Below are 225032 nucleotides of genomic sequence, written 5' to 3'. Positions count from 1 at the left end.
ATCTGGTAAAGGAAGACAAATTTTGAAAGCCGATCTCCTGACTGATGTCTGTCAGCCGGCATTTTGTCTCAATAAGCAATTGTTCCGCTTTCTTCAGACGGAGCTCGGAAATATAAGCTTGCGGGCTTTTCCCCGTCTGCCTTTTAAACCAGTCTGAATAATAAGCCGGGTGGTAATGTTCGATTGCGGCAAGCTCTTTAATAGTAAAAGTCTTTGAGAGATTTCGGCGGATATATGTGATTGAATCATTTGTACGGCTTTCTTGTATCTTTTCAGCAATATATTCTGCGAGCAGACTCAATGAATGAGACGACTGCCGCTTTGCCTCTTCTGTCAGCAGAAACCGAATCGAAGTCCAAAAGGAATCAATCTTATTGATCACAACGGGGTCAAATGGGCCTTTTAAAAAGTATGCCGGCATGTCAAGAACGAGACATTCATTTCGCTCCAAAGAACGGAACCGGTGTTCATGTCCTGGCGGAATATACAGCATTTGATCCGGTTTTAATCTCACCTCACGTCTTTCTGTCTCCAAGTCCAGCTGTCCTTCGAGAGGAAAGAGCATTTGACAGTATGTGTGAACATGGGAATCAAAAATATGTGAATAAGTGCGCCGCTCACAAACGATGTTCTGTAATGAATCCATTTGCCCCTCCTTTTGGATGATCTGTTTCGTTTTTTAGTTTACATAATAATATTATTGTTTATCTAGTTGTAAACCTCTTAAAAAAGCAACAACGGCAAACTTCCGGCTTTCCTTAATTGATTCAGTCAATTCAAATGCACTCTGTTTCCGAAGCGCAGCAAAACCGTGAAGCAGGCTTCTCAGTCCTCTTGCGGCATGGATTGCGTTTTCGGGACGTGCATAACCGTTTGCTGTCAGCAGCCTGACAACAAGATTCACAAGCTGGCTGGACAGATTCTCCATTCGGCCGTCTTTTATTTTTTGAAATGTTGCTTCATATAATCCGGGATTGGCTTCAGCGAAATTGATATAGGCATCAGCAAGTGAAAGCATGGCCCTTTCATCTGTCAGTCCTTCTGAGGATGCCGCCATGTTTTCATATAACATGGTTAAACCGGAGACGGCCAGCTCTGTCTTAATTCCTTGAAGACCATTGACAAAATTATATAGGGAAGGCGGTTTTACGTTTAAGGACTTTGCAACGGCCGCAAGCGTCACTTCATTCAGCCCTTTTTCGTCAGCGATGCCTGCTGCGGCTCTCAATATCATGTCCAGGCTCATTCCGACTCTCGGTGACATTATAATCGGCCTCCCGGCAGGCTTCGTTCGGCTTCATCAGCAGCCTCAGCCATCATTTCAGCAGGATGATAGAGAACATTTCCATGACCGGCGGCCAGACAGCTTGGTTGATGAGCGATAAGCGTTCTTGCTGTTTTTACAGCAACTTCTTTATTCCAAGTGGCAAAGGCGGGAAACGGAAATCTCCATTTCAACTTTCCTGAAACCGCAAGGCCGCCCCGTACTTGAAAGGCATCTCCGACGATCAGCATATCATCTCTCATATCTTTAAAAGCAAGACTCCCCGGCGTATGACCGGGAGCGGGAATGACAAGCAAAGATCCGATCCGCTCGCCGCCTTTCAACAGGCGATCAGGTTCGGTCTGAATATTTTTCGGCACTCCTCCCTTTATCGGCGTTTGTGCTTCATGCTCAAATAATGAAGTGTCACCTTTCAGCAAGAAAGAATCACGTTCAGAAATACAGACATCAGCATCCGGAAATTCCGAAGATAATGAGTCAAGCGAACCGATATGATCTCCATGCGCGTGAGTGAGCAATATGGTATTCAGCGGTTTCCCAAGCTGCTGCAAAGCTTGTTTGATTCCTTTATGGCTGTTGGGAAGGCCGGCGTCAATCAGGGTTACTCCTTCTTCCTCCTCAACCAAATAACAATTCACCGGGAAAAGCGCAGGAAAAAAGGTCAGCTGCCAAACGTTTCCGTATTGTAAAATTCTCATCAATATCCCCCTAAAACTAATGTTATTAGTTTCATTATAACTAATACCGTTAGTTTATCAAGCATTTTCCGTTTAAATCTTGAAAAAGGCGCGGGCGCTTCTCTCATGCCAAAAAAAGAAACACGCATACTGTGATAAAAGATGCTTTCAGCCTGCGAATAATTCAGACTACTAAAACCAGCCGGATAAGCATACACTACTCAACGGAGGGGGAGTTCCGCATCATGCATATCACACTTCAAAGCATCTGCCCTGTCTTAATGATTGCCTTTTTTCTGTATAAAAAGGTGAAACGGTCCGTCGGCTTTCAGCCTTTGAAACCCCGCTGGCTTTATACAAGAATGATTTTATTTTCATTGCTGGCCGCCGCTCTGGCGTTTTTCAGCATCACACACCCGGCTTTATACGGGTATCTTATATCCGGCACTTTTTACGGCTGGCTTCTGGTTCTGTTTGCCAAACGAAACATTTCTTTTGAAGAGCGCCGCGGAAAAATGTATTTTCGTACTCATCTGTGGATTGAACTTATTCTATTAACGTTATTCCTATCGAGATTTGTTTATCGGGTTATTGAAATTTACCGGGTCACAGCGGATTTTACCCATCCGGAGGCATACAGCCAAACGGTCGGCGCCGATCCGCTGACCATCAGTGTCTTTTATTTCATCGCTGTTTATTACAGCGGCTTCTCTTTTTATGTTTTAAAAACGAGCAGAGACCAGACAAATAACAGTCAATATGGCTGACATCCCTGCCTAAAAAGCAGGGATGTTTTTTAATCGTGCTGCGTATGATGAATCATTTGCTGAAGCACATCTAACACATGTTCATCCTCAGGAGAATAATAGATGGATGTTCCTTCTCTGCGTGATTTGACGAGGCGCAGATTTTTAAGAAAACGCAGCTGATGAGAAACGGTAGACTGCAGTAAATTCAGCTTTTCTGCGATATCATTTACCGCGTGCTCACCCAGTGACAGCAAATGGAGAATTCTGATTCTGGTCGGATCAGACAGCGCCTTAAAAGTCTGAGCAACCAAAAATAATGTTTCCTCATCTAAATCGACAGCGGGGTCATTCGTGTTTCCGGATTCGTGAAATTCAGTCATATACCTCACCCTTCTTTTCTCAAGTAGCCCAATTATACCAAATGTCAATTGATGCAGATACATCCTGCGCCTGACAAAAGAACCGTTATTTTAAATTTATGTTTCAAATACGGGTTTCTGCTTGGTTTCGCGCATTCATCTGTGTCATAATGAAAAAGTCATAATGCTCCTGAAATTGAGGGTGAAACACAGTGGAGAAAAAGAAAAAAGGCTGTTTCGCTGCTGCGGGTCTTATGATGATATGTGTTTTTGTCATGGTGTCCTTCTTTCTCATCCTGTTATTTTCAAATAATGAATGGCTCAAAAGTCTTCCGTTTGATGTCAAACCGATCGTGCTTGAACGGCTGACGGATTACAAACCGCTTGTGGAGGACGAGCTGGATGAAAAAGGGCTCACTAGATATACATCGCTGGTACTCGGCATGATATATCAGGAGTCAAAAGGAAGAGGAAATGATCCCATGCAGTCTTCAGAATCTCTGGGTTTAAAGCGAAATCAAATCAAAAACCCTCAAACCAGTATCAAACAGGGAATCAAACAATTCACTCTCATGTACCAAACAGGCAAGAAAAAAGGCGTAGACTTGGATACGATTATACAAAGCTACAACATGGGAGCCGGCTATATTGATTTTGTGGCTGAACATGGAGGATCGCATACTGAGGAACTGGCAAAACAATACTCCGAGCAGCAGGTCAAAAAGAATCCGAAACTTTACACTTGCGGAGGGAACAAAGGCAATTTCCGTTATCCCTACTGCTATGGTGATTACACGTACGCAGAAAAAGTAAAAGCAAAAACAAAAACCGTTGAACAATCCTTAAATGTAACAACACTTGAAACGCTTGAAGAATAAAAGGCGCCCTGTATGAGGCGCCTTTTTTCAATAGAAAAAAACCGTGCGGAGCACGGCTTTTTTTAATAATACGGCGATATCATTAAGTATACAATGACACCCGTCAGACTGACATACAGCCAGAGCGGCATCGTCCATCTGGCGATTTTTTTGTGGCGCTCCACCTGCATGCTGAAACCTCTGATCAGCGTAAACAGCGCAAGCGGCACGATGATGGCGGAAAGGCAAATATGCGTAATCAAAATAAAGAAATAAATCCCCCGAATGATGCCGTGGCCGCCGAATAAAGTATTCTCAGCTATCGAGTGATACACGACATAGCAGATCAAAAACAGCAGAGTCGTCGTAAACGCCGCTAAAATAAAGCGTTTATGCGCTTGAATATTTTTTTGCTTAATCATAAAGAGCGCTGCCAGCAAAAAGATAAAAGTAAAGCTGTTAAAAATGGCATTTAACATCGGCAGAATATGAATATTGGCAATGCTGACCTGACCTGATTTCGGCATAAAAAACAGCACCGCAATTAATCCGTTGATCAGAACGGTCAATGTCAGCACGATACCGGTATAACTTTTAGGTTTGTTTTCTGTCTGATTCATCTTATGACCTCTCTCAATTTTACTGACTATCCAAATGGTATGAGAATTCAGCTTTGATGTCAACGGTTTCGCCCGCTTCGTCAGAAATTAGACAAACTTAAGCCCTAAAAAGACCGGGCGTTTGAGACCCGGCCTTTCGTCATATTAAGCTTCCTTCAACAGTTCTTCTATCACCTTATGTTCGTTTTCATTCAACAGATTTTTTGGAATGATCCGATCAATCGGTTTGTTCATATGCTGATCGAGAATATCGGCTGTTTCCTTATCCCCCGCGATTACGAGGCGCTCCCATTTATGTGATGCGGCCTTTTGATCAAGGTTTGAAGCCAATCGTTTATACAGCCTGTTTTGGTTTTCTTCGACGTGGGCTTTAGCAGCATCTTCGGCCATTGATGCGGAGCTCTCGCTTACATCCTGCGGTTTCCAGGATTCATTGATGACGTCGTATTGATAATGCTCTACACCTTCAATTTTTCCGAGTACGGTTTCGATAATCTTCACTTCATTTTGCTGGGTGAGAATAAAAGCCGTGCTCGGATATTGTTCACGGAGAAGTTCCAATTGGTCAAGGACGGCCGTTTCTTCCCAATAAAACCGTGTTTCGACAGGCACCTGCAGCTCAATCGTCTCCCAAATACCGCTTTCTCCCGATGCAAAAAATACGAGACTTCGCGGCATTTCTTTACCGAGCCCATCGATATATTGATAGACACGTTCCATGATACGGACGAGGGATTTTTCTTCTTTTGGATCACTGACAGATAGATACTCCCTTAATCTCCGAAAACCGGTTTTTAAAGCGATTTTCCACTCTCCCCCCTGCTGATCCGGATTTCTCATATCCGTATTTACATATAAGGAAAGCATTTTATCAGGAGATTCCGTCATTACGTACTTCAATTTGCCGATGAGTGAGTCAATTGCCATCATAGATTCCTCCTTTTTCCGCTGTTCCCTGTTCCTTTCCCTATCCCGGCCTCTTTAAAAACGTCAATCTGCATATATACGGCAGACTTTTCTAAAAAAGTTTTTGCAAAACCCATTTACAAACCAAGACATCATTTACTACAATGGATACTTGTGTTTTACTAAGACGTTTTTCGCTGTGAAAGGAGTATGATTTTGTTTACTGCAGAAGAAAGAGATCAGAAAGAGCTGGAAAAAGAGCTTCATAAACTTGAATTTCAGATTTTCAGAATGCGGGAGAATCTGATAGATGTATCAAAAGACGCGCGAGTGCTTGGTATTGATCAATCGAACAATGACGATTGGATCATTGTTTCCTCGATTGATGATGGCCAAACATGTAAGATTATGCTGACTGACTGTGAATCAGCCTACCGGGGAAGAGGATGTTTTTCACTGATTGCTTCCTATTATGAAAATGCCATTCATATCGGGGACATTAAAGGCCCGCCGAACCACGGCTACGGTTCGATCTGCATGAAATTTTTAAAACATATCGCCAGGGAGCAGAATATCCCGAAAGTAACGGGCGACATCGCTAAGCGTGATTGGGATCATGTCGACAGACTCGTTCATTTTTATGAAAAGCATCAATTTGATGTCTGGATTGACAAGGATACACAATCAGGCGGCATTAAATGGGTCGACCTGTAAAAAAGTGATAGAAAAACCCTCTTTTCTATGGTGTAATAGATAAAACCATATAAGGAGGGTTTTTTTTGTATCCGGAAAAACTGAAAAAAGGTGACGGCATTCGCATTGTTTCTCCGGCAACGAGCATGTCCGTTATGACAGATGAAAATATAAATGCCGCAAAGACAAAATTGGAGGAGCTGGGTTTTTGTGTCTCTTTTTCAGAGCATGCGAAAGAAATAAATGAATTTGATTCATCATCCATTGAATCGCGTGTCCGGGATCTGCACGAAGCTTTCGCTGATCCTGACATCAAAGCGATTTTGACGACACTCGGCGGGTTCCAATCAAATCAGCTGCTCCGTTATCTTGATTATGAAAACATCAAGCGGCACCCGAAAATCCTTTGCGGCTATTCAGATATTACTGCTCTTGGCCATGCCATTTATCAAAAAACCGGGCTTGTCACATATTCCGGCCCCCATTTTTCTTCATTCGCCATGAAAAAAGGATTGGACTATACGATTGACTCTTTCTTAGCCTGCTGCGCTTCTGATAAGCCGTATGAAGTAAAGCCTTCGGCCGAGTGGAGTGATGATAAATGGTACATGAACCAGGAGGATAGACGTTTTTATCGGAATCCGGGTCCGCTCGTCATTCAACCCGGTTATGCGGAAGGAACACTGATCGGAGGAAACCTATGCAGCCTGAATCTTCTGCAAGGCACGGAATACTTTCCGGAGATGGAACAAGTGATTCTGTTTATAGAAGATGATCATATGTCTGACATTCATATGTTTGATCGGGATTTGCAGTCACTCATTCATCTTCCCGCTTTTTCAGCCGTGAAAGGAATTGTCATCGGACGGTTCCAGCATGCTTCAAATGTGTCTGAAGAGGCTCTCTGTGCCGTCATCCGTACAAAAGAAGAACTGTCGTCTATGCCCGTTATCGCAAACGCTGACTTCGGCCATACTTCTCCTCTGATGACTTTTCCGATCGGAGGAACATGCAGAATAGAAGCCGGCTCAGAAGGCGGACGGATATGGATCGGCCGGCATTAACAAAAAAAGACGGGAAAACAGCCCCGTCTTTTATTATTTCGGTATCTTATGCCCCGGCGTGCGCAGAGCGATCATGAACCGGCCGCCAGCCGCTGCCGTCACCCATACGGAAGCTCCTTCATAAAAACGGCTGATTTCTTCATTATATACGGCATGTGTCAGTTCACGTTTATCATGCGTTCCGTCTTGGTTTTTTACGTTTAAAATAAGTACAAGCTCGTGTCTGCCATTCTTCATCACGCCAGTACGTCTCACCTTTTCAATAACGGCGGGCCTTCCCTTCCCTCTTTCAAGCGCCTGAAACAGCCTGACAGCCGGCATAGACAATCCGATGACCAGCACAATGGCACAAGCGGTGTACATCCCTGCTTGAAATACCGGTGATTCTGTGAAGGTATTCCATAAAAATATAAGTTCGGGCTCCATTCAATTCATCCCTTCAGATGCCGCTTTCAAACTCATTCTCTCTATATCATATTCGGGGAACGCTTTTTCTTTTTCAGCATATAACGATTATGCACAGACAAAAAAGGGAAGAAAAAAAGAACACAAAGCATTTAGCCTTGTGTCCTTTACTCTCTATATGAAACTAGTCTAACACTTTAACATTTACTGTTCTGACGCCCCAGTTGTTAGCGTCACTTTTCTTTGCAACAAATACGTCAATTTTATTTCCTTTAATTGCGCCGCCTGTATCTGCTGCTGTTGCCACTCCGTAACCTTCAACATAAACCTTAGAGCCAAGCGGAATGACACTAGGGTCTACCGCGATGACTTTTGCATCAGGGTTTTTGTTTAAGTCAACACCGGTTGCCGTTACACCGGAAATGCCGCCGTCGTTAGCGGAGTAAGCAGTTGCAGTCATTGTCAGCTGCTTTTTAGGCTCTTGTTGGTTTGTATTTGATTGAACAGGCTGCTGTTTTGCTTCGACAGCCTTCACTTCTTGTTTAGGTTGTTGTTCTTGAACAGGTTCTTGTTTAGGCTGCTCTTTTTGGACAGCTTCTTGTTTTGGCTGTTCTGTCTCGGCAGCTGGTTTTTGTTCAGTTTGCGGCTTGCTGGCTTGAGCCGGCTGTGCAGCCTGCGCCTGACCTTTCACCTTTAATGTTGTCCCTGCGTAAATGATATCTGATTGCAAGTTATTCAAGCTTTTCAGATTACCGACTGATGTTTCGAATTTCTGAGCAATTTTCCAGAGGCTGTCGCCCTGCTTCACTGTGTACTGCCCAGATGTGGTTGTTTCTACTGAAGAAATAGTCAGTTTCTCTCCTTCAATGATTAAATCAGAAGATAACTGATTCCATTCTTTTAAGTCCTTTAGGTTCACTCCGTTTTTTTGCGAGATCCCCCAGAGCGTGTCACCCTTTTGCACCGTGATTTCTTTAGCAGAAGCGTGAGCTCCGAATGCAGTTGTTGAAATTGCTGCAACTGCGACAAAGGACATAATCGTCTTCTTCATAAGTAAATCCTCCCTTGTTAGCTTTTTATTGGCGGCTAACAGGTGATATCGTAACATATGAAAATGTCAGTTCAATAACAAAACGATTTGAATTAGATTACAGTTCCTTTACATGAAACATTTCTCTCACTTGGTAAGTCTTGCTGAAACCTTGATACAGCAAGGGTTTTCAAGCTTTTGATTTTTCCGGCGCGGCTGTAAAACACAATGTGCAAATTTCTAAAAAAACTTTTTTTCACTCTGTTTCTCTTACATAATTTCGGATTTCTTCTAAAAAAAGCGCTCCGTATTTCAATCGTTTTTGTTCCCCTACCCCTTTTACAGAAAGAAGATCATGATCCGTTTTCGGAAGTTTCGCCGACATATCTTTTAACGTCTGATCTGAGAACACGACAAATGGAGGCACGCCCTGTTCCGCTGCGATCTCTTTGCGGAGACGCCGGAGAATCTCAAATAATTCATCATTTTCGGTGACGGCGGCGGCCTGTAAGGCTTCTTTTCTCGCGACTGCGCTCTTTCCAAGCAGAACGTCCCTTCCTTTTTGGGTGACCATAAGCGTCGGAAAAGTCCCATCTGCCATTCTGATGTATTCATCTGAAATAAGGAATTCGATAAAATCACTGATTTCCGCTGCGGTTTGATGCTTCATAATGCCGTAAGTGGACAGGCTGCTGAAGCCGTTTTCCAGCACTTTTTTATTTTTTGAACCGCTAAGCACCTGCGCTACCATCGTTTTTCCGAAACGCTCATTCATTCTGATGATGCATGACAATACCATCTGCGCTTCTTTAGTGACGTCATGCGCGCTTCTTGTATCAGTGCAATTGCCGCATGCTCCGCAAGCTTCCGCCTCATTCTCGCCGAAATATTTCAGAATAAACCGCTGCAGGCAATCTTCGGTATGACAGTAATCCACCATCTGCCTCAGTTTTTTGAGATCCTGCTTTTGTTTTTCTTCTCCGGCAGCCGATTGATCTATCAAAAAACGCTGCACCATAATATCCTGCGCCGAAAACAAGAGCACGCACTCGCTATTGAGGCCGTCGCGCCCGGCTCGTCCGGCTTCCTGGTAATAGCTCTCCATATCTTTCGGAATCTGCGCGTGCAGAACGAATCTGATGTTGCTCTTATCGATTCCCATTCCGAAAGCGGACGTAGCAACCATCACTTGTATCTGATCGTTAAGAAACCGCTCCTGCTGATCTTTTCTGTCACCATCCGCCAATCCGCCGTGATAACGGCCGGCATTGATGCCGCTGCGTTTTAATTTCTCATATAAACGGTCCGTTTCTTTTCTGGTTGCTGTATAAATAATGCCGGCTTCGTGTTTATTTCTTTCGAGGTACTGCTCGATAAACCGGTCTTTGTTTTCGCCCTTTACGACTTTGAATGTTAAATTCTCTCTGGCAAAACCGGTATACACAGTTTGTTCTTTATTGATGTGAAGCTGCTTGCAGATGTCATCATGAACCTCAGGCGTAGCCGTCGCCGTTAGCGCGATGATGACGGGCGGTTCTTTTAATTCATTAAAAAGAATTTCGATATTCCGGTAACTCGGCCTGAAATCATGCCCCCATTGCGATATACAGTGAGCTTCGTCAATGGCGACAAGAGGAACCGTAATATTCTGCAGGATGTGAATGAATTCAGGAGAAGTCAAACGCTCCGGCGTGATGTAAAAGAGCCGGTAAGCCCCTTCCTTCAAACCGGTCAGGCGCTCATGAATGTCACGGCTTGTCTGAGAGCTGTTAATATAAGCTGCCGTGATACCCGCTTCTTCAAGCGCGTCGACTTGGTCTTTCATTAAGGAAATAAGAGGGGAAATAACGATTGTGGTTCCTTCAAACAGCAGTGCGGGAATCTGATAGCAGATTGATTTTCCGCCCCCTGTCGGCATAATGCAGACCGTGTTTTTTCTCTCCTCTGCAACTGATTGTATCGCCTGTTTTTGCCCCGCGCGAAGACTGTCGTAGCCAAAATAATGCGCCAGAAGGGATTCGGCTTGATCCAGCATATGTCGTAAAACCTCACTTTGTCTTTGATTCTTTTATTTTATCATACTGATAAAAAATTCTGCTCATAGGCAGACCAAAATAAAAAGCCATCTCCGCAAGGGAAATGGCTTTCGCTACGTATGCCGTACGCAAGTAAGAAAGTTTTAAACCACCACTCCTCAAAGTGGGTGTTTGCAGAAGCGTTCCTGTCGTCCTCTGCAATGGAGGCATGACATTCCGGCTTCGATATAAAACTCCCTATTACAGCTTAAAGGTTAAAACTTAATTAACAATACGAACAATGTAGCTTCTCTTATATCCTACACCATCAGTCGTATTTTGGCAAGGGGGTTAATTCTTTTACAGAAAACCTTTTTTCTGTGCAAAAAATGCTTTTTTCTCCATAAAAGTTGTTTTTTCGACAAAATATCAATATATCAATATAAGATTGCTACGAAAGCTGTCACCAGTTTCTTCTATATATAATAGAAAAAACTCTCACACCCTATAGGGGTGCAAGAGTTTTCGGCAATTAGATTAGAATTTTGCAGCCAGATCTTTCGCTTCTTGCAGTCCTTTTTCAATGATCGCTTGAGCGTTATCAGGCGCAGCATTGTGGCCTTCAACGACAACAGTGTGAAGATCTTGAACTCCCCAGAAGCCGAGAACAGTTTTCATGAAGTTTAATGACATTTCAAGAGAAGCCATCGGTCCTTCAGAATATACGCCGCCGCGTGCGTTTAAGAGCGCTACTTTTTTATCTCCCATCAGACCTTTAGGGCCTTCAGGCGTGTATGTGAAAGTAACCCCTGCGCGAGACAGGTAATCAACATAAGTATGAAGCACAGCAGGCACTGTGAAGTTCCAAAGCGGGAATGCAAACACGACTTTGTCAGCTTTGACAAATTGGTTTAAGTAAATGTCAGCCGTTGACGCTTGTTTTTTCTCTTCGTCTGTCATTTCAATTCCTTTTGAAGCTTTGAATGTTCCGTTAATCATATCTCTTCCGAGGTAAGGAAGGTTTTCTTTATGAAGATCAAGTTCGATCACTTCATCATTCGGATTGTTTTCTTTATAAGCAGCGAGAAACGCTTCGTATAATTTTACGGATACGCCTTCTTCAGCCGTACGGTCACTTGATTTTACAAATAATACTTGAGACATTCTAAATTCCTCCCGGTAAACTTTTAATATTTACTTACAAATAGTATGTTACTTTCTTTTTTATATAAAGTCAATGATTTTATTTCGATTCTGAGATTTTTTATGGAATAAAAAAACAGGTACATATGAATGTACCTGCTGATATTATTGTGAATCCTGCTCGCGATCCAGGATTTCGTAAGTTTGTGAGCTTTTTTGATCAACGGTTTCTTTATTTGAGAGGTCTTTCACCTGCTCGTGAAATTCCCTTTCATATGAAGGGGCGTCTGTTTCCACATCCCCCTCTGCTTCCCGCTGCGCTTCAACGGTCATTCTGGCGTACGGAACGGCTTCAAGCCTTTCATAAGGGATTTCTTTTCCCGTTTTTTCGCATATCCCGTATGTTCCTTTATCCATCCGCTCAAGTGCGGCATTCACCTCATCTAAAAGATTCTGATCGACTTCATCCAAAGTCTGATTCGTAACCCTGTCCAAATAAATGCTTCCGTGATCAGCTAAGTGATTATCTACTCCGTTTGACAGTTCTCCCGTGTCTTCGCTCATTGAATGTTTTTCTTTTGATTCTCCTTGAAGACCGTCCTTTAAATCGATTAATTTATGGTAAAGGCTGTCCCGCTGTTCTTTTGATAATGACATATTCAGCATCTCCTTTTTCGTCTGTATTCCTGTTGCTTTCAGTTATTACATACCCTCGAAAAAGACCGCTGAAACAATGGGTCTCAATGTGTTCTCCCCCTGATGTTGACACTCGGTGTCTGCTGTTTTGTCTGTCTTTTTTCTCTCATAGGATCATTATCCTGGTTGTCCCTAAATTCTTCAGCGCCGGCTTTTTTAAGCTGGTGCTCCGGCGTATGGTATGTGGCGCCGATATTCAGCACACCGCTCATGTCTGTTATACTCAGCTTTTCAAAGTCAATGTTGTATTCCACTTTGTCCACTTTGACGCTCTCGATATGGACATACGTTTTTTCCCCTTCAACCGTTTGGGGTTCAGAATGACATTTATTCTGAAGCTCATCAAGCTGCTGTTCCACTTTCTGAAGCCTGTCTAATTCTTCTTCACATACTTTTTTGAAAAGCTCTTTCATTATTTTTTTCAAAGAAAATCACTTCTTTCCCCGTCACTCTTGGAAAGTTCTAGGCGTCCCGTATTGCGAATATATAAACATGGTATACAAAAAGGAGGTGAATGATGATGTTTTTTCCATCCGTTATTAACTTTGAGCATATAAAAATGAACGGAATCAGCAGCGGAGCGACTTTTAACACCGGTTCTTCCGTTATACTGAGGCGTACTGCCGCTAATAAAAGAAATGAAGGATATGGTGAACAAAGCGGAGATTGCACTGTGGTCGCTATCCCCATCATGAGTATTGATGATTCAGATCTGATAGACGGCACCGCAAATAAGGTCAGCCTTCGATAATAATATGGTTTGCATCCCCCAAATGTTTAGCAATTGATATATATAAAATTCCGTCTTTGAATACCGCCTGCATCCCCTTCGTTCCCTGAGCGGAATGAGGAAGATCGAGTTTTTTTTCGAAATCGCCGTATTTTCCGGCCTTCTGTTTAAAATCCTGTTCATTGAAGTAGGATTTTCTCGTGCCTTTTACGACAATGTATTCTCCGTAGGACAAAAGCTGAACATCTTGTTTCCGATAGCCGGGCAGATACAGCAAAAATTGGAGTTCATCATGGGTTTCCACTATATCTATAAGAGGAAAAGCATCCTCATTTCTTCTCATTTGCCCATCTCCCTGTTGAAAGGGAAAATGAGAATGACCGTTTTGAAATGTTTTCAATTGCTCATCATCAAAAATGTTTTTCCAAAAATCACCGCCGGACATGTTTTGCGCCATTTCCATCCATTGCTTCATCTTGTCGAAATCCATTTTTTTATCGCCCTCCTGTCTAAGCATACGGTCATAACAGCCGGCATACACCTGTATTAAAGGAGGTTTGCCTGTGGTTCAACCAACTCCATATATCAATATTAATATTTTCATGTTGAAAATTAATTCCTTTGAAAATGCTTCAGCGGTGAATGTCGGACAGAATTTACTGGCGGAATGGCAGAATTCCGATAAAAAGAATCAAGGATACGGACAGAACTTCGGGGATGCAAGCGGCTTCATCGGCACGAACGGCAAAGTGGATGACAGAGATCAAATTGATTCTCCGTCTGCCTTCGAGTCAGCATGCGGCAAAATTCCCGCCGGGAAAGGAGACCCATTATGATGTTTTCGCCGGTTTTGGTCAATGTAGGGGGCTTTAAAGTGAATGCGGTCGACCGGGGCTCTTCCATTACGATCGGCCCGTATCAGCAAATCGATTATTTTTTATCAAATAAGATTAACTATGGCTTCGGTGAAGAAAACGGTGATTTGGCGCCGATTTATATCCCCATCAGTTCTATTGCTGATCCGGATCTCATTGATTCGAACTCCGGAAAAACAAGCATTATCTAATAAAAAAGCCATCCGCCTGCATTCGGATGGCTTTTATGTCATATTTAGCTGCATAAGTATTTTGTTAAAATGGCTTGAACCTCGGTCAAGTCCGTTTCTTTTGCAAATTCCAATTCGAATGTTTTTCCCCTTGTCATTAATACGAGGCCCGTATCAGGATCAAACATCCCTGCTTCTTGAATGGCGAAGCTTTCAATTGTTTTATATGGAAGGAAGACGCGCACTTTCTTTTTGGAGAACATTTTATTATCAAAGAAAATCACTCGTTTATTTGTAAAGCATATTTGGTCAACCCGCAGTTTATAAATCGTTTCAATCCGTTCTCCCTCAACGAGCAAAGCCTCCAGCTTTTTTGTGTCGGTTGATCTGCTGACAGAAAAAATTCCCAATGAAGAACCCCACTTTCTGCTTCTATACTATATTTTATCAAATACATAAAAAAATAAGTTCTTTATCCCTATATAAGAATACGACATAGACAGCATTTAAACCATTACGAACAGATTACATTTTCAGAACGTTCATCGGATTAGCCTTTTCGCGAAAGGTGCTCTGTTATGAAGTAATACGGTTTTGCAGAAGAAAAGGTTTCAAGAAAACCATATTTTTTTCGAAAAGTCAGTTTTTTCTTACCGCTGTAAAAAACCGCGGCCTCTGAATGCCGCGGTTTCAACAAAACATCAACGATCCGTATCTTCAATTGTTCCTTATTTGTCCGTGCCTTTTTCCGAACATGCTGAAGCAAAATAAATTCATTCAGCTTTAGACTTCTTCAAAATACTCTTTGTAGAAGCCGCCGACTTTATTTGTATTGTCCACGACAAAAATAAATTCTTCTGTTTCATTTTTGACTTCATACTCTTTGCCGGGCGTCAGTACGTTTTTGACAATGTATTTTTTCGCATCTGTATGTACGCATTTTACCTTTTTAACGCTTTCTTTTGTCTGCCAATTATTATGAATCATCTGTAAAACTCCTTTTCTTCATCGATAAGCTTATTGTAGCCGTTTTTTCTTGTGAATTGCAATAACGGTTATCAATTGATTTTACCTGGGTCTGTATTATAGAATGACTGTATGCGCTTACTTTGCGCGGACATCAAGATGCTCAAAACAGACCATAAAAAAATTCGGGAGGTTTGTTACGAATGAGTTCTTTAACGATGCAGATCACAAAAAGGCTGGAAACATTTTTGCAAGGCACGAAGAAGCTTTATATTGACGGAAAATTTGTTCCGAGCGCTTCAGGATCAACCTTTGTCACACCGAACCCGGCAACCGGAGAAACTTTGATGACGCTTTACGAGGCACAGGCAGAAGACATTGACAGTGCAGTGAAAGCGGCACGCAAAGCCTTTGATCACGGCGAATGGCGCACTATGCCGGCCGCTTCCAGAAGCAGGCTGATGTATAAGCTTGCCGATTTAATGGAAGAGCACAAGACTGAACTCGCGCAGCTTGAAACACTTGATAACGGAAAACCGATTAATGAAACGACGAATGGAGATATTCCGCTGGCAATTGAGCATATGCGTTATTATGCCGGGTGGTCCACAAAGATAACCGGACAAACGATTCCGGTCGCCGGCTCATATTTTAATTACACCCGCCATGAGCCTGTCGGCGTCGTGGGGCAAATCATCCCTTGGAACTTCCCGCTCCTTATGGCGATGTGGAAAATGGGCGCCGCCCTTGCCACAGGATGTACAATCGTTTTGAAACCGGCGGAGCAGACACCGCTGACCGCCCTCTATTTAGCTGAATTAATTGATCAGGCGGGCTTCCCTGACGGCGTCATCAATATTGTTCCCGGGTTCGGCGAGACGGCCGGGGAAGCGCTGACCAACCATGACGATGTCGATAAACTCGCTTTTACCGGTTCTACAGAAATCGGCAAAAAAATTATGGAGAAAGCCGCGAAAAGTATCAAGCGCGTAACGCTGGAGCTTGGCGGTAAGTCACCTAACATCATTTTGCCTGACGCCAACTTGAAAAAAGCCATTCCCGGCGCTTTAAACGGGGTCATGTTTAATCAGGGGCAGGTATGCTGTGCCGGCTCCCGTGTCTTCATTCACAAAGATAAATATGATGAGGTCGTAAGCGAAATGGTTTCATATGCGAAATCGCTTCGGCAGGGAGCCGGTCTTCACCAAGATACGCAAATCGGTCCGCTCGTCAGTAAGGAACAGCATGAACGCGTGCTTTCTTATATTGAAAAAGGAAAAGCAGAAGGCGCCAAAGCTGTTACAGGCGGAAGCTGTCCGTTTGAAGAAGGGTATTTTGTCTCCCCGACAGTATTTGCGGACGTAGATGACAGCATGGCCATCGCAAAAGAAGAAATTTTCGGCCCGGTTTTAGCCGCTATTCCGTATGATACGGTAGATGAAGTCATTGAGCGTGCGAACCGCTCGGAATACGGCCTTGCAGCCGGACTTTGGACTGAGAATGTGAAAAACGCCCATTACATTGCTGACCGTCTCCAGGCCGGCACCATCTGGGTCAACTGCTACAATGTATTCGACGCGGCCTCTCCTTTCGGCGGCTATAAGCAATCCGGCCTCGGACGGGAAATGGGCTCTTACGCGCTGGATAATTATACAGAAGTGAAAAGCGTCTGGATCAGTCTGGAAGATTAATAAAACGAGAAACTGCTGCCTGCCAGCAGTTTCTTTCTTTTGTGTCATGCCGCCTTTTGCATATGAATATATATGCTCATGAAGGAGTTGAGCGAGTGTGAGCACAATTCGTGAAAAAGTCAGAAGCCGTCAAAAGAAAACCATCTCCCTATTAAGAGAAAAGCAAAATGCTGACGGCTCATGGTCATTTTGTTTTGAAGGCCCGATTTTGACAAACGCCTTTCTGATCCTCCTTCTCACTTCTCTCGGAGACAATGATAAAGAACTGATCGCTGAGCTTGCAAAAGGCATCCGCGCAAAGCAGCGTCCGGACGGAACATTTGCCAATTATCCCGATGAACGGAAGGGAAATGTGACCGCCACTGTACAGGGCTATGTCGGCTTGCTGGCTTCCGGCTTATATAACCGTTCTGAGGCGCATATGATTCAGGCCGAACGTTTTATCATCTCTAACGGCGGCTTGCGGAACGTACATTTCATGACAAAGTGGATGCTTGCGGCAAACGGCCTTTATCCGTGGCCCGCACTGCACCTGCCATTATCTTTCTTAGTGATTCCCCCCTCTTTTCCGCTGCATTTTTATCAGTTCAGTACATACGCGCGGATCCATTTTGTGCCGATGGCTGTGACGCTTAATAAAAGATTTTCACTGAAAAATCCAAACGTCCCGTCTCTCGCGCACTTAGATCGGCATATGACCAAAAATCCGTTTACATGGCTTCGTTCCGATCAGGAAGAGGACAGAGATCTCTCTTCTCTATTTGCGCATTGGAAACGGCTTTTGCAGATTCCCGCCGCTTTTCATCAGCTTGGTCTCCGTACGGCCAAAACGTATATGCTTGACCGGATTGAAGCAGACGGCACATTGTACAGCTATGCGAGCGCCACTATTTTTATGGTGTACAGCCTGCTTGCTCTTGGTGTATCACGCCACTCCCCCGTTATCAGAAAAGCGCTTGCCGGCACGAAAGCTTTACTCACGTCTTGCGGCAATATACCGTATCTGGAAAATTCAACGTCGACCGTTTGGGATACGGCGCTTCTCAACTATGCGCTCATGAAAAGCGGCATTTCAGATAACGATCAGATGATAACCAGCGCCGCCCGCTTTCTGCGTGAACGGCAGCAGACGAAAGTGGCGGATTGGGCCGTCCACAACCCGCATGCAGAACCGGGAGGATGGGGTTTTTCAAACATCAATACGAATAATCCTGATTGTGATGACACAGCGGCAGTGCTCAAAGCCATCCCGCGAAAACTTTATCCCGGCTCGTGGGAACGCGGACTGAGCTGGCTTTTGTCCATGCAAAACAGTGACGGGGGCTTCTCTGCTTTTGAGAAAAATGTCAATCATCCGCTGATCCGCCTGCTCCCGCTTGAATCGGCTGAGGAAGCTGCCATTGACCCTTCAACAAGCGACTTAACCGGACGGGTGCTTCACTGTTTAGGGGAAGCGGGGCTTTCTTCTGATCACCCCCAGATTGAAAAAGCCGTCCAATGGCTGTTCCGCCATCAAGAAGAGGACGGTTCATGGTACGGCAGATGGGGTGTGTGTTATATTTACGGAACATGGGCTGCGCTGACGGGCATGAAAGCTTGCGGTGTCAGCCAAAACCACCCGGCCGTAAAAAAAGCGATCCGCTGGCTGAAGTCTATTCAAAATGAGGACGGAAGCTGGGGAGAATCCTGTAAAAGCGCAGAAATCAAAACGTATGTCCCCCTTTCTTACGGAACGGTTATACAGACGGCATGGGCTGCGGAAGCTTTGCTGCAATACGAAAAACCGCATCACCAGGCCATCACAAAAGGCATATCTTTTCTTATTGAAAACCGGCATTACGAGGGATCTCCTTTCAGCTATCCGACTGGAATCGGCCTTCCGAAACAATTTTACATCAAGTATCACAGCTACCCGTATGTCTTTTCTTTGCTTGCGCTCAACACTTTTATGAAAGTGAGTGAAAAGGAGGAAGAAAAATGAAACGGCACGCTTATCAAACCGAGATGCTGAATTGGTGTGAAACCTTGAAGGAACAAGTCATTCAGCAAGGCCGGTTCGATCGCTTCGCGGCACAAATCGACCGGATTTTTCACACTCTTCAGGATGATGGATTAACGGAGGCGGAATGGTACGAACAGGCATCAGGACTTTACCGGGACATTACCCAATCGGAAGAGCCAGATGAGCGCAGAGCTTTTGTGCCGATCGGCAAGCATGTACTGCCTAAACTGCCTTACAGTTATTCCGCACTGGAACCGTATATTTCAAGGGAAATCATGAAACTTCACCATACAAAACACCATCAGACCTATGTTGACGGCCTGAATCATGCTGAACTGGAGCTGAAAAAAGCGCGGCAGATGAAACAGTACGACTTAGTGGCGCATTGGGAGCGGCAATTGGCGTTTCACGGCGCCGGCCATTATTTGCACAGTATTTTCTGGTTTTCCATGAACCCAAACGGAAAAAGACGGCCGACGGGGGCGCTCTTTCAAATGATTGATGTGTCATTCGGAAGCTACTCCGCTTTTAAAGAGCAATTTTCTCAAGCGGCGAAAAAAGTCGAAGGAGTCGGCTGGGCTATCCTAGTCTGGGCGCCGCGCGCCGGGCGGCTGGAGATTTTGGCCGCTGAGAAGCATCAGCTCTACAGCCAGTGGGACGTCATTCCTTTGCTTCCGCTGGATGTGTGGGAACACGCTTATTACTTACAATATAAAAACGACCGCGCGGCTTACGTGGATCAATGGTGGAATGTCGTTGACTGGCGGGAGGCGGAGAAACGGTTCGAGCAAGCGCACCGCGTAATGTGGCCGCTTTATTAAAAAAGCCCCCGTTTTGAACGGGGGCTTGCTTCTTTTCATTTAAAAAATACCGAGCACGTGCAGAAAAACGATAATAATGGCTACAGGAGACACATAACGAATTAACAGGAGCCAGACTGCAAACCATTTCCGTTTAATCCCTGAACCGCTTTTCAGTTCATCAAACAGCGCCTGTTTCGGAATTTTCAGCGGGACGAAAACGGCAATTAAAAGCGCGCCCAGCGGCATTAAGACATTGCTGACGAGAAAGTCCGCGGCGTCAAAAATACTGCGGTGAAAAATTGAAACATCACTCAATATTCCGTACGACAGCGCAGAAGGCACGCCGACAATAAAGATGGCAAGTCCCCCAATCCATGCATACCGCTTTCGTTTTGCCGAATCGCCTTTTGACAAAACGGCAACCAAAATCTCAAGCATTGAAAAAGCCGATGTCAGCGTCGCAAATAAAAACAGCAGCAAAAAGGCGAGTAAAAATACGATGCCGAACGGCATTTGGTTAAAGACGGTCGGAAGCACGTTAAACAAAAGCTGCGGGCCCTGATCCGGCTTTAGGCCGAAAGAAAACACCGCCGGAAAAATCGCCACGCCCGCCATCACGGCAACAAGGACATTTAATACCGTCACTGATACAGCGGATTGAACAATATTTTCTTCTTTTTCTAAATACGCACTGTATGTAACCATTACGGATACTCCGACGCTTAACGAGAAAAATGACTGTCCCATCGCATATAAAATGGTATTGGCGTCCATCGCGCCGAAATCGGGCATGAAGAAGAATTTTAATCCCTTCGCTGCATCATGAAGCGTAACTGAGCGAATCATTAGAAGAATAAAGAGAATAAACAGAGCCGGCATCAGCAACTGGCTTACTTTTTCGATGCCGCTGCTTACCCCCTTTGCAACAACTAAAATCGTCAGCACGATAAACAGCAGCTGGCCAAAAACCGCTGCATAAGGGTTTGAAATGGTATCGATAAATAACGTATCAAATCCGGATGTGAGCGATAAACCGCCTGTAAAGCCCTTTATAATGTAGATTAATATCCATCCCCCCACTACGCTGTAGAAGGATAATAGAATAAAACACGTAATGATTCCGAGATATCCGATCCAATGCCACTTTTTCCCCGGCGCAAGCGCCTTATAAGATTCAACGGCGTTTTTTTGCGTTTTTCTGCCGATAATAAATTCAGCAAGCAGAAGCGGCAGTCCGATTAAAACCGTAAATAAAATAAAAACGAGCAGAAAAGCGCCGCCTCCGCTGGTTCCCGCTACGTAAGGGAACTTCCATATTGCGCCGAGCCCGATTGCAGAGCCGGCCGTAGCTAAAATAAATCCCAGCTTAGATGACCATTGATTAGCTTCTTTCACTTCAGCACTCCCAATTCATTTCAGTATAAAAATCAATTGTAAGAATATATGTCTGAATAGTCAAGAAGATATTAGTTGACATAATATAATTATAAAAAACTTATATTTAATATTGAATTATTCAGAATATTATTTATAATGGAATACAGAAAAGTCAGTCAGATTTTCTGACTTGATTGATTGGATGAAAAAGGAGCTGTGTTTATGGAATGGATGAAAAAAATAAGCGGGTTTGCGGGACAAACTTTCGGCTTATGGGTGATCGTCTTTGCTGGTTTAGGATTTGCCTATCCTGATTTGTTTTCTTGGATCAGTTCTTATATGACGGTTTTTCTAGGTATTATTATGTTTGGAATGGGGCTTACTCTTCAAACAGACGATTTTAAGGAATTAATCAGAAAACCTTGGCATGTCATCATCGGAGTCGTTGCTCAGTTTACGATTATGCCGCTTACGGCTTTCTGTTTATCAGCCGGGCTCCGCCTCCCCGCAGAAATTGCAGCGGGCGTCATTCTGGTCGGATGCTGTCCGGGCGGCACCGCCTCAAATGTCATGACCTTTTTGGCAAAAGGCAATACGGCGCTTTCAGTTGCGGTCACTACAATCTCAACATTGCTTGCTCCTATTGTAACGCCGGCACTTATTATGCTGTTTGCAAAAGAATGGCTCCCTGTTTCTTTCGGCTCGCTTTTTGTTTCCATTATTCAAGCCGTGCTTTTACCGATCATCCTCGGTGTGATTGTGAAGCTGTTCTTCAAAAAACAAGTCGGCCAAGCCGTTCACGCGCTTCCTCTCGTGTCGGTAATCGGCATCGTAGCGATTGTTTCCTCTGTTGTAAGCGTAAATCGTGAACATCTGCTTCAATCAGGACTGCTGATTGTGACAGTCGTCATCTTACATAACGGAATCGGATATTTGTTAGGATTCCTGACTGCAAAGCTGTTCAAAATGGATTATGCTTCGCAAAAAGCGATTGCGATCGAAGTCGGGATGCAAAACTCCGGACTGGGCGCGGCGCTTGCGACAGCACACTTCTCCCCTCTGTCAGCCGTACCTAGTGCGATTTTCAGCATATGGCACAATTTGTCAGGATCTGCTCTTGCCACCTATTGGTCTAAGAAAAAAGGAAAAAACAGCGCAGAAGAGGATGAAACGGCAAAGATTCCGCTTTCATAACTGAACAAGGATAGGGCGGCTGCCGCTCTATCCTTGTTTTTTCTGCAGATCACGAAACAGGCGCAAAAGCGCTTTTTTTACATTCCCCTGAAATAAACCTCCATGATAACAAATCAATTGGCGGATATCGTAATCGAGCAGCCGCTCTACGGAACGGACCGCATCTCCCATATGTAACGTATAGCCGGGATGAGCAAGATTCAGCTTTCCGTCTTCAATAACCACCGCATCGCCTGTGATCATTATTTTTTCGGCAGGCAGATAAAGGCTGATATGGCAGGTTGTATGACCCGGCGTGGCCATAATGCGAATGCCTCCGCACCAAGGCAGCAGCTCGCCGTCAGTAACTGTCCGGTGAACCGGAGCCGATTCGGCTGATTGAAGCGAGCGGATGAACTGTTTTGCATGAGGTTTTGCTTCCTCTGGCAATGAACAAAACGTTGATTCAGCCTGCTCAAGCCGTAAAGATTTTTTTGAGCCGTCAATATACGGCGCTTCATGTTCGTGTGCTGTCACGCTGATATCCGGATACAAACGGTGCAATGCAGCGAGTGAGCCGATATGGTCTATGTCTTGATGCGTTACAATGATTTTCGTCAATGAATGAAGCGGCATACCGCGCCGGGCAGCAGCATGTTGAAGGTGTTTTGTAAAGCCGGGATATCCGCAGTCTATTAAAATCGTGTCATGTTCGTCTTGCAGAAGAACCGGCGTGATAGAATGCCATTCTCCATTATGTTCAAATTTAATCTCAAGCGGATAACAGTTTTTCATCTGCATTTCTCCCTTTCCTCAATAAAAAAAGTACACCGCTTGTAAAAGCAGTGTACTTTTCATCTGACACAAATTACCCTTCCAGCAACAGCTGTTCCGGATCTTCAAGCAGGTTTTTAATGGTGACAAGGAATCCGACCGCTTCTTTGCCATCTACAATTCTGTGATCATATGATAAAGCGATGTACATCATCGGACGGTTTTCAGAGCGCTCGGCATCAATCGCTACAGGGCGCAGCTGAATTTTATGCATACCTAAGATCCCAACCTGAGGGCTGTTTAGGATTGGTGTTGACATAAGCGAGCCGAATGTACCTCCGTTTGTGATCGTGAAGGAGCCTCCTTGCAGCTCACCTAATGTTAATTTATTGTTTCGCGCTTTCTTCGCGAGTTCGCCGATTTCTCTTTCTATGCCGGCGAATGTCAGACGATCAGCGTCACGCACGACTGGGACGACAAGCCCTTCTTCAGCCGCGACAGCGATACCGATATCATAAAACTTTTTCACGATCAGCTCATCGCCTTGAATTTCAGCGTTAAGGAGCGGATATTTTTTCAATGCTGCCACGACGGCTTTTGTGAAGAACGACATGAAACCGAGTTTTACTTCATTTTGCTCAAGAAATTGGTCTTTACGGCGTTTTCTTAAATTCATAACCGCCGTCATATCCACTTCATTAAACGTCGTCAGCATCGCAGAAGTCTGCTGCACTTCAACCAATCGTTTCGCGATCGTTTGTCGGCGGCGGGACATTTTTTGCACTTCGACAGGTTTGTCAAAGCTTTGCTGTGTTTTTTGAGCCTGCTGTTTCGGCTGTGCCGCAGGTTTTGGAGCCGGCTTTTCATAAGCTTCCACATCATGTTTGCGTACGCGGCCGAGCGGGTCCCCCGTCGGAATTTGTGAAAGGTCAATTCCTTTTTCCCTTGCCAGCTTGCGTGCAGCCGGAGACGCAACCGTTTTTGATTTTGTTTCTGATTGTGCTTCCTGGCTGACTTCTTGAGCAGCCGGTTCAGCTTTTGCTTCCTCTTTCGTTTGTTCATTGGCTGGAGCACTTTCTGAAGGGGCAGGTGCAGAACTTTCGCCAGCGCCTTCTGTAATGGTGCCGATAATTTCTCCTACTTGGACGGTATCACCCGAATCTTTCAATACCTCTTTTAGAACACCCGATTCTTCTGCTGTCAATTCAACATTTACTTTGTCCGTCTCCAGTTCAAGCAAATACTCACCCTGTTCTACATAATCACCGGGCTGCTTTAACCATTGGGCTATCGTTCCTTCTGAGATTGATTCTGCTAATTCAGGTACCTTAATTTCCGCCATTTTTACATTTCCCCCTTAGTTTTTGCGAGTCAAGCTATCAGATACAATGCGTTCCTGTTCTTTTTTGTGGACTGTCGGATCTCCTTCTGCGGGACTGGATCGTCTTCTTCGGCCGATGTATTGAACATTTACTCCTTTCGGCGCGATTTCCGTCAGATACGGGCTGATATAACTCCAAGCCCCCATGTTCTGCGGTTCTTCCTGAACCCAAACGATCTCTTGCAGGTTCGGCAGTTTGGCGAAAAGTTCTTTCGCGTCTTTTGCCGGGAACGGATACAGCTGTTCGATTCTGGCAATATGAAGCCAATCTTTATCGCCTTCCATTTTGTTAAAGTGATCGCTGATGTCAATTGACACTTTTCCGCTTGATAACACGACGCGGGTCACTTTTTCGTAAGCGTGGGAAAGACCGGATTGCTCATAGACCGGCTTGAATCTGCTTTCGCTCAGTTCCTGCACTTCAGATACCGTATTCGGATTGCGCAGCAGGCTCTTCGGCGTCATGATCACAAGCGGGCGGATTTCCTCACGAAGCAACATTTTCGCTTGTCTTCTTAAAATATGGAAATATTGAGCCGCACTTGTCAGGTTGGCCACCGTCCAGTTATTTTCTGCCGCCAGCTGCAGGAACCGCTCGACGCGGGCGCTGGAGTGTTCAGGCCCCTGTCCTTCGTAACCGTGAGGGAGCAGCATGACTAATCCTGATTTTTGTCCCCATTTTGCCCGTCCTGCAGAGATGAATTGGTCAAAATAGACTTGAGCCGCATTGGCAAAGTCCCCGTACTGCGCCTCCCACATCACAAGCGTTTCAGGCGAATACACGTTGTACCCATATTCAAAGCCGAGAACCGACCCTTCAGAAAGCGGGCTGTTATGCACCGTAAATGAAGAAGCACAGTCGTCTAAATGATGGAGCGCAACAAATTCTTCTCCTGTTTCGCTGTCATGCAGCACAAGGTTTCGCTGAGCGAACGTTCCGCGCTCTGAATCCTGTCCGGTCAGCCGGATCGGCGTGCCGTCTTTCAAAATGGAAGCAAACGCAAGCGATTCAGCCAATGACCATTCCACTTTACGATCATCATCAAACGCTTTTGCGCGTCTTTCCAAAATTCTTTTCAGCTTGCCGAACACGTTAAAGGATTCCGGCCAGTTGATGAGTTCGCCGTTCAGCTTGCGGAGAACGTCAAAATCAATGGCTGTGTCAACGTCAGGAAAACCGTTGGACACCGGTTCCGGCAATTCGATTTCCCGTACGGCGTCTTCTTTTTTGGCGGGCACCTTTTTATAGGCGTCTTCGATTCGTTTTGTCACTGCCGTTTCAATGTTTTGCGCTTTTTCCTCGCTGATCAGGCCTTCACTTACGAGTTTTTCCGCAAAGATCCGCTTGACAGTCGGGTGTTTTCTGACGGCGTCATACAGCATCGGCTGTGTCGTGGACGGCTCATCCATTTCATTGTGACCGTACCGTCTGTAACCGATTAAATCGATTAAGAAATCTTTATTGAAACGCTTCCGGTATTCGACCGCAAACTTAACGGCTGACAGGCATGCTTCAGGATCATCCGCGTTGACGTGAACGATCGGTATTTCATAGCCCTTCGCCAAATCACTGGCATATTTAGTAGAACGGGATTCATCGCTTTCAGTTGTAAAGCCGATCATATTATTGGCGATGATATGAATGGCCCCCCCGACCTGATAGCCTTTCAGAGAGCTTAAGTTCAGCGTCTCAGCGACAATTCCTTCTCCCGGGAACGCTGCGTCACCGTGAATTAAAATGGCGAGCGATTTTGTTTCGTCTTGAACCGGGTACCCCTTTTGCGTTCTTGTTTCCTGTGCCGCCCGCGTGCTTCCTTCAATAATCGGATTGATGAATTCCAGGTGGCTCGGGTTATTCGCGAGCGTAATCCGCGCGCTTTTGGTTTCAGCATCCTGAAGCTGTCTGTCTGCACCGAGGTGGTATTTTACATCTCCCGTCCAGCCGTAGCTGATTCCGGTCGAGCCTTCAGACGGTACAAGATCTTTATTCGGCGCGTGCTGGAATTCTGAGAAAATAATTTCATATGGTTTTCCGAGCACATGCGCGAGGACATTTAAACGGCCTCTGTGCGCCATTCCGATATTGACATTGGTTGTGCCTGCTTTCACAGACTGGGCGATAATGTCGTCAAGAACCGGCACAAGCGCGTCTAATCCCTCAATTGAGAAACGTTTCTGACCGACGAATGTCCGGTGTAAAAATTGTTCAAATCCTTCTACTTCCGTCAGTCTTTCTAAAACGGCTGACAGTTTTTCCGGTGAATTTTTCCGGAACAGTTCTCCGGATTCGACCATTTTTGTAATCCATGCGCGCTCTTCGAAATCATGCACATGGTCAAATTCAAAGGAGATGGTTCTTTTATACGTATTGCGTAAATGCTGGATGGCTTCTAAGCCGTTCGTTATATTGGCAGGTGCGTCTTTACAGATGACAGACGCGGGTATTGCTTTCAGTTCTTCTTCTGTAAGCCCGTACTCGGATAACGGAAAGAGCTCGCTCTTTATTTGATCCTTTCTGAGCGGATTGACGGAAGCGTTCAGATGGCCATAGGTTCGAATATCTTCTGCAAGTTTAACTGCTGCTGCGATCTTTTGAATCAGATCTGCGGTGACGCGTCCCTGTTCCTTTGTTCCCGATGCCTCTTTTATCTGGCTTGGCGGAGCGCCGAGTTCGTCAAACATGTCTTTCAGATCCGGATCAATGCTGTCTGGATCTTCAGCATATTGGTCGTACAGCTCCAGTGCGTAGCCGAGGTTCGGTCCGTAAAAATCTTCCCAATTCATTCTTTGTTTCATATTATTTTGAAACATTTGAATATTACCCCCAACCTAGATAATCAAGTGATCATTTCACTATCTTGAAATAACTTTTGAACGCTGTGCCCAAAATTATGTAATAAAAACGCTTCCAAGGATATTTTACCACTGATTGTGTTTGGATTCTACCTTGATTGTTCACAAAATAGTAAAAAAAAACAGATCCATAACGAAAAAATTAAATCATTTTAAAATAAAAAGCGAAAAAGCATAGGAAAAAGCTTATCCTATGCTTTTATGAAGCAGTTTTTTCAAGAGCGGATACAGCACATCGGGGAGCTGATCGACGTCCGGAACAAAAATACTGTACTTTCCGTACATATCCTGAATGGTTTTCATCTGGGATTCTTCTATCGCGGTATTGGACAGAAAAACATTTATGACTTCTATCCCTCTTTTTCTCGCTTCGATGACAGCCTCGCTCGTATCGACGATGCCGTTTTGTTCGTAGCCGAACGCTGCGGGCTCCCCATCTGAAAACACGATTAAAAACTTTTGTGCCTCACTCCGCCTCATCAGCTGTTTTGTCATTTGTCTGATGGCATATCCGTCTCTGTTATCTTCCTCCGGCGCAAGCTGCATGATCAAAGGACCCGCCGCCTGCAGCAGCGATTCTTCAAACGGAATCACCGTATTGAAGAAGTTCGGCTGGCTCGTTTCGGTCGCTTCGTTTGTATCCTCCCAAAAACCGACGATCTGGTGCGGAACGGACACTGATTTCAATGCTTCATGAAAAAGGACGATTCCTCTCTTTGTTTCATCCATTTTGTCGAACATGCTGGCCGAACAATCGACAAGCAATGTAAACACAGCGTCAATTTCTGAAGACGGGTCCTGCTTTTTATAGAAAAGGCGCGGATTCCGTTCCGTAAAGTAGCGGAGCAGCTTGCGATTCAGCCTGCCTGCATGAAGATCGGTCCGCGGGAGCGTTTTTTTGTGTTCAAGTGTTTTTTGTATCATCTGCTTCAGGCGCTTTTGATATGATTCTATCGTTTTCGCCTGCTCTTTATAGGACTGTTCATCTTCCAGAGACGCTTTGTGCGGTGTTTGGTAAACCGGGAAGGCAAATTTGTTTTCTTTTCCGTCAGCCAGTCCCGCTCCCCTGTGTTCATCCTGTCTGGATTCAAGCGCTTCCAGCTGGGAATAATCCTCTCTTTTTGTCTGGCGTGCTGAGCCTTGAACGGAGGCGAGCGCCTGATCACCGTCATCGCCTTCTCTGGCGGCGTCATTCCCAAGGTCTGATTTCGCGCCGTGTTCAATATCAAATTGAAGGAAACTTTTTGACGGCGCTTCAGTTTCCCGGTGCCACGTATTCATTTTCTCTTCATGGATATCTTCATCTCCGTCGGAAGACTCAGGGAGCGTGATATCGTCGCTTAATGACGGCGCTCTTTTGATGCTCTCGAATAAAGGCTCTTCAGCCGCTTTCTCGTAATCAAGTTCCGGCAGAAAGAAGTAGGTGTTCAGCATATCTTTCTCCAGCACTTCATCAAGGCCTTCCATGAGGTCTTCTGTTATTTTTGCGATCTGTTGCGTAGATTCGGCCTCATACACCCGGATGAGCTGGCGTTCAATATACGGTATCATCATATCAATATCTTCCTGCATGGAGGGAATGCCTTCAAGCGGAGACTCAGCCGTCAGTTTGACAAACATCGCGCAATACAAAGCGTCGGTGAAAATACTCCGTTCCAAATTCAATGTCAGCTGTGTTGTGAAGTATTTCCTGTACATTTCTCTCCGCTTCTGAAATACACGTTTCGTTCCCGGCCGCTCTTTTTTGATCAGCTCTTCAATTCTGATATCTTCAAGCAGCATGAACAGCTGCTTTGCAAAGCTTTGGCGGGTGAAGTGCCGGCGGACATCATTTAAAAACCCGGAAAATTCACGGAATGAGCTGCTGCGTGTTCCGACAGCGCGCAAATACACATCGCTTTTCAAGCCGGCTTCCATATCACCGGCTGATCTGTCCTTCCAAAAGTGGCTCATGTAAATTTTCTTTTCAAAGGGATTGTAGTAAGATTGCACGCCGTATTCTACTTCCACTTCACTGCTTCTGGTCAGTGTTTTGGCCAGGTCAGTCAGCATCATGAACAAAAATGAATCGATCGTGCTGTCGTTAAATTTGATAAACTTCATTGTATATCCCTCATTCGAACAGCGTTTCTGCAATATTTCTGACAGCGGCTTTCTCTCTGTCATCATCAAGCTTTTCCACGATGCCTCTTTCAATCGCCCGTTTCGGCGGAATATACGCAGCCAAGTCGCACGTATCAATGAGAGCCCTGATTGACGCCGCTTCCTCTGACACTTGTCCGTTATGCGCTTGTGCGATTAAATCAGAAGACAATGTCATGAAACGCTCAATTAATTTCTCATCTTTTAAGACAGACTGAGAGGTCAGAACCTGCTTCAGAAGGCTTCCTTTAATATACGGAACATCAATAATGACAAAGCGGTTTTTAAGGGCTTCGTTCAGCGGCACGGTGCCGACGTAGCCTTCATTAATGGCTGCGATGACACCGAATCCTTCGCTCGCCTTAATCACTTCTCCTGTAAACGGGTTTGTCATCATTTTTCTGTAATCAAGCACGCCGTTTAAAATCGGAAGGGTTTCAGGCTTTGCCATATTGATTTCGTCAATGTATAGAAAATGCCCCTCGTTCATTGCCTTTGTTACCGGTCCGGGAACGAATTCAATTGTCGCCTGCCCGTGTTCATTTTCAATCGTTTTATAACCGACAAGCGCTTCTGCATCAAGGTCTACGGAGCAGTTGACGCTGTGCATCGGTTTATGAAAATAGTTCGAAAGCGTTTCCGCCAATTTTGTTTTCCCTGAACCCGTAGGTCCTTTTAATAAGATATTTTTTCCCATTGTCAAAGCGATGATCGCATCAAATATAATTGCTTTATCTTCGGCCTCATAGCCCGATGATCCGATTAACTCCTGAAATTCTTGGGAAACGGGATGATTCTGATAAGCTTGCAGTTTGTTTTGTATATCTTGGGGCAGTGATAAGTGCTGTAATTCTGAAGTCATAGGTGATGTTTCCTTTCCATTCATATTCCATAACCGAGTATACTAAAAAAGCCCTTGTATACTCAATACAAAAGGGCTTATTCCCTGCGGGCGCTTTTTGTCAGAGGAGCGCAGGCGATTCTGGCTCCGGAATTTCCGCTCGGGTTTGTTAAATAATCATCCGTATGTTCATGAATGACGAACGCGCTCCCGTCCCGGTCAAGCAGGCTGAGTCTGCTTCCTTCTTTTAAAGAAGTCTGCGGCGCGTTCATAATGACATCCACTTTACCGTCAGCCCCCACTTCAAGATTGGGGAGATCCCCAGCGTGATGCCCCATCGGATTGTTGAAGCCGTGCTCTTTGTTCAAAGGGTTGAACGGGCCGCCGGCTGATTCGAAATCAGGTGTCTGGCATACCCCTTTTTCATAAATATGAAACCCGAGAGAAGCGCCCGGCGGCAGATGTCCTGCTGATATATGGATGTCTGACCCTTCCTCATCAGAATCTCTCACTTCAATATATCCGATGTTTTTACCTTTTTGATTGATGAGTCCGGCATGCTCGCGGTATGCTGACGCTTCCAATGCGCGGCTTTCTTCATGTTTTTTGGGAGGAACTGGAGCGGTCCTGCCTCCGCAGCCGCCAAGCGTGATTGATGCGAGCATGAGAAAAAGCAAGAGACGGTTCATGCTTTCTCCCCCTTATTTTTACCCATCAGTCTTGTCAAAACATAAATATGGTAAACAAAAAAAGCCCCGAAAGGCTTTTTAAAAATAACTGCGCGCTCCTAAATAAGCTTTTTTCCAATATGGATTGCTTAAGTTTGAAATTTCAACCCCGGAGGAACTTGCGTGAATGAAATCTCCTCCGCCCAAATATATTCCCATATGAGAAGGACCTGATTTATATGTCGTAAAGAAGACGAAGTCGCCTGCTGACGGCTGGCTGATTTGTTTCATTGTATTCCAGTATCCGGCGGTGCTCAGACGTGAAACAGAGCTTACCTTATTTAAAAGGTAATAGATATAGCCGCTGCAATCGAATCCCGCAGGCGTATTGCCTCCCCATCGGTAAGGCACGCCGACGTATTTTTTTGCTTCGCCTATCATTCTGTCAATCTTTGACCCTGTCACCGGAGGTTCGGGAATATGAGGTTTGTTTGGCTTTGCCGGCTTGTTTTCCGGCTGGCGCACAGGGTCTTCTGTTTTTTCCGTCCCGTTTATCACGAGAACTTGTCCGATTTGCAGCACATCAGTTGTCAGTTTATTTTTTTCTCTGATGAGCTGGGCGGTGATGCCGAACCGATTGGCAATTTTCCAGAGGGAATCGCCTGCTTTTACTTTGTATGTGGACGGCTTCTCAGAAGGGTTTGGATGAGATGGCGGTGTTGTGCCGCTGTTTCCGTTATGTGGAGAGCCTTTGGTTTTTAACACTTGGTTCGGATACAGCAAGTCTGACGTTAATTGATTCAGCTTTTTCAGTTCAGCGATGGTGATGCCGATTTGATTGGCGATTTTCCAAAGCGAATCACCCGGTTTTACAGTGTAAGTCCCTGATGCGGCTTTATCAGGTTTTGTCTGTTTGCCGCCTCTGTCCGTGCCGGGGGCAGACCCTTTAATTTTCAGTTTTTGGCCCGGATAGATGACATCTGAGCTCAAACGGTTCAGGCTTCTCAGCTCCGAAACACTCATGCGGTATTTTTTTGCGATCACCCATAAGGAATCTCCGTATGTAACCGTGTAAGCGCCCGTGCTTCGTTTTTCCTTTTGATTTGTTTTATGTGTGCTGCTGCCGTCAGGAATGTTCAGCCGCTGTCCGGGGTAAAGGATCGTTGATTTCAATTTGTTTTCCGCCTGGAGGGCTGAAATGCTTGTATGATATTGTCGGGAAAGCTTCCAAAGAGAATCGCCGTTTTTTACTTGAATGGTTTTTGCTTCAGCGGGATGCACGGCGAAGGTTGAAGTCATTACTGCAGATACAGCCAGACCGGCTGCGATTTTTTTCTTCATATAACGAAAAACCTCCTATTTATCATTACTGAAAGGGGCATTCCTTTTCTTCAAACGCCGCCTGTTATACAAGATTCATGCAGAAGTCGACATCATTTCCGTTTCATTTACACCTTAAATCATCACTAATGCCACACATTTTACATAAATAGAGATCATTTCACAAAAGACTTTGGAATCATTTTCATAACATGGCTTTTTTCCGCGACATTCCACCTTTCTTGTCTGTTTTTCATACAATTCTCTTTGCGGCAGGAAAAATCCTCCCCGAAAAACAAGCAAAAAAAAGCCCGCTTCCTTTAAAGGAAGCAGGTAATGAGCGATTACAGCACCCGGGTCACGGCAGTTTTCACGTCTTCTAATATCAATTCCGCTGCACGCTGTGCTCCGCCGGCCGCTTTCAAGGATTCTCCGATCTCATCAGCTTTTTTCTGATATTCAGGATTTTCACTCAATTCTTTTATTGCTTTAGTAAGCAATTCCACTGTTACATTTTCTTTTTTAAACATCTTGCCTGCTCCCGTGTTTTCCACTTGGCTTCCGACGGCGAACTGATCTGCGCCCATCGGAATGACGATCATCGGGGTTTTGTAATAAAGCCCTTCGCTCGTACTGTTCATTCCGCCGTGCGTGATAAATAAGTCCGCTCTCTTTAAAATCTCAAGCTGCGGAACATAAGGCTTTACAATGACATTCTCCGGAATTTCATCCAGTTCAGCCGGATCAAGATGTTTGCCGATTGACATGACGGCTTTCCCGTTAAAGCTTCTGGCTGCTTTTAAGCATTTATTAAACAATTCCTTCTGGTTGTTAAAAATCGTTCCCATTGAAATAAACAGGACGTTTTCCCCTTCGAGCTGTTCAAACGGGAAATCATGGGACGCCGCCCTGTCGGTTATGGACGGACCGACAAAGAGATAGGAATCTCCGAACTCTTCTTCTTTCGGCTGAAACGCTCTTGAAGTAAACACGATGGTTTTTCTGCCGTCATTTGAGAAAATATCATACGGCGTTTTAATGTCTGCACTGAATTCTTCATTGAGCTGGCTGACCGCTTCAGTATAAGCCGGATAATGGGATGATTCCTCTGATACAAGGTTTGTATTTGAGAAGACTTCTTTAATAAATGCTTCATTCATCGCAAATGTCGTACAAAGTGAATATGCCGGCAGTTTCAGCATGTTTCTCACAAGCCTGCCTGCCAGAAAATGATGATCGTACATGATGTAGTCGTAGGATTCATCTTTTACATCCTCAAGAATGCGGAGTGCGGCTTTTTTAGAGGTCTCAATCATTAACAGTAAAAACTCTGTAGCGTCCCGATGTTCATCACCCGTTGCGTTTTTTCCGAATTCATCTTTTCGGAAATCTTCGTATTCACGGAATTCCGCTCCGCTTGACGCGATTTTATTCTCATATTCCTTCACGCCGTAATATACGACATGTTCGCCCTTCGCCTTTAATTCCTTTACAACGCCTAAAGACGGATTGATATGGCCTTCTCCCGGAAAGCCGATCATCAATACATTTGCCATCTTCCCACTCCCTGTTCTTTTAAATTTTATGTATATTTAAACAATAACATCGATACAGAAAAAGGTAAAGATGTTCACCTTATTAATATTAAATGGGTACAATATTCCCATTTTCTTATTATTTCGTATGAAGCGCCCGCGGCGAAACAAGCGGATACAGCCCGCCGTCTTTAGCAAAGGACATTTTCCCCGTTTCTTCTGAAACAACGAGCACGAGCGCATCAGTCACGGCCGAAAGACCCATCGCGGCTCTGTGGCGCGTCCCGTATTTGACGCCGACATTTTTTGTTGTGAGCGGAAGCACATTGGCCGCCGATACAACCCGGTTTTCTCTGACCAATACGGCTCCGTCGTGAAGCGGATTGCCGGGGTAAAAAATACTCTCAATTAAAGCTGAACTGATTTCAGCATGAAGACTTGTCCCTTTTTGTATCATTCCGTCCAGCGGATCTGCCCGTTCAATCACAATCAGCGCTCCGTGCTTCTCTTCTGCCAGATGCTGCACGGCTCTCGCCAGCTCTGTATAAGAAGGCGTAAAATGTTCGATATATGTCTGCAGGTAAAATGACGAAGCGACAGCCTGCATTTCCTGAAACGTATGTCCAAGTTCATCTAGTTCGCAAAGCAGGCATTGATCTTTTTCATCCAATGTCCGCAGTATCATTGCGGCATCCTCCGTAATTTGTTTCAGATACTTTTGGACGGCAGCGGTAAACGCACTTTCCGTCATTTGAGTGTGGCGCATGTCACATCAGCTCCTTTTCCTTATTTTCTGCATCGCGCGCATGGATATGCGCCGCAATGCGCACGATAATCAAGAAAGGAGGCGGGGTTTGTATGGAACTCACAAGGCTGTTGCAGTATATCTGCACCTTTTTAGGTGTCATTTCACTTTCATTCATTTACGCAAAAATGTTTAAAAAGCCGAAGCCGGATAAAAAAGAGTAGGCCGGGTTTCATTGCTTTTTATACATAAAATGTTATAATTTCTCTCGTTAAAATAAAGAAACGGGGAACCTAACTTGAGAGAAACGAACACGATCGGCCAAAAGGTCAGACAGCTGTTACATATCTTCATTCCGATTTTGATTACACAGGCCGGTCTTTCTTTGATTACCTTTTTGGACACGGTGATGTCAGGGAAAGTGAGCGCCGCGGATTTAGCCGGCGTTGCAATCGGTTCAAGCCTATGGACACCGGTTTATACGGGACTGGCAGGAATTTTGATGGCCGTTACGCCCGTTGTGTCGCAGCTGTTCGGAGCAGGCAGACAAAAGGAAGCGCCGTTTTCCGTCATTCAGGCCGTTTACGTAGCGGCCATTCTCAGTGCGGCGGTCATCCTTATCGGTTTTTTCACTGTTGATGTGATTTTGGGACATTTGGGCCTGGAGCCTCGTGTCCGGACGATCGCCAAACATTTTTTAGGGTTTTTATCCCTTGGCATTTTTCCTTTGTTTGTGTACGCCGTTTTGCGCTCGTTTATCGATGCACTGGGCAAAACGAGAGTCACTATGCTTATTACGCTCTGCTCACTGCCCATCAATTTTGTCTTGAATTATGTGTTTATTTTCGGGAAATTCAACATGCCGGCATTGGGCGGAGTCGGTGCGGGGCTTGCTTCCGCCCTGACTTACTGGTGTATTTGCGCTATCAGCTTTTTTATCGTCTCAAGATATGAGCCGTTTGCCGGGTACTCTGTATTTCGGAAACTGTACCGGTTTTCTCCGTCTGAATGCAGAAAGCTTTTGAAAATCGGTTTGCCTATCGGTTTTGCCGTATTTTTTGAAACGAGCATTTTTGCGGCTGTCACACTGCTTATGAGCCATTTCCAGACGGTGACGATTGCAGCCCACCAAGCGGCAATGAATTTCGCTTCCCTCTTGTATATGCTGCCGCTCAGCGTATCCATGGCGCTGACCATATTAGTCGGCTTTGAAGCAGGGGCAAAGCGCTACAGGGATGCCCGGTCATACAGCTATATCGGCATTGTGATGGCCCTTTGTTTTTCTTTATGCACGGCTGCTTTCATTTTGCTGTTCAGACCGCAAATCGCCGGAATGTATACATCAGAACCGGACGTGCTTATGTTGACACAGCACTTTTTAATCTATGCTTTGTTTTTCCAGCTTTCTGATGCCGTGGCAGCTCCGATACAAGGCGCTCTGAGAGGATATAAGGATGTCAATTATACACTCGGTGCGGCTTTTGTTTCGTATTGGATCATCGGGCTTCCTCTCGGTTACGCAGTCGGCACTTATACGAGCCTCGGGGCCTACGGCTACTGGATCGGTTTAATTGCGGGACTCGCCGCAGGAGCTGTCGGATTATTCTTCAGACTGCTCAAGCTGCAAAAGCGTGATGTGAAAAAAATGATGATTTCATAGAGGAGGAACAGAAATGCCAACACATAAACTGCTGTACGATTATTTAACCGAACGGGCGGAAGAAATCAGTCAGACATGGTTTGATACCCTTCATGATACGGATCCTGATTCTGTTTATGCTTCTTCTGACCCGGCGGTAATCATGAATCTGAAAAAACAAAATCTGACGTTTAATTATCAAATCAATCGGATTTTTTCTGAGAAGAAGGAAGTTTATACAGCGGCATTGGAGAAGTGGGCGTTCGAAGCCGCACAGGATAAAGAACATTTAAAAACTCCTATCCATTACATCATTCGCGAGTTTATCAGAGTTCGTGATTTGTATGTCGGCCATGTAAAGCAGTTTACCAAACTGCATTCAGACACCGTCACAGAAGAAGATGCTGAAGATATATTCCATACGCTGATTAAATCATTTGATGTGGTCATTCATATTTTCATAGAAGAGATGTATAAAAACACACACATTCAGCTTGAAGCGCAAAAGGAGTTGATCACCGAGCTGAGTTCGCCTGTCATAGTGCTTTTTGACAATGTCGGACTGCTGCCGCTGATCGGGGATATTGACACGGCAAGAGCCAAAATGATCTTAGAAAATACGCTGCACCGATGTTCAGAGAAACGGATCACGCAGCTGTACATCGATTTATCAGGTGTGGCCATGATTGATACGATGGTTGCCCAACAGCTTTTCACTTTAATTGAATCACTCGGAATGCTCGGCGTGAAAGCGACATTATCCGGAATCCGGCCTGAAATTGCCCAAACCGCGGTGCAGCTCGGCCTGAGTTTTTCAAATTTATCAATACGGTCTTCGCTTGCGGAAGCGATCGCTTCCGATCTGACATAAAAAAAGGATAAGGCAGAAACGCCTTATCCCTTTTTTTATCAGTCTTTCCACGGATATGTCCAATACACTTCTTCTTCAAACCAGGTTTGGAGAACCGGCTCGTTATTTTTTATTTTTTCTTCCAGCTCTCTCAGCATACCTTCTGTTTGAGTGCGATGCGCTTTTAAGGCATTCATTTTAATATCGGCGACCTCTTTAATATCAAGAATGACATCAGGCTTGCCGACGGCTTCCTCCCTGTTGCGGGTGATTGCCATGCAAAGCGTGCGCGGGCGGTCCTCTTTTTTCTTTCTGTAAAGCGCTCTGATGACCGCTTCGCCGCATGCATCATGATCCGGATGGACGCCGTGTCCCGGATAGAATGTGACAATCAGACTCGGTTTTACATCGTCGATAATCTCTTCCATCATATCCGCAAGCCACTCGTCATCTTCAAATTCAAGTGTTTTATCACGAAGCCCGAGCATTCTCAGGTCAGTGATATCCATTGCTTTACATGCGTCAATCAGCTCTTGCTTTCTTAACAGCGGCAGTGTTTCACGGTTTGCGAAAAAGGGATCCCCCATGTTTCTGCCCATTTCTCCAAGCGTTGCGCATGCATACGTAACGGGAATATCTTTTTGTCTGTGTAAAGCAATCAGCCCTGCCACTCCGTATGATTCATCATCAGGGTGAGGCAGGATGACGAGTACGTGTTCTTTCATGATTTTCACCCTTTTCTTTAAACTGTAAACGGCTTTTCGCTGATTTGAAGCGAAATCGCCAATTTTCCGCCCGGCAGATGCCCTGCCATTAACAGACGGTCTTCGTCATCTACTGTATATTCAGTCAGGCCTTCTGCATAAATCCAGCCCTCTTCAGTTTTCAAACCGACGCGGTACGGGCCGTTCCCTTTGATTTTCGCCTGATGGTACGTCACTTTTGCATTGCGTATATAGGCTACAACCGTCATATTTTTCTCATTCAGATGCGCTGAATAAGAACCGGTCGTTGTTTCCAAATGGATATATACAGGACGATCGGCAAATCGTTCTAAAGAAGTTTGCACATCTTCTTTTATGATCGCTTTCATAGCTGCTCCCCTCTTTCTTCTTTTAAAAATTGCAATCGCTTCGTATGTAGTTCAACCAATTCATATTTCTCAATCGGCTGCAGCCTGGAATCTACAATTCGCTGCACCGCCAGAGCAAACTTTTCCTCAGGCGTCTTTCGGAGCCTCGGATGTGTTCTTTGATCAAGCAGTTCCAGATCAATTGCCTTCTCCGCTTCTTCAAGGGTTGAAGCCGGGAGTGTGCGATTGTTCCACAGCGCCTGATAGGCTTTTGCGATGTCTTTATCAGTGCCCATTGTACAGCTCCTTTACATACTCGTAATGATTATACATAATTTAAGCTATCACTGGAAAGCGAAAGGCTTAGCGGCTTTTTAACGGCCGTTTCCATTTTATCTGTGAAAAGGTAAACAAGAGCAATGCTGCCCATATACAAATGAAGGTAAACGCTTTTTGCCCGGAAAACGGCTCATGATATACAAACACGCCGAGCATAAGGGTAATGGTGGGCGATATATATTGCAAAATGCCGACTTGATACAGCGGCAGTCGCTTTGCCCCCTCTGCAAACAGTAACAGCGGCAGGGCTGTAAATATGCCTGCGAAAAAAAGGAGCGCCCATGTTTCTGCACCCAAGGACCCGTAAGCGCTCCCGTCAGCCGCATAACCTAAGTAAATAAGAGCAGCCGGAGTAATCAGAAGCGTTTCCAATGTCAGACCGATTGTACTGGACATGCGGGTTCTTTTTTTGCATAGGCCGTACAGGCCGAAACTGAACGCAAGCAGCAACGCGATATAAGGAACTGCGCCATACTGAAACGCCGATATGATCACGGCCGCTCCGGCAATCGAAACGGCTGCTGTTTGCAGTCTGTTCAGCTTTTCTTTAAAAAATAGGATGCCCAAAAGAACGGAAACGAGCGGATTAATATAGTAACCGAGACTTGCTTCAAGCAAAAAGCCGTGGTTAACTGCCCATATGTACACAAACCAATTAATGGATATTAAAACAGAAGCGAAAAAAAGCGCCAGCAGGCCCCCTTCAGATTTTAAAAGACACAGTTCACGCCATCCGGTTTTCCACTTTTTAAGCACAGTTAAAAGCACACACATGAAAACAAACGACCATAAAATCCTGTGAGCTAAAATGTCCAATGCGGGTATATGTTCAAGCAGCTTCCAATAGACCGGAAACAGCCCCCACATGGCAAATGAACAAGCGGTATAAATGATTCCTTTTCTTGCGGTATTCCCTTGCACGGCCTTCCCCTTCCTTTCTGTAAACAGATTATATTATATCACGGGAAGGTTATGGCGGGCATATACTATGTTGTCCGTTAAGAAAGGGTGAGATGCCGTGTTTGATTGGAACAGATATTTTCCCTTCCAAAATCAGTTCTCTAAAGAAACGTTTAAAAATGCAGATCCGAAAGATGTCGAGACATATGTCAACCGAGTAATGGAAAGCGTATTCGGCGCCGGTTATGCCGGGCAGTTCCCTTTTCGCGACCCGATGTCCCAAAAGGCCGAGCCGGTCGAAGCAGAACCGCCCAAGCCGGAAATTGACCTGTTTGAAACATCCGATCATGTTTTTGCAAAAATTCCCGCTGAGCAGGATGAACTCGACCGGATCAGGATTAAGCATACGTCACACAGCCTCGTGGTAGAGAACAGCAGTCTGGCGGAAGGAAAAAAAGAAATTGTTCTTCCGAGCCTCGTCAAACGGAAAGGAACAAAAGCAGTCTATAAAGACGGGATGATTGAAGTCATGTTTTCAAAACTGGAAGACTACAATTTATCGGAAGTGGAGATTTTAAGATAAAAAAACGGCCCGCGTGATGCAGGCCGTTTTTTCTTTAATAAAATGGCGGGTAACCGCCGACTCCCGGCCCGAAACCGCCATATGGGCCTCCGTATCCGTAACCGGCGAAACCGTACGGATACCGGGGTCTCGTAAAACCTGTGGCAATCACGCCTCCGAGAAGACCGCCTAAAAAACCGCCGAATAAAGGAGCGCCGAACAGAAAAGGACTTCTCACCGGAAATCCGGCAGGTCCGAAATTCCCGCGATACAACGCATGACGAGGGTACATGTTTTTCCTCCTTTATGTCTGCCTATTCTTAAAGGTATTCATAAAGCGCGGAAATTGATTGGGCGGTAGTAAAAGTGATGGGTGTTGGTTAGTGAGTTGTAATGCGGATTTAAAGGATTAGATAAAAATCCTGTTTGCAATAGCGAATATCATAAAACATTTGATATTTGCTCCTGCTGCGGGTTTGAGTTCGGCTGCAGTGAGGACCATGATGTAAGATTAGGGTTTATGGTTTTGACAAAGATTGACCATTTCATTAAGAAAAGGCTGCCTTGGGCAGCCTTTGTTATTCATGACATGATTCGTCTTTGACAGGCCCCCCGGGCTCGCAAAAACTGTCTGCCCATTTTTGCATTTCCTGAAAAACGGCTTGTAGGGCCATGCCTTTATCAGTCAGCTTATAAATGACTTTGACAGGCGTTTCAGGCAGCACCTGGCGCTCGACGATTTCATTTTGTTCCAGCTCTTTGAGCCGCTCCGCGAGCATTTTTTGGCTGATCGTCGGTATGGTTTCGGTCATATCTTTAAAACGTTTCGGCCCGTCCATCAGTACATGGATAATGAGGCCGTTCCAGCGCTTTCCCAAAAGAGAAAAAGCGGATTCCATTTTAGGACACATTGTATATCCCACGTGAGTTCATCCCTTCATCTATGAATTGACAAGTTTGCTGTAATCCATTAAAATTAGTTCCCGAGTTACATTTAGTAAGCTTCTAACTTTTCTATTATAATAACACGTTTATCCGAAGGAGGAAACAAGATGACATCCGTATTAGACGTTTTGAAAGAACGCGCATCCGTTAAAGAATACGATAAAGATGCGGTTATTACTAAAGAGGAATTAACAGAACTTCTGGACATTACGACGCAAGCCCCTTCCGCCTGGAACCTTCAGCATTGGCATTTCCAAGTATTCCACAGTGATGAAGCAAAAGCTGCCCTTCTTCCGGTTGCCTTTAATCAAAAACAGATTATTGAATCTTCAGCTGTCATTGCCGTATTAGGCGACTTAAAAGCAAACGAAAATGGTGAAGACGTTTATGCTGAACTGACTGAGCAAGGCAATATTACAGAAGAGATCAAACAGACGCTGTTAAGCCAGATTAACGGTGCATACCAAAATGAACAGTTTGCCCGTGATTCAGCATTTTTAAACGCTTCTTTAGCGGCGATGCAGCTGATGATTGCTGCAAAAGCTAAAGGCTATGACACTTGCGCGATCGGCGGATTTAATAAAGAGCAATTCGTGAAGGAATTCGACGTGAGCGAACGTTTCGTTCCCGTCATGCTGATTTCAATCGGTAAAGCCGTTAAGCCTGCGCACAAAAGCAACCGGATCCCTGTATCACAAGTGTCAACTTGGCTGTAAGATGAAAGAAACCCTTAGTCCGCTTAAGCAGACTAAGGGTTTTTTTATAGGAATCGCTCACTGTACCAGGTTCGTGCCTGCTCGGCTTCCTGCTGTGTGAGCTGATGGCCGCCCTCCTGCCAAACAAGAGAAACAGATGCATCAGCAGCAGTCAGACACTGATAAAGCTCCTCCGATTCTTCTTTTGTACAAAGCGGGTCCCGCTTCCCTGCACCGATAAAAACAGGCAGCCCTGCCATATCAGGGAGCTTCACTCCGCGAATCGGCACCATCGGATGATGAAGAACCGCCCCTTTCAGTACGTCTTTATAATGAAACAAAAGACTTGCCGCAATGTTGGCGCCGTTTGAATAGCCGGCAGCAATCACGTTTTCTCTGCTGAATCCGTACATTTGCGCCGCTTCATCAATAAAATTCTTTAATTCTTCCGTCCGTTCAATTAAATCTTTCTCGTCAAATACGCCTTCTTTTAGCCGCTTAAAAAAACGGGGCATGCCGTTTTCAAGCACTGATCCTCTGACCCCGAGCAAACTTGCTTTCGGATCGATAAAACGTCCGAGCGACAGAAGATCGTGTTCATTCCCCCCCGTTCCGTGCAAAAGCAGCAGAACATTTTCTGACGTTCCCTGTTCAAATACATGTTTCATCATCATTCTCCTTTCTCCATTTTGGGAAGAATAGCGGTAATTTGACCGCGGTGCTCTTCCAGCCATTCCGGAAGTTTCAGCTCTGTACCGAGATTTTCAAAGGATTCATCCGTCATAAATCCCGGTTCATCGGTTGCCATTTCAAATAAAATGCCGCCGCTTTCTCTGAAATAGATTGATGTAAAGTAAGATCTGTCAAGAATGTCAGATGAAGCAAGATGAGAATCAGCAAGAATATTCTTCCATTCCGCCTGCTCATTCTTAGTAGTGCGGAATGCGACATGATGAACTGTCCCGTAACCGCCGACACCTGCTTCTTTCGGTGCAAGGTCAACATCAATGATATGTCCGATCCGTGCCTCCGATTGCAGTCTGACAATCTGATTTTCTTCCCCTGTCTTTGAATAGCCGAAGCGTTCCATTAGAAATTGAATGGTTGCTTCAGGACGGTACGAGTACAAAAGAACACCTCTCATGCCTGTAATCGCTTCTTTTTCAGTAATGCCCGAAGGAGTCCATTCACTCTGTCCGCTTCTTTCATCTTCCATTATGGCAAGCGGCAGGTCTTCTGTATCATCAAAGAGAAGCACTTGTTCAGAAAGCATAGTCTGCTCTTTTACAGGTATACCGTTTTCTTCAAGCCGTCGCTGCCAAAACGCGAGTGCCCCTTTCGGCACAGAGAAATAAATTCTTCCGGCCTGCCCTTTTCCCACGGTTCCCGGTCGGCTGCCCTGAAAAGGGAAAAATGTTATAATCGTGCCGGGTTCTCCGTTTTGGTTGCCGAAATAAAAATGATATGTGGCCGGGTCATCAAAATTAACGGTTTTTTTAACGAGCCGCAAGCCCAATACTTCAGTATAAAACCGCAGATTTTCAGCAGGATCTTTCGCAAATGCGGTAACATGGTGCAATCCTTGAGTAATCATTGTATTCACTCCTAAATATCTTGATTTCGAGATATTAACTATTCTAATTTACTATGAATGAAGTTGCAACTAAAGTGTTTCGGTTAAAAAAGTAATAGAATTCTTTTTTTTCTGAAAAATATCTTGTGATCTTATCTGACAACTGCTATGATAAGGAGCATTATCAGGTTTCAGGAGGAAAGTAAATGGTCAGAAAAGCACTAATTTTCGTTCTTATTTTAATCCCTTTCAGCCAGCTGGCCCTTTTGTCAGTCGCTAATCGGGTTCATCCAATCATCATCGGGCTGCCGTTTTTTCATTTCTGGCTGCTTTTATGGATCGCAGTCACTCCATTATGTTCGTTTCTTATTTATAGACTGCAGAAGAAACAAGGAGGACTGGACTGATGCCCGCAAATATAACAGCATTGATCATTACAGCCGTCATCGTTTTAACCGTTGTCTGCATCGGCTTTATAGCCGGGAGAGACAAATCATCACGCACTTCTGTTGAAGAATGGTCTGTCGGGGGCAGACGGTTCGGCGGGCTGCTCGTCTGGTTTTTAGTCGGCGCGGACCTCTATACGGCTTATACGTTTTTAGGCTTGACAAGCACCGCCTACACAGGGGGAAGCGTAGCTTTTTTTGCAATTCCGTATTCTGTTTTGGCGTATTTTATTGCTTATTTCTTTCTGCCGAAGCTGTGGAAAGTGGCAAAAATCCATAAATTAACGACGCTTGCCGATTATGCTCGTGAGCGTTTTGACAGTAAGCTTTTGGCCAGTCTTGTCGCCATTGTCGGCGTTCTTATGCTCATTCCTTATATCTGTCTCCAGCTGAGCGGCATTCAGGATACGCTTCAGGTGGCCGGAACGGGTGTCATTAATGTTAATATGGTCGTTATCATCTCCTTTATTCTTGTAGCGCTGTATACCTTTTTCAGCGGAATTAAAGGGCCGACGTTTACGGCAATTATTAAAGACATTCTGGTATGGGTGATTATGCTGTTTATGGTCGTGTCGCTCCCGCTGATCCATTTTCACGGGTGGACACCGATGATTCACACCTTGGCGGAAAAAGCGCCGCAAATGCTGACGATCCCAGACTCGGGGCCGAAAGGAATTCCTTGGTTTATCACCGCTTCCATCGTATCTGCCTTGGCGCTCTTTATGTGGGCGCATGCGGCAACTGGTGTATTCACGGCAAAAAGCGCGGATGCCGTCCGCAAAAACAGCATGTTTCTTCCGCTTTATAATATTGTTTTGATTCTTGTTATTTTTCTCGGCTTTATCGCATTTCTTGTCCTGCCGGAAGATACTAACCCGCGGCTCGCTTTATTGAAGCTGATTCAAACGTCATACGGCGGGGTCGCCCAAGGCTTTGCTTATTCCACGATCGCTCTTGCGTCTTTGATTCCCTGCTCTATTATGGCGATCGGAGCATCAAACTTATTTGCGAATAACTTATATCGGGATTTGATTCACCCGAATGTGTCACCAAACAAGCTGACGATGATCACCCGTTCAATGGTATTTGTCGTCATCGGGCTCGCGCTTTTATTCGGTATGCTGTTCCCGACTGCGCTCGTTACGCTTCAGCTTCTCGGCGTTTCCGGCATGGTACAGATCTTTCCGGCGATCGCCGTCAGTCTGTTTTGGAAGAATCAAACGAAAGAAGCGACAATTATCGGCCTTCTCGTCGGTCTTATCGTGACATTCACGGTAAATATCACCCAATCCGCCCACGGTATATATGAAGGCTTTTGGGGTTTGACCGCTAACATGGCAGCCGTTATTATCCTTAACCCGTTTTTTGTAAAAAAAGCAGCCTCAAACGCCGTCAAAGACGGTTTATTCAAAAAAACGCCCTCTGATAAACTGAATCAAAAAGGCGCTTAACCAAAAGCCGGCACATCGATGTGCCGGCTTTTTTACTTTTTGTGCTGCCATTTGTAGGTGGCGACGGTTTTTGCCGGGATGACGGCTTCGAACTGCCGGTTCCCTGAAACAATGCGGAATTTTTGGTCGGCGGATGTCTGGTTGATGACGATTGTTACAATAGATTGATCAGGATTAAGGAACGAGACATTCGTGACAGTGTTTTTGGAGCCGTAATTACTTTCTATCCGTTTGGCTCCGCGCTCGACAAATTTTGAAAAATTGCCCGTCATATGATAGATCGGGATATTCCAATAGCGGTCGGGGTTTTTAGCATCCTGAATAAACAGCGTCGGGTCCGGGGTGCCTATCCAATGGTGCGTCTTGATTTGACTGTCGAGCATCGTCACCCACGCATTGTAGCTGGACGCGCCATTGCGGAAATACTGCGCGATCCGGTCCGCCCCTGCCGTCCCCCAGACGGACCGCTCTGTTAAGTGAATTGATTTATCGGGGTATCTTCTTCCGATTTCCGACATAACGGAAAGGTCTCCGTCATAATCATGGAAAGCAATGCCGTCTGCCGCCTGATTTCCTTTTTTATCATCTAAAATCGGCGGAATATAGTTCCACGCCCCGCTTGCATTATGATCGTAAATCCAAATTTTCGTGTCAATTACGTGTTTTTTCAATTCCTTTTTTACGGCTATCGCCAGTTTGCGCTGCTGAGACGGCGGCATGTACATGCTCGGATAGTCGATTTCCAGCAAAGGTTCATTTTGAAGGGTCATCGCATAAATCGGGATTCCCTGCTTTTCGTATGCTTCAATAAATTTGCGGAAATAAACGGCCAGCTCACCGATATATTGATCTTTCAGCTTTCCCCTTTTGAGGTTTTCATTCGTTTTCATCCATGCCGGCGGGCTCCACGGTGAGGCAATGATTTTCAGCTTCGGATTGATCGCCAGCGCTTCCTTGATGGTTGATGTAATGTGTAAATCAATATCCTTTTGAATCGAGAAATTTTTGAGTTGTGGATCTTTTTGGCCCTCAGGCATATCGTCATATGTGTAAAATTCCTGTGCCGTAAAATCTGATGTCCCTATCGTTATGCGCATGACGTCCATGCCGATGCCTTCATTGGGATCAACCAGTTTTTTCAACACTTCTTTTCTTTTTCCGGGAGACATTTTCGATAAATTATGGATGGTCGATTCTTCCAAAGATGATCCTATGCCTAACACACTTTGATAACGGTGCGATGGATCAATATACACGGCAGCGGAGTCAGAAGGCTTCTTTTTTGTCAATGTCAGGGGTGTTTGTTCGTCTAAGGCGTATTCCACTTCTAGCGGCCCGTCATACCACGTACGGGAAGCCGGATCTTTTTCCGAGCTGTACCAAACCCTGACTTTATTTTTGTCCGGAGCCTTCCGATCAGCCGCATGTGCTTCGGTTTCCAAGCTGCTTGAAAATAGAAAGGAAAGCAAAAGAAAAGCAACCGTAATGGACAGACCTTTTTTAAAAAACATGATCATCATTCCCTTCTTGGTTTATGAATACGCTTTCAAAAATACTGATAAAAAGACGGCTTCACACAGTTGTGAAGCCTTCTCTTTTAACATACACCTTTAGGATACATATGAGCCGTTTGTTTCAATCACTTTTTTATACCATTCAAATGAGTCTTTCTTGAATCGCTTCATTGACCCATTGCCTTCATTATCCCGATCAACATAAATCATACCGTAGCGTTTTTTCATTTCACCGGTTGTAAATGATACGATATCGATAATTCCCCATGGTGTATACCCCATTACATCCACACCATCATATGTGACCGCTTTTTCCAAAGCTTTTATATGTGACGCTAAATATTCAATTCTCGCTGTGTCATGGATTGAACCGTCCTCTTCTAACGTGTCAATAGCGCCGAATCCGTTTTCCACGATAAATAACGGAATCTGATAGCGGTCGTATAAGCGGTTTAATGTGTACCGTAAACCGGTCGGATCAATCGCCCATCCCCAATCACTCGCTTTAATATAGGGATTTTCCACACCGTTTGGCAATCCTCCGTTTACGACATCCCCGGTATTATCGTTTATCACGTCACTTTTTACGGTAGTGGACATGTAATAACTGAATCCGAGATAATCCACCCTGCCGTTTTTCAAAATCTCTTCATCACCGTCTTCAAAGCGGATCCGGTAGCCCTCTCTTTCAAACTCTTTTAACGCATAGCTCGGATAATATCCGCGAATCTGCACATCCGGGAAGAAAAAGCGCTGCCTCATCGTTTCCTCAGCCAGCATCACATCTTCCGGATTGGATGAGTAAGGATAAATCGGGACATGTGATACCATCGCTCCGATCTTGAAATCGGGGTTGATTTCCTTTCCCTTTGAAACAGCCAATGCGCTTGCCAGCAGTTCGTGGTGGCCGGCCTGGTACATGACTTCTTTTGCGTTTTCGTTTTCTTTGACGGCGACACCTGAGTTCGTCCATAAAAAGATCGGATTATTCACATCCATCTTGTTGTTGATTTCGTTAAACGTCATCCAATACTTCACTTTATGTTTATAGCGTTCAAAACACACTTCAGCGAACTTTACAAAAAAGCCGATTGTTTTTCTGCTTCTGAAACCCCCGTATTCCCTCGCCAAATGCAGCGGCATCTCAAAATGAGACAACGTAATCACCGGTTCAATCCCATACTTCAGCAATTCATCAAACACCCGGTCGTAAAAAGCCAATCCTTCCTCGTTAGGCTCCGTTTCATCACCTTTAGGAAAAATTCTGCTCCAGCCGATAGAGGTTCTTAAACATTTCAGTCCCAGCTCGCTGAATAATGCGATGTCCTCTTTATAACGATGATAAAAATCGATGGCTTCATGATTCGGGTAAAATTCCCGCTCATCAATTGTATCTGTTATTTTCCGGGGCACACCATGCGCGCCCGCCGTCATAACGTCCACTACACTCGGCCCTTTGCCGCCTTTGTTCCAGCCCCCTTCAAATTGATGGGCGGCTAGAGCGCCTCCCCATAAAAAGTCTTTTGGCAATGTTCCCATCGTTCATGTCCTCCTTTTTTGACCGCCGCTTGTCAAACCGAATGAATCCGCTTTGCAAGATTGGAAGAATGCTTTGCATTTACATGAAAAGTCAGTTTTCTTATTATACATAAACATTATAATTGTACCGGTACAATTTATCAATGCATAAACAATCATATTCATTTCACAAAATGGCTTTTCAAAACGTTTATGCTATAATTCTGAAAGAAGCGGGACAATAAATGAATGAGGAATGTATATGTTAAAATACCAGCAAATCGCGATGGATATTGAAAAATACATAGAAGAGCATCAGCTTCAGCAAGGGGATAAACTGCCTGTGCTGCAAACCTTAATGACCCAGTTTAACGTGAGCAAAAGCACGATCACAAAGTCCTTGGATCTATTAGAAAAAAAGGGAATTGTGTTTCAAGTCAGAGGAAGCGGCATTTTTGTCAGGCGGAATAAAAGAAAAGGGTATATCAGCCTGCTTTCTAATCAGGGATTTAAAGAATCGCTTGAAGATTTTAATGTCACCTCCAAATTATTGGCGCTGGAAGTGAGAAAGCCCACACCTGAGGCTGCGCAAAATCTGAATATGCCGTCTGACGGCGAGGTGTATTATGTCAAACGTATCCGGTATATTGACGGGAAGACATTATGTATCGAGGAGTCATTTTACAACAAATCGATTATTCCGTATTTGAATAAAGAGATCGTATCAGAATCAATATTTGATTATATTAGGGAAGGTCTCGGATTGAAGCGCGGGTTTTCGGATCTATACTTGTATGCGGGGATGTTAAATGATGAAGAAGCGGAGTACTTAGGACTGTTTACAGGAGCGCCTAAACTTTGCGTTGAAACGATTTTTCATTTAACTAACGGCCAGCCGTTCGACTTTTCAAAAGTCACCTATCACTATGAACAATCACAGTTTTTCATCCAGGCGAACAGCTACCTTTTTGAACAGGAAACGACGTAAGCAGGATTGCAAACAGAAAACACCCAATGCGTGACAGACGCACTGGGTGTTTTTTTTACTTCTTCATGTTCTGATTTAATGTTTCTACGGCTTTTTTCATTTGTGTATCGTTGTCTGCAAGCTGTTTTTGCAGATCTGTCATCAATTTTGCCGTTGTGTCTCCTGTTAAAATGCCTGTTTCTTTCAGTTTCTCTTTTGCCTGAAATTGTTTGACGGCTTGTTCAAATGCTTTGTCATATGTGCCGTTTACATTCACGCTGTATCCCAGCGCTTTCAGCATTTTTTGCGCATTGGTGACGTCCGTTCCGGAATCGCCGTATTTGTACGTTTTTTTCGCATCTAAAAACGGCAGGTTCGCATAATCAGGCAGCTTAACCTGATATTGCGGTTTAATGCCTTTTTTATGAATCCACTCTCCGTCCGCTGTCAGCCATTTTGCGATTGTCAGTTTAACGGTTGAACCGTCGCTGTAATCTTTTGCCGTCTGAACGGTCCCTTTTCCGAACGTTTTCTCTCCGATCAGCGGAATCCCCGATGATTCATGCAGCGCAGCTGACATGATTTCCGCGGCGCTTGCGGTGCCGTCATTGACGAGGACGACTGTCGGTTTTGTCACTTTGCGCTCTTTCGTTGCTTTCATGACCTCTTTCGTGCCGTCTTTGTATTCGACCTGCATAATATTTTTCCCTTTATCGATAAACATGTTGCTCATTTTGATGGCTTCATCCATCAGGCCGCCCGGGTTGCCTCTTAAATCCAGAATGTATCCTTTTGCTCCTTGTTTTTCGAGTTTGTCAATGGCTGAATTCAGCTCTTTTGCCGTCGATTCGGAGAAAGATGTGATTTGGATTTCGCCGATGTCTCCTTTTTTCATTTCAGAGTACACCGTTTCAACCGGAATGGTGTCACGTTTGATCGACAGGTTCAGATCGCCGACACCCGCTCTGTGCAGCACAAGCTTGACGCTTGTCCCCTTTTTGCCGCGGATTAACGCGACGGCTTCGTTTACATTCAAGCCTTTGACGCTTTTGCCGTCAACCTTCAAGATCTGATCATTCGGTTTAATCCCCGCTTTTTCCGCAGGAGACCCTTTGATCGGTGATACGATCAGAATGCTGCCGTCCTTTTCTTCCACTTGTGCGCCGATACCTTCAAACGAAGCGGAAATTGTTTCTTCAAACGACTTTCCTTCCTGAGGGTCCATATAAGAAGAATACGGATCATCCAGGGAACTGATCATGCCTTTTATCGCTCCGTCTACTAATTTGCTGTCATCTGTTTTTTGATAGTAATCACTTTTAATCTGCTCGTATGCTTTATTAAATTTCTCAAATTTGCTGTTCGTCAAAGCAGCCGAGCCTTGTCCGAAAATGGTCGTATTGCCCGTGATAAACAGTGTAAGCGCCGAGGCTGCGACCGCAGTGATCAATATGATAAAAAACAGTTTAAATTGCCGCTTCAAGAAAACACCACCTTTTTATTCTTACATTATTATCATAGACGAACGCTCATTCGTCAACTTCAAACGTGAGGCGCCCTTCTTTCCCGTTTACCCAAACCTATGCTTTTCTCCCAACATATGCTGAGGAAGAAAGGAGGATTCGGACTTTGAGCAAATATTTAGAAATGCTGTCCTTATTCGGAGTCGGAGGGGCTCACCCCGGCGGACTCGCTTTTTCTAAAGCCGTTCTCGCAAAAGCGGCTCCTCCTCCTGGCGAACCGATCCTTGACGCCGGCTGCGGAACTGGACAGACGGCCGCTTATCTCAGCCACCTGCTGTATCCCGTCACCTGTGTTGATAAGGATCCCCTTATGCTTGAAAAGGCAGCAAAGCGATTTGCCGCTGAAGGCTTAACCATTCAAAGCTATTTGGCTGAGCTTGAGCGGCTTCCGTTTACTGAAAATCAGTTTTCTGCCGTTCTCTCTGAATCAGTTCTCACCTTTTCAAAGCTTGATTCATCGCTGTCTGAAATACTGCGGGTCCTTAAACCCGGGGGCATGCTGATCGGCATTGAGGCAGCTTTGAAAAAACCCCTGCCGGAAAACGCTGTCACGCAGTTAAAAGACTTCTACGGTTTTACTGTATTGCAGGATGAAGCGGCATGGAAGCAGAGATTGCTTCAGCAAGGCTTTCAAAAAGCGGATTTCATTCCCGCTTTCTATGAAAACAATGCGCAGGAACCGACTACAGAAATGGATTTATCGCCCGTTATCCAGCCTGCTCACTACGATACGCTGACGGCTCATTACGATCTTATGCAGAAGTACGGAGAATATATGGGACACTGCGCTTTTATCGCTTACAAGTAAAACGGCGATTGTCCTCCTGTTTTCGTCCAACCTTTTTTGCGCACTCTATCATAAGCTGACATAGAAAGATAGGTTGGATAGGAGGAGAAAAGATGCAAAACTATTATCATCTTTGCCGGCAGCACCATGGAAAAGTAGCAAGAATTACAGAACGAAACGGCAGAGTCCACGTCGGTAGAATCGTACGGGTGACAAACACTAAAGTGTATATCGCCCCTGTCGGCGGCCGTCACAGAGGGTACGGATTCGGTTATTGGGGTGGAGGCTGGGGAGGCTGGGGAGCAGCCTACGGTATCGGCCTTGGTTTAATTACCGGATTTGCGCTTGGAGGTTTGCTCTTCTGGTAATAAAGAAAGCCCGCTAAATCTTTTTTAAAAGCGGGCTTTTTCTTATTATACTTTCTTTACTTCATTAAAATATTCTTCAAGTGTTAACTGATGGTCATGGATGGCTTTTGCCGCTTTTTTGCCTACATAACGCAAATGCCATGGCTCATACTCATACTTTGTTACATTTTCTTTGCCTTTAGGATAGCGGATGATAAAGCCGTATTCATACGCATGGTCCTTCACCCATTTGCCGTCAGCCGTGTTTCCGAACGCTTCATTCAGCTCATATCCGTTGCTTTTGCTGGAAATATCCATGGCAAGCCCCGTCTGGTGTTCGCTTTGCCCGGGGTATGCGACGGCTTCTTTCGCTTTCTTTTCACCTTTCAGACTGACTTCATTATCGAAAATAACTTTTTGTCTGTCATAAGAGCGATATCCTGAAACGGCAACCAGGTCATAGCCTTCTTTTTTCCCCGCGTTGAACAATTCCGCCAAAGCATCGGCGGCAGGTTTGCGGATATATCGTTTCTCAATTTTCTCAGTGAAAGAAAATTCAACTTTCGGGATGACGAGATCCTTCGGTTTATAATCTCCCGGCAGCGTGTATGTCTTATTCACGAGCGCAAGTGTATTTGTCGGGTTTTGAATGGTTTCAAGCCCGTTCACTTCTTTAATGTCATTAAAATATTTGCTCTCCAATACAAAATCGCTGTCTTCTGTCTTCGTTGTTTTTTTGTTTGATGTGTCATCTGATTGTTTTGTTTGAGCCGTTGTTTTTGTGTCCTTATGGCTGTCGCCGCCTGAAATGCTGCAGCCTGTTCCCACGATTGCGGTTACGCTGAGTGCAGCAGCAAGCGAGAACCATTTAGTGGATTTCTTCATTTTACACTTACCTTTCTTTTTTTGAATCAGAGCGGTGCATAAAGAAGAGGGCTGCTTTTATCAGCATGACCCTCATCTCAAGTTTACGATACAGTATGCAGCGCCAGTTTTATCATATCATGAAAAGTCGTTTGACGCTCTTCTGCCGTTGTCTCTTCTCCGGTTAACACGTGATCGCTTACAGTCAGGATAGACAGCGCTTTTTTGCCGTATTTTGCGGCAAGCGTATATAAAGCAGTCGTTTCCATTTCTACGCCGAGGACGCCGTATCTCGCAAGCTTTTCGATTTGCGAGTCTTCATTGTAAAACTGATCGGCGGTGAATACGCTTCCGACGGCTACAGGAAGGTTATTTTTTTGCGCTTCCTGGTACGCTTTATGAAGAAGGTCGAAATCTGCGCAAGGCGCATAATCTACACTTCCGAAAGCGACACGGTTCATCTGTGAATCGGTTGAAGACGTCATAGCCAAAATTACGTCCCGCACCTTCACGTCATTACGGATGGCTCCGCATGAACCGACTCTGATCAGGTTTTGAACATCATAGCTTTGAATCAGTTCATTCACATATATAGAGATAGACGGAACACCCATGCCGGTGCCTTGCACTGATATTTTTTTACCGTTATATGTACCCGTAAATCCGTACATTCCTCTGACTTCATTATAGCATTCCACATTTTCAAGGTAAGTTTCCGCAATAAATTTCGCTCTCAGCGGATCTCCCGGCAAAAGCACTGTATCCGCAATCTGACCTTTTTCTGCGTTTATATGTACACTCATTTCCATTTCCTCCTGCCTATTCAAACTCCCACCCATTGTACACTGAATAACGGTAAGAGACAATCATCAGCATTGATCAGAGCGATCTTGGGCAGAATATGCGGGATGACAGCCTAAGAAAAAGGAGTGAGCATAAATGGGCAAAAAACAGCGCAACCGGGTGACCGGTCAGAAAAAGAACAATCATGTACCCGTTTCAGACGTGATTGCGGCTGATGAAGCGCATGGAAAAGAGCATTCCGCCGCTAAACGAAAGCCTTAAAACAAAACGGAAGCCGGCTGAACATTCAGCCGGCCCCGTCTTACCTCGGCTGGACGAGCAAACGGTTGATTTTGCTCCATCCCGCAGGGTTAAGCCTGTAATAGGTCTTTCCTTTTCTTCCTTCGTCTATAAGTATGACATCTCCGGTCGCTATGAATCTGGCTTGATAGTCGTTTGGAACCGTATCAGGCACATTAAATACAGAAAATGCCCTTTCCAGTGCGTCTTGATGATTGTCAGCGGCCAGCTCTGTCCGATAGACGACCCTGTATCCCTTTTTCTCGCCGTAGCGGGGTGTTTGAAAAATCGTCACATCATAGGCACAAGTCTTTTTTTTAAACACGGGCAGCGATAACAGCATCAAGATCCCTCCCTCTTATTTCTTAATAGTATTAGCGTTTTTTCTCATTTTTCCTGTCTCTATTTTTGTCGAAACGGGTGATACTTTTCGTCAAAGAGCGCAAATAGAGAGACGAGGCAAAGTCCGAGACTGAATCCGGCAAGAACATCCGTCGGAAAATGCGCGCCTAAATAAATTCTGCTGAGCCCGATCAGGATGACGAGAACTCCGGTAAAGACGGAGACGGCCCGCTTTCTTTTCGTGAAGAAAGGAACGTGCTTGATTAAAAAGTAGGCGATGACGGGATATATCACTGCCGAATTCATGGAGTGGCCGCTCGGAAAGCTGTATGAGGTTTCATGGACGAGCGGCTCAAAAGCGGGTCTGGCTCTTTCGATCAATCCTTTTACTTTTATGTTTATTATTCGTTCAATGAGGAAGAGAAGCGGCAAAAACACAACATCAGGCGTTTTTTTGTACATATACAGGGCTGCTCCCGTCAATAGAAGAAGCGGTAAAAGCACCGCGGTCGTGCCGAGCTCTGTTATCCATAACATCAATTCATTCAGCCAGGCAGCCCTGATCCTGACCGCCGCTTCTATCACCCTCTCGTCAAAAAACCGGACAGCATCGATCCGGATGGCTGCTGCGAGCAGAATAAACAATGCGAAAAGACCTGCTGGCTTGTACAACGTTTTCCCCCCATTTTTCATTCTCCCGAGCCGATTGAAAAAACCGAAGCTTTTTTCACTTCGGTTCCGCAGTTTCAGTCTTCATCAAGCTCTTCGTCTATCATACATTTTTCTAATAAATAATCAAAGGTGATGTCGGCTATTTCAAAGATCTCCTCTTCACTCGGTATGTACCCGCGCATAGCAAGCTGACTGTAAAAAAAATCGGCTATCTCTTCTGTGTCAATCACAAGATCTATTTCTTTCATGCAAACACCGCCTCCTTTTTTATGTTTTATGAAAAAACCCTTCAAATTATACCCGAAAGTTCTAATCGCTTTGTCCGCTCATATACTTTTAAAAAAACAAGCCCCCGGAGGGAGAAAAGATGATGACGAAAATGATGGCTTTTTTGGACGGAGATGGATTTGATATCGTATTGGAAAAAGTGCTGAAAGGAATGTCGTTTGTCATCTTTGCCGGCTGTCTGCCCTGGTTTTTATATGTCACCGTCCGTTTTTTTGCCGGCTAGCTGAAATGCTCCCGCAGGCTTTCCAGCACAAAATTCATCATATCTTTATATTCTTCGTCACCGAACATATCATAAAGAATCTTATAATCGTTATAAATATCAAGGAGCTCATCTACAATCGATACCGCCAGCACATGCAGGGTATCAAGATCATCAGCATCGCCTTCAAACTGAAGAAGAGCGGACGCGGCGGTATCCTCGCCGATCTCATGAGATGCTTCCCCAACATAGTGGACAAACAGCAGCTGATGCACAAACTGATCCATTTCATATTTTCTCAGAACCAGCGTGAGATCCTCTTCCTCCGTTTCAAGCCACTCTCCGTCTTTCAGCCGAGTCAGCTCATAAATAATATCCTCCCAGCCATCCTCTAAATATCTCCATATTTCAGTTCTGTGGCCGATAATACGGAATAATTCTTTTCCGTAGTCCTTTACATATACGACGTCGCCGATCAGAAACTCATATTCAATATCCAATTTTTCCATATCGACGATTACGCCCTCATAATCTTTATAAAGCTGGATGGACGATTCAAAATAAAGCACTTCATTATGGTTGACTTCGTAAAGATAATGTTTATCAATTTGATGAACCTTCGTAATGGTGCCGACGGTTCCGTACATCACGACGACCACGATATCTCCCACTTGAAATTTCGGTTTATTTGGCTTCATGCTGTCTCCCCCTTGCCGCGGACTGTCATACGCTATCGTATGCCGGCCGTCATTATTTCGCATGGGCATGAAAACTACAGGAAATATCCATTTCTGCACCTGTTCAACATGTCAAAAAAACCGCACAATGTCATGTGCGGTTTTTCGTCAGGCGTGATGCACCTCGGTCTCATATTTTTCCCAAGCCTCATCAAATGTCGACATCGTTTCTAAATAATCGGCGCTCAGTTCTAAATACGAACTGAGCTCATGATAATCGCTTGACGTTTTCGGAAAGCCATGGTCTTCGTATGCCTGATTCGCAAATCGGCTGATTGCGTCCTGCGGCTTAGGATGCCTGTATTTCATTAAATAGTGGTAAAAGGATTTCATGGGTTTCCCCTCCTGATGACTGTCTTTTGTTGTACTATTATACATTTCAAAAGTGAAATTACAACAAAAGAAGACTAGGAGAAGTCAAAATAATTCCGTTTCAATATCCGTTCTGTCTGCATCAGCTCTTGATATGTGAGTGTTTCCGGTAATTTTTTGGCGTCGACTAAAAAAAGCTGATTTTCGATTTCGCCTATGACCGCTTCCTCCTGATACGTCATGCCGCAGGAAGAACAAGCGAACGCGGGTGTGTCTGTAATTTCTATGGCCCTCGTACCGTCAGGAAGCTCCCAGTATACAGCCGACTGACAAGCTGACGCCTTCTGATTGCCGCACCACTCGCATGGCTTCACGGCGATTCACCTCCGACTTCCGAGCCTTCTTTTTGCTCTTTCTTCTGCTGTGCTATAAATTTCTTTTCTTTTAATTCATCTCTCTTTTCCCTCCGGTCTTTCAGCGTTTCATGATCAGGGTTAGAAGTAAACGCTTTCCTCCTGCTGATTCTCGATACATTTTCCGGTGTAAAAGAGACCTCTTTATCCGCGAAAATAGCGCTTAGTCCGACCGGCTCTCGTTTGGCCATCGTTCCCGGAAAAACAGATTCAAAATAGTCGTCGGCTTGATTCGGGATATAGTTTTCCGGTTCGGGATAAGATGTAATCACCCCTTCAAAGTTTCTGATCACAACTTTCTCCGGACTTTGGGAGAGCAAATAGTTCGGCTGCAGGGCAATTTTTCCGCCTCCGCCCGGGGCATCGACGACAAAAGTCGGCACGGCAAAACCCGTCGTATGCCCCCTCAGCCCTTCAATGATTTCCAGACCCTTTGACACGGGCGCTCTGAAATGACCGATTCCCTCTGACAGATCACATTGATAAATATAGTACGGGCGGACGCGGATTTTCACTAAATCATGCATGAGCTTTTTCATAATAGGCACCGAATCGTTAATGCCCGCCAAAATAACGGCCTGGTTTCCGACCGGAACACCTGCGTTGACAAGCTTTTCACACGCCTCAACCGATTCCTCCGTCAGCTCGATGCTCGTATTAAAATGAGTGTTCAGCCAGACCGGATGATATTTTTTCAGAATCTGACAAAGGTTATCCGTTATCCGCTGCGGAAAAACGACAGGCGCTCTCGTTCCGATCCGGATAATTTCGAGGTGAGGAATGTCGCGAAGGTTTTTCAAAATATATTCGAGAATCTGATCGTTAATTAAAAGCCCGTCACCGCCGGAAATGAGACAGTCACGTATTTCAGGCGTTTCCCGAATATAAGCGATCGCCGCATCAAGCTGTTTTTTCGGCACGCCCATCCCGATCTGCCCGGAAAATCGTCTTCTGGTGCAGTATCGGCAGTACATCGAGCATTGGTTTGTCACGAGAAAGAGGACGCGGTCGGGATAGCGGTGCGTAAGGCCGGGCACCGGCGAATCTTCATCTTCAAACAGCGGATCTTCGAGGTCATATTTCGTTTTGTGCATTTCTTCTGACAGCGGCACGGACTGCATGCGGATCGGACATCTCGGGTTATCGGGATCCATTAAGGAAGCATAATAAGGCGTAATGTTCAGAGGAATCGTTTTTACAGACATTCTGACGCCTTCTTCTTCCTCCTCTGTCAAATGAATGACTTTTTTCAGGTCATCGACGGTTCTTACAGTATGAGTGAGCTGCCACAGCCAATCATTCCACTTTTCTTCCGGCACATCCTTCCATAATTCAATCTCCTTCCAATGACGCTTCGGCTGAAACCATTTATTTGTCAAACGAATTCCTCCTTATGAATGGCTGAAACGTAATGTCTTGCACCATATATTCATATTTTCGAGCCCTTCTGAAATCCGGCAGTTGTTCACAAGCCTGCCTCTGTAGCCGTATCCCGCATGATACAAAACGGCATTCATCCCGTAAGAGGCTGCACGGGCCAAGGAAAAAAGATGAATGGTTCCTCGGCCCGAAAGTTCCTGCTCCAAGGCTTTAAACAGGTGTGCCGTTACGGAATTTCCTCTGTAATCTGACAGAACTGCGCAATCGGTCATTTCAGCGTGCCCCAATACGGGATTGAGATCCGCGCTTGCCGCGCCGATAAGACGTTCCTGATCGAAGGCGGCATAATAGATGGTGTTTTCTCTCATTGTTTTTTTTATATAAAGGGGGTTAAAGACAGGAGTAGGATAGGTGAGAAAAACATGTTTATATAAGTGCGATAAGCGGTCTGCATCATCTTCATCCGCTTTTCTGAATATGAGCTTGCTTTCTGTCTGCGTCAGTTCCCGCCGCGGTGTCTCATATAAACGGTCAACAGTCGAATCTTCCGATACATATGAATCTGACTGTCTCCGTTTCTCTGATAAATAACGCACCATCACAGCAGCCTCATGTCCATTGTAATATCCGTCTATAACCCCCTCATGAATAAAGAGATGCTTGACAAGTTCCGGCTCATCGCCGCGCTTGGCAAAGAAAATCACCTTTTGGGCCCCTTCTTGCTTCGCTTCTGCCAAAACAGCCGGAATAAGCGCCTCGGGCTGCCCATCATAACGAATGACCCTGAGCCGCTCGTTGAAACGGTCTGCATCAATCTCGGCCGATCCGCTTTCAGCCCTCAGTTCCTTTATCAGCTCTGCCACCTCCATCTGCCACCCCGCACCATTCCATCATAAAAAGAGAAATGATTTTGACGGCATCAATTAACGCCCGGACTTCAATATATTCATTTGCCTGGTGCGCCGCTTTGACTTCTCCCGGCCCGAAGACAATGACAGGCGTCTGCCCCGCATGATGCAAAAGCCCCCCGTCCGTTCCCCACGGAGACGCTTCACGTATCGGTTTTGCCCCTTTCATTTTCTCAAAAGAAGATTCCAAAGCGGCAATCAGCGGATGGTCATCCGGGAGATCGTTCGGAAGCCACTGAGCTCCAAACCATTCAACTTCCGCCGGATGATGTTTAAACCACTCATCCCGGTATTCCAAATCTTTGAGCCAGCTTGCGAGCTCTTCTTTTACGGCTTCAGGCGTTTCATCCGGAGCTATCCCGCACCTGCCTTCTATCACGACACGGTCAGCTACCGAAGATGGCCACGTTCCGCCTTGGACGGTGCCGATATTAATGGGAACCGGAATCGGAACATCCCGGTAAAGCGGGTCCGTGATGCGGGCGTTGCGGACGTGTTCCAGCTCTTTAAGCGCTGTGATGACATGCAGGCTTTTTTCAATCGCGCTCACCCCTTCATAGCGGGTGCCGCCGTGTGCGGACAATCCTCTTACCGTAATGCGGAACCACATAGACCCTTGCTGCTTCACAAACAGCTTTAAATTAGTCGGTTCCGGAATAAGCGCCCCGTCAGCCTTATAGCCTCTCATAACCGTCGAAAGCGTTCCTGCGCCGCCGCACTCTTCATCTACGACACTTTGAAACAGAACATCTCCTTTTAACGTAACCCCGCAGGCTTCAAGCGCTTCTAATGCAAACAAGAGAGCTGTATTGCCGCCTTTCATATCCGTTGAACCGCGGCCGTAAATTTTGCCGTCCTTTTCAACAGCGGTAAACGGTTCATACGTCCATGCGGCGGGATTTCCTTCCGGGACAACATCAATATGTCCGTTCAGTATCAGTGATCTCCCGCCGCCGGCTCCTTTCTTTATGGCGGTAATATTCGGGCTTTCATGAAAGTCTTTACGTTCCGATACAAAATAAGGATGCTCTTTCAATTGTTTGACATTCGGTTCCCACACATCAATATCCATGTCAAACTGTCTCAGTTTTTCTAAAACGACTGCCTGTGCGTTAAATTCATGTCCAAACGTGCTTTTTTCCCCGATCAGCCGTTTCAGCAGACTTACCGCTTTTGCCGCATTTTCTTCCGCCCACTCAGTTATTTTCTTTTCTAATTGATCCATGGACAGGCCCCCTTTTAAGAAAACATTCTCCCAATCTGATTTCGGCATCCGTAGTTTGGATGACATCGTCTATCGTCGAGCCATTCAGCAGTTCCTCAAGAACGAAAGTCCCATCCTCTATACTGATGACGGCTTTCTCTGTAATAATGAGGTCTGCACAGCCCGAGGCCGTAAGCGGCAATGAACAGCTTTCGACTAATTTCGGCCGGCCCTTCTGATCGGTGTGGCTCATGACGACAACCACTTTTTTCGCACCTTGGGCAAGCTCCATCGCCCCGCCCATTCCCGGCACTTTTTTCCCCGGGACGAGCCAGTTGGCGAGATCACCTGTCCGGCTGACCTGCAATGCGCCTAAAATGGTAATATCAATCAGCCCTTTTCTGATCATGGCAAAAGACAGCGCTGAATCAAAATATGAGGCGCCCTTTACCGTACTGACGGGAAATCCGGCGGCATTGCATAAGAGTTCATCCTCCGCTCCGGGCTCAGGACTTCCTCCTATCCCAAGAACGCCGTTTTCCGCCTGCAGCATCACCTCCATGCCGGCCGGCAGAAAGTTCGGCACTAAAGAAGGAATGCCGATCCCCAGGTTGACAATCATACCTGAGGTAATTTCACTGGCGGCCCGCCTTGCGATACTCTCTCTTTCCGCTATTCCCAAGCCCATTTCCATTTCACTCCTTCACTTTGCACGACACCCTCCACAAAAACGCCCGGTGTTACAATATGCTCGCTGTCAAGTTCGCCGGCCTGCACAATTTCCGCCGCCTCAGCAAAGGTTCTTTCGGCCGCAGCCGCCATCAGAGGGTTCATGTTGCGCGCCGTTTTGTCATAAGTCAAATTCCCGAATTCATCAGCAGTATGTGCCGACACAAAAGCAAAATCAGCCGTCAGCGCTTTTTCAACTAAATAGGGTTTTCCGTCAATCGTTACAGTTTCTTTGTTCTCGCAAACGGTTGCGTTATCAATCCCGATATCCGTTAAAATACCGCCAAGCCCCGCTCCGCCTGCGCGAATCCGTTCGGCAAGCGTCCCTTGAGGCGAAAATTCCACCTCCAGCGTTCCGTCAGTCATTTGTCTGCCCGCTACTGGGTTTGAGCCGATATGGGAAGCGATCAGCCGTTTCACCCGTTTATGAACGATAAGCGGGCCAATACCGATTTCCGGAAAGCCGGCATCGTTGCAGATGACGGTCAGCTCTTTAACGCCGCTTTCTAAAATCGCTTCGATTAATGACGGAGGAGACCCCACACCCCCGAAACCGCCGAACATGATGACAGATTCGTCCTTGACATCGGCAATTGCTTCATGAATATCGATTTTTTTATGAAAAATAGACATGTCAGTTCAATCCTTCTTCATCATTTTTTCTGCTTCTTCTGCAGCTAGTGAAAATAGATCTGACAGTTCATCCAGCTCAGCATGGGAAGCCGTCAACGGCGGCGCGATGATAACGGCATCTCCTTCTCCGCTATCAATGCCGGGCTTTGCAGGATAAATCAGCAGCCCCCGTTTTTTTGCTTCTGTTATCATTTTTTCTGTAAACGCCTGTTTTTTCGAAAAAACTTCCTTTGTCGTTTTATCTTTGACGAACTCCACCCCGATCAGAAGGCCTTTACCGCGGACATCCCCAATCACTCCGCTGCGTTCTTTGATATGTTCTAATTTCCGCCTCAGTATTGCGCCTTTTTCCTCTGCCTGCTGAAGCAGCCCATGTTTCTTGACATAACGAAGCACCTCAAGCGCCGCTCTTGCACAGTATGGATTGGCGCTGTACGTATGCCCGCTCATAATGACCCCGGAGCCCCGCTTGATCGTATCAATGATGTCATCAGAGGCAACGGCTGCCGCAATCGGAGCGTAACCGGCGCCTAACCCTTTTCCGAGCACCGCGATATCAGGCACGATTCCCCAATGCTCAGAAGCAAGCATCCGTCCTGTTCTTCCGAGCCCCGTCATGACTTCATCCGCGATAAACAAAATACGGTGCCTGCGGCAGACATCCTCAAGCGCTTCATAGTAGCCTGCCGGCGGAGTGATGGCAGCCCCGGCTGCTCCGACAATCGGTTCTGCGACAAAACCGGCGATAAATGAGGCGCCGATCCGTTTAACAGCCGTTTCCAGCTCCTCTGTCGCAGCTTTTACAAATTCCTCTCCCTGCAGCTCTGAACGGTACATATTCGGCGCTGAAACGGCAGGAAACCGTTCAAGCAGCTGGGTAAAACGGTATCTCCGTTCATAAAACCCTGATAATGAAAGCGCTCCCAAAGTAATTCCGTGGTAACTGCCCCATCTTGATAAAAAGACGGATTTTTGGTATTGGCCTTTTTCCTGCCAATATTGAACGGCCATTTTCATCGCTGTTTCAACTGCCTCTGAGCCGCTGTTTACAAAAAATGACCAATTCAGCCCGCCCGGCAGATGATCAGCCAGAAATAAAGCCAGCTCCTCTGCCGGCGCACTGGTGAATTGCGAGCGATACACAAACGAAACGGAGTCAAGCTGCTCTTTTAAAGCTTGTATAATATCCTCCGTCCCGTGGCCGATATTGCAAGTGACCGCTCCCGATGCCCCGTCAAGATACTTGTTCCCCTCCAGATCATACACATATGATCCTTTTCCATGGCTGACTGTCGGATAGATCCCGTCAAGCTCCGGTTTGATTAAATAACTCCCCATATCTTTCCACCTCAAAAACCCATTTGCTTCATTGTATGAACAGATGAATAACGGCATTCTTATCCTTCAGAAAGTTTTTTTTGCAGAAAATACCTTTTTGTAAAACAGGCTGCCGGAGATGTCCCGACAGCCTGAAGAGCGTTCTCAGTTCTGCTATTTATCTGCTCAGCTCATTACCACCGCAATTTTGATCGGAATCGGCATAAGCAGAAGGCGGAAAATTCCCGTCTTCTTTACTGTATGGGAACCAATATTTCACACAAATGATCATTCACCTTTTGTAAGGTGTACCTTTCGATAATGGGCTGATCTCTTACGATTAGATTATTTTTTTCGATCTCTGAAAAAACAGTTTTCCAAAATCCACTGACTGCCTCTTTCGTATGATCAAGCAAGAAAACAGCGTACCTGCCTCCGGAAAATGTACCGATCCGAGCTGGTTCAGGCACATGATCTAGATGAATAACAGCACAAACATCATAGCGGCATTTCTCTTTAGGCGTACGATTCGGATGATCTTGCGAATTCCTAAAATGACAGAATGATCAAGCAGGCCATTCAATTGCGCCCAATTTTTAAAAGACTCCATAAGTTCTTTATTTTGCTTTCCGCCATACTCCCCGACGTTTCGGAAATAAGCAATTCTTGATTCAGGCAATTCTTCAATTGTTATTTTCACATTTTCGCCCCCTTCTTCAGAAAGGTAATATGTATTAAAATGTTTTTCAAGCTGACTTTGAACATAACAAAAAGCCTGCAGGAAGTGATGTTCTCTGCAGGCTGATTTTCATTATAGGATTTTTTCAGTCTAACAAATAAAAGCCGCACCGACGATGATTAATAAAATAAACAATACCACGATCAGCACGAATGTACTGGTTCCGCCTCCGCAGCCGCCGTATCCAAAGCCATAACTGCCGCATCCCCCATATCCGTATCCGTACATACGAATCACCCTTTCTTCTTACGATATACGGCATTGTATGCGGGCCAATTCCCAATTGTTTTATGCGAATGCCCATCTATGTAAGAAAATAATGAAAAATTGTATGCACACGCCGAAATCTTTTGAAGCCGAGTTTCTCATAAAAGCGGTTTACACCGTCCATCCCGGACGCCACAAGGTATACGGTTTCCATGCCGTTCAGCTTTGCCGCAGCCATCAGCTCGTTCATCAATATCGTTCCGTAGCCTTTCCGCTGAAATTGATCCAGAATGGCAACTTCTTCAATTTTGGCGGTTTTATCCGCTTTGTTGATGAAAAGCTCTCCGCAGCCGATCGGAATCGTTCTGGAGGCATCGCTGTAACACACAACAAGCAAAACCGTCCCGTCCTTATACAAAGGATATTTCCGCTCAAGCTTTTGTTCGGCCGCCGCCTCGCCAATGTAAAGGGCATCATAAATGTTCATAATAGATGACCCGTCAGCAAGACTTTTGTCCGTTCCCCAAGCGGTGAGAGGATGTCCGGCCTGCCGGTCCCCATTTTCCAGCTTCCTTGCGAAAAACAGTTCATCCTCCACTACGTATCCCTGCTTTACCAATGTTTGTTTCAGAAGAAGCGGAAATGTGTGCTCCGGTGACGCTTTCACATGAATATAATTGGTTTGAAGCATGTTCGGAACAGACGCAAAAAACGGAAGCAGTCCGTCTAACGGAAATGTACGGTGCAGCTGAACAAAGTTATGTGAAAAAATCTGCGGCAGCAAAGGGTCTCTATACACACTGTAATGCTCGAACCTCTGCATGCCGGAAGTAAGCTCAATATATTGTTTCTCGGTTTTAGCAAATTGATCGGTCATAAAAGCTCTCCTTTTCCTTACACATCCAACTGCATCTCTCATCCTTTTGTTATATTGAGATTTCTTATAATTTCATCGTACATCGGATAGAACGGCTTTCCAATTGGTAATTGTTTAATTTGCTGAAAGGAAATGGGTAGCGCCTTCTGATTTGCAAAAAAGCGTTTCACTACATCCTGACTGATCGGATGGAGAACCCCTCTCAAATAAACATAAAATTCACGTTCAATGCGAAACAGCATTCTTCCGGGAAGATGCTGAACACAGCCCGATCTCTCCCATCTGATCGGCGGACCGTCCGGCAGCGCTTGGATTTCATCCTGTTCTAAAGCCAGGATGCCGCGGCGTTTAAATTGGTAAAAGCGTAAGGCATTAAGATCAATCAGCCTTTTCGTTCCGTCTTCTACAAAATAGATATGACACTGATCCGTGACGAGCTGAAAATTCGGAATACCGGCAGCGTTCTCTTCCTCGTATTGAAATAAAAAAGGATCCGGAATGACGACGGCTCTTCCTTCATATAGCGGTCGCCAGCGCTCATTGACAAGCTTTCTTTTATTCCGGTCAAGCTGGTATACTTTCTGATCCGTCCCCTTTACAAAAGACCCGTCAACCAGCTCTGACGGAAGCGATTGATACGTGTTCTGGAATGAGTGGGGTGTTTTATAGGTCGTATCCAACACTTCTTTTATCGGCAGAAATGATGTAAATGTGTTGAGCCTGCTCCAAAAAACAGAGTCTCCGTGATTCCAATGCATGACATCTTCGTCCCAAAAACTGCCGTACTTCTCCTTCACACGCCGAAGCAATGACTTCCTGTGCATCACTGAACAGTGATCAACGATAAAAGCAGCCTGGTCAAGCACGTCATCAGCAAAACGATAAAAGTGGAATTGCTCTGTTCCGCGCTCGTTTACATGCACCACCTTCTGACTGGAATAGACGGCATCAAATTCGGTGCATTGATTAAGCGTTTCCGCCATGCGGCTGAGTCTATCCGGATGATATACGGTGTCATCCGTCAGATAAGTGACGTATTCACCTTTAATCCGTGAAAGCGCATCATTAATCAAAACGGCATACCGGGTCGATTTCAGCCGTTCAGCCGGATTGATAAAACTGTTGTAATAGTATATGCGGTGATCTTTTATATACGTACTGATGGCCGCCGAGGTTTCTTCATTTGAATGATCATCCATTACAAACAGCTCCCAATTGCTGTAGGTCTGTTGCAACACACTTTCAATCGCCTGTTTCACGAGATCCGGTTTGTTGTAACTCGTTAAGATAATTGAGATCTTCTTTTCCATCCCATCACCCCTTCTGAACACATAAAAAACGGCTCCGAAAATGACAGAGCCTGATATCTGGTATTAAAAAGCACCCCAGCTGACGATGCTTGAAATCGCCACATTTGATCTCGTATTATTGAGAGGATTTTGAAAAACGGCCAAATCTGACAGCACTTCTTTGACAATCACGTTCTGTAATGTGCTGCCGTTAACCAGATTGACACGTGAAACAGGAACTCCAAGCTCTTTTGCCATCACAAGCTGACGCCGCAAATCTGATTGATCTCCGGACGGCTGACGCGATACCAAAAGAAGAAGCAGCAGTAAAAGATGAAATTCCTCATCAAAACTCCCGTGTTTTACAGTTTCTTCTGAATCCAAAATAATTCCTCTCCTTCTTTTTTTCATCTATACAACGTATGTCGCACGCTTGCAATCTGCATAGACAGATAAAGCCTGATTCTAAATTCAGCGATTTTATTAAATATGAAAAAAATACGGCAAAACGGCATTCGACTTATACCAATCACATCAATCAGGAATATGAATAAACGTGAGGTTGAAATCGTTAAAGGAGGTGTATGATCCCATGAGCGAGGATCGTTTAGAGCTTAAAAAGAAGCTATTGAAAACTCTTTTGAACCCTATATTTGACAACAGCGCTATATCTAGCGGCACAGATGGAGGAGATAACGTGGAAAACAATATAAAAGATTTATTAGAATCTGCAATTGATGCAAAAGTGGATGAAGCAGCTGCGCAAGACAGTCTCAGCGCTCAATCTGTTTTAGGAAGCGGCATTTCATTAGCGGCGAGATGGATTTTTGCGAGAGTTCAGCCCGGCACTGTTATCAGCATTGTGATGGATTCAGGAGACATGATCGGTCCGGTTCAATTTGTTTTCTTTGACGAAGTTCACGGAATTGTTTATGTTACGCAGGAAAATTCCGTTACACCGGCAGGCTCTGCTACAACATTGCTTGACGTTGACAAAGTCGAAAGTGTCACCTTCACTTCGTAACAGCAGATGAACGTTCTATATATCCGTTCAGGATATAAAGGCATTTACACGTATTTTGACCGCTGGATCGAGGAAGGTTTTTTACAGTCTTCCGTCCGCTTTTTTTCTGTTTCTGAGCTTCAGGAAGATACAATCAGCAGCATACGGGCATTCAAACCCGACATCAGTCTGATGATGGCGGGCGACCGTATTCCGTCAGAATGGCTTCAATGGCTGAGAACAGAGCAGATTCCCGTCTATCTATGGCTGACGGAGGACCCTTTTTATTTTGATGTGAGCGCGAAAATCGCCCCGCTCGCCGATGCTGTTTTGACCATAGAACAAAACGCTATTGATGCTTACCGGCAAATGGGCTTACAGCACGTATATTATGTCCCGATTCCCGTTAATCAGCGGATTTTTACGAAACAAGCGCCTGACGCTTCTCTTCACACCAATCTGCTTCTGATCGGATATCCGTATCCGAATCGCGTTGAGCTCGTGAAAGCAGCGGCGAAGCTTCCGTATACGCTTCGTATCATCGGGAAGGGATGGCGCAGACATCTGCCTAAAACAATCGCCAGACAGAAAAATGTGCTCATAATGGATGAATGGATTGAACCTGAACATGCCGCATTGTATTACAACAGCGCAGACGTGGTCTTAAACCCGCACCGTTCTTACCGGTTTGCGCTCAATCAGAATGGACGCGGCATCCAAAATATCAGTTTAAATACGAGAAGCTTTGACATTGCGGCCTGTCAGACATTTCAGCTGACAGATCTATCTCCCGCGCCCCCTTTTTCATCCTTTGTTTCTTACAGCGGGCTTGCGGATTTTGCGGATAAGATCCATTTTTATATGACAAACCCAACTGAACGTGAACGAATTGCGGCGCTTAATTATCAAGAGACAGTGCCGGCTTACACGTATGACCAACTTCCGGCCGTGCTTACGGCTATTCGCTCCGATACTTTCTCATGAAACGCTCTTCACATGAAAAAGCAGCTTATCCAAGCTGCTTTTTGTATGTTTATTTTCCGCTTCTGTCGGTCAGTTTTCGCGGGTCAACCTGTTTATTAACATGCGGGCGGAAGCCGATTTTATCAGCAATTCTTTCCCATGGCACTATTTTAAAATTTTGATTTGCCTTTTGACCGTGATCTATATTTTCCCCATCCTGTGCGACAAAAAGACCGAACGGATATTTTGGCCCAAGCCCGAAGCCCAGAACGTCAATTCCGTCCGTATCGCTTGTGCCGTCTGTTTCAGGCCCGTCTGTAATGCGAAAATCCGCCACATATTTGTTCTGTCCTTGTCTGTCATAAATGGCATAGCTGCTGTTTCCCTGACTTGATGCCAGCAGATAGCCTTTACCATCAGCAGCGTAGTAAATCGTCAATCCTTCAATGTCAGGCGTTAAATGCCTGCCGTCGGCTCGGTCGATAACCGTTCCGTTACTGCCGCCGTCCGGTTCGGCGCTGAACTTCCAAATGGCTTCATCTTCTTCCGCGATATAAAGACTGCCGTATTCATCGTCTGCTGCCATCCCTTCCGTCTGAGAATTCATTTTAAATGCCCTTACCTTCTTGCCGGATATGTATCCATTTTTGTCCGCCTTTAATTCATATTGCTCAAATTCGCCCTCTTTTCCTGTCACCATCGCGTAATATTTTCCCGTTTTTTGACTGTGGTACAAGCTGAAACCGTATACTTCATCAATTGCTGATGCAATTGGATTTTTTGGATCTGTAATGCTTTGCAATGTGCCGTTCTTTCCGTCAATGGCGTAGATCTCAACTGTATTTTTCCCTTCAGACCGGTTGGATGCTGCCGCAATATCAACTTTTTTTCCGTTCAACTGAAAATCATAGCGGATATCAACATTGTTCAGTTTCCCGGTATTATAGGAATGAAGCATCTTACCATCGAGACTGTAAACGACTAAGCCTGATTTTTTATTGGTCGTAATCAATTTGCTGTTCTGAGGAGTTTTGGGGTCCAGCCAAATCGCAGGATCGTCCGCCGCATCACCGGCTGTATCAACAGGTTCCGTTTCCGCCGCCGCATTGACGGTAAAATGATAAGGATCAGACAGCTTATGCTTGGCCTGAGAAGAAACGGCACCGCATGTGAGCATCAGTCCGGCGGCCGCGGTTAACAAAAGTGTTTTTGAATGATTCATTTTACTTCCTCCTTTTTTTAAACCTGCACTTCAATTGTAAAATACATACAGAACCATCAGTGTTAAGTTTCTGTGAAAAATGTAAGAAAGTGAAAATTCGTGGTGAGAGAAGAAAAAAAGACGGGAGCAGAATTACTAGTGAATATTTAGTACAATGATTTGTTAGTAATTCTTTTTCTATTAATCGGATCAAGCGAAATGAAAGCGCATCAGATTAATGATTTCCTCTAATTTTTGATTTATTGGTTGCTTTCATTAACTCGCTGAAATTGTTCAACATATGATGCATGGTAGAGAAACGAGAGTTGGAGGATAAGCCATGCCTAAACAGCAAGCAGTAGAGCTAAAACCATTTTTTCACGATAAAACTGTTCTCGTCACCGGCGGGACAGGGTCAATCGGAAGCCAAATTGTTAAACGCCTTTTGCTCTTAACGCCTAAAGAAGTCATTGTATTCAGCAAAGATGACAGCAAACAATATGTGATGAAACAAAAATACGCGGATGAACAAAGACTGTCATTTGTGCTCGGCGATGTACGTGACTACAGAAGAGTAAACCAAGTGATGAAAGGTGTTGATATTGTCTTTCACGCCGCTGCGCTGAAGCAGGTTCCGACTTGTGAGGATCATCCGTTTGAAGCCATTCAAACCAACCTTATCGGCGGACAAAATGTCGCAGAAGCCGCTTTGCTGCAAGAGGTGGCGCATGTGATTAATATCAGTACCGATAAAGCCGTTTATTAAGATACTGACTACAAACAAATCAAAAAAAGAAGCTTACTCTGCACTCCTTTCCAAAGCAGCCTCCAATAAATGCTGAGCAAATTGTTTATAAAATTCATCTAAGTCATTACTTGCTTCATCCTGATCTATATAGCGGATACCGTAATTATCTTTATGGACAACCTTTATTGTTTTCTTCTTTAATTCCTCATAACGTTGGTAAGGTTCCAAAGCTACACCCCCGCTTTCACAGGAGTATTATATGTATGTAATGGTTCGTCTCTTGACTGTTCTTTCTTTATCAAAGCCTCGCAGAGCTTGTTCAAATAATAGATATGGTTTACTTTTTTCTTTATCCAGCGTTCAATAACGATCTCTTTGCATATGAATATGTGAAAGCAGCTTTGTTCACGGTACTCAGTAATTCAAAAATGTGTTCTTGGCATCCGCTTTCCTATGGTCTTTTCCAATTACTTTCCAAGTATCATTCAGCCTTGGAAAATATATAAGATTTGAAGACATTATTTCTGTTCAATATGATATTCCTTCATGTTTATCTCTAAGCAGTTCAAAATTTATTAAGGATATGTTCAGCTTGTTCTTGAAATACCAGATTGCTTCATCTTGCTCTTTACTTAAAATGTTAATCATTTAATCAAGCTCCCTTAAAGTATAATGTTTAAGTGTTTTTATATGGGGGAATACGTGTAAGGAGGTGGTTCATTTGGAAAACAATCAGAAAATAACGCTAAACTCTTCTTTCTCGTTATCCACTCTTATTATCTTACTTATTGTATTGTTCCCGGCCTATTCCTCTTGGCTTGTCACGATATTCTTTTTAGGATTTGCACTCATATACACATTTGAAAAAAATAAGAGTAAATCCTCAAAATTAATTGCCATTATCTCATATCCATTGTTTGTTGTTGCATTAGTTTACAGCATAATAAACAGCATGTAATAATCCCCCACCTAAGAGAGGATTATTTTTTGTCCTTTACATTTCAGCAACTTTTGGGCCGCCTTTGTCTGTGATGATGAAGCTGTCACTCCCGATTTTTTTCTTTCGATCCTTATCTTCATAAATCGTTACATGGTGTTTTGTCATTAGAGCTGCCCCCCTGTTGGCAAATTTAATGCAAATCCTAATGTTTGAACGACTGCAGCAGTCGAATACTTGTCAAACTTGGTATTGCCGTATGTAGTTCCGGCATCTTGCCAATCATCTGCAGTTGTCGAAAAACTTGGATTCTTAATATTTGAGGCGGTCTTAAGTACATTGATTGGTTGGTTGGTGGTAGTTGCTTTCAGTATCAGTCCTACTATGATTGAGCTCTTTTGCATTTACTCCTGCTCCAAAATCACAAAGCAAACCACTTTTATATTTAACTTCTTTTTTGTTAAAATTACAGTTTTAATGAATCTTCTCCATGGCATAAAATGAGCATCCCCAATGAGACTTTCGGTTCTTTTTTAAAAAAGTTGTGTCTCGTATAATAACAAAAGTATGTTTTTAAAATTTTTGTTCCTTCTTTTATAACTGAAAATTCTCAAGGAATATATCGACTTTATTACAAATATTTAATATATTGTAAATATATTAAACTAATGGTTATTTAAGGAGGATGAAGAAGTGAAGAAAAAACTTATTTCATTTATCATGGTGTTCACATTAGCTGTGCTGGCTTTATCAGTTGTTTCTCCTGGCTATGCAAGTGCAGCAGAAAGTAAAAAAGCACCTGTAGTTCAAAATAGCGGACAGGCTCCTTTAGCTTCAAATTCTGAAGTACATACACAAGGCATTCCTTTCGCTAAACAAATATTAGTAAAAGCACTTAGGGTTGGTGGTCCCGCTTTAGGAAACCTTATTAAAAAGATCCCATATAAATGGGCTCAAAAAGCTGGTGATGCTTGTTCTAAGTGGGGACACAAAGCGGCGGACGTTATAGATGAACTTACAAATTTCGGAGAAACAGCTGTTACTGTGGCATTAGTGAAAGCCGGAATTCCATTAGCTGATGCTCAGTTAATTGCGAAGGTTGTTGTGTTCTTTTTGGTATAACTATACATTAAAAACAAGAGAGTGAGGCTTACAACCTTCACTCTTTTGTTTTAATTAGGTAAGGAGAGATCACCATGAATCTGCTTTTTATGACGTTATCAATTTATCTTTTATCTCTCATCGTCTTTTTTATTTTTATGTACAGAGGAGAAAAGAAAGAAGCTGCAGAAAAAAACACAAATGAAAAATTTTTATTATCTACAGTAATAGGAGCTTTGGTTTTATCACTAATTCCTACTTTAGTTATAATGGTGATAATCTTATTTGCAACAGGGTCAGCAAATGTGCTTGTAAGCTTCTTTGAATTAGAAATAGGATTTAATCATATAGTTATTATGAGTGTGTGTATGGTTGTTTATTCTTTTACTTTTGATAATATTTTTGTAGCTGTCGGAAGGCACCTCATTGGAGATAACTTTTTCAAGTTTATATTCGCCTCGTTGTTTAGATTTTTATTTATTTATATAGTGGGTATCTTATGTTCAATTGGGAATATCGACAATTTTAAACTATCATTAGGATTAACTTTATTTTTTCTTTTGTTAGAATGTATTTTCCCTAATAAGTCTGATCGTACCCAGAATTTAAAATCTTAAGGGCGGACAAACCCTGAGAACTTAATGCATATATAAAAGGAAAAATGTTCAATAAAGCAGACTTAATGTCTGCTTCATTGAATTAAAACCCCTCTTCATAAAATGCTTTCTCTAAGCAATTCAACTCCTCAAGCATACTGAACCTTCCAGCTTTATACTGGTCACAACAATAAAGTAACAAGAAAGTTCTCAGGCTTGATATGCTCAATGCTACTGTTTTAGATGGTGAAATCATTGCAGCAGCCCAAGAAAGGAGTGTTTAATTTGAGAAAGTTGTTTAAGTTTATCGTTTGTACCACGGTGACCATTCTTTCTCTGAGCATTATCACTACCACATCTGCTGAAACCGACAATTATAGGTTATCAACTAAGCTTACTAGCTCTGCTGAAGGTAAAATCTAAAGCTTTTGGTCTTAACCCTCCTAATTCAAATAGTGGTATAAATCTTACGAAAAACAAATTAACATTTGCTGGACAAGCAACTGGCAATGCATTGTATTCAAGGTAAATCTTCGATAAGCTATTCAATTACAAACAATAAATGATTCCGACATCTATTATTAGTCTGTTGCCTGAAGTGCCATCAACTTTGCTAAAGGCAGCTTCTTTATTGTCACCAGCATAAAGCACCTCTTTAATTTATTCATATTGGTAAAGTACTCAGTTTCCTAGATGCTCCAGCTGCATTATGAGTTTGTCCTGTATTTATTGCATTGTATTTAATATCAATAATTTCAATATTATTTGACTCGGCTCTTATGAAACCATTTATTAGTCTATCAATTTCAACCCACTCACCATTGCAATAATCATCTTTTCAACCCCTTTCTTAATGAATCACATTTTAAGTTAACTTTAAACTGCATTATGTTGAGAATATCATCTTTAATTGGTAAGCTGACATCTAAGGAAATACTTATACAAAGCAGGTGATATATTGAACAAAATAATCGGAATGACTGGGTTAATTATCTCCTTACTTGTGCAAGGGTTTTCAGCAAGTGATTCATTGACTCAAAAGATCGCCATGGCTTGTCTATTTTTGTTCTTATTGGTTTATAATTTTGAACATACTAAGGAGTTCTCTAAAAAGTCTCTGGCTATTATAGGCGCTTCCTTTATTGTACTAATGCTTGGAATTTATCAATTGCTCTTTTTTACTGGTGATTACTTTGAAAGTCGCGGTTTAAATTTTGGATTTATCCTTTTACTTGAAATTGTTTTAGTTATTGGATTAGTGACTGCTGCGCTGAGTTTAATTAAGCATATGGCAGACCGCTTAAGGAAAACACCTGATGGTAAAGAGCATTGACTCTTTGCCTTTTTTTAGCTAACCATTTCTTTTTATGCCGTCTTCTATGTACATAATCAAACGCAATATCGACTTTTGCAGACTCTCTTCTGTCAATGATGAATTGATTTCAGAACGATTCTTAATTCCTCATCATTTATACCGCTGTGTTTTGCACTCCATCTTAATGAACTCTTCTTCATTTTTCACCAAAATTTCTCGATCCATTACCTTTTTGCCACTTTACAAAAGATCCAGTCGCATTGCTCTCTTTGATAAGAACTCTATATTTCTAATACATGATTGTATATTGTTTGTTAATACACTTGGCCCCAACTTTTGTGTCTTAGAATTTGAAAGGCGTACTTGTACTTTAATATTTGTCATTTCAGCCGATATGGAATCACCCCTCCAGAAATCTGGAGTTTCTCTTCCTTTGGGGTTGGATATAGTTTAAATCGCCAACTGATTTCCCCTGTTTTGGCGGCAAATCCTTCATAACCGTCGTAGCTTCTATAAGAAGATGGTTGAGGAAGGTGGACAGCAAGAATACTCATATTCGTTCTTGCTGCACATGGCGAGTATAACTGCCACCCTGGGCGTTTTTTGTTTTGATTCACCGGTTCGAGTACTGTGCACTACAAGGCATTGGACTTGCTTTCATTTGAGTTGGAGAGGCAATAACAGCAGCCAGTAAGGGGATAACCAAGATAAATCGTTTCAATTAAATTCCCTCACATTTTTTGTTAAGTTCCCTTACTCCCGCCTTGAATGTTCATCACTTTTGAATCTTATGTATATTGCTTTCCCTGTACGCCTTGGCGTTATAACGTATCCCCCGGAACAAAACAATTTAATAGCTCTCTTTTCATCTAAAAGGCTTTTCAAACCATTAATAGCCTTATGGATAAAGTTAGTCAATAAAATCATCCCATTTTAAACTGATTTGAAGATTGTCGCCCATTCATCTGCCACTAATGAAATGCGTTGACATTTCAAGGTATGAACAATAAAACCCTGTTAATGACAGTCGGCGTTTAATTAAAAAATGAATACGATTAGAATGGATCTCAAAGATTACAGCTTAGGTTATTTTCGTATTCAATGTCAGACAGAATATTGTACGAATACTTCTGTTTTTACAGTAAATACACTAAAGAGGAGGTGCTGATTTTTGGAGTTAAAAAACATCGTTCATTCTTACAACATTACAAATATTTTAGGTTATCTTAGACGCTCTCGTCAGGATATGGAGCGAGAAAAAAGAACAGGCGAAGATACGCTAACTGAACAAAAAGAACTCATGAATAAAATACTGAAGTCGATTGAAATCCCCTATGAATTAAAAATGGAAATCGGGTCAGGAGAAAGCATTGAGGGTCGCCCTGTTTTTAAAGAATGTCTTAAGGACCTCGAGGAAGGCAAGTACCAGGCAATTGCTGTTAAAGAATTAACAAGACTCAGCCGCGGGAGCTACAGTGATGCGGGACAAATTGTTAACCTTCTTCAAAGCAAGCGATTGATTATCGTTACACCATATAAAGTCTATGACCCTCGAAATCCTGCAGACATGCGTCAGATTCGTTTTGAATTATTTATGGCCAGAGAAGAATTTGAAATGACCAGAGAGCGTATGACAGGCGCTAAATACACATATGCAGCGCAAGGGAAGTGGATTTCCGGACTAGCGCCTTTTGGATACAGGTTAAACAAAAAAACATCCAAACTAGTCCCAGTCGAGGAAGAAGCAAAAGTCGTTCAATTCATCTTTAACATCTTTTTAAATGGATTGAATGGAAAAGATTATAGTTATACAGCGATTGCTTCTCACTTAACAAAATTACAAATACCTACTCCATCAGGAAAAAAGCGCTGGAATCAATACACAATTAAAGCAATTCTGCAAAACGAAGCGTATATCGGAACTGTTAAATATAAGGTTAGAGAAAAAACAAAAGACGGTAAACGAACAATTAGACCTGAAAAGGAACAAATTGTAGTACCGGATGCACATGCCCCCATAATAGATCAAGAACAATTTCAACAATCACAAGAGAAAATTGCAAACAAAGTCCCCTTGCTGCCTAATAAAAATACATTGGAATTAAGTGAATTGGCAGGCGTATGCACTTGTTCCAAGTGCGGTGAACCATTATCTAAATATGAAACTAAGCGAACGCGAGAAAACAAAAACGGCACAAAAAGTGTCTATCACGTTAAATCACTCACTTGCAAAAAGAATAAATGCACTTATGTGAGATATAACGATGTTGAAAATGCCATTATGGATTACCTCGCTTCTTTAAACAACTTAGATATTAAGACTTTAACAAAACATATCATTTCAACGATTTCTAAATACGAAGACGGAAATAATAATGTGAAAACAAAGAAGCAAATATGTGAACATCTTTCACAAAAAGAACAAGAATTAAAAAACAAAGAGAATTTTATCTTCGAGAAATATGAAAGCGGCATTTACACTGATGAACTTTTTTTGAAAAGAAAAGCTGTTTTGGATAAAGAATTTGAAGAACTCCAGATTGCCAAGAATGAGGTCAATGGAACTCAGGAAGCGCAAACAGAAATAGACAGTAATACAGTCAGAAACAACATAAATAAGATAATTGATCAATATCACATTGAATCAAGCACAGAGAAAAAGAACGCGCTATTAAGAATGGTCTTTAAAGATGTTATCGTGAATATGACACAAAAAAGAAAAGGGCCAATTCCAGCTCAGTTTGAAATCACCCCTATCCTAAGGTTTAATTTTTCATTTTCGATCTCACCGTCACTGATAGTCCCTCAACATGCAGTAAATATCTTAAAAAACCGATAAAGCCGTTTCTCCGGTGAACACAATGGGAGCTACGAAGCTGTTGTCCGAGAAGCTGTTTCATCAGGCAAATCATCATGTTCAAAACCGCGGTACAGTGTTTTGTTCGGTCCGCTTCGGCAATGTCCTCGGTTCACGCGGTTCTGTTATTCCTATATTATTTGAACAGATGATGGATGGCGGCCCGCTCACCATTACAGATAAAAATATGACGAGGTTTTTTATGTCGATTGATGACGCAGCAATGCTTACCCTGCAATCTGCGGCGATTACAAAGGGCGGAGAAACATTTATTTTTAAAATGGAGTCCCTGAGGCTTAAAGAACTGCTTCACGGGTTTGAGGAATATGCGATCCGGCACGGACTGCCGCGCCCCGCCGCTGTTGAAGTAGGAAAACGCCCCGGGGAGAAACTTCACGAAGAACTGACCTCTCCTCATGAAACGGAATCTTTATATGAATGGGGCAATCTTTACGCGATATTGCCGGACCCCGCTAAACACCCTGAATTCCGGAAGGTCAATCTCCCCAGATATCAATCCGATCAAGCGCCGCTCATCACAACAGACACAGTCGTAAAGATTATTGAACGATTACATGAAGAAAAAAAAGCATAGAAAAAGGCCTGTCCAAATCGGCAGGCCTCATTGCTGAGCTCTATTTCTCAAATAAATGCTGATAGGTTTCATAGCCTTCTTCCTTCAGCTTGTCCTTCGGAATAAAACGGAGTGCCGCAGAGTTAATGCAATAACGGAGACCGGTCGGCCCCGGGCCGTCATTAAATACGTGGCCCAAGTGGGAGTCCGCTGTTTTGCTTCTCACTTCAGTCCGGATCATCCCGTGGCTTGTATCCAGTTTTTCGTCAACCTCTTCTTCCTCAATCGGTTTGGTAAAACTCGGCCAGCCGCAATGAGAATCGAATTTATCCAGAGAAGTAAACAGGGGTTTTCCTGAGATGATATCAACATAAAGCCCCTCTTCTTTGTGATCCCAGAATTCATTTTGAAATGGCGGCTCTGTTCCGTTGTTTTGCGTGACTTCGTATTGCATGCGGTTTAATGATTTGATTTTTTCTTCTTTATTTAGAGCCATCCTATCTGTCCCTCCAATGTTCATCCAGAAATCCTTGACGTCCGGAGCCTACACGGTAGCGCCCGTAGTGATCAGGATTTTTCTTATAAAAATGCTGATGATAGCCTTCCGCTTCATAAAAAGGCTCAGCCTTTAAAATGTCTGTCACGATCGGCTTTTTAAAAATGCCGCTGTCTTCAAGCTGTTTTTTTGAGGCTTCAGCAATCTCTTTTTGTTCATCATTATGGTAATAAATCGCCGCTCGATATGAACTTCCGCGGTCCGCAAACTGGCCGCCTGCGTCAGTCGGGTCGATCTGCTGCCAAAACAGCTCAACAAGCTTTTCATACGGGAAAATGTCTGGTTGAAATGTGATTTGAACGGCTTCCCTGTGACCGGTCGTTTCACTGCACACTTCTTCGTAAGTCGGATTCTCAGTATGGCCTCCTGTATAACCGGACACCACTCTTTCAATTCCGGGCTGTTCGTCAAACGGCTTCACCATGCACCAAAAACAGCCGCCTGCAAATGTGGCGATTTCTTTTTTTTCTGACATACGGGTGCCCTCCTTTGTTCATACGTGGTATTATTATATTATAGCATGTATAAACAGAATAAAAATAATTCTGCTTTCAGGGGAAGCTAAATGAATGCCGCGCTGACTACATATTGGAGGTTCATGTTTTGAAAGTAAGAACACAAATGATGTATGATATGGAAGCTTTGCTTCGAAAAGTGTTTAAACAAATCAGAAATGAAGTTAATGAAATTCTAGATAAAGAGCTGTCCAGGAACGAATTCACCATTTTGTGGATTCTCAGTGAACAAGGACCTAAAAAAGTAACGGAATTCGCTCCCATTCTTGAGGTCTCCGCAAGCCACATTACCGCAGTGACTGACGCTTTAGTAGAAAAGGAATGGATCACCCGCATCCGTTCTAAAGAGGACAGACGAATTATCAGAATCCATATTACGGAAGACGGGGAGAAAATTGTCGATCATTTCAACCAGAAAAAAACAGAATACTTTTTTAAACGGTTTGACTGCTACTCTGATGAAGAGCTTGCAACGTTAATCAAACTGTTCAGCAAGCTGGATAAAAAACGCTGAAACGTAAAAAACACAAATCCCAGAAAGGATCTGTGTTTTTTTATGAAAACTTATTGCTTCGGATGATAATAGGAAAATTCAATTTCATCCGTGTCGAGATTGATTTTATCAGCCTTAACATACATACCGTTGTCTAATGGCATTTCCGACAGACGGACCTCAATGCTTTTATCACTTGGATGAACGTGCACAAATGACGGCAGTTCGTAAAAGCTGTCCATATAATTCAGCACAAAGCTGATCGGAAGGCTTAATTCACCTAATGAAAACTTCGTCACTTTCAGAACCACATCTCCGTTCTTTTGTACGGACGGTTCAAATGTGACAACCGCATTAATAGATGTTGAGAACGCCTTGATTTTACCGGCTACGTGCACGTCGTTATTGATGTCCACTTTGTAGTCAAGCTGATTCGATGCCTTCTCTTTTAAGTACGAATTCACAAACCTGGCAAGTGATTCTTTTGAGCTGGTAATGTGAAAGCCGTACTCGCTTTTTGTCTCATCTTGTATTTTCGCCTGTTCTCCCGGCATAACCATCAATGTCACGATGACCGCGGCGGCAATCACATTGAGTGCAAGAAGAATAAAAAACAGCGATTTCCATTTCTTCATCATTTCACCCTATTCTGCTGGTAACCCTTGTTTTTCAATAGTGCCGTACAATCGATCGGCGATGAGTGTATACCCTTTTGCATTCGGATGAAAATCATCATCCTTTGAAATCCGGCTGCTGCCGCTTTTTTGACTGAACAAGTCTTCAACATTCACCGTAGCGGCGTGAGGATCTTTTTTCAGCTCTTTTGCGGCGATCTGGTTCCAATCAGTCACAACCCCGTTAATCTCTTTTAACTCAGGCAGCGTAAATGTGAACGGATTGTACATGCTGACATACACCAGCTCAGCGTTTTGATTGTATTTGCGTATTTTTGAAATGATCGCCTTGAACCGTTTTTCAAAAGGTTTCTCTTCCTTTTGGAACGGCTGAACCGTCAGCTGCATAACGTTCTGGCGGAGCACCTTCATTAAATCATTACCGCCGATGGTAAAAAAGATATAGTCGGCGCCCTTCAATGATTTCTGCACTTTTTTATCATCAAGCTTTTTAAGCAGGTCAGACGTCTTGTCGCCCTGCACCGCATAATTTTTAATATCTACCGTTTTCACATGTCCCTTTTTCTTGAGGGAATCCGCCACCTTGCCGACGTATCCTGAACCGTCAGAATCTCCTACTCCTTCAGTTAATGAATCTCCGACCGCAGCTATGACAATATGATCTTTCGTTTTCGGTTCTTCAGCATCAGAACCGGTGCGCTGGACAGAACAAGCTGATAAAAGCAAGGCCAGTCCGGCGATCAATGAGAACATTCGCAGCTTCAATCTGGTTGCTCCTTCCACGTCTACTAGTGGAAAGTGTAACATGTTTTTTCAGATTTGAAAATGTCTAATCTGCCAGTTTACTTGAGCTCCTCAGCCGCTTTGACATCTGAGAGGATGTCATCATACGGAACTTTCTGCACGCCGTCATAATCTTTAAGCACCTTGCCGTCAGGTCCGACTAAATAAAAAGAAGTTTTATGTATGACCTGATCTTCCCCCTTCGGCTTGTTGACAATTGCTTTAAAGCTGTTCAGCGCAAAATCTTCAATGTCCTTTTGGCTGTAACCGGTCAGAAAATCCCAGTTACGAAGTGAGAGCGGATATTTGGAAGCAAATGCTTTCAGCTGTTTAGGCGTATCATTTTCAGGATCTACACTGAACGACACAATCCGCACATCCGGGTTCTCAGCCTTCAGTCTTTTTTGCAGTTCAGTCATATGGGCTGTCATCGGCGGACAGACGGAATTACAATTTGTAAACATAAAATCCGCAATCCAGACATGCCCCTTCAGGCTTTTCAGTGACACTGTTTTTCCGTCTTGGTTCTGATAGGAAAACGGCTCAATCTGATAGTTCAGCGGGTCTTTTATCGTCTTCCCGCCGCAGGCGCACAAGAGCAGCAAACAGATGACGGCAGCGAAGCTTTTCATTTTTTTCATTTCCATTCCCCCCATGGATAAAACGCTTACAGCATTCATCATAAAAAAATCCCCGCACCCTCCCTTATCAAAAGGAGGGCGCTAAGGAATGCGCGCCGTCATGCGTTATGTTTTAATATCTCTTGGTTGAAAACGGCCTCGTAATCTTTCCACTTCATACGGCGCTTAACATATTGTCGGAATGAATACACTGTTCTCACACTTCGTGAAGCAAAAACTTCTCTCAAATAAAGCTCAAGGTGCCGATGAATTTGAAAAAAATAATGTTCACCTTTCGTGACAACCGGTATTTCTGTCACTTTCACCTGAATCCCGTCCTGTCGTTTGAACTCTAGGCTTTTGAGTAACAAGATATCAATCCTTCTTTTTCGATTGTTTTCTTTTTATTATATACAATCTGAGAAAGCGTGTCTGTCATTTTGCGCGGCCGTTCTAAAAAAAGTCAGATTAACAGGTGGAACAGGTCCTGATCTTTATTCACTTCTACGTAATGAAATCCTTTTCGGTCCATCCGGGCAATGAGCGCGCCGTAATCTTCCCGATGTTTCAGCTCAATGCCGACCAATGCAGGTCCGCTGCTTTTGTTATTTTTTTTCGTATATTCAAACCGGGTGATGTCATCATCAGGCCCGAGCACTTCATCAAGGTATTCGCGAAGCGCTCCCGCCCTTTGCGGGAAATTAACGATAAAATAGTGCTGCAGCCCCTCATAAATCATGGAGCGTTCCTTCATCTCCTGCATTCTGCCGATGTCGTTATTCCCTCCGCTGACCACACAGATGACGTTTTTTCCTTTAATCTCTTCCTTGTACAGATCAAGTGCCGACACGGACAATGCACCCGCCGGCTCAGCTACGATGGCGCATTGATTGTATAATTCGAGAATTGTGCTGCACACTTTTCCTTCCGGGACAAGAAGAATGTCATCAACTACGGTTTCAAGCGTCTGAAAAGTTTTCGCGCCGATTTTTTTTACAGCCGCCCCGTCGACAAATTTCTCGATTTTCTCAAGTTCAACGACTTGTCCGGCTTTTTTCGATTCAAAATAGGAAGCTGCGCCCTTCGGCTCCACCGCTATGATTTTTGTTTCCGGCGAAATGTTTTTCATGTACGTGCCGAGGCCGGAAAGGAGTCCTCCTCCCCCTACACTCGCAAAAAGGAAATGCGGCTCAACGTCAATGTCATTTAAAATTTCAATGGCAGCCGTTCCCTGCCCGGCCATGACGTCCGGATCGTCAAACGGATGAATAAACGTGCGGTTTTCCTTTTCACAGCATTCCGCAGAACTCTTATATGCATCATCGAAAGTGTCACCCGTCAATATGATTTCAACAAATTCTTTTCCGAACAGCTCCACTTGAGATACCTTTTGTCTCGGTGTGGTTGACGGCATAAAAATCTTGCCGTGAATGCCGAGATGTTTGCATGAGAACGCAACCCCCTGCGCGTGGTTTCCCGCACTGGCGCAGACAATTCCGTTTTCAGTCTGCTCTTTTGAGAGCTGTCTCATTTTATTATAAGCCCCTCTGAGCTTAAATGATCTGACCACCTGAAGGTCTTCTCTTTTCAAATAGATATTGCAATCATATCTCTCAGAAAGTCTGTCATTCCTCTGCAAAGGCGTATGTATCACAACGTCCTTTACGTTTTGGTGCGCTTTTAAAATGTCTTTTACCTGGATGAGAGAGTCTTCTTTAAGCAACGGTTTCATTTACAGAGTCCTTTCTTATTTAAATCCCTATTTAATATGCCATTATAACATGAATATTCAAATAATAAGATAATTATTTGAATTTCGTAAATAAAATTAAATAAACCGATTCACGAGAAAAAGATATTTTCAAAGGTGAAAACATGTTATACTTAAACCAATTAGAACCAAAAGGAGCCAATTCATGACTGTAATTGTACAATTTGATCCCTTTCATCAGCTAGCCGGCGAACATAAATCCTTTTTAGAAACGAAACGATTGGCCGCCAAATTCGCCTTATCGGATCAGCCGGTCTTCATCACGGGTGAAGTCGGAACCGGAAAAAAACAAATGGCCGCAGCGATCCATCATAAATCCCGCAGAAACAGCGAACTATTTATTACCGTTCACTGCAGCCAAAGCGAAGAGCGGCTCAATCATGAACTGTTCTGTGCTGAAGGTGCATTAAATAGGGCCCGCCGCGGAACATTATTCTTATATGAAATCGGAGACATGCCGCTTTCGGTACAGGCCCGCCTTCTTTCAGAGCTTGATGCCGGGCTTTCCGCCCGCATCATTGCAAGCAGCACGGCGGATCTTGCCGATGCGGAAAACACGTTCAGCAAAGATTTATTTTACAGGCTTCACGTGTTATGCCTTCCGCTCCCTGCTTTATCTGAACGAAAAGGCGATATACCGCTCCTTCTTCAGCATATTCTGGCAGCCTCTGGGCAGCATTTGCATCTCGATCCGTCCGTTTATCCGCTGTTTGAGCGGCACACCTTTAACGGCAACATCAGAGAGCTTCAAAACGCGGCGCATTATATGGCTGCGGCAGCCTCCGGCAGTACGATTTATCCCGAGGATGTCCCGCCGTATATCAAAAACAGCCAGAAAGCGAAAACCGCCAAGAAAAAAGAAAAGCGCCTGACATTGATGGAGAAAGAAGAATTTTTGTTTATTTTGGAATCAATCAAAGACTTAAATGCCAAAGGCGTACCCGCCAGCAGACGGAGCATATCTGAATTAAGCGAAAACGGCACAATGACATTGACGCCTCAGCAGGTCAGAAACAGGCTTGATTACTTAGAAAAGATGAACTATGTCACAAAAGGCCGGGGACGCGCAGGAACAAAAATCACAATAGAAGGGTTAGGCTTTTTGCAGTCACTGCAAAAACAAATCCTTTAAAAGGAGGACATTTGATTGTTCACGATTAAAGAAGAAATCGCAAATGCCATCACACACGGAATCGGTGTATTGCTGTCGATTCCGGCGCTGATTTTTCTCATTATCTTCGCGGTGAAATACGGATCGCCGACAGACATCGTCAGCTTCTCGATTTTCGGCGCCTCAATGCTGCTTCTGTATCTCAGCTCGACTCTCCTGCACAGCATTCAGCATAAAAAAACGAAAGACATTCTGGAGATTGTGGATCACTCCGCGATTTACGTCTTAATAGCGGGGACATATACGCCATTTTTATTAGGGCCGCTTAAAGGCGCACTCGGCCTGACTCTTTTAATTATCGTTTGGTCGCTTGCCCTCGGAGGCATCGTGTTTAAAATCTTTTTCGTGAAGCGGTTTATCATTTTTTCAACGCTTGTCTATTTAATGATGGGGTGGCTGATTATCGTCGCCATTAAACCGCTGTACGCTTCGCTGTCAGGCCCTGGATTCGGCCTTCTTCTTCTCGGCGGCTTATTATATTCCGCCGGCACCGTTTTTTATATTTGGAGAAAGATCCCGTTTCATCACGCCATTTGGCACAGCTTTGTTTTAGGAGGCAGCGCCTCAATGTTTTTCTGTATTTTATTTTATTGTGTCAAAGTTCCCTTTATCTGAAATAAAAAAGCACAGCCTCTCGTAAAGAGACTGTGCTTTTTTTATGCACGGAGCCGTTTTTGAACGGCCGGATAATAAGCGGGCTTGACATGCAATTCAATGTCAGCCGGTTTCAGCCGTTTCAATAATCTGCCCCGAAGCAGCCGGTCTGTTCCCGTTGTGCTGACCGGAACAATCGGAAGGTCAAAACGCAGGGCCAGTTCCTCCGGATTGATTTTGCCGTCTTCAGAAAGAATCAGGCTTTGTCCTTTTTGCAGGCGGACTTCCGCCTCCTGAAGCACGTCCCGGCTGTCTCGGTCACAAATGACACCCATCAGTCTCAGCCAATTCCTGAGAAACGGCATCCGGAAAGCTTTCTTGCCGGCAATAAAACCAGCCGGATCTTCAAGATGTCCCGCAAGCAGCACAAGATCACCCACACCTAATCTGGGATGCACATACAATACAGGTCCGTCCGGTATCAGCCGATCATGATAAATGCTGATTACCGATCCCGACACGTCAATGCAGCCCCTCATAAACGCTTTCGGCTGTTCGTACACCCGTTTCATCTGTTTTTGAAAAGAAAGCCGCGGGTCAAGCTCTTTTTGATTGATATATTCCTGAATATTTTTCATGAACATAAATACAACGTACATGACAAGGCAGCCGTAACGAATCAATTCTTGTCCCCCTGCTCGATCTCAATTCTTTTTCTCGTATACAAGGTACTCATAATCGTAAGGGTTTTTTTCATCTTTTACTCCCTGTCTGCGGGATGTCAATTCCCATTCAGCTTCATTAAACTCCGGAAAAAAACGGTCACCTTCAAAGACATGATGAATTTTAGTCATGTAGAGTCTGTCCGCATGTGGAAAGAGCGCACTGTACAGCTGGGCGCCGCCGATTACAAAGCATTCTTCATTCCCCGGGATCAGTTTGAGCACTTCCTCAGCCGAGGAAGCGACAGTACAGCCTTGAAATAAGGATTCGTCCCGTGAAGTTACAACGATGTTACGCCGATTCGGAAGCGGACGTCCGATTGATTCAAACGTTTTCCGCCCCATCACAATGGTATGTCCAGTCGTCACTTTTTTGAAATATGCGAGATCATCCGGAAGGTGCCAAGGCAGATCGTTATCTTTTCCGATCAGCCGGTTTTCATCCATCGCAAAAATAAACGAAATCATACGCTGACAGCTCCTTTTATATGCGGATGGGGGTCATAATCCTCAATGATAAAGTCTTCAAACGTAAAATCAAAAATAGAATCAACGTTGCGCGCAAACCGCAGTTTCGGCAGCGGGCGGACATCTCTTGTCAGCTGCAAATTCACCTGTTCCACATGGTTTTGATAAATGTGGACGTCTCCGAACGTATGAACAAACTCACCCGGTTCAAGACCCGTCACATGCGCGATCATCATTGTTAAAAGCGCATAAGACGCGATATTAAACGGCACGCCGAGAAAAACATCCGCCGACCGCTGGTAAAGCTGGCACGACAGTTTTCCGTCAGCGACATAAAACTGAAACAGGCAGTGGCAAGGAGGAAGCGCCATATGATCAATTTCGCCGACATTCCACGCGCTGACGATTAACCGCCGGGAATTCGGATTGGTCTTGATGTCATGAACCAGCCGGGAGATTTGATCAATCGTCTCGCCGTCCGCTCCGCGCCATGAGCGCCATTGAGAGCCGTAAACCGGTCCGAGCTCTCCGTTTTCATCGGCCCATTCGTTCCAGATGCGTACTCCGTTTTCCTGAAGGTAGCGGACATTCGTGTCTCCTTTTAAAAACCAAAGCAGCTCGTGCGCGATTGATTTAAAATGGAGCTTTTTCGTCGTAAGCATCGGGAAACCTTCCTGAAGATTAAACCGCATTTGGTAGCCGAACGTGCTGATCGTCCCCGTTCCCGTACGGTCTCCTTTTCTTTCTCCGTTTTCTAACACATGACGGCACAAATCTTTATATTGTTTCATCTTTTTTCATCCTTTTAACGTAGTCTTTTAGTAGTGTAACACAATAAAAAATCATTTCTGCAAAATTTCTCAGAAATGATTTTTTTATTTCTTCACGTTATTACACGCTCATCCAGTCAGGGGGCGTATTCCGGTCCCAATAAATGCTGCCGAGTTCATGGTGTGATTGGAATCCGTCTTCAGCGGTATGGTAATGAAAATTAAACCAGTAGCCGTCTTGCGGAGGATGATCCCGGCGGACGTGGAATCTTAAAAGATCTTCACCCGTCAGCCTGTTATACACATGAAAAATTTTTTCGGTTTTTCCGGCTGACGGCTTGCTGGAAATGACCACATCCTGATACGCTTCATCATCTTGAAACTTGGCTAAATGCCCTGTGATCACATCTTCGATTTTCGGCAGAATTTCACTTCTGTAATCATCTTCAATGACCGGAGAGATTTTGCTGCCGAATTTTAGAAGTGATTGATTTTCAGCATCACCAAGAAGCTGCTGCTGATACGATTGAAACTGTAACTCAGGCTCCCGCCCTGCCTTCTCTTCCCCCGGCAGGGAGTGTTCATCATAAAAAGCGGTGTAATCATTCTGCTCAAGACTGCTCGACTGTCCTGAAGGCTTGTCTGTCATCAAAGCAGCCGGAGGAGACACGAGCCCGAACGTTACAATGGTAAACAGAACCACAAGGGTCTTTTTCATCCACAATTTCATGATAGATAGTTCCCCTCTGTTTTATTGTCCTCTTGTCCCTATATTCTAGCATAGATCAAAGCGCGGCGTCATGTCCGGAAGCGCCTGATCATACAATATGGGAAATTGGTAACTGTGACCGAGCGGCTAAACCGCTTACAATTAGAAAGAGAAAAAGGAGGGGATGAGATGATTAACGCTTTATTTGCGACTGTATCACTTCTCACGCTGCTTTATTTTATCGTGATGGAAATCACTGATTAACGAAAGAGAAGCTCATGATATCATGAGCTTACATGAATGACACCGAAGTGGAAAAGCGCCGTTTTTCTTTTCAGCACCTTGAAGCCGTATCGTTCAAACCGCGGGCTTTTCCAATGGTCTTTAAGCACTACGCATTTTTTCGCCGCCCGAACGGCTTGCGTGATGCACTCTTCGTTAAAACCTTCTTCTGCCAGCGCACGGAGCGGCGCAATACCGTCTGACGTTTCAATAGGTTCGTGAAACATCGGATCAAAATAGATGACATCTACTGATGAATCAGGAAGCTCCCGCAAATAATCGGCGCAGTCGGCAAGCTTGACTTGAATGCGTTTCATGGCGGCTTGCAGCGGTTCAATACCGGTTTCCCACGTTTGAAGGCCTGTTTTAACAAGCAATGAGACAAGCTCATTTTTCTCCAGGCCGATTACTTGTCCGCTTTTTCCGACAGCCATGCTTGCCAAAATCGCATCGGATGCCAGGCCGAGCGTGCAATCTAAAAAGGAGTCCCCTTCGCGTAAACCGGCTGCTTTTAACATCGGCTCGGCTTCCCCTCTCAAAAACCGCTTTGCCCGGAACATCGCTGTATTCGGGTGAAAAAAGAACTTTTCCCCTTGCTTCGTGTAAAGTTCGAACCGTTCCTTTCCGATGACCAAAAGATCGTTTGCCGCTCGTTCCAGCATTTTTTCAATGGGCTGTTTATTGCGGCTGCAATAGGTGTCACCCAGCCTGTCACTGAGTGACTGTGCTATGTGTATCGTATATTCGCTAGGTCTGTAACTGGTTGTGATCATTTATTTCTCCAAAAAGAAAATGCCCGGAATTCGGGCATTTCAGCAGTGTGCATCGAAGGCATCCGTCAGATTTTTCATAATTTCCTCCATGTCATGCCCTTCGATTTCGTGGCGGGGAATAAAGTGAACGACCTCTTTCCCTTTTAACAGCGCCATTGATGGCGAGGAAGGTTCCTGCCCCGTAAAATATTCACGCATTTTTGCAGTCGCATCTTTATCTTGACCGGCAAATACGGTAACCGTAGTATCAGGCGCTTTTTCATGCTGTAAAACAGCCTGAGTCGCAGCCGGACGGGCAAGACCCGCGGCACAGCCGCACACGGAGTTGACAACGACCAATGTCGTGCCCTCAGCTTGTTCCATAAAGCTTTCCACTTCTTCCGCCGTCGTTAATTCCTGAAAACCCGCGCCCGTCAGCTCGCGGCGCATCGGCACGACCAGCTGGCGCATATATTCTTCATAAGCCATTGACATAAAAACAGCCCCCTCTAAAATCCTGATATGATGTCAAGGATACTATAGAGGGAGCCGGAATTCAATTGTTCAGGCCGCTGATTTAAATTTTCATGATTCCGCCCGTATTGGCGCTTGTCACGAGTTTGGAATACCGTGCAAGATATCCTGTTTTGACTTTCGGCTCAAAGCCTTTCCAATTCGCCTTACGTTTTTCCCATTCTTCTTCAGGCACTTGCACATCCAAAATCCGTTTTTCTATGTCAACGATGACATGGTCTCCGTTTTCGACGAATGCGAGCGGGCCGCCCTCAGCCGCTTCAGGGGATACGTGGCCGATTGAAAGGCCGCGGGACGCCCCTGAAAAGCGTCCGTCTGTAATAAGCGCCACTTTCGGGCCGAGCCCCATTCCGACAATCTGAGAAGTCGGAGCGAGCATCTCCGGCATGCCAGGGCCTCCTTTTGGACCTTCATAACGGATAATGACAACGTCTCCTTCTTTTACTTTGCGGTTTATAATGCCTTCAAGCGCGGCATCCTGTGAATCAAAGACGACAGCGGGGCCTTCGTGTCTTGTAATCCCGTCCTGTACGCCGCCTGTTTTGATAATGGCGCCGTCCGGAGCCAGATTCCCAAACAGCACGGCCAAACCGCCTTTTTCGGTAAACGGATTGTCAAGCGGATGAATCACGTCATAATCCTTTACTTCATGACCTGCTATTGTTTCTCCGAGTGTCCGGCCTGTTACAGTCAGCGCGTCAAGATGAAGCGCGCCTTCTTTTTTCGCCAATTCATTAAGGGCCGCAGAGACTCCGCCCGCTTCATGCAGATCTTCAATGAAGACATCCGAGGCCGGCGCCAATTTCGATAAGTGAGGTACTCGTTCAGCCACTTCGTTAATGCGTTCTAATGAGTACTCGACTCCCGCTTCATTGGCAAGCGCAAGCGTATGAAGCACTGTGTTGGTTGAGCCGCCGAGAGCCATATCTAACGCAAACGCGTTGTCAATCGCTTTTTCTGTGACGATATCACGCGGCTTAATGTCCTTTTTAATGGTTTCCATCAATTGGGCCGCTGATTTTCTCACAAACTCTCTTCTTTCCGGAGAAGCCGCAAGAATTGTTCCGTTGCCCGGAAGCGCCAGCCCGAGCGCTTCAGACAGACAGTTCATCGAGTTTGCCGTAAACATGCCTGAACAAGATCCGCACGTCGGACAGCCGAACTGTTCCAGCTCCTGCAGTTCGCCTTCACCGATTTTCCCGGCTTGATAGGCGCCGACGCCTTCAAATACTGAAGAAAGCGAGATCTTGCGGCCATCGCTTGTGCGGCCGGCTGCCATCGGCCCGCCGCTGACAAAAATGGTCGGGATATTAATCCGCATAGCCGCCATCAGCATTCCCGGCGTAATTTTGTCACAGTTCGGAATGCAGACCATTCCGTCAAACCAGTGCGCCGAGACGACCGTTTCAACTGAATCGGCAATGATTTCACGGCTCGGCAGCGAATATCTCATTCCGATATGCCCCATTGCGATTCCGTCATCTACTCCGATTGTGTTAAATTCAAAAGGGACTCCGCCCGCTTCCCTGATTGCTTCTTTTACGATTTTTCCAAATTCCTGCAGATGAACATGTCCGGGAACGATATCGATGTATGAATTGCAGACCGCGATAAACGGCTTGCCGAAGTCTTCTTCTTTTACGCCGGCAGCGCGAAGCAGGCTGCGGTGCGGCGCTCTGTCAATTCCCTGTGTGATCATGTTGCTGCGTAATTCTGCCATGGTGATCCCCCTACTGTTTTTAGACTGTGCGATATTTTTAAAATTTTCAGTTTATTTAAGGGCGCATTCTGTATATATCTCCAGTTACAGCGTTTCCGCCCTGTCCGCTTTCGTATTCTTTTTGTATATCGATAAAAACCCTCCAACAATTAATATTGTACTTACTATATAGAGTTTTGAATCATTTTTCAACAATATTCTAAATAATTTTTATAAAAAGTGAATTCAAATAAAAAAGGTGCATGGCGCACCTTTTTATTACTGCTGTTCTTTTTTTCTGCTTTCAGTCATTTGTTTCCAGACTGAACCTTTTGCCTCTTCTCCGTGCTCAATCCGTTCAATCGCCATTTTGACCTGCAGGCTGACTTCGAATTCCGGATCGTCTTCCGCCGCTTTTAATGCTTTCAGCGCCGTTTCATCGCCGACTTCATATAAAAACATGGCCGCGCGCCAGCGCACGAGCTTGCTTGAGTCACTGAGCGATTTTATCATTGCCGGAATTGCGCTCGCATCGCCGATATCTGACAGGCAGTCACCCGCCGTCCTTCTGACCGTCACCGTTTTGTCTTCAAGCGCTTTGTATAAAAGCGGAAGCACAGACGGCTTTTCGATCATTCCTAAATAGACGACGGCTTGTCTTCTGATCGAGGTCTTCGGATCATGAAGCGCTTTTTCCAATACAGGTAAATCGTCTTCATCCGGGTCCATTTGCTCAAGATGGGCATAGCGCTGTTTCCAGTCTTCATCATCGAGCATGTCCGGAGTCACTTTATAAGCTTTCCGCTGCACTGCCGGCTTGGCCTCACCCTTTTGCTGTACGGCCGCTTCGGTCAGGCGTTTGAGCCGCTCATCACTGTAAGCAGCCTGAAGCTCTTCTGTGACATCGTGTCCGATTTCGGTAAAATCCCCGAAGCGGACGCCTTGTTCTTTCCAGGAGCGCTCAAATACGACATTTGAGGCTTCCGAACGCAGCTTTAATATGGCTTCTTGAAAACGTTCCGGAAGGCCGAACCGTTCTTCACGTTCGCCGTCCGTCAATTTGACCTGCATCGGGATTCCGCTGAACATTTGGACGAAAACCTTCACTTCTCCGAATGATTCCTGTTCAGAACGGCTCTCAGTTTGCTCCGTTTGTTCCATTCCGAAGGCTGATCGGACTTGCGGCAGAATTTCCTTCCAGTCAAAACGGGCGTTTCTCTCCACAGCCAAAAAATCAGCAACATGATAAACGCCTTTTACTCCCTCAATCTTTAAAATATCACGTACGACGGCCGGAGCATCTTCTGCCTGATCCGGCTTGTAATTGTTGCTTTTGCCTGCCGGAAGCTCTTCAGTCAAGATCACTTTCATCGTGTTCGGACTCGGCGTCGGTTCTATTGATTTAATCTTCATTTTGGTCCTCCTATGCACAATCTGACACTTATTCTAACACAGCCTGTACACGCGTTCTATTGCCCCGCTTAGCTTTTTGTCATGCCGGCCTCTTTTGAATGCTGGCGGCAAACTGCAATAGAAATTGATGCCGCTCCCCTGCCAATCCGCCCCCTGTTTTTGTATTCATTAAGCCGATACCCGCAGCGCCAATCGCATCAAGCATGTCTGCATCCTGAAACAACTTTTCCTTCCAATGAAAGCGGCCGTTTTTTCAGCGGTTCCCTGTGCAAAAATGACATCCCTGTGATCATACCCGCAATCTCCCGAACGGAGTCATGCGCGATGTTGAAAGAGCAGCCAGCCGTTCTGTCACTCCGCCCGCCGTCAGCCTTTCTTCGGGCTTATCATCAATTAGATCATGAACCAGCGCGGCCGCCTCGGTGCGCCTTCTTCTTTTGCAATACAAACAGAAAGTGTTGCGATCCGGGAAATATGAAGCCAGTCATGGCACGTTCGTTCATTGATAAGCAGTTCTTTTTCGTTCACCGTGTCACCTCTTATAGAGCCAAAAGCCTCTGTACTGTATCTTCAAGCTCCTTCGGGTTGACGTTTGGAGAAAAACGCCCGGTGACCTCGCCGTTTCGGTCCACAATAAACTTAGTGAAATTCCATTTGACCGCCTTTGTGCCGAGCATCCCCTTCGCCTTCTCCGTCAAATATGTGAAAAGAGGATGAGCGTCTGCTCCATTGACATCCACTTTCGCAAACATTGGGAATGTGACGCCGTAATTTTTCACACAGAATTCCTGAATTTCCGCCTCATTTCCGGGCTCTTGGTTCATAAATTGATTGCAGGGAAATCCTAATATTTCAAGCCCTTCCTCCCGGTATGTATCATAGAGCTCCTGAAGCTGCTTGAGCTGGGACGTGAACCCGCATTTGCTCGCTGTGTTCACAATGATCAACACCTTGCCCCTGTAAGCCGATAGCGTCATGTCTTCGCCGGTTATGGTCCGTACGTTTATGTCGTAGATTGTCATCTGCGCCCCTCCTTCTTTCATTCTTCATTTATTTTAACTGTTTTACAATGCAAAACAAACGGAAACCGCTTTTCCCTTCCATTTACCGGTAAACATTTTTTTCGAGGAACCAAACGGCTCTTTGCCCGTCATAATAAAGAGCCGCCCCGAATTTATGCCCATTTGCCGCTTTCATCCTGTCTTTATGCGTTAATTGCGGCTTATTACGCCGGGATGGATTGAAAAATGGCTTAAAAATTTCTATAATGAAGAAAATTAACGGGGAATAACGGAGGTGGCATGTTGCCTATTAATATACCAAATCACCTGCCCGCTAAGCAGGTGCTTGAAAGTGAACACATCTTTGTAATGGATGAAAGCCGGGCTTTTTCCCAGGATATCCGGCCGCAGAAGATCGTGATTTTAAATCTGATGCCGAAAAAAATCCAAACGGAAACCCAGCTCCTCAGGCTGCTTGGGAATTCGCCTTTACAAGTTCACTTTACATTCCTAATTCCGAGCACACATACTCCAAAAAATACAGCAAGGCAGCATTTGGATGAATTTTATACGGAATTTTCCAGCATCCGCCACAAACGGTTTGACGGAATGATTATTACCGGCGCTCCGATTGAGCACCTGCCGTTTGAAGATGTTTCTTACTGGGAAGAATTAAAGGAAATTATGGAGTGGAGCAAAACGAACGTCACTTCAACGCTCCATATCTGCTGGGGAGCTCAAGCCGGTTTATACTACCATTACGGCATTGAAAAAACGGAGCTGCCGAAAAAAATCTTCGGCGTGTTTGAGCATACCGTTCTTAAAAAACACGAGAGATTGGTAAGAGGCTTTGACGAGCTATACTATGTGCCCCACTCACGGCATACAGATATTAATACGGAGCAGCTGAAATCGGCTTCAGATTTGGATGTGCTGAGCGTTTCAGAAGAAGCCGGTGTCTGTTTAATCGTTTCAAAAGACGAAAAGCAGATTTTCTTAACGGGTCACCCGGAATACGATACTGATACGCTTCTTCAGGAGTATGAGAGGGATATAGAAAGAAAGCTTTCAAACGTAGAAGCTCCTAAGCACTATTTTGCACCCGGCGGGAAAGAACCTGTAAACCGCTGGAAGGCTCATGCGACGTTATTGTTTATGAATTGGCTGAATTATTATGTATATCAGGAAACCCCGTATGAATGGGATTAATTTTTGTTTTGAGTGATACGGTGACAAAAATATGATAAAATACTCTTGATTCAGTATGGGTATAACAGAACTTTAAAATACTGGAACATATCAATTAAATTTAGTTTAAATATGTTGCCGCGCTTATTATAAAATGATGTACTTGTGTTATGTTTATCTATAGACAATAACTCCTTACGATGCATGAAGCTTGCTTGTTGTTGATTACATTGAGGTGAATTTACTTGAATACCAATAAAAAAGTATTAATTTTGACTGCAAATTACGGAAACGGACATGTTCAAGTGGCCAAAACGCTCTACGAACAATGTCTGCGTCTCGGCTTAAAAGTGACGGTTTCCAATTTGTATCAAGAGTCAAATCCGATTGTTTCAGAGGTTACTCAATACCTTTATTTAAAAAGCTTCTCAATCGGGAAACAGTTTTATCGTTTGTTTTATTACGGAGTTGACAAAATCTATAATAAACGCAAATTCAATATTTATTTTAAAATGGGAAATAAACGTCTGGGCCAGCTCGTCGAAGAGCATAAGCCAGACATTATAATCAATACATTTCCGATGATTGTCGTACCGGAATACAGACGGAGAACCGGAAAAGTGATCCCGACGTTCAACGTTATGACCGATTTCTGCCTTCACAAAATCTGGGTTCATGAAAATGTGGATAAATACTATGTCGCCACGGATTACGTGAAGGAAAAACTGATTGAAATCGGCACTCATCCGAACAACGTAAAGATCACAGGCATTCCCATCAGGCCTCAATTCGAGGAAACGATGCCGAAAGAACCGATTTATAAAAAATACAATCTTTCTCCCGACAAAAAAGTGCTTCTTATTATGGCGGGAGCGCATGGTGTGCTGAAAAACGTAAAAGAACTGTGCGAAAACCTCGTTCATGACGATCAGGTCCAGGTTGTAGTGGTATGCGGCAAAAACGGCTCGCTGAAAGAATCACTCAGCAGCTTGGAAAGCGGCAATACCGACCGGCTTAAAGTGCTCGGCTATGTAGAAAGAATCGACGAGCTGTTCCGGATTACGGACTGCATGATTACAAAACCGGGCGGCATCACGCTGACGGAAGCGACAGCGATCGGCGTACCGGTTATTTTGTACAAACCCGTGCCAGGACAGGAAAAGGAAAATGCCATTTTCTTTGAAGACCGCGGTGCGGCTGTCGTGGTCAACCGCCACGAAGAAATTTTAGAGTCTGTCACCTCCCTTCTTGCGGATGAGGAAAAGCTGAACCGGATGAAGGACAATATTAAAAGCCTTCACCTCCCCAACTCTTCTGAAGTCATTTTGCAGGACATTATAAAAGAATCTGAACTGATGGCCGGGAAGGCAGATATGGCAATGTCATAACAAAAAGCACACGAATGATTCGTGTGCTTTTTGTTCGGATAAGTGTTGCCGCTGGAAAAATAAAGATAAAAAATAGGGAGCGGCCGCTTGACGCCCGCTCCCATTTGGTGTATAGTTGAACCATCATTTAACAACGTTTACATACGTACGGTTGGATGATGACAAAATTTTTTTTAGCACGAAGGTGCTACAGTACTAGGAGGAATTAAGCAATATGCAAAACGGTAAAGTAAAATGGTTCAATAACGAAAAAGGATTCGGCTTCATCGAAGTTGAAGGCGGAGACGATGTATTTGTTCACTTCACTGCTATCGAAGGAGAAGGATACAAATCATTAGAAGAAGGACAAGAAGTTTCTTTTGAAATTGTCGAAGGTAATCGTGGACCTCAAGCTTCTAATGTTGTAAAACTCTAAACTCAATACATGTTGATCAGATGACAAATAGAGGAGAGGCGCATGCCTCTCCTATTTGATTGCCGTCTGAATCTCGATTGCTACAAGATTCTGCTTGCACCGCTGCTCGATTTCTTCAATTTGTTTCTCCATTGACGGCATTCCTTTTTTCGCCATTTCCGCTAAACTTCCCAAATCACCGTATATTTCTTTAAATGTCTGCTGAAGGATTGTTTTTAAATCTTTATCATTCACGGCTGGTTTTTCCCTTCTCTCCCAAGATACCCTGAATAATAGTAAATAAGCCCTAATTATCAGGTTCAATAGTTATATCGGCTTATTTTCTATATTTTTTTCTATTTTCCATACATATTTCTAAAAAAAATCTCCAAACTATTTGCGGAGGTGTTTTTTATGGACTCTGAATTTTTTCCAAACGGACTGACGGATAAACGCCAGCTTGAATTAGCGGTGGAAACGGCCCAGAAAACAACAGGCGCGGCTACTCGGGGTCAAAATTCAACTTTGGTTGAATCTGCTTACCAGGCGATTCAGGATGCGAGAACGATGTCACAATCCAGTGAACTGCAGGCACTCGATCAAGATTTCCTGCAAAAGCAGCGAATGCTTCTGGACGATTGCCAGCACCAGCTCGATGAATTCAAAAAATAAAACCGCAAAAGCTGCGGTTTTATTTTTTATTATTGATTTGTCAGCACCTTGCCGTAGGCTTTCAGTTTCTCCCCCACTGTGCATTGATTAATGCAGAAAGAATGGGCGTGCGTTTTTCCGAACTCCTTGCGGAAATGCTTTTTAACAAAGCAGTCTTTGCAATATTCATCCTGAAGCTCTGTCAATTCTTTATAAATGCTTTTTTTATCCAATATCAGTCATCTCCGTTACCTTCTAGTATAATGCGGCTTTCAATCTGCCGGTCATCCGAAAGAATTTTTCTGGCAAGGTCATCCGCTTCTTGATTTTCCTTTCGGTTTACGGCTTCATATGTCGGTGTCAGCTGTAAGGATTCGAGCAGCGCTTCAATTTTATCGAGCCAGTCGTTTTGCGTATCATCATAGCACGGCCAGCTGCCGTCAAGCTGATGCAAAACGACGAGGGAATCCCCTTTTATCGTGATTGAATTTCTGCTTGCGCCAAGTTCCTGCACTTCCTTAAGCGCTTCGTACAACGCGGCATATTCCGCCTCATTGTTCGTCTGAAGCGTTAAGCTTTTGTTTTTTCGTATGCGGTGGCGCTTGCCGCCGAGAGAATAATACACGACAATTCCGAGTCCGGCTAAGCCGCTTTTTTTGTCAAAGCCGCCGTCGAAATACACCGTAATGTCGTCAGGTTCGTGCGCAAGCTCTTCCGTAAGTTTTTCCAGCTCTTTTAGCGTCCAGCTTGCGCCTTTTTCATCCTCAAAATAAATGTCTTTTATATATGGAAAGCGGCTGACTTCTCTTGCAAGCATGCGCGCTTTCGGAACGGTCAGCCAATCTTCAGAAAAAAACGCGACTGGGCCTGTTCCTTTTGCTTCTATTTCGATATACGGCTTAAGATTCATTGAAATCACCTTACCATTCATTAGTTGACGGGCGTGTGCTATAATCAAACCATTCTCAAATTGAAAGGAAGTCAGCAGGTTTTGTTTAATGATGTGTTATGGATTTTATTTGCGATCATTCATTTTATCATTGTTCTTTTGTTTTATAAAGGATTTGGCAAAACGGGCCTATTTGTATGGATCGGTTTCGCCACGGTGTGCGCCAACTTGCAGGTCGTCAAAACAGTTGAGCTGTTCGGTCTTACGGCGACACTCGGAAACATCATGTACGGCACCGTTTTCTTCGCAACTGATGTGCTGAACGAAAAATACGGTCCCCGGGAAGCGCGCAAAGCCGTCTGGCTCGGCTTTTCCACTTTGCTCGCTTTGACATGCGCCATGCAGGGGGCTCTTTTATATAAACCGGCTGCGTCAGATATCGCGCAGCCTGCCCTTGAGACGATTTTCGGTTTTCTGCCGCGTGTTGCGCTCGGAAGCCTCTTGGCTTTTATTTTCAGCCAAACGATAGATGTTTATGTATATTCCGCCATTCGGCGAATCTTTCCTTCTGATCGGCTTCTCTGGCTCAGAAACAGCGGAAGCACGGCGCTCAGCCAGCTGCTGGATACATTTATCTTCACTGCCGTGGCCTTTATCGGTGTTTATTCTGCGGGAGTGTGGTTCAGCATTTTTATTTCAACTTATCTGATTAAATTTGCGGTATCACTCATTTCTGTCCCATACGCATATGCGGCAAAACGAATGACACCGAACGGAGAGTGACGGATGATGCCCGCTGAAATTTATGTAGACGGCGCAAGCGCCGGAAACCCGGGTCCGTCCGGTATCGGTATTTTTATTAAGCATGAGGGGAAATCAGAATCTTTCTCAATTCCGATCGGCGACCATTCAAATCAGGAAGCTGAATTTCTCGCTTTAATTGAAGGAATGAAGCTGTGTGCCGCCCGCGGATATGATTCCGTGTCATTCCGGACGGATTCAGATATCGTGGAGCGGGCCGCTGAACTTGAAGCGGTTAAAAACAAGGCTTTCCAGCCGTTTGTGGATGAAATTGTCCGATTAAAGGCCGGGTTTCCATTGTTTTTTATTAAGTGGATTCCCGGCAGACAGAACCAAACAGCCGATCAGCTCGCAAAAAAAGCGGTTCGGCTGAATAAATAACCGGAATGAAATTGCGTCATACTGTTCATCCTACAAATGAGGTGAACAGCTATGAGAAAAGAAAATAAAGGCCGGCTGACCGGAGGCGTGAATCCTCAGGGAAATATGGAGGGAAATGCGCACAAAGACCCGAAATCAGCCCTTGAAAACAATGCAAAAAAAAGCAATACAAAACGCTAGAGGGATCAGCTGATCTCTCTGGCGTTCAGTTTTTCGAGCATCCTTTCAATTCCTTTTATCTGATGGCGTCTGAGCATTAAGGATGCTTCTTCCATCTTCAATGAAAAAATCGCTTCTTCAAGCGTACAGACTAACGGCACTTCGCAATGTATTTCAGCAAGCTGCCTTGACAGCTCCAATTCTTTTAAGCTTTGCTGAATTTTCGTTTGCTGGCCCTTCGGCAGTAAAGCGAGACTTTCTAATAACCGTTCTATGTTTTCGTATTCACGGATCAGCTTGTACGCCGTTTTTTCTCCGATTCCTTTAACGCCGGGATAGTTGTCGCTTGTATCTCCCATCAGCGCCTTTATGTCAATCAGCGCTTTTGGAGGAACTCCCATTTCTTCTCTGAATATCTCATCTGTATATACCTTATAATTGCCGATGCCCTTTTGCAGCAGGGCCACCTGAACTTGTTCATTCAGCAATTGAAGCAGATCCTTATCGCCCGTTACGATCGTAATTTCCGCTTCCCCGGAAAATAAGGCAGAGAGCGTACCGATACAGTCATCCGCTTCATAGCCTTTTATACCGATGTTTAAAAACCCAAGCTCACGCGCCGCTTCTTTCGCTAAATCAAATTGCGGAATGAGCTCAAGAGGCGGTTCGCTCCGGTTTGCCTTATAATCCTGAAACAAGTCATTGCGGTACGTTTTGCTTCCCATATCCCAGCAGCAGACGACATGTGTGGGCTGAAAAGTATCAACCGCCGTAATGAGATGCTTTAAAAATCCGTTGACTCCGTTTGTCGGAATTCCGTTTTCATTTATCATAAAATTGCGATGCACGGCCGTGGCGAAAAACGAACGGAATAAAAGCGCCATGCCGTCAACGAGCAGTAATTTGTTATTCATATATCGAAAACTCCTTTTTTATTCAATGCTCCTATTTTACCATAGGAAAGCCGTAAAAAAACAGCATCCTCCCGTTTGGAAGATGCTGCCGTCACGTTACTCGCCGTGTCTTTTATTGCTTGCCATCAGCTTTTCAGCTTCACGGCCGGCATAGGAATCAAATGTCTGTCCGAAGCCGTTTTTCTTTTTGGCATTGTTATTCTGCTGTGCATTTCTGTTTCCCAGCTTTGTTCTGCCCATTGTCATATCCCCCCTTAGAGAAGATACGGATAGTATGCGCAGCAAGCGCTGACGCCACACACGGCAGGTTCAACCATTACGGTCTGCTGACGAATTCTTTCACCATTTCTTCACTTACGAATCGCCTTTGCGGCACTATTCCCTTTTCAGCCAGCTGGTTCATTTTTGCGGTGATGCCGTTGATGACATCTGTCGTGAACGGTTCATTCCGTCTGCATTTTACAATGGCTTCTTCAATCGCCTGTTCACGCTGATAGTCAAGCTGCACAAATGTTTTGACGTGCTGATGCTGATTTGCGGAATGTGCTGAAATTGCTTTATGGACTTCTGACATAAAAGGTTTCATCTCGCTTTTTTCATTTTAGTCTACCACGACTGTTATCTACCCGCCAACCGGATTTTTAAATTTTCAGCATTTCATCTTTCTTTTTCCATGCTTTTCCGGCTTCGTAAAGGCGTTCAATTTCTCCGGTACCAGTATTTTCCGCAAGCCCCCGTATATAAGTGTCACGCTGCTCGCGGATCTGGGACAGGCTTTGAGCCGCCATTTTTTCCTGAAGCCGGCGCACCTGCTCAGTATAGCGCGCTGAAAGGCTTTCTTTCTCCTGCTCAAGCCATCTTTCTGTCACTTTTTGCAGGCTGAGCCTGAGTCCCTCCACAAATGACGCTTTTCCGTTCTGTTCAAAAAACTGTTTCGGCGATTTCACTTCTTTAACGTGATGTGTGAATGCTGAGACGTCAATGACCGGCGCGACCTCTTTCAGCTGAACGGCAAATTCGTTTTCAGCGCTGACATAAATGGAAAAATCCCCGTCTTCCATGAGCTTCTTCCGGCAGTTCTCCATCCACTCCTCAGTCATATGGCGCTCAATAAACCCTGTCATCCGGATATCGAGCGTCTTCAGCTCTTGCATGTATTCAAAACGGAATTCCTTCAGCGCCTCCTTCAGCGCCGCTGATAGATTTCGTTTCCAATCGCCATTTTGAAGGCCCGGATGGAAAGCGGTTTTCAGCATATCATTCGCATAAAACGACAGACGATGTTTAATGTGATAGAGCTGTTCTTCCGTATCTTTCATCACTTTTCGAATGATGACCTCAGACGTACGGCGCTTTGAAACATCAGCGAGTGCTTTTTCATAAGAAGATTCCAAACGCTGTTTCTTTTTTTCTTTTTCTTCTGCCGACTGGTGAAGAGATTCATGAAGCTGTTCCACCATATCGCACAATTTGTCCGCCTCTGTTTGCAGCTGCGCGCAGCTGGCCCTCATTACATCTCCCTCAATAAAGTGCGCAAGTCCGGTTCTTACATCAGAGAATCCGTTATAGAAAGCTTTATTTTTCCCCGCAAGCTCTTCTTTACTTGAAACATGATATAATTTCGGCTGTTTAATTCCTTCTTTTGAGAGTTCAGAACGGACATAGTCTTTGACAGTTTCCAGCTCGCTTTCCGTTTTGGCAAGATCGGCAGCGTTAATGACAAAAAACATTTTATCCATGCCGAATGATTCTTTGACGAGGCCGAGTTTCTTCAGAAAAGACCTGTCTCCTTTTGAAAAAGAATGCTGATAGTACGTCATATAAAAGAACGCGTCAGCATCTTTTATATATTGAAAGGCAAGCTCTGTATGGCGCTTGTTTATACTGCTTGCTCCCGGCGTATCAACAATGGTAATGCCTTTTTGCGTGAGAGGCGAATCATAATACACTGTGACTTCCTTCACGCAGCAGGCCGTTTTTTCTTCAGCTGCGTACGGTTTTACATCTTCAATCGGAACCGTCAGTGTCAGCCTCTGACGGATCTGTTCTTCGTACGTATTAAACGCCTGAAGCATCGTTTGAATCACCGGCGTAAGATCATCAGGCACTTTTCCCTTTTTAATGGCATAATTCCATCTCTCGTTCAGTGACCGCCCTTTTATGTCAGCATCTTTCAGCTCTGTCAGCTGAAGCATTTCAGCGTCCAGCTCCTCTTCCGTTTTAAAAACGATTTCCGCAGATTTATGCGGTTTGCCGTCTTGCGGTTTCGTTATTTTGTTGATCGTAGCCGTTGTCGGCGTCGGTGATGAAGGAAGCACGTATTCCCCGACCAGCGCGTTGGCGAACGATGATTTCCCCGAGCTGAAACCTCCGAATAACGCCAATGTAAATTGACGGTTTTCAAGCCGCTCAATCCTGTTTCGAAAGGCTTCTGCCTGTTTTCCTAATAGGCTTGATGAGTCAAGAATCCCCGCCAGTTCATAGAACCGATCCACTTGCTCTTTTATAGAAAGTTCCTTCACCGCAATTTTCTCGGGCTGGCTTACTTCATGCAGTACAGTCTCTATTGGTTTCTCTTTTTGGACGGGCGCTTTCGCAAGGCGTTTTTTTCGTGTATACCAGTCGCTGCTTTCCGTATCATAGGCTGATTCTTCTTCCCACAAAGCGCGGACGCGGGAAGCTTTTTCTTCGGCATTGCGCTCTTCTTCTGCCGATTGCGCAAGTTCATCTCTTATTGCTCTTTCTTTCTCAAGCCGTTTTTTCAGGCTCTCTATAAGCGGTCCGTTTTTTGCCTGCACAAAAGCGGTCAGTTCCTCAATGAGCTCTGCTGTCTGCCTTTTCGCTTCTCTTCGGATCATGTCGGCGAGATCTTTCGAATAGGTTAATACGTATTCAGCTGAAAAGGCCGCTCCCTGCTTTAGGGCCTGTGCGGTGATATCATCAGAAAGCGTTGTGCGGTACGCCTGTATTTTCTTGATCAGTTTATCAGATTCCGCTTCATAACGCTTGGCCGCTTTCGTAAATGTGTCGATAATATGCCAATCCGCTTCCCCTTCCGTTCTTTTTTTAATATCAGCAAAAAATTCAGCCTGCCTTCTCTCTTTTTCCGCTGCCGTTTTCGCTTTTGAAAAGAAAAATCCTGTTTTGAACGAGGGCTGCTGCGATTCAATATAAGCAGATGCAAGCTCCCTCATCTCAAACGGTGTCAGATTAGCGTTTTGCAAGATGTTCTGCACGTCTTTTCTGATGTCTTTCTCTGCTGTTTCAGCCTGTTGAACGGCATTTTCAAGTTCAGCTTCGACAGAACGGACGAGTGTTTCCTGTTTCTCAAACCGCTCCCCGCTGCCGCTCTTCGCATCTTTTACGAGCATGTCTGTATGCTCCTTGACCACGTGTTCGACTTTTTTCTTCGTTAAGGACCATAGATTTGTTTTTGCCTGCCGTTTCAGCTGCTGTAGATGTTTTTTCAGCTTTTCAATGCCGTTTAACGGATGATCAGGCTCGGTGACAGATGTAAAGAAAAGCGATTCCTTCGGTATTCCAAGGCCTTCGAGCATCTCTTCCACCTGCTTGCGATACTCTTCAAACTTTGTTTCGGTTTCATCATGCCTGTCAATTTGGTTGACGATCAAAAACAGATTCGGAACACGGTCCTTGACGGAGCTGAGAAACAGCATATTTTCTTCTGAATGAACATGATTATAATGAACGACGTAAAATAAAGCATCAGCCTGGTGAAGAATTGATGCGGCTGATAAAAAATGCGCTTCGTCGGTTGAATCAATCCCCGGTGTGTCAATGTAGGCCGCATGGGGCTCTGACTCCTCAAAGCCGGCATAGACTTCCACCGTCTCAATCTGCTCACCGTCTTTACAAAATTGCTGCACTTGTTCTTTATCGTAACTTCCTTCTATTTCTGCATAAGCCCCGTCAGTCGTATGAAGCACGACTTTATCCGCACCGTGCCGGATGACAACGAGGTTGGCGCTTGTGGGAATCGGACTTGTCGGCAGTATGTCCTCACCGAGCAATGTGTTTAATAAAGAGGATTTTCCGGCCGAATAATGCCCGGTAAACGCGATATAAACCTCTTCATCAGCCGCTTTTTTCATAATGGCCGCGAGCTGATCGGCCCGTTTTTCATCATGGTGATCCAAAAATTGTGCGTATAAAGCTCCCGTTCTGCTGAACATCTCCCTGTTACGGCGTTCTTCTTCTGTCATGTGTCTTTACCCCTTTGTGTCTGTCGCATCAAATGACGTTTTCGTTTTTAGAAAGCTCTGAAAAAAACCTCTCCCCCATTTTACACAAGAATGGCTTACTTTTCTTCAGGAAACGCAAAAAAGCCGCCGATATCGGCAGCTGATAAAGAAAAAACACCCGCGGCAGGAAAAACCGCAGATGTTTAAGAGGACATTGATTTATTCGAAACTTTTTTCAAAACAAAACCAATTAAAACACTGTATGTACAAACGGCTGCTAGTAAAAATAACATGGTCATTTTCCGCACCACCTTGAATGAGAATCATTTTCATATTTACATCTTATCACGAGTGAGAATGATTTTCAATCCTATTTTGCGGTGTTTTCTTCTAAAGCCTTCTCTTCGGCGCGAATTCTCACAGTGAGCATGCATGCATTCAAGATTGAAAAGAGAAACAATGTCCAGTACGCTCCGTATAACAGCGGCAGCAAGATAAATTCTAAAATGACGACCGCATAGTTCGGGTGCTTCATCCACCTGTACGGCCCTTTTTTGACAAGCTCCGCATCCGGCACGACAAGAATTTTCGTATTCCAATATTGCCCTAATGATAAAAGCGCCCAATACCTGATCCCCTGCACAAAGAAAATGATACATATAATAGCGGCCCACCTTGGAGAAGGCGCTTTATGGAATGCCGCCACCTCGGCTGTAAGAGAGACAAAAAAGAGCACGTGCATCAAGACGAGAAAGGGATAATGCCCTTCTCCGTATTCGACGGCGCCTTGCTTTTTCACTTTCCGCTCATTGCGCCGGGCTACGATCATCTCCGCAATCCGCTGGACGGCAAGCAGCATGATAAACAGCCAAAACATTAAGATGCCCCCTTTTCCCAGCTGAACAGCAAAAGCTCAGACGAAAATCCCGGCCCGAGAGCGCCGATCAGCCCTTTTTCGTTTTCTTTCTGCATCCCGTGCAGCAGCTGCTCTTTTATGACATGAAAAATAGTTGCGGAAGACATATTCCCGTGTTTTTGCAGCACCTTCTGAGATGCAGCAAGCTGTCCGGTGTTCATTGAAAGACTCGTTAAATAGGCGTCAATGACCTTTTTCCCGCCGGGATGGGCAAGAAAGGTTTTAATGTCGTGAGACAGGATTCCCTGTTCTTGTAAAAATACATCAACATTGTCTTTCAGCCAATGCGAAACAAGGGTGGGAATATCTCTTGAAAAAATGACTTGAAACCCGCTGTCGGTGAATTCCCAGCCCATCACATCTTCTGCATCGGGCATCATCACCGATTGAGTCGCGAATATCCGCGGAACGAGCGGCTGTTTGACGTCTTTTCGGTTCGCCTTCTCCCCTCCGATCAGCACGGCGGCAATTCCGTCCGCAAACAGGGAGGTTCCGATTAAGTTGCTTTTTGACTTGTCCTCCGGCTGAAATGTTAAGCTGCAAAGCTCAGCCGCGATGACAAGCACGTAAGCTTCGGGATAGGCGCGGCAATATTCGTACGCCCTGGACAGGCCGGCCGCTCCGCCTGCGCATCCTAGTCCCCAGATCGGAATCCGTTTTGTTTTTGGAGAAAACGGAAGCTGATTCATCACTTTCGCTTCAATGCTCGGTGTCGAAAGCCCGGTGCTGGAAATAAAAAAGATCGCATCCACTTTTTCATATGGAATCGGGTTTGTTAAACATCGGGGGTTTGTCAAACAATCAACCGCCGCATCCACACTGTGCTTAACGGTTTCTTCCGTATACAGCCGGTTTTTTTCTGAAAAACCCCGTGCCGTTTTATACCATTCAATCGGCCGGACAAACTGTCTTGATTCAATTTCGCCGTTTTGAAAAGCTTTTAACAGCCGGTCAATATCCTTAAATGAATTGGCAAACATCCCTCTCGCAAAATCCGCCGCCGTTTCTTGCGAGACATGATATTCCGGAATGCTGGTTCCGACCGATAACACATATGCCATGCCCATCACCTCTTCACATAAAGGTTTCCGCTTTTTTCCTGAATGTATGCATAAGTTTGAATCGAGGATTTCACTGACATGCCATTTTAATTTAAAATTGGCCCTTTTGAATGATAAGCCGTTCGACTATACTTGACCCATTCATAAAAAAAGGTTGTGATTGGGAATGCTGACACCTGTCATTCTTAAAGGGGCGCTCGTTCAGTTAGAGCCGCTGGCGATTGATCACTCTCAGGCACTTTGCGAAGCAGCTTCAGAAAATAGGACGACTTATGCTTACACCCATGTTCCTGACGGCATCGAAGAAACAAAGCGTTATATTGAGCGTGCGCTTTCCGATTATGAAAAAGGAATTGCATTGCCTTTTGCAGTACGGAGCCTTGAAACCGACCGAATCGTCGGAAGCACGAGGTTTATGGATGTGGAGGTGTTTACGCGGCCGGCGGAGGCAGTTCCGGAAGTGTGTGAGATCGGCAGCACATGGTATGCCTCTTCCGTACAGCGGACCGGTGTCAATACGGAGTGTAAACTTTTGATGCTGACCCATGCGTTTGACGTGTGGCAGGCTGTCAGGGTGACGCTGAAAACCGACGTTCGCAATCAGCGCTCACGGACTGCGATTTTGAGGATCGGTGCCCAATTTGAAGGAATCCGCCGCGCGCATGTTCGGGCTGTCGACGGCGGCCTCAGAGATACCGCCTACTACTCCATCCTTCGGGAGGAATGGCCTTATATCCGGCAAAACCTTTCTGACCGGCTCGGAGCATATAACTGAAAAACCTGCCGATATACGGCAGGTTTTTTACATATTCGGATCATAGACGTATAAATTGAGATCGATCCGTCCGTCTGACGTGACCTCTACCCCCTCAGCCTCAAGGGACAGCTTCTGTACAGAAAACAGCTCTTCATCTTTCAATCCGATTTCACCCTTCGCATTGATGACCCTGTGCCAAGGGAGACGATGCTTTTTACTCATGGAGTGAAGAATCCTCACAACCTGCCTCGCTCCCCGCGGACTTCCCGCAAGATTGGCAATTTGCCCATACGTCATCACTTTTCCTTCAGGTATCTGTTTGATAATGGCTAACGCCCGTTCCGTAAATGTCATGCAACCCCTCATTTCGCAAGAGCAGATGATTTTTGAGAAATCAGCCACTTCCTGATCTTATTTTTATAGATGATAATTGCTTCATCATCATACTTATTTCATCTCTGCGTTTAAATAAATTATCTGTTTGTTCACAAAAAATTAACAAAGATAGGCATGTACATATTTAACATAATATGTAATAATACAATTGTATCAAAAAAAGAAAAGGAGTGTTTGCAATGAAAATGAAAAAAGCTTTAGCCGGCTCAGCCCTATCACTCGCTTTACTCTGTTCTGCCGCCCCTGCTTTTGCCGCAGGTCCTGCTGATACACCTTCTGCAGATAGTAAAACGAAGGAAGTATCTGCTTTGGCGACGTTCATACTTAATGGTTCTGGCCCTGATTATCCTACTTCAATTTACCGGAATGGAATCACCTATTATTTAGACAACATCACCTTCCATGGTGCTGATGGGACTTGGACAGCCGTCTATAAAAGTTGACGGACAGAAAGCTTGGCTTAAATAACAAATAAATATAATCAGTATATTACCTTTTCGATGAAAAAATAATTGATTGCCAGTATTCTATTTTTCAACCAGATATTATTTTTTTCAATCCTATTTTAAAGGGAGTGTCAAAAGTGAAATTAAAAAAAGTATTGACAGGTTCTGCATTATCTGTAGCTCTACTTGTATCAGCGTCTCCTGCTTTTGCAACTGCTGCTCCGGCTGCCAGCACAACCAATGAAACAAAGGCGTTAAGAACATGTGTGGCAGATCAATTTGGTCCATGGTTTTCCCGAAATGAAGTTCCAAACATCTATTTTGACGGCGTTAATAACTGGTATCTAAAAGGAGTTTCTTCCTGGAACGGGGTCTGGTATGGGAATTATGAGCGCTGTTACTAATATATATGCGGGGGCTCTGCCCCTTCTTCCAGTTTCACTTTTCATTGCCTTTTATAAAAGATCAAACATATTAATATCCCTGTGCTATTTTCATTTCACCCCATGATAATTATTGGTTTTCCTTTTATCGAGGATTAATCCGGAATCTTCAATCATTTCTTGGGCGCTTGAGTTCCCCAGCTACTGTTAAGGATCACCCTATATCTTGATATATGCTGACGTGAACAAAGGATATGGAATGTTTTCCCTTCCTCCTTAGACTGTTCAATTATCAAACCCTCTTTTGCTCGAGTTGAGCGCTGCCTTTTTTGTGTGTGCACCCTTTTTTCGTTCCCAACCATGTCGCTTTTCCCACACTCCCTTTTAAAATTCCGGAAGAACCTCGTCTGCACAAGATAAGTTCCCCGATCAGGAAAACACCTAAAATGAATAAAATTAAATGTAAGGGTAATAATTCTTCGTGAGCAAGTACCCCATAAAACCTCTTACTTGCTCTTTTATTTTTGATAAAACACAATCCAGGGTGATAACATGAAATTTGCTTGGGAAGAATTAATTATAATTGCATTCGGAATGATTTTACTGAGAATTTCAGGGAGAAAATCCATTGCACAAATGACCATCGCACAGACAATGGTGATGATTTCAATCGGTACGATTATCGTTCATCCCATTTTAGAAACTAGTTTATTGAAAACATTAATCGCTGCGTCTATCCTTTTTAGTGCTTTGATTTTGATGGAATGGTTTCAAGTAAAAGTAAACTGGATTGAATTTTTTTTAACCGGAAAATCTAAATTCGTTATAGAAGACGGCCAACTCAATATAAAAAACTTAAAGAAGCTGAGACTGACAGCCGATCAACTCGAAATGCGTTTAAGGCTTCTTGGCATTTCAAATATAAACACAATTAAATATGCCACTTTAGAAGCTAATGGACAATTAGGCTACGAATTAAAAGATGACTGTAAGCCTTTAACCATCAAAGATCTTAAAAATGTGATCGACCCAAAATTCCTTAACAATGAGCCTCCATCTCCAACAGAGGATCAAGCCAATATATTTGAGGAAATCAAAAGACACCAAACTCAGCACAAGCCAAAAAAGCTTGAATGATTCGCTGATTAGTAAAACCTTTGGTTATTCAAAACCGAAGCCGAATCAGACCGTTAACCGCCGATCATTTTTTACCGAAACCGGTTACAAGAAACAAAAAAAGCATCTGAAGCAGATGCCTTTTTTCAATCGATATTGCGACGATGAAAAGAGTCGGTAATCCCTGTATTTTCCGACGAGGTCCTTGTATGCGCCTGAATATGCTTTTCAGCCGCATATCCCTACCGCCGGCCTTAGCCATAATGTTAATCAGTTTGTTTTTATAAAATCATTGATTAATTGATCAGTCGTTAATATTGTGGCAAATTCATCATGCAATGTAGCCAGAGATATATTGTGAATAGCTGCCGCATCATAATATGTACCATTTTGGTCTCTCATACCGAAGGCTGCTGTTGCATCTGAAATGAGGTATGTATCAAATCCTAGGTTCCCGCTCATCCTTGCAGTTGTTGAAACACAGTGAGGCGTAGTCAAACCAGTTATTACGACAGTTGTTATACCATTTGATGTTAAGAACTCTTCCAGATTAGTACCAATAAAGCTGCTGTTTACTTTCTTCGTTATGATGACTTCTTCATCCATAGGCTTAACGATTTCCTTTATCGCAACTCCCTCACTTTTCGGATAAAATAAAGAACCGGGTTTATCAGAAATGTGTTGGATGTATATGACTGTCCATCCTTTTTCTCTCCATAATTTCAGTATTTTGCTGATATTTTCTTCTGCCTTTACGTTATTTCGTTCTCCCCATTTTTTATCATCAAAAGCTTTTTGTACATCCACAATGATTAAAGCTTTTTTCGTCTCTTCCAAAAGATAACCCCCCACATTGAAAATTCGTATTTATTATAACATTTTAAATAAAGATTTTACTTTTGTACAATTGGTTCAGTGTTAAATTTCATATCGCACCTTCCCCGTTGGAAAAGCATTGAAATATCTAAAGCATGCACTCACTCAAACGCTGCAGATCACCAGAGGCCAGCAATATTCAACTCTTTTTCTCTATATAGTTATCAATATCCTGAAAAAAGTCCCAATATTGAATGAAAGAATTGCTCCTATCGCCATCCACTCCCCTAACTAAATTCACACTCACAAAATATTAACAATAAATCCCTTGGTTATTTTTGTATTATGTGTAATAATACAAGTGTATTAAAAAATAAAGGAGTGTTTAAAATGAAATTGAAAAAAGTTTTAACTGGTTCTGCCTTGTCTCTCGCTTTACTCGTTTCTGCCGCCCCTGCTTTTGCATCTAGCCCTGGCAATACAAATAGCGACTCAACACAAACAAAATTTTCGACACAAGCCACCAAAGATTCTTTTACAATTGATTACCTTCACAGATGGGATATCCCAAATACAACTGTTAAGAATGGTGTTACGTATTACCTTAAGAAAGTAGAGATAATCGAAGGGTTCTATCGTGCAACTTTTGAAGGATGGATCAATTAAAAGAAGGGGCTTTCCCTTCTTCTTCTTTTGTAAGGATTCGGGCACAAGACATTCCCCTCAGTGCCCATCCTGCAGTTAAAATTTCAGGCATCAGGCATTTCATTGCATGGTCTAAACCGAGTTTCGTGTCATCACAGTCCGAAAATGGTATTCGTTTATGATATAACCCCTCCATTCTCCTTTTTTCTATTACATTTGGTCATATGTTCACTTACATACAGTTTCGGATAGTTTTCAGCGAAGTAAGGCGAATCCCGCATCGCTCAATTTGTTTCTATTTCAAACAATAAAAATAATAAAATGAAAGAGGATGCCTCACAAAAAGTTCAGCAAACTTTCGGAAGCATCCTCGATCTCGGGATTACATAAAGAAATGTTATTAATTTTTTTTTTAAGAAAAACGGGTGACTAACCCTCTTGAACCCTTGTCACATCAAGGGTTTTTTTCGTTTTAGGAATCATATTATAAATAAGTTGTTCACTTACCGTACACTTTCATAACTTGTTATTTCCCTTTAAATTCACGCTTTTGAGCACTTCTTAAGCAGAAACAAATTCACGCATTTTCATCCTTGGATGTGATTTTTGTTATTTTTGTGTTATTTTTTTCGAAATATAAATCATTAATCATCATACGGCCGGTACTTCTTCCGACCAGCTTCCAGTTCTTTTTTTTGTGCCTCAACATGGCTCAGAAGAAATAAACTCACTGTTCCTACTTTCTTAATCGGATTCAATTTCCCAGAGCTCACAAGAGCACTCAAACGCTGCCTCGTGACACCGAGCAATTCTCCGGTTTCCGCTGCAGTCAGTACTTCTTTTTGAATAAACTGTATCTTTTCATTTTCTGTCATGTCTGTTCTCTCTCCAAATTAGAATAAAACCTTTTAGTATGGTGACGATCGCAGCCATATATAAGATGACACCTGCAATCTTTCCCAATGTTCCAGCTGTTTCAAAATCAATTGCAACAATACCCACTAATATAATAAACAACGTCGTCATATCTAATGTATTGTAGTGCTTTAAATATTTTTTCATATCATCGTGGACGTGATATAATGTAGGAGCAAGGGGATTACTCCCCTTGTCTTACTATGTTTTAGCGCTTCTTGCTTGTCCGGCGGGAGCGCTTTTTTCTGTTCTTCTCTCGCTTCTCGCTTTCCTTTTGCCAAATATCATAAATATTTTTGACAATGGTTACGATTCCAGCGATGATAAGAACTATGTTTCTGATCTCGTCCACTTTAGCACCTCCTTTCGATACTTTTATTATACCAAACCTATTTACAATCGTCAATAGATATACATGAAATAATCTCCTTTAATGAAAATTTTTTATTCATATCTCCTCAAAATAAAAATATAGATAAACATCCTCAATTCCTTTAAAATGGAATCATCGTTTAAATCTAGGAGGAAGTTATGTCTTTATTTTATTCACTATTTGCAGCCCTAATGATAGTTGGAATATTCATAGGGTTGTGTCTGCTTGTTTTAAAGTCTACTAGAAAATTTGGAATTCAACTTACGATTGGATGTTTGTCAATCCTGCTTCTAATGTCTCTTGCAAACAGATTCATTTTTAAATTTGGAGATGAACATGAAGCAGCTATAACTCCACAAACATTTCATAAAATTAAAGAAGGCATGACTTATGAGGAAGTTAAGAAAATAGTTGGCGGGAAAGCTAGATCAGAAAGCAATTTATATGCAGGTTCTAAAGAATACGTTTATTCAGGGAAAGATGGGTTAGAAAGTGGATCAACAGTTACTCTGGAATTTGACGATGATGAATTAAATTTTATATCTGAAACAGGCTTAATTAGTAAGCGAGAAGATGAACAGAATGAAGATAAGGATACGACTACTGTTATAGAAAATGAAACAGCAGAAGATCAAATCAATGATTTAGTTGAAAACAATTTAAAAAACGTCTCTGTCGATAAAATTGAATTGAATCAAGATATGAGTAAAAATAAAGAAAAGCAATACATAGCATTAGTTCATTTGTCATTTAATCTGAAAAATACTCCCGAAAGAGCAAAAAAAATAACGCAGACGTATAGCGAAGATCTAGCTGCTCGAATAGGCGACAAAGTAAAAAGTGTTGACCAACTGATCATATTTTGGAAAATTCCCTACTTAAATGACAATGCCGTCCTCGCAAAAAATTCATATGTAAGATCTGGAAGTCATTTCATTATTGCCGATCAAGCATACCAACCACCTTTGCAATAAAATAAACTAAAGATATGTGTTTTCAATGATCAACCTTAAAGAGTCTCATACAACAAACAGCCCCTTCATCTGATAGAAGGAGCTGTTTTTTTATTCATCCAACAAGGCAAACCATGCTTTCTGATAAACTTTTTGGCCAAACCCTTTAAATATAGACTTCGTGCTCTTAGACAAACGTTTTCTTGTCTTTTCTTCAGACATGATTTTTATTACCCTGTCTGCCAATTCATTTTGGGTTTTAACTAGATAACCATTTTTCTCGTTCTGTATCATATCTTTAGGGCCGTATTTAATATCATATGACGTTACCGGTGTACCTGCAGCTAAGCTTTCAAGAATGGATAGTCCAAATCCTTCAGATTTTGAAGTGAGTATTGAACAAGCTGCTTTTTGATAAACCTCAATTTTTTTGTCTGTGAACCCTTTTAATTCAATATTTTTCGTTAAGTTTAATTTTTCAATTAGTTCTTGAAAGTATGTTTCATGCTCGCCCACGCCATAAATTTCATATTTCGCATCTGGAATAACATCAACTACTTTTTTGAATGCCTTTATAGCTTCCTCTAGACCCTTTTCTTTATGATAGCGGGACAAAGTTACTGCTAGATGCGGATTAACCTTAGAATTATCCTTCTCAGTGTCAGGTTTACTTATTCCATGTGGAATAACGCGATAATTCAACCGCTCTCCAAACTCGTTTGAAAAGTCATTTTTTTGTTCCTCAGTCAAAAACACAATCTGATCGAATTTATCAGGATTCTTGAATAAAGCATTATATTGTTGACTTAATTCAAATTCACCCTTCTCATTTAAATCGTAATGATTAGTGTGCAACACAACAACTTTTCTCACATCAGATAATCTTTTATCCAATAATAAACTGAAATTTTTAGGGTTGTCAGACATGATGATTGGTGATTCAATCTCTTTTGTTCGATTAGCTATCCAATATGCCGCCAGGTCTTCGAGGTTCTTAAATTCTAAAGGCTCGGGATAGAAAAGATTGCAGCGGAATATCTCTTCATCTTTAGGCTTTAACCATGTTGTGAGATAACATTTCCCATCCTTTCCGAAATAACGGTCTAACTTTGGTTTGTTGCTGAACAAATCCATTTGGCGTTCACGTACTAAATAACCATCCTCGTTATATTCTTCTCTGCGAAGCCTGTGTCTAGCTTCATTCATGTAATCAATATATGCAAGCCGTCCGTTGTTATCGAACTTTTTGTACTTTACATACAGACCATCTTTGAAGTAACGAAAAGCATTGTTTGCTTTAAAAACGATGAAGCCTTCTTCTTCTTTATTCGGATTCCCTTTTATACGATGATCTTCTTTACTGTTCTTAGAAGGATCTAGATCATTGAATAAATTATAAACCTTCACTCTTTCATCGAGTTCATTGGCATTATAAAGATTTTGAATGATACTTTTATGATTCTTTTGAAAAAGAATGGTTAGAAATTGAGTTTCTTTATACTCTGAAACGAGTGTATTCGCTCTATGTATTGTTGCTTTGGTCATACCGCCTCTTTTTGCATTTAAGGAATTAAACAAAAAAACAGGACTAATGAGAGACATATTTTATCCCCTTTTCATATTTTTTCACTAGATTATATTACTATAAATGAAATTTTAATGAAATAGTCATATAAAAAGAGAATAATACTTTTTATTTCAATTAATTCACAAGAGAAAAATAATTTTTACCATTCTATAAAATTCCATGGTATAATTATCCTCATCAAAAGGGGGATTATAATGAAAGAAATACTATACTTAGATACTGAGCTAATGAACTCAAATTTAGCACAACTTGATCAAGGGCTTACTACAGACATTTCACATCATAGTGATTCTCAAAAAACTGAAAGTGATGGTTCTAATTATTCAAATCGTAAAAATGCCGAACTCGGAGCTAGACTAGGCATCGTTTCATTAAATGTGAATGGAAAATTAGGTGCTGATGCACAAGAAGGCTTTCATGAAGGGCGGTCTTTTTTAGAAGGAGAAAAAGACATTCTTAATAAATCTTTTCACGATTATTCTTTATCATTATTAATGGATAAGTTGACTGAGGAGGGCTTACTGAAAGAAACAGATTCTGATTTAAAAGAGGGCGACTTTTTTATAATTGAATCTGAATTGAGATTAAATGATTTTTCACTAATTAAGAGGTTTTGCAATCCCGAAAAAACAGAAAATCTATTATTAGCAGAAATCGCTGATTCTCCAATGACATATAAAGATGCAAAGAAACTCACAAATAAAACTAACCCCAATGCTAAAGATCGTGAGTTAATGGGTATAGCTGAAACAATTGTAACTATACATGATTCCGTTAAACCAACACTGTTGATATTAAAACAACTACACGCATTTAGTGATTATTTATCTGATATATTCGATGATCATTCATTTATTAAAGTAGGGAATAATGCAGGGGTAATTAAAAATTCCAGTTTACGGGAATCTACAACTTCCCTTTCGTTAAGATCAGAAAACAATAGGAAAGTTAAATTACTTGGACGCTTCACTTCAAAGAAACAAAGGGTGTTTAATGGTTTTAATCTTGAAGAATTAAAACCAGATGAATTCTATAAAATGCCAAATTTATTCCTTGATGTTGCATTAGGATCAATGCAACTTATTAACGAAGGCGATAACATTGTTAGTCCAATCGCCATTTATTTTGAATAATTATTAAATAAATCTCTTCTTTTTTTTCTTATTTTATCGAACTCTTCAAATTTGTTGTCTAAATTATTACTTCGAGCTTCCATACGTATCCTATTATTTTTTTGTGTTTTATCGAACTGGTCATTTAAATGATTAATCTGATCAACTGCTTGTTTTATTATGTTACGACCAAATTTGAACATTTTTTTCACCTCAGTTTTAAAATATCATATCATAAACCATTTTATGCATACAAAATTATAATGTGAAAAAGCTCCTTTCATTCAGGAGCTTTTTTTCATTTCAATAAGGCTTTAAGTTTCGCCTTTGTATCTGGTCCGTAAATGCCGTCTTGACGAAGCCCATACATTGACTGGAAACGTTTCACTGCATTCGCCGTCTTCGGTCCATACGCACCATCAATACCAAAATTTTTTGCGTTTTTATCCGGATAATAATGAAGAGTCGCTAACGCAGTCTGGATCTGTTTTACAGATTCCCCTCGGGTTAACGGGTTTGTGACTTTAAAAATACCCGCAGGCAGGCTGAATTTTGATTTTTGAGTGGTTTTAGGCTTTGAGGCTGTTACTTTCTTCTTGCCGCCGCTTTTCAGCTCATTATCGCTTTTGATATAGGAGACATTCACATATCCGTGGAATGTCTGGCCTTTTGAATTGGTGTATTCAACATATCCCCATCCGTTGACAGTTGATCCAAGCTGATATTTTACAACCGTGCCATTCGGCAGGTTAAGCACCATGGAAGAAGAGGCGCTCCGTTGTGTACGTAAAACAAGGCCATCGCTTGAAACCACCGTATTTTTGATGAATCTTCCTGTATCTGTATGGGTAACATCTGGATTTGATACCGCAGGCACCGTTACAACCGCGCCGGCCATTCTCTTTTTAACACTGGTCTTAAAATCGGCAAACCCTTTAGAGTTGCTTACCCACGGCGCCGGGCAGATTTTATGTGTAATGTCGTAATGTCGAACAATGTCATTGATTGGATCGAGTTTATACATTTTGCACAGCTCGGCACAAACTTGTTCTGCACGAGCAATGGTATCCGGATGGAAAGTGCCGTTCTTTTCGATGCAAAGCTCCACGCCTATAGATAAGAAATTCGCATTAGGCTTCAGCGCCGCGACACCCCGGTATGGCTGCCCGTTGACGAATTGCTGAACGTCATTCGCATGATAGGCCACCTCATTCAACGGAATGATGCAAATAGCCTCTGTACGATCGACAAAGATATGGGCCGATGCAAACGTCTGTTTTTTCTCAGATAGATTTCTGTTCTGTGCGGGAAGCGTTTGACCAAAGTATCTATAATGATTGGCAGCAGGCGCACCGGGGTTTGCCGTGTAATGCACCACTAGTTTTTTCACGCCGTTGTTTTTGATTCCCGGCCGCGTCCATTTGTTAATATCAATATATTGGTTTCTGTATGCTGACATAAAAACCTCTCCTATTCTGTTTTTGAATTCAAAAAAGCAGCCGGATTAACCAGCTGCCTGATCGTCTTTTTCTTTTGTCTGATCGTTGTCGCTTTCAATTACGTGAAGCCGGTCAGTGATGACGGCCGGGATTTTAACGCCAATCTGCGCCAAATTCTCCGTAATGGACAGTCCTTCGTTTGCGATATAAAAAAGAACGGTTCCAAAGGTCAGGACGCCGTTCAAATTTGTTATCGTGTCAATAATGTTGGCGACGATGACCACCATAAAACTGAGCATCTTCCGCACATATCCAAACCATGCACTGCGGCTCCGGAGCTGCTTCATTTTCCATGCTTTTATAATGCCTGTGATAACATCCAAGATGCTTAGGATCAAAAGTAAATCAAGGTATTTCACCTCCCCGAATAGATATGTTCTTGCGATCTGTAAGCTTTCAACATTCAACATCACTTGTATTCCCTCCATTGTTAATCACCTCCTTCGAGGCAAAATAAAAACACCTCTGGGGTGTTTATTAGCTCCCTGTCCCGCCCACATCCACACTGATTGGCTGTTCTGTAGCGGGATAGGTTAAACCAGTGATTTGTTTATATTGCTCTTCAGTAATTCTGTTCAATTCAACAAAACGGGCAACATTCGCGTTTGTATAATAATTCCGGCCCCAGCCATAAATGGTCTTGATATTTGTAAACCAATCCATTATGCTTTTCCTCCCTCTGCCAACATAAGAAGCAAGTCAGCCAATATTTTTGACTGTTCCTCGGCTGCGCTTTGAGCTTCTGCCAACTGCTCCATAATGACAGCATTCTGCTGTTTTAAAATATCAACAGCCGTTGGTCCTTGAACATTTTCTGCGTGCTCTAATATAGAATTCTTTTCTTGTCGTGTAGCCGATTCTATCCATACCTGTTTGCTAGGATCGAATTTCGCCTTAAAAAATGAAGGTGGTTGAATTAGCGTGCAATTTTCAGGAATAATATAATTTCCTTGCTCATCTACTTCGCTAATAATAGAAGGTCCGATAAAAATAAAATCTTCTCCATACTTGTATGCTTGAATCATGTTGCAGTTCCTCCTGTTTGCAGCGGCACAGATACATCTATATAAAAACCATCTAATCTATTTGAATCAAGTGGCGTTGGATATTTAATCTTTAAGTCACCATCATCGTATACAATCAAATTTGCCGTTCCCCCTGTTCCACTTAGAGCAACCGAAACGACAGCCCCTCCTATCGGCGTGTACTCAACTGGTATTGACCCAAAAATAATTTCAGCATCTACCCTTACGTGACCTCTTAATAACAACAAAGAACCCGATTTTGCATATATTGGCGTGCGTGTCCCCACGGTAGCACCGTTTTTCAGCGTAATATTTTGCCACACAGGATTTTCAAAATCATTATTTGTAATGAGCCGTTTCCATCCTTTAAAAACACCGTTAGTATGAACCGTAGCATGCCATAAAGTGTTATCATAGCTACGCCAAGCTATGATGGACTTTCTCCCAGAATCGCCTTCGATAACATCATAGTTAAACCATGAGCTATCATTTACAACAGGATTGTTTTTAACTGATGTGCCATTCGCATAATAATAACCTGAACTTAACGCTAGAACGTCTGTCTCATTTACTAATTGTGTTCGTTTTCCGTCATCCTTTGTCAACTTCGTCATCTGGCCGCCATTCCACTTGTCTTTTTCAGTTTTTGTTACGTGAATGTCCGTTTTATCGGCATGAACATCGACTTTTGACTGCGCCCCTTCCACTGACTCAAACTCACGCCATGACGTCCAAGAATCCGAGTCTGAGATTTTATTACGCATAAACTTTCGGCGGCCTAACGACGTTGAGTCGCTGCTGCTATAGGACGTATATTCCTGATATGCATACGTTCCGTAGTTGTGGACGAACAGATACCCGTTATTATTCACGGGCGCATTTAATGCTGTCGTGACACTGCTCATATAGTATAAGCCTGTATCCGTTACCGTATTGAAATCAGCACCGCTTAGATACTTCGCCAGCCCATTATCTTCCGTTAATTTAAAGAGCTGTCCTGCATTCCATTTATCCTTTTCAACTTTTGATGTATGTCTTTCTCCGTTGTTATCGTGTTGTCGAAAAGCATAGTAATCAGCCTGTTTGATATTATCGACTTTATCAAGTCCAACTTGTGCCGCAGTAACCTTGTGCGGATTTGAAGTGTCAGAGGTGTGTTTGTCAAAATCCTCTTTCTTTGCTTGTACGTCATTTGTTACGGCAGATAGCCCTATCTGCGCTTTTGTTACTCCATGTGGGTTACTTTTATCCTTTGAATGCTTATCAAGATTCGCCTGAACAGCGTCAGCCTTTTCTTGCGAGCCCTTTTTCGTTTCAACAGCTTCGAGATCGGCAAATTTCTCCCGTAATTCCTCAACGGTTTGACTGATTTCTTCAACGGTTTGGTTTACCCCGTCTCTCAGCGTTTCAAAGTCGTCAATGTAGTAGTCAGCTGTCGGAACGATGTTCTGATCTTCTAACGTTTTAGCGATAGAAAAGGTAAAAAATGAAGTTACCAGGGATTGTCCGTTTGTATAATATAGTTTGATTTCAGCCTTAACGGTTCCGTAATGCTTCAGTTCCTCATCAGACAAAATGTATTCAGCTGTACCATTGACTTTGTCTATAAGCGTAAGACTCTTTTTATAAAATGATCCGTCAGCATATAGCAGAACGATTTTTGCATCCAATGCTGACAAAGGCAACGGTACGCCATCCTTCATAAAAGAAAAGGACAGCTTGGCGCTGCCCGTATCTTGTGTCATAAATTGTATGTTAGTGGTTCGGCCGTTTGACCGTCCGGCATTAATATCGAATGACACACTCCCCGTTTTATACATCTTTGATTCCTCCCTTAATGCTGCGGCGTAACTAGCATCTGTGCTACCCCGTAACCTTTTTTCACATCGAACGGAATTTTGATTTTCATAACAGTTCCGTATCCGGCGCTTCCCGCCTTTGTTGCAACACCATGGATGGCAGAAACACTATCGCCGACTGTTACCGTTTCGTCGATCCTTACGAAGACTTGACCGATCAAACCGATTACATGCCACTCGTCCCTTTCCTCTCTAGGTTTGTATTCCGCTTCAGGCTTATAATTCGGATTTTCAACAGGGATCTGAAAAATTTCATTTCCATCATTCACCTCACGATAAACCAGTCCGCCAAATTCATCGCGGAGATAACGATCATTCCAATAAAACGATGCTCCACCGAGCACAACGCCGGCTGTTTTTGAAACAACGCCAAGAATCTTGTCCCCTACATGAGCTTTACGTATCTTATCGCCTTCTAACGCAACAAGATAAGATGCCTCAATCTTTGAGCCGTCGGCAGATTCAAAATACTCCGCTAAGTCCTTTAAATTAGACACACTTTCAATAGCGCCTGTAGCTCGAACAGTCCCATTTTTAGCATTAAGTTCAATCTTTTTATTCGCTTCTGATGCGCTGCCATCACCGTGCCCCATCGCAAGGGAATAAGATTTACTATTCTTTGTAGCCTTTGAAAACATAACACCCGAAGAAGCTCCGTCTCCGGTCGTATGCGAATCGTACGAAAACATTACACCATTTCGTGATCCTTCTGTAGATGCTCCACCTGCGTTACCAGCAATCAGATTTCGTTCACCCTTTGCAATTGTTGATCCGGTATTTGCAATGATAGCACTGTAATTCGTAAGTGGATGCCCGGAAGATGTTGCTGCGCGGAAACCGCCTTTGACGTTATTTGGAACGACAGAGTGCTTTTGGTCACCTAATACTGCCGCGTTTCTATAGCCATAAGCCCTTACTGCAAGGATGTTCGTTTGAGTATTCGGCGATGTAATGCCAGCTATACCATTCGAGCCGTGCAGTAAACCATTAACTAAATTTACATTGTATACGCCGCCTCCTATTCCGATCCCGTTAGGTGCTGATTCATGGCTTACAAAATCGGAAATGAAGACATCATCTGTTCGTTGATCGCCGCCAACAATCCGAATGTCATATTCAGCAGTTTTAAATCCAGTTACTTGAAGATTGGTAACGTTTATCTTTCGACTTTTATATTGAAATGCAATAACTGAATCTTCTTTATAGTCGTATGTCGGATCCCCAATCGCTGTAAAACCAATGATTTTCACTCTCTGATATGCCGAAACAACTAGCGCCTTTGGAGCTAGTCCTTCATAAAGCGAATTGAACCTTGGTTCTCTTGACGTGCAGTCTACTAACGTCACATCACGTGCAGTCTCACTCCACGGATCCGTCGCTAAATGATGCCCAATGTGTCGCAAATCAAATGATCGGACGTCCCGAAAGGATTCATGACCTCGAATATGGACGTTACAAGGTGCCGGCCATTCTGCATGGGCCTTAACTTCTACCCCGCGGACGTTACCTTCAGTATAGTTATCAATCACCCAGATATGCTTAGAACCATCATCTACTTCAATACCGTTTGAATTGGCCCCGCCTTTACGATGTGCCTTCCCGGTAGGGTTTGTCATAACATTATGTGTAATGAAAACGTATTCGCTGTAGTGTGTTGTAATGCCATCGTCACCATAACCAGAGCCAACACAGCGGTCAATCCAAATATACTTACTGCCAGTTGCGGTATAGTTTTTAGCAGTTATATCATATGTCGGTGCAGTTATATCGAAGCAATGCAACCCCGGATTAATACCCTCAACTTCACGGATGATACCGAACTTGACTTGCGCAAATGTCAAGCAGCTTGAATGTATCCCGCCAGTCGCCCCTACACCGCCTTGACGTTCCGGATTCCAATCAAGAGACATACCTTCAACAACAATATTCCGGTTGCCTAACGTATGATCAGCATTTGTAACGACCCACTCGCTGGCCGGTGTATCTTCATGGAGCTTAAGTGTAGTGACACTCATACCTTGACCAATCATATATGTCCAAGATGGAAGTTTGACTCCTTTAACAACATATGTGCCGGCTGATAGCATGAGACGAACCTTACCAGTACCAATTGCCCTTTTAAACGCTTCTGAACTATCGGTTTCTCCGGTTGGATCAGCACCGAAGTCATCTACATTGACGGTTCGTTTAATCTTTTGGAGAAGCTTGTTATACTCTTTATCCAGCCGCTCCTTGAGCAATGGAGTTATATTTCCTTCAGCATCAACCCGCGCATCCACAACTTCTTTTACATTTGTTCCATCAGCATTTAAAATCAGGTTGCGTATCCGGTTATATAGACCATCGATATATGAGCGTAAAGAAAAGCCGCCGTGGTCAATTTGCTCCGACGAGTGGGCTTTATTGCTCTTTTTATGGCTGTTTATCTCGTTTTCAAGACTATTCAATCCGTTTTCAACGGTCTCAGCATCTGCTCTTTGTTCAGCAATATACCTTGCGTTTCTAGTGGTGTCATAATCCTTGATTAACTTGAATCCCAATGTGTCACTCTCCTTTCAAGACAAAATAAAAAACACTCTTAAAAAGAGCGCTTCTAAATCATCATTCTCAATTTTTGTACATAACGCTTTTGATCTTTTAATCGCTTTTCTTGCTCCATCCGGATATCCTGAATATCTTTACGGAAATTAGCAAAGTTCAATGTTGGCTTTGCATATGGATTTAAGGGCTTATATTGAATAGAAAGCAGCCGGACATCGTCTTCATAGGTTACGCCATAAACTGTATCAGCCAACACATGAAGTGTGTCTCCTTTCCAAAAATCATCTTGTATGTCAAGAAGCTTTAGCTCATAGATGTATTCATAATCCACCTCGATCTCCATTTTCGGGTAAGGATTCACGTATTTTTTAAGCGCCTCCATCATGCTGGACTCTTTTTTATAACGCTCGTCGCGCAGTGGCTCAGCCCACCGCGGCATGCCATCAAGCAGGAACTTATTTTCCTCAGGGTGCTTGTAAAGGACCGGCTCAAAGACGTACTCCGTTTTTTTGCTATCGGTACTGCTGTTTTCCTTTATTGCTCCGTATCCCCGTGCTCGGGTAGAGCAGCCGTCTGTCGATGTTTTAATTTTAATGCCGGGCATATTATAACGAGAGTCGAGAGTGTGATTGATACGCTTTCCCATCTTTTTATAAACGTATATCTTGTAATTATCCACATCAAGCTCTAAGCCGTAGTCTTCCACAATTTCGCTTATCAGCTCATTCGCGAACTTATCACCAAAATTCTCCTGCTCCACACTTTTAAATTCACTTTCCTTGTCTTTGAAAATGTAAGAGAATTTCGTCCCCTTCAATGTGAAATCAAGCATTTTTCGTACAGTCAGTGTGCCGCTGATCGTCTCTTCTACATAATGATTGTTCAAAACGGCAACGAAAACATGGCTTGCAGAAACTTTCTTGCTGAGTGTTTTTTCCTGATCAACCTCAACCATCGTAATAAAGTATTTTTGATGGTTGAATTTTTTTTCGTCCAAATAAAGGATATTGTCATTTATAAGCAAATCATATTCAATGCCATTATCAGCAGTCCGAGTGATCGTAAACTCTATATCTTTTTTTCCGGTGGTATCATCTAATAAATCAGGATCAGCACCGATGACTTCGACCACTTGATTTCCGTCTTGGCTGGAAACATGCAGCTGAGGGAAATAAACGTCTTTCGGCAAATTTTGATTCAGCGTAATGTCTTTACCATCATATTCTTTACTTGGTATGTCTGGCTCAGGATCTGGTGTGCCTGGATTACTCGGTTCGTCTGGTACTCCTTCTGATGTATCATATTTCGTTAATTTATAGGTGAAAATGAGGCTGTTCAATTTTGTTGCGTAATTTGGGTCGGTAGCATACCCGGCTTTGACGAGAGCCGCAGTTGCTTTCTGATAATCTGTTTCCCCGACAACAGCTTTATAATGGTTTTTGTCCCAGCTAAGGCCATTCAAGTACAGGTTCGCCAAGTCTTGTATAGATTCTTTCCACGAAGGGTACTTCCTGAATTTAGCCGGAACTTGTACGTTTTCTCCGTTGATAACTTCCCATGTTTGCATAATGACATATTGGCCGTTGTATTCGCCCTTCATACCGAAAAGATTATGCCCTTTTGTCGCCAATTCACTTGTGCCCCAAGCGCTTTCTAAGCATCCTTGTGCAATGATCAGTGATGCGAGAATACGGTGCTTTTTATATATTTGCTGGGCGTCGCCGGCAATCTCTTTAATAAAATCTGTATTCGCCATATAAACCGCCTGCCTTACAAGTAGTAGAACCGTGTGTCAAATTCTATGACAAAATCATCGGCATTTTGAATTTCAAACTCATTCCAGCCAATTTCGAGATTCGGCAGACGTCCAGATGTTTTTATTGGTTTATTATTGAGCAGCGCGTACTGCTTTAAAAATGATACCTGCTGTGACTTCTTCAACTCCTGTTCAATCGTTAATTTCTCGCCATTAGTATGATTGATTAGCGTTACATTCTTCCCCTTGGCCTTCAATAGGACGTTATACGCGTGATCTAGTGGATTGATTTGGACATCTCCGGAATTAAAGACAGAGAAACGTTTCTGATTCTTAAAATAATAGGCCAGGTTGTCATCTGATTGCAGGTTCATACCAATGTTCCAGTTCTCTCCTGACTGATTCTGCGCTGTTTTGGTTGAATGCTTAGATTCTGCCATTCCGGTAATATTGGTAAACTCGACAGAAAAAACAGCATGTGTTTTCTCCTTTTCTTTGGAAATGCTGAAATTCCCATCACACATAACAAGGAAACGGCGATTCGGCCATAAGTCAGTAGAAATATAATAGGCAAATGGCTTCACCAATAAAGCATAGAGCTGATGCCTAAGCATATAAAAATTGTTGTGGATTTTTGAATTCATATATACTTCTACAGTGACTTTTCTTGATGAATAGGTCACATCACGTGGATGCTGTGCTGAGATAACACCATGACGCCGCGGGATCGTGATTGTTTCCCGATTGATAGCCGGCGCTTCTGCCAAAAAACTCAACACTTCAAATTGAGGGAGCAAGCCGTCAAGGCTCTGCTCCCCCAATCCGTTATCAAAATCCAAAAATAGTTTTACCAAGCAGGCTTACCCCCATTTCTATATTGTTTTCTTCTATATCGGTCAGCGCTTGTTTGGTCTACTCGGGCCCCGTCAATATAAGTGTTGTTATCTTTTAAGACCAGCTGTTGCAGTAGCTGAATGTTCTGCTGGAGAGCGTCAATCTGCTGCCCCATCATGCTGATTTGCCTTTCTTGATTCTCCACGACCCGAGTCATATCGATATTGACACTTCTATCATTTTCAGGCTGTGCTGCGGATGCTTTTTGGAGTAATAGCAAAGCCTTTGAGATCATCCCTTCTTGCAGTGAAGGCAGTACGCCAAGCTCACGCCCAACCCGCGCCCACAATCCGATATTCCTTTCGCGGTATGCCGGATCTTTCGTAATGGTGGTTTCATCGTACCCTCGTTCGTTGAGGACGGCGAGCTTGGAGCCGCCGCGCCCCGGAGAAGTACCGCCCTTTGCATATCCCACATACGGGCCGCCGCGCGCCATTGATTTCAAGCCGGGATGATTTGATATATCTCCATATCGCCCTTTGATGTAATTAATGGCCGCCAGAATGTTGTCCACCGGATTAAGTATGTTGTTATGACCCGGAAATGCGTTAGAGGAAAACGTACTCGGGATGGTCTGCATTAACCCCCTTGACGGGTTTCCTGCTCTTGCATTCGAATCTGTAAGGTTAATGGCATTCGGATTTCCTCCTGACTCTTTCATGGCAATCGTGATTAAGCCGGGAACCCATGAAAACGGGACACCAGCAATGCCGACCGCTTCCGATACCCATTTTTGGACCTGGGCAGATCCGGTTGCTCCTTTATAGGCATCTGCCGTAAAAAATCCCACATCCGGCAAGACCCCTTTTAAGAATTGAAGGGCACCGCTTTTTAGCGTTTTGAGAATACCAGTCCCTAACCCGTCTATTCCGGTTCCTGTTTTAAACGGGATCATGCCTTTGAAAATGCTGCTGATTATCTTTTGCGGCCCTTTGATAATCATATCCATAACGTCAGAAGCGACGTCCTTCGTTTTGCCAATGACATTCTTGCCGACAGAGACAGCGCCTTTCACTAGCTTTTTCGACCCCTCAAACGCATTTTTGAAGAAGTTTCCGACCCCATTTGCATAACCGGGAAGCCCTATGGCAGCTGCTTCTTTCGACTGAGCGTGCGGAAGAACAGACGTACCACGCGGAAGATCCCACACTTGCGGGCCGCCCATTCCGACAATGTAAGTGCCGATGCCGGGCGTGTGAGCAAGCTCCCATCCTTCTTCGCCGACTAATGCCCGGCCGCCTGGGTGGAAGTCTGTTCCTTTGGCATAGGCTACCCCCGGTGCGATTTGCATAGAGGAAGGCTGACGGTTGTCGTATCCAGCAGGTTTCCACTCTGGAATAGTATCCATGTGCATAAATTCTAAAATATTATTGATCCAACCAGTAACAGCATTAACCCTCTCGGCCAAGTCAACTTTAAATAAATCCCATACGCCGAGTACTTCTCCTGTTTCCGTATTAACCTCGCTAATATGCCCAGCAGCTTGTTTTTTTGCCTCTTCCACGACACCTTTATGAGTTTCCTCTGCTTCATTAATTGTCTTTTTAGCCTGGCTCCTTGCGTTTTCAACGGTTTTATCGTGTTCTTTTTGAGAAATTGACCCTTTTACATAACGTTGCTCATCCGCGGCATCAATAACGGCATCACGTTGTTTCTTAGCTGCTTTAATTGTTTTCTCTTTTGCCTTGTTACTGTCTTTTATAACAGCAGCCGCTTGTTTAGCAGAAAGATTAGACGCCTCTTCTTTTAACTTTTTAGATATCTTTATCTGCTCAGCCTTGCTTCGTGAGAGCGCAGTCTCCATTTCAGCAAGCATTTCGCCTTGAATTTTTGCTATTTCTTTATTCTCTTTTTCCGTTGTTTTTCGATTTTCCCGGGCGGCAGTTCTATAAATTTCATCCACTCTATCAACATACTTTTGAATCTTCTTTTGTTTTTTCTCGTTATAGGCATCAATTTTGCCAATGATTTTATTTTCTTCTTTGTCAGACATTCCGTTATTAGAAGCATAAAATTCTTTCAACACTTTAGTTGCATTGGTCGCACTGGTTTTGTATCCCGTTTTTAGGGAATCACCCATATCTTTAAAGCGCTTTGACATATCATCTGCAATATCAGTTGTGATGGTAGCATTGGTCGCTTTCAGGGTGTTCAGCTTAGCAGTAGCCTCTATGTTCATGTCTTCATAGGCGTTTACAGCTTTTGCTGTGGATTTTGACACACCGTCTCCAAATTCAATTGTCGCCGGGAGTACTCGTTTCTTTAAATTGTCGTAATACTTAAACCCGGCATCAGCTAATAGAGTCACCCCCGTAATAAGCGCACCGACTGGTCCGCCTAACAATCCGAGTCCGCCACGTAAAAGACCGACAACGGCAGTACCTTTTTTAAGTATGTTAAAGAGGCCGAAACCGCTTTTTGCAAGCTTCATAAATCCGCCCGCCCCTTTTACGGCATTTAATCCGGTTTTGATAATTCCGGCGCCGAACTTTAACAGCTCAGGAGCAAAAGTAAGAACGAGTCCGGCAATTGTTCCGATTGGACCGCCGAAAAGAGTTAGACCAGTACCGGCCACACGGGAAGCGCCGCCAAGTCCGCGCATCGCTTTCGAGCTTCTATTTGTCGATTGCTCCAGCCGGCCCACTCGCGTCGCTGCCACGGCGTTTGTTTGGTTGAGCCTTTCCATTCGGGTGGCTGCTACCGTTGCCGCAGTGGAAGTTGTCGCAATACCAGCTGCCGCTGTTCGGGATGCAGCACCTGCCGCAACAGCTTCAGTCGTATAAACGCCGAGACTTGCAGATGCCCGATTGACGTTACCGGTTAAATATCCTCCAGCCGTGCGGAGCATATTCCAGCCTGCGGCGATCCTCGGTAAAGCTCCAAGTACCAACAGAAAAGCCCCGCCCAAAAGAGAAAATACCGTAACTGCTCCACCTGTAATAGCGATGGTGCTCGCCACAGAGTGTGGTAAAGAATCAAACCATGTCACTAATGATGTCAGTCCATCAGTAGTAGCCCTAATAATCGGTATAAACTGGTTTCCCATGGTGATGACCGCGTTGTTTGCTGCAGATTTCAGATATTCTACGGATCCGGCCAGGTTGTCCATCTGCTTGTCAGCTACTTTTTCAGCAATGCCGCCACTGTTTTCTATTTCCGCTGTAAATTCTTGCAGTTTATCTTTCCCTGCATGCATGAGTGTGATAAATCCTGATAGAGCATTCTGTCCGGCAAGCTGCTTGGCGATCCGGATCTGTTCTGTTTCAGTATAATTTTTTGTTTTCTCTGTGATCTGCCCCATGATGTCGGCCAGCGGGCGCATCTTGCCGGTAGAGTCCGTCACTTTCAAACCTAATTCCTCAATAGCGGAAGCCGCTGGCTTAGGTGGAGCTGCCAAACGGGTTAGCGTTGCTCGGAGGGCTGTTCCGGCCATGTCTGCTTTAATACCACTGTTTGCCATAATACCGGTTGCCGCGGCCAACTCTTCCATACTGACGCCTGCTGTTTTAGCAGCCGGAGCCGCGTATTTCATCGTTTGACCAATCTCCTGCAAAGTAGCATTGGAGTTTGTGAATGTATACGTCATTGCATCGGCAACGCGGTTTGTGTCCTCTGCCTTAATATGAAATTCAGTTAAGATGTCAGAAACAATATCAGCCGTAACGCCGAGGTTGGTTTGTCCGGCGGCAGCCGTTGCAAGCAAGCCGGGCATAGCACCGATAATTTGGTTCGTCTTATAGCCGGCCATCGCTAAATACTGCATGCCTTCAGCTACTTGCCCATCCGTGTACTGTGTGACAGCGCCGAGATGCCGGGCTGTTTCTGTTAATGATGCCATTTGATCATCCGTTGCGTTCGCCAATGCGGCGACACGGCTCATATCTTTCTCGAAGCTTGCTGCGGCCTTAACGGTTGCACCGATCCCAAGTGCTCCGGCGGCACCAATCCCCGCTAATGCCTTTCCTGTGGCTGTTGCGGATTTATAAACAGCGTTCAGCTCTTCTGATACATTCTTTGAATCCTTTTTAAAAACAGAAAAAACGCCTGCAGCCCGACTGCTGCTGTCTGACATGGTTTGAAACTCTTTGCCGACTTTATTCAGTTCTTTGCCGAGATTCTCATGGACCGCAATAGCATCATTCAAACGCCGCGCCTGAATCTGTGTCTCCCGGTTGTCTTTTCCTTTCTGTCTGACCAGTTCTTCATACCGTTGACGGTGTTCTTGGACTAATCTGCCTTGGATCTTATACTTATTGCTTAAGCCCTCCATCTGTGATTGCAAGAGCTTAGATTGGTTGCCAGCATTTTTATAAATGCTTCCGGCTGCCTTCATTTCTGAATTTGCCAGGCGCATCTGCCTTTTTAAGCCTTCAATACCCCGGTTAAATCCTGTATCATCAAGACCGACTTTAACGACCATATTTCCTATTGGTTGAGCCATATGTATCCACCCCGCTTTCCTGGCAAAGATTCAACAAAAAAGACAGGCTATAGGCCCGTCTAAAAGAAGACATCTTCAAATTTCACTTCTTCTGGTTTATTGGTTTCTGTCAATATCTCTAAATAGTGATATATGTCCATCTCGTCGATTGCGTTCATACTCCACCCTTGTTGCAGGAGAGTGGCGTAAATTTCATTTATTTGCTCGATTCCGCGCTCGTAGGTGTATTCTCCTCCGTCTGTTCCGGCAAAAAATCCTGATCAGCAGCCTCAATTTCTTTATAGCCGGCAACTTCCGAGAGAATGCGGCTCACTTCTTTCGCAACTTCAAAAGATTCCAACCCCTCAAATAATTGATCATAAGTAAATTGATTGCGGAATATCCCAACAATAAATTGCAGCTGTTTTTCGAGGATTTTGATGCTTTTCTCCAAATTATCCGCTGTTTTTTCCGCTTCTGCATTTAATCGTAATGCTTCAAGAAGTGTTTTTGTATTTGTCCGGGGTGCAATAAATGTTTTGAATTTCTTTTCATCTTCGAACCATAGTTTAATAGAGATATGTTTTTGAGCCATGTTGACTCCTCCTTTTTATACGAATACAAAGGGAAGGAAGCTCTTAAGCTTCCCTAATCCCTAAGTTAAGCACCTAGATCTGTACTTGTTTTTTGATCGGCAGTGGATGATGTATAGGCATTGCCATACACTTTTTCATAAAACTTATCTAAATCGAAATTAGGAGCATCTTCATCCGCGATCACTTTATATACATCATCCTGGTCTCTTTCAAGAAATTCAGCTGACAACTTAGAAGTTTGAAAGTCCACTTTTTCTTTTTTTGTATTCCAGTCGTCATCAGGCAGCGTAAACCGACCTTGGACTAAGCCGACATATCGTCTTTTTCCATTAGCTTTCACACCAAAGAAAGTCATAGCAATCCAAGGCGGAGTAACATTCTTCTTAAATAAATACAGTCCATCTGTGGTTTCCTCTATCCCAAACAAATTGACAAGGTGTTCTGGCGGAACATCTCTCATCTCTAAGTCTAATTTCGTTGAACCAGTTGAAACAGCAAGGTCAACTACCTTGTTATCAGCATATTGCTTTTCTGTAGATGAATCAGTTGCCATCTTTGCATTTATCGCATGTGGATAGTCGACAATCTTGCTGGCAACCCACAAGCCATTTTCTTTTTTTAATGGTGCGTATTGAACGCCTTCTAATCCCACCATTGAGCTGTATTCAGGCATCATAAAACCTCCGATTATAATAAAATGTTTGCCTCAAACCGATAACCTTTTCGAATGAGGCGCTCTGATTGTAAAAATTCATTGATAAGAACTGTCGTTTGAAAATCCAGCTTCCCCATAACATCCAAGATAGCCGCCATAATTGGATCACACGACTGGTTGTGATACACATCAATTTGATACAAAGTGCTATCTTTAATTGGATGCCCGTCTGCCCATTCAGTCGTTCTGTACTCTAATTCTTGAACCACAATATAAGGTGGTTGGCTTTCCAAACCTTCTGGCACAGCCAGTTCATAGATGTTTTCAGGGCCAGTCAACATTAAAAGCGCTGGATCTTTTTCCAGCGCTTCAAATACTTTATTTTTTAGTTGTGATGATCTTTCTACTAGATTCACAGTTTAAAGCCTGCCTTTATGACTTTTTCCATTGCATCAAGCATCTTGCCATTCGCCTTTACCATACTCCGGTGAATAAATGGATTGGCAACTTGATGGAGCGTGCCGAATTCCGGCAAGTGAACACGGAATTTTGTATCTTTGGTCGGTCCTACAACCGCATATATTTCTCCGTCTTCATCCCTTCTGATTCGGCTACCAACGATAATATCCTCATCAATGTGATGGTGGCTGCCGCCGATGGCAGAGCGCGGCGCTTCATCGTTGATCTCTGCCGCTAAAATTGTTCCTCCTGCTTTCACAGCTGCTTTATGGATTTTTTCATCCTTACGGGCCAGTTCTGCGAAAGTGGACTCCAATTCTCTAAAACCTTTCAATTCCAGTTCGAAATTCATTTAACTCACCACATTTGCCTTGATCGTAATAAAATGGCGACGCGAATAGTTCGGCAAGATAGCATCAATTTCGTATGTTTTTCCCTGAAAGACGATTCGCATATGTTCATTGATATCTTCACGGAGCCGGATTGTAAATTGAACTGTTTTTTCTTTTTGTATGGCCGCTGCAGCATAATATTCCCGGCCTTTTAAGCCCTCCGCCTTTGCCCAACATTCAATAACTGTTTCCCAGCTATCATTTCCCTCCACAGGCAGACGGCCGCCGAGCTTCTTTTTTTGAAATTGAATGCGGTAACGCATATCATTCAGCATCTGACGTCCTCCCCGGCAATGTATACTTCAGCTGATTGATTAACGAGGTCAGCACGCCGTCTAAATTAGATGTTGTACCGGCTATTTCCCTGTTCTCATACCAATGTGCCACAAAAGCATTTACGCACATGGCGGCCCGTGCTGATTGATTAGGAAAAGCAAGGCCCGTTGCCGAAGTGATGTATTCCTTCGCGGAGGCAATGAACGCGAGAATTAAATCGTCCTCCAGGTCATTATCAACCCGGAGGAATTTTTTCGCTTTTTCTAATTCTATTTTTTCAGCTTCTGTCATCTGGCATCACCTGCCTTTCATTCTGCAGAAGTGGTGGATTTCAGTTCATCAATTTGTTTTTGCATACCGTCAAGTACTGCCTTCACTTCACTGTTCAGATGATCCATCATGACGCTGCCTGTTCCAATGTTATTGCTGCGAACTGATTTGTCAGCAAGCATTTCATGTACAATGCTGCCCTCATCAATAACTGCCGGATCACCTTTTTCGCCTTTCGGACCAACAGGACCAGGTTCCCCCTGCGGTCCTTGTTCACCTGGATCCCCTTTAAGTCCCTTTACAAATAGTGGGTTTTCTTCGCTATTGTCAGCAACAGAAATATCCGTAATAGGCGCTCCTTCCCCGTTGTCTCTTGCTGACGTTAGCACACCGTTACTTTCGTTTAGAATGTTGTTTAGTTTTGCCATCTTTTAATCAATCCTTTCAGTATTAGTTTCCAAGATCAGCAGATTGTTCAGGTGTTTCCACTTTTGCATCCTCACCAACAACAAGATCAGTTACAATGATTGCAGCTTCTGGATCCACTACTTTTCCATCGAACCGCTCAATACCGCGGAAATATGTCTGATCCGTAAGAAAGGCATCTCCGCCAACATCTGTAGATTTGATTTCAAATTTTTGACGATCAAACATGAAGTAGCCGCGTTTAAAGTCGCCGAAAAGAATGTGTGTTTTCTGTGTTTTATCATCCGTAAGGACTTCATCATAGATTTCAACCGGACGCCCAAATAGCAAGAAATTATCCTCATTTCTTGGATCCTCCGCTAAAATGCCGCGGCCGTTTTTGTCTTCGATATTTGCTAGCGTTTCAAACGCTTCAGTATTCATCACCCAAACAGCGTTACGTCGATAACCGCGCTTAATTTGGTTTTTCACTTTTCTTAAAAACTTAATCGTAATGAGTGACGGTGCTTTAATAGACTTGAATTTGCCGCTGCTAATGATACCTTCAACGTTTTTCTCTCCGCCGTCTCCATAAAAAATTTCATCATTCTCTGTTACAACGGCTGATTCAGACAGCCAGTCCACGATCTCTTGAACAAAATTTACAAATGAATCATTTAACAACTCACTGGAAACAGGCATGATTCCGGCGAATTTCTTGACGTTATACCAAATTTGATCAAATTCCATATTCTTTAGTTCTTTAATCTGTTCTTTCTCCGCTGTGTTATAAAGTTTTCCGGCAACGCCTTTACGAACCGTATAATTTCCGGATGGCGCAGTTTTCGGAACAACACGGATCAGATTACGAACAGAGTTTAGTTCCTGGATAGATTTCAAAATTTCTTTTGAAATATCATCCGGCACTGTATAGCCGCCGTCTTTATCGCTGCCTGCAGATAATGAACGGTTTTCTTTCAAAACGCGTTCCATCATGTTTCGTTCTTCTGTTTCAAGATCATGGCTGCGGCCGGTTAGCACCTTCAACCACGCTTCCCGGTATTCTTTCGTCGCTGTTAAGATATTACGATCTTCCGTCTCTTTCTTTGATTCACTTTTGATTTCTGCAGCAAAGTTTCGTTCCTCGCCAATCTCCGGAAGTTCTAAACTGCGGCCCTCTGTCATTAATTCAATTTGACTCTGCAGCTCTTTTGCTTCTTCAAGCATGCTGCGAGCTTCTTCAGGCTTTCCATCCTCCAAAAAATTTGAAGCCTCTTGTTTCTTTTGTGTGAATTTTTGTCTTAATTCACGTTCCTTTTTTGTCATTGCTACTGGCATTCGTGTATCCTCCTTAGATTTGAACATAAAAAATAGACCTATAACGTTAGGTCTAAAAGTTCCAATTCCATTTTTAGTTTTTCTATTGGCGCATCGCGCATTTCTTTAATCTGTTCGACTTTTTCTAAACTGCGTTCACCGATCACAGCCTCTGTATCGTTATAAGCAGGCGTTGTTACAAGTGATATGTCAAAAATACGCTCGATGTTATTGATTCGACGTTCATATACATCTTCTTCATCATTATGACACCATTCATCCGGCTCATTCTTGTTATAATTCAGTGAAAAGGCGAAGGAACACTGATTAATGACTCCGCTTCTGATATTCTCCATTAAATCTTTAGCATACGTTGTATCGGTGGGGGTAAAACGGAATTTTAGACCAATAGCATCTGTCTCTAATTCAAGCCGCCCAGCATCGCCAGAAACGGTGTTTCTCGCTAACGGATAATCCTGGCGGTGATTAAAAAGCGCTACTACGTTTGAAAGGTCCGTGGAAGCTAATGCATCCCGGCTGATGATTTCTTTAAACCATCCACCTAAACGCTCAGACCATTTTTCAAATTTTAAGGCGTAACCCTCAATAAAATCTCTTTTTTCTTCCCCTTCACCAGCAGAACGCAACTCAATCTTCGTTGTTAGGTGGCGAACTTCCTTGCTCATGTATGTCCTCACCTCCCTTAACTGAACCTGATTTGTTCATTTGATACTCCTCCAATGAATCAAGGAATGTATAGTTAAGCGATACAAGGTGCCTATCACCGTGTTCAATTGCGTTTTTCTCTTCAAAAGCACGAATTTCATTTATATTTAATGCACTGATCCGTTCCATAATTTCATAATACTCCGCCCTAGATTTCGCATCACCGCGCAGCTCGCTGTTTACATTGAATTTGATATAGAACCCGTCTTTAATCTCTTCATCAGTAAAGAGTTTCGTAATAATTTCCTGTTCAAAAGAAACCAGCCACGGCTGCAGCGTGTTTTTTACGTATTCAATCGATTGGTGTTCAATATTATTGAATGTTGCCCGGTCCAGCTCATTGATTTTATGCAATGGAACTTTAAAAATAGATGCGATTTGTGCCTTATTAAATTTCATAGACTCCACAAACTGAGCTTCTTGCAACGGCATTGATATTGATTCATAAGAAAGACCGGCATCTATAATTGCAATGTTCCGCCCGGCATTTACCTTTTCCCATTCATCTCTCGCCCGCTGTTTTGCATCTTCGTCGATTAAAGTCGGAACTTTTAAGATTCCCCGTGGTGTCGCATCATTTTTATATAATTTCGCATTAAATTTTGTAGCAGCCGACTGCGCGCCAATATGCTCCCTTATAACTCCGATAGGACTCTTACCGTTGATCCCGTCTTCTGTCATACCCTTGAAATGCAGGATTTCATCTGCATACAATTCAACACTTTTTGAATTAATGACCGTTTCATACCACAGCATACCTGTGTTTGGGTTTACATAGGCTTGCGTATTGGCTGGGTTTAATGGCAATAGAGCTGTAATAAAGCCATTCCGATCTGTTTTTATATAAGAATAGGCATTCCCCCACGTACAAGCATGGGTCATCATGAGCTTTTTCCAAGTAAAAGCAGTCATGTATTGATTCGGCTTTAGATAAAGCAATTGGGCAACAGGATGATCCATACTGCTTATAATATTTCCTTGCTTCTTTTTGAATGTATGGACGGCAAGCTTTGCAATGTCGTCAGACAATACATTTACACACGAAAAAACATCAGGGTGGATGAGTGCTGTTGATTCACTGACGCGTTCACCGCTAGCTGTTTTTGAGCCGCCGAACATATCTATAATCCAATCAGGAGGATTTGCGAGGCCCCAAGGCTCTTCATCATTTGATCTCTTAGAAAACAGCCCTTCCAAAAACAATTAATCACCTCCTTTTCTTACTGAGCAGCAGTGCATAAAATATAAAAAAGACACCTGTCAAAACAAGACCGATGTCTGTGTGCAAACGATATGCAGCTGCCAATATAAAAGCAGCACCTATGATAAAAAGAAAATCATTTAAAAAAAGCATCATGGCTGTCAGTATTTTCTTCACTTTTACACCACCTTTAGAAAGAAAATGAAGCTGACTTGATATATGCGTTTAAATCAACCTCATTATTGATTTGAGAAGCCCGTACATACGCATTCACAAGCGCGGCGGCCGGGTCAATCCGTTGGGTTGATTTTGATTTATCCAGCATGATGTTCTCTTGAGCATCAACTTTTGTTACAGCGTTCCCCATTGCCCAAGTTAGAAGATCATTTTTCGGGTGTATGATTTTTTTAGACTTGACCTTTGCTCTGAAGTCTTTTGTCGGCTCTGAGAGAGTAGCCACCCCTTGGCGAATTTCAACCATTACATATCCGTCTGCCTCCATTTGCTGAGCGAACTGAGTAGCGTTATATGGATCGTATCCGATTTCCTTGATGCGCCAGCCATGTTCCTTCTCCATTTTCTTAATATACGCTCTGATATAATCGTAATCGACGACAGCACCATCTGTTGTTGTTAACCAGTTCTTTTTCTCCCATACATCGTAAGGGACCTTGTCCGTGTTCATCCGCTCATGGAATGTATCCTCTGGCATAAATCCATGACTATCGACAGCAAAGCTGCCGTCATCTAACGGGAAGATGAAAGATGCGGCAGTTAAGTCAATCGTTTTTGACAAGTCAATGCCGACATAACATTCTCGGTTCTTTAGCTCAGGAAATTCATCCGAACCGCAATCAGCCCAAGCTTGCATATCCATATAACCATTCTCGCGCATATTGACCCAAATGTTCATATTCTTTGTCATGAAATTTCTCATCTTCTCCGGCACAGCAAGCGCTACTTCCAATTCTCCACGTAAATAATTTAGCCCGTGTTCGTTAGCTGCCACAATAGGGTTTGCTTTTATCCAATTGCGCTCATCTTTAATGTCATCGTCTTTATCTAACTCATTAATCATCACAAAATACTTTTCATTTTGCTCAACTTTATTAGGATCCAATATACGTGAAACGTAATCGTATTCCACACGATAGGCGGGATTATTTAGCTCAAACCCTGCTGTCGTAATAATCATCATTAACGGTTGAGCACGAGCAGCCATACCAGAAGCGAGTACATCGTAAATCTCTGAAGTTTTATGAGCGTGGTACTCATCGATGATGCCGCATTGCGGGTTGAACCCGTCCCCCGTTTTACCTGCATCTTTCGAAAGCGCCTCTATTTTTGACTGTGTTTTGGGATGTTCAATCTTACCGTAAGCAATTTGGTATTTCTTCTCCGGCTTATTCAAAAGGTCACTTTGCATAATCTGTGCTTTAATTTCGTTCCAACAGATTTTCGCCTGTTCCGTTTTTGTTGCACCTATGTAAACCTCGGACATGTATTCGTCGTTAGCCATTGCCTCATAGGATCCAACACATGCCAGGCTTTGTGTTTTTGTGTTTTTACGGCCAACCTGCCAATACACTTTTTTAAATCGTCGATAGCCGTTATCCTTATGCACCCAGCCGTACACATTGCCGAAAATAAATATTTGAATAGGCTCCGGCACAATATTTTCACCTTGCAACGGCCCTTTCGTATGCTTGAATTGTGTCATCCAGTAAAGAAATCGACGCGCTTTCTCATCATCAAAGACGTACGGAAACTCTCTGGTACCTTCCCGGCTGATATCATTCAAAAAGCGCTGACAAGCCCATACGTGTTTTTCACATGCGACAATCTCACCCGATATAACGTCGCGTGAGTAATCAATAAGAAATTGTTTTATTGTCTTCATACATTACCAAACTCCTTTTCCGCAGCCGTCTTTTCTCGTTCCTCCTGTGTGCGGGTAATAGCGAGTTTTGCCCGTGCAGATGGCGTAAGGCCGAAATCATTCGCAGCTGATTTCATTTGATCATAGTAATTCTTTTGCCGCTTCAATAACGGATGCTCTTCACCAATCAACTGAATAGGATTTCCATCCTCATCCTGTCCCTCGGTATGCACCATGATCCCATCTTTTTCAATGATTTCTGAAATGGAAATATACTGAGAGTATGCATTACAATAGGCGGCCAACATGCTGATATCTGCTTCAGTAATAATCTCCACCTCAGATAACAAAGCAGCAACCCTTTTAAATTCTTTTTTCGCAATTTTATTTAACCAAGGTGGCGCTTTAATATTGTCGGAGCGCATTTTTATCTTTTTTTCGTGCTCAGCACGGGCAGCCAGCTCATCCGTATTCTTTTTATTAGGATTGCCTTGAATTAATTGAAGTGTTGCAGATTTAGCAGGTCTCGGCATGTTTTCACCTCATTTCGTTTCAAAAAGTACGTTTTTTTCTTGTTTTTTTCACCAATCGTGATACGATGGAATCAAACACAAAACCAGTCGTACCAAGCCCTCTCGGTTGATTTGCCGAGGGGGCTTTCTGCTGTTTCCGGAACTTTGAAAAGCGGTGTTTGTTTACAGAAGGGGGATCGCCGTTCTCCGTTCGTTTCCCTTCCAGAGATTTGTTAGGGGGGTGGTTACTTGCCTTTACTGCCATGAGCCTTGTTATGACAGGCATTACACAAGCTTTCAAGGTTCTTTATATCCAATCGTTTCGACCAATCTTGCTTTACTTCCACTATATGATGCACCATGTCAGCCGGAGTGAAGCAGTGTGCTTTCAAACAATGCTGACAGAGATAATTGTCTCGTATCAAAGCAAGTTGTCTTGTTCGTTTCCATTCAGTTGATTTATAAAAACTTGTTATTGTTTTGTTTCTTGAATGTTTGTTGTAATGTTTTGTTTCTTCTTGTTGTTGTGTCTTGTGTGCTTCACAGTACCTATCCCGGGTAAGGGCATGGCAACCACGGGCGGCACATTCCTTTAGGGGCTTGGGCGGCATGAACTTATATCCTTATTCCTTTGTTTCGGTGTGAATGCCAAAAAGAATTGAAGTTCATATACATTGATTCCCTCAATACCCCTTCATTCTGTCCCGCCATATCTATGCCCTTACATGTCTGCGTCTCTTTTTCTATGCTCTCTCCATATTGTGCTATGAATCCCATCATGCAACCTCCTTACATTCCCTCTAAACCGACACCGTACTCAAGCCGTTAGCCGCCAATTGTCTCCTTGAGATTTACCGGAATCAGTTTACAGGGAATATAAAAAGCACCCCGAAGGATGCTTAAAATTATCGATTTCTTATTCAATAAATTGTTCTGCTGCATTAAAGAGAGGCATTGCAATATTTAATAATCCAAACTCACCCACATTTTTATATACGACACAGTTACCATCACGCGTTAACAAGACCTTGGTAGGCTCATCTTCTAAATCCCCTAATGGTAGGTCTATTCGAAGAGCCGAGATTTCTCCACCACTCGTTTCATAACGATCCCAATCATCACTCTCAGTAACAGCTCCACCGCCTAGGTATGCCACCTCCACATTTCTTACCGCCATGCCTCTAAACCAGCCACCCTTTATATTGCCTTCCTCTGAATCCTCTAGGTAGCTTTTAAAGTCTAATAAGTTTAATTTTATGTTTTCAGCAATAATTTGATTATCATGTTTCCTAAATCTCCTAAGTCTCCTTAATGCTTGAGATGAAACTTCTCTTCTGGTACCTGAAGTATATAGGTACCTTTCTTCTTTAACAAAACAAGGAAATTCCTCAGATGAGGCGGTAGCAATAATATCATGAATAGAGCCATCCTCAAGAATGCCTTTCCCTTGAAAAACTCCCCCAACCTCATGAGTAATTTTTAATTTTTTTAAATCGCCATCATATTCACTTTGTCCAATGTGTTCAACCTTTGTTTTAAATGATACAGCACTAATCCCTGTGTTTACTTCTTCTGACTCCACAGGATAACTTTCAGGTGTCGTTTGTAATTTGTGCATTTTGATAGACTGTGCCAAGATTGCAACCTCCCATTTTTGGTTAAGACAATCTTAATATCGCACTTTTCACCAAATTCTTTAGTTCATCTCTCCTTTTTGTTACAAAATTTATACTTTTTTGTGTGACAAATTCATTATAGCGTGTATTATTGTTTCTAATTTCAAAAGCCGTGATTTCATCAGGATCATACTCGTTAATAAAAATCTTTTTCATGTAATCTTTCCCTGCTTTTTCTGGCTCTATCGTAAATGTGTACTTTTCATACGATGGTTCATATTTTTTACAGAGTTGATAATAAAACTCTAACAGTATACCTTCAATGGCTCTATTGCTGTCCTTATAACGCAAGGAGGCAATTGTCTTTATTTTTAGTGCTATTACTTCATCACCGTCATCATCAATACCAGCTAAGTCTGTTAGAGAAAATTCCATGTCGACGACATAGTCCTTAATGGTTAATATCATATTTCTATGCTTACTATAAGATACACGCACATCTTTTTTATTATGGTTTTCTTTGTTATTTTTAAGTGATAATAGCAGGATTTTTAAGATTTTCTCTTCTTCTGCTTCTAATGTAGAATTGATGTTATCACGTTTTATTGTAAAGTCTGCTTGTGCTTCCCACTTAAACATAGAGAAACCAATAAAGTATTTGATCTTGCGCAGAAATTTTTTAACTGCCTTTGAATTGGTTAATATAGTTGTGAAAAGAGCTATAATAAGACCAATCCCAGCAGGAGTTATAATGAAACGCCATTTATTAATTGAGAATTGGAAGATCATTGTGATTATATATAGTACGGTTAAATAGATCCATTTGTTGTTTGCGAACCATTTTTTCAAGTCCATATTACTCACCTCACAGAGAGTCAAGAAATTTTCTGAGCAATATCATTTTAATCTAAAAAAGGTGTTAATAAAACAATCGATGTTGTTATTTTACAATCGTTAAGAAGCAGGGTAAAGTTTATAATAAGTTTTCTTCATAAATTAGGTGGCAATTGTAAGACGAAAAAACATCATTTTATTTCAGATACGTTTCTTTTTATACGCCGAAATATCTTTTCTTAAGAAAAGACGATCCCTATTCGTTGTTTTGATTGGCTTCAGTGTTCCATGATCAACTAACTGTTTAAGGTTTTGACGACTGCATCCAATGATTTCAATTGCTTGTGAGGTTGTTATTACCTCTTTATCAAGGAACGCTCTAAATTCTTCGACATCACTAAATACAAACTTATCCATCTTGTGAATTCCTCCATTTCATAACTACGTTTATAATCGTCAGCGTGAGCCAGATAACTGCTAGCACTATCGATATTATGTCCAGTACATTTAGGTTGTTATAATCCATTCGAGCGAATTGTAAGCAGAACAAGACGAAAAATAACAGTGTTGTTGAGTCTAATATTTTTTTCATTATCCCCGAGCATGGAATTTTTCAATGGTTTTGTTTAATGTTATAGTATAAGAAGGGGAAGTGATTCCCCTCGTTAGTTATGAGCGACGTTTCTTCTTGCCGGGAGAACGTCGTTTTTTGTTTTTATCACCCTTTAGGTCTTTGATGTTCTTGATCAGTGTCGTAATCCCAACGAGAATTCCGACTAACCAAGCTGTATCCCTAAGGATGAATTCAACGATTTCCATGCTCGTTAACACCTCCTTTCGATACTTTAATTATAACACTTATATTTACCACCGTCAATATGAATATATGAAAAATATTGATTTTTTCCAATAAATATTATCATTACATAAAAAAAGCACCCTATTTTTCGGATGCTCATTTCCGTCTATTCTTTTGAAAATCCAAAATATCCTCTTTCAGAAAAAGCCTGTCCCGAGGCATTTCTTTCATCGGCTCCAATTCCCTGTTTTTTACTAACTGGTTCAGATACTGACGGGTGAACCCCAATATCTCAAGCGCCTCACTTGTATTGAGTATCTCTTCATTCAAGAATTTCTTGATTGCGTCACGCTCTTTAGGCTTGTACATTTTTGAATCATCCTTTTTTCTCACGATATTTCAAGTAAAGGGAAAATGCTTTCTCAATGATCGAAACAACAAATAAAATGATCAGACTAATGTCGAGAGCCGTTTTCAACGGTCCCGCTGCCACATCCTGACGGAAAAACAGCATATATGCCAGGGCGAGAAGAACAACAATATCGGTCGTGGACTGTACACTTTTCATTTTTTTGAAAGTGGCTGGCTTTCAAGTATTTTTCTTTAGTCGCTGGATTTGTTATACTTGGAGCAAGGGAGAAGCGCTACCTTCTCCCTCGGCTCAAAATCATCTGCGCTTTCTTGGTCGACGGCGTTTTTTGATTTTGGGCTTTTTTGATTTAAGCTTTTCTCTTATGATGAGGAATTTTTCAACAACTGTAAGAGCTGTAAGGATAATCCCTAGTACCAATGCGATTTCAGCCACTTTCTTTCCCTCCTTTCTATACTTTAATTATACCTCTAAACTTTACTTACGTCAAGTAATTTAATGGACTTTTCTCATTATTTATCCAATAAAAAAAGAGCCTATTCACGCTAAACAGAATAGGCTGTGATCTGCTCTATTTTTCATTTTTAGACGGGAACGTTCAATGTTCTTCTGCACTGTTCCTTTTTTAATCCCCAATAACTGCGCTATCTCTTCGAATGACATGTTTTGCACAGCATGCATCAAGAATATGTCTTTTTCTCTTTCTGTGAGGACGGATAAGGCATCAGTGATTCTTTCCTTATCCCAATCGCTTACCTCTCCCTCAGCTTCCTGAACGATTGCATATTCTTCCGGCAGTGCATCAATTAAACGCGGATCAGCAAGAATCGTCCTTTGATATGCATCTCTTCTGTCAGCACCTCGGCGGGTACCGGGCTGTCTTCCGTTCTGCATCCATTCGAGAGTAAATTCAATATCGCTGATCATACTACCAATTATCTTCTTATCGTTCTTTTGTTCAGCCGTCATTTCAACTTCCGGTGTTTCCGTTAATGACCGGTATATCTTTCTTGCTTCTTTTAACGATCTTTTATATTCAATGATTAAATCTTGCACTTTTCATCATTCCTTTGCCTCAAAATGAATATGTATCGTTCCAATTATTATTTTTTTGTTCAGCAATATATTGGCGTCTAGATACCTCTGAAACTCTTAAGTTGAAGGTTTTGACCAAGAAGGTTTTCAACTCGTTATAGAGTTCTTCTCTGCCGCAAAAGATATTTACAAGCTTTCCGTGCTTATAAGCGAATCCGTATTTCATCCTAAAACTCCCCTTCTTTTGCATTTAAGTGCGCCGCTCTTGTCTCGTCTGAGTGTTTGCGTGTAGTGTTCATCATTTGTTGCCAGAAACGATCTGAGCGCTCCTGCGTGTTTTTATTGGGCTTTTCTTTTTCTGCTTCATGTCATCCCTCCGCTCAAATAAAAAACGGACACCAATCAGAGCACAGTGATTCTGTGCAATGATCAGTGTCCGCAGGCTTTCCGTCTTGGACTTATTTAACTTCAACCCTTCAAGGCATTTACAATTTTTTGGCTGTGTTGTATATTTCCTTTATTACATTGTTGTCAGGAGTTAATGATGAATAAAATAAAATTGTTAAGAGATTTACTTATAGATAACATCAATACTATGTTTATTGAAGGAGGTTCAGGTTACTTTCCCAAACAACCAACTTTCGACTTATTCCCTAGAGATTTTCTAAGATTCGCAAAGACTGAATTAGACAATTTAAATAAAAATGATAACAACCTTATAAATATTATTAATTGTCTGTCTCATTTGAAAAGAGCATTAGATTGCCAGCTTGATACATTCTTTTATCAAATAGATCTATATAATTTAATTAAAAAGAAGAATTTAAGCTTTGATCAAAAGATGTTTTTTTTAAAAAATGCAGGGGTAATTGAATCATCTTCAATTCAAAGATTAAATTACATAAGGAACAAAATGGAGCATCATTATAAAATTCCAAAGATTGAAGAAATCGAAGTGTATTTTGATTTAGTAAATGCATTTATTTTAGTATTGGAATCTAAAGTTGCCTTTTTTGCAATTTATAGCGAGATAGAATTTGGATTTAAAAACAGTAACTCCTATAATTTTGTTAGATCTAAATACATTTTTGATAAAAACCCTAAGATTGATTTTAGCGCTACTCACCATGATAAAGCTGAAAATTTTAAAATTAGCGTTAATCCATCTGAAAAGGATGAGTTTGTTTATTATCTAAGAGCTCATATTCTTTTAGGTAAAATGGATTACATGAAAAAAGAATACATTGTGGATGAATTAAAAAAGGATGTTATTTGGGTCTAAACTTTCCCCAACTCTCTTCCGTTTCAAGTACATTGTGGCCAGAAAGGACAGATCCCTTTAACCTTGTGAAATTGGTCATATATTCACTTACACAGCGTTCAGGGAGATTCGCCCTGAACAACTACGCTGTCTCACCCCAACAATCCCGGTAGCACAGAGATAGCAAAGAAGAAGAGCGACACGCCTGCACCGACCAACAAACCATTCATTTTATCCCGTTTTGCAATAATTGTTTCATCACCAATCATCTTTAAATCATCTGAACGCGCTACAAGGACCGGTATATATTGTTTGGGAACTTTCAAATATTCTGCTGCCTGTTCGACGGTCATCGCTTCATCTTTCGTTGCTTTGACGACACGTTGTAATTTGACTTGTAATGGCATCAATTCAAAAACCCCTTTGCTGAATAATATCATTCGTTTTATTTCACCTTGAACCCTATTTCGTGATCGACTCGTGCAAAGCTGCCTTTTGATGTTTGGATGATGGTCTTTCCGTGCTCTGGGACATCCAATACATGCGCTGTTCCTTCAGTACCATCTAAAACGATGATACGAATTTTCCCAGGCTTCATACTTTGCTGAATACTTCCTTCATGATTTTTAATTTCTTGGGGGTTGTACACCTAGACTCCTCCTGTGCTATGATAGAAGTACCAATTCGAATCATAAGCACTGAGGCATAAGCTTCGGTGTTTTTTTATGCCCTTAATAGGGGTTCTCCCAGCCGCTCATTGTGAACGCTGGAGACGGCTTTAGTTCCTCTCGGTATATGATTGGATGTTTTTCGACATATGCTGCTAGTTCTTCCGGCGTCCTCTTCCATTCCTTCACCAGCCCTGGCACATAAGGATTATTGTTGTTTTCTTGCATGTAGTTGACCTCCTGATTATTTAATTTAGGATCCATAGAAAAGCTACCTGTCATGACACAATCTCAGTTATAATGACTTCCACCCGCGGCTCTTCACTGTAAAACTTACTGACCTTCAAATCGACTACCTGACTATCATCCTTGTATATCAGATGATTTAAAGCGTCTTTGACACCTTTTACATAGTTATCGACGTCCGGCTTTGTTACAGGGCGTAAAAGTCCTTTTTCAGCATTCTCCTTTTTCCTCTTGGATCCGGATACAGCTTTCGGCATCGGTCTGAATACTCTGACTTCCATTGCGACAGGACCAACAATAACCTGCTTCGGTCGATGCTGAGACGCAACCAGTGCCACGTACTGCTTAAAATTTTTTGACTTTACAGGATCGTACATTCTAACCTTTCCGTTTTGAATGGATCCCCGCGGCCGTCCTTGGGCGATCGGCTCTCCGTAAACAATAAATTGAATAGAACTCAACAGCCTTTTACCTCCCGTCAATCTGTTCCCATTGCTTGATCTGCTTTTCCTTGTAAGGTGCAGTCAGTAATATAACTGGCAGCGCAGCAACTGCTTTAAGCACTTCTCACCAGCTCCATTTGCCTTATTTTCTCCTCCAGGATCCTAATCACCGGTGTGAGATCCTGTCCGCCTGTCTGTTCAGCCGGGCCGAACATATAAATCCCTCCGGATCCTTGAACGTTCGTTTTTAAGCTCATTCCCATTCTCCTAACCTATGATTTAATTGCATTCGGTCTCCCTTGATGATTACCGTATAATTACGGCACATCTGATGGATCCGAGATCCGAGCGCTTCGTCTATATCTAATAATGCTGCTGTATCTAATTCTGATGAAATCAGCAGTGGCTTGTGGTTCAGGTAGCGATAATTAACAACCGATTGGATCTGCTCAACCCGCCAATCTGTGGCCCGCGGTTCTCCCTTTACTGGTTTAAATAAATCGTCGATGAATAGAACGTCCGCTTTTCTCATTGCATCAAGCTTGGACTCTAGTTGGTCAAAGTTATCTCTTAAATTCCCCATCCCTTCAACGTAAGGAAAATACATGCAGTAAACAGATTTTTTCTTAATAAGGTTGTTCATAATTGCCGTTAATAGGTGCGTTTTTCCGCTGCCAGGCTGCCCAAGGAGGGCGATGCTGTTCGAACGTTCTCCTTTAACTTTTTGAAAATCCTTAAAGTATTCCATAGCGCACTCATATGCTTCTTTAATCATGTCAGGCTTGCCGTCTGTAATGAAATTACCGAATAAAAGCATTTCAAATTCCTCCGTAATGCCGCTGGCCTTCATAAGCCGCGCGATCTTTTTTCGTTTTACACACTCGCATTGCTTTGAAAATGTGGTTTTCCATTCCCGGGCCTTATCCGGTAAGCACACTTTTCCTGCTAGGTAATCCTCTTCCCTCACCATTTGATCAGCGTTAAGACTCTCCATTGTTTTTTGTTCTTTTCTCAGCTGCCGTTCAGTATCTTGGTGAACCCGATAAACAATGATTCCTTTGTCCTTGCAGTCAAGGCAATCATATTCAACCTTTTTTTCTGAGACGGCCTGTTCCGCTGAAAATTGGGCTGACCTGTCCCGTAGTTTTTTGAGAATGCCCGCCATTGCCATGTCCGTACTTTGTGTTTTGTGAGCTATCATGCTGTTTTTTCTCCTTTCTCTTCTGCGTAAACGGATTTGATAGAACTGCTTCAATGTAATTTAAACCAACCTTGCTGCCCTTGTTCCTGAAAGCCTGTTTCATAGCCTCCATGACCTTCTCCTCGCCGTAATCTTCAACCATATAGCCAATTCGCTGAGCTTCAATTGGTCCGATAGTACGGGCGACTTTGTTCTCGAATAATTCAAAGACATTTTTCACTTTTTCATCAACTTCCTTTCTTTCTTCCGACACTTGGACAAGGTCCTTCTTCTTGTTGTAATTGCCAAGCTGTATGTAATCCGCGTAATTCAGAACTGTAACAATAAAGCCGCGTTTTTGCGGCAACCTGTCCAGTTTTAAATACTCCTGCTTGACCATTCTGTCTAACGAGTATTTGATCTGATCGGATGACCAATTAAAACGCTTTGCTAATTCCACAAGCTTAATGATTGTCTGACCGAGCCCTAAATCCTGATCCGTTCTATACTCTGCCCGTTTGAATAAATGATCGTATATTGTCTCATCCCGTGAATCTTTAAATGGCAGGCGGGGTAAAATGACATATCCTAATCCTTGCGTATCCATATCGCTCACCTACTTCCTTTTACACACTGCTGTTAGAGCCTTAAAATCAATATCTGTTAATTCTAAAGATGGTTCATTTGTCTTCAGATAGTCCGTTACATACCGTATATATAAGCCCTTCCTCATATCACGCCTTACTGTCTTAACCAGCCAGTGATAACAATGCGGAATCGGAACCTTAATTAAATCCTTTTCCATCAGCTGATCAGCTCCGAGAAATGAATGATACTGTTTAACTGATTTGTTGCACGGCAATATTTGCATCTCTCACACCGCTCCGGCTTTTCGCCGCCGTGTTTCACTTGCAGGATACGACCCATACGCTGCTCAATTTCTTCAAGCTCTACTTCCATTCGGCCCTTATCGATATTGATGACTGCCTTATCCGGCGGATCCTCTTTAGACACCCCCACGATAAGAGGTTCAAGCCACTCGTTACGCCCAGTCATACGCCTTTCCATTTCTGCGTAGAGCGCCATCTGTCCGATGTATCCGTATGCTTCGACAAACGAGCAATAGCCTATTTCCGGATTCCACACCTTTTCTCGAAGTGAACGGGTTGTTTTCAGATCTGCAAAACGGCTGCCGGCCGGGTTATATACGTCCAGCTTGCCTTTCCACGGAACGCCGAAAAGTTCAGCCGTTACGATAACTTCCTTTGCTCCTTGCAGAACGAACATACAGAGTTCGTCATGTTGAATCGCCTCAATCATCAGATCAGCTAACTGATATTGCTTGTACAGCTGGCCTTTTTGTGTAAAAAGTGATGGCGTGTTGCTCTTGAATTCATCAAATACCTGTTTCCCTTCAAGCCAGGCATGAACATATTGACCGAAGAGTAGAGCCTCTGAACCCGGCGGCACCCATTCACCGTTAATTTTGGCCATTGTTGCCGCCTCGCATTGCAGAAAGCTCTTATATTGAGAATTTGACATGTAATATCTATCAATCTCGTTAGAATAGTAATTCTCCTTGTTTAGCGCCGGAATCGTCCTCATCAGCAGGATCACCAGCCTTTTTCTTTTTTTCATCTGCCTTCCCAACTTGCTCTTTTTGCTTTTTAAATTCTTCTTCAGCCTTTGACTTAGTCGCGCCTGTGGCCTTGATATTGAAGTAATCCTCTTTCTTTGCCATGCCGTCACGCAGAGAGGTATAGATGCGCCCGATCTTCAAAAAGTCTTGTTCTGTGAAGGCATCAACATCACTACCGATGTATTCCTGAATCATTTCTTTAGTAACGCCAAACTCTTTTTTGAATAGAGATAAAGCGTTTCTGAGTCGATCCTCCAAAGGTTCTTTATGACCGCTGATTAATGTTTGCTGACACATATCAACCGCAGCATCTACGATATCGCCTGGAATTACTCCAAGTATGCAGGCACGCAACCGGCGCGCGCCTTGATTGGCAACCATTTCATAAATATCCCTTGGATCATCAAGCTTTGTAATAGCACCGCGCGCTTTCCGTTCATGCTTAACCGTGAAAATCTTGGTTTGACGGGTATTCGTTTCAAGGTCCCAGGCATAAGCCATGACAGACGATTCTCCTGCCTTCTGTTCCAATTCCATAATCCCGTAATCAATGTTCCCCCAGTTCTGCGCCAACGCTTCAGCAAGACGTATAGAAGGCCCGGATACTTTTGAACCGCCTCGCGGATATTCGTACACCGCGTTCTCGGCCAACAGTCTCCGTTCACATGCTTTCTTAATTCGATCGAATGCCGCGTATACATCCCGCGGGAATTTCTTAGCGATGACCATAGCAGCCTGTACCTCTTGAGCTTGGCGACTGACCATAGCTTCGGTAGTCACGTTGGTTGCCTGTTGAGGTGCAGGCATATAATCTGAGTAATCTACCTGAGACAATCCATTCATTTTGCTGCCACCTCTCTCAAAAAAGCTTCTGTGCCGCGCCTCTGCCATTCTCGATATGCGTCCATTGACGGAAAACTGAATACAGGACGGCCATACTTGTCAAATGTAATTGAACCGCCAACCTGACTTAAACGTTCCTGATCGTCCGCCCGGTCGCTGAATGACACTGTAATTGATTTTTCCATTTATAAACCTCCATTGTTTTCTATGAGGCGTTTTGATATAATTAGATTCCAATCAATATTTCAAAACGCCTTACGAAGTCCACTTTGCCGAGTGGGCTTTTTTATTGCGCTGTTTGAAATTCAAAACCAAGCTGCTCCTTTAAGTACCGTTCAAGATTATCCCTCAAAATTACCTCGCCGCTGTCGATTACATAATCATCTGTTGGCATTATGATGTCCCCAAAAAAATCCTTTTTCATTTCAGGTTCTGACGTTTTATCGTGCCAGTTGTTCAAAACCATTGAATTTTCAATGTTCATTGCGAGCACCTGCTTATTACAGTTAAATTAATACCTCGCTGCTGCATTTTCATAGCTACATCGTACAAACGGTCTTTGTTTGCTAACCGGTTAATATCCTCCGTCAAAACTTTTATGCTTCCGGCTAAGCTAATGGCCTCTTCGTAATCACCATCACGCAAGGCCTCACATAGCATAATCGCCAATTCTTCTGCTGAATCCACTTTCCGTTTAGCAGCTTCTAAATCTGATGTAAGAAATTGATTGTTGTTCATATCGTAATTGCCTGCCTCTCCTCATGTTTTGCCATTGCTACTTGATCAACTAGCGCTTTTCTTGTCCACCTATCAGCAAGTTCTTGTATCTTTAAACCGTGTCCGCGGGCTAGTGAATAAATGAGTGTCTTGTTTGCCGGGATAAGATCGAAAATCTGTTTAATATCACCCATTGGCAGTTCCCCTGCCCTCCTACCCGGCCTGTCACTTGCCAGCCAACGGGCTAGATGTTTTGTTGCTTCCAAGGCCTCTTCCAACTGATGGACCATATTGATTACCGCGGCACTTGCACTTTCATTTAATGCAGGATCAATGGGCGCAGCCGCTGTTGGGTGCAGACGGAAAAGATAATGCACGAGATCAATATGTTCATAGGCTTCACATACTTCAAACCACTTAATGCATAGTTCAGGAGTGAGTTTGCTAAAGCCATTTTCCACATCAGAAACATATCGTTGATCCTTTCCCCCAATTAAATTACCGATTTGATACTGTGCAAGGCCCGCCGATTTTCGGACACTACGCATAATCTGCGGTAAATTTCGCAAATTGTATGGGTTGTTCTCCATATGTTTGCCTCCTGATATATTCAGTTTTTTACTGGTAAAATTTAAGTAATGAAAATACTAACTTGCCAGTTGCTTTTTCAATTTGTTAATGATGTAGGCTTGTCCCTTTGGTGTAATCTTCATTGTGAGCCACGTTTTTGACTTTCCGCTTACTTCTCGAACTCCCTGTGCTACTTCAAAGTAACCGCGGTTCACATATTCTTGATAAGGTTCATTTTTGTTGGAAAAGATCATCTTCCAATCTCGTAATTTCTGAAACAACTGCCTCTCACCAATAACAATGCCTTGTTTTGATGCAAGTTTTGCAACCTCTCTGACAAGAAGGGATTTTTCAGACGCCATACACGATTCAGCAAAACTGACCAACGGCTCCTGAATCCTCAATGTTTGTTCAAGCTGTTGCCGTTCTTCCTGTTCGGTGATCCATCGCTTTGCTCGGCTGACTGGATCATCAATCATATAAGACGGCTGCTTTAGTTTCTGAAGCTCATTTTCCATTCGGTTAAACTCCGAAATATACTTTTCTTTAAACAGCGCTGCCTTTGCACCTGTGTAACCAAAAACTAAGAATGTAAGACCGTCACGCTTGATGAGATATTTTTTATAAGTGCGATTCCTATTGTCCTTATATTCAACCTCCCCAAAATTGTGGAGATTAAATTCTTTACTAGAATCAAGGTTTTTAATATCACGTAAAACATGATCATGACGCTTTCCGAATACCTCAGCAACAGTCAGGCTATCAGTTACAACTTGATCGCCTTCAATAAAAACAAGTTGATTCATGCGGTTGCCCCCTTACGGAAATACTGGGTATTTTCCTCCACCCAACGGGTATTTCTTTCAATCCATTTAAAAAGCAGCTGGGTTGGAATTTTCTTGCCGAACTCATCATTTACCGGGAAATCAGGTCGCGACATGAGTTCAGACATTTTTGTTTGGCCGCATCTGAGTACTTTCATCGCTTCTTCTCTGGTTAAGATGTGAGGAAGCTCATTCAACGCCCCTAGCCGCTCAACCAACATATCTGTTGCCCTATCAGCAATTTTTGCTGCAATTTGATCAATGAAGTTATCGTCGTATTGCATGGTAAACATATTTGGTACCTCCTATGCTGTGTTTGATTTTTGTTTCGAAACGACGACATTTTCTTCAAAAAAAAGCGTCCAATCGACATCAAAGTTGTTAGCAATTCTCTTTGCTAGTTTTACTGAAGGATTTCTCTTTCCTAATTCAATGTTCGCGTAAGCACCTCTAGAGATACCAATTTCCTCAGCTGTTTCCTGTTGGCTTTTGTCTCCACGGATGTCTATCAACCATTTCCTCAATAGATTCACCCCCTATTTGCGTCGAAACGAATCATTTGTTTTTATGATATCGTCCATTAGAAACAATGTCAATAACTTTTTCGTCGTTTTGACACAAAACTTTATTTGTTTCATTTCGACACGTTATAATGTTTAATGAATGAGGTGAAATTATGTTTAAAGACCGGTTAATTCAACTCCGTAAAGGCAAGAAGTTAACACAAGAACAAATGGCTGAAAAGGTTGGCGTTCACAGGGGCACATATGCTAATTATGAAAGAGGCCATAGACAGCCAGACTATGAAACATTAGTTAAAATAGCTGATTTCTTTGAAGTCTCTACAGATTACTTGTTAAGAGGTCAAGAGTACTACCAAGATAAAGCTAAAGAACTCCGTAAGCAGAATGATGTTCGTTTTGATAATGTCGAAGGACAGGAACTGATGACGGAGGATGAAAAAGATAAATATCTTGCAGATGCTCTAAGGCGACTTGATGGGATTGAAAAAATGATTGCAGAGAATTTCAAAAACAAAAAAGAGGAAAAGTAATTATTCTTTATTGTTTATTAAGTTATTTCTGTTTACTAATAAGATCGGAACTTGAACCGAAATACAAATGAATCCGATCCGAAAGGATAATTTCACCATGTTCCTAATCCCTTATGGTTCAAGGGTTTTCAATCTTATTCTCATCTGAAACTGATCCGGACTTGAACGGAATCTCATCAGCAAAAATCGAGTCGTTGAGAAAAGTCCTGTTTTTTAAATTTTGATTAGCCCTTGTAGGGCTTTTCTTTAAACAAAACACCAGAACATAAGTTCTTTTCCAGAATGCATCAACCTCCTCCCCTACTTATTAATTTCATTTGTATTTATAACAACTCCTATACTTAATCTAAGAGGTGAAAGAATGTATACCAAAGAATTAATCAAGGGTAAAAAGTGGTTAGCAGTTGGAGAAGGCCCTCGTGACCCAGTCACCGGCAAACGAAAGCAAATTCCGCGGCGGGGTAAAACAAAAAAAGAAGCCGAGCAAAGAGTCCGTGATGCAATAGCAGCTTTAAATGAAGATGGCATCGATGAATCAAGAGTGAAAAAGGTAACTTTTGATCAAGTCGCAGCCGAATGGCTGGAAGAGTATATGTTAACAGGGAAGAAAAAGAACACTGTCCGAATCAGACGAGAAGAGATAAAAATATTAAATGCCTACATTGCCAAATCTATCATCAATAAAATAACCTTGAGACAGTATCAAAAAATACTTAACAAACTAGCAGAACAAGGGTATTCACAAAGCACTATGAATGGAGTACATACGACAGCAGGCATGATATTTAAGTATGCTGTTAAAGTAAAGTTTCTCAAAAGCAATCCTATTGCAGATGCTATAGTGCCTAAAAAAAGAATAACCGTTGAAGAAATTGAAAATAACAACATAGCTGAAAAATACCTCGAAAAATCGGAGATCGAGGAATTTCTTTTAGCAGTTAAAAATTACGGTTTACACATGGATCTGGAACGATTTTATTTACTTGCTTTTTCAGGTATGCGATCCGGGGAGTTATGTGCTCTCAAATGGTCTGACATCAATTTCGAAACAAAAGAACTCCGAATAACTAAAACCATTTATTCAGAAAGTAATAACATGAGAGAGTATGAATTAACTCCTCCCAAAACACCTGGATCAATTCGGACAATTGCTATAGACGATCAAATTATAGCCATGCTGAAAGCATATAAAACGAAAGTGAAAAAGATGCATTTGCAATCACAAACAAAATTATCTGAGTACCATAATGAAAACTTTATTTTCGCAAGAGAAAACGGGTACCCTTACCTGCCAAAAAGCATCATATATCGGATGGAAAGAATTCTAAAAAAAACATCCATAAAAAAACATGCGACTCCTCACATATTCAGACACTCACATATCAGTATGTTAGCTGAAGCAGGTGTCGATATTGCGACCGTGATGAAAAGAGTCGGCCACGATGATGTGAAAACAACAATGAAAATCTATACCCACGTAACAAATAAAATGAAAGAGGATGCCTCGCAAAAAGTTCAGCAAACTTTCGGAAGCATCCTCGATCTCGGGATTTCATAAAGAAATGTTATTAAAATGTTATTTTTTTAAGAAAAACGGATGACTAACCCTCTTGAACCCTTGTCACATCAAGGGTTTCTTTCGTTTTAGGAATCATATTATAAACAATATTCAAAAGGACGGCGGTAAAGCTGCCGGCGACGATTCCGTTTGTGGTCAAAAGATTTAAGTAAGACGGCAGGTGTTTAAACATATCGGGAACGACGGTTACGCCGAGTCCCAATCCGACGGAACACGCGACGATCAGAAGATTTTCCTGCTTTTTGAAGTCAATTTGGCTGAGCATTTTAATGCCGTAGGAAATGACCATACCGAACATGGCCACCATCGCTCCGCCCAGTACCGAAGATGGGATGATGGTCGTGAAAGCTGCGATTTTCGGAAAAAGACCGAAAAGCATTAAAAGTGCGCCCGTAACACCGATGACCGCGTTTTTCTTAATTCCCGTCAGCTGCACGAGGCCGACGTTTTGGGAATAGGCCGTGTACGGAAATGCGTTGAAAATGCCGCTGATGAATACCGCAAGGCCTTCAGCGCGGTAGCCTTTTGCTAAATCACGTTCTGACAGGCGCCGGTTTGTCAGATCACCTAAAGCGAAATAGACGCCGGTTGATTCCACAAGGCTGACAATGGCAACGATGGACATCGTAATAATCGGTGCCGCATGAAATGTCGGCGTCCCAAAGTAAAACGGTTTAATCATTTGAATTGCGTCAGCGTTCGCCACATTGTCAAATTGCACTTTGCCCATAAAATAAGCGATGGCCGTCCCGATGACAATGCCGATTAAAATCGAAATGGATTTCATAAATCCTTTTGTAAACCGATAAAGCAGCACGATGATGACAAGCACCGTAAATCCGAGGGCAAGGTTAGCCGGATCACCGAAATCCTTGCTGCCTTCCCCGCCGGCAATATGATTCATTGCAACCGGCATCAAGGTCATCCCGATAATCGTGACGACAGATCCGGTTACAACGGGCGGAAAAAATGCGACAAGCTTGCCGAAGAAAAAAGACAGCAGAATGACAAGCAGACCCGATGCCAAAATGCTCCCGTAAATGGCAGAAATCCCGTATTCCTTGCCGATGGAAATAATCGGCGCCACAGCTGTAAACGTACAGCCGAGCACAACGGGCAGGCCGATGCCGAAACATTTATTCCTCCATACTTGAAGCAGCGTAGCCGCCCCGCACATAAAAATGTCAATTGAAACGAGATATGTCAGCTGTTCTGCATTCAGTCCCAGCGCCGCTCCTACAATTAAGGGAACGACAACGGCGCCGGCATACATGGCAAGGACATGCTGGATACCGAGGGAAAGAGTTTTGGCATAGCTGTTTTTCATGAACGGACCTCCTGTACAAATGTCACTTTTCCGTCTTTAAGCGATTGAATTCTCGCCAGTGATTCGACACGGCATCCTTTTTTCACAAGCCCGTCTCTTCCCGGCTGAAATGACTTCTCAATGACAATGCCGATCCCGCAAACCGCTGCGCCCGCTTGTTTTACGATGGATAAAAGCCCTTCTGCCGCCTGTCCGTTCGCTAAAAAGTCGTCAATGATTAACACGCGGTCATCTTTAGAAAGATGACTGCCTGAGACGGCAATCTGACTTTCTGTTTTTTTCGTAAAAGAATAAACGGACGCCGTCAGCAGATCATCCGTTAACGTGAGAGACTTCCTTTTTCTCGCAAAAATGACGGGAACGCCGAGTTCAAGGCCGGCCATCACCGCAGGCGCAATGCCCGAAGATTCAATTGTGACGATTTTTGTGATACCGTCTTTTTCAAAACGGCGCGCAAATTCCCGGCCGATCTGCTGCATAAGAACCGGATCAATTTGATGGTTTAAAAAAGAATCAACTTTCAGCACTTGGTCAGAAAGAACGATTCCGTCTTCTTCTATTTTTCGTTTTAATGCTTCCACAATGATTACCCCCGCTTATAGAAAATAAAAAAGCATTGCCCGCTCTCAATAAAAAGAGCAAGCAATGCCGAATGTCTACACGTAACGGCCGAATAAAATCCGTTCCATTGCTCACTCATAGTCGGACATTTACGGTGACCGGTAGAAACTTGCGTGCCATATCCACGCGATTATATGAGTGTTCGTATGATATTAATCAAATTATAACAAGACCCGCTTATTTTGCATAGAGAAATTTTAATAATCACGAACTTTTTCGAATAATTAATCTCTATTATTCGTCTTTTTGGTTTAGAAAAACACCCGGTGTATACCGGGTGTTTCGTTTATAGAAATAAATTCGAATATTTGCCGACAAGATACTCAATGAGGTATTGAACGTTCAGCTCTTCTCCCGTTGCATCTTTAATAATGTCAAGCGGCAGTTTGCGTCTTCCGTGCTGATGAACCTTTTCTGTCAGCCATTGTTTGATCGGCTCAAAATCGCCCCGTTCGATTAATTGATCAAATTCAGGCAAATCGTCAAGCATGGTATTCTTCAACTGAGCCGCATACATATATCCGAGCGCATAGGAAGGGAAATAACCGAAATCTCCGCCAGCCCAATGAACGTCCTGCAAAATACCTTTTGCATCAGATGGCGGCGTAATACCTAAATAATCATGATATTTTTGATTCCACAATGCAGGCAGTTCCTCCACTGACACTTCATTACTGAAAATCGCTTTTTCGATTTCATAACGGATAATAATGTGAAGCGGGTATGTCAGCTCATCAGCTTCAATTCGGATAAAGGACGGTTTCGCCTCGTTGACGGCGCGTACAAAATCCTCTCTTTTTACATCTTGAAATTGATCAGGCGAAGCCTCAATCATTTTTTCATAATATGCGGTCCAGAAATGTTGATTTCTGCCGATAAAATTTTCATAAAATAACGATTGGGATTCATGAATTCCCATGGATGCACCGTCAGATAAATTTGTCCCGCTCAGCGCTTCGTCAATATTCTGCTCGTAGATTGCATGCCCGCATTCATGAATCGTTCCGAAAATCGCGGTGCGGAAATCGTTTTCGTCATATCTGGTCGTCACCCGCACATCGCCGCGGTTGATTGTCGTCATAAACGGATGCACCGTCTCATCCAGGCGGCCGCCGTCAAACTCATACCCGAGCTCTTTTAAGAAGTACAAGGAGAGATCTCTTTGTTTTTCTTTCGGAAACGTTTTTGTTATAAAGGCAGTGTCCGGTTTATTGCCGGATGCCGTCACTTTTTTGACTAAGGGAATGATGGCTTCCTTCAATTCAGAAAACAGCTGATCCAGCACCTTTACCGTAACACCCGGTTCGAAAATATCGAGCAATGCGTTGTACGGATGATCCTCATAGCCCCAATAAGATATAAACCGCTTATTAAAATCAATCAGCTTCTCAAGATAAGGAGCAAACATGGAGAAATCGGAGGCCGCCCTTGCTTCCTCCCAAGCCGTTTCAGCTTTTGATGTCAAAATGACATATTCTTTATACTCTTCTTCAGGAATTTTTTTATTATGGTCATAATCTTTTTTTGCCAGTTCCGCCGCTTTCACTGTATCTTCAGAGAGCTCCTCTGCATGCGCGAGAAGGATGTCAATCAGCTCTTTCGTCCGGTCGGATGTCTGGATTTGAAAAACGTCAGCCGACAGCTGTCCGATGCTTTCCGCACGGTCATCGGAGCCTTTTTTCGGGGCTCCCGTCCTTGAGTCCCAATGCATAAGCGCAATGGCTTCTTCATAATGGGATACTCTTTTTAACAGATCAAAAAACTCTTTTTCATATGTATGTATGTCCATATCCGTTCCCTCCCTTTTCACTATCAATTACAGGCTAATGGAACGCTGTGATAAAGTCAACTTGTTGGTTTTCCAGAATTTAAAAAAGCCGCAGGATAAAAATCCTGCAGCATTTGTTTTTATACGATTTTCGGTGTAACAGGCAAGACCTTTTTGATCTCGGACAAGACCCGTTCACTTTCTCCGCCCGCATAAATAGATATGGTTCCGCTGTCCTGATTGGAGCGGATCAGGCGGCCGATTCCCTGCCGGACTCTCAAGAGCATGTACGGCAGATCAACTTCCTCAAACGGATCTTTTTTCGCTCCGTTCCGCTTCGCGGTAAACACGGGATCATGAGGCGGATACGGCAATGCCCAAATGGTCACATTTCGAAGCGAGTCACCCGGAATGTCAAGACCTTCCCATAAGTGGACGGAACAAAGCACGGATTTTTCATCCCGCTGGAATTTTTCGACCAGATTACTGATCTCTTCGTCACCTTCGTAATATATCGGATACGGCAGCTCCCATGCGGCAGCCTGTTCTTTAAATTCCTTCATGTCTTCAAAGGAAGGGAAAAGAACGAGGGTGCGGCCTTCATTCTCCTTAATCGTATCAATCGTTCGGACTGTTTTCTGCTCAGACGTCATATCACCGTGAAGAGAAACAGACATTTGCTCCTCGTAATCGTACGGTGACTCAACAGTAAAGGATAAAGGATCGCGGATTCCGAGACTGTCTGCAATATAATCAAATGAACCGCCCTCAGAAAGAGTGGCTGATGAGAAAATATAAGGGATCTTTTTAGAGAAGACCTTTTCTCCAAGCACTTCGGCTACAGTTCTCGGCATAACGACAAATGTTGAGTCCGTATCCTGCGTTTCAAGCCAGCTGATGGCGTCCTTTTGATACAGTGAAAGTGAATATGCCATTTGTTCGACGTATTCTTCTACGACTGACAGCTCGTACTTATCGATCGTATACATTTCCGATTCAAATACGAGCGCTTCGCCGATTTTATCGAGCAGACGGCACAGTTCATCAGCCGCACGCTTCACGCGCTGGTCGTTTTGGATGTCCAATCGGTGAGAACCGGCGATTTCCTTCGATTCCTCTGAAAGCACGTAGAAAAACTCATCGTTTGCAGCAAGGGAATCTTCAATCAGTTCGGCAAATTCTTCTCTGATGTCATTTTGAAGCAGGCGCTCTAAAAACAGCTCAAGCGTCGATTGCTTCACGCGATAGGTTAACGCTTTTTGCGCGGCGAATTCCAGAAGATGCCCTTCATCAAACACGACGGCGCTGTGATCCGGCAAAAGCGGCAGCTGCCCTTCCCTCTTGCGTGATTCTTCCGTCCATACATGTTCCATGTAAAAATCATGGGAGCAAACGATCAGGTCCGTTGATTTTCTGTAATGATCTCTTGAAAGTGTTAAACCGCATCTATGTCTCATATCACATGTTAAACAATCCTGGAAGGAATCATAGCTTACGCTTGACCACTCTTCATTCGTCAGATCAGCGTACTGCTTGCGGTCTCCGTACGGATAAAAGCGCTGCATCGCTTGTGACTCGTGCACGAATGAAGGCAGCGACTCATAAAGGTCCAGCCACTTTTCATCATCAGAACGCTGCATCGTTTTTTCAAGCTTTTTCAGACACAGGTACTGCTCGTGGGATTTTGACAGCCGAGTATCAATCTGTAAATCCAAATGTTCTGTCAGCTTGGATATGTCGCCTTCTTTTTTGACAAGCTGTTCAATTAACGTTTCATCGGCGCATGCAATAATCGCCGGTTTCCCCGTATATCTGGCATAGCTGATGGCAAACAGCAGATACACCAGCGTTTTCCCCGTACCGACTCCTGCCTCAGCGAACATGACCTTTTTTTCTTTAAATGCCCGTTCAAGCTGAAACGCCATAAATACCTGTTCATCCCGAAGGTCAAAGCCTTTTTCGGGAAGGATATCGTAAAACACGTCACCAATCCAATTGTTCAATTCTTCGTAAAAATTCTTTTCTTTTGTTAAAGCAAAAGGCAAACGTGATGTTGTCACCCAACTCCAACCCCTAACTATTCGGCATTCAGACCATCTATAATATCATTTAACCCTTCTCAATACAACAAAAAAACTTGGCCGCGCCAAGTTTTTTGATTTTCATTTCCGATTAAAGATATGCAAACATAAAAACGGATGGTCTGTTGAATGTGTATGTTTTACTGCATTTTCAAGATCTTCCTGTGCGTGAGTCATGGCGGAAGAATCGAACTCCGCTCCAACTTCCTGCAGCTGGGAAGAAGTTGCGGCTAGCGCCTTTTGTATCTTACTGAAGTGCTCGCTGTTCAGCATAAAATAGATCACCTCTCAAATAGAAATAATCATCATTCTATGCCGATGCTTCACTTTCTATACATGCCTTCCTGAATGATTGGCACATGACCTGCACAAACTACAACAGATATTCGATCGAATATCCATCTTCACAAATTTATTCTATCCGGGAGTGATGGTTACATGAGTTATAAAGATCGATTAGATCAGCATTCTGAATTGTTTCATCACAATTGGACGCGGCCGAAACGCTCTAAATCACAGGTGAACGGCCACACCGAAATGTCCCAGACCAACATTATTTTACGGAGCAATGCAAAAGCGCACCGCTGGTAATGGCAGAATAAATGTAAAGATGCCGGAGAAGACGCTGTTTCAGGCGTCTTCTCTTTGTTGCGGCTTTTTCCGCTGCGGCCGCACTTTAGCCCAGTACTGATAATAATCCGTTTTGATAAAACCGTTAAAGAGCTTGCGTTTTTTTGTCGCTTTTCTTCCGTAAACCTCTTCAAATTGTTCATTTGACGTTAACATGTAGATAGACCATGTATCAAGAGATTCAAATGCTCGTCCCATTTCTTTATACATCCGCTCGACTTCTCTTTTTTCGCCGAGCCGCTCGCCGTACGGAGGATTTCCGACGATAACGCCGAATTCGAGTTTCGTCGTGAAGTCCTGCACCCGCATTTGCTTGCATTCAATCAGGTCTCCAAGCCCCGCTTCTTCAGCATTTTCTTTTGCGATGTTGACCATCCGATGATCCACATCACTTGCAAAAATCTGCAGCGGCTGATCATAATTCGCCTTTTCTTCTACTTCAAGACGTGCCTTGTCCCACACTTCTTTTCCGATCCATTCCCAGTCTTCTGAGACGAAATCACGATTAAAACCGGGCGCAATGTTTTGCCCGATTAAAGCGGCTTCAATCGCTATCGTACCGGAACCGCAAAACGGATCGACGAACGGACGGTCAGGCGTCCAGTTCGTTAACAGAACTAAAGCGGCAGCGAGCGTTTCTTTTATCGGGGCTCCGCCCTGGTCAACCCTGTATCCCCGTTTATGAAGGCCTGTTCCCGATGAATCCAGCGTGATGACGGCTTTATCTTTTAAAAGCGAAATCTCCACTTTGTACTCGGGACCCGTTTCTTCAATCCATTCATTTTGGTTTCTTGATTGCAGTTTCAGCTTTTCCGCTATCGCCTTTTTGACGATCCGCTGGCAGTCAGGCACACTGGCAAGCACTGATTTCACGGACTTTCCGATAACGGGAAATTTTGCGTTTTCCGGAATGTATGCGCGCCAGTCAATCGCTTTTGTTTTTTCAAACAGCTCATCAAACGTTTTTGCCTGAAACTCGGCGACCTGTACTTTGATGCGGTCAGCCGTCCGCAGCCATAAGTTAGCGCGGCAGATCGCAAGCGCGTCCCCTTCAAAAATGACTTTTCCGTTGTCTACTTTGCATTCATACCCTAAATCACGCACTTCTTTGGCGACAATCGCTTCAATTCCCATCGGCGCCGTCGCGATTAGTGTGTACTTCTTCATCGTATCACCCTGTCTCTTTTCAGCTTTCGTTTCATTCAAGATAAAAGCTCCCCTTTAAAGGAGAGCTCTAATTTGTCATATCAATAAATGTTTAACGTTCTGTAAGCCATGTTTTGTTCCGTCGTACTGCAATCGGCTCATCACCTCGTACTCGGGCGGCAATCATCTATCTACAGAAAGTATTCTGTCCTTCTATCTGTTCAGTTCCTTCAAGAAGGTTCCCCTACCAAAATTTGGGTTTCTCGCTCGAGGGGTTTACCGCGTTCCACTCTCAACATTTCTGATGAGACTTCGTCACTGTGGCACTTTCAAGGATACTCAGCCATATCCGGAGACTTAGGCTTTTTTCCTGCCGTCAGCCTATCAAGGCTGCCCTAGCTTATTTCTTCGCTAGGCACGAACACTACGGGCATCTCAGCACCGTGCGAGCATGGACTTTCCTCTACAGATTCAAAGATCTGCAGCGATTACCCGAACGTTAAGAACACTTGTTCATTATAAAGCAACTTGTCTCATTTGACAAGTGCATCTGTCTTATTCGTCGTAAAGCTTGCTGCCGAATACATGTTTCTCAAGGTTGGACAGCCTTTTCAGAATGTCAAAGTTGGTCGTATTCGACTGCACCGGCTGTTTTTTGCTTGCTTCTTCAAGCTGTTTTTTCAGCTGCAGATTTTCCTGCTGAAGTTCTTCAATTTCTTGATGGAAGGTTTCATAATCCTTAATAATCATATCTAAAAATTTGTCAACGTCTTCTTGTCTGTAACCTCTAACGCCTGTTTTAAATTCTTTTTCCAAAATGTCTTTCGCAGAAAGCTTTACTTTATCAGCAAGCATCTTTTTCACCTCGTATCGTGAATCATCATGTTATATTTTATTCAGAAACACGTCCCGTTGTCAAATGTTCTCTGACATGTTATGTAAAGAAGTCTTCTTCTTCAACGGCAGCCCGGAGATCGTCCATCGTAATCGAATAAATCGGATAACCGTCTTTTTCACGGCGTTTTTCCGCCTGCTGCAGCATATATTTCGGCGATCCTTCCATTTCAGGATCATATAAAAGCAAAAGCGCATCTGACTTTTCAATAAAAAACGCGTTTTTCTGCCGGAATTGAAGCGGGCTTTCATATGGCCGATGCGTCAGGCTCTCCTCATAATCTGCCTGTGCAAGCACAGATTCATACATTTCTTTATTCGGTTCCTTCCACTTTTCTTCCTGGCCGTAGAACGGCGTGATTACAGCAACCTTTAATTCCGGATACTCTTCCCTGAGATCGTACGCCGTTTCTGCCGCCCATAGTTCCGTCCCCAGCTGTCCGGATATGAGAATCCATTCCAAGCCTTCGTCAAGAAAGCTTCTGAGTCTGGCTTCTATCGCCTTTTTTATATAAACAAGCGCCCGGTCATCATGTTTAAAGATACCGAGTTCAAACGGCTTGTACCCCGTTACGGCTAATACTTTCAATTGATCACCTGCTTTAAAAAATGGGGCTCCCATCGGGCCCCATTTTAATTTGCTGATATCCTTACCGACCATGCTTAAACGTTCAATACTAATGATCGCAGCAAGGGCTCCCGCACTGAAAATGCTGGTGAGTTGTCGGGTCAACATTTGAAAAAGTGTGCGGAAAGTAATGAACGTGCTCAAAGTTGTGGTGATTTACGTTAGTTGTATGTTGCGGATGAATATGCGGCACAACCGTGTTAGAAAAACAATGGTGTTCACAGCAATTAGTCGGATGAACAATCGGCGGCATTACGTTTGGTCTGCAGCAATGATGATGATGATGATGAAACATGCTAAATCCCCTCTCCATTAACTTTTATTACACTGTTAGGTTATGAAGATAAGCGGGTGCATGTTCTAATTCAATCACCCAATTTAGAAGTGCATCAGCAGACTGTCTTTAAAATTCGAAAATACAAACGCAATCAAAAAAACCACGACAAAGAACAAGTAAAAAACACCTTTATACATACCAACTCTCCCCTATAAATAACTAACGCTATTTTACAGGATGCGGCACCATTCTACAACAAAATCGATGCTGATTCAGAAAAAAATATTTTTGGCGAAACAGCTCGGCTTTTGCGCTTTCCCGGGCAATATTTCAAGAGGAATATTTCCTCTTCAGCCGGGCAATTCTCACATGGAGTTTCTCGGCTTCTTTTTCCGATATTTCCCCGTCTTTTGCGGCTAGCTGCGCGGCCTGCAGCGCTTTTTTGAAATCTTTTGCATGATGCTCAAAATAGATCGCCAGCTCAACCGCTGATTGATGTCTGCATATGTGAAGATCAGAGCCCGTCAGTTCCTCCCAAAGGGGCACTGCGTCTTGCCTGCGGTTTTGTTTTTTATAAAGCATCGCTAAGTCAAAAAGGGCCCGATCCGAATCTTCAAAGGCTTTGCCTCGCAGCGCTTCCAGCTGTGAAACAGCCCGATCGGTTTCTTTATGGGCGATAAACCACTTCGCCATGGCGTAGGCTTCCTGATGTTCTGACGTCTGATCAGCGGAAGCAAAAATCTTTTTTGACATATGGATGTAAAGAGCAATAAGGGAGAGCACGTCTTGTTCATTATGCAGGAGCACTCCCTTTAAAAGATCGGGATCCTCCGCCTTTAAAAATTGGAAATACAGCATCGGCGCCAAATACCCGGGCGTGTCTTCGCCCCTTTTAAAGGCAAGCTCTTCATTTTCAACCGCCGAAAGCGATACTCGCTCCAGTTTATGTTTCCAAAGCCGTCTCGCCCCGTGCAGAAGATCAAAGTGGCCGAATTCAGGAAGTTTCGGAAGCCTGTCCCGCAGCAATGTGTGTCTTGTTTTGACCTGAGGCCAATCAAAGGCTTTGCCGTTATACGTAACAAGGGACGTAATGTCAACCTCACTTAAAAAGCTTTGGTAAAGAGCCGCCTCGTTTCCCGGCTTGGGAAGCAGATGCTGTTTGACTGTGACACGGTCTTCATATACCCTCGCATGGCCGAGCAAAAAGATCATATTGCCGGCCCCGCCGCCGAGTCCGGTCGTTTCAGTATCAAAGAAAAACAGCTGGCTCTTTTCGTATCCTTCGGCTGATAAAGTATGCGTCAAACCGCCTTTATTCCATAACGCCATGACGTCATCAAGTTCACTGAAGCTGTACCGTCCGTGGCGGTGCGAAAGCGGATAAACGGTTTCGCGGATAAGACAGTATTCATCCTCAAAGAAGAAAGGCTTAACTCCGAATGCCTCCCATTCTTCTCTAAACGGGACTTGAATATCCGGGTCCGAAAGCGAAGAAGCAGTAGGCTTTATTTCAGCTTCCGGAATATTCAGGTGGTTTTTCATCCGCTTTAATTTATTTTTCAAGGACATCTTTCGTCCCCCTTTTCTTTTACACGTAATTCAAGAGCCGGAGAATCGCTTTCTTTGCATCTATTCCCTCTATTTCGGAGCCGATGCAGGAAGGACATCCGTCTTGACATGGACATTGTCTGATCAGACGCATAGCCCCTTCATTGATTTCATCAAATCGTTTATATACTTCATCAGCAAGTCCGATTCCGCCCGGATAATGATCATACAAAAAGATTGTCGGCAGTCCCGTATGAGCCGCTTTGATCTGCGGCACGACATGCACATCATTTCGGTCGCACATGACGTATACAGGCACGATATGCTGCAGGACGTGAGCAATGCCTAAAAGCAGCTGCTCAAGCGTTTTTTCGCCGATCTCAGAATCCGTCTCTTTTAATTCAAGCCAGGCTGCACTTGTATGCAGCTCTTCTTCAGGAAGATGAATCGGTCCTGATCCTATATTTTCAAATGTCGTCATTTTTATTTTTTTAAATATCGTCGGAAGGGCATTCACGGTCACGTCCCCGAAATGGATGGCCGTTTTCCTTCTGCTGTCCGTTCTGTCGATTTCCAGCACTTTCAGCTGAACCGCTAAATTGGCATCCGTATAATATTCGACATCGACTTTTCGCACGTATGCTTTTTTGTGCTCCCAATCAAGCTTTTCAACCTGATACTGCACCCCTTCATGAAGATAAATCGCTTCATCGTGAAGAAGCGTCATCGCGCTGAAGCGGTCCATTTCTCCGATAATTTTCACATCGGCCGTCTCTGATTGGTCCACGATGACCACGTTTTCCTGCGAGGCCGAACGGAGACTGATGTTTGAAGCGGGAAATGAATCGCTCGCCCAGTGATATCGTTCACGATTTTCATGAAGCACCCCTTCTTCTTCTAAATACTCGAGAATGTCTTTTGCCTCATTTTCTCCGAATGTTTCATCGGCTCTGAAAGGCAGCTCATACGCCGCGCATTTCAGATGATCGACCAGTATAATGAGGTTATCAGGATTAATCCGTGCAGATTCAGGCGAGCGTTTAAAGAAATAATCAGGGTGGCGCACAATATATTGGTCAATCGGATCAGAGTTCGCGACCATCACAATCAGCGCCTCCCCCTGCCGCCGTCCGGCCCGGCCCGCCTGCTGCCACGCACTCGCGACACTGCCCGGGTATCCCGTCATCACGCAGACCTGAAGCTGGCCGATATCAACGCCGAGCTCCAACGCATTTGTGCTGACAACACCGAGAATACTGCCGTCTCTTAATCCCCGCTCTATTTCTCTTCTTTCTTTCGGAAGATATCCGCCGCGATAGCCTCTGACAGACTTCGCGCCGATTTCTTTTTTTACGATTTCCTGAATGTGGCTTAAAATAATTTCAACCCTGACGCGGCTTCTTGCAAAAACAATCGTCTGGATCTTATTTTTCAGAAATGTTTTGGCTAGCTCGTTCACTTCCACGGTGGCGCTTTTTCGAATATGCAGCGGTTTATTCACAATCGGCGGATTATAGAAAGCAAAGTGCTTTCTTCCGCTCGGAGCGCCGTTGTCGTCAATCAGCCTGACAGGATTTCCCGTCAGCTGCTCCGCCAATTCCCTCGGATTGGCGATTGTTGCGGATGTACAGATAAATGACGGCGTGCTTCCGTAAAAGGCGCAGATTCTCATTAAGCGGCGGATGACGTTTGCCACATGGCTGCCGAATACGCCGCGGTACGTATGTAATTCATCAATGACGATATATTTCAGGTTTTCAAACAGACTCACCCATTTTGTATGATGGGGAAGAATGGCTGAATGAAGCATATCGGGATTTGTAATCACAATGTGCCCGGCCTTTCTGACCTTCTGCCTGATGGCCGGAGAGGTATCGCCGTCGTAAGTAAAACTTTTGATGTCCATGCCCATCTCATCTATGATTTCGTTCAGTTCGCTTTTTTGATCCTGCGCAAGCGCCTTTGTTGGAAATAAATAAAGCGCGCGGCTTGTGGAATCTTCCGCAATAGACTGGAGAACCGGAAGATTATAGCACAAAGTTTTTCCGGAGGCCGTCGGTGTGACGGCCACGATGCTTTCTCCGTTTTGAACCGTCCGGAAAGCGGAGTATTGATGGGTAAAGAGCCGTTCGATTCCCCTCTTTTCGAGAGCCGCCCGGATCTTCGGGTCCACTTGATCGGGCATTGGCATGGTTTTAGCCTCCCGCGGTTCCTCTTCATGCCAATGCACAATATTTTCGTGATCTTTTAATTCCTGAATCAGTTCGCTCAGTGATTTTTTCTTCATCGTTCACACCTCTTTGAGGTACAGTTTACCGAATATTTGTTTGCCTGGCTAGATGAAAATACTGTACAAGAAAAAAAGCAGGGAATCAGCCCCTGCCTACTTCATTTTTATTGTAAAAAGCTCTGTTTGTCCTTTTTTCGCTTCATTTGCGCCTGCAAATTGCAAAGGCTCCGCGGCATCGCCGTTCATAATGACCATAGGGATGACGGTGCTGCTTGCTTTTTCTTTTATTAAATCCAGATCGCAGGTTAAAAGCAGGTCGCCTGTCTTGATTTTGTCCCCTTCTTTTACGTGTGCTTCAAAGCCTTCTCCGTTCATGTTGACGGTATCCAAACCGACATGTATCAAAAGTTCCGCTCCGGAAAGGGTGCGGATGCCGACTGCGTGTTTTGTATGAAACAGCTGAATCACTTCACCCTCAGCCGGTGAAACAATATCTCCGTTTGCAGGTTCGATGGCGATCCCGTCCCCCATCATTTTTTGTGAAAATACGGGATCCGGCACTGAAGCCAAATCCATCACCGCTCCGTCAGCCGGAGAAAAAATCACTTCCTCGGCCGGCTTTTTCCGGCTGTCTCCCAATCCGAATAATTTTTTCAGCAATGTGTTGTGCTCCCCTTCCTAAATGTGAGTCCGTTACCAGTTTATTCTCCACTATTTAACCATACTTTCTTTTTTCCTTCAATTCTTAACCATACGGGATAACAGTGCATAGTCTGTTGTAAAAAGGCGGTGATCCTATGGAACAAAATGAAGACGATAAACGTTATTTGGAAAGAAATGAAGACATCCTCAGCCATGCGATGGATCAATTTTTTCACTCAGGCCCCTTCTCAGAATTGATGCAGGGTTTTCAGCATCTTGTCAATTCTGCTTTTACTGAAGCACAAGTAACGATTGACGTCAGAGAAGAGTCCTCGGGCCTTGCGGTTGACATCAGCGTCCCTCCGACGTTCCGTGACGGGGATATGCTGGTGGAAACGAAAGGGTGCTACCTCCACGTGACAATCCGGCACGATCACAAGCAAGCCCATTCATCCCATGTGTCTTCAAGCATGACAAGAACCGTTGTCCTCCCTTATGAGGTGCGTGAAGAAGATATGGAAACATCCTGGAATGAGCAGACGCTTACCCTCTTTTTACCTAAAAAATAAGCATGAATGATGGATATCATTCATGCTTTTTATTTAAAGATACTGGTAAATCCTTTCACCAGCGATCCGACCTGGTTTACGGCGCTTACCATCTGCCCCGTTGTATCTATCATTTTATTAAAGTCAAACTGTCCATTTGTCTTTTTAAACTGTGAGAGTATCCCTGAGAATTGGGAAGGCTGCTGCTGATTCGGTCTGGGAACGGGGTAAGGATTCACAAATCCCGGCGGCCCCCCGGGCATGCCTGCCTGAGGCGGGGCGGGAGTGTATGGCTGCTGCATATGACCGTATTCCTGATTCGGATAAAATTGCGGCGGAAACTGCCCTTGCTGATGATACGGCGGCTGCTGCAATGGCTGTATTTGCTGCGGATACGGCTGCGGCTGTAATGGCTGCATCTGCTGCGGATTCGGCTGCTGCAGCGGCTGTATCTGCTGCGGATAGAAATATCCCGCCGGCTGCTGGTACATATTTTGATACGGCTGCGCTCTCCATTGCATATGACATTCCCCCTGTGCCTCTCGCTTAGTTTCTTCTATATATGTATGAATCCCGCCTTGGTTATGTGCTTTTGGAAAGCCTCACCTTTGTCAAATGCTGTCGAAAGTCTTAATTTTTTAAAAACAGAAAAAAGTCGAATCGTTATGTTAACATAATCTCAACATACATGAGAGGGGATGCACCATTATGAACGTATCATACTTAAGAAAACGTTTTGCAGAAGTGAAAAAATATGAAACAGATTGTGCAGATAAACTGATGGACTTTGCCAAGTTCCTCTATATTCAAGGCCATCTCACCGCAACCGAATTTCGTAACAGTATGAAGGTTCTCGAAGCAAGTGGAGCAGAAAACCCGGCGTATGAATAACATACCCGACCCCTTTATATAAAAAGAAGGCAGCTGTTTCAGCTGCCTTCTTTTTCAATTTCATCCCTTAATATACGAAGCGTATATAAAACAGATTCAGTTAGATCCTTGTATCTTTTTTTATGAATATGATGAACATATGATTGGAGCATCAGCTCTCCGAAATTTTCTGAAACGGCCTGAATTTGGGCGTGATGAACGTATTTTGGACGGTTTTCCTGAATAAACGCAAGCGCTGCTTCAGTCCAAATCGCGCAAAGCCGGTCTTTTTTTTCAACATCGGGTTTAATCACGTCAAAAAAATCATATGAACGGCCGGTTTCTTTTCCTTCCTGATATCTTCTGTCGGCTTCAAGAGCCGCCTCTATCATTTGTACTGTCAGTTCCAATAACGACTGTGTCTGCAAACGGACTCACCTCAGTACATATCGTACCAAAGTTTTCACATAAAATCAGCTGATCCGGCAGGCTCTCGGCAAATCCTTTTTACGACGGTCAGTCAAAAACAGATCATCAATGCAAACATGAAGCTCGCGGGCCTCTTCTTCAATGCGGGCAAGCCGGTCCTGCCTGATTTCTTCAGCTTCCGCCTGATAGGACTTAACTGCCTGTGTAAGCGTCTTTTCAGCGGCAGAAATCCGGACTTCGATATCAGAAAGCAGACGGAGAATATCAGCCTTACTTGTGTAAACAGACATTCATGTTCCTCCCTTTTGTCACTTGCGTCTCTCCTGATATAATTCTCGTTTTCATACCGCTCTCCTCCGCACCTGACAAAACTAGAAGCAGTTCGGCAAACAAACAGAGATTAACCTAAAAGACGGACTTTTCGACAAAAAATTGCCGCAAACTTTGTATGAACCGGCACGTTAATGCAAACGATACAGTTGAGGAGGTGCCGTATGAAAACGAGACCGAAAAATGCAGGTAAACAGCAAAAAAACGAATCAAAAACGACTGATACGCTTGATAAAAAATTAGGCGGCCCAAACCGCCCTTCTACGTAAGACACCACCCGAAACCGCAGCGAACGGTTTCGGGCTTTTTATTTTTTAAGCCACTCTTTAACCGCAAACAGCGCGTGGAGCTCCCGCCTTTTCTGTAAATACCAGTCCGTCAGTTCAAGCTGTTTCGGCATTTTCTCCTGTAAAAAAGCCCCTTTCCTTAACCTTTTTTGAAACCAATCCGCCTTTTTGCCGTCTAATGAGTGGGCAACAATCGGATAAGTTGTCCTCAGCATCGGTGACGTTCTTTTTTTGATGCCGATCATTTTCTCCATATCAAAGCGCGAGCCGGTATGTGGAACGGTATCGAGAAAACGGTAAAAAGAAGCGTGAAGATCAGGACTGAATAAAAGACGGGCAAGCTGTTTTCCGAGCGTAATTCTTTCTTCTGTTTTTGAAAACCGTTTGACGGAAATTCCGTATAAACATCCGTCAAATGAGGGGAATATCACCGTGTTAAAGTGAAACCAATCACTTAAATAAAAAGGAATCGTACCAAAAACATTCTTTTTAAACGAAGGATTTTGTATAATAGGTGCTTGGATAGTGTTTTGTTCATTTATAATAAGAGCATACATGAGCCGTTCCGTATCTCCGTCACGCCAAAAGCGGAGCCATTCTTCCTGCATGAAAGCCGAGACGCGGAAATAAGGAAGATGACAGAAAAGAGGTTCGCCGATCTGTTTTGACCACTGGTAGATCAGAAGCTGAGGATAGGCATCAGAAAAAATCAGCCAATTCGCCCTCTCATACGAAAGGAAAAACCAGTTTTTCTGCCTGCTGTCAAGACCTTCCTGATAAAGGACGCCTCTTAAATCAGTCATCGACCAGCCCGCATTACGGGACACAAAAGATGCCAAAAGCGGCCATTTGATCTCAGGATGTCGGTCATAATATGCTTTATAGGCATTTGTCCGGGAAATGTTATCGGCATTTTTTATTTTCGTCTCTTTTTCGATCTGATGAAGAATGGCGGTTACGGTCTGTCGTTTATGCACGTTCATTCACTTCCGTCACTATGAGTTTGATAAGGAGGATGGAAAAAGTGATTCGGTATCCGAATGGAAAAACTTTTCAGCCGAACAAAACGGTTTCATCCCAAAACAGCCAGAAACGGTCCCATTCATACAGTAATCGCGGCATGACCCTCGAAGACGACCTGAATGAAACGAATAAGTATTATCTGGCTAACCAAATTGCGGTCATTCACAAAAAGCCGACACCCGTCCAGATTGTAAACGTCCATTATCCGAAAAGAAGCGCCGCAGTCATTAAGGAGGCTTATTTTAAGCAGTCTTCGACAACCGATTACAATGGGATTTATAAAGGGCGCTACATTGATTTCGAAGCAAAAGAAACAAAAAACAAAACGGCATTTCCCCTGCAGAATTTTCATGACCATCAAATTGAGCACATGAAGCAGGTGGTCAGGCAAGACGGCATTTGTTTTGTTATTATATCCGCTTTCGAAAAGGTTTATTTCCTCGAGGCCGACAAGCTGTTTGTCTTTTGGGAGAGAAAGGAGAACAACGGCAGAAAGTCGATTCGCAAAGACGAATTAGAAGATGCTTCCTTTCCGATTTCCCTTGGATACTCACCGAGAATTGATTATATTAGTATTATTGAACAGCTTTATTTTTCGCAGGGACAGTAGACTGAGCGAAAGGTTGATTAACGAAAGGTTGAGATGTTATGTCAGATCAATTTAAGAGCCGTGAAGAACGCCGCAAGGCTAGGCAGACGAAAAGCCCCAAGTCTTCTTCACCGAAAAAAGGAAAGAAACAGCGTAAAGGCGGTTTATTCAAAAAGATTGTGCTGTCTTTGGTTATTCTGTTTGTCCTCGGCATAGTCGGCGGAGCCGCGGCATTTGCCGTTTTAGTTTCCGGTGCGCCGTCTTTGGACGAAGCCAAGCTGAAAACGCCTTATTCTTCAACAATTTACGATAAAAACGGCAAAGAAATCGCGGAAGTGGGCGGCGAAAAACGAACCTACGTCCCGATTAAAGATATACCCGATGTTGTGAAAGAAGCATTTATCGCAACAGAGGATGCCCGTTTTTATAAGCACCACGGAATAGACCCGATCCGGATCGGCGGCGCCTTGGTCGCCAACTTTACGGATGGTTTCGGTTCAGAGGGAGGAAGCACGATCACCCAGCAGGTTGTGAAAAACTCGCTTTTGACCCATCAAAAAACGATTAAACGGAAAGCACAGGAAGTGTGGCTTTCACTGCAGCTGGAGCGCCATTATTCTAAAGATGAAATCTTAGAAATGTATTTAAACAGAATTTATTTCTCACCGCGCGCCTACGGCGTCGGTAAAGCGGCTGAAGAATTCTTCGGCGTAAAAGATTTGAGCAAGCTTACGGTTGAACAGGCGGCCACGCTTGCCGGAATGCCGCAAAGCCCGACCGGATATAACCCGGTTAAAAACCCGAAGGCTTCCGAAAAACGCCGGAACATCGTTCTCAGCTTAATGGAAAAACAAGGATTCATTTCAAATTCTGAATACCAAAAAGCGAAGAAAGTGTCCATGAAAGATGAAGGCGTCGTCAGCCAAAAGGAATACGATAAAAAGGACACAAATAAATACAGCGCTTTTGTCGAAGAAGTCATGAAAGAAATTGAGACAAAAGAAAAGAAAGACGTCGATATTTCAACTGACGGATTAAAAATTTACACGACCCTTGATACGAAAGCACAAGATTATCTTGACCAATTGATGAACGGCGACACAGCCGGCTTTACCGAAGGCATGCAGGGCGGCGTCACGCTCCTTGATACGACAAACGGAGAAATCCGCGCCATCGGAGCAGGACGAAACAGAACTACCGGGGGATTCAATTATGCAACACAAGGTAAAACCCAGCCAGGTTCAACGATAAAACCGATTCTTGATTACGGGCCGGTCATTGAAAATAAAAAATGGTCGACGTATGAGCAGATTGATGATTCTGCATATACGTACTCTAACGGCACACCGATCCATGATTATGACAATAGATACAGAGGCCAGATATCAATGCGAGAGGCCCTCGCAGACTCACGTAATATCCCTGCTTTAAAAGCATTCCAAGCAGTTGGAAAGGATAATGCCGTGGACTTTGCAAACGACCTGGGATTAGGTTTAAACAAAGATCAAGTATATGAGCCCTATTCTATCGGCGGTTTTGGGGATGATAACCGCGGTGTATCTACTATGACCATGGCAGGCGCCTACAGTGCGTTCGGAAATAACGGAACGTACAATGAACCGCACGCGGTCACATCGATTGAATTCAATGACGGCACTAAGCTTGATTTAACACCGAAACCGAAGAGTGCTATGAGCGATTACACGGCGTTCATGATTACCGATATGCTTAAAACAGTGGTGCAGTCAGGAACGGGTAAACTGGCTCAAGTACCGAACGTGGAAGTCGCCGGTAAAACGGGTACAACAAACTTTACTAAAGATGATATTCAAAAATATAACATTGCTCCAGGCGGAGTCCCGGACTCATGGTTTGTCGGCTACACCCCTCAATATACAGCGGCGGTTTGGACCGGGGTTGAGTCTGGCAACAAAGCAGGCAAGAAATCACTGTCTTCTGCAGACCAGCAAGTTGCAAAACGGATTTTCCAAAAGCTGATCTCATACGTTGATGACGGTAAAGGAAGCTTCAAGCAGCCTGACAGCGTCGTAAAAGAAACAGTTGAGAAAGGCTCGAATCCTGCCGCTTTAGCCGGACCAAACACGCCGGATGATAAAAAAGTGACAGAGTACTTCGTGAAAGGAACGGAACCTACTGCCGTTTCTAAAACGTACGCGAAAGAAAAAGCAGATAAACCGACTGGCTTGCAAGTGAAATACGACAAAGATAAAAAATCATTAACTTTAAGCTGGGATTATGACGGCGATGCAACATTCAATGTCAAACAATCCGTTGACGGCGGAAGTTACAGTGACATTCAAAACAGTTCGGCAAAAGAAGCCGTCGTCTCAGATGTCACCCCTGGGTCCACATACAGCTTCCAGGTGACAGCGGAAAATGATGACGGAAAAAGCGATACGGCATCAGCATCTTTCAAAGTTCCGAAAGATGAAGAAGACAATGCAGATAAAGATAAAACGACTGACGATGAACAGAAACCTGATGATAAGGATAAAGACAAGACCCAAACCGATGATTCGAAAACAGACGATAATCAGACAGATACGTCAGACGGATCGGATCAATCACCAACCGATGACCCGAATAAAAATCCGGATCAATCCGATCAGGATCAAACGGATAATAACAATCCGAATCAGCCTGGTAACGGGACGGATAACAACGGACAGCAAGATAACGGCTCTGATAATGGTTCCGATACCGGTTCAGACGGTTCAAAAAAACCTGACAGCGGCCAGAAGGACAAAAACCAAGACTCGTCTTCAAATGTCAACGGGCAGTCCAATTCGTCAACCGTCCAGTCAAATCCCGCTCATTAGCGGACGGAATCCTTCACCTCAAACAGGTGAAGGATTTTTTTCATACAAAAAAACCTCCTTTTCTTATAAGGAGGTTTTTATGATTTGTTCATAGCTTCATATTTATGATATTGTTTTGTCATCTCCGTCATCAATTCGTCCAGCTGAATAAACGAGTGAAATTGAGTCGGTTTTGTTAGAATAAACGCCACTCTCTCCGCCCAATTAATCGGCTCCGCGGGAAAATGCTTTGTTTCAAGCACAGACCAATCAAGTGAGGTGACCCTCTCCCCTGCCGTCCAATGAAACGCGGCAATCAGACAGGCAATCCCCTTCAGCATATCATTTTGATCACACCTGGATTTTCTTGTTTGAAAAACAGGAAGCAGCGCTTCTTTCGTTTCGTTCCAAATCTGAAAAAGAAACGGAACATATTCGCTCCTTTCCGTCCACGGCTGCACTTTTGGCTGACTGCTGAAATCCATATACAGCGGATGCCGGCGCAAAGCCGCTTTAACCTCTAAGCTATCCAGATCCGTAAGACTGCGCAAGTATGTTTCATAGCCTGCCAGAATATTAATCGCCGTCACCGTTTCACCAGCCCTTTTTTGTCACGCTTTTGCCCTTCCCTGCATAACGAAAGCAAAGGACATTCCGCACAGCGGGGAGATTGCGCTTTACAATGATACCGCCCGAAAAATATTAATCTGTGATGTGTGACAGACCAATCCTCTTTGGGCACTTTTTTCATTAATGTTTTCTCCACTTCCAATACAGAGTCCTTCCAGCGGCAGATGCCTAGCCTTTTCGAGACACGTTCCACATGAGTGTCCACAGCGATTGCCGGTACGCCGAAAGCAACGGATACGACCACATTTGCCGTTTTCCGTCCGACACCCGGCAGCTTCACTAGCTCATCCCGGTCTTTCGGCACTTCTCCGCCGTACTCTTCGATGATCATTTTGCTCAGTTTTTGAATATTTTTGGCTTTATTTCGGTACAGGCCGATTGATTTAATATCCTGCTGAAGTTCTTCCAGCGGGACGGCAAGATAATCTTCAGGCCGTTTATATTTTTGAAATAGCGTTTTTGTCACTCTGTTGACGAGAGCATCCGTACATTGCGCAGATAAAGCGACTGCCACAACCAGTTCGAAAGGATTTGAATGGACAAGTTCACATTCTGCGTGCGGAAACATATCACCGATTTTATCAAGACAATATTCAATCTGCTTTAAATTTAACACGTTTCTCCCCTTCTCAAGTTACTGTTCCAGCCAATTGTAAAAAGGCACCTGTCTCGTATACTCTTTTTGCGGTTCATTTTGTTTCGTCTGAACACGCCGGAATTTTTGGCTGTGCGCCTTCGCCTGCTCAACCGTTTTGAAGCCGTTCTTTTTCCATTCAAATAAAATCCGGTCAATATAGCGAAAACTGAGCTTTCCTGATAAGACAGCTTCTTTTAGCGCATGTTTAATCAGAATCGCGTCATGCTGATCCTGGTCCTGCCATATGGCCAGCGTCTCACATTCAAGCGGAGACAGCGGCCTTCCAAATTCTTCTTCAAAGATGGTGTACAGGCTTTTTTGTTCTCTTTCTGACGTTCTTTCCTTCGTTTCATTTTGTGAATGCTGCATGTAATCATACAGCTTCGCCCATAACGGCTGCAGAGAATATTTTTCGAACTTTATGCCGTTATGATCTTCACATTCTTCAATAAACAGAAAACCTTTTTGAATGAACATTCTCAGGCAGCTTGTACATTCTTCAGCAGAAATGGACATCCCTGACTGCAGTTCAAACGGCGTCGGAAAATAAGAACCCTTTTCCAAATGCATTTTAATCTTTAAAAGCAGAATCAATTCGGTTTCATTCAGCCCGAGCTGCCGGTAATGTGTCAGCAGCAGGTTGGGAATGCTTGAAATGCCGAGTTCCTGCATATCTATAAATTGCTGTTTTTTCATCCTTACACCTCTTACTGTAAAAGGTTATCTCCGGGAGCTTTCCCCTTTACTTAGAAAAAGTCTCCCTTGCAGGAGACTTCGTTTTTTAAAACTATTACGGATACAGACGGTTCAGAAGTCTCGGGAACGGAATTGTTTCACGCACGTGAGGCGCTCCGCTGATCCAAGCCACTGTCCGCTCAAGTCCGAGGCCGAAGCCTGAGTGCGGAACAGAACCGTATTGTCTGAGTTCAGCATACCATTTGTAAGCATCTGAATCCAGACCGTGTTCTTTTAATCTTTCTTCCAATAAATCCATATCGTGAACGCGTTCAGATCCGCCGATGATTTCCCCGTAGCCTTCCGGAGCAATTAAATCGGCACATAGCACGACATCGTCACGATCTTTGGCAGGCTGCATATAAAACGGTTTTAATGAAGTCGGATAATGAGTGATAAACACCGGTTTGTCATAGCTTTCTGCAATCGCTGTTTCATGCGGCGCACCGAAGTCATCTCCCCATTCAATATCGTCGAATCCTTTTTCTTTCAGGAACTCGATCGCTTTATCGTACGTAATGCGCGGGAAAGGCGCTTTCATTTGTTCTAATTTGGACGTGTCTCTTCCCAGCGTGTTCAGCTCGATCTTACAATGTTCCAGCACGCTTTGTACGATGTAAGCAACATAATTCTCCTGAACTTCAAGGTTTTCTTCAAATTCAACAAATGCCATTTCAGGCTCAATCATCCAGAATTCGATGAGATGGCGTTTCGTTTTTGATTTTTCCGCTCTGAATGTCGGTCCGAATGAGAATACTTTTCCTAGCGCCATTGCAGCAGCTTCCATATACAGCTGGCCGCTTTGAGACAAGAAGGCGTCTTCATCAAAATATTTTGTCGCAAACAGCTCAGTCGTGCCTTCAGGAGCGCTTCCCGTCAAAATCGGCGGATCAACTTTCACGAAACCTTCTTTGTTGAAAAATTCATAAGTCGCACGGATGATTTCGTTGCGGATTTTCATAATTGCGTGCTGGCGTTTCGAACGGAGCCACAAATGTCTGTGGTCCATTAAAAATTCCGTGCCGTGCTCTTTAGGTGTAATCGGATAATCGGTCGCTTCGTGAATGACTTCAATGGATGTGACTGCAAGCTCATAGCCAAGCGGTGAACGCTCGTCTTCTTTCACAATCCCTTTTACGTAAAGTGACGTTTCCTGCGTCACTGATTTCGCGATTTGGAAGATGTTTTCTTCAACTTCAGCTTTGACGACAACTCCCTGAATGAAGCCGGTACCGTCTCTCAGCTGTAAAAATGCGATTTTACCGCTTGAGCGTTTATTTGCGACCCAAGCTCCAATCGTTACTTCCTCGCCTGTGTGTTTATACACTTGGTTGATTGTTGTTTTCAAAATCTTTCCCTCCAGAACAAGAAAGACATTCAGGAATCTGCCTGAATCTCTTTTTTCATCACTTTATTATACCCGTTCTTCTCTTACGGGGTCAATGCAGGTGAAAAGCGGCTTCAAAAGCCGCTTTTTCAGAATCAGCTATGTTTTTCCGTGAAGCGGCGGATTCTTTCGACCGCTTCTTCTAAAAGATCAAGTGACGTTGCGTAAGATAAACGGACGTTGTCCGGTGAGCCGAAGCCCGAGCCCGGTACGATGGCGACTTTTTCTTCTTCCAGAAGCGCCTTCACGTATTCATCAACATCTTTGAATCCGCAGTTTTCTGCTGCCGCTTTGGCGTTAGGGAACAAGTAAAATGCCCCTTCAGGCTTGACACAGGTAAATCCGGGAATTTCGCTGAGCTGAGCATAGATGGTATTCAGTCTGTGCTCAAATGCCTGTCTCATCTCTTCCAGCGGTTCAGCAGGCCCGTTATATGCCGCAATGGCGCCGTATTGAGCGATGGACGTCGGATTTGACGTGCTGTGGCTCGCAAGGCTCGTCATCGCTTTAATAATCGTCTCAGATCCCGCCGCATAACCGATTCTCCAGCCCGTCATGCTGTGGGATTTCGACACGCCGTTGATGATGACCGTCTGCTCTTTCAATTCATCGGAAAGCTGTGCGATTGAGACGTGTTTTTTTCCTCCGTATGTAAGCTTCTCATAAATTTCGTCAGAAACGATCAGAATGTCATGCTCCAGACACACTTTTCCGAGTTCACTAAGCTCTTCTTTCGTATACATGACACCTGTCGGATTACTCGGTGAGTTGATAATGATTGCTTTTGTTTTCTCAGTGAGCGCCTGCTTCAGCTGCTCCGGTGAAATTTTAAACTGATTAGACTCCAGTCCTTCCACATAGACGGGACGTCCTCCTGCCAATTTCACCTGCTCAGGATAGCTTACCCAGTAAGGAGTCGGTATAATCACTTCGTCTCCTTCATCGAGAATAACCTGAAATAATGTGTACAGGGCGTGCTTCGCTCCGGTGCAGACAATGATTTCTGACGGTTTATATTCAATTCCCTGGTCGTTTTTGAATTTTTCAGCGATGCTGTCTTTCAAGGCCGGCAGACCGCCTGAAGGCGTATATTTTGTGTGGCCTTCATTCATGGAACGCACCGCGGCATCTATAATGTGCTGAGGCGTATTAAAATCAGGTTCTCCTGCTCCGAGGCCGATGACATCATGGCCTTCTGCTTTCAGCTCTTTCGCTTTTGCGGTAATTGCAAGTGTTGCAGACGGTGTTAATGCGGATACTCTTTTTGCCAATTTCAACTTGAACTCCCCCTAATACGTCTCACGGTGTGATGTTTTTGAGAATCTTGCCGCTTGTAAAGTCCACATAGCTAAAACTATACTGCCCGTTTTTGTTGATGTAGGTCACTTCCCACAGCAGGACATCGTTTTCTCTCGCCGGGTGAACGTCATTCAGCTTTGAAACAAGCCCTGCGTCTTGAACGATTTTGGCAGCCTTGCCGCTTGAAATGCCGTCACTGGCTTTTTTCGAGAGAATTTTTGCTTTTTTGCCGGCCGGGACCCATACATACATGTCTTTTCCATGTTTATCCGTTCCGGACACAACGTAATACTTCTGTTTACCGACAAAGGTTTCCACTTTCTCAGCATCTGTCAGATCCGTTTTTTCTTTAGCGGCTGCGGCTGCTGTGTCGTGGCCTTCCTCTTTTTGAGCCATTGCAGATTTAAAAATGCCGGCCGAAAATAAAAGAACCGCTAAAAAAATAATACCAAATACGGCTGTAAATATTAACGCTTTTTTTCTCATCTTTTTCACCTATGTGCGATAAATGGTGAAGACCGCTTCATTTTGATTTTCTTCGTCAAGCGCCAGTCCGAACATCAGATTATCTCTTTTCAAAGTCCGGTTTAATGTATCGACGATTTTATATAAATCATCTGAATGCTCCACATTAATTGTAGAAAGAATCTCAATTTTGCTTTCCATTTTTATACCCTCCATCGGTCGAACAAATTTTGTTAGTCATAACGGGATGCACGCGCGGCATAATAAAATCACAAGGCGGCATGAACCCGCTTTTACCATATAAACAATTCCTCATCCCACACCACGAAAGCCGCGTTTATGCGGCTTTTATTCCGTTTGGCTGACGTAATCCCCGAGTTCGGCATCCGTCAGTTCCAAAAGGGATGAAGTCGGGAGCGCATCAAGAAACAGCCGTCCGTATCCCGCCGTCTTTACACGCTGATCTAAAAGAACGATTGTTCCTTTGTCTCCCGCCGTACGGAGCAGGCGCCCGATTCCCTGCCTGAACGTTAACACGGCCTCAGGCAGAGAAATCGTCTGAAACGGGTTTTTCCCCTGCTTCTTGGCGAATTCACATTTTGCGGCATGAAGCGGATTATCAGGCGCCCGGAAAGGAAGCCTTGCAATCATGACGGTTGACAATTCATCCCCCGGAAAATCAACGCCTTCCCAGAAATGATTCGTCCCGAGCAAAATCGCCCGGCTTGCCGTTTTAAAGGTTTTCATTAATTTACCGGGACTTCCGCCCGAGATGCCCTGGCCGAGAAGCTGAATGCCTGAGATCTCCATGCTGAGTTTCAATTCCTGATACACTTTTTTCAGCATATCATGAGACGTAAACAGGATAAGGATCTTCGGCTGTTTTCCCTTTGACATGATTTCGGCATACTTGGCAATATGCTCAATGACTTCCCGCTCTCCGTCATATTTGAGGGATTTCATCTCTTTCGGAATGATGACGTTCATCTGATCATCATAAGAAAAAGGAGACGGGATGCTTTTGGTGCGCGGATAAAAATCCGACAGTCCGAGCCTTTCAATCATAAATTGAAAAGACTGCTCCACCATTAAGGTCGCTGATGTGAGCACTACGCTTTTTTTGCGGGCGAAAAACTGATCTGCCAGCATTTCACCGGGCTCCAGCGGCTGTGCATAGATGCTGACGGCGTTTTTTGCGCCTTTGGCATCAATTTCAATCCAAACGGCTTCTTTCTCATCATTTTCAAACAGCAGTCTGCTGAACGTATCGCGATATTCTTTCAGCCCCCTGATGCATTTTACATACTCGGCCGCTAAAAAAGCCGCTCCGCTCTTCATCTCATCAAGCTTTTGATGCAACAGTTTCTCCTGTACTGAAAACACATCGAGCAGCTGATCCAGCATCGCGCAAAGCCGCTCCGCTCCGTCCGTTATCATGTAAAGGCCTTTATCCTGGCTTTTATGATTCAGACTATAGACGAGACGGTTCAGATCGTCTTTAGGTTTTCTTCGTTTGACAAAAGAATGCACCGAACTGAAAAATGCGTCACTTTCAGATTGAATATGCTTCATCCACTCATCGGCGTCAAAAAAACTTTCGGCCGGCAATTCATACGTATAAAACAGTTTTCTCATCCGCTTTAACAGCCCGTGTTCTTTTAATATTCCGATTCGGCTGAGCTTTGTGTGCAGCCCGATGTACGAAGCTCTCCGCCCTAAATGCTCGCTGGCGGCTCGTTCGAAATGATGCGCTTCATCAATGATGACCGTTCCGCTTGGGGGCAGTTTTTTTGTTTCACTGCTTTGATCTGCAAACAGCAAAGCATGGTTGGTGATAATCAGATCTGCGGCCTGCGCTTTTTCTTTTGCCCGTTCATAAAATTCGGCGGCGGAGTTCTTCCCTTTTTTCAAAAAAGAATCCTCATCGTAAGACATGCGCTCCCACAGCAATCTGCCGCCCGAAGGAAGATTCAGCTCGGCGGCGTCGCCCGTTTCAGTCTCTGTCAGCCAGACGAGAAGCTGTGCTTTCGTCAGAACCGCATCATAGTTGTCATCTTCCTCATGCAGAATATGTTCAAACTTGCGCAAGCACAGATAATGCGATTTCCCTTTTAAAACAGCGGCCTTAACCGGCCATGGAAACATACGCTCCAAAAGCGGAATATCTTTAGTCATGATCTGCTGCTGCAAAAGAGTAGAGTACGTGCTGATTATGACGGGAGTTTGTTCCGCTTTAGCAAATAAGAGAGCCGGAACGAGATAACCGATTGTTTTTCCGATGCCGGGCGCCGCTTCTATCAGCGCATGCTCCCGGTTGCAGAAGGCGCCAAGCACTTCATCCATCATCGCAAGCTGCCCTTTCCGCTTTTCGTAGCGGGGGATGATGTCAGATAAGAGCTGTTCTTTTTCATCGTTCCATTTTTCAAGATCAATGGCAGCACTCACCGGACGGGAAGCCGGAATTGGATCGGGCTCTTTAATTGAAAAAGACCCGTATGGAATGCAGCTCTCTTCTGCCGCCGGTCTGCTTTCATGTATAAAAGAATCCAAAAGCAGCGTCAAATCGCTGATAAAATGCTGTGAAAGCCTTCTAAGCTGCTTTAACGTCGGCAAAGGCAAATGTTTCAGTTTATGTAAAATGTCTAAAAAGATCAGCCCCGTAACCTCCGCATCACTGTCTGCGCGGTGAGGCCGGTCATGTACAATATTCAGCTCCGTGCACAATTCACCGAGCTTATACCCTTCAAACCCCGGAAAAACAATACGCGAGAGCTCAACCGTATCAAGCACTTCACAATCCGGCAGCTCATAGCCCGCTTCGCTCAGTTCATGCCGGACAAATCCGAGATCAAAATGAATATTGTGGGCAACAAAATACGCGCCGTCAAGCAGATGAAAAATCTCTTCTGCGACCGCTTCAAACGGCAGTTCATTTTCAACCATACCGGATGAAATTCCGGTCAGCTGTTCAATAAACGGCGGAATGGCCTGATTCGGATTGATATATTTTGAAAACCGCTCAGTTATTTGTCCATTTTCAATGACAACCGCTGCGATTTGAATGATTTTATCGCCCTTTTTCGGCGAATTTCCTGTTGTTTCGACATCTATGACAACGAACCGTTGCTTGTTCATTAAAATGGACACCTCAATTCTTGCATACGAGAAAAGTGTAACACGTTTTGCTGAGAAATGGAGCGGAAAAACAGCTTTTGCCCCTGAATCTTAAAAGAAAACCCCCATGAAGGGGGCTCTTTTACAAAATCGTGTGGGCCGGCTCCTGGCCCAGCATCTGCTCGATTTTATTCTGATCGTCCAAAACCGCCACCTTCGGCTGATGGCTTTTTGCTTCCTGATCAGACATCATTTGATAAGAAATAATAATGACTTTATCTCCTGGTTGGACGAGGCGGGCGGCAGCTCCGTTTAAACAGATCACGCCGCTCCCCCGCTTACCGGGAATAATATACGTTTCAAGTCTCGCTCCGTTGTTATTATTCACAATTTGAACTTTTTCATTAACGAGCATTCCGACGGCATCCAAAAGATCTTCATCAATCGTAATGCTGCCGACATAGTTCAAATTGGCTTCCGTCACGGTAGCGCGGTGCAGTTTTCCGGCCATCATAGTGCGGTACATATTATAATCTCTCCCATTCATCAATATCAATAATGATATTATCAATCAGTCTTGCTTTAGAAAATTGAACGGCACAGGCCAGAATAATCTTGCCGTTTAACGTTTTAAGCGGAGTCAGTTCAGGATAAGCGTACAATTCGGCATAATCAATGGCGCCGCTAGTGTTTTCGATGACGCTGCTGACGGCTTTTATGACGGCTTCCGGGTTTCTTTCACCGTCTCTGATCAGTTCGGCGCCTTTTTGCAATGCTTTATAGATCATCGGCGCTTCTTTTCGTTCCTGCACAGTCAGATAGACGTTGCGAGAGCTTTTAGCAAGTCCGTCTTCTTCTCTGACCGTATCCACCGCAACCAATTCGATGTCCATAAAGAAATCCTCAATCAATCCGTCCACAACCGCTGCCTGCTGGGCATCTTTCAGCCCGAAGTAGGCGCGGGTCGGTTTAACGAGATTGAAAAACTTCGTCAGCACAGTGGCCACTCCGTCAAAATGACCGATGCGGGAGGCGCCGCATAACACGTCAGTTCTTCTTTTTACATGCACGGCAACATTTGGCTCGCCTTTATACATGTCACTTGCAGACGGCGTAAACAATACATCTGCCCCCGCCTGTTCTGCAAGCCGGGCATCGCGGTTTAAATCACGCGGATATGCTTCGTAATCCTCGCCCGGTCCGAATTGAGTCGGATTGACAAAGATGCTCATCACGACAATATCGTTTTCTTTGGTTGCTTTTTCAACCAGCGTCAGATGCCCTTCATGAAGAAAACCCATTGTCGGGACGAATCCGATCGTCCGGCCTTCTGAGCGGTATTGCGCAATCAGTTCTTTCAGCTGTTGAGTTTCTGTCAGTTGTTTCATCGCTTACTTTCCTCCGTACAAGCCTTGCAGCACAGTTTGGTTGATCTGAAAAGAATGCTTTTCTTCCGGGAAAACCCGTTCTTTCACATCACGCACATAACCGCTGAGCGCAGATTCAATCGCGCCGTCGATTTTGGCATATTGCTTCACGAACTTCGGTGTTCTGTCCACGCCGTGGCCGACGACGTCATGGTAAACAAGAACTTGTCCGTCAGCTTTTGAACCGGCTCCGATTCCGATGACGGGAATGGATACTTCTTCTATTATTTTTGCGGTCAGTTCAGCAGGCACACATTCAAGCACGAGCATCATCGCTCCCGCCTGTTCGCATTTCACGCTGTCTTCGATGAGCTTTTTCGCGCTTTGCTCATCTTTTCCCTGCACTTTATATCCGCCTAACACTCCGACAGACTGCGGTGTAAGGCCTAAATGGCTGACGACAGGAATTCCGCCGAGTGTCAGCGCGCGGATGGATTCGAAAACGCCGTCTCCGCCTTCAAGCTTTAACGCGTCTGCGCCGCTTTCCTGAATAATGGCCGCGGCATTTTTTAATGTATCTTCTTTTGAAAGGTGGTAAGACATAAACGGCATGTCGGTTACGATAAACGTATTTTTCGCACCGCGTTTTACCGCTTTTGTATGGTGAATCATGTCACTGACCGTTACGCCGACGGTTGAATCGAGTCCGAGTACGACCATTCCAAGCGAATCCCCGACTAAAATCATGTCGACTCCAGCCTGTTCCGCCAGTTTTGCCTGCGGATAATCGTAAGCGGTCAGCATCACGATCGGCTCTCCGTTTTCCTTCATTTTCATGAAATCCAGTTTTGTTTTCATTCTGATTCTCCTCCTCTAAACGGTGAGGAGATGATCCGCCAATTCTTCGCAAGCAAAAAAGCCTTCTGTAAATTAAGAAGGATTCCCACTTGTTTAACGTTCAGCGAATGTCATCCCTCTGTCCCAGTCCTTTTTTGGATCAAGGCAGACTTTTCGTAATCTCTGTTCTGCTGATCAGGTGCAGTTCATTATGATACTGCCCATAGGAAGTATACCAAATTCACGAGGCTTGTACCAACTAAGATTAATTGAGCTCAATATCGGCAGAATAGATCTTCTTTATTCCGTCTTTCGTTTCCAAAAGAAGGACCCCCTCATCATCAATGCCGAGCGATTTCCCGTAAAACGTCCCTTGCAGCGTTCTCGCTCTGAGCTCACTCGCCAATCCGACCGCATAGCTTTCCCATAACAGCTTAATCGGTGTAAAGCCGTGCTTCAGATAATCCTGATAGCGTTTTTCAAAAGTCAGCAGAATCTCTTGTATCAGACCCGCTCTGTCAATTTTTTCGCCGGCTTCCAGGCTGAGGCTTGTCGCAATGTCCTGAAGCTCGCCGGGAAAATCGGTTTCCCGCTGGTTCACGTTGATTCCGATGCCGAGAATGACCGAACGGACACGGTCTTCTTCCGCTTGCAGCTCAGTTAAGATTCCGACGGCCTTTTTGCCGTGAATCATTAAATCATTCGGCCACTTAATTGCGGGCTGTACACCGGTAAAGGATTCGATAGCCTGAACGACCGCAACGGCAGATAACAGGGTGAGCTGCGGCGTTTTTTGCAAAGGAATTTCCGGTCTCAGGATGAGGCTCATCCAAATCCCGGTTCCTTCCTGAGAATACCACACTCTGGACATTCTTCCTCTGCCTGCCGTTTGTTTATCGGCAACTACGAGTGTTCCTTCCGGCGAGCCGTCATTGGCCAGTTCATGGGCGGTTTTTTGGGTGGACGGCAGGACGTCCCGGTAATACAGCTGTTTGCCCATAACCTCTGTTTTCAGCCCGAAGCGGATTTCAGATTCGCTGAGTTTCCCCGGTTTTTTGATGAGCCTGTACCCTTTTCGTCTGACCGCCTCAACCTCATAGCCCTCTTTGCGGAGCTCTTCTATATGTTTCCAAACGGCGGTTCTCGAACAGCCGAGCGCGTCACTTATTTTCTGCCCGGAGATGAAGCCGTCACCCGCCTCAGAAAATAAATCAATTAATCGGGTTTTTAATGTTGATCCCATGATGCGAGCCACTCCTTTATGTCATGTTTTCGGTTGGAGAGCTTCCCTGCCAATACCGCTTCTTCAATCCGGCTAAGTTCTTCGGCAATCCATTTACCCGCACGGCGGTTTCTGAGCTCCATCAGATCAGCGCCTGAAATGTCGAGGTCACGAAGGCTTTTGATCGGCAGCTGCTCATACAGGCTCCGAATCTCTTTCAGCTTTTGTTCATCAACCGTCTTATGCTTTTTCAGCATTTCGATTTTAACGGCTGAAAACAGCGCATCTCCAGCCCGGTACATCGCCTGTGCTTCAAGCTGCGCCGGATAAACGCTTATGATCTGCACTGCTTTTTTTATGACTTTCCCCGGCAGTTTCCATTGTTTTAAAAACGGTTCGGCGCTTTTCGGATAAAGGCCGAGAAATAATAACAGCGCTGCCCAGCGTTCTTCGCGCGCATCTAAGGAGGAAAACGGATATCCGCTCGCTTCAAGCATTTGCTTCTCATAATCAGAAAGGCCGGGCAGCTCTTGTATCAGTCCTGTCTGCACCATTGTTTGAATCGCTTCTTTTGAAGATGCGCCAACGAGCAGCTTTTCAAACTCGACGGTCTTTCGTTCTACTGATACGTGCGCCAAAAGCTCCCTGTCTTTTATAACGGCCTCTTTTGTTTCTTTCTCTAACAGAAAGCCGAGCTGGCTCATAAACCGGACGGCTCTCATCATCCGCAGAGCGTCTTCCCGAAAACGGTCTTCAGGGTTCCCGACCGTACGGATCAGCTTTTGCGCGATATCATGAACGCCTCCGAAATAATCAAGCAATTCTCCTTCGGCAGACATCGCCATTGCATTAATCGTTAAGTCTCTCCGCTTTAAGTCTTCTGCTAAAGATGTAATGAACCGGACGGCTTCAGGGCGCCGGTAGTCCTTATATTCTGATTCGGCGCGGAAGGTGGTGACTTCATATGTTTCATCTTCCCATAAGACGATTACGGTGCCGTGCTCTTTGCCGACATCGACGGTCCGCTCAAAGAGGCGCTCCACCTCATCCGGCGAAGCGCTTGTCGCGATGTCCACATCACCTATTTTTCGTTTCATATAGCTGTCTCTGACGGCTCCCCCGACAAAGTAGGCCTGATGGCCCGCCTTCATCAGATGGTGAAGGATGGGGAGGGCTTTGACAAATTCCTGTTCCATAAGATCACTCCGGTCCTGCCAATTCGGCATAAATCCGTTCGTACTGACTGACGATTCTTTGCGAAGAAAAGGCGGTCTCCACCATTTTCAGCGCATGGTCAGTCAAACGTTTGCTGAGCTGTTTGTCTTCTAAAACGGCAAGCGCTTTTTCAGAAGCCGCCTGAATATCGCCGACTTCCACCAGAAAACCGCTTACTTGATCTTTAATCACTTCCGGTATTCCGCCGATATTCGTTCCGATGCACGGCACGCCGCAGGCCATCGCCTCCAGAAGCACGAGTCCGAAACTTTCTTTTTCAGAAAGAAGGAGCTTAAGGTCACTGATGGAATACAGCTCTTCCACCCTGTCCTGGTTTCCGAGGAGCAGCACTTGGTCCTGCAGGCCGTATTTCTCGACAAGCTGCCAAGCGACGCACTTTTCCGGTCCGTCGCCGACAAGCAGAAGCTTCGCCTTTGTTTTGGCTGCGATATTACGGAAAACACGGATAACATCCTTCACGCGTTTTACCTTTCTGAAGTTGGAAACATGGATGACGACTTTCTCATCCGGCAAAATACCGTGCTTCTCTTTTATACTCTCTGTATTTTTCTTAAGATAAACACGTTCATCAATAAAGTTGTAAATGGTCTCAATTTTTTTATCCGGCTTGATTAAATCATATGTTTCCCCGGCAAGTGCGGTTGATACAGCGGTCACTCTGTCGGACGCTTCAATGGCAAACCGGATTAAATCTTTTAATGACGGATCATACCCTAAAACGGTAATGTCCGTACCGTGAAGCGTCGTAACAATGCCGATGTCGCGCTTCAGCATCTGTTTGGCGAGATAAGCGCATACTGCATGCGGGAGCGCATAGTGCGCGTGGATGATATCAAGATTTTCCCTTGCGGCAACCTCGGCGATTTTGCTCGCCAATGAAAGGTCGTAAGGCGGATGTTTAAATACCGCGTATTGGTTGACCTCCACTTCATGAAAATGAATATTCGGATGATATGTATTTAATCTGAACGGGATGCTTGATGTGATGAAATGAACCTGGTGCCCCTTTTCCGCAAGCAGCTTGCCGAGTTCCGTCGCAATAATACCCGAGCCTCCGACACTCGGGTAGCATGTAATCCCTATTTTTAATGGTCTCATTGTCCGCCCCCAAAAACATCATCATTCAAAACGGGAAGCTGTTTTGAAAAGAAACCTTCGGCATACCCCGTCCCGGCTTCTTTGCCATACAGTCTTTCCCGCGCTTCCACCATTTCGATATAACCGTTTGTCAGCGGTGTGTTCACTGACTGCGCCGTTGCAATAAACTGACTTTGATAGGCGTGCAGGCTTTCTTTTTTCAGATCGATGGTTTCCGTTATGTCGATTACAAAGTCCGGACGGTGAAATCCGTTAATCATATAATAGTAAACTTTTTGAGCCTTGTGAGCCGGCAGTTCCCGGTGATCTTTATATTTATGAATTCCCGCTGAGAATACCGCCTCTTCGACTAATGCCGCCGCATTGCCGTGATCCGGATGGCGGTCTTTCGGATAAGGAATGAAAACGGCTTTCGGCCGGCATGCTCTGATGACACTGACAATCCGGCGGATGCTGTCCTCGCTTTTCAATAGCCCGCGGTCAGGAAGCGTAAGCTGGATTCTCTCTTTCACGCCGAGAATTCGGGCGGCCTCCGCCGCTTCTTCTTTTCTTATACTTACCGTTCCGTTAGATGACAGCTCGGCCTCGGTCAGATCGCATATCACAGCGGTTTTTCCTTGACCCGTAAATTTTGCGATTGTGCCGCCCATACCGATCTCGACATCATCGCTATGGGCGCCGAACGCAAGAATATCAACATGTTCAGACATTCGGCTCTCCTCCGCGCACGAGATTGCGGAAATCAAACGCCCCGCCGTCCAGCGTACGGACGAGAATCTCCGCTGTTCCCATATTTGTGGCCAGCGGGATTGCATATACGTCACACAGTCGGATCAGCGCCGATACATCCGGTTCGTGAGGCTGCGCAGTTAACGGATCCCGCAGAAAAATGACGAGATCAAGAGCATTCGCCGCAATTAATGCCCCGATTTGCTGATCTCCGCCGAGCGGGCCGGATTGAAAACGTTCAACGGACAATCCGGTCGCTTCCTGGATTTTTAAGCCTGTCGTGCCTGTCGCGTATAACTCATGGCGGCTCAATATATCTTTATATGCGGTCGTAAACTGAACCATATCCTGCTTTTTTTTATCGTGAGCAATCAAAGCGACTTTCATTTGATGTTCTCCCCCTTGCCGATTCAGTCGATAATATTTTCGAGGCCGTACACAAGCTGGTCGATTTTCATCACTTGCTCCACTGACAGCTTCACTCCTGACATAAAGGAAGCCCGGTTATAGGAATCATGACGTAATTTCAGCGTCTGTCCGTCCATGCCGAACATGACTTCCTGGTGGGCGATAAGGCCCGGCAGGCGCACGCTGTGAAGGCGGATGCCGTTTAATTCAGCACCGCGGGCGCCCGGCAGGATTTCTTTTTCATCAGGATGACCCTGCTGCTTTTCTGTACGGACGCTTGAAATCATTTCCGCTGTTTTCAGCGCCGTTCCGCTCGGTGCGTCCAGTTTTTGATCATGATGAAGCTCAATGATTTCTACATCTTCAAAATAATTGGCGGCCATTTGTGAGAATTTCATCATCAGCACCGCGCCTAATGCAAAGTTCGGAGCGATGATGGCGCCGATCCCTTTTTCTTCAGTCAAAGCATGAAGCTCCTCTAAATCCGCTTCAGAAAATCCGGTCGTTCCCACAACAGGACGGACGCCGTGTTCAAGAGCCGCTTTCGTATGTTTTTTGCCGATTTCAGGCGTTGTTAAATCGATCAGCACATCCGGTTTTGTTTCTTGGAAACATGCGCGGATATCCGTATAAATAAGGGCATCTGAATCAGCTGACATCACTTCCCGTAATGTTTGCTGATCGTATGTATGGTCAATGGCGCCGACAAGCTCAAAATGTGGCGTGCGGACGGTAAGTTTTACGGCCTCTTGGCCCATTCTGCCTCTCGGTCCGGCGATTACGACTTTAATGGTTTCATTTGACATGGTTTCTCCTACTTTCCTTCTTCTTTTCTCGTCCAGCGGTCTTTATCCCGTGTATTAAATTTATGCATCACGCGGTTATGAGCTTCCTCCAATGAAATATCAAGGGAGTTGGCGAGGCAGATCAGGACGAACAGCACGTCGCCCATTTCCTCTTCCATGCTTTTCTCATTTTCCGTCGTTTTCTTCGGCTTTTCCCCATAGTAATGGTTGACTTCTCTTGCAAGTTCGCCCAGTTCTTCGGTGAGACGGGCCATCATGGCAAGCGGGCTGAAATAGCCTTCTTTGAATTGGCCGATATATTCATCGACCTCAGCTTGTAAGTCTTTCATCGTTTTGTCACTCACTGTGCGAATACCTCCTGTCATCTCTTCCATGTTAGCTAATTCAAGTACATTTGACAAATGTTAAAAACAGCAGTTTGCTGTTTTCTTTTGTATCCACTATAATATTTACGCAATCTAATGGAAGGAAAAGGGGTCTGATGCAATGCTTGGAGAAATCAGAATCAAAAACATTTGCTTTATTTTAATCGGCGCCGCTGTTTTTTCATTCGGACTGGTTCACTTTAATATGCAGAACAATTTGGCGGAAGGCGGATTTACCGGCATTACGCTGCTCTTATATGCGTTATTCCACATCAGCCCTTCTATTTCCAACCTGGTATTAAACATTCCTATCTTTTTCATCGGCTGGCGCATGCTCGGCCGGACGATGTTTGTCTATACCCTGATCGGCACCGTCTCTCTTTCCGTTTTTCTGAGTATTTTTCAGCGTTACGAAATTCATATGCCGCTGTCGCATGATTTAGCTCTGGCGGCCTTGTTCGCGGGTGTATTTATCGGCGCGGGTCTCGGCATTATTTTTAAATACGGAGGCACGACGGGCGGAGTTGATATCATCGCCAGGCTGATTAATAAATTTTTCGGAATCCCGATGGGCCGGACGATGTTTGCCTTTGATGCCTGCGTCATTCTGCTTTCTTTGTTTACGTATCTTTCTTACAAGGAAGCGATGTACACGCTTGTAGCCGTTTTTGTCGCTGCGCGATTGATTGATTTTATACAGGAAGGCGGTTATGCCGCAAAAGGGGCAACGATTATTTCTTCGAAAAACGATTTGATCCAGCAAAAGATCATAGATGAGATGGAACGCGGCGTCACCGTTTTAAAAGGACAAGGATCATACACAAAAGAAGACAGAGACGTTCTTTACTGCGTCGTTCCGAAAAACGAAATTGTGCTTTTAAAAAGCGTCATCACTTCTGTTGACCCGCACGCCTTTGTTGCCGTAAGCGACGTCCATGACGTACTCGGAGAAGGATTTACGCTTGATGAAAATAAAAATCCGATCAGACGATAATAAAAAGGCGGCTTTTGCCGCCTTTACTGTTCGTGTTTCCATTTGACAACCGGTGATTTTTTCTTTTTCAATCGGCGGGCGAATGCCGGACTGACATTGAGCGTCTGCTCGACGAAGCGCTGCGGCGTCAGTGCCAGCCATTGGTTTAGGGAGACGTCTTCGAAACGGTCGCTTTTAAAGATTTCCAGAAAGCGAAGCACGGTGTCACCGATATTCTGGACATAATGCCCCATCGCAAAAGGAACATATCCCACGTCACCCGCTTGATAGTTAAATGTCCGCGCTCTTCCCTCCGCCGCAAACACCGTCATTTTCGCTTCTCCCGAAAGATAATACTGCCACTCGTCCGTATTCGGATGCCAATGCAATTCTCTCATGCCTCCGGGTTCGACTTCCACAAGAGCGGCGGCAATTGTTTTTGACACCTTAAACGTTTTGGAATCGACGATCTTGACTCTTCCCCCGCTGGTAACAAGAGGCTCCTGCCGGGAGAGCTTGTAGCTGAACGGCTCCAAAACGGTGCCTTCCGGGGAAGAAACGGCTGCCTGTTCAATCGGGAGAGGCGGGTCCAGCTGGAACATGTAACGCTCTTTCTTGTGAATGTAGGCCAAGTCATATCCGGGAACACCGAAGTTCGCCTCCAGCACGCTGCGCGGGGTGTGGGCAAACCAGTCCGTTACTGAAAAGGTGCTGTTTTCTGAAAATGAGCCGTCATCAAAGACAAGCAAAAACTCACTGCCCTGCTCCATCCCTTGAATGGAATGAGGGATGCCGGAAGGAAAATACCACAAATCCCCTTCACTGACGTTGTCAATAAAATTCCGCCCGTTTTGGTCGACTGCGGTTAAACGGACTTCTCCGTTTATCACGTATCCCCATTCGGCTTCTTTATGCCAATGAAGTTCCCGCACAGTTCCCGGTTTCAGTCTCATGTTCACCGCCGCGATGTTTTTGGACACCGGCAGTTCCCTGACCGTCACTTCTCTTGACCATCCGCCGTCTTCAAGCCTCATATGCGTATCAGAAAAAGAGAATTTCAAGTTTTGAACCGTTCCCGCATCCGTTGAAGGCGGAACGAGCATGTCAGGATTCTGGAAGTCACGCGCGAGGTTCCGCGGTCCTTCATCAGTCGCCCCTTTTCTGCCTCTGATCGGCTGCGGGAGGTGTTTTGAAGCCAATTGCTGGATGAGTTTTTTCACTGGCTTTAGCTCCTTTACAGCAATTTGTGTTTATTTAGACTTAGGATATTCACGCTTTTTCTCTTTCTTTTTTTCCGCTCTGTATTTTCGGTAGCCGACATATGTCAGCGCAGTAATAATGATACCGCCTGTTGTCAGAATGACCCAGAGCAGCGAAGGATCAGCGTCATCCCGCTCCACCTTGTCAAATACACGTTTTAAATCCTGCTGCAGGAGCGTCAGACGCTCAAGCTTTGTTCCTTTTGTCATCTGCTGAAACCCTTCCTGCTCAATCACCTCGATATGTTTCGCCACCGTATCAAGCTGGCCGGCCGACACATCCATTGTCAGGCTGGGATAAATTAAATCATATAATGATATAAATTCATTCCACTTTTCATTGAAATTCTCACTTCCGTTCCCGCTGACATCTTCTTTTAAGGCGCTGAATGTCGCCATAATCGGTCTTTCAAGCGAACCCCACAGCGGATCGGAGTGGTCTTCCATCGCATCCATTACAAGCCTGAACTGAGCGGCTGCGCGAATTTTTTCGGAATCTGAGGCATCCGCCTGCTTCAAGGCGCGCTCTAAATCATTACAGCCCAGAGTCACCTGCCTGACTTCGGCGCCGGTCAGTGAGTTTACGTGTGTCATTTTTTTCTTAAAGTAGCCAAGCACTTGCAGGGCCTCATCATACTGCGAATGCCTCGTCATCTGGAAAACGGTATCCGAAAGGTCGTTCAGTTCCTTGAGACCGCCCTCACCTTCAGCTTTAGCAGTTGTGATGAAACACATAAGAGCAAGCAAAAGACAGATTGTAAGCTTTCGTTTCATAGAGGTCCCTCCCACTCCTTCTCTTTACAGAATATGAAGAGCGGGACAAGGTTAGACCAAGATTCTATCAGTGTAAGTCAAGCTTTATCCGCCTTTTGGAAATCACCAAAACGTATGCAAGACCGAGTGAAAACAGGCTCAGCCAGAATGTGGCATAGCCGATCTCTTGCATATAAGCACTGAGCATTGAATAGCGGGGCATCATGCCGAAAAGATAATCAATGACGTCATTATGAAGCGTCCAAACAGCGGCAACGGCAAGATGCCATAACCGGAACCGAAAATACGGGCTGTATAAAACGCCTTGAACGGCCATGGCGAAATGTGAAGCAATCAGCATATACCCTTCCCAAGGCATCTGCCCCATTTTAATCAGCACAAATATATTCATTCCGACCGCCCACAGCCCGTATTTTACAAGGGTTACAAGCGCAAGCGCTTCAAACAGCGGCGCGTTTCTTCTCATAAGAAATGCCAAAAGCACGAACAGGAAGAAAAACGTCGCCGTCGGGCTGTCAGGCACAAATATCAGAAAACGGAACGGCGTGTCCGCAAGCTGCGGCAAATACCAATAATAGCCGTACACGGTACCGATAAAATTAACGGCAAGAGCAAGCAGAAGCAAGCCGCGCCGTCCTAAAAGATAAGAAATCCACCTCATACCATCAACTCTCAGTCCTTAAAAAATATGTATCATGCAAAAAAAGCTGACATCCGGTCAGCTCTTTTCATAAAAGTATATCCTGCTATTGTCCGCTTCACAATACGTTATTTCGAGGTCGTTTCAGAAATGAACTTCGCCAGCTGATCAAGCTGTTTATCATTCCCTTTAAAAATACCGGCAGGCATCTGCCCTTTCCCTTTGACGGCGATCTTTTTAATTTCTTCCGGGCTCAGCCCGTTATCGACCAGGGACGGACCGGCGCCTCCGCCTTGAAGATTATCCCCGTGACAGGAAATACAGCCTTGTTCTTTAAATACTTTATAACCGTCTGATTCGGTATCAATGGCGGCTTCTTTTTTGATTTTCCCTTGCTCCTCCGCCTTCGCCCAGTCATGCGTCGCGACTGACTGCCACGTTAAAAAAACCGTAGCGCAAAGCGCCAAAAGCATCATGCCGACCGCAACCGGACGCTTCCACGGCCTTCTTTCAGAGCCCCTGTCGAGAAACGGAGCCAAAAGCAGCGATCCGAAGGCAAGCCCCGGTATAATCATCGCGCCGATAACGGTGTAGCTCCCCGCGGCATATTCATATTTTAAAAGCTGGTATAAAAATAGAAAATACCAATCCGGCAGCGGTATATAGCCCGTATCCGTCGGGTCCGCAACCCGTTCCAAAGGCGGCTCGTGCACTATCGTCAAAACGAGAAATCCGACGAGGAAAACGGCTCCGACCATCCATTCCTTCAGCAGGAAGTTCGGCCAGAATGCCTCTGTCTTTCCCGGATACTCTGAATAGTCTTTCGGTATATTCGGTTTTTTTTCAGCCGGAATCCTTGAATCTCCTACAAACTTCATTCCTTTCCCCCGGTGCATGTCATCCCCTCCCTTTTATATCAGATCTGTATTAAAGCGGTCCTGAAATTCCCTGCTTGCGGATCATGACAAAGTGGGCGCCCATGAGCGCAAACAAAGCGGCAGGGAGAAAAAACACGTGAATCGCAAAGAATCTCGTCAGCGTTTGGGCTCCGACAATATCGTGGTGGCCGGCAAGAAGGGTTTTCACCTGCGCTCCGATCAACGGCGTCGCCTCCGCAATCTGAAGACCTACCTTTGTCGCAAACAGCGCCTTCATGTCCCACGGAAGCAGATACCCTGTAAAACCGAGACCAAGCATCACAAAAAAGATCAGAACACCGACGATCCAGTTCAATTCCCGAGGCTTTTTATAAGCTCCCTGAAAGAAAACCCGCAGCGTATGTAAAAACATCATCACAATGACTAAACTTGCCCCCCAATGATGCATACCCCTTACAATCTGTCCGAAAGCGACTTCATTCTGCAAATAATACACAGATTCCCACGCGTTTTTAATATCCGGCACATAATACATCGTTAAAAACATCCCGGACAGCACTTGGATAACGGTTACAAAAAACGTCAATCCGCCGAAACAATAGACAAAAGCCGAGAAATGGTGAGCTGGATTCACATGTTCCGGCACTTCATGGTCGGCGATATCCCGCCACATCGGCGTAATATCGAGACGTTCGTCCACCCAGTCATAAATTTTGTTCAGCATGTCACCCTTCCCCCCTAGGCTTTGCTTTTCCAAGATACAAAAAGCCGTCCTTTACTTTTTGCTCATAACGGTCAAGAGGCGCGAGCGGCGGCGTGCCCGGAACGTTCGTGCCGTCTTTTTCATACAGCCCGTAATGGCAGGGACAAAAGAATTTGTTCGGATTTTTAGGATCATTGTTCCAGTTTACGGTGCAGCCCAAATGCTTGCAGATCGGCGAAAGCGCTATAATTTCATCGCCATGCTTGTAGACCCAGGCTGACCTGGATTCTTCCGATTCGTACCAGGCGTCGACCTGATGAATTTTAAAGTCAAACCGTTTCGGCTCCTTCGTCAGTTCATCGACGCTGACAACCTGCACCATTTTTTGATCTCCGGTCGGTTTTAATACCGGGTCCAGCGCAAAACGGACCATAGGCATAAGCGCACTGGCGGCCATAAATCCCCCCACGCCGGTGAGCGCATAGTTTAAAAATTGCCTTCTTGATATATCTTGTTTTCCGCCCATCTCTTCCCCCCCCTAAAGATTGACCAAAAATTAACTAAAATAGAAAATAATTCTGAGATTTGACACCCTCATAATATATGAATCTTTCAGCAAGGTCAACAGAGGCAAAATGGCTGTTTTGCGGGATGTCTGGAGTTTTTAAGAATTGTTCCACTTCTGTAACAAAACGTTCAAAATTTCCCCGCACTTATCATCCGCTATTTTTCTCTTTAAAGAGTCTTTCATATGTTCAAACGGGACTGCTGGTATGTATATGACATCAGATCCTATTTCAGAGTCCTTCCATTTTTCGTCTGCCGTCAGAAACAAGGCATGCCGGAAGCTGGTCATCACCTCTTCTTTGAATTTTTGCAGCAGGGCGATCTGTGATTGATCTATATCAACATATGTATAAGAGGGGAATAAATATACCCGTCCCTTCAACTGGCGCTCAAGCTCTTCAGAAAGCAATTGGGTGCTCTCCCCCCGTTCAACTGCCTCTTTTAAGCCGCCTGCAGACGTTATGGAAATTAACGGAATGACAGCGGTGTCAATGTAATCCGCAGATTGTAAAAAGACCTCGGCATCAGCGGCCCTCCATCTCATGTCTGGTTCCTCCTCCTTACGCAACAAGCCTTGCATATTCTGCAAGGCTGTCATTTATGTGAGCTGATTCAATTGGCGGGAAAGCTTTTCAAATGTTTCTTTATCGTGGCGGTCCAGCGCCTCGTCGATATCTTTAAGCAGCTTTTCCCGCTGGAAAGTGGATATGGCCTGTTCTAATATTTTTTCGGCCATCCCCTGATCCTGTTTATTTTCAAACAGGTCTTTCGGCAGATGCGGATTTAATTCAAGAACAGCAGCATATTCAGGCGAGCTGTAGGCCGAACGGAAATTCAGCTGGATAAATAAATCCTGCTGCTTATTCAGCCGGATGTCGTGAAAAGATTTTTCTGCGTCCGTGGTCATGACATTTTCTTTGTAAAACCTAAACGGCACCTCATCAACGCAATGAGTAGACATGATAATGCCTCTCGGGCAAAATTCAGCTTGTTCTACAAAATGGACCTTCTCCATTAATGTATCATGACTCATTAAATAATTTAAAATCCAGACGCACTCCCGGCGTTTAAGCTGATAATGATTTAAAAACCAACGGATAAAATCCTTTTTTTCATTGACAGAAACAGGGGTCTGCATGTAATTCCCTCCTCTATCGATCGTATAATCTGACATCACTTATACATTCAGCAAGCATGGTCCAAAATCCTGCTTATCTCAAAAATTCGTCCTCTATCCGTAAGATTGTTTCTTCAAGCTCTTCGTTTGTTCCATCCATTGAAAGCACTTGTTTTAAAAGCGGCAGCGCTTCTTTCTGGAGACCCTCTTCCAATAAGAAGTGAGCGTATTCATATAAGAAATCCCGATCCTCCCGGTAATGGAGGTACGCAGCTTCGAAGCTTTTTTTCGCTTCGTCATATTGCTCCAGACCCGTATAGGCGCCCGCCAAATACCAATTGTATTTCGGATCTTCTTCGCCGTAGCCGCGGACTTCCTGAATCAGATCAATAATCTCTTCAAAGCTTTCTTCTTTATGATAGACGGCTAAAAGCGTATGGAGCGCTTCCACATAACCCGGATCGAGCGCCAGCGCTTCCTGAAGAAGCTTTTTGCCTTCGTCTTCGTTCCCGAGCTTTAACGCCATTTTCGCCGCATAGAGAAAAAGCTCTTTATTGTATTCATCGTAAGTAATACCTTCTTTAGCGGTTTTTAATGCATCTTCATACATGCCCTCTGCCTCGTAGCTTTTTGCAAGCGGCATATAAAGCGATGAATAAGAAGGATCAAGCCCTTTTAAATCAGAAAGCTGCTTAATGGCGGTTTTGACCATTCCCGCCTGATAGGCTGTGAAGCCGTACCCGAAAATCGTATTCGGTTCTGTATGTTCTGCTGCCGCTTTTTCATACCATGAAATCGCTTCTTCAAATTCACCCGCCGCGCTCAATGACTCGGCCAGCCTTTGATGAACATTTACACCGCCGATTTCATTCCGCTCTTTTGCCGTCTCTTCGTAATAGGGAACGGCTTTTGCGTATGACCCTTGAGTAAAGTATAATTCTCCCAGAGCGAAATCAATAACAGGTTCATCTTTTAACATCGCTTTCGCCTGTAACAGCTTTTGCTCACTTACTTCAAATAAGCCCTGCATCTGATACAGATCAGCCATCAAAAGAAGGCTTTCCGCGTAAGACGGGTCTTCTGGTGATATCGTCTCCAGCACCTCAAGAGCTTTTTCTTCTTCATCAATATCTATTAACAATTCGGCGTAAAAATTCGTCAGCTCAGACTCATCCGGATAAAGGTCATGCAGATCACTGATCAGCGTTAACGCTTTCTCTGCGTTTCCCCATTCATAGTAGAGCTGGGCTGCAATGGCTTTGTCTTCGTCATGAAGCTGCGATTCAGCTTTTGAAAGCGCTTTGAGTCCCTTTTCGGTTTCACCTGCTTCAACTAATTTTATGGCATCTTGAATCAATGTATTCAAATCAGACCGGTCCTTTCTTTTCCTATACCTCATCAACCAATGAAAAGGGTTTATTCGGGTTATTCTTATCATAATTCAGACAGGGTCTGCCCGCAAATAAGATGCTTCACCCGGCATTATAGTTTATCAAAAAATGGCGAGGAGGAAAACGGCAAAAAAGGGGACGCCATCTTTATACGCAAACAGCGCGGTTTGATCCGGCTGTTTCTGTAACGAAACGCATCCCCCCTTCCTGTTATTTTTCCTGTTTAAGACAAGCTATGTCAAAGCTCAAGACTTTATGACACACGAAGAAAAAAGCCCGAAGAATCGTCTTCAGGCTTTTTTGGCTAATTGATCTAAATGCTCAAAGAATGTCGGATAGGAGACGTGGATCGCATCTGTATCACGAATGTCAATCGGCTCTTCCGTCAGACATGAGGCGATACCGAGCATCATGCCGATGCGGTGGTCGCCGTGGCTTGATACACTGACGCCGCCCGCGAGTGTCTTTTTGCCGCGGATTTTCATGCCATCTTCAGTCGCTTCAATGTCTGCGCCGATTTTCCGGAGCTCTGATACGACGGTGTCGATCCGGTTCGTTTCCTTCACTTTCAGCTCCGCCGCGTCTTTAATGACCGTTGTGCCTTCAGCCTGCGTTGCCAAAAGGGCGATAATCGGTATCTCGTCAATTAAACGGGGAATGATTTCTCCGCCGATTTCTGCCGCTTTCAGAGCTGACGCTTCAATAACAAGATCTCCGTACGGCTCCGCGCTGTCCGCTTCTGATGGAATGACTTCAAGTGAAGCCCCCATCTGCTTTAAGACATCAATAATCCCTGTGCGTGTCGGGTTCAGGCCGACGTTTTTCAGCACAATCCGGCTTCCGGGAACGGCAGCCCCGGCCGCGAGGAAAAAGGCCGCTGAAGATATATCCCCAGGCACGAAAATATCAGCTGCCCGAAGCCGCTGACCGCCCGTTACGGAAGCGCTCGTCTCTGTCTCCGCAAGCTCAGCGCCAAAAGCGTTCAGCATCCGTTCTGTATGATCTCTTGATTTATGAGGCTCGGTAACGGTTGTCGTTCCTTCTGCCTGCAATCCGGCAAGCAGCACGGCAGATTTGATCTGCGCGCTTGCGACGGGAGACACATAATCGATGCCTTTTAATTGTCCGCCTCTTACAGATAACGGCGTAAATTCTCCGTCCGCTCTTCCGTCAATCACGGCACCCATCTGCTTTAAAGGCTCCGTCACCCTCTTCATCGGGCGCTTTGCAATACTTTCGTCGCCCGCTACCGTACTGTGAAATGGGCGTCCGGCTAAAATGCCGAGCATCAGGCGGATGGTCGTGCCGGAATTTCCGACATCAAGAAGGCTGTCAGGCTCATAAAGTGCGTCAATGCCGTTCCCGTGTATCGTTACATCACTTCCGTTCTGTTCAATGGAGACACCCATTTTTCTGAAGCAGGCAATCGTGCTCAGGCAATCGGCTCCCGGCAAAAAGTTTTTTACCGTTGTCGTTCCTTCTGCAAGCGCTCCGAACATAACAGAACGGTGGGAGATGGATTTATCCCCCGGAATATGAATTTCACCGTTTAAAGATGTCACTTTTTCTCTTTTCAATGTTTTCCACCTCAGTCAGCGTAAAATGTGTCATATTTGGCGCGGGATTGAATGCAGATTTCCGCCCGCTTGCGGTCCTCATCCGTCTGGAAACTGATTCTCAGAATTCCGTTAATATCTTCTCTCGTTTCGATAATACGGATGTTGGTGATGCTGATTTGTTCATCAGCCAATATCGCCGTAACCTCCGAAATGACCCCCGGATGATCGGGAACATCGACATAAAGGTCATAAAAGGACGGGATCGCCCCTTTTTGACGGATCGGCAGGCCGTCGCGGTAATCCTTCGCTTTTTTAAAGTAACCGAACAGGTTGTCCGCATCTTCATTTTCTACGTAAGATTCGATCGTGTCAATCTCCCGTTTCCACTCTTTGAAGCGGTCAAGCAGTTTATCTTTGTTGTGAAGGAGAATGTCTCTCCACATCGCCGGACTGCTGGAGGCTATTCTTGTAATGTCCCGGAAACCGCCGGCCGCGAAACGCTTCAAAAGCGGGTAATCTTCTTCAGAACGGTGAGCCTGATGTACGAGGCTGGCAGCAACGATATGAGGGAAATGGCTGATGACGCTCGTCACGCCGTCATGCTCCTCAGGCGTCATCTCCACAAAGTGGGCGTTTGCCGCTTTCAGAAGCTCCTTCAGATGCGTTACTGACTGTTTAGAAGTTGATTTTCCCGGTGTTAAAATGTAAAACGCGTTTTCGAATAAAAATTCTTTTGCGGCAGCTGCCCCTGATTTATGAGACCCCGCCATCGGGTGGCCGCCGACAAATTGATAGTGAGCCGGAAGCACTTTGTCGGCGTAGCTGACGACTTTCTGTTTTGTGCTGCCCACATCCGTAATCAAGAGTTCATGGGTGATGCCCGAGGCGGCCAGCATATCAAGCATTTTCAGCGTTTGGGCGACGGGCGTGGCGATAATGATAACTGATGCTTGCTGCGCCCCTTCCATAAATGAGTCGGCCCGCTCGTCAATAATTCCGAGCTTCAGCGCGGCAGTGAGCTGTTCTTCCGAAATATCCACACCGATAATTCGTTTATGCTGATGCTCCTTTTTGATGGCCAATGCGATCGATCCGCCGATCAGCCCGATCCCCGCAAGCAATATAGTATCCTTCATTTCACTCATTTCCTTTTTCATCTAGTTTAATAGAGCAAAGAGGTGATGCTTGATCACCTCTTATAATATTTCAGCTAAAATTGTCAGAATTTCCTCATTCTGCTCTTTCGTACCGACCGTAATCCTTAACGCTGTCGGAAATCCGAGCGCCTGTCCCGAGCGGACGATATATCCTTTTTCCAGCAGGGCCTGGAACAGTTCATCCGCCGGGCGGTTAAAATCAATGAGCACAAAGTTGGTTTGTGAAGGATAACATGTTAAACCGTGGGTTTCGGCAAAATCATAATACTGCTTAAGACCGGCTTTATTTTTTTCGACACATTCCTTAATAAATGCCTGGTCATCAAGCGCAGCCAGTGCCGAAGCCTGGCCGATTCTGCTCGTATTGAACGGCTCTCTCGCCGGCTCAATCTGGCGGATCAGCGCTTCGTCCGCAATGCCGTATCCGACGCGCAGCGCGGCAAGTCCGTACGCTTTAGAAAATGTGCGGAGGATCATGACATTCGGATATTGCTTTAAAAGCGGAATGCTTTCAGGGTAATCTTCCGCCGTGACATACTCATAGTACGCTTCATCAAGTACAACGAGGATTTCCTCGGGAACTCTGTCTAAAAAGGAAATTAATTCCCGTTCGGAAGTATACGTCCCCGTCGGATTATTCGGATTGCACACCCATATGACTTTCGTCTTGCCGTCAATTGCTTCCAGCATCCGATCCAAATCATGAGCACCGTCACTGCGGAGCGGCACCTCACGTACTTCAGCGCCCTCAATCACCGCATTGTGTCTGTATTGCGGAAAAGTCGGAGCGGCGGTAATCGTGTTTGCCTGATCATTTAATAAAGAACGGCAGATAATCTGCACAAGCTCATCTGAGCCGTTGCCGAAAATGATCGAAGATTCACTGACCTGCAGATGCTCACTGAGCCGCGTTCTCAAAGCGGCACTGTAACCGTCTGGATACAGCGCGAGCTGCTCAATCTCCTGATGCAGCGCATCTTTAGCGGCCTGTGAACAGCCGAACGGATTTTCGTTAGAAGCGAGCTTCACTACTTTCTCAAGCCCGTATTCCATTTTCACTTCTTCTATTGGTTTGCCCGGCTGATACGGTTTCAGCTGCCGCAGCTGTTCTTTAATCTGCAAATCCAGTCACCTCATTTTACACTGTACAGTCGTCCGAACGTCTTTGCGTAGTCTTCAAATTCAAGAAGCGCATCGGCTCTTGTGCCGGGGTTCACAAGCTTTGTTTCAAGCTCTTCTACTTTTTTAACGAGCGCGCTTCCGACAACGACACCGTCTGATATTTCATTCATCTCCTCAACCTGTCTGCGGCTTGAAATGCCAAAACCGACCGCAACCGGAACGGAGCTGAATTCTTTCACTTTTCGGATAAAAGAGTATACAGACGGATCGAATTCTCTGCGTACGCCTGTCACTCCTAAAGAGGATACGCAGTACACAAAGCCGCCGGCCTGTTCAGTAATTATTTTCAGTCGGTTTTCACTTGTCGGCGCAACCAGCGAGATATAAGCGATGTTCTCCTTTTTGCATGCCGTTTGTAAAAGGGCGCTTTCCTCTAACGGAAGATCCGGAACAAGCAGACCGTCTATGTCGTTTTCCCGCAGTAAAGCGAAAAAGTATTCTTTTTCTAATTGTAACACAGGATTATAATACGTAAAGAGGATAATTGGAATATGAACGCCGTTTTTTTTCATTTTGCCGCCAAGTTCAATGGCTTTTACGATATTCATTCCGTTTTCCAGAGCCCGTTTTGAAGCCCGCTGAATAACCGGGCCGTCGGCGAGCGGATCTGTGTATGGGACGCCGATTTCAAGGGCTGAGGCGCCTGCATTCTGCAATGACTTTGCCAGCTCAACAGAAATGTCAGGAAGCGGATCGCCAGCTGTAATAAAAGGGATAAATAGTTTTTCAGAATCATGCAGATTAAACATGTGTCTCCACCTCGTTTTCCAAAACATTCATCAGCGTATGAACGTCTTTATCTCCCCTTCCCGACAAACTGACGAGAATGATTTTATCTTTATCCATGTCTTTTGCCATTTCAAACGCTTTTGCCAAAGCGTGTGCGGATTCAATAGCCGGAAGAATGCCTTCTGTTTCAGAAAGCAGACGCAGCGCGGCGATCGCTTCATCATCTGTCACACTTTCGTACGTTACACGGCCGCTTTTATGCAGATAGGCATGCTCCGGCCCGATCCCCGGGTAATCAAGGCCTGCTGAAATGGAATACGGTTCGATAATCTGCCCGTATGCATCTTGTATTAAATAAGTCATCGAACCGTGAATCACCCCGAGCCTCCCTTTTGCGATCGTTGCCGCATGCAGCGGTGTATCAATTCCTTTTCCGGCAGCCTCAACGCCGATCAGCTCAGTATCATCTTCTAAAAAGGCCTGAAAAATGCCCATCGCATTGCTTCCGCCGCCGACACAAGCAACAACCTTATCAGGGAGCGTTCCTTCGGCTTTGCGGAGCTGTTCTTTCGCTTCCTTGCCGATGATTCTCTGAAACTCGCGAACGATGTAAGGATACGGATGCGGACCTACAACAGAACCGATTAGGTAGAAATGATCTTCACAATGCTGGACCCAATATCTGATCGCCTCATTCGTCGCATCTTTCAGCGTGCCGTTTCCGCTTGAGACCGGCACCACTTTTGCGCCGAGCAGCTTCATGCGGAATACGTTCAGCGACTGGCGCGCAACGTCCTCTTCCCCCATAAAAACCGTGCACTCAAAACCGAATTTTGCGGCGGCTGTCGCGGCGGCAACACCGTGCTGTCCCGCACCGGTTTCGGCAATGATTTTCGTTTTGCCCATCTTTTTGGCAAGCAGAATCTGGCCTAACGCGTTGTTTATTTTATGGGAACCGGTATGGTTTAAATCTTCCCTTTTCAGATAGATTTTTGCCCCTTCCAAATACTCCGACACCCTGTCTGCAAACGTTAATGCCGTCGGTCTGCCTGAGTAATCAAACAATAGTTTTTGATATTCGGCATGAAAAACGGGATCATTCTTTAATTCTTTGAAAGCCGTTTCGATTTCTTCGAGGGGCCGCATTAATGTTTCAGGGACAAACTTGCCGCCAAATTCGCCGTATCTTCCGATTTCATTTGGATATGGATACATAATGGTTCATCCTTTCTTCTAAAAACCGGATCAGTGTTTGATCCTTTTGTCCGTTTTTTTCAATTCCGCTGGCAAGATCTATACCGCACGGGCGTGATCTCAGTAAGCCGGTAATCGTTTCAGGATTAACGCCGCCCGCAATAAAACACCGCTTGTTTGCTTTTTGAGCCTGCTCCCGGTACAAAGGGACACGCTTCCACGAAAACGCGATTCCCGTCCCGCCCCTCATGCCTTTGACTGAAGAATCAATGACATAGCCGTCGACGGCAGGTGCAAATTGAGCCATCTGACGGAGCGTGCTTTCTCCGTGATGGAGCGCTTTCCATATCTCAGAACGCACAAGAGGACGGAGACGGCAGGCATCCTCTGGCGATTCATCACCGTGAAGCTGGATAACGTTAAGGGACAGATCAGAAGCGATTTGCGCGATGTTTTCTATCGTTTCATTCACAAAAACTCCGACATGTTTCTTGTCTGTCCGGATCTCTTGTTTCCATTTCCGGACATCATCCGGGGTGACCTTCCGTTTGCTTGCGGCAAAAATAAATCCCAGGTAATCCGCTTCTGAGGCTGCCGCAAGCTCATAATCACGCTTCGATCGTATTCCGCAGTACTTTAATTCAGGCTTTTTCATACCCTCACTCCCCGAACAGCCCGCGGATCGCCTTTTGCTGTGAATCCTCTCTCATTAAGGATTCTCCGATCAATACAGCCTGCGCCCCGTGCTTGTTGACGAATTGCAGGTCAGCCAAAGAGCCGATCCCGCTTTCACTGACCAGCAGACAGCCGTCCGGCACAAGCTGCGCTATTTTTTCCGTTTGCGAAACCGAAGTACGGAACGTTTTTAAGTCCCGGTTGTTAATGCCGAGAATGTCCGGCTGAAACACCTGTAAAATCCGTTCAAGCACGGTATCATCATGGACTTCCACGAGAACGTCCATGCCCTTCTCACGTGCTTCCAGGTAAAGCTCATGAAGCTTTGAAGGCTCCAGCGCTTCACCGATCAGCAAAATCGCATCAGCACCGAGCCGGTACGATTCCTCCACCTGCAGGGAGTCAATAATAAAATCCTTTCTTAATACGGGAAGAGAAACGCTTTTTTTAACATCTGTCAAAAAGTGATTTCTTCCCTGAAAAAAACGGGTATCCGTCAGAACAGAAAGGGCGTCGGCTTTGGCTGCTTCATAATCTGCCGCAATCTCTTCCGGAACAAAATGCTCTTTAATCAGCCCTTTAGACGGCGAAGCTTTTTTCACTTCAGCGATCAGCCCGATAAAACGGTTCGGATTCAGGAGCGCTTCCTTAAAAGATCTCCGTTCAATTTGACAGGTTTCCGGCAGCACAATGGATTTGATTTCTTCTTTTTTCTGCTGAATGATTTGATCAAGCATATAATTCTTCCTCTTTCTGTTTCAGACGTTCGAGCTGCCTTTTGGCATCTCCGTTTTGAATCGTTTCTAAAGCGATTTCGGCTCCTTCTTTCAGATCGTTCGCGAGACCCGCCGTATAAATGGCCGCTCCCGCATTTAAGGCCGTAATGTGCAGAGCGGACGACGGAGCTTTATTTGCAAAAATATTCTGAATGAGATGCGCGCTTTCTTCCGCTGAGCTCACTTGAATATCTTTCAGCAAACCTTCTTCAAACCCGAATTGTTCAGGTGATACCGCATATTCCAGACGTTCACCGTTTTTCAGCTCAATGACATCGGTCGGTGCTGTGACGGAAAGTTCATCTAACCCGTCACGCGCCGACACAAGCATGACGTGCCTGACTTCAAATTGTTCCAAAGCGCTTGCCATCAGGCGCGCTTTTTCAGATGAATAGACACCGATCACCTGCCGTTTCGCCTGCAGCGGGTTGCTGAGCGGGCCAAGCAGGTTAAACACGGTTCGGAAGCCCAGCTCTTTTCTCACAGCGGCGACGTGCTTCATTGACGAATGAAACAGCGGGGCAAACAAAAAACCCATTTGCTTCGTCTCAATACTGTGCTTAACACTGTCAGGAGTGGCTTGAATGGAAACACCCAGTTTTTCCAGCACATCCGCGCTGCCGCTCTTAGACGACACGGAACGATTTCCGTGCTTGGCAACTTTGGCTCCGGCGGCAGAGGCTGTAATCGCTGCTGCCGTTGATATGTTAAACGTAGAAATCCCGTCTCCGCCTGTTCCGCACGTATCAACGACCTCCTCCAGGCCATCTGCCGTCTGCGCACGGGCCCGCATCGCTTTTACAAATCCGGCGAGCTCCTCCGCCGTTTCGCCGCGGTGGGCTAATACCGATAAGATTCCGCCGATTTCAGACTGCGACATGTCTCCGTTCATCATCATTTCCATCAGCTTTTCGGCTTCTCCGGTTTTCAGCGTGCCGCCATTAACGCACGATTGCAGAAATTTGTTCATCCGTCTTCTCCTCCCCGCCAGAAAAGATGTCTTCTGCGATTTGAATCGTTTTTAACAGCGCTCCCGCTTTGTTGCAGCTCTCTTCATATTCGGCTTCCGGGACGGAATCAGCAACTATTCCCGCGCCCGCCTGCACCGACGCCGTACCGTTTTTGACACTCATGGTGCGGATGGTAATACACGAATCAATCGAACCGTCAAATCCGATATAAGCGATACATCCGCCATAAGTTTCTCTGGAAGTCGGTTCTAATTCATTTAAAATCTGCATCGCGCGGATTTTCGGAGCGCCCGAGAGTGTTCCTGCCGGGAATGCCGACATCAGCGCATCGACCGGATGGACGCCCTGTTTTAAACGGCCGGTTACAACGGAGATGATGTGCATCACATGTGAAAAAGAAACGATCTTCGTGAATTCCGGAACGGTTACAGAACCATACTCCGCGACTCTGCCGATATCATTGCGCGCCAGATCGACGAGCATGTAATGTTCAGCTTTTTCTTTTTCGTCATTCATCAGCTCTTTTTTCAGGCGTTCGTCCTCTTCTTTTCCGGCTCCCCTTTTTCTCGTTCCGGCGATCGGATGTATTTCCAGATGCCTGTCATGCACACGGATCAGGCGTTCAGGCGAACTCCCGACAATGTCTCGGTCCGGCAGTTTAATATAGTACATATAAGGTGAAGGGTTGACGATGCGGAGCACCCTGTACAGCTCAAAGGAATGTCTGGATACCGGGATCTCAAACTTTTGCGACAGCACTCCTTGAAAAATATCTCCCGCTTTTATATATTCTTTCAGTTTATTAACGCCGGCCATAAACTCTTCTTTCGTATTATTGGATGTCACATTGGCAAAGCTCGGTGTTTCAAATGTATCTTTGAAAAAAAACGGCTCTTTTATATCCTTAGGTTCTGTCAAAATACCGATAAGCTTGCGAAGCTCAGCGCAATTTTCTTTAAAAACGGCCCGTTTTTCTTCTTCCGTCTCCCGGCCGTTAAGCGCCGCATATTGAATGAAATGCACTTGTTTCGTTTCATGGTCGTACGCAATGATTTTCCGGCAGACAAACAGCATGCATTTTTCTAAATCTGTTTCTTTTGCGTGGCTTGGCACGGAAGGCTCAATTAAAGGAATCATGTCATAGCTCAGATAACCGACCGCCCCTCCCGAAAACGGGATATCAAGATCGGGCGTTTTAATACGGAAGCTTTCATTCATCCAGTCAAGCACGGCTTTTAAATCTCCGGCTTCAAACAGCGTAACCCCTTTCGGATCAGCGGCAGTGAATGTGTGATGACTCTCTTTAATCGTGATAAAAGGATCGAGACCGATAAAGGAGTATCTTGACCAGCTTGACGACTCATCCTTGCTTTCCAGCAAATACGTAATGTTTCTGTCCAGTTTTTCAACCATCTGAATGGGTGTGATCGTATCGACCGTAAAAGTCTCTGCGATTGGAATGGTACGGTGTGTCAGACTGTCCTTTAAAAATAAAGAAACATCCGATTGTAAATTCATGATTCTCCTCCTTACGGTAAGGAGAATGAGATGAGGAGTGAGAGGGGTCTTGCGTATATGAAATAAACCCAAAAGAAAGGCTTCTTTTGGGCAGAATAAAAACGTGTTTATCTCAGCTCAGCTAAACTCATTCTCTGCTACCCTATTCTAAACTCAACTGTTTCATCATCTGGTTTCTATGCTTTATACACACTCTTGTGTATTTCTAAGCTTTTTTTATCGTATTACATGTCAGTATTTTTTGTCAATGATAAATCCGGTCTTAACACAACGGCTTTTTCTAAATAGACATGCTTGATTTCATCTTGAGGCGTATCCGTCTGAACCGTCATCAGGACACGGATACATTTTTTCAGAGCTCCCGCGACATCCATTTCCTGCATGCATGTTACCGGGACGTACTGCCACCCGGAAAGGCGGCGGACCGCTTTTGCCGGAAATACGGAATGGATGTCAGGCGTGGCGGATAACAGGATCTGCACGACGTCTTCCGGCTTGCATCCATTTTGTTCAATGATTTTTTCAAGCAGCTGCTGTGTTTTTTCTAAAATTTCTTGTTCGGTGTCTTGTTCCACCGTTGTTGCTCCGCGAATGCCGCGTATCATCATGCTGTTTCCTCCATTCGCCATTTGTTCAGCAAATTTTCAAGCTCATCTTTTGAAAGCATACAGTCCTGCGCTTCGCCTAATTCCTTCAATACGATGAACTGAGTCATGCCTCCGCGCGTTTTTTTGTCATTCATCATCCGGGCGGAGAGAACCGGTGTTTCAATATCTTGTCTGATGCTTCCCGGGTAGCCGAGCCCAATCAGCCATTGCGTGAGTTCTTTTCTGTTCATCTTGCATCCCGCAACTTGTTCACTCACGTAAAGGGCAAACTGCATGCCGAGGGCGACTGCATCTCCATGTGTTATCCGGCCGTAGCCGTATTCCGCCTCAACTGCGTGGCCGAGCGTATGTCCGAAATTCAGAAAAGCTCTTATCCCCTCTTCCTTTTCGTCCTCACGCACAACGGCTGATTTGATTGAGATTCCTTTATAAATCATTTCATTCAGCTCAGCGCTTGTCAGTCCGTTTAACGTATCAAGCGTGAGAAGCTTTTCTAAAAAAGCGTGGTCGGCGATAAACGCATGTTTTATCACCTCAGCCATACCCGATCTCAGCTCTTGTTCCGGCAGGGTTTTCAGAAGCTCCGTATCATAAATCACCGCTTTCGGCTGATAGAACGCTCCGATTAAATTCTTTCCGAGTTTATGATTGACGGCCACCTTGCCGCCGACCGCGCTGTCATGGGCAAGCAGTGTCGTCGGCATTTGGATGAAATCAATTCCGCGCATAAAAGTCGCTGCGCAAAAGCCGGCCAAATCACCCGTCACACCGCCTCCGAAGGCGATCATACATGAAGAGCGGTCCATATGGAAGGCGATCGCTTCCGATTGAATCCGTTCATACTCTTTCAGAGACTTCGCTTCTTCTCCGCTCGGGACGATCACTTTTTTCACGGGCCATGTTTCGTTTAGAAGCCGGAACATCTCATCACCGTAAAGCCGGTCCACTTCAGCGTCGATGACGAGCAGGATTTTTGTCAGCGGCCTGTTCAGTGAAGTCAGAAGGGCAGCGGCCTGTTTCCTGATGCCTTCACCGATATACACGGGATATGCGGAGGAAGCCGTCCGAACCTCAAGCTCCTTCATTAGAATTCCCTCGATAGTTTCTTCATGTTTTCAACATTTTCTTTAATGCGGTCGATCTGGTCGAGGCCGAATTGTTCTACGACGGCATTTGCGATTTCCCAGGCCACTGCCGCTTCAGCCACGACGCTTGCCGCAGGAACCGCGCAGCTGTCTGAACGTTCAATGCTCGCTGAAAACGGCTCTTTCGTTTCAATATCAACGCTTTTCAGCGGCTTATATAAAGTCGGGATGGGTTTCATAACACCGCGGACGACAATCGGCATACCTGTCGTCATACCGCCTTCTAATCCTCCGAGCCTATTTGTAGCGCGTGTGTAGCCTTTCTCTTCATCCCACACGATTTCATCATGAACATCACTGCCGTTTTTGCCGGCCGCTTCAAAACCGATGCCGAACTCGACCCCTTTAAAAGCATTGATCGACAGAACGGCAGCGGCGAGCTTGCTGTCCAGTTTACGGTCATAATGGACATAGCTTCCGACACCGACCGGCATGCCTTCGACAATCACTTCAACGATTCCGCCGATTGAGTCGCCGTTTGCCTTCGCTTCATCAATGGCTGCCATCATTTGCCGGCCTGCTTCTTCATCGTAGCATCTGACCGGTGATTCTTCCGTTACCCGCTTGAGATCTTCAATGGATGTGTAGTCGGTCTTCTCGGCTTTTACCCCGCCGATTTGCAAAACATGTCCGGCCACTGTAATGCCAAGCTCCGCTAAAATCTTTTTAGCGACGGCTCCGGCAGCCACGCGAACCGTTGTCTCACGCGCGGAAGATCGTTCTAACACATTTCTCATATCGCGGTGATTGTACTTAATGGCGCCGTTTAAATCCGCGTGCCCCGGTCTCGGTCTTGTGATCTGGCGTTTCATTTCACTTTCTTCTTCTTCTGTAATCGGTGCGGCACCCATGATTTTTGTCCAGTGGGTCCAGTCTTTATTTTCTACAACGAGCGCAATGGGTGAACCGAGTGTCCGGGCATGCCGCACGCCGCTCGTAATCTTCGCTCTGTCCGTTTCAATCTGCATGCGCCGTCCGCGCCCGTGCCCTTTTTGGCGTCTGGCAAGCTCAAAATTAATATCTTCCTCAGTTATATAAAGCCCCGCAGGCACACCTTCTATAATGGTCGTCAGCTGCGGACCGTGTGATTCTCCGGCTGTTAAGTATCTCATTTCGTTCTTCTCCCTTCATCACATTAACGCTTTTAAGTAAAACTATAACACAAGTTTTCATAAAATGTCTTCTATCTTTTTTGATAAAAAAATGTATCAGTGCTTTCAAGGCCGAATTTTTCCGGGCTGAAAATTTGTTCTGTGCTTCCGACAAACAGAATTCCGTTCTTTTTCAGGCTGCCCGCCATTTTCACATACAGCTCTTCTTTCGCTTTTTCAGTAAAATAAATAAAAACATTGCGGCAGACGATCAGATCAAAATCCTGTTCATAGCTGTCGGCAAGCAGGTTGTGCCGCTTAAACCGGATGTTTTTCTGAATCTCTTGTTTTACTTGATAGCTGTTGTCAGCCTGCTTGGTGAAATAGCGGCTTTTTATGGAAGCCGGCACCTCTTGCAGAGACCGCTCCTGATAGATGCCCCGCTTGGCTTTGCCGAGCGCCTTTTCATCAATATCTGTCGCCAATATATCAAAGCCGGCCAAACCCGCCTGCTGATTGAGAATCATGGCCAAGGTATAGGGTTCCTCCCCCGTTGAACAGGCCGCACTCCATATTTTTAACGGTTTGTTATGCTTTATTAACGGAAGAATTGAGGTTTCAAGAACTTCCCATCGTTTATAATTTCGGTAAAATTCAGAAACATTGATTGTCATCCTGTCCAATGTTTCATTTAATAAAAGCTTGTCTTTCTCCAAAGCGGCGGCAAATTCCTGAAAATCTTTGAATCCCTTTTTTTCATAAAGGGACGTCAGCCGCCTTTTCATTTGTGCTTCTTTGTATAAAGATAAATCAACACCGGTTATTTTCTTCCACTTGGTGATAAAAATGTCGTAAGGCTCCATTGCTTCTCTCCCAATCTCGCTGTCTTTTGTCCTAGTATAGCCTGTTTTCTTTCTAATTTGTACGATTTCAATAAAAAAATCAGCCCGCAGGCTGATTTGTGAGAAATGAAAAGACAGGGCAGCGCAGCCTCTGTCTTTCTTAAAATATGTAAACCTTTTCATAACAAGAGAAAAAGAAAGGCTGACGGCTTAGTACACCCAGTCGGCCATTAATTTTTGATACGGTACAAGCTCTTCCTGTTTGAAGAAAATGTCAATTTCCCGTTCAGCGCTTTCTAAGGAGTCTGAACCGTGAATGATATTTTTGCCGACAAACATGCCGTAGTCACCGCGAATCGTGCCTGGCAGTGCGTCTTTCGGGTTTGTTTTTCCGATCAGCTGTCTTGTGATCTCTACTACATTTTCCCCTTCCCATACCATTGCAAATACGGGTCCTGATGTAATGAATTCCACAAGCTCACCGAAAAACGGTTTCCCTTTATGTTCAGCATAATGGTTTTCAGCCATCTGTTCTGAAACTTGCATCAGCTTGGCTCCTGCCAATTGTAAGCCCTTACGCTCAAATCTCGATAAAATCTCTCCGATCAGCTGGCGCTGTACGCCGTCCGGTTTTACCATGATAAAAGTTTTTTCCATAAGATTCTCCACCCCATCATTATGTATAGGCTTTCAAGTTGCACACCGAAATCGTAACATCTTTCTGACAATTAATCAATCCAGGGCGGAGAATGTTCACATCTTGTTCGTAAAAGGATTTAAAATTTCCGTTTGCCGATATATTTGGCAATGGCGGCCAAGGATGAACGCGCACGTCCTCTCGGCAGCGTATTCAGCTTTTCAAACGCTTTTTTCAAGTATCTGTCACTGACGGCCATTGATTTTTCAATCGCATCTGTGCGTTTAATATTTTCAATAATGGGGGCGAGCTGCTCCTGTGTTGTTTCGCTGTTAATTAATTTCAGCTGATTTTTCAATTCAGGCTGACGCAGCGCGTACAAAACGGGCAGAGTGACATTTCCTTGCAGCAGATCTCCTCCGACCGGTTTTCCCAGCTCCTCTTCCGTTGAAGTGAAATCAAGGATATCATCAATAATCTGGTAGGACATGCCCACGTAATAGCCGAACCAATATAATGCTTTATGAATCTTTTCATCAGCTCCCGAAGCGATGGCGCCGAGCTGGCAGCTGACGGCGATAAGAAGCGCCGTTTTCCGTTTGATGCGGCGTAAATAGGTTCTGAGGTTTTGTTCCATATTATATTTATCTTTGATCTGTTCAATTTCTCCGAGGCAAACTTCTACGATGGTTTTGGACAGGATCCGGTGGGCTTTCGGCTCATCCAGTCTCGTCATCATCTCAAGCGAGCCCGCAAGCATATAATCACCGGTATACATGGCGATGCGGTTGTCCCATTTGGCTTTAATGGTCGGTTTTCCTCTCCGCAGCTCGGCGTCATCAATGACGTCGTCATGCACGAGGGACGCCATATGAATCATTTCCAGCGTCACCGCAACATATTTTATTTTATTAATGTCATAGTCGCCGAACATGCCGGAAAGCAATACGAAAACAGGGCGAATCCGCTTGCCTCCTGCCTGAAGCAGATGGAGCCCGGCTTCACTCAGCAAGGGATAGTCAGACCGTACCGTCTGCTCAAGCTCCCTTTCGATCACATCAATATCATCATTTAAAAAAGAATAGGCCATTTTAAATTTCATATCATTCACCCAAACATCTGTATATTCATCATTTCCAGCCGATATGCGTAGCGGCCACTCCGCCGGTAAACGAATGGTATTTGACATTCGTCAGGCCCGCTTCTTCAAACAGACGCGCAAGCTCTTTCATACCGGGAAATTCTCTTGCTGATTCTTGAAGCCAAGAATATTCTTTATAGCTCTTCGCAAACATTTTTCCGAAGAAAGGCATGATGTATTTAAAATAAAGGAAATATGCCTGTCTGAAACCGATCATTTCCGGCTGGGATGTTTCCAGGCATACGACCTGTCCGCCCGGTTTGACGACGCGCCGCATTTCTTTCAGCACGGTCAGATAGTCGGGAACGTTCCGGAGTCCGAAGCCGATGGTGACAAAATCAAAAGAATTATCAGCGAAAGGAAGCTCCATTGCGTTTCCGTGCAAAAGCTCAATTTGGCTGTAACCGCCCTCTTTTACTTTTTTCTCGCCGATGCTCAGCATATTTTTGCTGAAATCCAGCCCTTTGATTTCGCCGCTTTTTCCGGCAGCTTCTGCGAGGGCAATCGTCCAGTCAGCCGTCCCGCAGCAGACGTCAAGCGCTTTTGCACCTTCTTGCACATTCATGATCTGCATCGTTTTGTCGCGCCATTTTTTATGCTGCTGAAAACTGATGACAGAGTTCATTTGGTCATAATTTTTATAGATTTTTTCAAACACGCCGTGTACGCGCTGTTCTTTTGACTCCTGCATGTTGATTACCCTTCTTCCACTTTCTGATGATATGTTTTGTCTTGGCTGATCGCTTTAAGCCGGTTCAGCATTAGATTTTGGATTGGTGAATTGAGCGGCAGCAGCGTTTCAATGCTTTGTTTCGCCTTTCGGAAGCTTTCTTCCAGTATTTCAGCCTTTGATTTCCCTGACTTTACAATATTGCCGATGACATCGAGAAATATAGCATTGCCGTTCATCAGCCGCTTATACACAAAAAAATCACTCGCCAGCTCTTTCCAGCGCGGAAGATTAAAGTGGTCTGACACTCTGTGAAACAGGGCCGCTTCCACAATCGCCATGCTTTCGATCAATTGGTTCAAGTCATTGACAGACCGATCGTACAGACGGATTTTATGCTCATTGATTTCTTTAATTGCCGTAGCGAGCGTCCGGATCATATAGATATCCTTCATTTCAGATAAAAGCGAATAATACAGTCCGCTGAAATAGTCGCCGGCAAGCACGGTGAGCTGCCGGTTTTTATTTTCGTCTCGCTTTAACGCTCTGGCTGTTGTCACTTCATCGTGGGTATCAAGGGCGCTTTGGACAAGCATCGCAGTTACTATGTAATTTTCTCTGTCGTTGTTCTTAATGTCCGCCTCTTCAAACAAAGCGTGAAAAAGAAGAAGCTTATCCTCATCGATTTTCGGCGCAGAAATATGTTTCGCTAAATAAGGATGAGACAGCTTTTGTTTTAATTTCGTATTTAAATTCGCTAAAGTTCCGTAGATGTCTTGCAAAAATATCACCCTTGTCCCCAAATTCACATTTATTCTAATATGTATGAGATTTACTCGTCATTATTATACGCAGGTATCATTATAGCATAAAAAAAAGAAATTGGCTGTATTCTCCCGCCGTTTGCGGGCATTTGGCAAAAGCGGGAAACAGCCGGCTTATTTTTTTTCGCTGTTCATTTCTCCGTAAGCGGTCTGGATGAGGGCGTTGCCTCTCACTTTGATGGCTGAAGTATGCTCTGTAAACTGAGCGATAATTACTTCACCTTTGTCCAGCTTTTCAGAATGGTGGAATTTCGTATCCGTTCCTCTCGTTAAACCGATGACGTTCACACCGTCCTCGACCGCTTTAATGACGACAAAATCACTTGAATGCTTTGAATTCATATCTGCACCCTCTATCATAATTAATCCGCACGTTTAATATGTTCTAACACTTCGGAACGCGCCGCAGCGTCATCTTTAAAAATGCCTCTTACAGCGGAAGTTACCGTTTTTGCCCCCGGCTTTCTTACGCCTCTCATCGTCATGCACATATGCTCAGCTTCAACGACAACCATGACGCCGTGGGGATCTAAGGTGTCTACGATGCTTTCTGCAATCGTTGAAGTAATGCGCTCCTGCAGCTGCGGGCGTTTTGAAACAGCTTCCACTGCACGCGCCAATTTACTCAGGCCTGTCACTTTACCGCCGCGCGGAATGTAGGCAATATGCGCTTTTCCGTAAAAAGGAACAAGATGATGTTCACACATAGAATGAAACGCGATATCTTTTACAAGAACAAGCTCCTCGTGGTCCTCGCCGAAAACGGTTTTGAAATGCTCTTTCGGGTCTTCATTTAACCCCGAGAATACTTCCGCGTACATTTTCGCCACGCGTTTCGGTGTATCTAAAAGACCTTCCCGGTCCGGGTCTTCTCCTATCGCCTCTAAAATCTGGCGAACTGCCTGTTCAATCTGTTCTTTATTAACTTCTTTCATTGTCTGTGTCCTCCACCATTGAATACATTTAATTTCGATTCTAGCACATTTGACGCGCCAAAAGCAAAACGAAAGTCCTGCCCGGAGACCGAGGCTGCTTAAATATGAAAAGCCCCTTTATCAAGGGGCTTTTCTGTGAAGAAACAAAGTGTATGTATCAGATGCATACACGATCTATATTCACAATTATTTTCCTGCAACAGCGTCTTTAAGAGCTTTACCTGGTTTGAAAGCAGGTACCTTGCTTGCAGGGATTTCGATCTCTTCACCTGTTTGCGGGTTACGTCCTTTACGTGCAGAACGCTCGCGCACCTCAAAGTTACCGAAACCGATCAGTTGGATTTTATCACCATTTTTAAGTGCATCTAAAATCGTATCAAAAACAGAATCAACTGCTTTTGTAGCGTCTTTTTTAGACAATTCGCTTGCTTCTGCAACCGCATTGATTAGTTCTGTCTTGTTCATGCCTTTCACCTCCTCCCAAAAGGGTATCAATTCAGCAGTTTATTATCATTTCTTCACAGTTCAGCCTGATTCTAAACCTGTCTTAATAAAAAATCAAAGCAGGGAAGAACAGACAAGTAAACGGCTTTTCAAAAGAAAACAGACACTTTGAGGAATGTTTGTCCAACAAAGTGAAGATTTTCTGTAAGTAGAGTAACACATATAAAAAGCCATATCAAGCATTTTAAAGCCCCAATCCCTTGCTCGTCAAGGTTTTCGCGTGTTTTACCGAACAAATATTCCTTTTTTTGCTTTTTTCCTCCTAATCCTTGATTGATTTCTAGTATCTAAAAAGACAAAAAAAGACCCCCCGTTTCAGGAAGAGGTCCTTCAGCTTACAAAATAATGGCGATCAGGCCGCCTGAGCCTTCGTTTATAATTCTCTCAAGCGTTTCTTTCAGTTTATATCTCGCATTTTCCGGCATAAGCGACAGTTTCGCCGAGATTCCCTCTCTTACGATCGAGCTCAATGATCTTCCGAAAATATCGGAGTTCCAGATCGAAAGCGGATCATCCTCAAAGTCCTGCATTAAGTAGCGGACAAGCTCTTCGCTTTGCTTTTCCGTCCCGATGATCGGCGCGAATTCACTTTCCACATCCACTTTGATCATATGAATGGACGGGGCGACCGCTTTCAGCCTTACTCCGAATCTTGATCCCTGTCTGATGATTTCCGGTTCATCAAGGCTCATATCCGTTAAGGCCGGGGCTGCAATGCCGTAGCCGGTCTGTTTCACCATTTTCAGCGCGTCTGAAACCTGATCATATTCCTTTTTCGCGTGGGCGAAGTCCTGCATTAATTCAAGCAGGTGGTCTTTCCCGCGGATTTCGACGCCCACTACTTCTTTTAAAATCTGGTCGTATAAATGATCCGGCGCGTATAAATCAATTTCTGCGACACCCTGGCCAAGTTCAATTCCGGCCAATCCGGCGCTTTCAATAAACTCAAATTCACTGAAGTGGCCGACAACCCGGTCGACGTCGCGCAGTCGTTTGATATCTTTTACGGTTTCTTTCACTGATTCCTGGTAACTCTCTCTGAGCCAGTGATTTTCTTTCAGCACCATGACCCAGCTCGGAAGGTTTACATTCACTTCCAGCACAGGGAACTCGTAAAGCGCTTCTCTGAGAACGCTTAACACATCTGTTTCCCTCATGCTTTCAACACTCATGGCGAGAACGGGGATATCATATTTCGCGCTTAATTCAGCTCTGAGCGCTTCCGTTTCCGGGTGGTACGGCTTCACCGAGTTGATGACCATAATAAACGGTTTGCCGACTTCCTTCAGCTCGTCTATAACTCTTTCTTCCGCTTCTACGTAATCGCCCCGCGCAATATCACCGATTGAGCCGTCCGTCGTAATGACGACCCCGATTGTGGAATGTTCCTGGATGACTTTTCTCGTACCGATCTCCGCCGCTTCATGAAAGGGAATCGGTTCTTCGTACCATGGTGTATTGATCATTCTCGGGCCGTTTTCATCTTCATATCCCTTCGCACCGGGAACCGTGTATCCCACACAATCCACAAGACGGATATTGACGTCAAGCCCTTCCGCCACATGTACGGACATGGCTTGATTCGGAACAAATTTTGGTTCTGTGGTCATAATCGTTTTTCCTGCTGCGCTTTGCGGAAGCTCATCCTGCGCCCGCGCTCGGTCGGCTTCATTGCTGATATTCGGGAGCACCACAAGCTCCATAAATTTTTTAATAAATGTAGATTTCCCTGTACGGACAGCGCCGACGACTCCTAAGTATATATCGCCTCCTGTTCGTTCAGCGATATCCTTGAAAATATCGACCTTTTCCAAGTGATCCCCTCCCGGACTTCCTATCCTTATCATTTTTCATTCACCATTCTTCAATCAAATACAGGACACTATATGTGTATGACGTTGTCCTATTTCAATATGACATCTTTAGAAAATTTTCAGGAAATCTTTTCTATCGGAATCAAAAAAACCTTTCTCCCTATTTGTATGCGCGGGAGAAAGGTTCATTCCTGTTTCGTTTTACTTTCTAAAAAAACGGGTTCCTGTTTTTCATTTACGGTGTATGTGACTGAAAAGGCCGGGACGAAAGGCGTCTCTTTCCATAAAATATCCTGAATTTCCGCGCCCGGTCTGATTTTCTTTTTGTTTTCTTTCAGGCAGCGGGCGAGATCGACGCGATAGTCGGCATAGATTTCTCCGTCAGCGCCGATTAAAAGCGGCAGAGACGTGCCTGAAACCGGACTTTTGACTGAAGGAGTGTCTTTCATGCCGAGCTTTTTTTTATTCAAAGTGAACAGCCCTTTTGAAACAGCGTCCTCATAGGGCGGATATGTATGTTTTTCCTGATACATTTTAACACGCAGCTTCATGTCGCGGATTGCCTCCGCCATTTGGAGATCGATCAGCTTCACGGTCGGCTTATTTTCCACATCGACAAGCACGTATTGGTACATTCCTCCGCTTTCAAAAGCTGATGCCGGCGGCTCCTCTATATATCTGGGCGCGAGCCGCTTAAAATCTATCGGATATTTTTGATAGATCGGTGTTTTCATATCTTTTGTCTGAATCGGCAGAAGTCCGCCGTTCGCCTTTTTAAACTCATCCACTGCCGCTTGAACCTGCTGAAGCTGATGCTTGTAAGATACTTTATTTTCGGTTTTTTCCGCTTCAGGATACAGACAGCCGGACAGCAGAAGCACCGCAAATGCCGTTATGACGGCCATTTTTATCTTATGCATGCCGCGCCCCCTTTTTTGCTTATTCATTGACAGGCCCGCTGAAAACGACCATTAACACGATCAATCCCGAGATGACCATGCAGGCATAAGCGAGCGAAGAAACTGCTGCTTTGATCAGCTTGTTTTTCACTTTGTACCTGCTGACATAAATAGAGGCCACCGCAACAAACATTAATCCCATAGCACCAAGCGCAAACCACATTTTCATCAATGCCACACTCACGTCCGTGCCCCCCATCCAATCATTGTAAGCGTTATATTTCATTTTAATATACAAATGTTGAAAAGATCAACAGGTTTTCCATCTATTGAAAAAACAAAAAAACTGAAGCAAAGAGGGGGACTTTGCTTCAGTCAAGTTGACTATATTCACCTATACGTCTGAGATACACTCTCTTGGACTTCGATGCTATAGTATGCGTAGATGCGTACGTCTGCATCCTCTTCTGCCTAAATCAGCAAATGTTTTAAGCGATTTCAGCCGGAGAGTTCTGCGTTTTGGACTTTCGTCATTTCAGAATATGCAGACGGCAAGTTATTGTCACTTCACCCGGTTTTCGAATGTGTTGACCAAGTCTTCCATCTCATGGGTTTTCACTCTGGCCATTAAGGATTCTACGGCTGTTTCTACCTTCTGCCCGTTAAATAACACTTGGTGAAGCGCCTCTGTAATCGGCATTTTCACTTGGTATTTTTGAGAAAGCTGATATGCCGCTTTCGTCGTCCGCACGCCTTCCACAACCATTCCCATCTTGTCAAGGACAGCCTCCAGCTTGTACCCTTTGCCGAGCAGGTTGCCGGCGCGCCAATTGCGGGAATGGACGCTCGTACACGTCACGATTAAGTCGCCTACGCCAGTCAGGCCGGAAAAGGTGAGAGGATTTCCGCCCATCTTTGTGCCGAGTCTGGCGATTTCAGCAAGACCGCGGGTGATCAGGGCCGCTTTTGCGTTATCTCCGTATCCCAATCCGTCTGTAATTCCCGCTGCCAGAGCGATGATGTTCTTTAACGCTCCCCCTATTTCAACACCGATCATATCCGGATTGGTATAGACACGGAAATGCTGGTTCATAAATAGATCCTGAACCGCTTCTGCAGCCTCGATATTTTTTGAAGATGATGTAACAGTCGTCGGGTGTCTCAATCCGACTTCCTCAGCGTGGCTAGGCCCTGAAAGCACGACGATGTCTTTTCTGTACTCCTCAGGCAGCTCCTCTTCCATTAATTCAGAAATGCGGAGAAGCGAATCCGGCTCAATTCCTTTGCTGACATGAACAAAAATCGACTGTTTCGGGATGTAAGGCAGAGCCTTTTTCAGCACTTCCCGAATGGCTTTTGTCGGAACTGCCACAATGATGAAGTCAGCTCCTTTTAAAGCCTCGCTTAAATCAGCTGTGCCGATGATAGAGCTTGACAGCTCCACCCCCGGCAGATAATCTTTGTTTTCATGCAGTCCGTTGATTTGATCGATCAATTCGGCTCGGTGTCCCCACATCATGACCTGATGTCCGTTATCAGCCAGCACTAAAGAAAGTGCAGTGCCCCAGCTTCCCGCTCCAAGCATTGCCACTTTTTTCATCTCTGTATCACACCTTTTTATTTTCTTGCTCTTGCAAATATTTTAATTGGCGTACCTTCAAATCCGAAAGCATCACGGATTCGGTTTTCTAAAAAGCGTTCATAAGAAAAATGCATCAGTTCCGGATCGTTGACAAAAACAACGAAGCTCGGCGGTTTAACAGCAACTTGAGTCGCATAATAAATTTTCAGACGGGAGCCATTGTGCGTCGGAGTCGGATTCATGGCGACCGCATCCATGATGACGTCATTTAAGACATTTGTCTGCACGCGGAGAGAGTGGTTTTCACTCGCTTTAATAATCGCAGGCATGAGTGTATGAATCCGCTTTGTCGTCAGTGCCGACATGAACAGTACCGGCGCATAGTCGAGAAATTGGAAATGCTCTCGTATATTCTGTTCAAATTCTTTCATCGTGCGTTCGTCTTTATCAACGGCATCCCATTTGTTTACGACGATGACGACGGCTTTTCCTGCTTCATGGGCATATCCGGCGATCCGCTTGTCCTGCTCAAGGATGCCTTCTTCAGCGTTCAGTACCACGCCGACAACGTCTGAGCGGTCAATGGCTTTTAATGCCCGAAGCACGCTGTATTTTTCTGTTGTTTCATATACTTTTCCCTTTTTTCTCATGCCCGCCGTGTCAACAATCACAAATTCCTGCTGGTTATAAGTGAATGCCGTATCTACAGCGTCTCTCGTCGTTCCCGCCACGTTGCTCACGATAACCCGCTCTTCGCCGAGCATCGCATTGACAAGAGAGGATTTTCCGACATTCGGACGGCCGATCAGGCAGAATTGAACGACATCATCATTATACTTCGTTTCGGGAATGTTTTTAAAATGCTCGGCACAAGCATCGAGCAAATCTCCCAATCCCAAACCGTGAGTACCGGAAATCGGATAAGGCTCTCCAAAACCGAGCGCGTAAAAGTCATAGATGTTCGCTCTCATTTCGGTATTATCTAATTTATTAACGGCTAATACGACCGGTTTTTTCGTCCGGTACAATATTTTTGCCACTTCTTCATCCGCAGACGTCACACCTTCGCGGCCGTTCACCATAAAGATGATCACATCAGCCTCGTCCATGGCGATTTCGGCCTGCTGGCGGATCTGTGTCAGAAACGGTTCGTCTCCGATGTCAATTCCGCCCGTGTCAATCAGGTTAAAATCATAATTCAGCCATTCCGCCGAACTGTATATCCGGTCCCGCGTCACTCCGGGGGTATCTTCTACTATTGAAATTCTTTCACCCGCAATCCGGTTAAAGATTGTGGATTTTCCCACATTCGGTCTTCCGACAATGGCTACGACAGGTTTACCCATAGTACCCTTCCTTTCAATCCAGCCGCTTACATTTTCACAAAAATTGTTCAACCGGTTATTAAAATCATCTTCGCTATGAAAAGAACCCTTCAACAGAAGGGCTTAACTCATTTATTATATCAGTTTTTACCGAGAGCACAATGTATTCTTCGAAATGTTTCGCGTTCATGCAACAGTCTCCGTCCGTTTTCAAGACATTTTGGTGGCCCCTTTGCCCTGCTTTTTGCTTTTTTGGCTGATGCGTGCGGCAAGCTGTTCATAGGTAGTCAGCCCGATAAGCAGAATCACTCCCGCCGAGCAGCCTGAAAGCCATTGATAGCCGCCGACGGCTGCCGCGCCTGCAATTTTGTGAATGACCGCCGAATACAATAACTCTCCCTGGCACATGCCGAGAACAAAAAGACAAAGCCTCTCAGGAAATCGCCCCTCAACAGAAACCGTAATAACGGTAAGCAGTATGACAGCCGCCCACTCAGGTTTTATGATAAACCAAACGGGATCATATAATGCAAAAAGAAAGATAAAGCCGTACGCTGCAGCAGCCGTCAGATGAATCAGGACATTACGGAGCCGCTTATGCATACCGAGGCTCCCCGCGTAAACAAATGCCGCAGCAAAAAACATGACATATGCCGCGTTCAGTGTAAAATAAGCGGTCATCTGATGTATGCTTGCCATCATATTAGTCAAAATAAAGACTGATACGTAAAAACGGCTTTTCGTTTTGGCAAAAATAAAAGTCGCAAGTATCCATAAAAACCACATCGACCAGTAATAATAAAACGGTTCCATAAATCGCTCCTCCTTTGATCAGTATGGAGCGGGAACGCATTTTTTAAACCAATTATCCTGAAAGGAGCGGATGATGATGGGAAAAGACAGACAGGAGAAAAAACTGAAAGCCTCCCGCCGGGTGGAATCGGACCGCGACGATTCGATTCACCATAAAGGAGCGACAAGCCTCGAGCAAAACGGGGAATTCCGAAAAAGAAAATCGTAAAGCAAAAAAGGCATGCGGGTCCGCATGCCTTTTAACGTCTGCTGAAACGGGATGTGTCAATTCCCCGTTCAGAAAGCCAGTGATGTGTGTCACCTTTTATAACCAAAGGCGCCTTTTGCAATTGGGCGACCGTTTGACACCCAAGGACCGTCATAATCATTTTGAGCTCTTGCAAAAGCGCCGTCATCTCGTCAAAAAGGCCCTCTTCTCCTTTTGAGGTGAGAGCTTTCAGGAATGTGCCCGCCATTCCCGCGCAGCATGCGCCGAGAGCAATCGATTTGGCGACATCCAGCGCACTTTGCAGCCCTCCTGATGCGATAACCGATTGATCAGCGGAAAGCGAACGGATTTCCGCTAAACTTGCGGCTGTAGAAATTCCCCACGTGTTAAAAAATTGAAGCGCCTTCTCTCTGCGCAGATTTTCAATTTTAGAGAAATTTGTTCCGCCGTATCCGCCGGCATCAACAGCCGCCGCCCCGGCATCAAATAACCGCCGTGCCGATTCCCTGCTCATGCCGAAGCCGACTTCTTTGACAAAAACGGGCACTCCCGCTCCATCGGCAATCCGCTCAATGCGGCTGAGGGCGCCCGTAAAGCTTCTGTCTCCCTCAGGCATGACGATCTCCTGAATCACATTCAAATGAATCTGGAGGGCGTCTGCTTCAATCATATCAACTGCCCTTTTCGCCTGCTCGGCGTCCGCCTCGCTGCCTAAATTCGCAAATATTAAACCGTCCGGATTCTCTTTTCTGACGATTTCGTAGGAATACCGTTCAGCGGGATCCTTCAGTGCCGACATTTGCGAACCGACAGCCAGCGGCATGCCGGATTTGCGCGCGGCTCTTGCCAGTGACCTGTTAATTTCGTATGTAAGCTGTCCGCCGCCGCCTGTCATCGCATTGATAAAAATCGGCGAACTGCTTGTGAGTCCGCCGATTTTCGTTGAGATATCCACTTTTTCCAATGCAAGGTCTGGCAGGCTGACATGAACAAACGTAATATCATCAAACCCCGTTTCCCGGCTTTGACCGGTAGACAGCGCATGATTTATATGTTCTCTTTTGCGTTCTGCTCGTGTCACGTTTTATCACCAATTTATTTTAATTTATTAAGCTTGTCCCCGATTAAATCGCCAAGCTGGAAGCCTGTGCTCGGCTCTTCTTTCGCCTGGTATTGACGGAAGTCTTCCTGATCGGCTTTCGGCGCTTCTTCAAGCTCACGCATGCTTAAGGAGATGCGTTCTTCGCTTTCGTTAACGTCAAGGACTTTCACTTTAACAGTCTGTCCTTCTTCAAGCACTTCATGCGGCGTTCCGATATGTTTATTGGAAATTTGCGAAATGTGCACAAGTCCTTCCACGCCGGGAAGAATTTCCACAAAGGCGCCGAAGCTTACAAGGCGCTGCACTTTTCCTTCAAGCACATCCCCCTGCTTCACCTTTTCGCCGACCTGG

Annotated in this window: 264 protein-coding genes, 2 other RNA genes, 12 pseudogenes and 1 riboswitch (2 of these 279 only partly in view); of the genes and pseudogenes, 62 read left to right on the top strand and 216 right to left on the bottom strand. The window is 44.3% G+C overall.

Annotation, left to right across the window (positions count from 1 at the left end; genetic code table 11):
* The 3 genes in view from ACQE26_RS14115 to ACQE26_RS14105 are tightly spaced (at most 51 nt apart) and all read right to left on the bottom strand, a layout consistent with a single transcriptional unit that may run on beyond the window.
* On the bottom strand, positions 1–646 hold the 5' portion of the coding sequence (locus ACQE26_RS14115) for an AraC family transcriptional regulator (RefSeq protein WP_500469842.1). It extends 65 nt beyond the left edge of the window; only the first 646 of its 711 coding nucleotides appear in the window; the start codon lies at positions 644–646; the stop codon falls past the left edge of the window.
* Between the two features lie 51 nt (positions 647–697).
* Entirely contained in the window at positions 698–1264 is a 567-nt protein-coding gene (locus ACQE26_RS14110; RefSeq protein ID WP_500469840.1) for a TetR/AcrR family transcriptional regulator, read from the bottom strand.
* Positions 1264–1983, bottom strand: a complete 720-nt coding sequence (locus tag ACQE26_RS14105) for an MBL fold metallo-hydrolase (RefSeq protein WP_500469838.1) — start codon at positions 1981–1983, stop codon at positions 1264–1266. The genes ACQE26_RS14110 and ACQE26_RS14105 overlap by 1 nt, the downstream gene beginning before the upstream one ends.
* A 224-nt stretch (positions 1984–2207) precedes the next feature.
* Between ACQE26_RS14105 and ACQE26_RS14100 the strand changes: the two genes are divergently transcribed.
* Positions 2208–2729: a CcdC protein domain-containing protein gene (locus tag ACQE26_RS14100; RefSeq protein WP_500469836.1), complete on the top strand. Its 522-nt coding sequence runs from the start codon at positions 2208–2210 to the stop codon at positions 2727–2729.
* A gap of 29 nt (positions 2730–2758) precedes the next feature.
* Here ACQE26_RS14100 and czrA read toward each other — a convergent pair whose 3' ends face one another.
* Positions 2759–3091 carry a Zn(II)-responsive metalloregulatory transcriptional repressor CzrA gene (gene czrA / locus ACQE26_RS14095; RefSeq protein ID WP_500469834.1) on the bottom strand — a complete coding sequence of 111 codons (333 nt, stop codon included), beginning with the start codon at positions 3089–3091 and terminating at the stop codon, positions 2759–2761.
* 191 nt (positions 3092–3282) lie between these two features.
* On the opposite strand from czrA, the gene ACQE26_RS14090 reads away from it, so the two are divergent.
* Entirely contained in the window at positions 3283–3948 is a 666-nt protein-coding gene (locus tag ACQE26_RS14090) for a lysozyme family protein (protein ID WP_060962571.1), read from the top strand.
* A 62-nt stretch (positions 3949–4010) separates the two neighbouring features.
* Here ACQE26_RS14090 and ACQE26_RS14085 read toward each other — a convergent pair whose 3' ends face one another.
* Positions 4011–4547 carry a DUF420 domain-containing protein gene (locus ACQE26_RS14085; RefSeq protein WP_060962570.1) on the bottom strand — a complete coding sequence of 179 codons (537 nt, stop codon included), beginning with the start codon at positions 4545–4547 and terminating at the stop codon, positions 4011–4013.
* Between the two features lie 144 nt (positions 4548–4691).
* Entirely contained in the window at positions 4692–5474 is a 783-nt protein-coding gene (locus ACQE26_RS14080) for a VLRF1 family aeRF1-type release factor (RefSeq protein WP_500469831.1), read from the bottom strand.
* Positions 5475–5663: 189 nt separating this feature from the next.
* Here ACQE26_RS14080 and ACQE26_RS14075 point away from each other — a divergent pair, with 189 nt between their 5' ends.
* Both ACQE26_RS14075 and ACQE26_RS14070 read left to right on the top strand, forming a co-directional pair.
* Positions 5664–6167 (top strand): hypothetical protein, encoded by a 504-nt coding sequence (locus ACQE26_RS14075; protein ID WP_395941011.1) that lies wholly within the window; start codon positions 5664–5666, stop codon positions 6165–6167.
* A 65-nt stretch (positions 6168–6232) separates the two neighbouring features.
* Positions 6233–7210, top strand: coding sequence for a S66 family peptidase (locus tag ACQE26_RS14070; RefSeq protein ID WP_500469829.1), 978 nt, complete (start codon positions 6233–6235; stop codon positions 7208–7210).
* A gap of 33 nt (positions 7211–7243) precedes the next feature.
* Here the strand turns inward: ACQE26_RS14070 and ACQE26_RS14065 are convergent, their stop codons facing one another.
* From ACQE26_RS14065 to ACQE26_RS14035, 7 genes are all read right to left on the bottom strand, one after another.
* Entirely contained in the window at positions 7244–7636 is a 393-nt protein-coding gene (locus ACQE26_RS14065; RefSeq protein WP_500469827.1) for a hypothetical protein, read from the bottom strand.
* A 163-nt stretch (positions 7637–7799) separates the two neighbouring features.
* On the bottom strand, positions 7800–8666 hold the full coding sequence (locus tag ACQE26_RS14060) for a 3D domain-containing protein (protein WP_500469825.1): 867 nt from the start codon (positions 8664–8666) through the stop codon (positions 7800–7802).
* A 235-nt stretch (positions 8667–8901) separates the two neighbouring features.
* On the bottom strand, positions 8902–10680 hold the full coding sequence (gene recQ, locus ACQE26_RS14055) for a DNA helicase RecQ (RefSeq protein ID WP_500469823.1): 1779 nt from the start codon (positions 10678–10680) through the stop codon (positions 8902–8904).
* A gap of 107 nt (positions 10681–10787) precedes the next feature.
* Positions 10788–10973: non-coding RNA, 6S RNA (gene ssrS, locus ACQE26_RS14050), on the bottom strand.
* A gap of 224 nt (positions 10974–11197) precedes the next feature.
* Positions 11198–11824, bottom strand: coding sequence for an FMN-dependent NADH-azoreductase (locus ACQE26_RS14045; RefSeq protein WP_003153791.1), 627 nt, complete (start codon positions 11822–11824; stop codon positions 11198–11200).
* Positions 11825–11968: 144 nt separating this feature from the next.
* Entirely contained in the window at positions 11969–12460 is a 492-nt protein-coding gene (locus ACQE26_RS14040; RefSeq protein WP_438420048.1) for a TraR/DksA family transcriptional regulator, read from the bottom strand.
* An 83-nt stretch (positions 12461–12543) separates the two neighbouring features.
* Positions 12544–12924 (bottom strand): hypothetical protein, encoded by a 381-nt coding sequence (locus ACQE26_RS14035; protein WP_500469820.1) that lies wholly within the window; start codon positions 12922–12924, stop codon positions 12544–12546.
* Between the two features lie 92 nt (positions 12925–13016).
* Here ACQE26_RS14035 and ACQE26_RS14030 point away from each other — a divergent pair, with 92 nt between their 5' ends.
* Entirely contained in the window at positions 13017–13250 is a 234-nt protein-coding gene (locus ACQE26_RS14030; protein WP_045926173.1) for a hypothetical protein, read from the top strand.
* On the opposite strand, the gene ACQE26_RS14025 is transcribed toward ACQE26_RS14030, so the two are convergent.
* Positions 13237–13719 (bottom strand): Hsp20/alpha crystallin family protein, encoded by a 483-nt coding sequence (locus ACQE26_RS14025; RefSeq protein WP_060962563.1) that lies wholly within the window; start codon positions 13717–13719, stop codon positions 13237–13239. The two genes, ACQE26_RS14030 and ACQE26_RS14025, sit on opposite strands and share 14 nt — an antisense overlap.
* A gap of 73 nt (positions 13720–13792) precedes the next feature.
* Here ACQE26_RS14025 and ACQE26_RS14020 point away from each other — a divergent pair, with 73 nt between their 5' ends.
* Both ACQE26_RS14020 and ACQE26_RS14015 read left to right on the top strand, forming a co-directional pair.
* Positions 13793–14065: a hypothetical protein gene (locus ACQE26_RS14020; RefSeq protein WP_060962562.1), complete on the top strand. Its 273-nt coding sequence runs from the start codon at positions 13793–13795 to the stop codon at positions 14063–14065.
* Positions 14062–14295: a hypothetical protein gene (locus ACQE26_RS14015; RefSeq protein WP_003153785.1), complete on the top strand. Its 234-nt coding sequence runs from the start codon at positions 14062–14064 to the stop codon at positions 14293–14295. The genes ACQE26_RS14020 and ACQE26_RS14015 overlap by 4 nt, the downstream gene beginning before the upstream one ends.
* A gap of 44 nt (positions 14296–14339) precedes the next feature.
* Here ACQE26_RS14015 and ACQE26_RS14010 read toward each other — a convergent pair whose 3' ends face one another.
* Together ACQE26_RS14010 and ACQE26_RS14005 are read right to left on the bottom strand one after the other, a co-directional pair.
* Positions 14340–14684 (bottom strand): PH domain-containing protein, encoded by a 345-nt coding sequence (locus ACQE26_RS14010; RefSeq protein ID WP_003153783.1) that lies wholly within the window; start codon positions 14682–14684, stop codon positions 14340–14342.
* A 373-nt stretch (positions 14685–15057) separates the two neighbouring features.
* Positions 15058–15261, bottom strand: coding sequence for a DUF6501 family protein (locus tag ACQE26_RS14005; protein WP_007407979.1), 204 nt, complete (start codon positions 15259–15261; stop codon positions 15058–15060).
* Positions 15262–15443: 182 nt separating this feature from the next.
* On the opposite strand from ACQE26_RS14005, the gene ACQE26_RS14000 reads away from it, so the two are divergent.
* The 3 genes from ACQE26_RS14000 (at position 15444) to ACQE26_RS13990 (ending at position 19754) form a co-directional block, all read left to right on the top strand.
* Positions 15444–16931: an aldehyde dehydrogenase family protein gene (locus tag ACQE26_RS14000; protein ID WP_045926171.1), complete on the top strand. Its 1488-nt coding sequence runs from the start codon at positions 15444–15446 to the stop codon at positions 16929–16931.
* Positions 16932–17028: 97 nt separating this feature from the next.
* Positions 17029–18912, top strand: coding sequence for a terpene cyclase/mutase family protein (locus tag ACQE26_RS13995; RefSeq protein WP_500469815.1), 1884 nt, complete (start codon positions 17029–17031; stop codon positions 18910–18912).
* On the top strand, positions 18909–19754 hold the full coding sequence (locus ACQE26_RS13990) for a superoxide dismutase (protein ID WP_060962559.1): 846 nt from the start codon (positions 18909–18911) through the stop codon (positions 19752–19754). The genes ACQE26_RS13995 and ACQE26_RS13990 overlap by 4 nt, the downstream gene beginning before the upstream one ends.
* A 39-nt stretch (positions 19755–19793) precedes the next feature.
* Here ACQE26_RS13990 and ACQE26_RS13985 read toward each other — a convergent pair whose 3' ends face one another.
* The gene (locus ACQE26_RS13985) at positions 19794–21131 is read right to left on the bottom strand and encodes a sodium-dependent transporter (RefSeq protein WP_500469813.1); all 1338 of its coding nucleotides are present in this window, start codon (positions 21129–21131) and stop codon (positions 19794–19796) included.
* A gap of 204 nt (positions 21132–21335) precedes the next feature.
* On the opposite strand from ACQE26_RS13985, the gene ACQE26_RS13980 reads away from it, so the two are divergent.
* Positions 21336–22307 (top strand): bile acid:sodium symporter family transporter, encoded by a 972-nt coding sequence (locus ACQE26_RS13980; protein ID WP_500469811.1) that lies wholly within the window; start codon positions 21336–21338, stop codon positions 22305–22307.
* A 27-nt stretch (positions 22308–22334) separates the two neighbouring features.
* Here ACQE26_RS13980 and ACQE26_RS13975 read toward each other — a convergent pair whose 3' ends face one another.
* From ACQE26_RS13975 to cdaS, 9 genes are all read right to left on the bottom strand, one after another.
* The gene (locus tag ACQE26_RS13975; protein WP_500469809.1) at positions 22335–23081 is read right to left on the bottom strand and encodes an MBL fold metallo-hydrolase; all 747 of its coding nucleotides are present in this window, start codon (positions 23079–23081) and stop codon (positions 22335–22337) included.
* 73 nt (positions 23082–23154) lie between these two features.
* On the bottom strand, positions 23155–24402 hold the full coding sequence (odhB, locus tag ACQE26_RS13970) for a 2-oxoglutarate dehydrogenase complex dihydrolipoyllysine-residue succinyltransferase (protein WP_047474626.1): 1248 nt from the start codon (positions 24400–24402) through the stop codon (positions 23155–23157).
* A 15-nt stretch (positions 24403–24417) separates the two neighbouring features.
* A complete protein-coding gene (gene sucA / locus ACQE26_RS13965; RefSeq protein ID WP_060962556.1) occupies positions 24418–27252 on the bottom strand; it encodes a 2-oxoglutarate dehydrogenase E1 component in 2835 nt (944 codons plus the stop codon).
* Between the two features lie 228 nt (positions 27253–27480).
* Positions 27481–29397 carry a vWA domain-containing protein gene (locus ACQE26_RS13960; protein ID WP_500469806.1) on the bottom strand — a complete coding sequence of 639 codons (1917 nt, stop codon included), beginning with the start codon at positions 29395–29397 and terminating at the stop codon, positions 27481–27483.
* A gap of 10 nt (positions 29398–29407) precedes the next feature.
* The gene (locus tag ACQE26_RS13955) at positions 29408–30298 is read right to left on the bottom strand and encodes an AAA family ATPase (RefSeq protein WP_060962554.1); all 891 of its coding nucleotides are present in this window, start codon (positions 30296–30298) and stop codon (positions 29408–29410) included.
* A 77-nt stretch (positions 30299–30375) separates the two neighbouring features.
* Positions 30376–30966 (bottom strand): superoxide dismutase family protein, encoded by a 591-nt coding sequence (locus ACQE26_RS13950; RefSeq protein ID WP_500469804.1) that lies wholly within the window; start codon positions 30964–30966, stop codon positions 30376–30378.
* A gap of 78 nt (positions 30967–31044) precedes the next feature.
* On the bottom strand, positions 31045–32286 hold the full coding sequence (locus tag ACQE26_RS13945; RefSeq protein WP_500469802.1) for a C40 family peptidase: 1242 nt from the start codon (positions 32284–32286) through the stop codon (positions 31045–31047).
* 323 nt (positions 32287–32609) lie between these two features.
* Positions 32610–33821, bottom strand: coding sequence for a macrolide family glycosyltransferase (locus ACQE26_RS13940; protein WP_500469800.1), 1212 nt, complete (start codon positions 33819–33821; stop codon positions 32610–32612).
* A 118-nt stretch (positions 33822–33939) separates the two neighbouring features.
* Positions 33940–34566 carry a sporulation-specific diadenylate cyclase CdaS gene (gene cdaS / locus ACQE26_RS13935; protein ID WP_500469798.1) on the bottom strand — a complete coding sequence of 209 codons (627 nt, stop codon included), beginning with the start codon at positions 34564–34566 and terminating at the stop codon, positions 33940–33942.
* A gap of 277 nt (positions 34567–34843) precedes the next feature.
* Between cdaS and ACQE26_RS13930 the strand changes: the two genes are divergently transcribed.
* On the top strand, positions 34844–36205 hold the full coding sequence (locus ACQE26_RS13930; protein ID WP_500469796.1) for an MATE family efflux transporter: 1362 nt from the start codon (positions 34844–34846) through the stop codon (positions 36203–36205).
* Positions 36206–36218: 13 nt separating this feature from the next.
* Positions 36219–37055, top strand: a complete 837-nt coding sequence (locus ACQE26_RS13925) for an STAS domain-containing protein (RefSeq protein WP_438420060.1) — start codon at positions 36219–36221, stop codon at positions 37053–37055.
* 38 nt (positions 37056–37093) lie between these two features.
* Here ACQE26_RS13925 and bshB2 read toward each other — a convergent pair whose 3' ends face one another.
* The 4 genes from bshB2 to rarD form a co-directional block, all read right to left on the bottom strand.
* Positions 37094–37759: a bacillithiol biosynthesis deacetylase BshB2 gene (gene bshB2 / locus ACQE26_RS13920; protein WP_015417637.1), complete on the bottom strand. Its 666-nt coding sequence runs from the start codon at positions 37757–37759 to the stop codon at positions 37094–37096.
* A gap of 17 nt (positions 37760–37776) precedes the next feature.
* Positions 37777–38127, bottom strand: a complete 351-nt coding sequence (locus tag ACQE26_RS13915) for a YojF family protein (protein ID WP_016936618.1) — start codon at positions 38125–38127, stop codon at positions 37777–37779.
* The gene (gene yoyC / locus ACQE26_RS13910; protein ID WP_060962547.1) at positions 38124–38402 is read right to left on the bottom strand and encodes a protein YoyC; all 279 of its coding nucleotides are present in this window, start codon (positions 38400–38402) and stop codon (positions 38124–38126) included. Before yoyC ends, ACQE26_RS13915 begins: the two co-directional genes overlap by 4 nt.
* A 67-nt stretch (positions 38403–38469) precedes the next feature.
* Positions 38470–39366: an EamA family transporter RarD gene (gene rarD, locus ACQE26_RS13905; protein WP_500469793.1), complete on the bottom strand. Its 897-nt coding sequence runs from the start codon at positions 39364–39366 to the stop codon at positions 38470–38472.
* Between the two features lie 97 nt (positions 39367–39463).
* Between rarD and ACQE26_RS13900 the strand changes: the two genes are divergently transcribed.
* Positions 39464–39928, top strand: coding sequence for a hypothetical protein (locus tag ACQE26_RS13900; protein ID WP_016936621.1), 465 nt, complete (start codon positions 39464–39466; stop codon positions 39926–39928).
* A gap of 34 nt (positions 39929–39962) precedes the next feature.
* Here the strand turns inward: ACQE26_RS13900 and ACQE26_RS13895 are convergent, their stop codons facing one another.
* On the bottom strand, positions 39963–40199 hold the full coding sequence (locus tag ACQE26_RS13895) for a hypothetical protein (RefSeq protein WP_049628635.1): 237 nt from the start codon (positions 40197–40199) through the stop codon (positions 39963–39965).
* A gap of 102 nt (positions 40200–40301) precedes the next feature.
* Here ACQE26_RS13895 and ACQE26_RS13890 point away from each other — a divergent pair.
* A pseudogene (locus ACQE26_RS13890) lies at positions 40302–40460 on the top strand (hypothetical protein); the annotation flags it as partial.
* Between the two features lie 25 nt (positions 40461–40485).
* Here the strand turns inward: ACQE26_RS13890 and yodB are convergent.
* The gene (gene yodB, locus ACQE26_RS13885; RefSeq protein ID WP_060962546.1) at positions 40486–40830 is read right to left on the bottom strand and encodes a transcriptional regulator YodB; all 345 of its coding nucleotides are present in this window, start codon (positions 40828–40830) and stop codon (positions 40486–40488) included.
* Positions 40831–40959: 129 nt separating this feature from the next.
* Here yodB and ACQE26_RS13880 point away from each other — a divergent pair, with 129 nt between their 5' ends.
* The gene (locus tag ACQE26_RS13880; protein WP_060962545.1) at positions 40960–41568 is read left to right on the top strand and encodes a nitroreductase family protein; all 609 of its coding nucleotides are present in this window, start codon (positions 40960–40962) and stop codon (positions 41566–41568) included.
* Between the two features lie 44 nt (positions 41569–41612).
* Here ACQE26_RS13880 and ACQE26_RS13875 read toward each other — a convergent pair whose 3' ends face one another.
* Positions 41613–42215 (bottom strand): alpha/beta hydrolase, encoded by a 603-nt coding sequence (locus ACQE26_RS13875; RefSeq protein WP_438420062.1) that lies wholly within the window; start codon positions 42213–42215, stop codon positions 41613–41615.
* A gap of 2 nt (positions 42216–42217) precedes the next feature.
* Entirely contained in the window at positions 42218–43141 is a 924-nt protein-coding gene (locus ACQE26_RS13870; RefSeq protein WP_500469789.1) for a ring-cleaving dioxygenase, read from the bottom strand.
* Between the two features lie 185 nt (positions 43142–43326).
* On the opposite strand from ACQE26_RS13870, the gene ACQE26_RS13865 reads away from it, so the two are divergent.
* Both ACQE26_RS13865 and ACQE26_RS13860 read left to right on the top strand, forming a co-directional pair.
* Positions 43327–43527, top strand: coding sequence for a DUF3311 domain-containing protein (locus ACQE26_RS13865; protein ID WP_003153716.1), 201 nt, complete (start codon positions 43327–43329; stop codon positions 43525–43527).
* Entirely contained in the window at positions 43527–45017 is a 1491-nt protein-coding gene (locus ACQE26_RS13860) for a sodium:solute symporter family protein (protein ID WP_045926158.1), read from the top strand. The genes ACQE26_RS13865 and ACQE26_RS13860 overlap by 1 nt, the downstream gene beginning before the upstream one ends.
* Before the next feature lie 32 nt (positions 45018–45049).
* Here the strand turns inward: ACQE26_RS13860 and ACQE26_RS13855 are convergent, their stop codons facing one another.
* Both ACQE26_RS13855 and bglA read right to left on the bottom strand, forming a co-directional pair.
* On the bottom strand, positions 45050–46528 hold the full coding sequence (locus ACQE26_RS13855; RefSeq protein ID WP_500469786.1) for a glycoside hydrolase family 30 protein: 1479 nt from the start codon (positions 46526–46528) through the stop codon (positions 45050–45052).
* 99 nt (positions 46529–46627) lie between these two features.
* On the bottom strand, positions 46628–48070 hold the full coding sequence (bglA, locus tag ACQE26_RS13850; protein ID WP_500469784.1) for a 6-phospho-beta-glucosidase BglA: 1443 nt from the start codon (positions 48068–48070) through the stop codon (positions 46628–46630).
* 241 nt (positions 48071–48311) lie between these two features.
* Between bglA and ACQE26_RS13845 the strand changes: the two genes are divergently transcribed.
* Complete coding sequence (locus ACQE26_RS13845; protein ID WP_500469782.1) at positions 48312–49037, top strand: GntR family transcriptional regulator; 726 nt, start codon at positions 48312–48314, stop codon at positions 49035–49037.
* 55 nt (positions 49038–49092) lie between these two features.
* Here the strand turns inward: ACQE26_RS13845 and ctpA are convergent, their stop codons facing one another.
* Positions 49093–50499 (bottom strand): carboxy-terminal processing protease CtpA, encoded by a 1407-nt coding sequence (ctpA, locus tag ACQE26_RS13840; protein WP_016936632.1) that lies wholly within the window; start codon positions 50497–50499, stop codon positions 49093–49095.
* A gap of 146 nt (positions 50500–50645) precedes the next feature.
* On the opposite strand from ctpA, the gene ACQE26_RS13835 reads away from it, so the two are divergent.
* Positions 50646–51347, top strand: coding sequence for a class I SAM-dependent methyltransferase (locus ACQE26_RS13835; protein ID WP_500469780.1), 702 nt, complete (start codon positions 50646–50648; stop codon positions 51345–51347).
* 92 nt (positions 51348–51439) lie between these two features.
* Complete coding sequence (locus ACQE26_RS13830; protein ID WP_060962537.1) at positions 51440–51694, top strand: hypothetical protein; 255 nt, start codon at positions 51440–51442, stop codon at positions 51692–51694.
* Between the two features lie 45 nt (positions 51695–51739).
* On the opposite strand, the gene ACQE26_RS13825 is transcribed toward ACQE26_RS13830, so the two are convergent.
* Both ACQE26_RS13825 and deoD read right to left on the bottom strand, forming a co-directional pair.
* Complete coding sequence (locus ACQE26_RS13825) at positions 51740–52558, bottom strand: M15 family metallopeptidase (protein ID WP_438420070.1); 819 nt, start codon at positions 52556–52558, stop codon at positions 51740–51742.
* Positions 52559–52641: 83 nt separating this feature from the next.
* Positions 52642–53340: a purine-nucleoside phosphorylase gene (deoD, locus tag ACQE26_RS13820; protein ID WP_047474591.1), complete on the bottom strand. Its 699-nt coding sequence runs from the start codon at positions 53338–53340 to the stop codon at positions 52642–52644.
* 136 nt (positions 53341–53476) lie between these two features.
* On the opposite strand from deoD, the gene yoyE reads away from it, so the two are divergent.
* Entirely contained in the window at positions 53477–53602 is a 126-nt protein-coding gene (gene yoyE, locus ACQE26_RS13815; RefSeq protein ID WP_003153701.1) for a protein YoyE, read from the top strand.
* A gap of 40 nt (positions 53603–53642) precedes the next feature.
* On the opposite strand, the gene yodL is transcribed toward yoyE, so the two are convergent.
* The 3 genes from yodL to ACQE26_RS13800 all read right to left on the bottom strand — a co-directional run bounded on the left by yodL (position 53643) and on the right by ACQE26_RS13800 (position 54882).
* Positions 53643–53963, bottom strand: coding sequence for a shape determination protein YodL (gene yodL, locus ACQE26_RS13810; RefSeq protein ID WP_003153700.1), 321 nt, complete (start codon positions 53961–53963; stop codon positions 53643–53645).
* Positions 53964–54022: 59 nt separating this feature from the next.
* Complete coding sequence (locus ACQE26_RS13805) at positions 54023–54634, bottom strand: phosphatase PAP2 family protein (RefSeq protein ID WP_500469776.1); 612 nt, start codon at positions 54632–54634, stop codon at positions 54023–54025.
* A gap of 74 nt (positions 54635–54708) precedes the next feature.
* The gene (locus ACQE26_RS13800; protein WP_013352563.1) at positions 54709–54882 is read right to left on the bottom strand and encodes a YozD family protein; all 174 of its coding nucleotides are present in this window, start codon (positions 54880–54882) and stop codon (positions 54709–54711) included.
* Positions 54883–55001: 119 nt separating this feature from the next.
* Between ACQE26_RS13800 and ACQE26_RS13795 the strand changes: the two genes are divergently transcribed.
* Positions 55002–55145, top strand: coding sequence for a hypothetical protein (locus ACQE26_RS13795; protein WP_014418137.1), 144 nt, complete (start codon positions 55002–55004; stop codon positions 55143–55145).
* On the opposite strand, the gene yodN is transcribed toward ACQE26_RS13795, so the two are convergent.
* From yodN to cgeC, 14 genes and pseudogenes are all read right to left on the bottom strand, one after another.
* Positions 55142–55822, bottom strand: coding sequence for a germination protein YodN (gene yodN, locus ACQE26_RS13790; protein WP_016936639.1), 681 nt, complete (start codon positions 55820–55822; stop codon positions 55142–55144). The genes ACQE26_RS13795 and yodN overlap by 4 nt on opposite strands.
* 147 nt (positions 55823–55969) lie before the next feature.
* Positions 55970–56194 carry a YozE family protein gene (locus tag ACQE26_RS13785; RefSeq protein ID WP_016936640.1) on the bottom strand — a complete coding sequence of 75 codons (225 nt, stop codon included), beginning with the start codon at positions 56192–56194 and terminating at the stop codon, positions 55970–55972.
* Positions 56195–56268: 74 nt separating this feature from the next.
* Positions 56269–56547, bottom strand: coding sequence for a YokU family protein (locus ACQE26_RS13780; RefSeq protein ID WP_016936641.1), 279 nt, complete (start codon positions 56545–56547; stop codon positions 56269–56271).
* Positions 56544–57965, bottom strand: coding sequence for a lysine 2,3-aminomutase (kamA, locus tag ACQE26_RS13775; protein WP_049628641.1), 1422 nt, complete (start codon positions 57963–57965; stop codon positions 56544–56546). Before kamA ends, ACQE26_RS13780 begins: the two co-directional genes overlap by 4 nt.
* A 12-nt stretch (positions 57966–57977) precedes the next feature.
* Positions 57978–58820: a putative beta-lysine N-acetyltransferase gene (gene ablB / locus ACQE26_RS13770; protein WP_500471493.1), complete on the bottom strand. Its 843-nt coding sequence runs from the start codon at positions 58818–58820 to the stop codon at positions 57978–57980.
* Positions 58798–60099 (bottom strand): peptidase, encoded by a 1302-nt coding sequence (locus ACQE26_RS13765; protein ID WP_500469773.1) that lies wholly within the window; start codon positions 60097–60099, stop codon positions 58798–58800. The genes ablB and ACQE26_RS13765 overlap by 23 nt, the downstream gene beginning before the upstream one ends.
* Positions 60071–60766 (bottom strand): 3-oxoacid CoA-transferase subunit B, encoded by a 696-nt coding sequence (locus tag ACQE26_RS13760; protein ID WP_438420074.1) that lies wholly within the window; start codon positions 60764–60766, stop codon positions 60071–60073. Before ACQE26_RS13760 ends, ACQE26_RS13765 begins: the two co-directional genes overlap by 29 nt.
* A complete protein-coding gene (locus tag ACQE26_RS13755; RefSeq protein ID WP_016936646.1) occupies positions 60751–61440 on the bottom strand; it encodes a CoA transferase subunit A in 690 nt (229 codons plus the stop codon). Before ACQE26_RS13755 ends, ACQE26_RS13760 begins: the two co-directional genes overlap by 16 nt.
* Before the next feature lie 6 nt (positions 61441–61446).
* Positions 61447–62778 (bottom strand): aspartate aminotransferase family protein, encoded by a 1332-nt coding sequence (locus tag ACQE26_RS13750; RefSeq protein ID WP_500469771.1) that lies wholly within the window; start codon positions 62776–62778, stop codon positions 61447–61449.
* 233 nt (positions 62779–63011) lie between these two features.
* A pseudogene (locus tag ACQE26_RS13745) lies at positions 63012–63457 on the bottom strand (AraC family transcriptional regulator).
* Between the two features lie 129 nt (positions 63458–63586).
* Positions 63587–63724, bottom strand: coding sequence for a YjcZ family sporulation protein (locus ACQE26_RS13740; protein WP_016936649.1), 138 nt, complete (start codon positions 63722–63724; stop codon positions 63587–63589).
* Between the two features lie 76 nt (positions 63725–63800).
* On the bottom strand, positions 63801–64580 hold the full coding sequence (locus ACQE26_RS13735) for a GNAT family N-acetyltransferase (protein ID WP_438420077.1): 780 nt from the start codon (positions 64578–64580) through the stop codon (positions 63801–63803).
* A 38-nt stretch (positions 64581–64618) separates the two neighbouring features.
* The gene (locus tag ACQE26_RS13730; protein WP_438420078.1) at positions 64619–65890 is read right to left on the bottom strand and encodes a glycosyltransferase family 2 protein; all 1272 of its coding nucleotides are present in this window, start codon (positions 65888–65890) and stop codon (positions 64619–64621) included.
* A 63-nt stretch (positions 65891–65953) separates the two neighbouring features.
* Positions 65954–66253: a spore maturation protein CgeC gene (gene cgeC, locus ACQE26_RS13725; protein WP_500469768.1), complete on the bottom strand. Its 300-nt coding sequence runs from the start codon at positions 66251–66253 to the stop codon at positions 65954–65956.
* A gap of 208 nt (positions 66254–66461) precedes the next feature.
* On the opposite strand from cgeC, the gene ACQE26_RS13720 reads away from it, so the two are divergent.
* Positions 66462–66893 (top strand): hypothetical protein, encoded by a 432-nt coding sequence (locus tag ACQE26_RS13720; RefSeq protein ID WP_438420079.1) that lies wholly within the window; start codon positions 66462–66464, stop codon positions 66891–66893.
* Between the two features lie 6 nt (positions 66894–66899).
* Entirely contained in the window at positions 66900–67856 is a 957-nt protein-coding gene (locus ACQE26_RS13715) for a CgeB family protein (protein WP_500469765.1), read from the top strand.
* 49 nt (positions 67857–67905) lie between these two features.
* Here ACQE26_RS13715 and phyC read toward each other — a convergent pair whose 3' ends face one another.
* On the bottom strand, positions 67906–69057 hold the full coding sequence (phyC, locus tag ACQE26_RS13710) for a 3-phytase (RefSeq protein ID WP_500469763.1): 1152 nt from the start codon (positions 69055–69057) through the stop codon (positions 67906–67908).
* Between the two features lie 319 nt (positions 69058–69376).
* On the opposite strand from phyC, the gene ACQE26_RS13705 reads away from it, so the two are divergent.
* A complete protein-coding gene (locus ACQE26_RS13705) occupies positions 69377–69802 on the top strand; it encodes an SDR family NAD(P)-dependent oxidoreductase (RefSeq protein WP_016936656.1) in 426 nt (141 codons plus the stop codon).
* Between the two features lie 33 nt (positions 69803–69835).
* Here ACQE26_RS13705 and sprB read toward each other — a convergent pair whose 3' ends face one another.
* The 3 genes and pseudogenes from sprB to ACQE26_RS13690 form a co-directional block, all read right to left on the bottom strand.
* Positions 69836–70012 (bottom strand): recombination directionality factor SprB, encoded by a 177-nt coding sequence (gene sprB / locus ACQE26_RS13700; protein WP_101605453.1) that lies wholly within the window; start codon positions 70010–70012, stop codon positions 69836–69838.
* 2 nt (positions 70013–70014) lie between these two features.
* Positions 70015–70173, bottom strand: a pseudogene (locus tag ACQE26_RS13695) (hypothetical protein); the annotation flags it as partial.
* 154 nt (positions 70174–70327) lie between these two features.
* A pseudogene (locus tag ACQE26_RS13690) lies at positions 70328–70432 on the bottom strand (hypothetical protein); the annotation flags it as partial.
* Between the two features lie 73 nt (positions 70433–70505).
* Between ACQE26_RS13690 and ACQE26_RS13685 the strand changes: the two are divergent.
* A complete protein-coding gene (locus ACQE26_RS13685) occupies positions 70506–70742 on the top strand; it encodes a hypothetical protein (protein ID WP_500469761.1) in 237 nt (78 codons plus the stop codon).
* A 146-nt stretch (positions 70743–70888) separates the two neighbouring features.
* Here the strand turns inward: ACQE26_RS13685 and ACQE26_RS13680 are convergent, their stop codons facing one another.
* Positions 70889–71125 carry a hypothetical protein gene (locus tag ACQE26_RS13680; RefSeq protein ID WP_500469759.1) on the bottom strand — a complete coding sequence of 79 codons (237 nt, stop codon included), beginning with the start codon at positions 71123–71125 and terminating at the stop codon, positions 70889–70891.
* Between the two features lie 289 nt (positions 71126–71414).
* Between ACQE26_RS13680 and ACQE26_RS13675 the strand changes: the two genes are divergently transcribed.
* From ACQE26_RS13675 to ACQE26_RS13665, 3 genes are all read left to right on the top strand, one after another.
* Entirely contained in the window at positions 71415–71843 is a 429-nt protein-coding gene (locus tag ACQE26_RS13675; protein ID WP_016936660.1) for a YqxI family protein, read from the top strand.
* Between the two features lie 74 nt (positions 71844–71917).
* Positions 71918–72439, top strand: coding sequence for a hypothetical protein (locus ACQE26_RS13670; RefSeq protein WP_500469757.1), 522 nt, complete (start codon positions 71918–71920; stop codon positions 72437–72439).
* Between the two features lie 937 nt (positions 72440–73376).
* Complete coding sequence (locus tag ACQE26_RS13665; RefSeq protein WP_500469755.1) at positions 73377–73751, top strand: YoqO family protein; 375 nt, start codon at positions 73377–73379, stop codon at positions 73749–73751.
* Positions 73752–73973: 222 nt separating this feature from the next.
* On the opposite strand, the pseudogene ACQE26_RS13660 reads toward ACQE26_RS13665, so the two are convergent.
* Both ACQE26_RS13660 and ACQE26_RS13655 read right to left on the bottom strand, forming a co-directional pair.
* Positions 73974–74454: pseudogene (locus ACQE26_RS13660) on the bottom strand (YoqH family protein).
* 101 nt (positions 74455–74555) lie between these two features.
* A pseudogene (locus tag ACQE26_RS13655) lies at positions 74556–74651 on the bottom strand (SMI1/KNR4 family protein); the annotation flags it as partial.
* Positions 74652–74904: 253 nt separating this feature from the next.
* Here ACQE26_RS13655 and sprA point away from each other — a divergent pair.
* Positions 74905–76589, top strand: a pseudogene (gene sprA, locus ACQE26_RS13650) (serine-type integrase SprA).
* Positions 76565–77185 (top strand): annotated as a pseudogene (locus ACQE26_RS13645) (polysaccharide biosynthesis protein); the annotation flags it as partial. The pseudogenes sprA and ACQE26_RS13645, both read left to right, overlap by 25 nt.
* 40 nt (positions 77186–77225) lie before the next feature.
* Here the strand turns inward: ACQE26_RS13645 and msrB are convergent.
* Together msrB and msrA are read right to left on the bottom strand one after the other, a co-directional pair.
* On the bottom strand, positions 77226–77660 hold the full coding sequence (gene msrB / locus ACQE26_RS13640; protein WP_060962507.1) for a peptide-methionine (R)-S-oxide reductase MsrB: 435 nt from the start codon (positions 77658–77660) through the stop codon (positions 77226–77228).
* 1 nt (position 77661) lies between these two features.
* Positions 77662–78195: a peptide-methionine (S)-S-oxide reductase MsrA gene (gene msrA, locus ACQE26_RS13635; RefSeq protein ID WP_047474523.1), complete on the bottom strand. Its 534-nt coding sequence runs from the start codon at positions 78193–78195 to the stop codon at positions 77662–77664.
* 128 nt (positions 78196–78323) lie between these two features.
* Between msrA and ACQE26_RS13630 the strand changes: the two genes are divergently transcribed.
* A complete protein-coding gene (locus ACQE26_RS13630; protein WP_060962506.1) occupies positions 78324–78749 on the top strand; it encodes a MarR family transcriptional regulator in 426 nt (141 codons plus the stop codon).
* A gap of 50 nt (positions 78750–78799) precedes the next feature.
* On the opposite strand, the gene ACQE26_RS13625 is transcribed toward ACQE26_RS13630, so the two are convergent.
* The 5 genes from ACQE26_RS13625 to ilvA all read right to left on the bottom strand — a co-directional run bounded on the left by ACQE26_RS13625 (position 78800) and on the right by ilvA (position 82498).
* On the bottom strand, positions 78800–79363 hold the full coding sequence (locus ACQE26_RS13625) for a YpmS family protein (RefSeq protein WP_016936676.1): 564 nt from the start codon (positions 79361–79363) through the stop codon (positions 78800–78802).
* Between the two features lie 9 nt (positions 79364–79372).
* A complete protein-coding gene (locus ACQE26_RS13620) occupies positions 79373–80128 on the bottom strand; it encodes an SGNH/GDSL hydrolase family protein (RefSeq protein ID WP_500469752.1) in 756 nt (251 codons plus the stop codon).
* A gap of 77 nt (positions 80129–80205) precedes the next feature.
* Positions 80206–80787: a cytochrome c oxidase assembly accessory protein ScuA gene (scuA, locus tag ACQE26_RS13615; RefSeq protein WP_269774914.1), complete on the bottom strand. Its 582-nt coding sequence runs from the start codon at positions 80785–80787 to the stop codon at positions 80206–80208.
* Positions 80788–80885: 98 nt separating this feature from the next.
* Positions 80886–81137, bottom strand: coding sequence for a DUF2535 family protein (locus ACQE26_RS13610; RefSeq protein WP_016936679.1), 252 nt, complete (start codon positions 81135–81137; stop codon positions 80886–80888).
* 92 nt (positions 81138–81229) lie between these two features.
* Complete coding sequence (gene ilvA, locus ACQE26_RS13605; RefSeq protein ID WP_438420085.1) at positions 81230–82498, bottom strand: threonine ammonia-lyase IlvA; 1269 nt, start codon at positions 82496–82498, stop codon at positions 81230–81232.
* 184 nt (positions 82499–82682) lie between these two features.
* On the opposite strand from ilvA, the gene ACQE26_RS13600 reads away from it, so the two are divergent.
* Both ACQE26_RS13600 and trhA read left to right on the top strand, forming a co-directional pair.
* The gene (locus ACQE26_RS13600; RefSeq protein ID WP_500469749.1) at positions 82683–83669 is read left to right on the top strand and encodes a sigma 54-interacting transcriptional regulator; all 987 of its coding nucleotides are present in this window, start codon (positions 82683–82685) and stop codon (positions 83667–83669) included.
* A 15-nt stretch (positions 83670–83684) separates the two neighbouring features.
* Positions 83685–84323 carry a PAQR family membrane homeostasis protein TrhA gene (trhA, locus tag ACQE26_RS13595; protein ID WP_500469747.1) on the top strand — a complete coding sequence of 213 codons (639 nt, stop codon included), beginning with the start codon at positions 83685–83687 and terminating at the stop codon, positions 84321–84323.
* A 41-nt stretch (positions 84324–84364) separates the two neighbouring features.
* Here the strand turns inward: trhA and ACQE26_RS13590 are convergent, their stop codons facing one another.
* The 4 genes from ACQE26_RS13590 to ACQE26_RS13575 all read right to left on the bottom strand — a co-directional run bounded on the left by ACQE26_RS13590 (position 84365) and on the right by ACQE26_RS13575 (position 86992).
* Complete coding sequence (locus ACQE26_RS13590) at positions 84365–84985, bottom strand: lysophospholipid acyltransferase family protein (protein ID WP_500469745.1); 621 nt, start codon at positions 84983–84985, stop codon at positions 84365–84367.
* A 21-nt stretch (positions 84986–85006) separates the two neighbouring features.
* Positions 85007–85492 carry a dihydrofolate reductase gene (locus ACQE26_RS13585; RefSeq protein WP_500469743.1) on the bottom strand — a complete coding sequence of 162 codons (486 nt, stop codon included), beginning with the start codon at positions 85490–85492 and terminating at the stop codon, positions 85007–85009.
* Positions 85489–86283: a thymidylate synthase gene (locus tag ACQE26_RS13580; RefSeq protein ID WP_438420089.1), complete on the bottom strand. Its 795-nt coding sequence runs from the start codon at positions 86281–86283 to the stop codon at positions 85489–85491. The genes ACQE26_RS13585 and ACQE26_RS13580 overlap by 4 nt, the downstream gene beginning before the upstream one ends.
* A 100-nt stretch (positions 86284–86383) precedes the next feature.
* On the bottom strand, positions 86384–86992 hold the full coding sequence (locus tag ACQE26_RS13575; protein WP_060962500.1) for a YpjP family protein: 609 nt from the start codon (positions 86990–86992) through the stop codon (positions 86384–86386).
* A 114-nt stretch (positions 86993–87106) separates the two neighbouring features.
* Between ACQE26_RS13575 and ACQE26_RS13570 the strand changes: the two genes are divergently transcribed.
* Positions 87107–87235 carry a hypothetical protein gene (locus tag ACQE26_RS13570; protein ID WP_500469741.1) on the top strand — a complete coding sequence of 43 codons (129 nt, stop codon included), beginning with the start codon at positions 87107–87109 and terminating at the stop codon, positions 87233–87235.
* Positions 87236–87255: 20 nt separating this feature from the next.
* Here the strand turns inward: ACQE26_RS13570 and ACQE26_RS13565 are convergent, their stop codons facing one another.
* From ACQE26_RS13565 to ACQE26_RS13540, 6 genes and pseudogenes are all read right to left on the bottom strand, one after another.
* Positions 87256–88026, bottom strand: coding sequence for a class I SAM-dependent methyltransferase (locus ACQE26_RS13565; RefSeq protein ID WP_500469739.1), 771 nt, complete (start codon positions 88024–88026; stop codon positions 87256–87258).
* A 39-nt stretch (positions 88027–88065) separates the two neighbouring features.
* On the bottom strand, positions 88066–88500 hold the full coding sequence (locus tag ACQE26_RS13560; RefSeq protein WP_500469737.1) for a BrxA/BrxB family bacilliredoxin: 435 nt from the start codon (positions 88498–88500) through the stop codon (positions 88066–88068).
* Positions 88501–88582: 82 nt separating this feature from the next.
* On the bottom strand, positions 88583–90259 hold the full coding sequence (gene ilvD / locus ACQE26_RS13555; RefSeq protein ID WP_016936688.1) for a dihydroxy-acid dehydratase: 1677 nt from the start codon (positions 90257–90259) through the stop codon (positions 88583–88585).
* Between the two features lie 258 nt (positions 90260–90517).
* Positions 90518–91651: a conserved virulence factor C family protein gene (locus ACQE26_RS13550; RefSeq protein ID WP_500469735.1), complete on the bottom strand. Its 1134-nt coding sequence runs from the start codon at positions 91649–91651 to the stop codon at positions 90518–90520.
* A 79-nt stretch (positions 91652–91730) separates the two neighbouring features.
* A pseudogene (locus ACQE26_RS13545) lies at positions 91731–92194 on the bottom strand (HD domain-containing protein).
* Entirely contained in the window at positions 92191–92673 is a 483-nt protein-coding gene (locus ACQE26_RS13540; protein ID WP_016936690.1) for a glutathione peroxidase, read from the bottom strand. Before ACQE26_RS13540 ends, ACQE26_RS13545 begins: the two are co-directional and overlap by 4 nt.
* A 282-nt stretch (positions 92674–92955) precedes the next feature.
* On the opposite strand from ACQE26_RS13540, the gene metA reads away from it, so the two are divergent.
* The 4 genes and pseudogenes from metA (at position 92956) to cspD (ending at position 95643) form a co-directional block, all read left to right on the top strand.
* Positions 92956–93861, top strand: coding sequence for a homoserine O-acetyltransferase MetA (gene metA / locus ACQE26_RS13535; RefSeq protein ID WP_060962495.1), 906 nt, complete (start codon positions 92956–92958; stop codon positions 93859–93861).
* 224 nt (positions 93862–94085) lie between these two features.
* The gene (locus ACQE26_RS13530) at positions 94086–95228 is read left to right on the top strand and encodes a diglucosyl diacylglycerol synthase (RefSeq protein ID WP_047474497.1); all 1143 of its coding nucleotides are present in this window, start codon (positions 94086–94088) and stop codon (positions 95226–95228) included.
* 87 nt (positions 95229–95315) lie between these two features.
* Positions 95316–95427: pseudogene (locus ACQE26_RS13525) on the top strand (hypothetical protein); the annotation flags it as partial.
* Between the two features lie 15 nt (positions 95428–95442).
* Positions 95443–95643, top strand: a complete 201-nt coding sequence (gene cspD / locus ACQE26_RS13520; RefSeq protein ID WP_003153604.1) for a cold-shock protein CspD — start codon at positions 95443–95445, stop codon at positions 95641–95643.
* Between the two features lie 51 nt (positions 95644–95694).
* On the opposite strand, the gene ACQE26_RS13515 is transcribed toward cspD, so the two are convergent.
* The gene (locus ACQE26_RS13515; protein ID WP_012117812.1) at positions 95695–95877 is read right to left on the bottom strand and encodes a hypothetical protein; all 183 of its coding nucleotides are present in this window, start codon (positions 95875–95877) and stop codon (positions 95695–95697) included.
* A 159-nt stretch (positions 95878–96036) separates the two neighbouring features.
* Here ACQE26_RS13515 and ACQE26_RS13510 point away from each other — a divergent pair, with 159 nt between their 5' ends.
* The gene (locus tag ACQE26_RS13510) at positions 96037–96294 is read left to right on the top strand and encodes a DUF2564 family protein (protein ID WP_016936693.1); all 258 of its coding nucleotides are present in this window, start codon (positions 96037–96039) and stop codon (positions 96292–96294) included.
* Positions 96295–96323: 29 nt separating this feature from the next.
* On the opposite strand, the gene ACQE26_RS13505 is transcribed toward ACQE26_RS13510, so the two are convergent.
* Together ACQE26_RS13505 and ACQE26_RS13500 are read right to left on the bottom strand one after the other, a co-directional pair.
* The gene (locus ACQE26_RS13505; RefSeq protein ID WP_003153581.1) at positions 96324–96506 is read right to left on the bottom strand and encodes a zinc-finger domain-containing protein; all 183 of its coding nucleotides are present in this window, start codon (positions 96504–96506) and stop codon (positions 96324–96326) included.
* Between the two features lie 2 nt (positions 96507–96508).
* The gene (locus ACQE26_RS13500; protein WP_438420092.1) at positions 96509–97183 is read right to left on the bottom strand and encodes a ribonuclease H family protein; all 675 of its coding nucleotides are present in this window, start codon (positions 97181–97183) and stop codon (positions 96509–96511) included.
* An 81-nt stretch (positions 97184–97264) separates the two neighbouring features.
* Between ACQE26_RS13500 and ACQE26_RS13495 the strand changes: the two genes are divergently transcribed.
* The 3 genes from ACQE26_RS13495 to sspL are packed head-to-tail and all read left to right on the top strand — an operon-like array spanning position 97265 to position 98524.
* Complete coding sequence (locus ACQE26_RS13495; protein WP_013352616.1) at positions 97265–97945, top strand: queuosine precursor transporter; 681 nt, start codon at positions 97265–97267, stop codon at positions 97943–97945.
* Positions 97946–97951: 6 nt separating this feature from the next.
* Positions 97952–98344: a reverse transcriptase-like protein gene (locus ACQE26_RS13490; RefSeq protein ID WP_060965027.1), complete on the top strand. Its 393-nt coding sequence runs from the start codon at positions 97952–97954 to the stop codon at positions 98342–98344.
* Between the two features lie 51 nt (positions 98345–98395).
* The gene (sspL, locus tag ACQE26_RS13485) at positions 98396–98524 is read left to right on the top strand and encodes a small, acid-soluble spore protein L (protein WP_003153575.1); all 129 of its coding nucleotides are present in this window, start codon (positions 98396–98398) and stop codon (positions 98522–98524) included.
* Between the two features lie 5 nt (positions 98525–98529).
* Here the strand turns inward: sspL and ACQE26_RS13480 are convergent, their stop codons facing one another.
* From ACQE26_RS13480 to ACQE26_RS13450, 7 genes are all read right to left on the bottom strand, one after another.
* Positions 98530–99417 (bottom strand): 5'-3' exonuclease, encoded by an 888-nt coding sequence (locus ACQE26_RS13480; protein ID WP_438420093.1) that lies wholly within the window; start codon positions 99415–99417, stop codon positions 98530–98532.
* A gap of 96 nt (positions 99418–99513) precedes the next feature.
* Complete coding sequence (ypzF, locus tag ACQE26_RS13475) at positions 99514–99657, bottom strand: protein YpzF (protein ID WP_101605452.1); 144 nt, start codon at positions 99655–99657, stop codon at positions 99514–99516.
* A gap of 76 nt (positions 99658–99733) precedes the next feature.
* Positions 99734–99991, bottom strand: a complete 258-nt coding sequence (locus ACQE26_RS13470) for a YpbS family protein (RefSeq protein WP_438420094.1) — start codon at positions 99989–99991, stop codon at positions 99734–99736.
* 67 nt (positions 99992–100058) lie between these two features.
* Positions 100059–103640, bottom strand: a complete 3582-nt coding sequence (gene dynA / locus ACQE26_RS13465; RefSeq protein ID WP_500469727.1) for a dynamin GTPase — start codon at positions 103638–103640, stop codon at positions 100059–100061.
* Between the two features lie 182 nt (positions 103641–103822).
* A complete protein-coding gene (gene fbpC, locus ACQE26_RS13460; RefSeq protein ID WP_095241696.1) occupies positions 103823–103918 on the bottom strand; it encodes a Fur-regulated basic protein FbpC in 96 nt (31 codons plus the stop codon).
* A 71-nt stretch (positions 103919–103989) separates the two neighbouring features.
* Positions 103990–104496 carry an isoprenylcysteine carboxyl methyltransferase family protein gene (locus ACQE26_RS13455; protein WP_045926127.1) on the bottom strand — a complete coding sequence of 169 codons (507 nt, stop codon included), beginning with the start codon at positions 104494–104496 and terminating at the stop codon, positions 103990–103992.
* Positions 104496–105596: a type III polyketide synthase gene (locus ACQE26_RS13450; protein WP_500469724.1), complete on the bottom strand. Its 1101-nt coding sequence runs from the start codon at positions 105594–105596 to the stop codon at positions 104496–104498. Before ACQE26_RS13450 ends, ACQE26_RS13455 begins: the two co-directional genes overlap by 1 nt.
* 166 nt (positions 105597–105762) lie before the next feature.
* Here ACQE26_RS13450 and ACQE26_RS13445 point away from each other — a divergent pair, with 166 nt between their 5' ends.
* On the top strand, positions 105763–106371 hold the full coding sequence (locus ACQE26_RS13445; protein WP_060962489.1) for a GNAT family N-acetyltransferase: 609 nt from the start codon (positions 105763–105765) through the stop codon (positions 106369–106371).
* Positions 106372–106398: 27 nt separating this feature from the next.
* Here ACQE26_RS13445 and ACQE26_RS13440 read toward each other — a convergent pair whose 3' ends face one another.
* The gene (locus ACQE26_RS13440; protein WP_500469722.1) at positions 106399–106707 is read right to left on the bottom strand and encodes an MGMT family protein; all 309 of its coding nucleotides are present in this window, start codon (positions 106705–106707) and stop codon (positions 106399–106401) included.
* Positions 106708–106928: 221 nt separating this feature from the next.
* Here ACQE26_RS13440 and ACQE26_RS13435 point away from each other — a divergent pair, with 221 nt between their 5' ends.
* From ACQE26_RS13435 to ACQE26_RS13425, 3 genes are all read left to right on the top strand, one after another.
* Positions 106929–107192 (top strand): transcriptional regulator, encoded by a 264-nt coding sequence (locus ACQE26_RS13435; RefSeq protein ID WP_500469720.1) that lies wholly within the window; start codon positions 106929–106931, stop codon positions 107190–107192.
* A 140-nt stretch (positions 107193–107332) separates the two neighbouring features.
* The gene (locus ACQE26_RS13430) at positions 107333–107599 is read left to right on the top strand and encodes a hypothetical protein (protein WP_489202220.1); all 267 of its coding nucleotides are present in this window, start codon (positions 107333–107335) and stop codon (positions 107597–107599) included.
* Between the two features lie 531 nt (positions 107600–108130).
* On the top strand, positions 108131–108715 hold the full coding sequence (locus ACQE26_RS13425; RefSeq protein WP_500469718.1) for a DUF421 domain-containing protein: 585 nt from the start codon (positions 108131–108133) through the stop codon (positions 108713–108715).
* Between the two features lie 249 nt (positions 108716–108964).
* Here ACQE26_RS13425 and ACQE26_RS13420 read toward each other — a convergent pair whose 3' ends face one another.
* The gene (locus tag ACQE26_RS13420) at positions 108965–109531 is read right to left on the bottom strand and encodes a cysteine hydrolase family protein (RefSeq protein ID WP_500469716.1); all 567 of its coding nucleotides are present in this window, start codon (positions 109529–109531) and stop codon (positions 108965–108967) included.
* A gap of 369 nt (positions 109532–109900) precedes the next feature.
* Here ACQE26_RS13420 and ACQE26_RS13415 point away from each other — a divergent pair, with 369 nt between their 5' ends.
* The gene (locus ACQE26_RS13415; protein WP_159354295.1) at positions 109901–110176 is read left to right on the top strand and encodes a hypothetical protein; all 276 of its coding nucleotides are present in this window, start codon (positions 109901–109903) and stop codon (positions 110174–110176) included.
* A gap of 623 nt (positions 110177–110799) precedes the next feature.
* Here the strand turns inward: ACQE26_RS13415 and ACQE26_RS13410 are convergent.
* Together ACQE26_RS13410 and ACQE26_RS13405 are read right to left on the bottom strand one after the other, a co-directional pair.
* Positions 110800–111030 (bottom strand): helix-turn-helix domain-containing protein, encoded by a 231-nt coding sequence (locus ACQE26_RS13410; RefSeq protein WP_500469714.1) that lies wholly within the window; start codon positions 111028–111030, stop codon positions 110800–110802.
* A 248-nt stretch (positions 111031–111278) separates the two neighbouring features.
* Positions 111279–111422: a hypothetical protein gene (locus ACQE26_RS13405; protein WP_162918044.1), complete on the bottom strand. Its 144-nt coding sequence runs from the start codon at positions 111420–111422 to the stop codon at positions 111279–111281.
* Between the two features lie 179 nt (positions 111423–111601).
* On the opposite strand from ACQE26_RS13405, the gene ACQE26_RS13400 reads away from it, so the two are divergent.
* Positions 111602–112417, top strand: a complete 816-nt coding sequence (locus ACQE26_RS13400) for a hypothetical protein (RefSeq protein WP_032863645.1) — start codon at positions 111602–111604, stop codon at positions 112415–112417.
* Between the two features lie 90 nt (positions 112418–112507).
* Here ACQE26_RS13400 and ACQE26_RS13395 read toward each other — a convergent pair whose 3' ends face one another.
* A complete protein-coding gene (locus ACQE26_RS13395) occupies positions 112508–113998 on the bottom strand; it encodes a glycosyltransferase (protein WP_500469712.1) in 1491 nt (496 codons plus the stop codon).
* 180 nt (positions 113999–114178) lie between these two features.
* Here ACQE26_RS13395 and ACQE26_RS13390 point away from each other — a divergent pair, with 180 nt between their 5' ends.
* Positions 114179–115117 carry a DUF6414 family protein gene (locus tag ACQE26_RS13390; protein WP_101311979.1) on the top strand — a complete coding sequence of 313 codons (939 nt, stop codon included), beginning with the start codon at positions 114179–114181 and terminating at the stop codon, positions 115115–115117.
* A 277-nt stretch (positions 115118–115394) separates the two neighbouring features.
* Here the strand turns inward: ACQE26_RS13390 and ACQE26_RS13385 are convergent, their stop codons facing one another.
* The 32 genes and pseudogenes from ACQE26_RS13385 to ACQE26_RS13230 form a co-directional block, all read right to left on the bottom strand.
* Entirely contained in the window at positions 115395–116555 is a 1161-nt protein-coding gene (locus tag ACQE26_RS13385) for an N-acetylmuramoyl-L-alanine amidase (protein WP_500469710.1), read from the bottom strand.
* Positions 116556–116600: 45 nt separating this feature from the next.
* Complete coding sequence (locus ACQE26_RS13380) at positions 116601–117023, bottom strand: phage holin family protein (protein ID WP_025852561.1); 423 nt, start codon at positions 117021–117023, stop codon at positions 116601–116603.
* 49 nt (positions 117024–117072) lie between these two features.
* Positions 117073–117258, bottom strand: coding sequence for an XkdX family protein (locus tag ACQE26_RS13375; RefSeq protein WP_032863638.1), 186 nt, complete (start codon positions 117256–117258; stop codon positions 117073–117075).
* The gene (locus tag ACQE26_RS13370) at positions 117258–117620 is read right to left on the bottom strand and encodes a YomQ N-terminal domain-containing protein (RefSeq protein ID WP_500469708.1); all 363 of its coding nucleotides are present in this window, start codon (positions 117618–117620) and stop codon (positions 117258–117260) included. The genes ACQE26_RS13375 and ACQE26_RS13370 overlap by 1 nt, the downstream gene beginning before the upstream one ends.
* A complete protein-coding gene (locus ACQE26_RS13365) occupies positions 117617–119440 on the bottom strand; it encodes an XkdV family phage structural protein (RefSeq protein ID WP_500469706.1) in 1824 nt (607 codons plus the stop codon). The genes ACQE26_RS13370 and ACQE26_RS13365 overlap by 4 nt, the downstream gene beginning before the upstream one ends.
* Before the next feature lie 14 nt (positions 119441–119454).
* Positions 119455–122019, bottom strand: a complete 2565-nt coding sequence (locus tag ACQE26_RS13360; protein ID WP_500469704.1) for a peptidase G2 autoproteolytic cleavage domain-containing protein — start codon at positions 122017–122019, stop codon at positions 119455–119457.
* A 53-nt stretch (positions 122020–122072) separates the two neighbouring features.
* Positions 122073–123776 carry a phage tail spike protein gene (locus ACQE26_RS13355; RefSeq protein ID WP_500469702.1) on the bottom strand — a complete coding sequence of 568 codons (1704 nt, stop codon included), beginning with the start codon at positions 123774–123776 and terminating at the stop codon, positions 122073–122075.
* A gap of 14 nt (positions 123777–123790) precedes the next feature.
* Positions 123791–124630: a phage tail family protein gene (locus ACQE26_RS13350; protein ID WP_032863628.1), complete on the bottom strand. Its 840-nt coding sequence runs from the start codon at positions 124628–124630 to the stop codon at positions 123791–123793.
* Complete coding sequence (locus ACQE26_RS13345) at positions 124624–129111, bottom strand: phage tail tape measure protein (protein WP_500469699.1); 4488 nt, start codon at positions 129109–129111, stop codon at positions 124624–124626. The genes ACQE26_RS13350 and ACQE26_RS13345 overlap by 7 nt, the downstream gene beginning before the upstream one ends.
* Before the next feature lie 196 nt (positions 129112–129307).
* Positions 129308–129685, bottom strand: coding sequence for a phage tail assembly chaperone G (gene gpG, locus ACQE26_RS13340; RefSeq protein WP_439390298.1), 378 nt, complete (start codon positions 129683–129685; stop codon positions 129308–129310).
* Positions 129686–129750: 65 nt separating this feature from the next.
* Positions 129751–130359, bottom strand: coding sequence for a major tail protein (locus ACQE26_RS13335; RefSeq protein ID WP_500469696.1), 609 nt, complete (start codon positions 130357–130359; stop codon positions 129751–129753).
* Positions 130360–130373: 14 nt separating this feature from the next.
* Positions 130374–130757, bottom strand: coding sequence for a tail completion protein gp17 (gene gp17 / locus ACQE26_RS13330; RefSeq protein ID WP_014418191.1), 384 nt, complete (start codon positions 130755–130757; stop codon positions 130374–130376).
* Positions 130754–131152: an HK97-gp10 family putative phage morphogenesis protein gene (locus ACQE26_RS13325; protein WP_500469694.1), complete on the bottom strand. Its 399-nt coding sequence runs from the start codon at positions 131150–131152 to the stop codon at positions 130754–130756. The genes gp17 and ACQE26_RS13325 overlap by 4 nt, the downstream gene beginning before the upstream one ends.
* Positions 131153–131467, bottom strand: coding sequence for a phage head closure protein (locus tag ACQE26_RS13320; protein WP_500469692.1), 315 nt, complete (start codon positions 131465–131467; stop codon positions 131153–131155).
* Complete coding sequence (locus ACQE26_RS13315; protein ID WP_500469690.1) at positions 131457–131759, bottom strand: head-tail connector protein; 303 nt, start codon at positions 131757–131759, stop codon at positions 131457–131459. The genes ACQE26_RS13320 and ACQE26_RS13315 overlap by 11 nt, the downstream gene beginning before the upstream one ends.
* Positions 131760–131776: 17 nt before the next feature.
* On the bottom strand, positions 131777–132166 hold the full coding sequence (locus tag ACQE26_RS13310) for a collagen-like triple helix repeat-containing protein (protein WP_500469688.1): 390 nt from the start codon (positions 132164–132166) through the stop codon (positions 131777–131779).
* A 22-nt stretch (positions 132167–132188) separates the two neighbouring features.
* Positions 132189–133481 carry a phage major capsid protein gene (locus ACQE26_RS13305; RefSeq protein ID WP_500469686.1) on the bottom strand — a complete coding sequence of 431 codons (1293 nt, stop codon included), beginning with the start codon at positions 133479–133481 and terminating at the stop codon, positions 132189–132191.
* 38 nt (positions 133482–133519) lie between these two features.
* Entirely contained in the window at positions 133520–134146 is a 627-nt protein-coding gene (locus tag ACQE26_RS13300) for an HK97 family phage prohead protease (RefSeq protein ID WP_500469684.1), read from the bottom strand.
* Positions 134109–135389, bottom strand: a complete 1281-nt coding sequence (locus ACQE26_RS13295) for a phage portal protein (RefSeq protein ID WP_060560119.1) — start codon at positions 135387–135389, stop codon at positions 134109–134111. The genes ACQE26_RS13300 and ACQE26_RS13295 overlap by 38 nt, the downstream gene beginning before the upstream one ends.
* Before the next feature lie 4 nt (positions 135390–135393).
* Entirely contained in the window at positions 135394–135564 is a 171-nt protein-coding gene (locus ACQE26_RS13290; protein ID WP_014418199.1) for a hypothetical protein, read from the bottom strand.
* A gap of 13 nt (positions 135565–135577) precedes the next feature.
* Positions 135578–137287, bottom strand: a complete 1710-nt coding sequence (locus ACQE26_RS13285; protein WP_500469681.1) for a terminase large subunit — start codon at positions 137285–137287, stop codon at positions 135578–135580.
* On the bottom strand, positions 137284–137799 hold the full coding sequence (locus tag ACQE26_RS13280) for a phage terminase small subunit P27 family (protein ID WP_014418201.1): 516 nt from the start codon (positions 137797–137799) through the stop codon (positions 137284–137286). Before ACQE26_RS13280 ends, ACQE26_RS13285 begins: the two co-directional genes overlap by 4 nt.
* Positions 137800–138023: 224 nt before the next feature.
* A complete protein-coding gene (locus tag ACQE26_RS13275) occupies positions 138024–138389 on the bottom strand; it encodes an HNH endonuclease (RefSeq protein WP_500469679.1) in 366 nt (121 codons plus the stop codon).
* A gap of 305 nt (positions 138390–138694) precedes the next feature.
* Positions 138695–139414, bottom strand: a complete 720-nt coding sequence (locus tag ACQE26_RS13270; RefSeq protein ID WP_500469677.1) for a hypothetical protein — start codon at positions 139412–139414, stop codon at positions 138695–138697.
* 22 nt (positions 139415–139436) lie between these two features.
* On the bottom strand, positions 139437–140249 hold the full coding sequence (locus ACQE26_RS13265; protein WP_500469675.1) for a hypothetical protein: 813 nt from the start codon (positions 140247–140249) through the stop codon (positions 139437–139439).
* A gap of 180 nt (positions 140250–140429) precedes the next feature.
* Positions 140430–140645, bottom strand: a complete 216-nt coding sequence (locus ACQE26_RS13260; protein WP_500469673.1) for a helix-turn-helix domain-containing protein — start codon at positions 140643–140645, stop codon at positions 140430–140432.
* A 252-nt stretch (positions 140646–140897) separates the two neighbouring features.
* The gene (locus ACQE26_RS13255) at positions 140898–141047 is read right to left on the bottom strand and encodes a hypothetical protein (RefSeq protein ID WP_283002405.1); all 150 of its coding nucleotides are present in this window, start codon (positions 141045–141047) and stop codon (positions 140898–140900) included.
* A gap of 136 nt (positions 141048–141183) precedes the next feature.
* Positions 141184–141396: a helix-turn-helix domain-containing protein gene (locus ACQE26_RS13250; RefSeq protein ID WP_500469671.1), complete on the bottom strand. Its 213-nt coding sequence runs from the start codon at positions 141394–141396 to the stop codon at positions 141184–141186.
* A 298-nt stretch (positions 141397–141694) separates the two neighbouring features.
* Positions 141695–141832: a hypothetical protein gene (locus ACQE26_RS13245; protein ID WP_162839615.1), complete on the bottom strand. Its 138-nt coding sequence runs from the start codon at positions 141830–141832 to the stop codon at positions 141695–141697.
* Between the two features lie 105 nt (positions 141833–141937).
* Complete coding sequence (locus ACQE26_RS13240; RefSeq protein WP_500469669.1) at positions 141938–142453, bottom strand: sigma-70 family RNA polymerase sigma factor; 516 nt, start codon at positions 142451–142453, stop codon at positions 141938–141940.
* Positions 142454–142472: 19 nt separating this feature from the next.
* On the bottom strand, positions 142473–142658 hold the full coding sequence (locus ACQE26_RS13235; RefSeq protein WP_088056589.1) for a hypothetical protein: 186 nt from the start codon (positions 142656–142658) through the stop codon (positions 142473–142475).
* Positions 142655–142788: pseudogene (locus tag ACQE26_RS13230) on the bottom strand (hypothetical protein); the annotation flags it as partial. The pseudogene ACQE26_RS13230 and the gene ACQE26_RS13235, both read right to left, overlap by 4 nt.
* A 188-nt stretch (positions 142789–142976) precedes the next feature.
* On the opposite strand from ACQE26_RS13230, the gene ACQE26_RS13225 reads away from it, so the two are divergent.
* On the top strand, positions 142977–143714 hold the full coding sequence (locus ACQE26_RS13225) for a hypothetical protein (protein WP_500469667.1): 738 nt from the start codon (positions 142977–142979) through the stop codon (positions 143712–143714).
* 131 nt (positions 143715–143845) lie between these two features.
* On the opposite strand, the gene ACQE26_RS13220 is transcribed toward ACQE26_RS13225, so the two are convergent.
* The 16 genes from ACQE26_RS13220 to ACQE26_RS13145 all read right to left on the bottom strand — a co-directional run bounded on the left by ACQE26_RS13220 (position 143846) and on the right by ACQE26_RS13145 (position 151347).
* Positions 143846–144103, bottom strand: a complete 258-nt coding sequence (locus ACQE26_RS13220; protein WP_500469665.1) for a hypothetical protein — start codon at positions 144101–144103, stop codon at positions 143846–143848.
* 35 nt (positions 144104–144138) lie between these two features.
* Positions 144139–144342 (bottom strand): XtrA/YqaO family protein, encoded by a 204-nt coding sequence (locus ACQE26_RS13215; protein WP_500469663.1) that lies wholly within the window; start codon positions 144340–144342, stop codon positions 144139–144141.
* 82 nt (positions 144343–144424) lie between these two features.
* Entirely contained in the window at positions 144425–144589 is a 165-nt protein-coding gene (locus tag ACQE26_RS13210) for a hypothetical protein (protein ID WP_500469661.1), read from the bottom strand.
* A gap of 50 nt (positions 144590–144639) precedes the next feature.
* Positions 144640–145068, bottom strand: coding sequence for a RusA family crossover junction endodeoxyribonuclease (locus tag ACQE26_RS13205; protein ID WP_500469659.1), 429 nt, complete (start codon positions 145066–145068; stop codon positions 144640–144642).
* Between the two features lie 95 nt (positions 145069–145163).
* Complete coding sequence (locus tag ACQE26_RS13200) at positions 145164–145307, bottom strand: hypothetical protein (protein WP_173363128.1); 144 nt, start codon at positions 145305–145307, stop codon at positions 145164–145166.
* Complete coding sequence (locus tag ACQE26_RS13195) at positions 145304–146251, bottom strand: ATP-binding protein (RefSeq protein ID WP_500469657.1); 948 nt, start codon at positions 146249–146251, stop codon at positions 145304–145306. Before ACQE26_RS13195 ends, ACQE26_RS13200 begins: the two co-directional genes overlap by 4 nt.
* Positions 146136–146837 carry a DnaD domain protein gene (locus ACQE26_RS13190; protein WP_500469656.1) on the bottom strand — a complete coding sequence of 234 codons (702 nt, stop codon included), beginning with the start codon at positions 146835–146837 and terminating at the stop codon, positions 146136–146138. Before ACQE26_RS13190 ends, ACQE26_RS13195 begins: the two co-directional genes overlap by 116 nt.
* A 197-nt stretch (positions 146838–147034) precedes the next feature.
* Positions 147035–147868, bottom strand: coding sequence for a PD-(D/E)XK nuclease-like domain-containing protein (locus tag ACQE26_RS13185; RefSeq protein ID WP_416333014.1), 834 nt, complete (start codon positions 147866–147868; stop codon positions 147035–147037).
* The gene (locus tag ACQE26_RS13180; RefSeq protein WP_168985316.1) at positions 147792–148712 is read right to left on the bottom strand and encodes a hypothetical protein; all 921 of its coding nucleotides are present in this window, start codon (positions 148710–148712) and stop codon (positions 147792–147794) included. Before ACQE26_RS13180 ends, ACQE26_RS13185 begins: the two co-directional genes overlap by 77 nt.
* Positions 148709–148897: a YjzJ family protein gene (locus ACQE26_RS13175; protein WP_500469655.1), complete on the bottom strand. Its 189-nt coding sequence runs from the start codon at positions 148895–148897 to the stop codon at positions 148709–148711. Before ACQE26_RS13175 ends, ACQE26_RS13180 begins: the two co-directional genes overlap by 4 nt.
* A gap of 101 nt (positions 148898–148998) precedes the next feature.
* On the bottom strand, positions 148999–149196 hold the full coding sequence (locus tag ACQE26_RS13170; protein WP_500469654.1) for a YqaI family protein: 198 nt from the start codon (positions 149194–149196) through the stop codon (positions 148999–149001).
* Positions 149193–149450 (bottom strand): YqaH family protein, encoded by a 258-nt coding sequence (locus tag ACQE26_RS13165; RefSeq protein ID WP_500469653.1) that lies wholly within the window; start codon positions 149448–149450, stop codon positions 149193–149195. Before ACQE26_RS13165 ends, ACQE26_RS13170 begins: the two co-directional genes overlap by 4 nt.
* Positions 149447–150019, bottom strand: coding sequence for a helix-turn-helix domain-containing protein (locus ACQE26_RS13160; RefSeq protein WP_168985313.1), 573 nt, complete (start codon positions 150017–150019; stop codon positions 149447–149449). The genes ACQE26_RS13165 and ACQE26_RS13160 overlap by 4 nt, the downstream gene beginning before the upstream one ends.
* A 57-nt stretch (positions 150020–150076) precedes the next feature.
* Positions 150077–150805, bottom strand: coding sequence for a Rha family transcriptional regulator (locus ACQE26_RS13155; RefSeq protein WP_335433481.1), 729 nt, complete (start codon positions 150803–150805; stop codon positions 150077–150079).
* Positions 150802–151116, bottom strand: a complete 315-nt coding sequence (locus tag ACQE26_RS13150) for a hypothetical protein (RefSeq protein ID WP_032863594.1) — start codon at positions 151114–151116, stop codon at positions 150802–150804. The genes ACQE26_RS13155 and ACQE26_RS13150 overlap by 4 nt, the downstream gene beginning before the upstream one ends.
* A 12-nt stretch (positions 151117–151128) precedes the next feature.
* Complete coding sequence (locus ACQE26_RS13145; RefSeq protein ID WP_025852635.1) at positions 151129–151347, bottom strand: helix-turn-helix transcriptional regulator; 219 nt, start codon at positions 151345–151347, stop codon at positions 151129–151131.
* A 152-nt stretch (positions 151348–151499) separates the two neighbouring features.
* Between ACQE26_RS13145 and ACQE26_RS13140 the strand changes: the two genes are divergently transcribed.
* Together ACQE26_RS13140 and ACQE26_RS13135 are read left to right on the top strand one after the other, a co-directional pair.
* On the top strand, positions 151500–151877 hold the full coding sequence (locus ACQE26_RS13140; protein WP_014418220.1) for a helix-turn-helix domain-containing protein: 378 nt from the start codon (positions 151500–151502) through the stop codon (positions 151875–151877).
* A 361-nt stretch (positions 151878–152238) separates the two neighbouring features.
* Positions 152239–153435, top strand: coding sequence for a site-specific integrase (locus ACQE26_RS13135; protein ID WP_500469652.1), 1197 nt, complete (start codon positions 152239–152241; stop codon positions 153433–153435).
* A 43-nt stretch (positions 153436–153478) separates the two neighbouring features.
* On the opposite strand, the gene pbuX is transcribed toward ACQE26_RS13135, so the two are convergent.
* The 5 genes from pbuX to ACQE26_RS13110 all read right to left on the bottom strand — a co-directional run bounded on the left by pbuX (position 153479) and on the right by ACQE26_RS13110 (position 159526).
* Positions 153479–154783 carry a xanthine permease PbuX gene (pbuX, locus tag ACQE26_RS13130; protein WP_500469651.1) on the bottom strand — a complete coding sequence of 435 codons (1305 nt, stop codon included), beginning with the start codon at positions 154781–154783 and terminating at the stop codon, positions 153479–153481.
* Positions 154780–155364: a xanthine phosphoribosyltransferase gene (gene xpt / locus ACQE26_RS13125; RefSeq protein ID WP_060964925.1), complete on the bottom strand. Its 585-nt coding sequence runs from the start codon at positions 155362–155364 to the stop codon at positions 154780–154782. Before xpt ends, pbuX begins: the two co-directional genes overlap by 4 nt.
* Before the next feature lie 98 nt (positions 155365–155462).
* Positions 155463–155562, bottom strand: a riboswitch (purine riboswitch).
* Positions 155563–155690: 128 nt separating this feature from the next.
* Positions 155691–157193 carry a carboxypeptidase M32 gene (locus ACQE26_RS13120; RefSeq protein ID WP_500469650.1) on the bottom strand — a complete coding sequence of 501 codons (1503 nt, stop codon included), beginning with the start codon at positions 157191–157193 and terminating at the stop codon, positions 155691–155693.
* 119 nt (positions 157194–157312) lie between these two features.
* Complete coding sequence (locus ACQE26_RS13115; RefSeq protein ID WP_500469649.1) at positions 157313–159232, bottom strand: ATP-dependent DNA helicase; 1920 nt, start codon at positions 159230–159232, stop codon at positions 157313–157315.
* A 102-nt stretch (positions 159233–159334) separates the two neighbouring features.
* Positions 159335–159526 carry a hypothetical protein gene (locus tag ACQE26_RS13110; RefSeq protein ID WP_438420104.1) on the bottom strand — a complete coding sequence of 64 codons (192 nt, stop codon included), beginning with the start codon at positions 159524–159526 and terminating at the stop codon, positions 159335–159337.
* A gap of 165 nt (positions 159527–159691) precedes the next feature.
* On the opposite strand from ACQE26_RS13110, the gene ACQE26_RS13105 reads away from it, so the two are divergent.
* Positions 159692–159844, top strand: a complete 153-nt coding sequence (locus ACQE26_RS13105; protein WP_003153548.1) for a YpzG family protein — start codon at positions 159692–159694, stop codon at positions 159842–159844.
* A 39-nt stretch (positions 159845–159883) separates the two neighbouring features.
* On the opposite strand, the gene ACQE26_RS13100 is transcribed toward ACQE26_RS13105, so the two are convergent.
* The 9 genes and pseudogenes from ACQE26_RS13100 to ACQE26_RS13060 all read right to left on the bottom strand — a co-directional run bounded on the left by ACQE26_RS13100 (position 159884) and on the right by ACQE26_RS13060 (position 167266).
* On the bottom strand, positions 159884–161050 hold the full coding sequence (locus ACQE26_RS13100; protein WP_060965139.1) for a THUMP domain-containing class I SAM-dependent RNA methyltransferase: 1167 nt from the start codon (positions 161048–161050) through the stop codon (positions 159884–159886).
* A 97-nt stretch (positions 161051–161147) separates the two neighbouring features.
* Positions 161148–161529, bottom strand: an RNA gene (gene rnpB / locus ACQE26_RS13095) — RNase P RNA component class B.
* Between the two features lie 55 nt (positions 161530–161584).
* Positions 161585–161884, bottom strand: a complete 300-nt coding sequence (gene gpsB, locus ACQE26_RS13090) for a cell division regulator GpsB (RefSeq protein ID WP_003153541.1) — start codon at positions 161882–161884, stop codon at positions 161585–161587.
* A 79-nt stretch (positions 161885–161963) separates the two neighbouring features.
* Positions 161964–162512 (bottom strand): SLOG family protein, encoded by a 549-nt coding sequence (locus ACQE26_RS13085; RefSeq protein WP_029575374.1) that lies wholly within the window; start codon positions 162510–162512, stop codon positions 161964–161966.
* An 88-nt stretch (positions 162513–162600) separates the two neighbouring features.
* A complete protein-coding gene (gene cotD, locus ACQE26_RS13080; RefSeq protein ID WP_500469648.1) occupies positions 162601–162846 on the bottom strand; it encodes a spore coat protein CotD in 246 nt (81 codons plus the stop codon).
* A gap of 83 nt (positions 162847–162929) precedes the next feature.
* Positions 162930–163037: pseudogene (locus ACQE26_RS13075) on the bottom strand (hypothetical protein); the annotation flags it as partial.
* A 121-nt stretch (positions 163038–163158) separates the two neighbouring features.
* A complete protein-coding gene (locus ACQE26_RS13070; RefSeq protein WP_500469647.1) occupies positions 163159–164397 on the bottom strand; it encodes a ribonuclease H-like domain-containing protein in 1239 nt (412 codons plus the stop codon).
* A 19-nt stretch (positions 164398–164416) separates the two neighbouring features.
* Positions 164417–166663 (bottom strand): DEAD/DEAH box helicase, encoded by a 2247-nt coding sequence (locus ACQE26_RS13065; protein WP_500469646.1) that lies wholly within the window; start codon positions 166661–166663, stop codon positions 164417–164419.
* 96 nt (positions 166664–166759) lie between these two features.
* A complete protein-coding gene (locus tag ACQE26_RS13060; RefSeq protein ID WP_016939058.1) occupies positions 166760–167266 on the bottom strand; it encodes a PTS sugar transporter subunit IIA in 507 nt (168 codons plus the stop codon).
* 137 nt (positions 167267–167403) lie between these two features.
* Here ACQE26_RS13060 and ACQE26_RS13055 point away from each other — a divergent pair, with 137 nt between their 5' ends.
* Positions 167404–167817: an Hsp20/alpha crystallin family protein gene (locus tag ACQE26_RS13055; protein ID WP_500469645.1), complete on the top strand. Its 414-nt coding sequence runs from the start codon at positions 167404–167406 to the stop codon at positions 167815–167817.
* Positions 167818–167846: 29 nt separating this feature from the next.
* Here the strand turns inward: ACQE26_RS13055 and ACQE26_RS13050 are convergent, their stop codons facing one another.
* On the bottom strand, positions 167847–168317 hold the full coding sequence (locus ACQE26_RS13050; RefSeq protein ID WP_438420108.1) for a YppG family protein: 471 nt from the start codon (positions 168315–168317) through the stop codon (positions 167847–167849).
* A 187-nt stretch (positions 168318–168504) separates the two neighbouring features.
* Between ACQE26_RS13050 and ACQE26_RS13045 the strand changes: the two genes are divergently transcribed.
* Complete coding sequence (locus ACQE26_RS13045; protein ID WP_003153532.1) at positions 168505–168687, top strand: YppF family protein; 183 nt, start codon at positions 168505–168507, stop codon at positions 168685–168687.
* Between the two features lie 38 nt (positions 168688–168725).
* On the opposite strand, the gene ACQE26_RS13040 is transcribed toward ACQE26_RS13045, so the two are convergent.
* On the bottom strand, positions 168726–169094 hold the full coding sequence (locus ACQE26_RS13040; protein ID WP_060964919.1) for a YppE family protein: 369 nt from the start codon (positions 169092–169094) through the stop codon (positions 168726–168728).
* A 45-nt stretch (positions 169095–169139) separates the two neighbouring features.
* Positions 169140–169385: a DUF5446 family protein gene (locus tag ACQE26_RS13035; RefSeq protein WP_500469644.1), complete on the bottom strand. Its 246-nt coding sequence runs from the start codon at positions 169383–169385 to the stop codon at positions 169140–169142.
* 204 nt (positions 169386–169589) lie between these two features.
* Here ACQE26_RS13035 and sspM point away from each other — a divergent pair, with 204 nt between their 5' ends.
* The gene (gene sspM, locus ACQE26_RS13030; protein ID WP_016939063.1) at positions 169590–169694 is read left to right on the top strand and encodes an acid-soluble spore protein SspM; all 105 of its coding nucleotides are present in this window, start codon (positions 169590–169592) and stop codon (positions 169692–169694) included.
* A 38-nt stretch (positions 169695–169732) separates the two neighbouring features.
* Here sspM and ACQE26_RS13025 read toward each other — a convergent pair whose 3' ends face one another.
* Positions 169733–170695 carry a DUF2515 domain-containing protein gene (locus ACQE26_RS13025; protein ID WP_032864901.1) on the bottom strand — a complete coding sequence of 321 codons (963 nt, stop codon included), beginning with the start codon at positions 170693–170695 and terminating at the stop codon, positions 169733–169735.
* 41 nt (positions 170696–170736) lie between these two features.
* On the opposite strand from ACQE26_RS13025, the gene recU reads away from it, so the two are divergent.
* Together recU and ACQE26_RS13015 are read left to right on the top strand one after the other, a co-directional pair.
* Complete coding sequence (gene recU, locus ACQE26_RS13020) at positions 170737–171345, top strand: Holliday junction resolvase RecU (RefSeq protein ID WP_029575375.1); 609 nt, start codon at positions 170737–170739, stop codon at positions 171343–171345.
* 38 nt (positions 171346–171383) lie between these two features.
* Positions 171384–174164 (top strand): transglycosylase domain-containing protein, encoded by a 2781-nt coding sequence (locus tag ACQE26_RS13015; RefSeq protein WP_500469643.1) that lies wholly within the window; start codon positions 171384–171386, stop codon positions 174162–174164.
* Between the two features lie 77 nt (positions 174165–174241).
* Here ACQE26_RS13015 and ACQE26_RS13010 read toward each other — a convergent pair whose 3' ends face one another.
* From ACQE26_RS13010 to ACQE26_RS12925, 18 genes are all read right to left on the bottom strand, one after another.
* Positions 174242–174733, bottom strand: a complete 492-nt coding sequence (locus ACQE26_RS13010; RefSeq protein WP_269774889.1) for a YpoC family protein — start codon at positions 174731–174733, stop codon at positions 174242–174244.
* Positions 174730–175389, bottom strand: coding sequence for an endonuclease III (gene nth / locus ACQE26_RS13005; RefSeq protein ID WP_016939068.1), 660 nt, complete (start codon positions 175387–175389; stop codon positions 174730–174732). Before nth ends, ACQE26_RS13010 begins: the two co-directional genes overlap by 4 nt.
* Positions 175390–175407: 18 nt before the next feature.
* Positions 175408–176106: a DNA replication protein DnaD gene (gene dnaD / locus ACQE26_RS13000; protein WP_500469642.1), complete on the bottom strand. Its 699-nt coding sequence runs from the start codon at positions 176104–176106 to the stop codon at positions 175408–175410.
* Between the two features lie 94 nt (positions 176107–176200).
* Entirely contained in the window at positions 176201–177493 is a 1293-nt protein-coding gene (gene asnS, locus ACQE26_RS12995) for an asparagine--tRNA ligase (RefSeq protein ID WP_438420112.1), read from the bottom strand.
* A gap of 134 nt (positions 177494–177627) precedes the next feature.
* Positions 177628–178809, bottom strand: coding sequence for a pyridoxal phosphate-dependent aminotransferase (locus tag ACQE26_RS12990; protein WP_045927214.1), 1182 nt, complete (start codon positions 178807–178809; stop codon positions 177628–177630).
* Between the two features lie 22 nt (positions 178810–178831).
* Positions 178832–179317, bottom strand: coding sequence for a cell wall elongation/penicillin-binding protein regulator TseB (tseB, locus tag ACQE26_RS12985; RefSeq protein WP_500469641.1), 486 nt, complete (start codon positions 179315–179317; stop codon positions 178832–178834).
* Between the two features lie 9 nt (positions 179318–179326).
* Entirely contained in the window at positions 179327–179497 is a 171-nt protein-coding gene (locus tag ACQE26_RS12980) for a YpmA family protein (protein WP_003153512.1), read from the bottom strand.
* 147 nt (positions 179498–179644) lie between these two features.
* Positions 179645–182431 (bottom strand): ATP-dependent DNA helicase DinG, encoded by a 2787-nt coding sequence (gene dinG, locus ACQE26_RS12975; protein WP_500469640.1) that lies wholly within the window; start codon positions 182429–182431, stop codon positions 179645–179647.
* Between the two features lie 121 nt (positions 182432–182552).
* Complete coding sequence (panD, locus tag ACQE26_RS12970) at positions 182553–182936, bottom strand: aspartate 1-decarboxylase (protein WP_045927211.1); 384 nt, start codon at positions 182934–182936, stop codon at positions 182553–182555.
* Position 182937: 1 nt separating this feature from the next.
* Complete coding sequence (gene panC, locus ACQE26_RS12965) at positions 182938–183798, bottom strand: pantoate--beta-alanine ligase (RefSeq protein ID WP_500469639.1); 861 nt, start codon at positions 183796–183798, stop codon at positions 182938–182940.
* Positions 183799–183801: 3 nt separating this feature from the next.
* A complete protein-coding gene (gene panB / locus ACQE26_RS12960; protein ID WP_016939076.1) occupies positions 183802–184635 on the bottom strand; it encodes a 3-methyl-2-oxobutanoate hydroxymethyltransferase in 834 nt (277 codons plus the stop codon).
* A 244-nt stretch (positions 184636–184879) separates the two neighbouring features.
* Complete coding sequence (locus ACQE26_RS12955; RefSeq protein WP_500469638.1) at positions 184880–185857, bottom strand: biotin--[acetyl-CoA-carboxylase] ligase; 978 nt, start codon at positions 185855–185857, stop codon at positions 184880–184882.
* Positions 185842–187032 (bottom strand): CCA tRNA nucleotidyltransferase, encoded by a 1191-nt coding sequence (locus ACQE26_RS12950; RefSeq protein WP_500469637.1) that lies wholly within the window; start codon positions 187030–187032, stop codon positions 185842–185844. The genes ACQE26_RS12955 and ACQE26_RS12950 overlap by 16 nt, the downstream gene beginning before the upstream one ends.
* Before the next feature lie 4 nt (positions 187033–187036).
* Positions 187037–188170, bottom strand: coding sequence for an N-acetyl-alpha-D-glucosaminyl L-malate synthase BshA (gene bshA, locus ACQE26_RS12945; protein WP_438420115.1), 1134 nt, complete (start codon positions 188168–188170; stop codon positions 187037–187039).
* Complete coding sequence (bshB1, locus tag ACQE26_RS12940; protein WP_500469636.1) at positions 188167–188880, bottom strand: bacillithiol biosynthesis deacetylase BshB1; 714 nt, start codon at positions 188878–188880, stop codon at positions 188167–188169. The genes bshA and bshB1 overlap by 4 nt, the downstream gene beginning before the upstream one ends.
* Positions 188873–189286: a methylglyoxal synthase gene (gene mgsA / locus ACQE26_RS12935; protein WP_060964907.1), complete on the bottom strand. Its 414-nt coding sequence runs from the start codon at positions 189284–189286 to the stop codon at positions 188873–188875. Before mgsA ends, bshB1 begins: the two co-directional genes overlap by 8 nt.
* A gap of 23 nt (positions 189287–189309) precedes the next feature.
* Positions 189310–190113, bottom strand: a complete 804-nt coding sequence (gene dapB / locus ACQE26_RS12930) for a 4-hydroxy-tetrahydrodipicolinate reductase (RefSeq protein ID WP_500469635.1) — start codon at positions 190111–190113, stop codon at positions 189310–189312.
* An 8-nt stretch (positions 190114–190121) separates the two neighbouring features.
* Entirely contained in the window at positions 190122–190457 is a 336-nt protein-coding gene (locus ACQE26_RS12925) for a nucleotide pyrophosphohydrolase (protein WP_003153495.1), read from the bottom strand.
* Positions 190458–190599: 142 nt separating this feature from the next.
* On the opposite strand from ACQE26_RS12925, the gene ACQE26_RS12920 reads away from it, so the two are divergent.
* Positions 190600–191472 (top strand): YitT family protein, encoded by an 873-nt coding sequence (locus ACQE26_RS12920; RefSeq protein ID WP_060964905.1) that lies wholly within the window; start codon positions 190600–190602, stop codon positions 191470–191472.
* Between the two features lie 23 nt (positions 191473–191495).
* On the opposite strand, the gene ACQE26_RS12915 is transcribed toward ACQE26_RS12920, so the two are convergent.
* From ACQE26_RS12915 to ACQE26_RS12745, 35 genes are all read right to left on the bottom strand, one after another.
* The gene (locus tag ACQE26_RS12915) at positions 191496–192671 is read right to left on the bottom strand and encodes an oxalate decarboxylase family bicupin (RefSeq protein ID WP_500469634.1); all 1176 of its coding nucleotides are present in this window, start codon (positions 192669–192671) and stop codon (positions 191496–191498) included.
* A gap of 30 nt (positions 192672–192701) precedes the next feature.
* Positions 192702–193484 carry a sporulation protein YpjB gene (gene ypjB, locus ACQE26_RS12910; protein ID WP_016939084.1) on the bottom strand — a complete coding sequence of 261 codons (783 nt, stop codon included), beginning with the start codon at positions 193482–193484 and terminating at the stop codon, positions 192702–192704.
* A 67-nt stretch (positions 193485–193551) separates the two neighbouring features.
* Positions 193552–194145, bottom strand: coding sequence for a lipoprotein heptaprenylglyceryl N-acetyltransferase LhaT (gene lhaT, locus ACQE26_RS12905; RefSeq protein ID WP_500469633.1), 594 nt, complete (start codon positions 194143–194145; stop codon positions 193552–193554).
* 107 nt (positions 194146–194252) lie between these two features.
* A complete protein-coding gene (locus tag ACQE26_RS12900) occupies positions 194253–195020 on the bottom strand; it encodes a menaquinol-cytochrome c reductase cytochrome b/c subunit (RefSeq protein ID WP_045927203.1) in 768 nt (255 codons plus the stop codon).
* Positions 195021–195051: 31 nt separating this feature from the next.
* Positions 195052–195726 carry a menaquinol-cytochrome c reductase cytochrome b subunit gene (gene qcrB, locus ACQE26_RS12895; RefSeq protein WP_003153485.1) on the bottom strand — a complete coding sequence of 225 codons (675 nt, stop codon included), beginning with the start codon at positions 195724–195726 and terminating at the stop codon, positions 195052–195054.
* A gap of 1 nt (position 195727) precedes the next feature.
* Positions 195728–196231: a Rieske (2Fe-2S) protein gene (locus ACQE26_RS12890; RefSeq protein ID WP_003153484.1), complete on the bottom strand. Its 504-nt coding sequence runs from the start codon at positions 196229–196231 to the stop codon at positions 195728–195730.
* Between the two features lie 138 nt (positions 196232–196369).
* Entirely contained in the window at positions 196370–196816 is a 447-nt protein-coding gene (locus ACQE26_RS12885) for a YpiF family protein (protein WP_500469632.1), read from the bottom strand.
* Between the two features lie 54 nt (positions 196817–196870).
* Positions 196871–197410, bottom strand: coding sequence for a ReoY family proteolytic degradation factor (locus ACQE26_RS12880; RefSeq protein ID WP_438420120.1), 540 nt, complete (start codon positions 197408–197410; stop codon positions 196871–196873).
* 73 nt (positions 197411–197483) lie between these two features.
* The gene (locus tag ACQE26_RS12875) at positions 197484–198755 is read right to left on the bottom strand and encodes a tetratricopeptide repeat protein (protein WP_438420121.1); all 1272 of its coding nucleotides are present in this window, start codon (positions 198753–198755) and stop codon (positions 197484–197486) included.
* 315 nt (positions 198756–199070) lie between these two features.
* Complete coding sequence (gene aroA / locus ACQE26_RS12870; RefSeq protein WP_064779075.1) at positions 199071–200357, bottom strand: 3-phosphoshikimate 1-carboxyvinyltransferase; 1287 nt, start codon at positions 200355–200357, stop codon at positions 199071–199073.
* 11 nt (positions 200358–200368) lie between these two features.
* Positions 200369–201484, bottom strand: coding sequence for a prephenate dehydrogenase (locus ACQE26_RS12865; RefSeq protein WP_500469631.1), 1116 nt, complete (start codon positions 201482–201484; stop codon positions 200369–200371).
* Between the two features lie 51 nt (positions 201485–201535).
* The gene (hisC, locus tag ACQE26_RS12860; protein WP_099744077.1) at positions 201536–202618 is read right to left on the bottom strand and encodes a histidinol-phosphate transaminase; all 1083 of its coding nucleotides are present in this window, start codon (positions 202616–202618) and stop codon (positions 201536–201538) included.
* A gap of 11 nt (positions 202619–202629) precedes the next feature.
* Positions 202630–203427 carry a tryptophan synthase subunit alpha gene (gene trpA / locus ACQE26_RS12855; protein ID WP_326352025.1) on the bottom strand — a complete coding sequence of 266 codons (798 nt, stop codon included), beginning with the start codon at positions 203425–203427 and terminating at the stop codon, positions 202630–202632.
* Positions 203420–204622: a tryptophan synthase subunit beta gene (trpB, locus tag ACQE26_RS12850; RefSeq protein WP_500469630.1), complete on the bottom strand. Its 1203-nt coding sequence runs from the start codon at positions 204620–204622 to the stop codon at positions 203420–203422. Before trpB ends, trpA begins: the two co-directional genes overlap by 8 nt.
* Entirely contained in the window at positions 204603–205256 is a 654-nt protein-coding gene (locus ACQE26_RS12845) for a phosphoribosylanthranilate isomerase (protein ID WP_500469629.1), read from the bottom strand. Before ACQE26_RS12845 ends, trpB begins: the two co-directional genes overlap by 20 nt.
* A gap of 4 nt (positions 205257–205260) precedes the next feature.
* Positions 205261–206013 (bottom strand): indole-3-glycerol phosphate synthase TrpC, encoded by a 753-nt coding sequence (gene trpC, locus ACQE26_RS12840; RefSeq protein ID WP_500469628.1) that lies wholly within the window; start codon positions 206011–206013, stop codon positions 205261–205263.
* Positions 206006–207022: an anthranilate phosphoribosyltransferase gene (gene trpD / locus ACQE26_RS12835; RefSeq protein WP_500469627.1), complete on the bottom strand. Its 1017-nt coding sequence runs from the start codon at positions 207020–207022 to the stop codon at positions 206006–206008. The genes trpC and trpD overlap by 8 nt, the downstream gene beginning before the upstream one ends.
* Positions 206994–208541 (bottom strand): anthranilate synthase component I, encoded by a 1548-nt coding sequence (trpE, locus tag ACQE26_RS12830; protein WP_500469626.1) that lies wholly within the window; start codon positions 208539–208541, stop codon positions 206994–206996. The genes trpD and trpE overlap by 29 nt, the downstream gene beginning before the upstream one ends.
* Positions 208542–208765: 224 nt before the next feature.
* Entirely contained in the window at positions 208766–209149 is a 384-nt protein-coding gene (gene aroH, locus ACQE26_RS12825) for a chorismate mutase (RefSeq protein WP_045510999.1), read from the bottom strand.
* Positions 209146–210234, bottom strand: coding sequence for a 3-dehydroquinate synthase (aroB, locus tag ACQE26_RS12820; protein WP_060964890.1), 1089 nt, complete (start codon positions 210232–210234; stop codon positions 209146–209148). The genes aroH and aroB overlap by 4 nt, the downstream gene beginning before the upstream one ends.
* A complete protein-coding gene (aroC, locus tag ACQE26_RS12815) occupies positions 210234–211406 on the bottom strand; it encodes a chorismate synthase (RefSeq protein WP_500469625.1) in 1173 nt (390 codons plus the stop codon). The genes aroB and aroC overlap by 1 nt, the downstream gene beginning before the upstream one ends.
* Positions 211407–211477: 71 nt before the next feature.
* The gene (locus ACQE26_RS12810) at positions 211478–212248 is read right to left on the bottom strand and encodes a protein-glutamate O-methyltransferase (protein WP_060964889.1); all 771 of its coding nucleotides are present in this window, start codon (positions 212246–212248) and stop codon (positions 211478–211480) included.
* A 189-nt stretch (positions 212249–212437) separates the two neighbouring features.
* On the bottom strand, positions 212438–212884 hold the full coding sequence (ndk, locus tag ACQE26_RS12805) for a nucleoside-diphosphate kinase (RefSeq protein WP_003153455.1): 447 nt from the start codon (positions 212882–212884) through the stop codon (positions 212438–212440).
* A gap of 119 nt (positions 212885–213003) precedes the next feature.
* Positions 213004–213966: a heptaprenyl diphosphate synthase component II gene (hepT, locus tag ACQE26_RS12800; protein ID WP_016939103.1), complete on the bottom strand. Its 963-nt coding sequence runs from the start codon at positions 213964–213966 to the stop codon at positions 213004–213006.
* Positions 213967–213994: 28 nt separating this feature from the next.
* Entirely contained in the window at positions 213995–214696 is a 702-nt protein-coding gene (gene menG, locus ACQE26_RS12795) for a demethylmenaquinone methyltransferase (RefSeq protein ID WP_060964888.1), read from the bottom strand.
* Between the two features lie 5 nt (positions 214697–214701).
* Complete coding sequence (hepS, locus tag ACQE26_RS12790) at positions 214702–215457, bottom strand: heptaprenyl diphosphate synthase component 1 (protein ID WP_016939105.1); 756 nt, start codon at positions 215455–215457, stop codon at positions 214702–214704.
* Between the two features lie 156 nt (positions 215458–215613).
* Positions 215614–215841: a trp RNA-binding attenuation protein MtrB gene (gene mtrB, locus ACQE26_RS12785; protein ID WP_003153449.1), complete on the bottom strand. Its 228-nt coding sequence runs from the start codon at positions 215839–215841 to the stop codon at positions 215614–215616.
* Between the two features lie 20 nt (positions 215842–215861).
* Complete coding sequence (folE, locus tag ACQE26_RS12780) at positions 215862–216434, bottom strand: GTP cyclohydrolase I FolE (protein WP_016939106.1); 573 nt, start codon at positions 216432–216434, stop codon at positions 215862–215864.
* Between the two features lie 186 nt (positions 216435–216620).
* Positions 216621–216899: a non-specific DNA-binding protein Hbs gene (gene hbs, locus ACQE26_RS12775; RefSeq protein WP_003153447.1), complete on the bottom strand. Its 279-nt coding sequence runs from the start codon at positions 216897–216899 to the stop codon at positions 216621–216623.
* Between the two features lie 374 nt (positions 216900–217273).
* A complete protein-coding gene (gene spoIVA / locus ACQE26_RS12770) occupies positions 217274–218752 on the bottom strand; it encodes a stage IV sporulation protein A (protein WP_003153438.1) in 1479 nt (492 codons plus the stop codon).
* Between the two features lie 185 nt (positions 218753–218937).
* Complete coding sequence (locus ACQE26_RS12765) at positions 218938–219672, bottom strand: YphF family lipoprotein (RefSeq protein ID WP_489202195.1); 735 nt, start codon at positions 219670–219672, stop codon at positions 218938–218940.
* Positions 219673–219691: 19 nt separating this feature from the next.
* Entirely contained in the window at positions 219692–219895 is a 204-nt protein-coding gene (locus ACQE26_RS12760; RefSeq protein WP_003153435.1) for a DUF2768 domain-containing protein, read from the bottom strand.
* A gap of 318 nt (positions 219896–220213) precedes the next feature.
* Positions 220214–221251, bottom strand: coding sequence for an NAD(P)H-dependent glycerol-3-phosphate dehydrogenase (locus ACQE26_RS12755; RefSeq protein WP_049628700.1), 1038 nt, complete (start codon positions 221249–221251; stop codon positions 220214–220216).
* Between the two features lie 17 nt (positions 221252–221268).
* Positions 221269–222579: a ribosome biogenesis GTPase Der gene (gene der, locus ACQE26_RS12750; protein ID WP_016939109.1), complete on the bottom strand. Its 1311-nt coding sequence runs from the start codon at positions 222577–222579 to the stop codon at positions 221269–221271.
* A 189-nt stretch (positions 222580–222768) separates the two neighbouring features.
* Complete coding sequence (locus ACQE26_RS12745) at positions 222769–223371, bottom strand: YphA family membrane protein (protein ID WP_045925474.1); 603 nt, start codon at positions 223369–223371, stop codon at positions 222769–222771.
* A gap of 76 nt (positions 223372–223447) precedes the next feature.
* Here ACQE26_RS12745 and ACQE26_RS12740 point away from each other — a divergent pair, with 76 nt between their 5' ends.
* Positions 223448–223579: a YpzI family protein gene (locus tag ACQE26_RS12740; protein ID WP_003153429.1), complete on the top strand. Its 132-nt coding sequence runs from the start codon at positions 223448–223450 to the stop codon at positions 223577–223579.
* Between the two features lie 31 nt (positions 223580–223610).
* On the opposite strand, the gene fni is transcribed toward ACQE26_RS12740, so the two are convergent.
* Positions 223611–224660: a type 2 isopentenyl-diphosphate Delta-isomerase gene (gene fni, locus ACQE26_RS12735; RefSeq protein ID WP_500469624.1), complete on the bottom strand. Its 1050-nt coding sequence runs from the start codon at positions 224658–224660 to the stop codon at positions 223611–223613.
* Positions 224661–224674: 14 nt separating this feature from the next.
* On the bottom strand, positions 224675–225032 hold the final stretch of the coding sequence (gene rpsA, locus ACQE26_RS12730) for a 30S ribosomal protein S1 (RefSeq protein ID WP_500469623.1). Its footprint extends 791 nt past the window's final position; the window shows 358 of its 1149 coding nt (coding positions 792–1149); its start codon lies beyond the right edge, outside the window; the stop codon is at positions 224675–224677.

The organism is Bacillus sp. 5RYD7K (assembly GCF_059831465.1).
Note: the sequence above shows the minus strand (reverse complement) of the source record. Positions and strands in the feature narration are given on the sequence as shown.

Coding starts and splice junctions, on each gene's coding strand:
- ACQE26_RS13255 (WP_283002405.1), bottom strand. CDS start 141,047: ATGGAAATCGTTGAATTCATCCTTAGGGATACAGCTTGGTTAGTCGGA.
- ACQE26_RS13575 (WP_060962500.1), bottom strand. CDS start 86,992: ATGAAATTGTGGATGAAAAAGACCCTTGTGGTTCTGTTTACCATTGTA.
- ACQE26_RS13785 (WP_016936640.1), bottom strand. CDS start 56,194: ATGAAATCCTTTTACCACTATTTAATGAAATACAGGCATCCTAAGCCG.
- ACQE26_RS13370 (WP_500469708.1), bottom strand. CDS start 117,620: ATGATTCAAGCATACAAGTATGGAGAAGATTTTATTTTTATCGGACCT.
- ACQE26_RS13765 (WP_500469773.1), bottom strand. CDS start 60,099: ATGGATCAATTAGAAAAGAAAATAACTGAGTGGGCGGAAGAAAATGCG.
- ACQE26_RS14085 (WP_060962570.1), bottom strand. CDS start 4,547: ATGAATCAGACAGAAAACAAACCTAAAAGTTATACCGGTATCGTGCTG.
- ACQE26_RS12920 (WP_060964905.1), top strand. CDS start 190,600: ATGCTTGGAGAAATCAGAATCAAAAACATTTGCTTTATTTTAATCGGC.
- der (WP_016939109.1), bottom strand. CDS start 222,579: ATGGGTAAACCTGTCGTAGCCATTGTCGGAAGACCGAATGTGGGAAAA.
- ACQE26_RS13320 (WP_500469692.1), bottom strand. CDS start 131,467: ATGCTGAATGATATGCGTTACCGCATTCAATTTCAAAAAAAGAAGCTC.
- ACQE26_RS13755 (WP_016936646.1), bottom strand. CDS start 61,440: ATGTCTATTTTTCATAAAAAAATCGATATTCATGAAGCAATTGCCGAT.
- ACQE26_RS13560 (WP_500469737.1), bottom strand. CDS start 88,500: ATGTCAATGGCTTATGAAGAATATATGCGCCAGCTGGTCGTGCCGATG.
- odhB (WP_047474626.1), bottom strand. CDS start 24,402: ATGGCGGAAATTAAGGTACCTGAATTAGCAGAATCAATCTCAGAAGGA.
- ACQE26_RS13435 (WP_500469720.1), top strand. CDS start 106,929: ATGAAAATGAAAAAAGCTTTAGCCGGCTCAGCCCTATCACTCGCTTTA.
- yodN (WP_016936639.1), bottom strand. CDS start 55,822: ATGAAGCCAAATAAACCGAAATTTCAAGTGGGAGATATCGTGGTCGTC.
- sspL (WP_003153575.1), top strand. CDS start 98,396: ATGAGAAAAGAAAATAAAGGCCGGCTGACCGGAGGCGTGAATCCTCAG.
- ACQE26_RS13855 (WP_500469786.1), bottom strand. CDS start 46,528: ATGTTTTTTAAAAAAGGTCTGTCCATTACGGTTGCTTTTCTTTTGCTT.
- panC (WP_500469639.1), bottom strand. CDS start 183,798: ATGAAACAACTGACAGAAACTCAACAGCTGAAAGAACTGATTGCGCAA.
- ACQE26_RS13100 (WP_060965139.1), bottom strand. CDS start 161,050: ATGAAGAAGTACACACTAATCGCGACGGCGCCGATGGGAATTGAAGCG.
- ACQE26_RS13105 (WP_003153548.1), top strand. CDS start 159,692: ATGAGTTATAAAGATCGATTAGATCAGCATTCTGAATTGTTTCATCAC.
- ACQE26_RS14105 (WP_500469838.1), bottom strand. CDS start 1,983: ATGAGAATTTTACAATACGGAAACGTTTGGCAGCTGACCTTTTTTCCT.
- ACQE26_RS14110 (WP_500469840.1), bottom strand. CDS start 1,264: ATGTCACCGAGAGTCGGAATGAGCCTGGACATGATATTGAGAGCCGCA.
- ACQE26_RS12765 (WP_489202195.1), bottom strand. CDS start 219,672: ATGCATAAGATAAAAATGGCCGTCATAACGGCATTTGCGGTGCTTCTG.
- aroC (WP_500469625.1), bottom strand. CDS start 211,406: ATGAGATACTTAACAGCCGGAGAATCACACGGTCCGCAGCTGACGACC.
- ACQE26_RS13210 (WP_500469661.1), bottom strand. CDS start 144,589: ATGCAAGAAAACAACAATAATCCTTATGTGCCAGGGCTGGTGAAGGAA.
- ACQE26_RS13830 (WP_060962537.1), top strand. CDS start 51,440: ATGCAAAACTATTATCATCTTTGCCGGCAGCACCATGGAAAAGTAGCA.
- ACQE26_RS12950 (WP_500469637.1), bottom strand. CDS start 187,032: ATGGAACAGGAATTTGTCAAAGCCCTCCCCATCCTTCACCATCTGATG.
- ACQE26_RS13500 (WP_438420092.1), bottom strand. CDS start 97,183: ATGAATCTTAAGCCGTATATCGAAATAGAAGCAAAAGGAACAGGCCCA.
- panB (WP_016939076.1), bottom strand. CDS start 184,635: ATGAAAACAAAACTGGATTTCATGAAAATGAAGGAAAACGGAGAGCCG.
- ACQE26_RS13955 (WP_060962554.1), bottom strand. CDS start 30,298: ATGACTTCAGAATTACAGCACTTATCACTGCCCCAAGATATACAAAAC.
- ACQE26_RS12845 (WP_500469629.1), bottom strand. CDS start 205,256: ATGAAAAAGCCTGAATTAAAGTACTGCGGAATACGATCGAAGCGTGAT.
- hbs (WP_003153447.1), bottom strand. CDS start 216,899: ATGAACAAGACAGAACTAATCAATGCGGTTGCAGAAGCAAGCGAATTG.
- bglA (WP_500469784.1), bottom strand. CDS start 48,070: ATGGGAACATTGCCAAAAGACTTTTTATGGGGAGGCGCTCTAGCCGCC.
- ACQE26_RS12810 (WP_060964889.1), bottom strand. CDS start 212,248: ATGGAGCCTTACGACATTTTTATCACCAAGTGGAAGAAAATAACCGGT.
- ACQE26_RS13325 (WP_500469694.1), bottom strand. CDS start 131,152: ATGAATTTCGAACTGGAATTGAAAGGTTTTAGAGAATTGGAGTCCACT.
- ACQE26_RS13110 (WP_438420104.1), bottom strand. CDS start 159,526: ATGCTGAACAGCGAGCACTTCAGTAAGATACAAAAGGCGCTAGCCGCA.
- ACQE26_RS13160 (WP_168985313.1), bottom strand. CDS start 150,019: ATGGAGAACAACCCATACAATTTGCGAAATTTACCGCAGATTATGCGT.
- ACQE26_RS13975 (WP_500469809.1), bottom strand. CDS start 23,081: ATGAAAAACTGTTATCCGCTTGAGATTAAATTTGAACATAATGGAGAA.
- ACQE26_RS13045 (WP_003153532.1), top strand. CDS start 168,505: ATGAACGTATCATACTTAAGAAAACGTTTTGCAGAAGTGAAAAAATAT.
- ACQE26_RS13600 (WP_500469749.1), top strand. CDS start 82,683: ATGACTGTAATTGTACAATTTGATCCCTTTCATCAGCTAGCCGGCGAA.
- ACQE26_RS13980 (WP_500469811.1), top strand. CDS start 21,336: ATGGAATGGATGAAAAAAATAAGCGGGTTTGCGGGACAAACTTTCGGC.
- ACQE26_RS13565 (WP_500469739.1), bottom strand. CDS start 88,026: ATGATCACAACCAGTTACAGACCTAGCGAATATACGATACACATAGCA.
- ACQE26_RS14080 (WP_500469831.1), bottom strand. CDS start 5,474: ATGGCAATTGACTCACTCATCGGCAAATTGAAGTACGTAATGACGGAA.
- dynA (WP_500469727.1), bottom strand. CDS start 103,640: ATGACAGAAGAAGAACGCCGTAACAGGGAGATGTTCAGCAGAACGGGA.
- ACQE26_RS13735 (WP_438420077.1), bottom strand. CDS start 64,580: ATGACCGATCAATTTGCTAAAACCGAGAAACAATATATTGAGCTTACT.
- ACQE26_RS13550 (WP_500469735.1), bottom strand. CDS start 91,651: ATGAAGATTAAATCAATAGAACCGACGCCGAGTCCGAACACGATGAAA.
- ACQE26_RS13380 (WP_025852561.1), bottom strand. CDS start 117,023: ATGGAGGGAATACAAGTGATGTTGAATGTTGAAAGCTTACAGATCGCA.
- bshB1 (WP_500469636.1), bottom strand. CDS start 188,880: ATGTCTGAACATGTTGATATTCTTGCGTTCGGCGCCCATAGCGATGAT.
- yodL (WP_003153700.1), bottom strand. CDS start 53,963: ATGCTGTTATCGCTGCCCGTGTTTAAAAAAAAGACTTGTGCCTATGAT.
- ACQE26_RS13395 (WP_500469712.1), bottom strand. CDS start 113,998: ATGTCTCTCATTAGTCCTGTTTTTTTGTTTAATTCCTTAAATGCAAAA.
- ACQE26_RS12745 (WP_045925474.1), bottom strand. CDS start 223,371: ATGGAACCGTTTTATTATTACTGGTCGATGTGGTTTTTATGGATACTT.
- ACQE26_RS13740 (WP_016936649.1), bottom strand. CDS start 63,724: ATGTACGGATACGGATATGGGGGATGCGGCAGTTATGGCTTTGGATAC.
- ACQE26_RS13845 (WP_500469782.1), top strand. CDS start 48,312: ATGTTAAAATACCAGCAAATCGCGATGGATATTGAAAAATACATAGAA.
- ACQE26_RS13385 (WP_500469710.1), bottom strand. CDS start 116,555: ATGTCAGCATACAGAAACCAATATATTGATATTAACAAATGGACGCGG.
- ACQE26_RS14060 (WP_500469825.1), bottom strand. CDS start 8,666: ATGAAGAAGACGATTATGTCCTTTGTCGCAGTTGCAGCAATTTCAACA.
- phyC (WP_500469763.1), bottom strand. CDS start 69,057: ATGAATCATTCAAAAACACTTTTGTTAACCGCGGCCGCCGGACTGATG.
- aroH (WP_045510999.1), bottom strand. CDS start 209,149: ATGATGATACGCGGCATTCGCGGAGCAACAACGGTGGAACAAGACACC.
- lhaT (WP_500469633.1), bottom strand. CDS start 194,145: ATGAGGTGGATTTCTTATCTTTTAGGACGGCGCGGCTTGCTTCTGCTT.
- gpsB (WP_003153541.1), bottom strand. CDS start 161,884: ATGCTTGCTGATAAAGTAAAGCTTTCTGCGAAAGACATTTTGGAAAAA.
- msrA (WP_047474523.1), bottom strand. CDS start 78,195: ATGTCAGAAAAAAAAGAAATCGCCACATTTGCAGGCGGCTGTTTTTGG.
- ACQE26_RS14040 (WP_438420048.1), bottom strand. CDS start 12,460: ATGTCATTATCAAAAGAACAGCGGGACAGCCTTTACCATAAATTAATC.
- ACQE26_RS13670 (WP_500469757.1), top strand. CDS start 71,918: ATGAATCTGCTTTTTATGACGTTATCAATTTATCTTTTATCTCTCATC.
- ACQE26_RS13825 (WP_438420070.1), bottom strand. CDS start 52,558: ATGAAGAAATCCACTAAATGGTTCTCGCTTGCTGCTGCACTCAGCGTA.
- ACQE26_RS13190 (WP_500469656.1), bottom strand. CDS start 146,837: ATGGATACGCAAGGATTAGGATATGTCATTTTACCCCGCCTGCCATTT.
- ACQE26_RS13730 (WP_438420078.1), bottom strand. CDS start 65,890: ATGGAAAAGAAGATCTCAATTATCTTAACGAGTTACAACAAACCGGAT.
- ACQE26_RS13455 (WP_045926127.1), bottom strand. CDS start 104,496: ATGTTTTGGCTGTTTATCATGCTGCTTGCCGTCCAGCGGATTGCGGAG.
- ACQE26_RS13180 (WP_168985316.1), bottom strand. CDS start 148,712: ATGAATGGATTGTCTCAGGTAGATTACTCAGATTATATGCCTGCACCT.
- cspD (WP_003153604.1), top strand. CDS start 95,443: ATGCAAAACGGTAAAGTAAAATGGTTCAATAACGAAAAAGGATTCGGC.
- bshA (WP_438420115.1), bottom strand. CDS start 188,170: ATGAGACCATTAAAAATAGGGATTACATGCTACCCGAGTGTCGGAGGC.
- ACQE26_RS12980 (WP_003153512.1), bottom strand. CDS start 179,497: ATGGAAAGCAAAATTGAGATTCTTTCTACAATTAATGTGGAGCATTCA.
- ACQE26_RS13915 (WP_016936618.1), bottom strand. CDS start 38,127: ATGAAAGCGATCATAAAAGAAGATGTGCAAACTTCTTTAGAACGATTT.
- trpA (WP_326352025.1), bottom strand. CDS start 203,427: ATGTTTAATCTGCATGATTCTGAAAAACTATTTATCCCTTTTATTACA.
- ACQE26_RS14015 (WP_003153785.1), top strand. CDS start 14,062: ATGATGTTTTCGCCGGTTTTGGTCAATGTAGGGGGCTTTAAAGTGAAT.
- ACQE26_RS13140 (WP_014418220.1), top strand. CDS start 151,500: ATGTTTAAAGACCGGTTAATTCAACTCCGTAAAGGCAAGAAGTTAACA.
- qcrB (WP_003153485.1), bottom strand. CDS start 195,726: ATGCTGAACAAAATTTATGACTGGGTGGACGAACGTCTCGATATTACG.
- ACQE26_RS14075 (WP_395941011.1), top strand. CDS start 5,664: ATGATTTTGTTTACTGCAGAAGAAAGAGATCAGAAAGAGCTGGAAAAA.
- trpD (WP_500469627.1), bottom strand. CDS start 207,022: ATGAACAAATTTCTGCAATCGTGCGTTAATGGCGGCACGCTGAAAACC.
- ACQE26_RS13760 (WP_438420074.1), bottom strand. CDS start 60,766: ATGGGCTTGGGAATAGCGGAAAGAGAGAGTATCGCAAGGCGGGCCGCC.
- yoyC (WP_060962547.1), bottom strand. CDS start 38,402: ATGGGCACTGATAAAGACATCGCAAAAGCCTATCAGGCGCTGTGGAAC.
- ACQE26_RS13585 (WP_500469743.1), bottom strand. CDS start 85,492: ATGATTTCGTTTATTTTTGCGATGGATGAAAACCGGCTGATCGGAAAA.
- ACQE26_RS13945 (WP_500469802.1), bottom strand. CDS start 32,286: ATGAAGAAAAAAATCGCAGCCGGTCTGGCTGTATCTGCAGTAATGACT.
- panD (WP_045927211.1), bottom strand. CDS start 182,936: ATGTACCGCACTATGATGGCCGGAAAACTGCACCGCGCTACCGTGACG.
- dinG (WP_500469640.1), bottom strand. CDS start 182,431: ATGAACAAGCAACGGTTCGTTGTCATAGATGTCGAAACAACAGGAAAT.
- ACQE26_RS13015 (WP_500469643.1), top strand. CDS start 171,384: ATGTCAGATCAATTTAAGAGCCGTGAAGAACGCCGCAAGGCTAGGCAG.
- ACQE26_RS13300 (WP_500469684.1), bottom strand. CDS start 134,146: ATGAGCAAGGAAGTTCGCCACCTAACAACGAAGATTGAGTTGCGTTCT.
- ACQE26_RS13865 (WP_003153716.1), top strand. CDS start 43,327: ATGGTCAGAAAAGCACTAATTTTCGTTCTTATTTTAATCCCTTTCAGC.
- ACQE26_RS13265 (WP_500469675.1), bottom strand. CDS start 140,249: ATGGACTTGAAAAAATGGTTCGCAAACAACAAATGGATCTATTTAACC.
- trpE (WP_500469626.1), bottom strand. CDS start 208,541: ATGAATTTACAATCGGATGTTTCTTTATTTTTAAAGGACAGTCTGACA.
- mtrB (WP_003153449.1), bottom strand. CDS start 215,841: ATGAATTCAAAGCATTCAAGTGATTTTGTCGTCATTAAAGCGGTCGAG.
- ACQE26_RS13135 (WP_500469652.1), top strand. CDS start 152,239: ATGTATACCAAAGAATTAATCAAGGGTAAAAAGTGGTTAGCAGTTGGA.
- ACQE26_RS13470 (WP_438420094.1), bottom strand. CDS start 99,991: ATGTCAGAAGTCCATAAAGCAATTTCAGCACATTCCGCAAATCAGCAT.
- ACQE26_RS13480 (WP_438420093.1), bottom strand. CDS start 99,417: ATGAATAACAAATTACTGCTCGTTGACGGCATGGCGCTTTTATTCCGT.
- msrB (WP_060962507.1), bottom strand. CDS start 77,660: ATGGCTCTAAATAAAGAAGAAAAAATCAAATCATTAAACCGCATGCAA.
- ilvA (WP_438420085.1), bottom strand. CDS start 82,498: ATGAAACCGTTGCTTAAAGAAGACTCTCTCATCCAGGTAAAAGACATT.
- czrA (WP_500469834.1), bottom strand. CDS start 3,091: ATGACTGAATTTCACGAATCCGGAAACACGAATGACCCCGCTGTCGAT.
- ACQE26_RS12865 (WP_500469631.1), bottom strand. CDS start 201,484: ATGAGTGAAATGAAGGATACTATATTGCTTGCGGGGATCGGGCTGATC.
- ACQE26_RS13400 (WP_032863645.1), top strand. CDS start 111,602: ATGTCTTTATTTTATTCACTATTTGCAGCCCTAATGATAGTTGGAATA.
- ACQE26_RS13225 (WP_500469667.1), top strand. CDS start 142,977: ATGAATAAAATAAAATTGTTAAGAGATTTACTTATAGATAACATCAAT.
- ACQE26_RS13035 (WP_500469644.1), bottom strand. CDS start 169,385: ATGTCTGTTTACACAAGTAAGGCTGATATTCTCCGTCTGCTTTCTGAT.
- mgsA (WP_060964907.1), bottom strand. CDS start 189,286: ATGAAAGTCGCTTTGATTGCTCACGATAAAAAAAAGCAGGATATGGTT.
- ACQE26_RS13050 (WP_438420108.1), bottom strand. CDS start 168,317: ATGCAATGGAGAGCGCAGCCGTATCAAAATATGTACCAGCAGCCGGCG.
- ypzF (WP_101605452.1), bottom strand. CDS start 99,657: ATGGGCAGAACAAAGCTGGGAAACAGAAATGCACAGCAGAATAACAAT.
- trpC (WP_500469628.1), bottom strand. CDS start 206,013: ATGCTTGATCAAATCATTCAGCAGAAAAAAGAAGAAATCAAATCCATT.
- ACQE26_RS13155 (WP_335433481.1), bottom strand. CDS start 150,805: ATGAATCAACTTGTTTTTATTGAAGGCGATCAAGTTGTAACTGATAGC.
- ACQE26_RS13335 (WP_500469696.1), bottom strand. CDS start 130,359: ATGCCTGAATACAGCTCAATGGTGGGATTAGAAGGCGTTCAATACGCA.
- ACQE26_RS13540 (WP_016936690.1), bottom strand. CDS start 92,673: ATGACAATCTACGACATAAACGTACGGACCATAACCGGCGAAGACATG.
- ACQE26_RS13445 (WP_060962489.1), top strand. CDS start 105,763: ATGCTGACACCTGTCATTCTTAAAGGGGCGCTCGTTCAGTTAGAGCCG.
- ACQE26_RS13165 (WP_500469653.1), bottom strand. CDS start 149,450: ATGAACAACAATCAATTTCTTACATCAGATTTAGAAGCTGCTAAACGG.
- ACQE26_RS14025 (WP_060962563.1), bottom strand. CDS start 13,719: ATGGATTTCGACAAGATGAAGCAATGGATGGAAATGGCGCAAAACATG.
- hepT (WP_016939103.1), bottom strand. CDS start 213,966: ATGAAATTTAAAATGGCCTATTCTTTTTTAAATGATGATATTGATGTG.
- ACQE26_RS13285 (WP_500469681.1), bottom strand. CDS start 137,287: ATGAAGACAATAAAACAATTTCTTATTGATTACTCACGCGACGTTATA.
- ACQE26_RS13260 (WP_500469673.1), bottom strand. CDS start 140,645: ATGGATAAGTTTGTATTTAGTGATGTCGAAGAATTTAGAGCGTTCCTT.
- ACQE26_RS12955 (WP_500469638.1), bottom strand. CDS start 185,857: ATGGGATCAACATTAAAAACCCGATTAATTGATTTATTTTCTGAGGCG.
- aroB (WP_060964890.1), bottom strand. CDS start 210,234: ATGAAGGAGCTTGAGGTTCGGACGGCTTCCTCCGCATATCCCGTGTAT.
- tseB (WP_500469641.1), bottom strand. CDS start 179,317: ATGAGAAAAAAAGCGTTAATATTTACAGCCGTATTTGGTATTATTTTT.
- ACQE26_RS13250 (WP_500469671.1), bottom strand. CDS start 141,396: ATGTACAAGCCTAAAGAGCGTGACGCAATCAAGAAATTCTTGAATGAA.
- pbuX (WP_500469651.1), bottom strand. CDS start 154,783: ATGAAAAACAGCTATGCCAAAACTCTTTCCCTCGGTATCCAGCATGTC.
- ACQE26_RS13065 (WP_500469646.1), bottom strand. CDS start 166,663: ATGAAGAAAAAATCACTGAGCGAACTGATTCAGGAATTAAAAGATCAC.
- ACQE26_RS13170 (WP_500469654.1), bottom strand. CDS start 149,196: ATGAACATTGAAAATTCAATGGTTTTGAACAACTGGCACGATAAAACG.
- ACQE26_RS13070 (WP_500469647.1), bottom strand. CDS start 164,397: ATGTCCTTGAAAAATAAATTAAAGCGGATGAAAAACCACCTGAATATT.
- ACQE26_RS14065 (WP_500469827.1), bottom strand. CDS start 7,636: ATGGAGCCCGAACTTATATTTTTATGGAATACCTTCACAGAATCACCG.
- ACQE26_RS13680 (WP_500469759.1), bottom strand. CDS start 71,125: ATGCAAAAGAGCTCAATCATAGTAGGACTGATACTGAAAGCAACTACC.
- ypjB (WP_016939084.1), bottom strand. CDS start 193,484: ATGAAACGAAAGCTTACAATCTGTCTTTTGCTTGCTCTTATGTGTTTC.
- ACQE26_RS13425 (WP_500469718.1), top strand. CDS start 108,131: ATGAAATTTGCTTGGGAAGAATTAATTATAATTGCATTCGGAATGATT.
- ACQE26_RS13390 (WP_101311979.1), top strand. CDS start 114,179: ATGAAAGAAATACTATACTTAGATACTGAGCTAATGAACTCAAATTTA.
- ACQE26_RS13950 (WP_500469804.1), bottom strand. CDS start 30,966: ATGAACCGTCTCTTGCTTTTTCTCATGCTCGCATCAATCACGCTTGGC.
- ACQE26_RS13580 (WP_438420089.1), bottom strand. CDS start 86,283: ATGAAACAATATAAAGATTTGTGCCGTCATGTGTTAGAAAACGGAGAA.
- ACQE26_RS13705 (WP_016936656.1), top strand. CDS start 69,377: ATGCCTAAACAGCAAGCAGTAGAGCTAAAACCATTTTTTCACGATAAA.
- ACQE26_RS13880 (WP_060962545.1), top strand. CDS start 40,960: ATGACATCCGTATTAGACGTTTTGAAAGAACGCGCATCCGTTAAAGAA.
- ACQE26_RS13940 (WP_500469800.1), bottom strand. CDS start 33,821: ATGGCAAATGTATTGATGATCGGCTTTCCGGGAGAAGGCCATATCAAT.
- ACQE26_RS13750 (WP_500469771.1), bottom strand. CDS start 62,778: ATGGGGAGTTATTTAATCAAACCGGAGCTTGACGGGATCTATCCGACA.
- recQ (WP_500469823.1), bottom strand. CDS start 10,680: ATGCTGGATCAAGCCGAATCCCTTCTGGCGCATTATTTTGGCTACGAC.
- dapB (WP_500469635.1), bottom strand. CDS start 190,113: ATGTCAAATGAAACCATTAAAGTCGTAATCGCCGGACCGAGAGGCAGA.
- ACQE26_RS13355 (WP_500469702.1), bottom strand. CDS start 123,776: ATGGCGAATACAGATTTTATTAAAGAGATTGCCGGCGACGCCCAGCAA.
- menG (WP_060964888.1), bottom strand. CDS start 214,696: ATGCAGGAGTCAAAAGAACAGCGCGTACACGGCGTGTTTGAAAAAATC.
- ilvD (WP_016936688.1), bottom strand. CDS start 90,259: ATGGCAGAATTACGCAGCAACATGATCACACAGGGAATTGACAGAGCG.
- ACQE26_RS13235 (WP_088056589.1), bottom strand. CDS start 142,658: ATGAAATACGGATTCGCTTATAAGCACGGAAAGCTTGTAAATATCTTT.
- ACQE26_RS12900 (WP_045927203.1), bottom strand. CDS start 195,020: ATGCACCGGGGGAAAGGAATGAAGTTTGTAGGAGATTCAAGGATTCCG.
- ACQE26_RS14030 (WP_045926173.1), top strand. CDS start 13,017: ATGATGTTTTTTCCATCCGTTATTAACTTTGAGCATATAAAAATGAAC.
- ACQE26_RS12880 (WP_438420120.1), bottom strand. CDS start 197,410: ATGCAGACCCCTGTTTCTGTCAATGAAAAAAAGGATTTTATCCGTTGG.
- ACQE26_RS13715 (WP_500469765.1), top strand. CDS start 66,900: ATGAACGTTCTATATATCCGTTCAGGATATAAAGGCATTTACACGTAT.
- fbpC (WP_095241696.1), bottom strand. CDS start 103,918: ATGACCATGTTATTTTTACTAGCAGCCGTTTGTACATACAGTGTTTTA.
- ACQE26_RS14045 (WP_003153791.1), bottom strand. CDS start 11,824: ATGTCTCAAGTATTATTTGTAAAATCAAGTGACCGTACGGCTGAAGAA.
- gpG (WP_439390298.1), bottom strand. CDS start 129,685: ATGGCTCAAAAACATATCTCTATTAAACTATGGTTCGAAGATGAAAAG.
- ACQE26_RS13375 (WP_032863638.1), bottom strand. CDS start 117,258: ATGGATTGGTTTACAAATATCAAGACCATTTATGGCTGGGGCCGGAAT.
- ACQE26_RS14100 (WP_500469836.1), top strand. CDS start 2,208: ATGCATATCACACTTCAAAGCATCTGCCCTGTCTTAATGATTGCCTTT.
- ACQE26_RS13310 (WP_500469688.1), bottom strand. CDS start 132,166: ATGGCAAAACTAAACAACATTCTAAACGAAAGTAACGGTGTGCTAACG.
- ACQE26_RS13860 (WP_045926158.1), top strand. CDS start 43,527: ATGCCCGCAAATATAACAGCATTGATCATTACAGCCGTCATCGTTTTA.
- ACQE26_RS14005 (WP_007407979.1), bottom strand. CDS start 15,261: ATGATTCATAATAATTGGCAGACAAAAGAAAGCGTTAAAAAGGTAAAA.
- ACQE26_RS13875 (WP_438420062.1), bottom strand. CDS start 42,215: ATGAAACATGTATTTGAACAGGGAACGTCAGAAAATGTTCTGCTGCTT.
- deoD (WP_047474591.1), bottom strand. CDS start 53,340: ATGAGTGTACATATAAACGCAGAAAAAGGTCAGATTGCGGATACAGTG.
- ACQE26_RS13055 (WP_500469645.1), top strand. CDS start 167,404: ATGGAACAAAATGAAGACGATAAACGTTATTTGGAAAGAAATGAAGAC.
- ACQE26_RS13960 (WP_500469806.1), bottom strand. CDS start 29,397: ATGAAGTTTATCAAATTTAACGACAGCACGATCGATTCATTTTTGTTC.
- ACQE26_RS13870 (WP_500469789.1), bottom strand. CDS start 43,141: ATGATTACTCAAGGATTGCACCATGTTACCGCATTTGCGAAAGATCCT.
- ACQE26_RS13795 (WP_014418137.1), top strand. CDS start 55,002: ATGATGACGAAAATGATGGCTTTTTTGGACGGAGATGGATTTGATATC.
- ACQE26_RS13800 (WP_013352563.1), bottom strand. CDS start 54,882: ATGAAAGAAATAGATCTTGTGATTGACACAGAAGAGATAGCCGATTTT.
- ACQE26_RS13990 (WP_060962559.1), top strand. CDS start 18,909: ATGAAACGGCACGCTTATCAAACCGAGATGCTGAATTGGTGTGAAACC.
- ACQE26_RS13025 (WP_032864901.1), bottom strand. CDS start 170,695: ATGAACGTGCATAAACGACAGACCGTAACCGCCATTCTTCATCAGATC.
- ACQE26_RS13315 (WP_500469690.1), bottom strand. CDS start 131,759: ATGACAGAAGCTGAAAAAATAGAATTAGAAAAAGCGAAAAAATTCCTC.
- ACQE26_RS13280 (WP_014418201.1), bottom strand. CDS start 137,799: ATGCCGAGACCTGCTAAATCTGCAACACTTCAATTAATTCAAGGCAAT.
- bshB2 (WP_015417637.1), bottom strand. CDS start 37,759: ATGAAAGAACACGTACTCGTCATCCTGCCTCACCCTGATGATGAATCA.
- ACQE26_RS13895 (WP_049628635.1), bottom strand. CDS start 40,199: ATGTACCCTCGTCATGCGTTGTATCGCGGGAATTTCGGACCTGCCGGA.
- ACQE26_RS13345 (WP_500469699.1), bottom strand. CDS start 129,111: ATGGCTCAACCAATAGGAAATATGGTCGTTAAAGTCGGTCTTGATGAT.
- ACQE26_RS13275 (WP_500469679.1), bottom strand. CDS start 138,389: ATGCCGCCCAAGCCCCTAAAGGAATGTGCCGCCCGTGGTTGCCATGCC.
- ACQE26_RS12890 (WP_003153484.1), bottom strand. CDS start 196,231: ATGGGCGGAAAACAAGATATATCAAGAAGGCAATTTTTAAACTATGCG.
- scuA (WP_269774914.1), bottom strand. CDS start 80,787: ATGAAAAAAATGAAAAGCTTCGCTGCCGTCATCTGTTTGCTGCTCTTG.
- trpB (WP_500469630.1), bottom strand. CDS start 204,622: ATGTATCCATATCCAAATGAAATCGGAAGATACGGCGAATTTGGCGGC.
- ACQE26_RS13410 (WP_500469714.1), bottom strand. CDS start 111,030: ATGACAGAAAATGAAAAGATACAGTTTATTCAAAAAGAAGTACTGACT.
- ACQE26_RS13450 (WP_500469724.1), bottom strand. CDS start 105,596: ATGGCATATGTGTTATCGGTCGGAACCAGCATTCCGGAATATCATGTC.
- ACQE26_RS13150 (WP_032863594.1), bottom strand. CDS start 151,116: ATGTTTACCATGCAATACGACGATAACTTCATTGATCAAATTGCAGCA.
- sspM (WP_016939063.1), top strand. CDS start 169,590: ATGAAAACGAGACCGAAAAATGCAGGTAAACAGCAAAAAAACGAATCA.
- ACQE26_RS13195 (WP_500469657.1), bottom strand. CDS start 146,251: ATGATAGCTCACAAAACACAAAGTACGGACATGGCAATGGCGGGCATT.
- ACQE26_RS13625 (WP_016936676.1), bottom strand. CDS start 79,363: ATGAAGAAATGGAAATCGCTGTTTTTTATTCTTCTTGCACTCAATGTG.
- ACQE26_RS13440 (WP_500469722.1), bottom strand. CDS start 106,707: ATGACATTTACGGAACGGGCGTTAGCCATTATCAAACAGATACCTGAA.
- ACQE26_RS13305 (WP_500469686.1), bottom strand. CDS start 133,481: ATGCCAGTAGCAATGACAAAAAAGGAACGTGAATTAAGACAAAAATTC.
- ACQE26_RS13175 (WP_500469655.1), bottom strand. CDS start 148,897: ATGGAAAAATCAATTACAGTGTCATTCAGCGACCGGGCGGACGATCAG.
- folE (WP_016939106.1), bottom strand. CDS start 216,434: ATGAAAGAAGTTAATAAAGAACAGATTGAACAGGCAGTTCGCCAGATT.
- ACQE26_RS12755 (WP_049628700.1), bottom strand. CDS start 221,251: ATGAAAAAAGTGGCAATGCTTGGAGCGGGAAGCTGGGGCACTGCACTT.
- ACQE26_RS13720 (WP_438420079.1), top strand. CDS start 66,462: ATGAGCGAGGATCGTTTAGAGCTTAAAAAGAAGCTATTGAAAACTCTT.
- yoyE (WP_003153701.1), top strand. CDS start 53,477: ATGGGCAAAAAACAGCGCAACCGGGTGACCGGTCAGAAAAAGAACAAT.
- ACQE26_RS13200 (WP_173363128.1), bottom strand. CDS start 145,307: ATGAGCTTAAAAACGAACGTTCAAGGATCCGGAGGGATTTATATGTTC.
- cotD (WP_500469648.1), bottom strand. CDS start 162,846: ATGTTTCATCATCATCATCATCATTGCTGCAGACCAAACGTAATGCCG.
- ACQE26_RS13365 (WP_500469706.1), bottom strand. CDS start 119,440: ATGTATAAAACGGGGAGTGTGTCATTCGATATTAATGCCGGACGGTCA.
- ACQE26_RS14000 (WP_045926171.1), top strand. CDS start 15,444: ATGAGTTCTTTAACGATGCAGATCACAAAAAGGCTGGAAACATTTTTG.
- ACQE26_RS13490 (WP_060965027.1), top strand. CDS start 97,952: ATGCCCGCTGAAATTTATGTAGACGGCGCAAGCGCCGGAAACCCGGGT.
- cdaS (WP_500469798.1), bottom strand. CDS start 34,566: ATGCGCCACACTCAAATGACGGAAAGTGCGTTTACCGCTGCCGTCCAA.
- ACQE26_RS13185 (WP_416333014.1), bottom strand. CDS start 147,868: ATGAAAAAAAGAAAAAGGCTGGTGATCCTGCTGATGAGGACGATTCCG.
- ACQE26_RS13415 (WP_159354295.1), top strand. CDS start 109,901: ATGAAATTGAAAAAAGTTTTAACTGGTTCTGCCTTGTCTCTCGCTTTA.
- ACQE26_RS13120 (WP_500469650.1), bottom strand. CDS start 157,193: ATGGACATACATACATATGAAAAAGAGTTTTTTGATCTGTTAAAAAGA.
- ACQE26_RS12885 (WP_500469632.1), bottom strand. CDS start 196,816: ATGAGATGGAGGGCCGCTGATGCCGAGGTCTTTTTACAATCTGCGGAT.
- ACQE26_RS13925 (WP_438420060.1), top strand. CDS start 36,219: ATGCCAACACATAAACTGCTGTACGATTATTTAACCGAACGGGCGGAA.
- ACQE26_RS12740 (WP_003153429.1), top strand. CDS start 223,448: ATGGGAAAAGACAGACAGGAGAAAAAACTGAAAGCCTCCCGCCGGGTG.
- dnaD (WP_500469642.1), bottom strand. CDS start 176,106: ATGAAAAAACAGCAATTTATAGATATGCAGGAACTCGGCATTTCAAGC.
- ACQE26_RS13510 (WP_016936693.1), top strand. CDS start 96,037: ATGGACTCTGAATTTTTTCCAAACGGACTGACGGATAAACGCCAGCTT.
- ndk (WP_003153455.1), bottom strand. CDS start 212,884: ATGGAAAAAACTTTTATCATGGTAAAACCGGACGGCGTACAGCGCCAG.
- sucA (WP_060962556.1), bottom strand. CDS start 27,252: ATGTTTCAAAATAATATGAAACAAAGAATGAATTGGGAAGATTTTTAC.